Annotated in this window: 163 protein-coding genes and 1 pseudogene (1 of these 164 cut by a window edge); 77 read left to right on the top strand and 87 right to left on the bottom strand. The window is 64.5% G+C overall.

The annotated features are described in order from the left end of the window. Positions 1–97: 97 nt before the first annotated feature. Both CXR02_RS09260 and CXR02_RS09255 read right to left on the bottom strand, forming a co-directional pair. On the bottom strand, positions 98–337 hold the full coding sequence (locus CXR02_RS09260; RefSeq protein WP_104061708.1) for a hypothetical protein: 240 nt from the start codon (positions 335–337) through the stop codon (positions 98–100). A gap of 278 nt (positions 338–615) precedes the next feature. Next, on the bottom strand, positions 616–2103 hold the full coding sequence (locus CXR02_RS09255) for an HNH endonuclease signature motif containing protein (protein WP_104061707.1): 1488 nt from the start codon (positions 2101–2103) through the stop codon (positions 616–618). A gap of 293 nt (positions 2104–2396) precedes the next feature. Here CXR02_RS09255 and CXR02_RS09250 point away from each other — a divergent pair, with 293 nt between their 5' ends. Continuing rightward, on the top strand, positions 2397–2897 hold the full coding sequence (locus CXR02_RS09250) for a hypothetical protein (RefSeq protein WP_104061706.1): 501 nt from the start codon (positions 2397–2399) through the stop codon (positions 2895–2897). A gap of 170 nt (positions 2898–3067) precedes the next feature. Here CXR02_RS09250 and CXR02_RS09245 read toward each other — a convergent pair whose 3' ends face one another. Further along, positions 3068–3379, bottom strand: coding sequence for a thioredoxin family protein (locus tag CXR02_RS09245; RefSeq protein ID WP_104061705.1), 312 nt, complete (start codon positions 3377–3379; stop codon positions 3068–3070). Positions 3380–3550: 171 nt separating this feature from the next. Here CXR02_RS09245 and CXR02_RS09240 point away from each other — a divergent pair, with 171 nt between their 5' ends. Continuing rightward, a complete protein-coding gene (locus CXR02_RS09240; RefSeq protein ID WP_104061704.1) occupies positions 3551–4657 on the top strand; it encodes a type I restriction endonuclease in 1107 nt (368 codons plus the stop codon). Positions 4658–4793: 136 nt separating this feature from the next. On the opposite strand, the gene CXR02_RS09235 is transcribed toward CXR02_RS09240, so the two are convergent. Continuing rightward, on the bottom strand, positions 4794–6137 hold the full coding sequence (locus tag CXR02_RS09235; RefSeq protein ID WP_104061703.1) for a phosphoribosyltransferase family protein: 1344 nt from the start codon (positions 6135–6137) through the stop codon (positions 4794–4796). Positions 6138–6397: 260 nt separating this feature from the next. On the opposite strand from CXR02_RS09235, the gene CXR02_RS09230 reads away from it, so the two are divergent. Further along, entirely contained in the window at positions 6398–7408 is a 1011-nt protein-coding gene (locus tag CXR02_RS09230) for a CapA family protein (RefSeq protein WP_104061702.1), read from the top strand. A gap of 98 nt (positions 7409–7506) precedes the next feature. Here CXR02_RS09230 and CXR02_RS09225 read toward each other — a convergent pair whose 3' ends face one another. Continuing rightward, on the bottom strand, positions 7507–8856 hold the full coding sequence (locus CXR02_RS09225) for an MFS transporter (protein WP_104061701.1): 1350 nt from the start codon (positions 8854–8856) through the stop codon (positions 7507–7509). Positions 8857–9070: 214 nt separating this feature from the next. Between CXR02_RS09225 and CXR02_RS09220 the strand changes: the two genes are divergently transcribed. The 10 genes from CXR02_RS09220 (at position 9071) to CXR02_RS09175 (ending at position 18893) form a co-directional block, all read left to right on the top strand. Then, positions 9071–9802 carry a GntR family transcriptional regulator gene (locus tag CXR02_RS09220; protein WP_104061700.1) on the top strand — a complete coding sequence of 244 codons (732 nt, stop codon included), beginning with the start codon at positions 9071–9073 and terminating at the stop codon, positions 9800–9802. A 136-nt stretch (positions 9803–9938) separates the two neighbouring features. Beyond that, positions 9939–11285, top strand: coding sequence for an enolase C-terminal domain-like protein (locus CXR02_RS09215; RefSeq protein ID WP_104061699.1), 1347 nt, complete (start codon positions 9939–9941; stop codon positions 11283–11285). Next, the gene (locus CXR02_RS09210) at positions 11282–12781 is read left to right on the top strand and encodes an aldehyde dehydrogenase (NADP(+)) (protein WP_104061698.1); all 1500 of its coding nucleotides are present in this window, start codon (positions 11282–11284) and stop codon (positions 12779–12781) included. The genes CXR02_RS09215 and CXR02_RS09210 overlap by 4 nt, the downstream gene beginning before the upstream one ends. After that, a complete protein-coding gene (locus CXR02_RS09205) occupies positions 12778–13983 on the top strand; it encodes a fumarylacetoacetate hydrolase family protein (protein WP_104061697.1) in 1206 nt (401 codons plus the stop codon). Before CXR02_RS09210 ends, CXR02_RS09205 begins: the two co-directional genes overlap by 4 nt. Next, the gene (locus CXR02_RS09200; protein WP_104061696.1) at positions 13980–14822 is read left to right on the top strand and encodes a fumarylacetoacetate hydrolase family protein; all 843 of its coding nucleotides are present in this window, start codon (positions 13980–13982) and stop codon (positions 14820–14822) included. Before CXR02_RS09205 ends, CXR02_RS09200 begins: the two co-directional genes overlap by 4 nt. A 14-nt stretch (positions 14823–14836) precedes the next feature. Then, positions 14837–15586: an SDR family NAD(P)-dependent oxidoreductase gene (locus CXR02_RS09195; RefSeq protein WP_104061728.1), complete on the top strand. Its 750-nt coding sequence runs from the start codon at positions 14837–14839 to the stop codon at positions 15584–15586. 291 nt (positions 15587–15877) lie between these two features. Further along, positions 15878–16717: a transporter substrate-binding domain-containing protein gene (locus CXR02_RS09190; protein ID WP_181037176.1), complete on the top strand. Its 840-nt coding sequence runs from the start codon at positions 15878–15880 to the stop codon at positions 16715–16717. Between the two features lie 85 nt (positions 16718–16802). Continuing rightward, positions 16803–17474 (top strand): amino acid ABC transporter permease, encoded by a 672-nt coding sequence (locus CXR02_RS09185; protein ID WP_056340879.1) that lies wholly within the window; start codon positions 16803–16805, stop codon positions 17472–17474. Next, positions 17467–18156 (top strand): amino acid ABC transporter permease, encoded by a 690-nt coding sequence (locus tag CXR02_RS09180; RefSeq protein ID WP_258060883.1) that lies wholly within the window; start codon positions 17467–17469, stop codon positions 18154–18156. The genes CXR02_RS09185 and CXR02_RS09180 overlap by 8 nt, the downstream gene beginning before the upstream one ends. An 8-nt stretch (positions 18157–18164) precedes the next feature. After that, positions 18165–18893, top strand: coding sequence for an amino acid ABC transporter ATP-binding protein (locus tag CXR02_RS09175; RefSeq protein ID WP_276203716.1), 729 nt, complete (start codon positions 18165–18167; stop codon positions 18891–18893). A gap of 154 nt (positions 18894–19047) precedes the next feature. On the opposite strand, the gene CXR02_RS09170 is transcribed toward CXR02_RS09175, so the two are convergent. The 7 genes from CXR02_RS09170 to CXR02_RS09140 form a co-directional block, all read right to left on the bottom strand. Next, entirely contained in the window at positions 19048–19314 is a 267-nt protein-coding gene (locus tag CXR02_RS09170; protein WP_104061694.1) for a hypothetical protein, read from the bottom strand. Positions 19315–19322: 8 nt separating this feature from the next. After that, positions 19323–20798 (bottom strand): MFS transporter, encoded by a 1476-nt coding sequence (locus tag CXR02_RS09165; RefSeq protein ID WP_104061693.1) that lies wholly within the window; start codon positions 20796–20798, stop codon positions 19323–19325. 88 nt (positions 20799–20886) lie between these two features. Beyond that, positions 20887–21519 carry a bifunctional 4-hydroxy-2-oxoglutarate aldolase/2-dehydro-3-deoxy-phosphogluconate aldolase gene (locus CXR02_RS09160; RefSeq protein WP_104061692.1) on the bottom strand — a complete coding sequence of 211 codons (633 nt, stop codon included), beginning with the start codon at positions 21517–21519 and terminating at the stop codon, positions 20887–20889. A gap of 52 nt (positions 21520–21571) precedes the next feature. Continuing rightward, positions 21572–22534, bottom strand: a complete 963-nt coding sequence (locus CXR02_RS09155) for a sugar kinase (protein ID WP_104061691.1) — start codon at positions 22532–22534, stop codon at positions 21572–21574. Then, the gene (locus tag CXR02_RS09150; RefSeq protein ID WP_258060882.1) at positions 22531–23343 is read right to left on the bottom strand and encodes a carbohydrate ABC transporter permease; all 813 of its coding nucleotides are present in this window, start codon (positions 23341–23343) and stop codon (positions 22531–22533) included. Before CXR02_RS09150 ends, CXR02_RS09155 begins: the two co-directional genes overlap by 4 nt. A gap of 98 nt (positions 23344–23441) precedes the next feature. Then, positions 23442–24449, bottom strand: coding sequence for a carbohydrate ABC transporter permease (locus CXR02_RS09145; protein WP_104061689.1), 1008 nt, complete (start codon positions 24447–24449; stop codon positions 23442–23444). A gap of 78 nt (positions 24450–24527) precedes the next feature. Next, positions 24528–25820 (bottom strand): ABC transporter substrate-binding protein, encoded by a 1293-nt coding sequence (locus tag CXR02_RS09140; RefSeq protein WP_104061688.1) that lies wholly within the window; start codon positions 25818–25820, stop codon positions 24528–24530. Positions 25821–26090: 270 nt separating this feature from the next. Here CXR02_RS09140 and CXR02_RS09135 point away from each other — a divergent pair, with 270 nt between their 5' ends. From CXR02_RS09135 to CXR02_RS09090, 10 genes are all read left to right on the top strand, one after another. Beyond that, a complete protein-coding gene (locus CXR02_RS09135; RefSeq protein WP_104061687.1) occupies positions 26091–27110 on the top strand; it encodes a LacI family DNA-binding transcriptional regulator in 1020 nt (339 codons plus the stop codon). A gap of 10 nt (positions 27111–27120) precedes the next feature. Then, positions 27121–28131 carry a Gfo/Idh/MocA family protein gene (locus tag CXR02_RS09130; protein ID WP_104061686.1) on the top strand — a complete coding sequence of 337 codons (1011 nt, stop codon included), beginning with the start codon at positions 27121–27123 and terminating at the stop codon, positions 28129–28131. Positions 28132–28149: 18 nt separating this feature from the next. Continuing rightward, positions 28150–29784, top strand: coding sequence for an acyl CoA:acetate/3-ketoacid CoA transferase (locus CXR02_RS09125; protein WP_104061685.1), 1635 nt, complete (start codon positions 28150–28152; stop codon positions 29782–29784). 35 nt (positions 29785–29819) lie between these two features. Then, positions 29820–32087 (top strand): GMC family oxidoreductase, encoded by a 2268-nt coding sequence (locus CXR02_RS09120; protein ID WP_104061684.1) that lies wholly within the window; start codon positions 29820–29822, stop codon positions 32085–32087. Next, on the top strand, positions 32084–32908 hold the full coding sequence (locus CXR02_RS09115; protein WP_104061683.1) for an enoyl-CoA hydratase/isomerase family protein: 825 nt from the start codon (positions 32084–32086) through the stop codon (positions 32906–32908). The genes CXR02_RS09120 and CXR02_RS09115 overlap by 4 nt, the downstream gene beginning before the upstream one ends. A 43-nt stretch (positions 32909–32951) precedes the next feature. After that, entirely contained in the window at positions 32952–34469 is a 1518-nt protein-coding gene (locus CXR02_RS09110; protein WP_104061682.1) for an aldehyde dehydrogenase family protein, read from the top strand. Between the two features lie 26 nt (positions 34470–34495). Further along, entirely contained in the window at positions 34496–35713 is a 1218-nt protein-coding gene (locus tag CXR02_RS09105) for a glycoside hydrolase family 88 protein (protein WP_104061681.1), read from the top strand. A 5-nt stretch (positions 35714–35718) separates the two neighbouring features. Further along, complete coding sequence (locus CXR02_RS09100) at positions 35719–37320, top strand: GMC oxidoreductase (RefSeq protein WP_104061726.1); 1602 nt, start codon at positions 35719–35721, stop codon at positions 37318–37320. A 61-nt stretch (positions 37321–37381) separates the two neighbouring features. Continuing rightward, entirely contained in the window at positions 37382–38404 is a 1023-nt protein-coding gene (locus CXR02_RS09095; protein WP_104061680.1) for a LacI family DNA-binding transcriptional regulator, read from the top strand. 125 nt (positions 38405–38529) lie between these two features. Next, on the top strand, positions 38530–39765 hold the full coding sequence (locus CXR02_RS09090) for an NYN domain-containing protein (protein ID WP_104061679.1): 1236 nt from the start codon (positions 38530–38532) through the stop codon (positions 39763–39765). A gap of 53 nt (positions 39766–39818) precedes the next feature. On the opposite strand, the gene CXR02_RS09085 is transcribed toward CXR02_RS09090, so the two are convergent. The 7 genes from CXR02_RS09085 to CXR02_RS09055 form a co-directional block, all read right to left on the bottom strand. Beyond that, positions 39819–40883, bottom strand: coding sequence for an amidohydrolase family protein (locus CXR02_RS09085; protein ID WP_219816406.1), 1065 nt, complete (start codon positions 40881–40883; stop codon positions 39819–39821). A gap of 12 nt (positions 40884–40895) precedes the next feature. Then, the gene (locus CXR02_RS09080) at positions 40896–41822 is read right to left on the bottom strand and encodes a carbohydrate kinase family protein (RefSeq protein WP_181037175.1); all 927 of its coding nucleotides are present in this window, start codon (positions 41820–41822) and stop codon (positions 40896–40898) included. Continuing rightward, on the bottom strand, positions 41819–43345 hold the full coding sequence (locus tag CXR02_RS09075; RefSeq protein ID WP_219816405.1) for a lyase family protein: 1527 nt from the start codon (positions 43343–43345) through the stop codon (positions 41819–41821). Before CXR02_RS09075 ends, CXR02_RS09080 begins: the two co-directional genes overlap by 4 nt. A gap of 21 nt (positions 43346–43366) precedes the next feature. After that, a complete protein-coding gene (locus CXR02_RS09070; RefSeq protein ID WP_258060881.1) occupies positions 43367–45118 on the bottom strand; it encodes an iron ABC transporter permease in 1752 nt (583 codons plus the stop codon). Beyond that, complete coding sequence (locus CXR02_RS09065) at positions 45115–46233, bottom strand: ABC transporter ATP-binding protein (RefSeq protein ID WP_104061676.1); 1119 nt, start codon at positions 46231–46233, stop codon at positions 45115–45117. The genes CXR02_RS09070 and CXR02_RS09065 overlap by 4 nt, the downstream gene beginning before the upstream one ends. Before the next feature lie 85 nt (positions 46234–46318). After that, entirely contained in the window at positions 46319–47395 is a 1077-nt protein-coding gene (locus tag CXR02_RS09060) for an extracellular solute-binding protein (protein ID WP_104061675.1), read from the bottom strand. Between the two features lie 58 nt (positions 47396–47453). Beyond that, a complete protein-coding gene (locus CXR02_RS09055; RefSeq protein ID WP_104061674.1) occupies positions 47454–48608 on the bottom strand; it encodes an ROK family transcriptional regulator in 1155 nt (384 codons plus the stop codon). A 155-nt stretch (positions 48609–48763) separates the two neighbouring features. Here CXR02_RS09055 and CXR02_RS09050 point away from each other — a divergent pair, with 155 nt between their 5' ends. Further along, entirely contained in the window at positions 48764–50212 is a 1449-nt protein-coding gene (locus CXR02_RS09050) for an MFS transporter (protein WP_104061673.1), read from the top strand. Positions 50213–50264: 52 nt separating this feature from the next. Here the strand turns inward: CXR02_RS09050 and CXR02_RS23180 are convergent, their stop codons facing one another. The 6 genes from CXR02_RS23180 to CXR02_RS09025 all read right to left on the bottom strand — a co-directional run bounded on the left by CXR02_RS23180 (position 50265) and on the right by CXR02_RS09025 (position 55858). Then, on the bottom strand, positions 50265–50582 hold the full coding sequence (locus tag CXR02_RS23180) for a GPP34 family phosphoprotein (protein WP_308470673.1): 318 nt from the start codon (positions 50580–50582) through the stop codon (positions 50265–50267). Next, positions 50477–50911, bottom strand: coding sequence for a GPP34 family phosphoprotein (locus tag CXR02_RS09045; protein WP_308470672.1), 435 nt, complete (start codon positions 50909–50911; stop codon positions 50477–50479). Before CXR02_RS09045 ends, CXR02_RS23180 begins: the two co-directional genes overlap by 106 nt. 159 nt (positions 50912–51070) lie before the next feature. Continuing rightward, positions 51071–51739 carry a GntR family transcriptional regulator gene (locus CXR02_RS09040; RefSeq protein ID WP_104061672.1) on the bottom strand — a complete coding sequence of 223 codons (669 nt, stop codon included), beginning with the start codon at positions 51737–51739 and terminating at the stop codon, positions 51071–51073. A gap of 35 nt (positions 51740–51774) precedes the next feature. Beyond that, positions 51775–52761 (bottom strand): ornithine cyclodeaminase family protein, encoded by a 987-nt coding sequence (locus tag CXR02_RS09035; RefSeq protein ID WP_104061671.1) that lies wholly within the window; start codon positions 52759–52761, stop codon positions 51775–51777. Between the two features lie 84 nt (positions 52762–52845). Continuing rightward, entirely contained in the window at positions 52846–54183 is a 1338-nt protein-coding gene (locus CXR02_RS09030; RefSeq protein ID WP_104061670.1) for an amidohydrolase family protein, read from the bottom strand. A 187-nt stretch (positions 54184–54370) separates the two neighbouring features. Continuing rightward, positions 54371–55858 (bottom strand): amidohydrolase family protein, encoded by a 1488-nt coding sequence (locus tag CXR02_RS09025; RefSeq protein WP_104061669.1) that lies wholly within the window; start codon positions 55856–55858, stop codon positions 54371–54373. Between the two features lie 146 nt (positions 55859–56004). Between CXR02_RS09025 and CXR02_RS09020 the strand changes: the two genes are divergently transcribed. Then, entirely contained in the window at positions 56005–57462 is a 1458-nt protein-coding gene (locus CXR02_RS09020; RefSeq protein WP_258060880.1) for a DUF3100 domain-containing protein, read from the top strand. A gap of 86 nt (positions 57463–57548) precedes the next feature. Next, complete coding sequence (locus CXR02_RS09015; RefSeq protein ID WP_104061668.1) at positions 57549–58793, top strand: amidohydrolase family protein; 1245 nt, start codon at positions 57549–57551, stop codon at positions 58791–58793. Here CXR02_RS09015 and CXR02_RS09010 read toward each other — a convergent pair. The 5 genes from CXR02_RS09010 to CXR02_RS08990 all read right to left on the bottom strand — a co-directional run bounded on the left by CXR02_RS09010 (position 58774) and on the right by CXR02_RS08990 (position 63994). Continuing rightward, positions 58774–59535: a GntR family transcriptional regulator gene (locus CXR02_RS09010; RefSeq protein WP_104061667.1), complete on the bottom strand. Its 762-nt coding sequence runs from the start codon at positions 59533–59535 to the stop codon at positions 58774–58776. The genes CXR02_RS09015 and CXR02_RS09010 overlap by 20 nt on opposite strands. Positions 59536–59715: 180 nt before the next feature. Beyond that, positions 59716–60501 (bottom strand): ATP-binding cassette domain-containing protein, encoded by a 786-nt coding sequence (locus CXR02_RS09005; protein ID WP_104061666.1) that lies wholly within the window; start codon positions 60499–60501, stop codon positions 59716–59718. Then, positions 60498–61586 carry an ABC transporter permease gene (locus tag CXR02_RS09000; protein WP_181037174.1) on the bottom strand — a complete coding sequence of 363 codons (1089 nt, stop codon included), beginning with the start codon at positions 61584–61586 and terminating at the stop codon, positions 60498–60500. The genes CXR02_RS09005 and CXR02_RS09000 overlap by 4 nt, the downstream gene beginning before the upstream one ends. A 117-nt stretch (positions 61587–61703) precedes the next feature. After that, positions 61704–62726, bottom strand: a complete 1023-nt coding sequence (locus CXR02_RS08995; RefSeq protein WP_104061664.1) for a substrate-binding domain-containing protein — start codon at positions 62724–62726, stop codon at positions 61704–61706. A gap of 245 nt (positions 62727–62971) precedes the next feature. Next, positions 62972–63994 carry a LacI family DNA-binding transcriptional regulator gene (locus CXR02_RS08990; RefSeq protein WP_219816404.1) on the bottom strand — a complete coding sequence of 341 codons (1023 nt, stop codon included), beginning with the start codon at positions 63992–63994 and terminating at the stop codon, positions 62972–62974. 174 nt (positions 63995–64168) lie between these two features. On the opposite strand from CXR02_RS08990, the gene CXR02_RS08985 reads away from it, so the two are divergent. The 4 genes from CXR02_RS08985 to CXR02_RS08970 all read left to right on the top strand — a co-directional run bounded on the left by CXR02_RS08985 (position 64169) and on the right by CXR02_RS08970 (position 68601). Next, complete coding sequence (locus CXR02_RS08985) at positions 64169–65503, top strand: cytochrome P450 (RefSeq protein ID WP_104061662.1); 1335 nt, start codon at positions 64169–64171, stop codon at positions 65501–65503. Continuing rightward, positions 65496–66470, top strand: a complete 975-nt coding sequence (locus tag CXR02_RS08980; RefSeq protein WP_104061661.1) for a hypothetical protein — start codon at positions 65496–65498, stop codon at positions 66468–66470. Before CXR02_RS08985 ends, CXR02_RS08980 begins: the two co-directional genes overlap by 8 nt. A gap of 57 nt (positions 66471–66527) precedes the next feature. Further along, positions 66528–67520: a PDR/VanB family oxidoreductase gene (locus CXR02_RS08975; RefSeq protein ID WP_104061660.1), complete on the top strand. Its 993-nt coding sequence runs from the start codon at positions 66528–66530 to the stop codon at positions 67518–67520. Positions 67521–67689: 169 nt separating this feature from the next. Beyond that, positions 67690–68601: an alpha/beta fold hydrolase gene (locus tag CXR02_RS08970; RefSeq protein ID WP_104061659.1), complete on the top strand. Its 912-nt coding sequence runs from the start codon at positions 67690–67692 to the stop codon at positions 68599–68601. Between the two features lie 10 nt (positions 68602–68611). On the opposite strand, the gene CXR02_RS08965 is transcribed toward CXR02_RS08970, so the two are convergent. The 3 genes from CXR02_RS08965 to CXR02_RS08955 all read right to left on the bottom strand — a co-directional run bounded on the left by CXR02_RS08965 (position 68612) and on the right by CXR02_RS08955 (position 70568). Next, positions 68612–69409: a GPP34 family phosphoprotein gene (locus CXR02_RS08965; protein ID WP_104061658.1), complete on the bottom strand. Its 798-nt coding sequence runs from the start codon at positions 69407–69409 to the stop codon at positions 68612–68614. Positions 69410–69503: 94 nt separating this feature from the next. Next, positions 69504–69698, bottom strand: coding sequence for a hypothetical protein (locus tag CXR02_RS08960; protein WP_104061657.1), 195 nt, complete (start codon positions 69696–69698; stop codon positions 69504–69506). A gap of 108 nt (positions 69699–69806) precedes the next feature. Further along, positions 69807–70568, bottom strand: coding sequence for a FadR/GntR family transcriptional regulator (locus CXR02_RS08955; protein ID WP_104061656.1), 762 nt, complete (start codon positions 70566–70568; stop codon positions 69807–69809). A 197-nt stretch (positions 70569–70765) separates the two neighbouring features. Between CXR02_RS08955 and eat the strand changes: the two genes are divergently transcribed. From eat to CXR02_RS08930, 5 genes are read left to right on the top strand one after another with little or no spacing between them, the layout of a single operon-like run. Continuing rightward, positions 70766–72214 (top strand): ethanolamine permease, encoded by a 1449-nt coding sequence (eat, locus tag CXR02_RS08950; RefSeq protein WP_104061655.1) that lies wholly within the window; start codon positions 70766–70768, stop codon positions 72212–72214. Positions 72215–72274: 60 nt separating this feature from the next. Then, complete coding sequence (locus tag CXR02_RS08945) at positions 72275–73657, top strand: glutamine synthetase family protein (protein ID WP_104061654.1); 1383 nt, start codon at positions 72275–72277, stop codon at positions 73655–73657. After that, entirely contained in the window at positions 73638–74399 is a 762-nt protein-coding gene (locus CXR02_RS08940) for a gamma-glutamyl-gamma-aminobutyrate hydrolase family protein (RefSeq protein ID WP_258060879.1), read from the top strand. Before CXR02_RS08945 ends, CXR02_RS08940 begins: the two co-directional genes overlap by 20 nt. Beyond that, positions 74380–75747, top strand: coding sequence for an aldehyde dehydrogenase (locus tag CXR02_RS08935; RefSeq protein ID WP_104061653.1), 1368 nt, complete (start codon positions 74380–74382; stop codon positions 75745–75747). Before CXR02_RS08940 ends, CXR02_RS08935 begins: the two co-directional genes overlap by 20 nt. A gap of 37 nt (positions 75748–75784) precedes the next feature. Next, a complete protein-coding gene (locus CXR02_RS08930; protein ID WP_308470674.1) occupies positions 75785–76552 on the top strand; it encodes a 3-oxoacyl-ACP reductase in 768 nt (255 codons plus the stop codon). A 127-nt stretch (positions 76553–76679) separates the two neighbouring features. On the opposite strand, the gene CXR02_RS22355 is transcribed toward CXR02_RS08930, so the two are convergent. Beyond that, a complete protein-coding gene (locus CXR02_RS22355; protein WP_181037180.1) occupies positions 76680–76850 on the bottom strand; it encodes a hypothetical protein in 171 nt (56 codons plus the stop codon). 552 nt (positions 76851–77402) lie between these two features. On the opposite strand from CXR02_RS22355, the gene CXR02_RS08925 reads away from it, so the two are divergent. Continuing rightward, the gene (locus CXR02_RS08925) at positions 77403–78623 is read left to right on the top strand and encodes a DNRLRE domain-containing protein (protein WP_104061651.1); all 1221 of its coding nucleotides are present in this window, start codon (positions 77403–77405) and stop codon (positions 78621–78623) included. A gap of 210 nt (positions 78624–78833) precedes the next feature. Here the strand turns inward: CXR02_RS08925 and CXR02_RS08920 are convergent, their stop codons facing one another. The 5 genes from CXR02_RS08920 to CXR02_RS08900 form a co-directional block, all read right to left on the bottom strand. Continuing rightward, positions 78834–79097 (bottom strand): hypothetical protein, encoded by a 264-nt coding sequence (locus CXR02_RS08920; protein WP_219816403.1) that lies wholly within the window; start codon positions 79095–79097, stop codon positions 78834–78836. Then, the gene (locus CXR02_RS08915) at positions 79094–79897 is read right to left on the bottom strand and encodes a putative hydro-lyase (RefSeq protein ID WP_219816402.1); all 804 of its coding nucleotides are present in this window, start codon (positions 79895–79897) and stop codon (positions 79094–79096) included. The genes CXR02_RS08920 and CXR02_RS08915 overlap by 4 nt, the downstream gene beginning before the upstream one ends. Continuing rightward, on the bottom strand, positions 79894–81240 hold the full coding sequence (locus CXR02_RS08910; RefSeq protein ID WP_219816407.1) for an MFS transporter: 1347 nt from the start codon (positions 81238–81240) through the stop codon (positions 79894–79896). Before CXR02_RS08910 ends, CXR02_RS08915 begins: the two co-directional genes overlap by 4 nt. Before the next feature lie 385 nt (positions 81241–81625). After that, positions 81626–82669, bottom strand: a complete 1044-nt coding sequence (locus CXR02_RS08905) for a hypothetical protein (RefSeq protein ID WP_104061648.1) — start codon at positions 82667–82669, stop codon at positions 81626–81628. A 33-nt stretch (positions 82670–82702) separates the two neighbouring features. Beyond that, entirely contained in the window at positions 82703–83560 is an 858-nt protein-coding gene (locus tag CXR02_RS08900) for a phosphatidylinositol-specific phospholipase C/glycerophosphodiester phosphodiesterase family protein (protein WP_104061647.1), read from the bottom strand. Between the two features lie 259 nt (positions 83561–83819). On the opposite strand from CXR02_RS08900, the gene CXR02_RS08895 reads away from it, so the two are divergent. From CXR02_RS08895 to CXR02_RS08885, 3 genes are all read left to right on the top strand, one after another. Beyond that, the gene (locus CXR02_RS08895; RefSeq protein ID WP_104061720.1) at positions 83820–84143 is read left to right on the top strand and encodes a hypothetical protein; all 324 of its coding nucleotides are present in this window, start codon (positions 83820–83822) and stop codon (positions 84141–84143) included. 90 nt (positions 84144–84233) lie between these two features. After that, positions 84234–85598, top strand: coding sequence for a glutamine synthetase family protein (locus CXR02_RS08890; protein ID WP_104061646.1), 1365 nt, complete (start codon positions 84234–84236; stop codon positions 85596–85598). Further along, positions 85598–86740, top strand: a complete 1143-nt coding sequence (locus CXR02_RS08885; protein WP_104061645.1) for an amidohydrolase family protein — start codon at positions 85598–85600, stop codon at positions 86738–86740. Before CXR02_RS08890 ends, CXR02_RS08885 begins: the two co-directional genes overlap by 1 nt. Before the next feature lie 91 nt (positions 86741–86831). Here CXR02_RS08885 and CXR02_RS08880 read toward each other — a convergent pair whose 3' ends face one another. The 5 genes from CXR02_RS08880 to CXR02_RS08860 form a co-directional block, all read right to left on the bottom strand. Beyond that, positions 86832–88370: an alpha-N-arabinofuranosidase gene (locus CXR02_RS08880; RefSeq protein ID WP_104061644.1), complete on the bottom strand. Its 1539-nt coding sequence runs from the start codon at positions 88368–88370 to the stop codon at positions 86832–86834. A 60-nt stretch (positions 88371–88430) separates the two neighbouring features. Next, complete coding sequence (locus CXR02_RS08875; RefSeq protein ID WP_104061643.1) at positions 88431–89327, bottom strand: carbohydrate ABC transporter permease; 897 nt, start codon at positions 89325–89327, stop codon at positions 88431–88433. Between the two features lie 2 nt (positions 89328–89329). Then, positions 89330–90286, bottom strand: a complete 957-nt coding sequence (locus CXR02_RS08870; protein WP_104061642.1) for a carbohydrate ABC transporter permease — start codon at positions 90284–90286, stop codon at positions 89330–89332. 27 nt (positions 90287–90313) lie between these two features. Beyond that, positions 90314–91645, bottom strand: coding sequence for an extracellular solute-binding protein (locus tag CXR02_RS08865; RefSeq protein ID WP_104061641.1), 1332 nt, complete (start codon positions 91643–91645; stop codon positions 90314–90316). A gap of 204 nt (positions 91646–91849) precedes the next feature. Further along, complete coding sequence (locus CXR02_RS08860; protein ID WP_104061640.1) at positions 91850–92851, bottom strand: LacI family DNA-binding transcriptional regulator; 1002 nt, start codon at positions 92849–92851, stop codon at positions 91850–91852. Positions 92852–93029: 178 nt separating this feature from the next. On the opposite strand from CXR02_RS08860, the gene CXR02_RS08855 reads away from it, so the two are divergent. Further along, the gene (locus CXR02_RS08855; RefSeq protein ID WP_104061639.1) at positions 93030–94289 is read left to right on the top strand and encodes a D-arabinono-1,4-lactone oxidase; all 1260 of its coding nucleotides are present in this window, start codon (positions 93030–93032) and stop codon (positions 94287–94289) included. 58 nt (positions 94290–94347) lie between these two features. On the opposite strand, the gene CXR02_RS08850 is transcribed toward CXR02_RS08855, so the two are convergent. Beyond that, complete coding sequence (locus tag CXR02_RS08850; protein WP_104061638.1) at positions 94348–96051, bottom strand: BTAD domain-containing putative transcriptional regulator; 1704 nt, start codon at positions 96049–96051, stop codon at positions 94348–94350. A 130-nt stretch (positions 96052–96181) separates the two neighbouring features. Between CXR02_RS08850 and CXR02_RS08845 the strand changes: the two genes are divergently transcribed. Next, on the top strand, positions 96182–96838 hold the full coding sequence (locus CXR02_RS08845) for a peroxiredoxin (protein ID WP_104061637.1): 657 nt from the start codon (positions 96182–96184) through the stop codon (positions 96836–96838). Positions 96839–96984: 146 nt separating this feature from the next. Here CXR02_RS08845 and CXR02_RS08840 read toward each other — a convergent pair whose 3' ends face one another. Both CXR02_RS08840 and CXR02_RS08835 read right to left on the bottom strand, forming a co-directional pair. Further along, the gene (locus CXR02_RS08840; protein ID WP_104061636.1) at positions 96985–97284 is read right to left on the bottom strand and encodes an antibiotic biosynthesis monooxygenase family protein; all 300 of its coding nucleotides are present in this window, start codon (positions 97282–97284) and stop codon (positions 96985–96987) included. Between the two features lie 134 nt (positions 97285–97418). Then, positions 97419–98912: a PucR family transcriptional regulator gene (locus tag CXR02_RS08835; RefSeq protein ID WP_104061635.1), complete on the bottom strand. Its 1494-nt coding sequence runs from the start codon at positions 98910–98912 to the stop codon at positions 97419–97421. Positions 98913–99136: 224 nt separating this feature from the next. Between CXR02_RS08835 and speB the strand changes: the two genes are divergently transcribed. The 4 genes from speB to CXR02_RS08815 are packed head-to-tail and all read left to right on the top strand — an operon-like array spanning position 99137 to position 104425. Continuing rightward, on the top strand, positions 99137–100141 hold the full coding sequence (gene speB / locus CXR02_RS08830; protein WP_104061634.1) for an agmatinase: 1005 nt from the start codon (positions 99137–99139) through the stop codon (positions 100139–100141). Continuing rightward, positions 100138–101589 (top strand): cytosine permease, encoded by a 1452-nt coding sequence (locus CXR02_RS08825; protein ID WP_104061633.1) that lies wholly within the window; start codon positions 100138–100140, stop codon positions 101587–101589. The genes speB and CXR02_RS08825 overlap by 4 nt, the downstream gene beginning before the upstream one ends. Before the next feature lie 12 nt (positions 101590–101601). Then, positions 101602–103101 (top strand): aminobutyraldehyde dehydrogenase, encoded by a 1500-nt coding sequence (locus CXR02_RS08820; protein ID WP_181037173.1) that lies wholly within the window; start codon positions 101602–101604, stop codon positions 103099–103101. Positions 103102–103129: 28 nt separating this feature from the next. After that, the gene (locus CXR02_RS08815) at positions 103130–104425 is read left to right on the top strand and encodes a D-arabinono-1,4-lactone oxidase (RefSeq protein WP_104061632.1); all 1296 of its coding nucleotides are present in this window, start codon (positions 103130–103132) and stop codon (positions 104423–104425) included. Positions 104426–104496: 71 nt separating this feature from the next. On the opposite strand, the gene CXR02_RS22590 is transcribed toward CXR02_RS08815, so the two are convergent. From CXR02_RS22590 to CXR02_RS08800, 3 genes are read right to left on the bottom strand one after another with little or no spacing between them, the layout of a single operon-like run. After that, entirely contained in the window at positions 104497–104700 is a 204-nt protein-coding gene (locus CXR02_RS22590; RefSeq protein ID WP_219816401.1) for a hypothetical protein, read from the bottom strand. Positions 104701–104759: 59 nt separating this feature from the next. Further along, positions 104760–106763, bottom strand: coding sequence for a VWA domain-containing protein (locus CXR02_RS08805; RefSeq protein WP_104061631.1), 2004 nt, complete (start codon positions 106761–106763; stop codon positions 104760–104762). A gap of 30 nt (positions 106764–106793) precedes the next feature. Beyond that, a complete protein-coding gene (locus tag CXR02_RS08800; RefSeq protein ID WP_104061630.1) occupies positions 106794–108182 on the bottom strand; it encodes a sigma 54-interacting transcriptional regulator in 1389 nt (462 codons plus the stop codon). A gap of 143 nt (positions 108183–108325) precedes the next feature. Here CXR02_RS08800 and CXR02_RS08795 point away from each other — a divergent pair, with 143 nt between their 5' ends. Next, positions 108326–108997: a histidine phosphatase family protein gene (locus CXR02_RS08795; RefSeq protein ID WP_258060878.1), complete on the top strand. Its 672-nt coding sequence runs from the start codon at positions 108326–108328 to the stop codon at positions 108995–108997. 42 nt (positions 108998–109039) lie between these two features. After that, positions 109040–109741: an SCO1664 family protein gene (locus CXR02_RS08790; protein WP_104061717.1), complete on the top strand. Its 702-nt coding sequence runs from the start codon at positions 109040–109042 to the stop codon at positions 109739–109741. Between the two features lie 54 nt (positions 109742–109795). Here the strand turns inward: CXR02_RS08790 and CXR02_RS08785 are convergent, their stop codons facing one another. Together CXR02_RS08785 and CXR02_RS08780 are read right to left on the bottom strand one after the other, a co-directional pair. After that, the gene (locus CXR02_RS08785; RefSeq protein WP_104061629.1) at positions 109796–110101 is read right to left on the bottom strand and encodes a hypothetical protein; all 306 of its coding nucleotides are present in this window, start codon (positions 110099–110101) and stop codon (positions 109796–109798) included. Between the two features lie 127 nt (positions 110102–110228). After that, a complete protein-coding gene (locus CXR02_RS08780; RefSeq protein WP_104061628.1) occupies positions 110229–111167 on the bottom strand; it encodes a LysR family transcriptional regulator in 939 nt (312 codons plus the stop codon). Between the two features lie 240 nt (positions 111168–111407). On the opposite strand from CXR02_RS08780, the gene CXR02_RS08775 reads away from it, so the two are divergent. From CXR02_RS08775 to CXR02_RS08760, 4 genes are all read left to right on the top strand, one after another. After that, positions 111408–112523 (top strand): PrpF domain-containing protein, encoded by a 1116-nt coding sequence (locus CXR02_RS08775; protein WP_104061627.1) that lies wholly within the window; start codon positions 111408–111410, stop codon positions 112521–112523. Between the two features lie 12 nt (positions 112524–112535). Continuing rightward, positions 112536–113978: an SLC13 family permease gene (locus tag CXR02_RS08770; RefSeq protein WP_104061626.1), complete on the top strand. Its 1443-nt coding sequence runs from the start codon at positions 112536–112538 to the stop codon at positions 113976–113978. A gap of 193 nt (positions 113979–114171) precedes the next feature. Beyond that, positions 114172–114645: a GNAT family N-acetyltransferase gene (locus CXR02_RS08765; protein WP_104061625.1), complete on the top strand. Its 474-nt coding sequence runs from the start codon at positions 114172–114174 to the stop codon at positions 114643–114645. A 15-nt stretch (positions 114646–114660) separates the two neighbouring features. After that, positions 114661–114873 (top strand): hypothetical protein, encoded by a 213-nt coding sequence (locus tag CXR02_RS08760; RefSeq protein ID WP_104061624.1) that lies wholly within the window; start codon positions 114661–114663, stop codon positions 114871–114873. Positions 114874–114981: 108 nt separating this feature from the next. Here CXR02_RS08760 and CXR02_RS08755 read toward each other — a convergent pair whose 3' ends face one another. Continuing rightward, positions 114982–115407 carry a hypothetical protein gene (locus CXR02_RS08755; protein ID WP_104061623.1) on the bottom strand — a complete coding sequence of 142 codons (426 nt, stop codon included), beginning with the start codon at positions 115405–115407 and terminating at the stop codon, positions 114982–114984. A gap of 195 nt (positions 115408–115602) precedes the next feature. On the opposite strand from CXR02_RS08755, the gene CXR02_RS08750 reads away from it, so the two are divergent. Beyond that, the gene (locus CXR02_RS08750; RefSeq protein WP_104061622.1) at positions 115603–116526 is read left to right on the top strand and encodes a LysR family transcriptional regulator; all 924 of its coding nucleotides are present in this window, start codon (positions 115603–115605) and stop codon (positions 116524–116526) included. A gap of 14 nt (positions 116527–116540) precedes the next feature. Here CXR02_RS08750 and CXR02_RS08745 read toward each other — a convergent pair whose 3' ends face one another. Beyond that, positions 116541–117215, bottom strand: coding sequence for a hypothetical protein (locus CXR02_RS08745; protein WP_146072499.1), 675 nt, complete (start codon positions 117213–117215; stop codon positions 116541–116543). A 281-nt stretch (positions 117216–117496) separates the two neighbouring features. On the opposite strand from CXR02_RS08745, the gene CXR02_RS08740 reads away from it, so the two are divergent. From CXR02_RS08740 to CXR02_RS08720, 4 genes are all read left to right on the top strand, one after another. Next, the gene (locus tag CXR02_RS08740; RefSeq protein ID WP_104061716.1) at positions 117497–119083 is read left to right on the top strand and encodes a phospholipase D-like domain-containing protein; all 1587 of its coding nucleotides are present in this window, start codon (positions 117497–117499) and stop codon (positions 119081–119083) included. A 116-nt stretch (positions 119084–119199) separates the two neighbouring features. Continuing rightward, on the top strand, positions 119200–119754 hold the full coding sequence (locus CXR02_RS08735) for a hypothetical protein (RefSeq protein WP_104061620.1): 555 nt from the start codon (positions 119200–119202) through the stop codon (positions 119752–119754). Next, positions 119751–122600 carry an ATP-binding cassette domain-containing protein gene (locus tag CXR02_RS08730; RefSeq protein WP_104061619.1) on the top strand — a complete coding sequence of 950 codons (2850 nt, stop codon included), beginning with the start codon at positions 119751–119753 and terminating at the stop codon, positions 122598–122600. Before CXR02_RS08735 ends, CXR02_RS08730 begins: the two co-directional genes overlap by 4 nt. Before the next feature lie 219 nt (positions 122601–122819). Beyond that, complete coding sequence (locus tag CXR02_RS08720) at positions 122820–123644, top strand: alpha/beta fold hydrolase (RefSeq protein ID WP_104061617.1); 825 nt, start codon at positions 122820–122822, stop codon at positions 123642–123644. Between the two features lie 47 nt (positions 123645–123691). Here the strand turns inward: CXR02_RS08720 and CXR02_RS08715 are convergent, their stop codons facing one another. From CXR02_RS08715 to CXR02_RS08695, 6 genes and pseudogenes are all read right to left on the bottom strand, one after another. Continuing rightward, a complete protein-coding gene (locus CXR02_RS08715; protein ID WP_104061616.1) occupies positions 123692–124597 on the bottom strand; it encodes an NAD(P)-dependent oxidoreductase in 906 nt (301 codons plus the stop codon). Between the two features lie 124 nt (positions 124598–124721). Next, positions 124722–125999 carry a TRAP transporter large permease gene (locus CXR02_RS08710; protein ID WP_104061615.1) on the bottom strand — a complete coding sequence of 426 codons (1278 nt, stop codon included), beginning with the start codon at positions 125997–125999 and terminating at the stop codon, positions 124722–124724. Further along, positions 125996–126577 carry a TRAP transporter small permease gene (locus tag CXR02_RS08705; RefSeq protein ID WP_056341052.1) on the bottom strand — a complete coding sequence of 194 codons (582 nt, stop codon included), beginning with the start codon at positions 126575–126577 and terminating at the stop codon, positions 125996–125998. The genes CXR02_RS08710 and CXR02_RS08705 overlap by 4 nt, the downstream gene beginning before the upstream one ends. A gap of 31 nt (positions 126578–126608) precedes the next feature. Further along, complete coding sequence (locus tag CXR02_RS08700; protein WP_056341054.1) at positions 126609–127637, bottom strand: DctP family TRAP transporter solute-binding subunit; 1029 nt, start codon at positions 127635–127637, stop codon at positions 126609–126611. Positions 127638–127709: 72 nt separating this feature from the next. Beyond that, positions 127710–127826 (bottom strand): annotated as a pseudogene (locus CXR02_RS23260) (hypothetical protein); the annotation flags it as partial. 88 nt (positions 127827–127914) lie between these two features. Continuing rightward, the gene (locus CXR02_RS08695) at positions 127915–128943 is read right to left on the bottom strand and encodes a LacI family DNA-binding transcriptional regulator (RefSeq protein WP_104061614.1); all 1029 of its coding nucleotides are present in this window, start codon (positions 128941–128943) and stop codon (positions 127915–127917) included. Between the two features lie 255 nt (positions 128944–129198). On the opposite strand from CXR02_RS08695, the gene CXR02_RS08690 reads away from it, so the two are divergent. The 3 genes from CXR02_RS08690 (at position 129199) to CXR02_RS08680 (ending at position 131607) form a co-directional block, all read left to right on the top strand. Continuing rightward, positions 129199–130554, top strand: a complete 1356-nt coding sequence (locus CXR02_RS08690) for an NAD(P)H-dependent oxidoreductase (RefSeq protein WP_104061613.1) — start codon at positions 129199–129201, stop codon at positions 130552–130554. Between the two features lie 205 nt (positions 130555–130759). Next, positions 130760–131071: a putative quinol monooxygenase gene (locus CXR02_RS08685; RefSeq protein WP_104061612.1), complete on the top strand. Its 312-nt coding sequence runs from the start codon at positions 130760–130762 to the stop codon at positions 131069–131071. Positions 131072–131091: 20 nt separating this feature from the next. Next, the gene (locus tag CXR02_RS08680) at positions 131092–131607 is read left to right on the top strand and encodes a gluconokinase (RefSeq protein WP_258060877.1); all 516 of its coding nucleotides are present in this window, start codon (positions 131092–131094) and stop codon (positions 131605–131607) included. Between the two features lie 192 nt (positions 131608–131799). On the opposite strand, the gene metH is transcribed toward CXR02_RS08680, so the two are convergent. Then, on the bottom strand, positions 131800–135450 hold the full coding sequence (gene metH / locus CXR02_RS08675) for a methionine synthase (protein ID WP_104061610.1): 3651 nt from the start codon (positions 135448–135450) through the stop codon (positions 131800–131802). Positions 135451–135832: 382 nt separating this feature from the next. Between metH and CXR02_RS08670 the strand changes: the two genes are divergently transcribed. Further along, positions 135833–136066 (top strand): ATP-binding protein, encoded by a 234-nt coding sequence (locus CXR02_RS08670; protein ID WP_181037172.1) that lies wholly within the window; start codon positions 135833–135835, stop codon positions 136064–136066. Between the two features lie 545 nt (positions 136067–136611). On the opposite strand, the gene CXR02_RS08665 is transcribed toward CXR02_RS08670, so the two are convergent. From CXR02_RS08665 to CXR02_RS08650, 4 genes are all read right to left on the bottom strand, one after another. Continuing rightward, a complete protein-coding gene (locus CXR02_RS08665) occupies positions 136612–138423 on the bottom strand; it encodes an anthranilate synthase family protein (RefSeq protein WP_104061608.1) in 1812 nt (603 codons plus the stop codon). Continuing rightward, positions 138413–139078 (bottom strand): isochorismatase family protein, encoded by a 666-nt coding sequence (locus CXR02_RS08660; RefSeq protein ID WP_104061607.1) that lies wholly within the window; start codon positions 139076–139078, stop codon positions 138413–138415. The genes CXR02_RS08665 and CXR02_RS08660 overlap by 11 nt, the downstream gene beginning before the upstream one ends. Positions 139079–139080: 2 nt before the next feature. Then, positions 139081–140262, bottom strand: a complete 1182-nt coding sequence (locus CXR02_RS08655) for a 3-deoxy-7-phosphoheptulonate synthase (protein ID WP_104061606.1) — start codon at positions 140260–140262, stop codon at positions 139081–139083. A gap of 67 nt (positions 140263–140329) precedes the next feature. Continuing rightward, complete coding sequence (locus CXR02_RS08650) at positions 140330–141736, bottom strand: MFS transporter (RefSeq protein WP_219816400.1); 1407 nt, start codon at positions 141734–141736, stop codon at positions 140330–140332. Between the two features lie 302 nt (positions 141737–142038). Between CXR02_RS08650 and CXR02_RS08645 the strand changes: the two genes are divergently transcribed. From CXR02_RS08645 to CXR02_RS08635, 3 genes are read left to right on the top strand one after another with little or no spacing between them, the layout of a single operon-like run. Further along, the gene (locus CXR02_RS08645; protein WP_104061605.1) at positions 142039–142968 is read left to right on the top strand and encodes a helix-turn-helix transcriptional regulator; all 930 of its coding nucleotides are present in this window, start codon (positions 142039–142041) and stop codon (positions 142966–142968) included. A 21-nt stretch (positions 142969–142989) separates the two neighbouring features. Next, on the top strand, positions 142990–146397 hold the full coding sequence (locus CXR02_RS08640; protein WP_219816399.1) for a thioester reductase domain-containing protein: 3408 nt from the start codon (positions 142990–142992) through the stop codon (positions 146395–146397). After that, positions 146330–147106 carry a 4'-phosphopantetheinyl transferase superfamily protein gene (locus tag CXR02_RS08635; RefSeq protein WP_146072496.1) on the top strand — a complete coding sequence of 259 codons (777 nt, stop codon included), beginning with the start codon at positions 146330–146332 and terminating at the stop codon, positions 147104–147106. Before CXR02_RS08640 ends, CXR02_RS08635 begins: the two co-directional genes overlap by 68 nt. Here CXR02_RS08635 and CXR02_RS08630 read toward each other — a convergent pair. The 8 genes from CXR02_RS08630 to CXR02_RS08595 all read right to left on the bottom strand — a co-directional run bounded on the left by CXR02_RS08630 (position 147103) and on the right by CXR02_RS08595 (position 155504). Beyond that, complete coding sequence (locus CXR02_RS08630) at positions 147103–149157, bottom strand: ABC transporter ATP-binding protein (protein ID WP_308470671.1); 2055 nt, start codon at positions 149155–149157, stop codon at positions 147103–147105. The two genes, CXR02_RS08635 and CXR02_RS08630, sit on opposite strands and share 4 nt — an antisense overlap. Continuing rightward, positions 149154–150902: an ABC transporter ATP-binding protein gene (locus CXR02_RS08625; protein ID WP_104061602.1), complete on the bottom strand. Its 1749-nt coding sequence runs from the start codon at positions 150900–150902 to the stop codon at positions 149154–149156. The genes CXR02_RS08630 and CXR02_RS08625 overlap by 4 nt, the downstream gene beginning before the upstream one ends. 189 nt (positions 150903–151091) lie before the next feature. Beyond that, complete coding sequence (locus tag CXR02_RS08620) at positions 151092–151988, bottom strand: dihydrodipicolinate synthase family protein (protein WP_104061601.1); 897 nt, start codon at positions 151986–151988, stop codon at positions 151092–151094. A gap of 4 nt (positions 151989–151992) precedes the next feature. Next, complete coding sequence (locus tag CXR02_RS08615) at positions 151993–152892, bottom strand: DMT family transporter (protein ID WP_104061713.1); 900 nt, start codon at positions 152890–152892, stop codon at positions 151993–151995. 7 nt (positions 152893–152899) lie between these two features. Further along, a complete protein-coding gene (locus tag CXR02_RS08610) occupies positions 152900–153640 on the bottom strand; it encodes a B3/4 domain-containing protein (RefSeq protein WP_104061600.1) in 741 nt (246 codons plus the stop codon). Next, positions 153633–154238: an XRE family transcriptional regulator gene (locus tag CXR02_RS08605; RefSeq protein WP_181037170.1), complete on the bottom strand. Its 606-nt coding sequence runs from the start codon at positions 154236–154238 to the stop codon at positions 153633–153635. Before CXR02_RS08605 ends, CXR02_RS08610 begins: the two co-directional genes overlap by 8 nt. Before the next feature lie 88 nt (positions 154239–154326). Then, entirely contained in the window at positions 154327–154686 is a 360-nt protein-coding gene (locus CXR02_RS08600) for a MarR family winged helix-turn-helix transcriptional regulator (RefSeq protein ID WP_258060884.1), read from the bottom strand. A 194-nt stretch (positions 154687–154880) separates the two neighbouring features. Beyond that, a complete protein-coding gene (locus CXR02_RS08595) occupies positions 154881–155504 on the bottom strand; it encodes a TetR/AcrR family transcriptional regulator (RefSeq protein ID WP_104061598.1) in 624 nt (207 codons plus the stop codon). 132 nt (positions 155505–155636) lie between these two features. Here CXR02_RS08595 and CXR02_RS08590 point away from each other — a divergent pair, with 132 nt between their 5' ends. Next, entirely contained in the window at positions 155637–156350 is a 714-nt protein-coding gene (locus tag CXR02_RS08590; RefSeq protein ID WP_104061597.1) for an SDR family oxidoreductase, read from the top strand. A gap of 104 nt (positions 156351–156454) precedes the next feature. Here CXR02_RS08590 and CXR02_RS22585 read toward each other — a convergent pair whose 3' ends face one another. The 4 genes from CXR02_RS22585 to CXR02_RS08575 form a co-directional block, all read right to left on the bottom strand. Continuing rightward, positions 156455–156757, bottom strand: coding sequence for a hypothetical protein (locus CXR02_RS22585; RefSeq protein WP_219816398.1), 303 nt, complete (start codon positions 156755–156757; stop codon positions 156455–156457). 342 nt (positions 156758–157099) lie between these two features. After that, positions 157100–157243, bottom strand: coding sequence for a hypothetical protein (locus tag CXR02_RS22580; protein WP_219816397.1), 144 nt, complete (start codon positions 157241–157243; stop codon positions 157100–157102). A 33-nt stretch (positions 157244–157276) separates the two neighbouring features. Beyond that, positions 157277–158143, bottom strand: coding sequence for an alpha/beta fold hydrolase (locus CXR02_RS08580; protein ID WP_104061596.1), 867 nt, complete (start codon positions 158141–158143; stop codon positions 157277–157279). A gap of 65 nt (positions 158144–158208) precedes the next feature. Beyond that, positions 158209–159204, bottom strand: coding sequence for an NADP-dependent oxidoreductase (locus tag CXR02_RS08575; RefSeq protein ID WP_104061595.1), 996 nt, complete (start codon positions 159202–159204; stop codon positions 158209–158211). Positions 159205–159972: 768 nt separating this feature from the next. On the opposite strand from CXR02_RS08575, the gene CXR02_RS08570 reads away from it, so the two are divergent. The 6 genes from CXR02_RS08570 to CXR02_RS08545 all read left to right on the top strand — a co-directional run bounded on the left by CXR02_RS08570 (position 159973) and on the right by CXR02_RS08545 (position 167535). Next, on the top strand, positions 159973–161526 hold the full coding sequence (locus CXR02_RS08570) for a glycoside hydrolase family 32 protein (protein WP_104061594.1): 1554 nt from the start codon (positions 159973–159975) through the stop codon (positions 161524–161526). A 239-nt stretch (positions 161527–161765) separates the two neighbouring features. Then, positions 161766–163202: a GH32 C-terminal domain-containing protein gene (locus CXR02_RS08565; RefSeq protein WP_104061593.1), complete on the top strand. Its 1437-nt coding sequence runs from the start codon at positions 161766–161768 to the stop codon at positions 163200–163202. Positions 163203–163249: 47 nt separating this feature from the next. Beyond that, positions 163250–164584, top strand: coding sequence for an ABC transporter substrate-binding protein (locus tag CXR02_RS08560; RefSeq protein ID WP_104061592.1), 1335 nt, complete (start codon positions 163250–163252; stop codon positions 164582–164584). A gap of 49 nt (positions 164585–164633) precedes the next feature. Continuing rightward, positions 164634–165515, top strand: coding sequence for a carbohydrate ABC transporter permease (locus tag CXR02_RS08555; protein WP_056341101.1), 882 nt, complete (start codon positions 164634–164636; stop codon positions 165513–165515). Further along, positions 165512–166417, top strand: coding sequence for a carbohydrate ABC transporter permease (locus CXR02_RS08550; RefSeq protein ID WP_104061591.1), 906 nt, complete (start codon positions 165512–165514; stop codon positions 166415–166417). The genes CXR02_RS08555 and CXR02_RS08550 overlap by 4 nt, the downstream gene beginning before the upstream one ends. 38 nt (positions 166418–166455) lie before the next feature. After that, positions 166456–167535, top strand: a complete 1080-nt coding sequence (locus CXR02_RS08545; RefSeq protein ID WP_104061590.1) for a LacI family DNA-binding transcriptional regulator — start codon at positions 166456–166458, stop codon at positions 167533–167535. A 160-nt stretch (positions 167536–167695) separates the two neighbouring features. Here CXR02_RS08545 and CXR02_RS08540 read toward each other — a convergent pair whose 3' ends face one another. From CXR02_RS08540 to CXR02_RS08530, 3 genes are all read right to left on the bottom strand, one after another. Then, on the bottom strand, positions 167696–168283 hold the full coding sequence (locus tag CXR02_RS08540; RefSeq protein ID WP_181037177.1) for an adenylate kinase: 588 nt from the start codon (positions 168281–168283) through the stop codon (positions 167696–167698). 170 nt (positions 168284–168453) lie between these two features. Continuing rightward, on the bottom strand, positions 168454–169977 hold the full coding sequence (locus tag CXR02_RS08535; RefSeq protein WP_104061588.1) for an aldehyde dehydrogenase family protein: 1524 nt from the start codon (positions 169975–169977) through the stop codon (positions 168454–168456). A 94-nt stretch (positions 169978–170071) separates the two neighbouring features. After that, a complete protein-coding gene (locus tag CXR02_RS08530; protein ID WP_104061587.1) occupies positions 170072–170527 on the bottom strand; it encodes a nucleoside deaminase in 456 nt (151 codons plus the stop codon). A 162-nt stretch (positions 170528–170689) separates the two neighbouring features. Between CXR02_RS08530 and CXR02_RS08525 the strand changes: the two genes are divergently transcribed. Next, a complete protein-coding gene (locus CXR02_RS08525) occupies positions 170690–171262 on the top strand; it encodes an SRPBCC family protein (protein WP_104061586.1) in 573 nt (190 codons plus the stop codon). Between the two features lie 21 nt (positions 171263–171283). Continuing rightward, entirely contained in the window at positions 171284–171421 is a 138-nt protein-coding gene (locus CXR02_RS22350) for a hypothetical protein (protein ID WP_181037169.1), read from the top strand. A gap of 3 nt (positions 171422–171424) precedes the next feature. On the opposite strand, the gene CXR02_RS08520 is transcribed toward CXR02_RS22350, so the two are convergent. Further along, positions 171425–171808, bottom strand: coding sequence for a MarR family winged helix-turn-helix transcriptional regulator (locus tag CXR02_RS08520; RefSeq protein ID WP_104061585.1), 384 nt, complete (start codon positions 171806–171808; stop codon positions 171425–171427). Positions 171809–171892: 84 nt separating this feature from the next. Here CXR02_RS08520 and CXR02_RS08515 point away from each other — a divergent pair, with 84 nt between their 5' ends. From CXR02_RS08515 to CXR02_RS08500, 4 genes are all read left to right on the top strand, one after another. Then, positions 171893–173437 (top strand): MFS transporter, encoded by a 1545-nt coding sequence (locus CXR02_RS08515; RefSeq protein ID WP_104061584.1) that lies wholly within the window; start codon positions 171893–171895, stop codon positions 173435–173437. Between the two features lie 87 nt (positions 173438–173524). Next, the gene (locus CXR02_RS08510; protein WP_104061583.1) at positions 173525–173893 is read left to right on the top strand and encodes a hypothetical protein; all 369 of its coding nucleotides are present in this window, start codon (positions 173525–173527) and stop codon (positions 173891–173893) included. Between the two features lie 269 nt (positions 173894–174162). After that, positions 174163–175806 carry an alkaline phosphatase gene (locus tag CXR02_RS08505; RefSeq protein ID WP_104061582.1) on the top strand — a complete coding sequence of 548 codons (1644 nt, stop codon included), beginning with the start codon at positions 174163–174165 and terminating at the stop codon, positions 175804–175806. Beyond that, positions 175803–177113, top strand: coding sequence for an alkaline phosphatase family protein (locus CXR02_RS08500; protein ID WP_104061581.1), 1311 nt, complete (start codon positions 175803–175805; stop codon positions 177111–177113). Before CXR02_RS08505 ends, CXR02_RS08500 begins: the two co-directional genes overlap by 4 nt. 216 nt (positions 177114–177329) lie before the next feature. Here the strand turns inward: CXR02_RS08500 and CXR02_RS08495 are convergent, their stop codons facing one another. From CXR02_RS08495 to CXR02_RS08480, 4 genes are all read right to left on the bottom strand, one after another. Further along, on the bottom strand, positions 177330–179084 hold the full coding sequence (locus CXR02_RS08495; RefSeq protein ID WP_104061580.1) for a thiamine pyrophosphate-dependent enzyme: 1755 nt from the start codon (positions 179082–179084) through the stop codon (positions 177330–177332). A gap of 54 nt (positions 179085–179138) precedes the next feature. Further along, the gene (locus tag CXR02_RS08490) at positions 179139–180659 is read right to left on the bottom strand and encodes an amino acid permease (protein WP_104061579.1); all 1521 of its coding nucleotides are present in this window, start codon (positions 180657–180659) and stop codon (positions 179139–179141) included. A gap of 78 nt (positions 180660–180737) precedes the next feature. Next, on the bottom strand, positions 180738–181670 hold the full coding sequence (locus tag CXR02_RS08485) for a glutaminase (protein WP_104061578.1): 933 nt from the start codon (positions 181668–181670) through the stop codon (positions 180738–180740). After that, positions 181667–183265, bottom strand: a complete 1599-nt coding sequence (locus CXR02_RS08480; protein ID WP_104061577.1) for a CdaR family transcriptional regulator — start codon at positions 183263–183265, stop codon at positions 181667–181669. Before CXR02_RS08480 ends, CXR02_RS08485 begins: the two co-directional genes overlap by 4 nt. Before the next feature lie 323 nt (positions 183266–183588). Between CXR02_RS08480 and CXR02_RS08475 the strand changes: the two genes are divergently transcribed. Continuing rightward, complete coding sequence (locus tag CXR02_RS08475; protein WP_104061576.1) at positions 183589–184587, top strand: aldo/keto reductase; 999 nt, start codon at positions 183589–183591, stop codon at positions 184585–184587. 189 nt (positions 184588–184776) lie between these two features. Here CXR02_RS08475 and CXR02_RS08470 read toward each other — a convergent pair whose 3' ends face one another. Both CXR02_RS08470 and CXR02_RS08465 read right to left on the bottom strand, forming a co-directional pair. Beyond that, complete coding sequence (locus tag CXR02_RS08470) at positions 184777–185529, bottom strand: hypothetical protein (protein ID WP_104061575.1); 753 nt, start codon at positions 185527–185529, stop codon at positions 184777–184779. Between the two features lie 148 nt (positions 185530–185677). Then, a protein-coding gene (locus tag CXR02_RS08465; protein WP_104061574.1) for a LysR family transcriptional regulator crosses the window boundary here: on the bottom strand, positions 185678–185686 show its 3' portion. It continues 843 nt past the right edge of the window; only the last 9 of its 852 coding nucleotides appear in the window; the start codon falls outside the window, past its right edge — the gene reads right to left on this strand; the stop codon is at positions 185678–185680.

Genomic DNA, 185686 nt, shown 5'->3' with positions numbered 1-185686 from the left:
CCGAAACCAAAGAATCAACCCGCACCAGAATCAAGCAGGGACCGGGCGGCCAACGTCACTCTGATGAAAAATTCGGGTTAGGCAGCATGCCCCCGGATCATTTCTCCGCCGGGGATCCTTCGCCCTCGCTGTCCAGTGGACCCACCTCTTCGGACTCAGACACCGCATCGTGGTGCGGATCGTCTTTGTGGCGGGCTTGCTCGAGGTGCTGCTCTAACTTTTCCTCCGACTCCCGGCGGCGTTGACCCACGGTCCGCATTTGCTGCGTTGTCGGAGCGGCGTGGGCGTGCTGGTGCGGGCCATTATCCTGCGGGCCGTCAGCGATCTTCTCACTCATACTGAAATCGTCTCACCGTGCGTCAGTGTCGGGAAGGCGCCACTTCATGTGGAAACGAACGACGGCGGGAGGTTCCGCCGTCGTCCGCTTGCCTCTGGTGCGCGGCGGGGTTGCCGGGCGCCAAGCTTGCCGGGTGCGCGGGGGTTCCAGACTCCAGGATTGCCGGGCGCCCCGGTTGCGATCACAGGCGGCGGAAACCCGGAAGCAGGCTGGGGCGTGCATTGTGCACGGTTCACGGGCACAATCACAGGCACAGGGAGACTGCTCTTGGGCGCGCATCAACCGGTGGAGTGGAGAAACCGTTCCACGCCGTTCTCTCCAAGAGACAGTCCGATGTGAACAAAATCCGGATCGCCGCAACCTTCGCGCGGCGTGGGGAGCCAGTGCCCGTTCCTGCGCGCTTCCGGTTTTGGTTCTTTTGGCCAGTGTGGAGGTTCCCAATCCTGGTGTTCGCTCTTGTAGTGCCGGCCCGTGGGCGATATCCAGCCGGGTGGTTCGTTCTTGCTCGCCGCTGTGGGTCTCCAGGTGCTGGTGTGTCTCAGGCGGTGATGTTTGGGGCATGGCTGTCCCAAATTCGATACACCGGTAGTTCCGCCCTTATGCCAGGCGAGGATGTGGTCCGCTTCGTTGTCCAGGGAGTGGTTGGAACAGCCCGGGAACGGGCACTTACCGTCGCGCAGCCGCAGCCAGTTCCGCATGGCCTCCGTGAGACGGTAGTTGGCTCGACCGATCTCCAGGGGCGCCCCGTCCCGCGGGTCAACCAGGACGCGGTAGAACGAATCGGCCCCGTTCGACACGAGATCTCTTGCCATCGACGCGGGGATCGGACCGTAGCCGTCAAGCATCGCAGGCTCCTCGGTAGCGCCGAGCAGTGAAAACACAGGGACCGTCACCAAAACGTGGGCCCGAGGCGGCGGAACCTGCCCGGGATCGTGTTCTGCCGGATTCCCGCTGCTGAGAAGGGCGGCGGCGAGGACGTCGGCCCGGAGTTGGGTGAGGGTCAGGGGCTCGTCTGGGCCCTGCAGACCGCGGGCGACGGCAGTGGTCCGGTTCCAGATTGCTGCGGCCTGGTCGGCGGGAAGGTATGCAGAGAGCCAGGCCATCCCGTCCTGGTCCGGGGCGTACTCCACCCGGCGGTCCAGGACACCCTTTGCGTGGCGCTTCTCGATACTCTCGGTGTGGTGGCGCTCGCGCCAGATGCGTGCCCTGTGACGGAACCGGGACGCCGGCATCTCCCCTGCGGGACAACCGCCGGCCGGGTTCGGCGCATCCGGGTCCAAAAAGTGGGCTTCCAGGGCCGCGGCACCGTCCGGGTCGAGGGTTGCGACTTCGTCCACCATGGCCCGCGCGTGCTGCCACGAAATGGTGCCAGATTGCAGAGCGGACAGGGTCAGCGGCAGGGCAGCCGTCAGCATATGAGACTGGTCCAGCAGGGCCCCCGAAGCACGGTCACCGATGTTCAGTACGCAGGCGACCTCCGCGGTCACCGCCATCTCCCGTGCCCGAACAGGTGCATCGGGCAAAGCGAAGGCTTGGGCGGCGTCCGAATATTTCACTGCAGCCCGGGCCTTCAGTCCCGCCACCCGCGCCTCCACTCCCGCGGCGCCGGAGAGGATGTCCAGGCACGTATCACCCATGCCATGCAAAGGATCAGCCTCCGATGACGCTTCAGAACCAGACTCGTCATCCCCGTCCAGTGCGGAATTCAGCACATCAATGGCGGCAAAGATGTCCTCATATGCGTTCGCCACCGCTGCGTTTCCCATAACTCCATCATCTAGTGGGGGTCTGACATTTAACGGAGAAGGATGTCGGGTAGGTGGCCAAACAGGATCGTGTCCTTGGCGAGACCGATGCAACCACCCCGGATCATTTCTCGGCTGGGGTGGCCATCCTCCCCGCGGTCCGCGGGACCCGCCTCCTTGGACGGAGACACCGTGTCGTATCGGGATGGCGCCACGGACGACAGAGGGAGGCCCCGCCGTCGTCCGCTTTCGCCCGTACCGCTGATCTACGGCGCCGACCAGCCGCCTTCGCGGGCACGTGAAAGTATTCAGGTATGACTACCGATAATGATGCTGCCAACACTCCGGCGCCAATGGACCCACCCGGCCCAGACGCCTCGACCGATATCAGCCGTGGCTGGGACCACATCGGGGCCATCATTGTGGATGCCACACTGCAGCGCCGGCAGAACTACAACGAAACCGTCAAGCCTCGCGTCGAAGCCCTGGTCGCGGAATGGCCGGATGCCGCCACAACGAGTGGATTCCGGCGGAACCTCGATACGGGGAAGCTCTCGGAAGTCATCGACTGGCCGTCGCCTGGCCGCCTGGCCCAGGTAGCGGACATCACGCAAGTGTTCGAGCGTCAGGGCATCGAAACGGTAGCGGAGCTCCGCGGCACGCTCAAGGACCACGCCAAGGGTGCCGCTCTTCGGGAAGCCCTTGCGCAGGTGCGGCATGTCAGTCCCAAAACGCTGGATTACATTGGCACGCTGAGCGGGATCTCAACGGACGCGGACGGCAACCAGGCTGCCCGCATCGAGGACTTGCCCTAGGAGATCGCCTTTGATCGGCCGGTCAGCCAATGCGTTCTGGGTTGTCTGGCCGAAGTCTGAGGGCAACCCATAAACCGCAGCGCCGGCAAATGTAGGCGTGTTCGATTCCGAGTGCATGAAGCTTCTTGCGACTCATGGTCCTGCCGCAGCAGGAGCATCTGCACGTGGCTTCAGAGTCCATTGTTTTTGAGCGCTTCGGTTATTTGGTTGATGGTTGGAATGCCTGCCAGCCCGCTTGGAGTCACGTATATCCGGCAGGCCAGGTCATCTGCAGGGGCGCCGGTCGGGAAAATGTCAGACCCATTGAGGGTGATCGTGGGGGAACCCGCGAATCCCGTCCCCGCAGTATCGGCCGCGGACTCCAGGAGTCGCATCGTCACTGGAATGTCGCTGTGTCCCAAGGCGGCCAGGGCTGATTCCAGGCGCTCCTGCGCCGTAGCAAGGTTGGGACAGTCGTCGATGTACAGCAGTTCGATCCTCATAGAATCATTTTCCACCCCCAGCATCAGCCCGCGGAACTCGCCCGCCGCGGCTCTTGCCAATGGCTACATGAGCGAAATTTACGACAACCTCAAATACATTTTGTTGTTTCATCAACTTCGCTCGTCGCTGCGCAACGGTAAGCATCACCATCAATTTTTCAAGGGGGAAAAGTGGAGTTTGCAGAAAAGCTCTCGGCTTTGGCAGCAAAGGTGCGCCAGCAGCGAGAGGTAATCCAGACCGAAGAGGCAACAAAGAATGCGTTTGTGATGCCCTTCATTTCAACAATCCTTGGCTACGACGTCTTCAATCCACTGGAGGTCGTGCCGGAATTCATTGCGGATGTCGGCCTGAAAAAGGGCGAGAAGATCGACTACGCGATCGTCAAGGACGGCGAAGTCCAGATCCTCATCGAATGCAAGAAGTCCACGGAGCCGGTGAAAATCGAGCACGCCTCGCAGCTTTTCCGCTATTTCGCCGTCACGAACGCGCGCATAGCGATCCTCACCAATGGCGAGGTGTACCAGTTCTTCACGGACCTTGATGCTCCGAACCGGATGGACGCGAAGCCGTTCCTGGTCCTGGACCTGACGGACATCGATGAGTCCTTGATCCCTGAGCTGCAGAAGCTGTCCATGGACGTCTTCGACCTCGATTCGATCATCAACGCCGCCGGTGAACTGAAGTACATCGGCGAGTTGAAGCGGACCCTGGCAGCGCAGTTCAAGGAACCGGAGGATGAATGGATCAAGTTCCTCACCGGCCGCGTCTATCCCGGCGCATATACACAGAAAGTGCGTGAGCAGTTCACGGCACTGGTGACCAAAGCGTCCAAGCAATTCCTTAACGACCAGGTCAACGAGCGTCTGAAGAAAGCCCTCGGCGCCCCTGGCTTCCTACAGACTGAGGACGCGGCCGCAAGTGTCACCAGCGCGCCGGTGGCCGAAGCCGACCTGGCCGAGGCCGACGCCCTGGAGACCACCCTCGAGGAGATCGAGGGCTACCAGATCGTCCGCGCCATCGTCTGCAGCGAGGTCAAGCCGGCCCGCGTAGTCCAGCGCGATGCCAAGTCCTACTTCGCCGTGCTGTTGGACGACAACAACCGCAAACCGATCGCGCGCCTGCACTTCAACCGGACGCAGAAGTACATCGGGATCTTCGACGACAACAGGGAAGAAACCCGTGTCCCGATTTCCTCCCTCGAGGAGATCTACGAGCACACCGAGGCCCTGCGCGCCAGCGTCAAGAGCTACCTGAGCGCGTCGCCCTCAAGTAACTAAGGGGAATCGCGCAGCGTCGGACGACGGCGGGGCCTCCTTGAGTTCTAGCTAGCGGTCGATGTGAAAGGTCTCGCGCAACCTTCTTGCCTGCAATATTGTGCCCAGACATGTGTCCTCCTCTTGCTTGAGCGAGCGATCAGGCGGGGGCACTGCCGTCGGCTGCCCGCCCACCGTCACCTGGCAGCAGGTACTGCACAAACCAATCCCTGGCCAGAATCGCCGCCGCCTCCAGCGTCCCAGGTTCTTCGAACAGGTGGGAGGCTCCCTGGACGAGCTCCAGCCTGTTGGGGCAGCGCATCAGGGCTTTCGCCCGGCGGTTGAGTTCGAGGACCCTGTGATCCGCACTGCCGACAATCAGGAGCGTCGGGGCGCGGACAAGGGCCAGCCTCTCGCCGGCCAGGTCCGGACGGCCTCCCCTTGAGACGACTGCACCGATCCGTGCACCCTGTTCGGCCGCAGCCCACAAGGCTGCCCCGGCTCCGGTACTCGCGCCGAAGAATCCCACGCTGCATGACGCCGTGTCCGGCCTGCTGCCAAGCCAGTTCGTTGCCGAGGTCAGCCGGAGCGCAAGCAGTTCGATGTTGAACACGTTCGCGCGGTCGAGCTCTTCCCCGGGGCCGAGCAGGTCTAGCAGCAAGGTGCCCAGCCCTGCTCGCTGGAGCGTCGAGGCTACGAATCGGTTTCGCAGACTGTGGCGGCCGCTGCCGCTGCCGTGGGCGAACACCACCACTCCGGCAACCGGCACGGGAAGGTGCATGTGTCCTTGGAGCCGCACCCCATCCGATTGGATCTGCACGTCTACATCGAGGCCAGGGTTTCCTGCCGCCGAAGGCGCACGTTCCAGACGCTCAGCAGCAGCGTCGAGCAGCCACACCACTTCGTCGTCGCTCGTCGGCGAGAAGCTGCGGTAGTAGTAGCCGACAGCTGTGAGTTGCCGGGGCGTGGCAAGGCACACCACCTCGTCCGGCTCCGTCAGGGTGGCGAGGGTGTCGGCAGGGGCAACAGGAACGGCCAGGATCACTCTCGCAGCCCCCATCTTTCGCGCGATGCTGCATGCCACCCGGGCAGTTAACCCGGTAGCGATCCCATCATCGACGACGACGGCGATGCGGCCGTGCAGATCCATGCGGGTCCGGCCTGTCCGGAATCGTGCCACCCGGGCATCGAGCAGAGCCCGTTCCTGTCTTTCGACGGCCCGCAGTTCTTCCTGCTTGACCTTCATGAGTGAGACGACATGTTTGTCGAGCGCGTAGGTGCCGTCTTCGCCGATCGCTCCCATCGCGAGTTCAGGCTGAACCGGTACTCCAAGCTTGCGCACGATGATCACATCCAGCGGCGCGTCAAGGGCCGACGCAACCTCGAACGCTACCGGAACACCGCCTCGAGGCAGTCCCAGGACAACTGCTTCCTGGGCACGCAGATACGCAAGACGCAGCCCCAGCTGCCGCCCTGCATCAGCCCTGTCCGCAAAAATGCCCATCGCCGCGACGTTCCCATCAGGACAGCGGCCGCAGGCCCCGTCCAAACCAGCGAAAAGCACGGAATGAACGACGACGGCCGCCTGCTCCAACTATCTCTCAAGAATCGGGACCAAGCGAGAGCTTTTGCGGTACAAAGAACGTCCGACGACGAGCGTCCTGCAATCGGCCGCAGCGCCATTGGGATTGAACACCGAACTGGCACCAGACCACGAAGCGGTCCATCCTGATAGAAAAGGCCCTGCCAACGTGGAGGTGGAGCATGCGGATCGCAATGTTGGGGGACGTCATGCTCGGACGGCTGGTGAACGAGCAGCTGAAAGTGGCCGATCCCGCCTATCCCTGGGGCGATACCCGCCCAGTCCTCCGGCAGGCGGACATCAGGTTCGCCAACCTCGAATGTGTCCTGGCGGACGGCGGAACACCTGTGGCGGGCAAGGCGTTCCGCTTCCGCTCGGACGTCAAGAACGTAGAGAGTCTGACGTCCGCGGCGATCGATGTGGTGTCGCTGGCCAACAACCATGTGCTGGATTACGGGGTTGACGCGCTTCGGGAGATGTTGCCGGCGCTCGATCGGCACGGGATCCTCAGGGCCGGGGCTGGGATGGACGCTGAAGCTGCCCGGCAGCCGGCAGTCCGGCTGGTGGGCCCAACTGCGGTCGGCTTCATTGCCTTTACCGACAACGAACCGGGCTGGGAGGCGACCACCCGGTCTCCCGGGGTCCATTACGTGCCCGTGGACGCCGGTGACCAGCGGGTGACGGATTTGCTGGAACTGGTCCGGCGGACGAAGGGCCGCGTCCAGCTGCTGATCGTTTCGGCACACTGGGGCCCCAACTGGGGGGCCGCTGTCCCGGCCGCGCATCAGAGCCTGGCGCGGGCGCTGATAAATGCCGGGGCCGACGTCGTGTTCGGGCATTCGGCCCACATTTTCCGCGGCGTCGAGATTTACAGGGACCGGCCCATTGTCTATAGCGCCGGCGACTTCGTGGATGACTACGCAGTGGACCCAGCAGAACGCAACGATCAGTCGTTCATCTTCCTGTTGGAAGCCCGCGAAAGCGCACCGCTCAAGCTACGCCTGCATCCGACGACAATCACCGATTTCCAGACCCGGCTGGCACGTCGGAGCGCGCGGAAAATTGCCGAGCGGATGCAGCGGCTGAGCGAGCAGCTCGGCACGTGGAGCGTCTGGATCGAGGGCGAGAACGTGCTGGAAATCCCGATCGACTCGATCCGAGAAGGCTCAACGGGCGCGAGGACACGGAGGTAGATGCACTCTAAGAAGCCGCAGCACCGTCGAGCGGACGACGGCGGGACCTCCCGCCGTCGTCCGCTCTGTGGTTGAGCTTGTCGAAACCTGGCGCTCGCCTACGCCGCGGCGGAGGCGGGAACCTTCAGCGGCTCCACCTTGCCCAGGACGAACAGGTAGTTCGCCGCACCGGCCAGCGACACCAATCCGATAACCGCGAGCGGCGCCACGTAGGATCCCGTCTGGTCCACCAGGACACCGATCAGGACCGGCGTGAAGATGCCGGCCAGGTTGGAGGCGAAGTTCTGGAGCCCGCCGATGGATCCTACGTGGCGGGAGCTCGGGGCAACGTCCGCAGGGAGCGACCAGATGCCGGTGGCGGCGACGGTGAGGCTGGAGTAGGCCACCGACAGGAGGGCAAGTGCCATCCATGCCTCCGGGACAACTGCGGCGAACATGATGACCGAGCCGCCGATCAGGCCGCCGGCGATGGCGGTCTTGCGGACCCGTGTCAGCGCGACGCCGCGCTGGACGGCCTTGTCCGCCACGTAGCCGGCCAGCCAGCCGAAGGCCACCGCGCAGATGCCGGGGATGGCACCGAACATGCCGAGTTTGAGCAGGTCGAAGCCGCGTTCCTTCACGAGGTAGCTCGGGAAGAACGTGATGAAGAAATAGATGGCGCTGTTCAGGCAGAAGAAGCCGAACATCATGCTGAGGATGGTGCGGTACTTGAAGAGTGAGCGCCAGGGAAGCTTCGCTGCGTCGGCGTCGTCGCTCGCTTCGCTCCGGGCACCGCCTTCCCGGATGTAGGCCCGTTCCTCGTCATTGGCCGTGGGGTGATCCCCGGGGCTGCGGTAGACCTTCCACCACACAACAGCCCAGATCAGGCCGGCCACACCGATGATGATGAAGACCGCGTGCCAGGACGTGAAGGCGACGATCAACGTGACGATCGGCAGCGCGATGACCGCACCCACCCGGGAGCCGGAATCCCAGATGCTGGTGGCAAAGGCCCGTTCGCGGACCGGGAACCAGGTGGCCACCACTTTGGCGGCGGTGCTGGGGGCCGGACTTTCGCCCACACCGAGCAGGAAGCGCGCGGCGAACAGCGACCAGAAATTCTGTGCAAAGGCGGTGACCATGGTGAAGACGGACCACCAAACCGCTGCCAGGGTGAAGGATTTTCGGGGCCCCACCTTGTCCACGTACCACCCGGCGGCCAGTTGGCAGAAGTCGTACGCCCAGAAGAAGGCGGCGAAAATGAGACCCTGCTGGGTGGCCGAGAGCTCAAAGTCCTTACCCATGAACGGCAGGGCCACACTGAGGCTGGAGCGGTCAAGGTAGTTAATGCTGAGCCCGACGAACGCGAGCCAGATGATCACCCAGCGCTTGCGGGTCATGGTGCGGGGAGCCCTGGACGAAAGATCGGGGGAAGAATTGGGGGCGAGCCTGCTGTCTTGGACAGTCATACCGTCTCCTTTGACGTAAACGTGGCTTTCGGGTGCCTGGACACCGGGGAAGACGCCGAGGATTCCGGCGCCAAATCATGTAGGAATCGAAATAATCATATAGTTAATGTGATCCAGAGCAACTTTTGGAAGAAGACGCCCCACCCCGGCCGCTCCCACCCGTGGAATATGATTCCCAAAGCGACTCCACCAACCAGCACAAAGAGGTAACCGCGTGCCCACACGTCAATCATCCGATGCATCCAAAGGCAAGGCCGCCGTAAGTGACGTCTATGCCTCCATGCGGGCCTCCATCCTCAAGGGCGAAATCGCACCCGGCGCACGGATCAATATTGATGCGGTCTCCCGCAGCCTGGGAGTCTCACAGACCCCGGTCCGCGAAGTGCTTCAACGGCTGGAAGGCGACAACTTGGTGGTGTATAGTCCCGGCCGAGGATACAGCACCACGCCGCTGCTGGACCTGCCCGCACTGCGATCGCTCTTTGAATTCCGGCTGCTGGTGGAACCGTGGGCCGCGCGGTCCGCGGCCGTGGACCGCCTCGCCAACCCGGCCGCGGCCCTGGAGAAGGAACTGTCGGCCATCCGCAACTCCATGAAGACCACCAGCGGCGACGCCCGGCAGGACCTCGTGGCCCATGACACCCGCTTCCATGACACCATCCTGCTGGCAGCCGGGAACCCGGTAGTCCAGCACGCCTTCGCCCAGACCCACTGCCACCTGCACACCTTCCGCCTCTACCCGGCAGACATCGACGGCGCCATCACCATCGCCGAGCACGCCACCGTACGGGAGGCCATCGCGTCCTGCCTGCCCGACCGCGCCGAGGAAGCCATGGCCGAGCACATCAGGAACTCCTTCGCCCGGTTCGCCAAGGCCTTCGAAGGCACGGCAGACCTCTCGCCGCTGGAGAACGGCGGACCACCAAGAAGGCATATCGTCACCTGAAATCGAAGCTCCGGCCTGCTGGCCGGGGCTTCTTTTTTCTCCGGCACTTGATCTGGATCGCCATTCCTATATGATTATGAGAATTCATATAGGAATCGTGTCCACGAAGTGAATTGACCAGAGAGAGAAGAAACCCATGACCTCCATCATTTCCATCCACACCCAAGACGTGCGGTTCCCCACGTCCCTGGAGCTCGACGGTTCCGACGCGGTCAACGTTGACCCGGACTACTCCGCTGCGTACGTCGTCATCCGCACCGACGCCGGCGACGAAGGCCACGGCTTTGTCTTCACCTGCGGCCGCGGCAACGAAATCCTCACGCACGCCATTGACGCCTACGCCGGCCTGCTCCTCGGCCGGGACATCGACGAACTGATCTACGACCTCGGTGGCGCGTCGAAGCGGCTCATCCACGATTCCCAGCTGCGCTGGCTCGGCCCGGAGAAAGGCGTCACCCAGATGGCGGCCGGCGCCCTCGTCAGCGCACTCTGGGACATCCGTGCCAGACGCGAGAACAAGCCCCTGTGGCTCCTTCTCAGCGAGATGCCCGCCGAGGAAATCGTCGACGTCGTCGATTTCACCCACATCCGCGACGCGCTCAGCCCCCAGCAGGCACTGGACATCCTGCGCGCCGGCGAAGACGGCAAGGCCGCCCGGATCGCCGCCCTGAAGGTGGACGGCTACCCCGCCTACACCACCTCGCCGGGCTGGCTGGGCTACAGCGACGAGAAGCTTGTCCGGCTGAGCAAGGAAGCCGCCGCGGACGGCTTCTCCATGATCAAGCTGAAGGTGGGCGGCGACATCAATGACGACCGCCGCCGGATGGCCCTGGCCCGCAAGGCCGTGGGCGACCTCCCCATCGCCATCGATGCCAACCAGCGCTGGGAAGTGTCCGAGGCCATCGAGTGGGTCAACCAGCTCTCCGAGTTCAACCCGTACTGGATCGAAGAACCCACCAGCACGGACGACATCCTGGGCCACGCGGAGATCCGGAAGGGCGTTGCCCCCGTCCGCGTCGCCACCGGCGAGGCCGTCGCCAGCCGCATCGTGTTCAAACAGCTGCTGCAGGCCGGTTCCATCGACGTCCTCCAGCTGGACTCCACCCGCGTGGGCGGCGTGAACGAGAACATCGCCAACCTCCTGCTCGCTGCCCGCTTCAACGTGCCGGTCTGCCCGCACGCCGGCGGCGTGGGGCTGTGCGAACTCGTCCAGCACTTCTCCTTCTTCGACTACGCAGCCATCACCGGCAGCCAGGACGGCCGGATGATCGAATACGTTGACCACCTGCACGAGCACTTTGCCGAGCCGGTCCGCATCGTCAACGGCCGCTACGCCGCCCCGGAACTCCCGGGCACCGGCGCCGAAATGCTCAGCGCCTCGCGGGCCCGCTGGGAGTTCCCCGCCGGGGCCGGATGGCTCGAAGTGGGCGACCGCGCCGCGGTGACAGGCGCCTCCGTGACCGGAGCCGGTGCGCACCGATGACAACCACTGTCGATGACCTCAAGGCCAGTGTTGACGCCGCCCACGCAGCCTTCGAAAAGGGCCGTGCCGCGGACCCCGGCACGCGAGCATCCTGGCTGGAGGCGATAGCAGCCGCACTGGAGAACGACGCCGATGCGCTGGTGGAGACCGCTGTTCAGGAAACCCATCTGGGTGAGCCGCGGCTCCGCGGCGAGCTCAAGCGCACGGTCTTCCAGCTCAGGCTCTTCGCCACGGAAGTCCGCGACGGCGAGCACTTCGACGCCACCATCGATCACGTGGACGCGGACTGGGGCATGGGTCCGCGGCCGGATCTGCGCCGGCTCAACGTGCCCATCGGCGTCGTGGGCGTCTTCGGGGCCTCCAACTTCCCCTTCGCCTTCAGCGTGATGGGCGGCGACAGCGCCTCGGCACTCGCCGCCGGGTGCGCCGTGGTGCACAAGGCACACGACGGGCACCGGAACCTCGCGCTCCGCACCGCCGAGACCGTCATCGCCGCACTCGATGCCGCCGGAGCACCTTCCGGGCTGTTCTCGCTCGTCACCGGCCGGCCTGCCGCGGAGGCCCTGGTGGACCATCCTGCCGTGAAGGCCATCGGGTTCACGGGGTCGACGGCGGGTGGCCGGGCTCTGTTCAACCGTGCTGCCGCACGGCCCGAACCGATTCCCTTCTTCGGTGAACTGGGCGGCATCAACGCGGTGTTCGTCACCGAGAACGCGTGGACAAGCCGACGCGACGGAATCCTCAGCGGATACGCCGCTTCATTCACCATGGGAATGGGACAGTTCTGCACCAAGCCGGGGCTGCTGTTTGTTCCGGCTGGAGAGGCCGACGGCGTCCGGCAGGTTCTGAGCGGCGCGCTGGCGGACTTTGCCGCAGCACGGCTGCTGAGCCCGCGGTTGCACGAGGGCTACCGGCAGTCCGTGCAGGATCTGCGGGGCACCACCGGCGTGGAGGTTCTTGTGGAAGGGGACTTCGACGAGGCACCGGCGCCAACCGTACTCCACACGACTTCCGCGGCTGTCCGCAGTGATCCGTCAATCCTGCGGCAGGAAATGTTCGGGCCCGCCAGCCTGGTGGTGGAGTACGGCGACGAATCGGAACTCCTGGAACTCACCGGGCTACTGGAGGGACAGTTGACCACCACGCTCCAGGCGGAGCCGGAGGATGACGTGTCAGAGCTGGCCGCACGGCTGCAGGACATCAGCGGCCGGGTCCTCTGGAACGGCTGGCCCACGGGGGTCACGGTCAGCTACGCCCAGCACCACGGCGGACCGTACCCCGCCACAACATCGGCCACCACCTCCGTAGGAACGGCCGCGATCCGGCGCTTCCTCCGGCCTGTGGCCTACCAGTCGTTCCCGGAAGGTCGCCTGCCCGAACCTCTGCAGGACGCCAATCCCTGGCGCATTCCGCAGCGAGTGGATGGGGTGTGGCAACGGCCCACCCGACGGGGACAGACTGCAGTCCAGACTGCAGGAAACGAGGTCCGGCCATGAGCGCCGCACCGGACCTCGGCGGGGCCTCGGTACTCCCGGACGACGCGGCAGGGGCACTCCTGATCGGCCGGGTCTGGGACGTTGAAACCGGCGGACCGCGCGTCGTCGCCGTCCAGGAGCATGACGTCTTCGACCTCCAGCATCTGGCCGAAACCGTCTCCGAGCTCCTGGAACGGCCGGATCTCGTGGCGGCCGTCCGCGCCGGCATGAGGCTGCCCCGATGGAAGACCAGCGAGGTCGTCCACGCGTCGCTGACGCGGGACGCGGCCCGCCCGCATTTCCTGGCTCCCGTGGACCTTCAGGTCATCAAGGCCTGCGGCGTGACGTTTGTGGACAGCATGATCGAACGGGTCATCGAGGAGCGCTGCGGCGGCGACGCCAGCCGCGCGGCCGGGATGCGGGAACTGGTGGGCCGTGCCCTCGGCGGCAGCATCAGCTCCATCAGGCCCGGCTCCCCCGCGGCTGCCGAAGCCAAGAAGGTGCTCATCGCCGAAGGCCTCTGGTCGCAGTACCTGGAAGTGGGGATCGGGCCGGATCCCGAGGTCTTCACGAAGGCACCGGTACTCTCCTCGGTGGGGCTGGGCGCGGGGGTCGGGATCCCTGCGTTCTCCTCCTGGAACAACCCGGAACCGGAACTGGTGCTTATTGCCACCTCGGCCGGCACAGTTGTGGGTGCAACCCTGGGCAACGACGTGAACCTGAGAGACGTGGAGGGCCGGAGTGCCCTGCTGCTGGGGAAGGCGAAGGACAACAACGCGTCCAGCGCCCTGGGTCCATTGATCCGGTTGTTCGACGACGTTTTCACCCTGGAGACGCTGCGCCAGGAGGAAATCCTGCTGCGCGTTGAAGGCCAGGACGGCTACTCGCTGGAAGGACGCAACTCCGTGTCCCGGATCAGCCGTCCGTTCGAGGAGCTCGTCGCCGCGACGGTTGGAAAGCACCACCAGTACCCGGACGGCTTCGCCCTGTTCACCGGCACGCTGTTCGCGCCGACCCAGGACAGGGACCAGCCGGGACAGGGGTTCACCCACCATATGGGCGACACCGTGACCATCCGCAGCCGCCACCTCGGCGCCCTCGTGAACGTCGTGGGGCCGGCAGAACAGTTGCCGGCATGGTCGTTTGGCCTGCGGCAGCTGTTCGGCTATCTTCAGGCCCAACGCGAAGTCCGCGCATCAAGCAGTAAGGAATATGCCTCATGAAGTTCGCCCAGATTGGCGCCGCGGGCGCCGAACAACCCGTCCTGGTCCACGGGGACCGGCACTACTCGCTCCAAAGCATCACACCCGCCATCAACGGTGACTTTCTGTCCAACGGGGGCCCCGCGGCTGCCGCCGCTGCACTGGCCGCAGGAACACTGCCGGACGTCACCTCCGACGTCGTACGCTACGGCGCCCCCGTGGTGCGCCCGTCCGCCGTCGTCTGCGTTGGCCTGAACTATGCCGCCCACGCAGCGGAATCGGGCGCCCAGCCGCCTGAGCATCCGGTCATCTTCCTCAAGACACCCAATACTGTGGGCGGGCCCGACGATGCCGTGGCCATCCCCCGGGGATCGACCAAGACCGACTGGGAGGTGGAGCTCGGGATCATCATCGGCAAACGCGCCTCCTACCTGGATTCCCCCGAAGCCTCCCGCTACCACATCGGCGGGTTTGTGGTGGTGGACGATCTCTCGGAGCGCGACTTCCAGCTGAACGTTTCCGGCGGCCAGTGGTCCAAGGGCAAGAGCTCACCGGGGTTCTGCCCCACAGGCCCCTATCTGGTCACCCCGGACGAGGTTGACGCCGGCAAGCTGCGGCTGCGCAGCTGGGTCAACGGCGAAATTCGCCAGGATTCCTCCACGGCGGACATGATTTTCGACGTCGAGACCATCGTCTGGAACCTGAGCCAATACATGGTGCTCGAGCCCGGCGATCTCATCTGCACCGGCACCCCCGAGGGCGTCGCGCTGTCCGGGCGGTTCCCGTACCTGAAGGCCGGCGACGTTGTGGAAATCGAAATTGACGGGCTGGGGCGGCAGCGCCATGAATTCATCGCATGAACGGAGACCCAGGCATGGAGTTTGAAGGCATCCGTGCCATCGTCACGGGCGGGGCTTCCGGCATCGGAGCGGCCACAACGGCGCATCTGACCCGGCACGGGGCGAAGGTGGCGGTGCTGGATCTGAATCCCGAGGCGGCGTCCGGAGCTGCCCTGTCAATCAGATGCGACGTGGCCGATGACGCTTCGGTGCGTGCCGCCGTCGACCGCGTTGCCCGCGAATTCGGCGGGATCGACGTCGTGGTCAACAACGCGGGCATTGGAGCCCAGGGCACTGTTGCGGACAACGACGACGCCGAATGGCAGCGCGTCCTGGACGTCAACGTGATCGGCGCGGTGCGGGTGAGCCGTGCCGCCCTGCCCCATCTCCGGCAGTCCCCCGCCGCCGCGATCGTCAACACGTCCTCCATCGCCGCCACGGCCGGGCTGCCCGCCCGCGCACTCTACGCGGCCACCAAGGGCGCCATCCGGGCGCTGACGCTCAGCATGGCGGCCGATCACGTCCGCGAAGGCATCCGGGTCAACTGCGTCAAGCCGGGCACGGCTGACACGCCCTGGATCAACCGGCTGCTGGGCCAGGCGGATGACCCTGTGGCGGAACGCGCGGCGCTGGAGGCCCGCCAGCCTCACGGCCGCCTGGTCACGCCGGAGGAGGTTGCAGCGGCGATTGCGTACTTGGCCAGTCCGCTGGCCGGTTCGACGACGGGCACTGAACTGGCGGTCGACGGCGGCATGCAGGCGGTACGCCTGCGTCCAGTCGAGTAGCGTCCCGTCGGGGTAACGTCCCGGGGGTAACGCCCCGTCGGAGTAGAAGCTGCGAGGCGCCGTCGTGTCCTGATTTATCGGGGCACGGCGGCGCCTTTGGCGTGTCTGGACTAACCGCGCCACCCCCTTCCGGCGAGCGCACGCAAGCGGTTTTCAGGAGGGTCTTGACCTGCGTCACATCCCCTATATGATAGTGCGTATTCCTATATGATCTTCGACGGCGAACGACCGGGATCCCCGGACTCCGTCACCCCGCATCCGATCCGCATCAACAATCTCCAGGAGAGCACCATGTTCAAAGCAACACCGAAGTTGCTTCTTGTTCCGGCTATCGCGTTGGCACTCACGCTGGGAGGCTGCTCCTCCGGCGGCGCCTCGGCCGGCGCTGCGAGCGCAACAGGAGCCGTGGCGGACAGCCACCTCACCCAGATCCTCAAGACGAAGACGATCAAGATCGCCGTCAGTGCCGACTCTCCGGGATACGGCGTGATGACGTCATCAGGTGAGCACGAGGGGTTCGACATTGACGTCGCGAACGCGCTCGGCGCCTCGCTAGGCGCCAAGGTTGAGTTCGTCACGGCCACGAACGAAAGCCGCATCCCGCTGCTGCAGACCGACAAGGCGGACGCTGTCATTGCCACCTTCACGGCATCGGATGCGCGTGCCCAGGTGGTGGACATGTCCGAGCCGTACGCAGCCAGCTCCACGGTCTTTATGGTGCCCGTGGGAAGCCCGATCGCCAGCTACGCGGATCTGGACGGGAAATCCGTGGCCACGTCGCGCGGAAGTGTGGGCGAGCAAATCCTCAAGGCCACCTTCCCGAACGCCAAGATCGCCGGCTTCAACACCACGGCCGATTCCATCCAGGCCCTCAAGAGCGGCAAGGTAGACGCGCTGATTGAAAACAACGCGATCATCGGCGGGCTCGTGAAGAGTGATCCGTCCGCATTCCAGGTGCTCAAGGGCGACCCGATCAAGCCGGCGCTGTTCTCCATCGGCGTCAAGCAGGGCGACCAGACGTGGGTTAACTACATCAACAACTTCATCCGGAACTACACCATCTCCGGACAGAACGAGGCCTCCCTGCAGAAGTGGTTCGGGCTGGAACTTCCGCCCTTCCTCGCCCACTAACAGTATTCGGACGCACTCTCCGGTGTGGGTGGACGGCAGGCAGTCATTCACCCACACCGCCGTTCACGGATAGGACCCTTTGCTCATGGCTTTATATTTCGGAGACCTTCTCCCGTTCAGCTCGCTATTGCTTGAGGGGCTCTGGACAGCTCTGTACATCACGCTCGTGGCCATGGTGGCGGGAAGCGCACTCGGCGTCTTTCTGTACCTGGGGAAGGTCGGGCCCGGAAAAGCAGTCAGCATCTTCTGCACGTGCTACATCGAGGCCATCCGCAACACGCCTCTGCTGGTGCAGCTGTACTTGATCTACTTTGCCCTTCCCGCGCTGGGCATCAACCTCGAACCCATCTGGGCCGCCGTTATTGGCCTGACCCTCAACAACGCCGCATACACGGCGGAAATTTACCGGGCCGGCTTCGAGTCGGTGCCCCACGGCCTCCGTGAGGCTGGCAAGGCGCTGGGCATGAAGAACGCCCAGATCGTGCGCTACATCGTCCTGCTGCCGGCCACCCGGAACGTTTTCCCTGCACTGACCAACCAGCTGATTCTGCTGTTCCTGGCTTCGTCGATTGGATCCATCATCTCGCTTCCTGAACTGACCAACGCGATCATGAGCGTCAGCAACACCACGTACCGGACCATCGAGGTGCTGGCAGTGGGCGGGCTGCTCTACCTTGGCGTATCCGCCCTGCTGTCCCTGGCCTCGAAACGGGCCGAAACGACGCTGTTCCGGTGGGCGGTGGGCGCACGTGTTTAGGGCCTTTGATTGGCAGGACCTCATTCCGCTGGCCAAGGGGGCCTGGCTGACCATTCAGCTCTGCGCCATGTCCGGCATTCTCGGCAGCATCTTCGGGCTGATCCTTGGCATTGCCCGAACGTCCCCCAGCAGGATCGCCCGGTGGATCAGCACCATCTACATCAGCTGCGTACGCGGCATCCCGATTCTGGTCATCATCTTCTTCATCTTCTTCGGGATCCCGCTGCTGTTCCCCGGACTGGAACTGGACAAGTTCACCTCGGCCGTCATTGCGCTGACCTGCTTCGCCGGCGCCTATGTGGCGGAAATTGTGCGTGGCAGCATCGAAGCGGTGCCCCGGGGACAAAGTGAGGCTGCAGATGCCCTCGGCCTCAACTACTGGGCGAAGCTCCGGTATGTGGTGATGCCGCAGGCCAGGAAGATCATGGTTCCGCCCGGCGTCGGCTTCATCATTGGCCTGGTGAAGGATTCCTCCCTGGTGACGGTGACCGGGCTGGTGGAACTGACGCACGCGGGCAACATCGTCACCAACCTCACCGGTGACCCCATCATGACGTTCCTGACGGTCGCCGCCATGTACTTCGTCATTTGCTACAGCATCTCCCTGCTGGGGCGCCTGTACGAGAAACGGACCGGCATCCACGTGGACCCCCTCAAACTACCCGAGCCCGCGAGCGTTTAGATCGGAATATGACTGTGATTTTTGTTGAGAATTTGAATAAGAAGTTCGGCCCGAACCATGTCCTCAAAGGCGTTGACTGCCACATCCGTGAGCGTGAGGTGGTGTGCGTCATCGGCCCCTCGGGTTCAGGCAAGAGCACGTTCCTGAGGTGCATGAACGGCCTGGAATCGATCACGTCCGGCAGCATCGTGATCAACAAGCACCGGTTGGACGATTCGAAAACGAACATCAACCTGGTCCGGCAGGAAGCGGGAATGGTCTTCCAGCATTTCAACCTGTTCCCGCACCTGAAGGTCATCGACAACGTTATGCTGGCCCCGCTCAAGGTGGCCAAGGTCAACAGGGACGAAGCCCGCGCCAAGGCCGAAATGCTGCTGGCAAAGGTGGGACTGGCCGAAAAGATGGAGGCCTTCCCCGGGAGCCTGTCCGGCGGTCAGATGCAGCGTGTAGCCATAGCCCGTGCGCTGGCCATGGATCCAAAAATCATGCTCTTTGACGAGCCCACCTCAGCCCTCGACCCGGAAATTGTCGGCGAAGTGCTGACCGTCATGAAGGACCTGGCCAATGAGGGCATGACCATGGTGGTGGTCACCCACGAAATGGGCTTCGCCCGGGAAGTCGCTGACCGCGTGCTTTTTATGGACCAGGGACTGATCGTCGAGGAAGGCTCCCCCGATGAGATCTTCTCCTCGCCGCGGAACGCCAGGACTCAGGGGTTCCTCAGCAAGGTTCTGTAACGGAGACAGGCAGTAGGCGGACGACGGCGGGACTTCCCGCCGTCGTCCGCTCGGTGGTTGGTGCCCGCGCGCCCAAGGTTGCTCGTGGCCCTCCCGCGTCGTCGCCCTGGTGTTCCTCGTCGGGCTGGGTTTCACGGAATGTCGCCCGGGAGGGTCAACGGGCCGGGCCGAAGTTATTCAGTGCGTAATCCAGGACAACTGTGAAATCGTCGGCCTCTTCGGCGTCGACATACTGCGTGTGGGGCAGTGGATCGCACCGGAACGTGTCCGGGCGCCCAAGGTAGGGCGACCATATGGTCGCTACCGGGCGGCCGTAGTTGTCCACGGCCGCCCACTCCCCTTCCCCGATCCGACGGGCCTGTCCGAGATGTGCGGTGGTGGGGCTGGTGAAGGTGCCGTGGTCAGGGTTGAAGCCGATCATGCCAGCACCTAGGCCTGGGTACCGCTGTACGCGGCGGTTCGGTGTGTTTCCACGGTTGCGGGATCGTCGATGGCGTCCCTCGGGTCATCCAAGTCGCGGCCGATCGTCTCCGGCGTGAAGAAGGTCGCCACTATAGTGATGGCGGTCAGCAGGGCGAGGTACCCGGCGATCGGCAGCCAGGCGCCGAGGCCTGCTTCCGCGACGACTGTTCCGCCGTTCGCTGCCACGACCAGGGAGATGATCCATGCACCGATCAGGGGTGCAACGCCGCCGGAGATGACGGCGGAGATTTCGCGGGCGACCGAGACGCCCAGATACCGCTGGCGTGAGCCGAACAGTTCGGACATGAATGCACTCTGTGAACCGAACATTCCCCAGGTGCCAATTCCGAGGCCGAGCGAAAGGACCACGATGGTCAGGACGGTGTCTCCCAGGCTGAGGACGTACCAGACGGGGAAGGCGGCGATGAGCTGGAAGATGGCGAAGCCGCGGTAGGTCTTGACGCGCCCGAAGCGGTCGGAGAGCTTGCCGGCGATCGGGACGACGACGGCGCCCAGGCTGGCGGCGAACACCAGGGACAGCGCGCCGATTGGGCCGGTCACTCCCACTGCCGCGCTGGTGACGTAGCCGATGGCCAACGCCTGGTAAATCGATGACGATCCGTTCTCGGCTAGCCGCAGTCCGATCCCACGGAGGAGCGTTTTACGTGAGGTCTTGATCAGCGTGGCCAGCGGCCTGTCCACGATCATCTGATGCGCTTCGAGCTTGGAGAACGTCGGAGATTCCTTGAGCTTGAGCCGGATGAAGATGGCAACAAACAGGATGACGACGCTTGCCAGGAAGGGGATACGCCACAGCCACGTGTCGGTGATCTTGACAGCCTGGTTGGCATTGAGCAGGACGAAGTACACGAGGGCTGCCGTAACCGTGCCGACCTGCACTCCCAGGAACGGCAGCGAGGCGTAGAAGCCGCGCTCCTTCCGGGGAGCATATTCGGTCATCAGGATCGACGCGCCGGCCATTTCTGCACCGGCACCGAGGCCCTGGAGAAGCCGCAGGGTGATGAGCAGGATGGGTGCGAGAATGCCCACTCCCCCGCCGTACCAGTCGCCTGCCGACCCGTTGTAGGTCGGCAGAAAGCCGATGAGCGTGCTTGCCCCGCCCATCAGTGTGACCGTGGCGAGCAGCACAAACTTGCGTCCGAGCCGGTCGCCGAGCCGTCCGAAGATGATCCCGCCCAGCGGGCGCACGGCGAACCCGAGGAAATAGGTACCGAAGCTGAGGATCAGCCCTGTGGAGGGGTTGGTCCCGGGGAAGAAGAGCGGGCCGAAAATCAGCGCAGAAGCCAGGCTGTAGAGGGCGAAGTCGTAGTACTCCAATGCGCTGCCCAAAGAACTGGCCCACGCTGCGCGGAGCAGATCTGCGCGGGTCACCGTGTTCGTGGTGGCGGCCGGCGCGGCCTTAACGCGATCGTTAATTGACATGTTGATTACCTATCTTGAGTGGCAAGGATCTTGCCGGTTATAGCGTTTGCGGTGTCCCTGCCGATAGCCAGGGCCTGTGCGGAGGTTGTTAATATCGGGCCGAGGTCCGTGATGCCACGAGCTCCCTGACTGCCGCGGCGCCGTCGTCGGTTGAAAAGTCTGAGCTGAGTCCGACGACGCTGACGCCGGCCTCGAGGTACGTGAGGGCCGTGGCTGCCCGCATTCCGCCGGTGGCGATGAACTGTACGTCCGGGAAAGGTCCCTTCATGGCTTTGACCCAGTCCGGCCCCAGGACGGACGCCGGGAACGCCTTGACCCAGGACAGCCCGAAGGCCCTGGCCCGGAGGATTTCGCTGGCGGTCGCCACACCGGGCAGATGCGGAAGGCCGCGGCGGATACTTTCGTGGACAATGCTCTCGTCCAGGCCCGGGGAGACTGTGAAGGATGCGTTGGCTGCTGCGGCGGCATCGAGCTGTTCCACGCTGACGATGGTTCCGGCGCCGACGGCGACGCCACGCTCAGTCGCTGCGCTGGCGACAGCGGCGAGTGAAGGTATCGCATCGGGGGTCTCGATTGTCACTTCGACGTGTTCAACGCCCGCGTCCCAGGCCCGGGTTGCTGACTTGACGGCCTCTGCCGGGGTGAGGCCGCGGAGGACGGCTATGACCGGGACCCGGAAGAAGTCGTCGTGGAACCAGTTCTGAGGGAGGGTGTGTGCCAAGGTGTTCTCTTTCGGGGTTGTGGTGCGGGCGGTCTTCGGTGGCGTCCGGGGGTCAGCTGACGCTGATGTGGTTGCCGTTGGAACCGAAGCTGCGTGGAACGGTGCCGTGGCCCGGCCGGAAGTCCGCGCGTGTTCCCAAGGTCCAGGCAGCGAAAGAGTGTCCGAGGGCCAGCCGGTCTTCCGGGCTGTCTTCGCGGAGCAGCCCGGCGAGGTAGCCGGCGGCAAATGCGTCTCCGGCTCCCACGGGTTCGACGACGTCGACGCGGTGGGCAGGGACGCGGAACACGTGCTCGTGGTTGTTGTCCTCGCGGACGAATTCCACTGCTTCCGTGGCCGAGTCCTTGATGACGAGGTGGCGTGGGCCGTGCAGGAGCGCGGCGACGTCGTCGGCAGTACTGCAGCCCCACAGAGTTTCAGCTTCGTCGAGGCCGACGAGGACCACGGTGGCCATGTTGGCCAGTTCCAGCAGGCGCGGCGCTGCGACCTCAACCTTCCACAGGGCCGGGCGGTAGTTGACGTCGAAGGAGACTTTGTAGCCCGCGTCTGGTGCGTTGGTGAGGAGGTGCCCGGTCAGGTCCGAACACGAGGCCGAGAGGGCGGCGTTGATACCGCTGGTGTGGATCCAGCCTGTCTGCTCCAGCGGCCAGTTCCGGGAGTCATCCGGTGCCATCCGGGAGGCCGCCGATCCCGCCCTGTAATAGAGGGCTTTGGCGCCGTGGCCGAGGTCAGGGTCCTTGAAATACACGCCCGTGGGGGCGGCGCTGTCCCGGGTGACCAGGCTGACGTCGACACCACGTGCCTGAAGGCCCTCGATGATGCGGTCTCCGAAGGGGTCCTGGCCGAGCCTGCTTGCCCATCCGGTCCTGTAGCCAAACTCGGCCAGATGGGCAGCGACGTTGGATTCGGCTCCTCCGATGCCGAGCAGGCATGCTTCGGCCCGGAGAAGGGGCTCGGGTTTCGCCGGCGTGATGACTGCCATGGTCTCTCCGACGCACAGGATGTCCAGTGCCGTCATTTGACGGCTCCGGCGGTGAGTCCGCTGACGAAGTAGCGGCCCAGGATGAGGTAGAGAAGGACCGTGGGGGCGGCGACGAGAACGGCGCCGGCCATCAGTTCGGAGTAGTCAACGGTGGTGGTGCCGATGAGGTTGTTCAGTGTGACGGTGGCCGGCCAGGCCGCCGGGGAGGCCAGGATAAACCCGAACAGGAAGTCATTCCAGATGTTGGTGCACTGGAAGATTCCGGCGACCACAAAGCCGGGGACGGACAGCGGGAGCATGACGCGGAAGTAGGTCTTCCAGATCCCGGCCCCGTCAATGGCGGCGGCCTCGATGATGGCGCTGGGAATGCCCTCGTAGTAGTTGCGGAAGATGAGAGTCGTGATCGGGATGCCGTAGATGACGTGAACCACAATGAGGCCGATTATGCTGCCTTGGAGGTGGAGCATGTTCAGGAACTGGAAGACGGGAATGATGACTGCCTGGAACGGGATGAACATCCCGACGAGGAGAACCGTGAACAGGGCGTTGGACCCCCGGAACGGGAACTTGGAGAGAACGTAGCCGTTGATCGAGCCCAGGAGGCAGGAGATCAGGGCCGCAGGGATCGTGATCTGGAGAGAGTTTGCCAGTGAGCCATGGAGCTTTGTCCAGGCACCCTTGAAGGCGTCCAGGCTGGGCGCGTCAGGGAAGGCGAGGAAGAAGCTGGGTGCTCCGGTGCTCCCGGACAGTGCCGTCGTGAGGATGACGTAAACGGGTACGAGCATGCCAAAGGTTGCGACGGCGCAGACAACGAGGACCACCCACTCCCCTGGGGTCTTGGGCATTCTCCAGGACCGGGGCTTTTTGCCCGCGGGGACCAACCGCCGGTGTGCGGACTCGATGGGACGTGACGGGGTCGGTTCAAGTGTTTCGACGGCCATTTCTATGCCTTTCGCTCTTTCCGATATCCGCGGATGAGATACGGGACGATTACCACGAGGGTCAGCAGGAGCAGGATGATCGCCATCGCGGAAGCCTTGTCGTAACGGCTGGTGAGGTAGTTGTAGATGTAGATACCGGGGACGTCCGTGACGAATCCGGGGCCGGAGCCTGACATCGCGACGACGAGGTCGAAGATCTTCAGGGCTACGTGCAGCAGGAGCACAAAACAGGTGATGGTGGAGGGCCATAGCTGCGGGAGGACAATGTGGCGCAGCCGCTGCCAGGTGCTGGCGCCGTCGACGCTTGCAGCCTCAAGGTGTTCTTCCGGGATGGACGCGAGACCGGCGAGGTACATCGCCATGGCGAAGCCCACCAGCTGCCAGGCTGCGGCGAAGATGATGGGCAACAGCGCGACGGGGATGCCGAATTGGACTTTCAGGAAATCCGTGCCCGTGGGATCGTTCAGGGCGCCGAGGATGGTGGTGTCGGTGGTCCAGCCGGGCGGGTTTTCGATCCCTATGCTCCGCAGAATTTCGTTGACGCCGGTGGAGGGTGCGAAGATCCAGCGCCAGGCCACACCCGTGACGATGAAGGACAGCGCGTACGGCAGCAGGAACACGGTCCGGAACAGGCTCTTGCCGACGGTCACGTGGTGGATGAAGAGCGCCGCGACGAGGCCGCCGAGTATGGACAAGATCAGGAAGATGATCGTGAAGATCACCACGTTCCGGATGTCAGCCTGGAATCGCTGTTCCTGGACGATTTCGCCGTACGTGCCGCCTAGGGGTTGGCGGAGGCTCAGGTCAGGGCTGGTGCCGATCTTCCAGTTGGAGAGGGAGATGTAGACGGTGATGCCGATGAAGACGTACACGAAGAGGAAGCTGACCAGCAGGCTGGGGGCAAAGATCCACGCGGCGCGGCGGGAGGTCTTGACGTTGTGGGGGACTGTTTTCCTGGCCCTGGGGCGGGGACCCGCCGGGGCGGGTGGCAGTGCTGTTGAGGTTGTCATGAGAACTGATCCTGTCCGGGGTGTGGCTGCATCGGACTGCAGCCACACCCTTGGCGACTTGGGTTGGCTAGCCGGCTGTTACAGCTGGGATTTCTGCGCCTGCGTCATGCTGGCGGTGAAGGCGGCGATGTTTCCGCTGCCGTTGAAGGTGGATACGGCGTCGGCGTAGGTCTGGGCGAATTCAGCGCCGGACGCCTGTGCGTGGGCAAGGGATGAAACCACCGCTGCTGACTTGAAGCTCGCCGCGGCCTCCTGCTGGTACGGGGACAGTCCGGAGATATCAGCGGTGCTTAGGGCAGGGATGGATCCCTTCTTCGCCGCGAAGTCCGTCTGGATTTTCGGATCCATCAGGGTCTTCAGCCAGGCTTTGGCGGCTTCGGCGTGCGGGATGTTTTTGGCGGGGATGGAGAAGCCGTCGCCGACGTAGTCGAAAATGTCTTCTTTCCCGGGGAAGGCCACCCAGCCAAAGTCCGTTCCGGGCTTTTTGCCGGCGTTGAGGAGTTCACCGTAGGCCCAGTCACCCATGAGGTTGACTGCGCAGTCACCCTCAGCCATGTTCTTTGAGGCTTCGTCCCATGTGATCGCGGAATGGTCCTTGTTGGCCAGGGAGAGGATGGTCTTGTAATCCTCCAGGGCCTGCTTCACCTCGGGGGCGTCGAAGGAGTACTCATTAGTGAAGAGCTTCTTCCAGTTGTCCGCTCCGGCCCGGGACATAATGATGGATTCCAGCAGCTGGGACGAAGCGAAGATGTCCTTGTCACCGAGGCACACAGCCGTTGTCCCGCTGTCCTGGACCTGCTGCAGTGACGCGATCAGCGCGTCCAGGTCACCGGTGGGATCGATGGTGACGTTGGCCTTGGTGAGCACTGAAGGGTTGGTCCACAGGACATTGCCGCGGTGCACACCGATGGGAACGGTGTAGTACTTACCGTCTACCTGCTGTGCTTCGGCCACGTCCTTGGGCAATTGGGAGGCCCAGTCGCCCTCGGTCCAAAGGTCCGTCAGGTCAGCCGCCTGACCGCCGACCACGTAGCTCTTGAGCTGCCCCGCCGGGTGCACCTGCCACGAATCCGGCGGGCTTCCGGCCTGGAGCCGGGCAGCCAGCGCCTGCCGGGCATTGGAGCCGCCGCCGCCGGATACGGCTGCATTGTCCACCGACAGTCCCGGTGAACCCTTCTTCACGCCGTCGATGAGCACATTCAGCGCGTCGGCTTCAGAGCCGGAGGTCCACCACGAAGTGATTTCCAGCTTGTCGGTTCCCCCACCGTCGGAACTTCCTGAGGGCTGGTTGGCCGAACAACCAGTTACTGCGATGAGGCTTGCGGCGGCCGTTACGGCCAGTGAGGTCTTGAGCTTGGTTGATGCACGCATGACTACTCTCCTTTGGGTTGTCAGACGCCGGAATGGCCCGGCTAGAGCCTGCGTTGTGGTTCAGGTTACATAGTTAAGTAGATCGATGCAATAGTCTTAACGTGAATCAGGGAATTCTTCCCGCACTCCCCGCGGACGCATCGTCCAGGGTGCTGCCATATGGCCAAGTTTTGCTATTTTTGCATCATGTAGATTTAGTAGATCGGTCTAGCAACCTTCAGCGAAACATGATAGAAATATGGAAACGTCTACGAAGGAGGTGGAACCCAAGTGAAAAAAATTACGCTGAATGATGTCAGCCGCGTCGCTGGAGTGTCTCGATCTACTGCGTCGTTGGTCCTGCGCGGCAGCTCACGCATTCCGGAGGCCACTTCCGACCGTGTCCGGCTGGCCATGGCTGAACTCGGTTACGTGTACAACCGGCACGCAGCGAATATGCGCCGCAGTGAATCCATGACCCTTGGTCTCCTCGTCACGGACATCCGTAACCCGTATTTTGCGGGGCTGACCATGGCCATCGAGGAAGCCGCCCACGAAGCGGGATACACCCTGTTCGTGGGTTACAGCAGGGACGATGTGGAACGGCAGTCCCTGCATCTGGAGACCATGGTCCAGCAGCAGGTGGACGGCATCTTCCTGCTTCCCGCGACGGGATCGGAGCTGAATCCTATCTGTGGAATCGTGGACCGTTCCTCCGTGCCGGTCCTGCAGCTGGCCCGCTATTTTTCGGAAGAGCTCGACTATGTGGGACCCGACAATATTGCTGCCGGGACGCAGCTCGCCCAGCATGTCGCTTCGCTGTGCGCGGCCTCTGCTGTTCTGATCGGCGGACCTGATCATTCCTCGGCCAGGACGGAGCGGATCAAGGGCCTGGAGGCCGGCTTCGCCGGGAGCGGTGTGACCTTTGATCCCCTGCTGTCCGCGGCAACGACCAACAACGCCGCGGGCGGGGCTGAAGGAATTGCCCGGGTGCTGGATCAGGGTGTGTGGCCGGACGCCATCATCGCCTACAGCGACGCCGTCGCCCTCGGCATCTACGCCGAACTGCGGCGCAGGAACCTCGAACCGGGCCGGGACGTCTCGGTCGCGAGCTTCGATGACATTGCGATGGCGGAACTGCTGCTGCCTCCGCTGACTTCGGTGTCAACTTACCCGGAACTCATCGGGCGGACAGCCGCGGAGCTGCTGCTGAACCGCATCCGCGACCCGTCCCTGGAACCCCAGCGTTCCCTCATCGACCCGGCGCTGAAAGTCCGCGCCTCCACCGCCCAGTGGCGACCCAGAACATAGGAGTGACCAAATGCCAGCACTGAAGTGGGGCCTCATCGGCGCCAGTGACATCGCTGCCACCCGAGTGATCGGCGCCATCCGCAGCACTGGAGGCGAGACTGTCGGGGTCTTCAGCGGATCAGCAGAACGCGCCCGGGAATTTGCCGCCAGCAACGGGCTGGCCGGCGCCACCACGGATCTTGACGAGATCCTTGCCTGGGACATCGACGCGGTCTACATCTCCTCGACCAACGACAAGCACTTCGATCAGGCCTGCCATGCCCTGCGGGCAGGCAAGCACGTCCTGTGCGAGAAGCCGCTGGCCCTCACCGCAGACCAGGCCCAGGCCATGGTGGACCTTGCTGAAGAGTTGGGTCTGGTCCTTGCTGCCAACCACCACCTTCCCGGCAGTCCCCTCCATGCCAAGGTCCGGGAACTCGTCGACGCCGGGGCCATCGGAACCGTGCTTTCAGCCAAAATTGCACACGCCGTACTCCTGCCGGAGCGCCTGCGCGGCTGGCGGATCGGTGGTGGAACACCCGGTTCCGGGGTGATCCTGGACATCACCTGCCACGACGCCTCCGTGCTGAACCCGCTGCTGGGTACGCCCGTGGCTGTCAGCGCAGTCGCGGTGAATCAGGCCGACTGGAACACCGGCGGCCAGGACGATGCAGCCATGACCGTCATCCGCTACGAACGGAGCGGCCGGCCTCCGGTTCTGGCACAGACCCACGATTCATTCACCGTCGGATTCGCCGGGACCTCGCTTGAAGTCCACGGCACGGCCGGAACCATCGAAGTGCTCGATGCCATGACCCAGGACACCGGGGGCCAGGTACTGCTGACCACCGGAGCTGGCCGGCAGAGCATCGACGTCGACTGCTCCCAGGATCTCTACGTCATCGCGGTGCAGGCGTTCACCGCCGCCGTGGACGGGACCGGCGTTCCCACCGCAACGGGCAGGGACGGCCTGATGGCCCTCAAAGTTGCCGTCGCGGCGCAGGAATCCGCACTCTCCGGACGCACCGTCCACCTCAACTAACAGCCAGAAAGAAACATCATGCAGAAGGTACAGATCCTCACAGCCCGCGAGGCAGCCGAGCTCATCAACGACGACGACGTCATCACCGTCAGCTCCTCCAGCGCCCTGGGGTGCCCGGACAGCGTCCTGGCCGGAATCGGCCAGCGGTTCGAGGAGACCTCGCGCCCGCAAAACCTGACCTCGGTTCACCCGATCGCCGCCGGCGACATGTACGGGGTCAAAGGCATCGACCACATCGCCCGGCCCGGGCTGCTGCGCAAAGTCATCGCCGGCTCATACCCCTCCGGTCCCTCCAGCGCCGAGCCGCCCCTGATCTGGCAGATGATCGAACGCGAGGAAGTGGAGGCCTATAACTTCCCGTCCGGCGTCATCTACCAGATGCACCGCACCGCGGCCGCGAAGCAGCCCGGCGTCTTTACCCAGGTCGGTCTGGACACCTTCATCGACCCCCGGCTCCAGGGCGGCCGTATGAACAACACCACCCCCGTCGCGCACGTCGAGACCGCCACACTGTCCGGGAAAGAATGGCTGTTCTTCCCCTCCGTCATCCCCAACGTCGCCATCATCCGCGCCACCACCGCCGATGAATACGGCAACCTGACCTTCGAGGACGAGGGATCCCCGCTCGGAGCCCTCGACCTGGCCTACGCCGCGCACAACAACGGCGGAGTCGTCATCGCCCAAGTCAAGCGCCTGGCCGAGGCCGGCAGCCTCCACCCCCAACACGTGAAAGTGCCCGGCATCCTCGTCGATGCCATCGTGATCGCCGCAGACCAGCTGCAGACCACCCTCACGCCAAACGACCCCGCCATCTCAGGGCAGCTCCGCCGTCCACTGAGCTCGCTCCCCCACGTCGATTTCTCACTGGAGAAAATCACCGCCCGCCGCGCCGCCCAGGAGCTCAAAGCAGGCGAAATCGTGAACCTCGGCTTCGGTGTCTCCGCCCTCGTCCCCCACGTCCTGGTCGAAGAAGACCAGGGACGGGAAGTCAGCTGGGTCATCGAACAGGGCGCCGTCGGCGGCATCCCGCTGCTGGACTTTGCGTTCGGCTGCGCCCAGAACCCCGACGCGATCATGCCCAGCATCGACCAGTTCACCCTCCTGCAGGGCGGCGGCTTCCACCGTTCGCTGCTTTCCTTTCTGGAAATCGACCGGCACGGCAACGTCAACGTCCATCACCTGCCCAAAAAGCGCCACGTCACCGCGGGCGTCGGCGGGTTTGCCGACATCACCTCCTCGGCCCCCGAGATCATCTTCATGGGCGCTTTCACCGCCGGCCGCCGTGACATCGCCGCCGGCGAAGACGGCCTGGACATCCGCTCCGACGGGCCCTTCACCAAGCTCGTCAACGATGTTTCGGCCGTCACCTTCTCGGGGCCCCGGGCGCTGGCCCGCGGCCAGAAAGTCAAGTACATCACCGAACGCGCCGTCCTGGAGCTGACCGCTGAAGGTCTGGTCGTCACCGAAATAGCGCCGGGCATCGACCTTCAAAAGGACGTACTGGACCGCTGTGAATTCCCGTTGATCGTTTCAGCGGATCTGCGCACCATGGACCTCGCCCTGTTCGCCGACGCCCCGATCGGCCTCCACCTTCCGACGCTGCCGCTGCACGAGCGGATCGAACAGCGCTCGTCCGCACTGGCCGCGCACTGACGCACGGCCGAAACGCCCGAAAGGAACTCCCTGCCATGAGAAGCTTCCGTATCCTGACGCCCTACGAAACCGAACTCGCCGATGCCCTGTTCGAGGCGATGTTCCCCTCCGACGGTGACAGTCCCGACGTCCGCAATGCGGGAGTCACCGAGTATCTGGACCTCACCCTGGAGGGCTACGGACGTAAGGACCTCCCCCGCTACCAGTGGCTGTTCGGCGCCCTGGACCGCTACGCGGACAACAAGCACGGCAGGAACTTCGCCGCCCTCACACTGGACGAACGCACCGACATGCTGATGCTGCTCGAACAGGGCGAACTGACCGACCAGCTCGCGGCGAAGGACCAACGGGACCTGTTCGGACAGGTCATTGCCCACCTGCAGGAGGGTCTCTTCGCGGACCCGGCCCACGGCGGCAACAAGGACGCCGTCGGCTGGAAGTTCCTCAAACACCCCGGTGTTTGGCTTGAAAACTCGGGTGAGGAAAACCTCAGCACCGAACACGTGACCAAGGGCGGGGTTATCAAGACCCTCGCCGACGCGATGCAGGAAATCCCCCGCGACACCGAGGGCCACCGGCTCAAGCAGCTCGGCTACGAGAACGCCGTCAACCCCCGGATGACCGATGAAGTGGACGTCCTGCTCGTCGGCGTCGGCGCTATGGGCGGACTCAGCGCCCAGGTCTTCGCCGAGGCAGGCCTGAGCGTCGTCGGCCTCGAAGCCGGGCCGTTCCGACCGCTGGATGAATTCCTTCCGGACGAACTCGAACACGCCTACTACACCCGTGGCGGGCTTGGCCCGAAATTCCAGCAGGAGACCCCGCGCTGGCGCGAATCCGCGGACGAGGATGAGAGCCGCGAGGCCACGTTCTCCCTGGGCCGCATGGTCAACGGCGTCGGCGGTTCCGCCGGACACTACGGTTCCTGGCTGCGGCGCTTCCACCCCTGGCAGTTCGCTCCCAAGAGCCATTACGACGGCCTCTACGGACCCAACGCACTGCCGGAGGACTGCACCCTGGCCGACTGGCCCGTGACCTACGATCAGCTCGAGCCGTTCTACACGAAGCTCGAACACCTGATCGGCATCGCCGGCGACGAATCAAACCCCTTCATCAAGCGCAGCAAGCCGCTCCCGCTGCCGGCAACGCGTCCGTTCATCCTGGGCAACAAGTTCACCGAGACCACCAAGGCCGCCGGACTGCACCCGCACCCTGTCCCCGTCGGTTTCACCACCGAGTCCTACGGCGGGCGGCCCGCCACCGGATACAGCACCTGGAACAACGGACTAGGTTCCTTCCGCGGCGACCGCTGGCACCCGGGCCTTGGCCCCGTGCCTGCCGCCATCGAAACCGGGAACTTTGAGTTGCGCACGCATTCACGCGTCACCCGGATCATCATGGATGACTCCGGCGCCGCCCGTGGCGTTGAGTGGGTGGACCCGCTCGGCCGGGTCCGGCGCCAATACGCCCGCTCGGTCATCCTGTCCGCCTACACCTACGAGAACCTGCGCCTGATGTACCTGTCCGCCGACGCGAAGCACGAGAACGGCGTCGGCAACAACGCCGGCCAGCTGGGCCTGCACTACATGACCAAGATGTTCGGCCATGTGGATGCCATGTTCCCGGGCACCGAATTCAACCGCCACACCGGTCCCGCCGCCCAAGGCGTCGTCCTGGACGACTACCTTTCCCCCGAGTTCCGATCACTGGACCACGGCTTCATCGGCGGCGCAACCCTCGGCGCCGAACAGCAGGCCCTGCCGCTGCAGATCGCCCGCGAAACCCTGCCCGAGGACGTCCGCCGCTGGGGTGCCGGCTACCGTGACCACCTCAAGCTCTGGTCCCAGCAGGGCGTGATCCGCATCCAGCCAGATGCGCTGCCCTATGCATCGCACCGGCTGGAAATCGACCCCCGGCACCGCGACTCCTCCGGGCTCGGCATGCCGCTGGTCCGCGTGACCTACCGGCTGCGCGAGAACGAGCGACGCCTCGCATCCTGGATGGCTGACCGCGCAACCGGACTGCTCAAGGACATGGGAGCTACCAAGACCTGGCAGGGACCCTACTTCACCGGTGTCGGCTCCAGTCACGACCTCGGCGGGGCACGCTTTGGCCATGACCCCGCGGGCACGGTGCTGGATGAATACCTCGCTGTCCACGACACCCCCAACCTGTACATGTACTCCGGCGCCGCTTTCCCCAGTTGCCCCGGCATCAACCCGACCCTGACCATCTGGGCGATCGTCATGCGCGCCGCCGAATACCTCGCCGGCGAGCTCGGCGGCCAGCGAAAGGACCAGCCATGAGCATCGAAGCCACCCCCGTCACACCACGGACAACCGAACAGGCCGCCGAACGGGTGACGGTTGACTACTCACCTGACGGGCACACAGCCACCATCCTCATCGACCGCGCATCGAAGCTGAACGCGCTGACGCTGTCCCTTCTCGATGACCTAGCCGCTGCCGCCCGGGAGGTCACCGCCTCTTCCGCCCGCCTGGTCATCGTGCGTACCGCCGGTGACAAAGTCTTCTGTGTCGGCGCAGACATCAACCACTTCGCTGACCTCGGCGCGGCAGGGATGTGGCGGGACTGGATCGCCACCGGGCACCGCGCTTTCGACGCCATCGCCGCGCTGCGCCAACCCAGCATCGCCGTCATCGACGGGCTCGCGTTCGGCGGCGGACTCGAACTCGCCCTGGCCTGCGACTTCCGCGTGATCGCCTCCGAGGCCCGTGTCGCCTTGCCCGAAACGGGGCTCGGAACGATTCCAGGATGGGGTGGCACCGAGCGTGCCACCGAGCTCGTCGGCAGGGCCCGCGCCAAAGAGCTCATCCTGACCCGACGTCAGCTCACCGGCGACGAGGCAGTGACCTGGGGGCTGGCCACCGCCGCCGCGCCCAAGGATCATCTGGACGCGACCGTCGCCCGCCTCAGCGCAGACATTCTCGCCGGAGCACCCCTGGCTGTACAACTGAGTAAACAGCTGATCGACGCCGCGGCCGACGGGGCACCCTCCCGGATTCTCGAAGCCCTGGCCAGCGGCCTTGCCGCCGCGACCGACGACCTCACCGAGGGCGTAGCCGCCTTCCGCGAAAAGCGCCCAGCGCACTTTACGGACAACTGACACCGCCAGCCGGACCACACAACATTTTCTAAGGACACCTGTAATGGAAACCAAGAGCTACACGCTCGACGACGTTGAGCCCACCTACCGGCCGATGATCATCGACGGCGAAGACGCCCAGGCTTTGAGCGGGGCAACGTTCACCCGGCTGAGCCCCGCCCACGAAGTCGAAGTCGGTTCATTCCCGCAAGGCGGACAGGAAGACGTCGACCGTGCCGTCACCGCCGCCCGAAAAGCCCTGGACCGGGGCTGGCGACAGTCCAGCGGGTCCGAGCGGTCCAAACTCCTGCTGAAAGTCTCCGACCTCGTCCGCCGCGACGCCGAACCCCTGGCCCTGGCCGAAACCCTTGAGACCGGCAAACCCATCACCCAGTCCCGCAACGAAGTCGCCGGCACAGCCGAACTCTGGGAATACGCCGCCAGCCTCGCCCGGAACACCCAGGGCGAGGCCCACAACGCCCTGGGCCGGGACACGCTGGCCATGGTGGTCCACGAACCCATCGGCGTCGTCGGCATGATCACGCCCTGGAACTTCCCATTGCTGATCATCAGCCAGAAGCTTCCGTTCGCGCTGGCGGCAGGTAACACCGCCGTGGTCAAACCCAGCGAAAGCACCTCAGCCACCACGGTGATGCTGGGACAGCTGATCCGCGAAGCAGGGTTCCCGGACGGTGTGGTGAACATTGTCACCGGCGACCGCGTTGTCGGCTCTGCCATCGCGGAGCACCCCGGCATTGACATGATCAGCTTCACCGGCTCCACCGGCGTGGGCAAGGGCATCGCCTCCGCCGCGGGCCGGGACCTGAAGAAGGTCGAACTGGAACTGGGCGGTAAGAACCCGCAGATCATTACGCCCAACGCCGACTTCACCGCCGCGGTGGACGCAGGTGTCTTCGGCGGCTACTTCAACGTCGGCCAGTGCTGCAACTCCGGCAGCCGCCTCATCGTGCACCGCTCCATGGCCGACGAGTTCGCCGCCGCCGTCGTCGAACGGGCCAAGCACATGCGCGTGGGCGATCCGCTCAAGTCCGACACCCTCGTCGGATCCCTCGTCAACGACGCCCAGCTCGCCGTCGTCGAACGCTACGTGGCCGAAGGTCGCGACGCCGGCGCCCACCTCCTCACCGGTGGTGACCGGCTCGATACCGGCCTCAACGGCCGCTTCTTCCAGCCAACCGTCTTCACCGACGTCACCGCGCAGATGTCCATTGCGACAGATGAAATATTCGGTCCCGTCCTGTCCGTGCTGTCCTACGACACCCTGGAGGAGGCCATCGGGATAGCCAACTCCACCTCGTTTGGCCTGTCCGCCGGGATCTGGAGCAACGACATCAACGAAGCCCTGACCGCCGCCCGCGACCTGCGCGCCGGGACCGTCTGGGTCAACCGCTGGATGGACGGGTACCCCGAAGTACCGTTCGGCGGCTACGGACACAGCGGCATCGGCCGCGAACTCGGCCGCCAGGCCCTCGCGGAGTTCAGCGAACTGAAGACCATCCAGCTCCAGGTCGGCCTCCGCGAAAACCGCTGGGTCGACGCCCCCGACGCCCCCCGCCGCTAAGACACCTCCCTGAAGGAAAACCAGACATGACAACCACAACCACCACGGCCCCGGCACACGCCCAGGCCGTCGTCCTGCCCACCATGCTGCCGCTCACCCTCCCTGCCGGGTACGAGGTGCCGGCAGGATTCCGTGAGTCCGCCGACAAGGCGTGGAAAACCGCCTCCGCGAAACTCGATGGGCTGATCACCAAGCACCCAGACCGCTTCCCGCTCTACACCGAGGAAGGTAGATGGGTGGTCGACGGCGAAGCCTGGACCAACTGGTGCGAAGGCTTCCTCGGCGGTCAGCTGTGGATGCTCTCACACCGGGCCGACGAGGCCGACCGTGCCCGCTTCCGCAGCGCGGCCGAGCACTACTCCGAGCTCATCGAAGAACGAAAGAGCGACAACACCGTCCACGACCTGGGATTCCTCTTCTGGTCCACCTACCGGCGCTGGTTCGAAGCGACCGGCGACACCACCAAGCGCGACGTCGTCATCGAAGCCGGACGCACCACGGCAAGCCGCTACCGCGAATCCGGGCAGTACATGCCCAGCTTCCGCCAGCCCGACAGCCTATTCATCGACATCATGATGAACATCCACATGGCCCTGTACGCAGCACAGCAGACCGGTGACCAGGACATGGCCCGCAAAGCCGTGGATCACTGCCTGACCACCCGCAGGTTCCTGATGCGCGGCGACGGTTCCGCCTCGCACGAGGGCATGTTCGACCTGGAAACCGGCGCCTTCCTGAAGCAGACCACCCAGCAGGGCTTCTCCGACGACGGATCCTGGGCCCGCGGCCAGGCCTGGGCACTGTACGGCTTCGGCACCGTCTACCGCTTCACCGGCGAACTGCGCTTCCTCGAAACAGCCATCGCAGCAGCCGACTTCTACATCGAGCAGACCGGCGACCGCCTCGTTCCGCCCAACGACTGGGCAGAACCCAACCCCGTCAGGCCATACGAAACCTCCGCCGCAGCCGCGGCCGCCGGCGGATTCTGGCAGCTTGCCGGCCTTGTCCCGGACCGGACTAAGGCCCGCATGTACGCCGACTATGCCGTCAACATCCTGCGCCGCCTGACCGAAGACGATTTCCTCGCCAGCCCGGGCGAAGAGTGGGAAGGTGTGCTCAAGCACGGCAGCTACCACGAAGGCAAGGACCTGGGCGTGGACGAATCGGTCATGTGGGGCGACTACTGGTTCCTCGATACCGTCGACCAGATCCAGCAGTTCGACGAAGCCCAGCGGAGCCGTTGACCACCATGCCTAGGGCAACCATTGACGAGACACCTCTTCCGGACGCGCAGATGCCCTCTGCGCGTCCGGATGAGGTCATCCGGACCGACATCGCGATCATCGGATCCGGCATGGGCGGCGGAACCATGGCCTACGCACTCAAGGACTCCGGCGCCAAGGTCCTGATCATCGAACGCGGCCACCGGCTGCCCGCGGAACCGCAGAACTCCGACCTCGACGAGGTCTACCTCAAAGGCCGCTACAAGAACGCCGACACCTGGTACAACGGCAACACAGGCGCACCCTTCAAACCCGGCGTCTACTACTGGGTAGGCGGAAACACCAAGGTCTACGGCGCCTGCCTGCCCCGCTTCCGCGCCAGCGACTTCGAAGAGACCCAGCACCAGGACGGGACATCGCCGGCGTGGCCCTTCAGCTACTCGGACCTGGAGCCGTACTACACCCGGGCCGAAAAGCTCTACCGGGTCAGGGGCCGGATCGGCGAAGACCCGACCGAACCCCCGCACTCCGAGGCCTACCCGCACCCGCCCCTGAATCACGAGCCAGCCATCCAGCGCCTCGCCGACTCCTTGCGCGGGCAAGGACTGCACCCCTTCCGGATGCCCAACGGCCTGGACGCCGACACCCCCGAGAAGCGGGCGTTGTGCGCCACCAGCGACGGTGCCCCGAACGAGGCCGGGTTGAAGTCCGACGCCGAGAAAGTCGCTATCAACCCGGCGCTCGCGGCCGGGGTTGAACTCACGACAGGCACCAAGGTTACCCGCCTGATTCTCGGGCCCGACGGCCGCACCATCGTCGCAGCCCTGGCCGAGAGGGATGACCGGATCATCCGGGTCGAAGCTGACAAGTTCATCCTCGCCGCGGGGGCAGTCAACTCGGCGGCGCTGCTCTTGAGCTCCGCCACTCCTGAGCATCCCCGGGGGCTGGCCAACTCCTCCGGACTCGTGGGCCGGAACTACATGGTGCACAACAGCACCTTCTTCCTCGGCATCAACCCGTTCAAGGTCAACCCGACCCTCTGGCAGAAAACCCTCGGCCTCAACGACTGGTACGAAGCCGGACCCACCAACCGGTACCCGCTGGGGAACCTGCAGATGCTCGGCAAGCTGCGCGCCAGCATGCTCAAGATGGCCAGACCCTGGGCGCCGACCTGGGTCCTGAAAGCCATGTCCGACCGCAGTGTGGACATCTACCTCAGCACTGAGGACCTGCCCCGGCGAAGCAACGGCATCAGTGTTGTCAACGGCAGAATCCATGTCTGGTGGGAGCCGAACAACCTGGAGCCCCATGGCGAACTGGTCCGCCGGATCAGTCGGGCCGTCCGGAAGGCCGGATATCCGGTCATCTTCACTGAGCGCATGGGCATCGAAACCAACTCCCACCAATGCGGAACAGCCGTAGCAGGACACGATCCCGCCACGAGCGTTCTCACCCCGGACTGCCGTACGCATGACCTGGACAACCTCTGGGTCGTGGACAGCTCCTTCTTCCCTTCCTCGGCGGCACTCAACCCGGCCCTGACCATTGCAGCGAACGCCCTCCGCGTTGCGGACACCATCCTCGGCGCGGGCAACGCCTCCGTCCAAGGTTCGTTGGAAAAGGATTGATAAAGTCGAGAAGCGGGGAGCGCCGCTTCTCCGCCTATCGAACCACCGGCAGGATTCCAGCATGGCCCCGCGCATCACCCTCGAAGACGTGAGCAAGGCCGCCGGCGTCTCACGTTCGACCGCTTCCCTCGTCGTTCGAGGCAGCTCCCGCATCCCGGAGTCCACAGCGGTCAAGGTACGCGAAGCCATGAACGAGCTGGGCTACGTGTACAACCGGCAGGCCGCCAACCTGCGCCAGAGCCGCTCCATGACCATCGGGCTCATCGTCACGGAAATCATCAACCCCTACTTCGCCGAGCTGGCAATGGCTGTCGACCAGATAACCCACGATGCCGGTTACACCATCTTCATCGGTTACAGCCGCGACCATGCTGACCGGCAGCTGGAAATCATCTCCTCCATGATCGAACGCCAGGTCGACGGGATCCTCCTGCTCCCGGCGCCCGACACTGACCCGGAGGCACTCTCCAAGCACCTCAATGCCGCCAACGTCCCGGTGGTGCTGCTCGCCCGCCGATTCGCCGGCTTCGACTACGTGGGCAGCGAGAACGTCAAGGGGGCAACTATCCTCGGAGACCACCTCTCGGCCTTGGGCTGCAGAAGCGTGGCGTTCCTCGGTGGCCTGACCGCATCCTCCCTCACCGAACGGGAGCAAGGCCTTAGGGCGTCACTTGAACCCAACGGCTGCGAAGTGTGGAGCACGGACGAATTCCGCAGCCCCATCACCCCCGAAGGGGGCGCAGCCGCCGTCGGTCGGCTCTTCGACCAAGGCAAACTCCCGGACGCGATCATCGCCTACAACGACGCCGTCGCCCAGGGCGTTTACGACGAAATGCGCCGCCGTGGCCTGGAACCCGGCCGCGACCTGGCAGTCGCATCATTCGATGACACCCGCATCGCTGCAAGCCAAGTACCTCCCATGACGTCCGTCGCCGGATTCCCCCAGCAGATCGGAGCAAAGGGCACCGAGATGCTCATGACCCGCCTCGCTGACGGAAACGCTGACATACCCACACAGCTGACCCTCATCCAACCCCAACTCAAAATCCGGTCCTCAACAGCGACCTGGCGTCCCCGACGCTGACCACACCGCGCCGATCGCCGGGGAACCGGGCAGATGGCAAACGTAACGGTGTCCGGTCTGCCACAAAAGGCCGACCACGACCTCTTCGTATCGCCAGTCCGCACTGTTCCTGACACACTGGGCCAATGAACGAGGCCGTCTCACCCTCCCGCAGGCCAGGCATCAGAGCTGCGATGTTTGTTGATTTCGACAACGTCTTCACCGGCCTGCAGGCACTGGATCCTGTCGCGGCGAAGCGCTTTGCCGAAGACCCGAAGCACTGGGCAGACGCCTTGTCAGCAGGCGGTTCCGGCGAGGACGCCCGCAGGTTCCTGATCCGCAACTGCTACCTGAATCCGGTGGTGTACTCGAAGTACCGGACCTACTGGACCCGCGCCGGCTTCCGCGTGATCGACTGCCCGTCGCTGACGCAGCGCGGCAAGAGCAGCACGGACATCAATCTGGTGCTTGACGCCATGGACGCGCTGTCCGGCAACGTTGGCATCGAAGAGTTCTTCATCGCCTCGGCCGACGCCGACTTCACGTCCCTGATCCAGCGGTTCCGGGCCGCCGACCGGATGACCACAGTCATCGCGGCCGGCGCCGTGGCCTTCGCGTACCGGGAGATGGCGGACCATGTGGTGGAATCCCACGACTTCGTCGCCATCCTCAACGGCTCAACGGTGGAGCCAGTCCACGCGGTGACGTCCGGGAAGGAACAGCACGTTCCAGCCGCAGCGAAGGCGAAGGCCAAGTCCGCCTCGCCCGCCATCCGTGAGGTCCTCGAGTTTGTCCGCGCCGCGCCCGGACCGGTAAACGGCGCGATGGTGGCCCACCGGGCGCTCACGGCAGAGCCATCCCTGAAGACGGACTGGAGCGGCTGGGGAAAGTTTGGGACGTGGGTGTCCCAGATCGGCCAGGGCGTCGAATATTCCCCCGCACAAGGTGGCTGGGTCTGGGACGCGAAGCGCTTCTCGAGCGAGGACCTGCCTGCGCCCGCGGACCTGCAGCCGGGCATCGAGGAACAGGTCACCAGGGTCACGGACGTGCCGGCCCTTTCCGCAGCCCAGTTCCGCCAGATGTTCCAGTCCATGGCAGCCAGGCTTCGTGAGCATCCACTCAACCGCACGGAACTGTCCCGGCAGGTGAGGGACGACTGCGTCAACGCGGACCAGCCGGTCTCCCGCAACGCCGTGAGCTTTGTCCTTCAGGGCCTGGCCTACGTCAATTTCCCGCTCACCGACGAGGCGACGGCCGAAGGCCTCGCGGCAGCCTGGACCGCAAACGTGGAGGAACTCTGCCGCGTGGCCCTCCTGGAGTTCGACGCCGCCGAGAAACTCGCCGTCCGCCGCTGGGCCAGCGGCGGACTCCTGGACAACTGAACAACGGGAGAAGCGGACGACGGCGACCTCCCGCCGTCGTCCGTTTCCGTTTGTCAGGCGTCGGCGTGGGTCCCTGCGCCAGAGGGCCCGGCTGAGGCGGGCCGCCAGCCGTCCAGCTTGAGGAGCCGCGCGGCATTTCCGCCGAAGACCTGCTGAATCCCGGCGGCGGGCATTCCCATTTCCCAGCAGATCCTGAGCTGGTCCACGAGGTACCGCCGCGCGAAACCGCGCGGGAACCATGACGAGTCCGAGCCGAAGATGATGCGTTCGGATCCCATGGTTTCGTAGAAACGGCGGAAAAGGTCCTCCAGGGTCAGCCGCTGCGCCATGTATCTGACCCATTGGTTGGAACCGGACGTATCCACCACCACGTTGGGGCAGGCCCACATCAGGAAGAGCACCTCCTGGACGTGCTGGATGCCGAAGTGCGGGATCACGAAGGTGACTTCCGGGTACCTCTTGGCGGCGCGTTCGAGACTGGCGGGGTTGCTGTAGGCATTCTGCGCGATGCCGCCCGCTGATCCGCAGTGGCCGAAGTGGATCAGGACGGGGACGTTGCGGCGGGACGCGACGTCCCACACGGGGTCTGCCGCCGGATCGTCCATCCGCGACGACGCCAGGGGCGCGAACAGTTTCAGGCCTCGGAGTCCCCGGGCCACTGCGTTTTCGAACTCCCGGGCAGCTCCCGGCGCGAACGGGTCAGCCATCGCGGCCAGGCCCAGGAACTTTCCGGCGCCGCGGGCAACCAGGTCCACCATCGCGTCGTTCCCGCCGGCGGTCACGAAGGAGGCGTGCTCGATCCCGTTGTCGGCCAGCTCCCTGGTCCAGCGGTCAGCTTCCGCTTCCCAGCCGGCGTCCGCCGACAGTGGTTCGGGGTCGGCGAAGTCCCAGCTCCGGCGCCATTGGGCAGAGGTCCGGGCGACGGCGGCGGACCGGGCGGCCTGGCCGGCGTCGTAGTCCTCGCAGCCGCTTCTGTCGTCGGCGCCGCCGTCCGGCCCGAACTGGCCGCCGGCCAGGGACCGGGTCAAGGGATCGTGGGGCATCCGGAAATGCAGGTGGAAGTCGATGATGGAAAGCCCTTGGACGGTGGGGCGGCCATTAATGATGTCCGTTTGCACTGGGATTCCCCTCTAGCTCAGTGTCGCGGTTGGAAGTACGACGGCGGCCCGGCGTTCCGGTGCGGTGGCCACCATTTCGGTGGCGTAGCGAACTCCGGACGCCAGGGCGTCCGGCCAGCCTGCGCCGCGTGCCGCCGACACGAGGAATGCCGCATTGAACCCGTCCCCCGCCCCCGTTGAATCGACCACGTCAACGCGTGCCGCCGGCTGGGCGGACCATCCCCCGTCAGGGGAGGCCAGGCCAGCGCCGCGGGCGCCCATCTTGACCGCAACGAGCGTATTCGTGGTCACGGACAACCGGCGGGCGGCCCGTTCGGTGTTCCCGTCATCCATGAGGCCGTGCAGTTCGTCGTCGTTGGGCAGGAAGATGTCCACCAGGGCAAGGGTGCTGAGCACTTCCTGCCGCGTGGCCGGGGTCCATCCCTCCGGTGGCCAGCCGGTGTCCAATACCGTCCGGGCGCCCGACAGTCCGGCCCGTCCGAACAGTTCCGCCGACGCGGGGCCGCGCATCCCGGGCAACAGGAAGTAGCCGGCCAGGGCGACGTACCTGCTGGAAAGCATGTCTTCAGTGATGTCGTCAGGAGTCATTGACGCCATGGCGCCCAGGGAGGAAATGAAGGCACGGTCGCGCCCCGGCGCCTCCACGGCAATGGTGATGCCGCTGGGTTCACCCGGGGTCCGAAGTAGCCGCGCCTGGAGCGACGGCAGCCGGAGTTCCGCTTCCAGGACCATCACCGACGTGTCGTCGCCAACGCGGCTGACCAGCGTGGTGGGGAAGTCCAGGCCGGCGCACCGCACAGCGAAGTTTCCCGCCGAGCCGCCCAGCCGGAGGGAGACCGAGGACACCACGCGCTCGGTTCCCGGCTCGGGCAGGTCCCGGGTGTCGGCCACCACAACATCGATGTTCGTGTTCCCGATGATGGTGATTCCATCAGTCACCAATGGCCTCTTCCGGCGTCCGCGGCGGCTGCCATAAGCCGTTCCCTGGCCGAGTCAATCTGGCTCCGTCTGCGTTGGACATCACGGCCGAAAGCGTCTGCGCGCTGCCGTGACTCGGCGGCGTTGCGCCGTACGGCCTCGCTGCCGGGACTTCCGTCCTGCGTCCGGGCAAGGATCAGTTCCGGCTGCTGTCCGGCACTCAACGTCGTGGCCACCAGCTCCTCTGCGGCGTCAAGTCCGGCGTCTATGCCGGCGTCCGCGAAGGCCTTCGCGACTCCGTCCGCCGTCCAGTCCGCTGGCGCGTCGGCGCGCACCAGGCTGCCGACGACGTCGTGGGCCGTCCGCCACGGGATGCCACGCGCGGCGAGCGCCTCCGCAACGGCGGTGGTGGTGGCCCCGGAGGCGACGATTTCCGCCCGGTCCGGCAACTGGAGCACCCGAAGGTCCAGCAGCAGCCCGTCCATCATCCGCATAAAGCGGACCACGCGTTCCCCTGCACGCCACAGATGCTTTTGGACGTCCGTGGTGGCGTTGTTGGAGTCCTCGTACCAGGCGGAGCCGATGTTCGCGTACGTGGCTGCCATATCGGCTGCGGTGACACCGGCCATGGACACCATGTGCTCCAGCACCACGGGGTTCTTCTTCTGCGGCATGATCGACGAGCCTTGCGTGTAGGCCGTTGGCGTTTCCACCCATTTGAAGGTCATCCACTCAAGCAGCACCCGGGCGAAGCGGGCGCCGGTGGCGGTGATGCGGGCCTGGACCGCGGCCAGCCGCATGAAGTGTTCCGCTCCCGCCACGGCCTCGTAGCTGGAGGTGAAGCTGGAATCGAAGCCGGTCAGCTCGCCCACCATCAGCGGGTCGATCGGCAGGTCGGTGCCGGTGAAGGCCGCCGATCCCAGCGGCGAAACGTTCAGTTCGTCGTAGATGCTCAGCATGTCCTTTGCCTGGCTGAGCATCGCTTCGGAGAGACCGGCGAGGACGTGGCCGATCGTCGTCGGCTGGGCGGGGCGGCGGTGGGTGAACCCGATGATCAGGCTGTCCGCGTTCGCGGCGGCCTGCACGGCCGCGTCGTTGGCTGCCTGGACCACCAGGGAGGCCTGGTCCAGCAGTTGGCGCCGCAGGACCATCCGGAACACGCCGGCGTCGAGATCGTTCCGGCTCCTGGCCAGCTGGACGTCGAGTTCGGAGGTTGGGATCCCGCACTCGGCGGCGAGTTGCTGCTCCAGGAAGTAATACGGATCCTCGACGCTGCCATCGAAAACGTACGCCTGTTCGCCCGATTCGGTCCTGGCCCACAGGGTCAGCAACCCCTTTAGCAGGAGTTCCCCCCGGCCACGCGGCAGGATGCCCTGCCGGGTCAGCATCAGGACGTGGGCCAGGCTTGCTTCGACCATGCCCGGGTAGATGTGCGGTGCTGCTTCGTCGAACGCGTCCCGCAGGTGGTTGTCCCAGTAGATGCTGAGGTTTTCCTGGTCCTTGAGGTCGGGGCGCGGCATGGACGGATCGGTGGGGGTGTGCATTCGTATCTCCGGTTCCATGGATCAGGTGGGTGTGGGGGCCATAACGGGACTCAGGGGCGCACCGACGGGCTGCCCGCCCCGTGCCTTCCTGTCGCGGCGGGGTGTCTCCAGCCGTTGGGCGATGACCAGCACAACGAGGATCAGCGCCATCTGAAGCGTGCCGTAGGCCGCGGCCGTGCCGAACTCGTTGGAGTAGATGCGGTTGTAGATCTCCACGGACAGGGGCGCAAAGCGGGCCGGGTAGACCACCACGGACGCCACGTACTCACCGAAGCCCTGGATAAACGCCATCAGCGCACCGGCCAGGATGCCGCGGGACATCAGGGGCACCGTCACGGTGCGTAGGGCACGCCAGGGACCCGCGCCAAGGTTCCGTGCTGCTTCCTCGACACTGGGGTCGATCTGGGCCAGCGACGCGTTGGCGGAGCGGAACACCAAGGGCAGGAAACGGACGAAATAGGCCACCGGGAGGATCCACAGGGATCCGATCAGCACCTGGCCGAGATTGAACGGGCCCGGGGTGGCGAAGGCCGTGACGATGTTGACGCCGATGACGGTGCCGGGGAGTGCCCACGGGAGCATGACCATCACATCGAGCAAGCCCCTGCCCGGCCCTTTCCACCGGGTGACCACCCAGGCGGCGAGGACCCCGACCAGGATGCAGCCGATCATGGCCACGAAGGACATCTGGGCACTGACCAGGATGGGGCGCAGGGTGACGGGGTCCGTGAAGATCCGGGTGAAGTTGTCCAGGGTGTAGTCCGGTGGCAGGATCTGCGTGGTCCACGACCCGTCGACGGTGAAGGACAGCAGGGCGATCGTGGCCGGCGGCGCCATCAGGAACAGGACCAGCAGCAACGATCCGAGCCCGGCAAGGGTGCGGGGCAGCACACCGTGCAGGACCTTCACGGCCTGGGGCGTTCCCTTGGAGGACCCGCGGTGGAGGCGCCGGTTTTCGTACCAGCGCATGGCCAGCAGGAAGAAGATTGACACGACGGAGAGGACCACAGCCTGGGCCGCGGCGACATCGTACGCGCCGCTGGTCCGTGAGGCGACGATCTGCATGGTCAGGGTCTGAACGTTGTAGAACTGGGGCGCGGTGAAGGATGCCATCGAGACCATAAAGGTCAGCAGCGTTCCGGAAACCAGCGCCGGGGTGAGCATGGGCAGGAGAACCGTGCGCCACATGCGGAAGCGGCTCGCGCCCAGGTTCAGCGCCGCCTCCTCCATGGAGGCGTCGGATCCGGCCAGCGCCGAGGAGACGGCGAGGTAGAAATAGGGGTACATGGTCATGGTGTGGACCAGGAGCACGCCCCAGACGCCGTTGGCGGAGACCGCCGCGGCGTCGGCGCCGAAGTAGCGCTCCAGGAAGCGCGGAACAATGCCGCTTTCGGCGTACAGGAAGTAGAAGGACACGGCGCCGATCAGCGGAGGCAGCGCCATGGGCAGCAGCGCGAAGAGCCTCAGCACCCTGCGGCCCGGAAAATCAAAGCGCGACAGCAGGACGGCGAGCGCCGTGCCGAGTACACCGGTGGTGAGGACCGATCCCACCGAGATGCCCACCGAGAGTCCCAGCGCCGTGGCGGATGAGCCGTTGATGAATCCCTTGTAGGCGCTCCCTCCGCTCTCGGCGCTGGTGGTGGCGGTGGCCAGCATCGGCACCACGATGTACACCAGGAGCACCAGAACCACCGGGGCGGCGAGGAAGTAGACGAACCGGTCCGACGACGTCAGGGAGGACCGGTTCCGCAGCCTCGGAACGGTGACCGTCACGGCTCCACCAGCCACACGCGGTCCTGGTGCGGTGCCATTGACACGAGGTCCCCGGGTTCGGCGCGGTCCACGGTGTCCGGCGCCGAGACCACGATCTGCTCGCCGTGCCAGTCGATCTCGTAGATATTGACGGCGCCGGTGAACTCCGCGGTAAGGACCCTCCCGCCGAGTTGGCCCGCTGTCTCCTTCCCCGGGCTGACGGTGGGGTTCCCCGAGCTGACGGCGAGGCCGATGGACTCCGGCCGGAGCGATACCGCGGCGTGGTCCCCGGCGGAGACCCGGGCCGATATCGATCCCTCCACCCGGGGTGTCCTGAGGACGGTGCCGTCGGCCAGGCTGATGCTGACGGAGCCGCCGTCGGCGCCGCCGTCCACACCCAGCACGGTACAGGGCAGCACGTTGGAGCGGCCGATGAATCTGGCGACGAATGCCGTGGCGGGGCGGTTGTAGACCTCGCGGGGTGACCCGACCTGGTGGAGCTCGCCTTCATTAAGCACCGCCACGCGGTCGCTCATCGCCATTGCCTCGGCCTGGTCATGGGTGACGTAGAGGCACGTGGTGCCTGCCGCCTTCTGCGTGGACCTGATTTCGGTACGCGTTTCCTCGCGCAGCTTCGCGTCCAGGTTGGAGAGCGGCTCGTCCAGCAGCAGGGCCGCCGGGCGGATCACCAGGGCCCGGGCCAAAGCCACGCGCTGCTGCTGGCCGCCGGAAAGCATGTCGATCCGGCGGTCGCCGAACTCCTGGAGTCCCACCTGTGCGAGCGCCTCGTCGATCCGCCTGTCCTTGTCCTGCTTGGGCACATTGCGCGCATTCAGGCCGTAGGCAACGTTTCCCCGGACGCTCATGTGCGGGAACAAGGCGTAGTTCTGGAAGACCATGCCGGTGTCCCGCTTGTTGGGTGCCGTGTTGGTGACGTCCTTGTCGCCGAAGTGGATGCTTCCGCTGGAAGGCTGGATGAATCCTGCCACCATCCGCAGCGTTGTTGACTTGCCACAGCCGGAAGGACCCAGCAGGGTGAAGAACTCGCCGTCCTCGATGGTGACCGTGAGGTTCGATACCGCCGGTTTGGCCCCCGGGTACTGCTTGCTGATGGCGTTGAGGAAGACGCGTGTCATGGCTGCTCCACAGGGGTGGTAGTTGTGTGCTGGCGGGGCGTCGTGTCCGGCGGGGCAGCCGGTGGCCGCCCCGCCGGACGCGGTGCTATTTGGTGCCTTGGCCCTTGATGTTGGCGGCCCAGTAAGCGCTCCATTCTGGCTCGCTCTTGTTGACGCGTTCCCAGTTGACCTTCATTTCCTTCAGGTCCAGGCCGGCCAGCCAGGCCGGTTCCTGGGGCAGTGAGATCGTCGGGATCTGGAAGTACGTCTCGGACAGCTTGGTCTGTTCATCCTTGCTCATAAGGAAGGACAGGAAGGCGTCCGCTCCGGCCGGAGACGGGCCGTCCTTGATCTTTGCCACACCGTCAATGAGCATCGGCGCACCGGATGCAGGCACGACTGGTGTGAAGGGGGCCTTCTGGTTCTTGATCTGCAGCATGACATCCTGCAGGTTCCAGGCAGTCACTGCAGCTTCCTGGCGTGTGATCCTCAGGTAGAGGTCGGTCGGGTTGGCCGCGTAGACCTTCGTGTTGGCATCCAGTTTCTTGAGCCACTCGTAGCCGGCGTCGGGGCTGCCGGCCGCGTCGAACTGGCGGTCAATCATCGCCGCGTAAATGCTGCGCATGGTGCCGGATGCCAGGACGTCGCGGATGGCGATCTTGTCCTTCATCGCGGGGCTGATGAGGTCGTCCCAGTCCTTGGGAGCCTGGTCGGCGGTGAGCATGTCCTTGTTGTAGAAGATGACCTCGGCCAGCTTCATCTCACCTACCCAGAGACCGTCAGCGTCGCGCTGTCCGGCCGGGACGGCGTCGATAACGTCCTTCGGCGCAGGAGACAGGACCTGCGCGGCAGCGGCCTGCTGCATCTGCTGCTGGGTGCCGCCCCACCAGATGTCGCCCTGCGGGTTGGACTTTTCGGCCTTGACGCGTTCCAGGGCCTCCTGGGCGCCAAGTGTCAGCAGTTGGACTTTGCCCGCGTACTTCGGGTTGGCCTTTTCGAAATCAGCTATCACCTCGGTAGCGAGGGCTTTGTCCCGTGCCGTGTAAATGGTCAGAGTCCCGGTGTCCCCGGCACCGGCCGACGTGCCGGAGGGCTTGGGAGAGTCGAGTCCGCAGGCAGACATTCCAAGCATGAGTGCGAGACCACCTGCTAGCAGCGCGGATCGCAATGGTCGTAACGTCATTGGTTTCTCCTAGTACTTTGGTGTGGCTGATGGTCGGACAGAAAACCTGGTGGTTCGTTCATCCGGCCACCTCGGTGAAGAGGGTCGCGGGGCTCTTCACCACCTTCGCGATGGCGCCATGGAGGATGGCCGCCTGTCCCAGCTCGGCGAAGACCACTTCGGTCAGGGACGGCACTGACCTCTGGACCGTGCCGCGGAGCTTCTCCCTCGCATCGCGGGTCAGGAGGACGGCGTCCCCGGAAAAGATCACCCGTGCGGGGTTGACGACGCAGACGCAGATGATGGCGGCGAAGGCCCAGGCCTGAATAACGTCATCCAGCAGCCGGACAGCCGCCGGCGTATCGGCGCTGCAGAGGGATTCAACCACCGTCTCCTCAGCGAGCGCCAGGCCGAGAAGCGCGCCGGACTCGCGGATGCCGGCGGCGGTCCAGCGACGTTCGTAGTCTCCGCGTTCCCCGCGCGGGCTGGCCGCCAAACCCTGCGGAAGGAAGCCGATTTCGCCTGCGGAACGGCTTGATCCTGCCAGGACCTCTCCGCCGGCGATGATCGTCGCCCCGATGCCTTCGGCAACATGGATCAGGACCAGGTCCTCCACGCCGTTGCCCGCGCCGTCCACCCGCTCCCCCAAGGCAATGAGGTTGACGTCGTTTTCCACCGTGGTGCGGAGCCCTGTTGTGGCTTCGAGTTCGTCCACGAGGCGGAGGTGGGCTACGGGGCCGAAGGCGGGCGCCAGGGCCACGGAACCGTCTGAGGCGACGACGCCGGGCAGTGCCACCACGACGTGAACGGGCGGAATCACCGCCCGGCGGTGGAGTGACATCACAGTGCTTGCCGTGCTGCCCACCGGGTCCGCGGGATCGAAATCCTGTTCAGCGGCATCCAGGCGGTTGCCATCCAGGTCCACCAGGGCGCACCAGATCCGGGTGCCGCGGAGACCGACGACGGCGATGGTCACCGAGGAGCGGTTGAGCTCGATCAGCGTCCGCCGCCGGCCGCCGGTCGATTCCTGTTGCCCCACAACCCGCAGGTAGCCGGCGTCGCTGAGGTCCTGCACGATGCCCGTGACCGTGGAGGGGCTGTATCCGGTCCGGTGCGCAAGGTCTGTCCGGGCCAGGGGGCCTGCCTCCAGCAGGGTGCTGAAGATGGCGCTGACCCGGATTCTGCGCAGCGCATCCCTCCCCGTCGGGGCGCTGCGCTGTGATCCAGGTAACATACTTACTTTATACGGCGAATAAAGTAAGAGCGCAAGGGATGGGCGGCGGACGACGGCGGGACGTCCCGCCGTCGTTCGTTTGCGTAGGTGCCCGCGCCGAAAGTACACCGCAGTGACCGTGTCCACGACCGTCGGTTGTCACTAAACTGGGACGCATGACCGAGCACGAACCGGCCCCAGCCGGCGTCGCAGCGGCTGCAGGCCCGGCCGATGCCGATGCCATCGATACGTCCCTACGCACTCCGGCGCAGCGGTCCCGCACGTTCGCCGGGATCCTGGTGAACACCGCCCTCGCCAACATCACCACCAGCTACCTGTGGTTCGCCCTGACGTTCTGGGTGTACCTGGAGACGCGGAACGTGATCGCCACCGGGGTGATCGGCGGCGCGTACATGCTGTTGATCGCCCTTTCCAGCATCAGCTTCGGCACATTCGTGGACCGCTACCGGAAGCTGGCCCTGATGCGCTTCGCCGCCGGTTTCACGCTGGTGATGTTCGTGCTGTCAGGGGTGATGTTCCTACTGACACCGGCCGCCAGCATACTGGACCTGACACTGCCGTGGTTCTGGGTCTTCGCCATGATCATCCTGATCGGTGCGGTGGTGGAAAACATGCGGAACATTGCCCTCTCCACCACGGTCACCATCCTTATCGAGCCTGACCGGCGGGCCAACGCCAACGGGCTGGTGGGCATGGTGCAGGGACTGATGCTCATCGTCACCTCGGTGCTGTCCGGGTTGTCGGTGGGGCTGCTGGGCATGGGCTGGACGGTGGTCGTCGCCCTGGTGCTCACGGCACTGGCCTTCGCGCACCTGCTGACGCTGCGTATGCCCGAGGAGGTGCGCCCGGCAGCCACGGACGCGCACGGCGGATTCGACCTGCGAGGCTCCCTCGCCGCCGTTCTGGCCATTTCCGGGCTGTTCGCACTGATCCTGTTCTCCACGTTCAACAACTTCATCGGCGGCGTCTACATGGCGCTGATGGATCCGTACGGCCTGGAGATGTTCTCCGTGGAGCTGTGGGGCACGTTCTTCGCTGTCGCGTCCACCGGGTTCCTGGTGGGCGGCGCGCTGATCGGCAAGTTCGGGCTCGGGGCCAACCCTTTGCGGACCATGCTCATCGCGGTGGTCGTCATGGGCGTCCTCGGTGCCGTCTTCACGCTGCGGGAGTGGGCCTGGCTGTACATCGCCGGCATCTGGCTGTACCTAGTCCTGATACCTTTCGTGGAGGCCGCCGAGCAGACAGTCATCCAGCAGGTGGTGCCCCTGCCCCGGCAAGGCCGGGTGTTCGGCTTCGCCATGGCGTTCGAGTCCGCCGCAGCGCCCATCACCGCGTTCCTCATCGCGCCGATCGCCCAGGTCTGGATCATCCCGTACGCTCGGTCCACAGAGGGGGCTGCCCAGCTGGCTCCGCTGTTGGGCGAGGGCGTCTCCCGCGGCATCGCCTTGGTGTTCCTGGTGGCCGGCATCATCATGATCGCCGCCGCCTTGCTGGCCTTCCTGACCCCGGTCTACCGCCGGGTCTCGGCGTCGTATGCACAGGCGGCGCAAGAGGCTCGGGAGACGGCGGCGGACAAGACTGAAGCGCCCCCTGCGGCTGAGTAGGGGGCGCACAGAAACCGGACGACGGCGGGACCTCCCGCCGTCGTCCGCTTTCCTACGTTGCGGCTTCCGCCTCCGCCAGCCTGATCATGCGGAGCTCGCCGGCCACCGCGCGGGACGGCCAATAGTCATTCGCCAGTTCCCTCGCATGGCCCTGATCCGCTGCGGGGAAGATTTTCCCGAGCAGCTCCGCCGAGTAGAGAAGCGCGGTCAGTGCAGTGGTTCGCGGATCGGAAGCTCCACCCCTGAGCGCGGCCTCGACCCCTTTCAGCAGCGCTGCCTCAGGAGCGTGGTTCTTCTCCGGGTACCGCGTGGTCCTGAACAGGCCAAGGTGCCGTTCGCCCACGTGGTCCACGATGCCCAGCGCCGCCATCCCCCGTAGACACGGTGCAGCTCGGCGCGGCTCTCCAGCATCGAGACCCACCGCTTGGGACTGTGCGGGCGCGACATATCCCGGATGAGTTCCAGCTGGTGCTGGAAGTCCGTTTGCGGGGTGGCGCCGGTAGCCCTGACATGCTGCCCCTTCAGCTCGATGGCGCCGAGCAGGTCCAGCTCGGCCAGTATCGCCCCGGCCAAAGCAGCCTTGAGCACGACCTGCGGAACGGCGGACTCCCCGTCCATGTCGTTGGTGGCCAGCAGGAGCAGGGCCTGGGGAATATTCAGCTCTTCCGCCTTGGGTACTTCGGGTACTTCAGCGTTCATAGGATCAGGGTGGACCCGACCGGGTGCCCACCACAACGGTGATTTACAAGCCGGAGACGCAAACCACTGGTCGCAAGCCAAACTGCCGGAGTTCGCGGCGAAGGTGAGCGGACGACGGCGGGGACCTCCCGCCGTCGTCCGCTTAGGTTTACGGGACGGTCAGCTTTCGGGGAGGCGCCCGGCCAGTCCTTGGAGCGACGGTTCCCGGCCCAGCTCCACATGTGCGAAGGCCAGCGCCGCCGCCAGGTCCGCCTTGCCGTCATAAATGGCCTTGCACAGGCTCAGGTGCTCCGCGCACTGAACCTGCGGGTCACGGTGCCCGGTCAAAGTGAAGAGCCACTGCATCCTGCCCAGCAGGGGCTTCATGGCGGACTCCAACAGCGAGTTGCCCCCCATCGCTACGATCTCTGCATGCAGGGCTGTGTTGCTGAGGGGTATCTGTGCGTGGTCGTGGCGCAGGGTTGCTTCTTCTGCCTGGTCCATCATCTGCCGCAGCCGCGACGACGGCTGGCCTCCGGCGGCGGCCTGGGCGGCGAGGCGTGCGGCGAGGACTTCCAGGCTGAGCCGCACGTCAAAGAGTTCGTTGACGTCGCGCAGGGTGATCTGCTTGACGGTTGCACCCCGCCGGGGGGAGGCGTCAATGAAGCCTTCGGCCTCGAGCTGCTGGAGGGCTTCCCGGACGGGTACCCGGGAAACAGCCAGAGTCTGGGAGAGCTCACGTTCCCTGAGCCGGGATCCTGGCGGGAAGTCACCGGAGATGATCAATTCCCGGATCCGTGCCCGGGCAGTGTCAGCCGAGGACGCGGGGGCTTCCGCTTGGACTGTCATTCATGCCTCCCGTTATTGCATACTTCCGCGCTTACTCAGTTATTCAGCTCCACGCGGGTGCCAACCCCCTGATGGAGCGCAGCGTCGTACAGGAGCCGCCCGATGGCAAGATCCTGCAGACCGATACCAACCGAGTTGAACAAGGTTACGTCCTCATCACCAAGGCGACCTGCTTTTGTCCCCGCCGCCACGTCACCAAGCTCGGCCACCACGTCCTCAAAACCCATCACACCTTCGGCCACCGGGATGATCAGCCCGCCGGATTTGGCTCTGGCCGTGGCCAGGCTGTCCACGAAGACCCGCGCCCTCACCATGCCCGCCGAGTCAATCTCCCGGTGGTCCGCCCGCGGACGGGATCCGACGGCGTTCACGTGGAGTCCGCGCGTGAACCACTCGCCCTTAACCAAAGGCTCAACGGCCGGGGTGAGGGTGCACAGCACGTCGGCGGCCTCCACAACTTCCCGGACGCTGGACGCCCGAGTGACGTTGAGGCCGTAATGGGAAATCTCGCCGCAGAAGGCGGCGACGGTGTCCGCGGAACGGGACCACACCACCACTTTTTCAATCGGGAGGACGGCCAGCATGGCTTCCACGTGTGCCACGGCCAGGGCGCCTGCACCGACCAGTCCCAGGGTGGTGCTGCCGGGCCTCGCGAGGAGCTTCGTTGCCACGGCACTGGCGGCGGCAGTGCGGACCCGGGTGGGGACTTTGCCGTCCAGGATGGCCAGGGTTTCGCCGGTTAGCTGGGAGACAAGCATGATCGTGGACCGCTGCGTGGGCAGGCTGGACTCCCGGTTTTCCGGCATGTCCGCCAGCAATTTGACGGATGCCAGCTCCTCGGCGCCGGACAGCGCTGCCATCGGCAAGAACCTCGCGTCCGAGGACGGCAGGAGGAGGGAATCCGGCGCGGGCTGAACGGCGGTGCCCCGGCTGAGGCCGGCAAAGACGCGTTCGACGGCGGCGATGGTCCCGGGCATGTCGGCCAGGGCCTGGAGCTCGGAGGCTTTAAGAATCAAGGTCATGGGGTGGCTTTCTGGATTGGGCGGGCGCGCTGCCCGGGCAGGAGGACAGTGGGAAGGGACAGCGTCGCGCTTATCCCAGACCGATCAGAGGTCATTCCGTACCAGGACCCCCTGCGCCACCACGGCGCTGATTTGTTCCAGCGCCGAGGCGCTGTCCAAGGGATCCGAGTCCACGATGACGGCGTCTGCAAACGAACCGCGCATCAGGCGTCCCGCACTCTCACCCCAGCCGAGCAGGGCGGCGGCGTTGACCGTCGCGGCCCTGAGCGCGTCCAGTGGTGAAAGCCCGGCCTCCGCCAGCAGACGCGCTTCAGTGCCTATCGGGGTCACATCGGATCCGAAGGAGTCCGTCCCTGCGACCACCGTCACGCCGGCTTCATGGGCGGCTTTCACCGCCGCTTTGATGATGGGCGTGTACTCCTTGCCGCGGGCGGCAAGGATGGGGTTGGAAGAGCCTGCCATGCTCGTGATGGCGTCCAAGGTGGGAGTGAAGTACGTGCCACGGCTGGCCATCCGGGAGATGGTCTCCTCGCTGACGAAGACGCCGTGCTCGATGCTGCGCACACCGGCCCGGACGGCACCATCTATCCCCTCGGCGCTGTAGGCGTGGCAAAGCACGCCTGCTTTGCCTGCGGCCTTGACCACCGCGGAGAGCTGTTCGTGGTTGTAGACCAGTTCGCGGGGGTCTTGTTCCGGCAGGCCCGCCCGGGGGTTGGCCCGGGTCTTGATCACCTGGGCACCGCGTTTCAGGTTGACGCGCGTGAGGTAGGCAAGGTCCCTTGGTTCTGTGACTCCCCCGGACAGGGACGCGAGCGGCGCAAGGTCCGGGTCTGCGAGGAGCGAGTCCCCCAGATCGGGTGAGATGAACAGGCCGGCCGGGCTCATCCGAGGCGAGGCCCCGGCGGCCCAGGCAGGCAGGGCAGCGAGGGCGACGTCCTGATAGAAGCTGCTTGAACCGCTTCTGACGCTGGTCGCCCCGCCCTGCAGGATGGCCCGCGCATCCGAAAGCGCGTTCGCATGAACATGCACGTCGATGAGGCCGGGAAGGACCCACCGGCCGGAGGCATCCACGATCCGGGCGCGGCCTGCAAGGGCGGCTACCGCACGCCGTGTTTCCTCCCGGGTGCCCACCGCCGTGACCTTGCCATCTTCCAGTACAAGGACCCCGTCCTGCACTGCGTTGCCCGTCTTGGGGTCCACTATGGCGCCGCCCTCGATGATCATGGGCGGGGGCGAAGCGGGGCGGTCAGGGTAGCCGGGGTTTGATGCGTTGCCCGCTGCCCTCGCTTCCGGGGCACTTCCAAGCTGGGCAGCCAGGCTTGCCACCGAGATTCCCGCCAGGGCGGCCGCCCCGGCCAGGATGCCGCGGCGTGGAACGGCAGTTGGAGGCAGGGCAGCAGGGGTGTGATCGTGCAGGCACATTGTTCTCTCCAATGGGAAGGGCCCTGCCGAGGAGCGCGGGTCCGGTGTCAATAGGTCAAAGTCGTGGTTCTACCGAGGGCGGATGAGCTTCCCCACAATGTGCTGGTGGCTCTCGCGTGCCCTCATCATACCGCCTTTGGTATACCAAACCAAGATTGATTAGATGAAGAATCGAAGGTTGCGGCCGTCACGGGGCAGCGACCGACGGAGCGATTTCCGCGCGTGGATAGGTGGGCGGAAACAGCTGGTCAGGCTCCCGGAGCTGGACGTCCCGGACCGAGTAGGCCGCCCGCATCCCGTCGAAAAGCCGCTGCCCCTCAACCCGCAACGAGTCCAGGTCGATGCCGGGCAGGGCGCCGCCGACCACAACGGCGCGCCCTGCCACGAACGTATCGGTCACCTGGCGCGCCGTCCCGTTGAGCACGAGCGTGCGCAGCGGGTCTTCGACGACACCGTCGCCGAAGTTGGCCAGGGAGACCACCGTGATGTCGGCCTGCATGCCGGGGGCAAGCCTCCCCAGGTCAGCCCGTCCGAGGGCCCGGGCGCCGCCAAGCGTCGCGGCGTCGAAGTAGTCGGCCAGGGTCCCGGCGTCAGGCCTCCCCTCGACCAGCCGGGTCAGGTGCATGCCGGCGTCCATGCCGCGCACAAGATCCGGCGGGAAGGAGTCGGTACCCAGGCAAATGTTGATGCCCGCCTGGCGGAAACGGTCGAACGATACAAGCTGTTTCTGGTAGCGGAACGATGTCAGAGGGCAGTGGACAATGCTGACGCCGTGGCGGGCCAGCGTGTCAAGCGGGCCGCCCGGCGCTGACGCGGCAGGGTCCTTGCCGTTGATCACCACACCATGCGGAATGAGAAGCCGTGTGCCGAACAGACCGGTGGATTCGAGCAATTCCAGGACGCCGCGTCCAGCGGAATGCTGCAGGAGCTCGTCCTCGAGCGGGGACTGAAGGCAGTGGAGCCGGACCAGCGCGTCCCGCTGCCTGGCGATCCGCGCCGTCTCCCGCATGAGGTCTTCGGACAGCGTCTCAATGCGGCACGGCAGCAAGGCCCCGGTGACGAGCGGGTCTGCGAGACCCGCGGCGTAGTCCATAAAGCGCTCTGCGTCGCGCAGGCCTGCAAGCCCCCGGGCCTCGTCGAAGTGGACCTCGCGGTCGCCTGCAGCAGTGATGACATGGACCCCGGAACGGTAGGCCGGCCCAAGGTAGCCGCGCAGGCCGATCCGCCGGCTTGTCTCTGCCATGTCCACGAGCTCATCGAGGCCCTCAGCCCAGGAACTGTGGATTTCCGAGGCGATCGGCATGTAAGTCGTAATGCCGTGCAGGGCGAGCTGCGCCAGGGCGAACTCGCGGACCGTGGCGCGCTCCGATGGCGTGAACACGTCCCGGCGACGGTTGGCGAAGTAGTCATCCGACCACAGGTGGCCGGCGGCGACATCGGGGGAGGGCCACGAGTCCAGGATGAGGTGATCGATGTCGGCCAGGGCGTCCAGGTCTATCAGGCCAGGCATGACCAAGCTCTGGCCGTAGTCGTGCTCCTCGTCGACCGCGCCCTCGTAGTTGCGCCCCACGAAAACGATGGAATCCCCCTCGAAGACCACCTCGCCGTCCTCGATGAACGTGTGCCGCGTTCCGTCGAAACCCAGAACGTACCGGGCCGAGATTTTCTTGTACAACGTACCTCCTTGGCGAACTGCCGAAAAAATGTGACTTGCCTCTCAACGGGTACGAGTATACAGTCACTTGGTATACCAAGCGTCGGATTCCGCGATGCGGGATGTTTTTGTTCTGATCCCTCACCCCCTTTGGAAAGGCCTGCTCCATGCCCAATGAAGCGAAGACCACAGGCGGCCTGGTGTCCGCCCTAGTGGACGCGCCGCCGTCCCGTTCTTTCCGTGCCCGCCCCGCCATGTGGTTCGCGATGATCGCACTCTCCACGGCCATCTGTGCCGTGGCCATCACCATCGGAACGCACAAGTTCCATCTCGGCCCGGCCGCCATCGTCCTGATGCCAATCCTGTGGACCGTGCTCATCGGCGGATTCCTGGGTGTCCAGAGATGGAAACCCATCGGAGGGCGTGCCCGTGCGGTGTCCACGCACCTGATGGACGTGTCCATTGTTTTCTTCCTGGCAGGCCTTGGCACTCAGATAGGCCCGTCGCTGACGAAGTTCACCAACATCGGCCCCGCGATCCTACTGCAGGAGGTGGGCCACGTGGTGGGCACGGTGATCCTGGCCCTTCCGGTCGCGGTGGCCCTTGGCCTGGGCCGGACTGCGATCGGCGCCACCTGGTCGATCGACCGTGAGTCCTACCTTGCCTTCGCCATCCAGCGCTTCGGCGTCCGCTCCCCCGAGTACCGCGGCGTGTTCGCCGTGTGGGTGCTGGGCAGCGTCTTTGGCGCCGTGTTCATCTCCCTCCTGGCCGGTCTGCTCGGCGGAATGGACTTCTTTGATCCCCGGGCCCTCGCGTTGGGCCTGGGTCTGGGGTCCGCCTCCATGATGCTCGGGGGCGTGGGCGCCCTGTCCATCCTGTATCCGGAGATGGCAGGGGAGATCATGGCCCTCGCCGCACTGTCCAACCTCGTCACCAACATCGTCGGGTTCTACGCAGGGGTCTTTATCGCGCTGCCGATGTGCCAGAAGCTTTACAGGATGTGGTCCCGCATTTTCGGGCGGGACGACCTTGGCCGCCGTGTCCGGCGCGGCGCCCTCATTGGCGCTGCGGCTGGAACCCAAGCGGGCAGCTCAGGCCCGGCACGCCCGGGGGGCGCAGTGATCGAGTCCGGTGAGGCCCCGGGCATCGACACCGTGGACGTCAACGGCATCGAAGAGGACCCCAGTGTTATCCGGACGCCCAAGACGTGGCTCATCGCGTTCGCCGCGACCGGTGTGGCCGGCTTCCTGCTTAACGCCCTCGGCACCGGTTCCGTGCTGCCGGTGGATGCCGCCGGCGTCCTCATCCTCCTGGCCCTCACCGCCGTCGCGCTTGTGCTCGCGAAGCTCGTCCCGGTGGTACCGTCCAGCATCTGGGTCCTGGCCCTGGCCACCCTTGCCTCCGCGACATTCCTACCCATCGGCCCCTTCGTCGCCTCCACCACGCAGCACATCAACGTCCTCTTCGCGGGCCTGCCCATGATCGCCCTGATCGGCATGTCGCTCGGCCGTGACGTCAAGGCTCTGCGCTCACTGAGCTGGAAGATCGTCATCGTTGCCCTGATGACGTTCACGGCGAGCTTCGTCGCCGCAGCAGTCATCGCGCAGGTTGCCTTCCACTTCTAGTACATGGTGCGGCCGGGGAGGCCCCGGTCCCGCGGGATCGGTGCCTCCCCGGCCGTCATTCACAGCCCAGCCGAAAGGAATGAACATTGCTGATTACCAACGTCCGCCCCTGGGGCGGGGACGCCGTAGACCTCAAGGTTCGCGAGGGGCGGATTGCCGCCGTTCACCCCGCGGGGACCGCCGTCGTAGTCGCAGACGCCGCCGACGGGGCAGTCGACGGACGGGGCCGGATCGCCGTGCCCGCGTTCACCGACGTGCACGTCCATCTCGACTCGACCCGGATCGGGCTGCCGTTCCGGGAGCACACAGCCTCGCCCGGTGTGTGGAACATGATGTGCAACGACCGGGAAAACTGGCGCGACACCCCCATCCCCTTCGGGGATGTAGTGGCGGGAACGCTGGAACGAATGATTGCGCGGGGCACCACCCGCGTTCGTTCCTACGCCCAGATCGACGTGGACTGCAAGCTTGAGCGCTTCGAGGCAGTCATGGCCGCGAAGGAGCACTTCGCCTACGCCGCCGATGTAGAAGTCATGGCTTTCCCCCAGGCAGGCCTCCTGCTTGAGGACGGCAATGTCCCGCTCCTCGAGGAGGCCCTCCGCGCGGGCGCCACAACCATCGGCGGCATTGATCCCTGCCAGCTGGACCGAGACCCGGTTCGCCACCTGGACATCGTCTTCGGTCTGGCGGAGAAGTACGGCGTCGACGTCGACATTCATCTGCACGAGCCTGGCCACCTGGGGGTCTTCAGCGCGGAACTTGTCTTCGAACGCACCCGCGCGCTGGGCATGGAGGGACGCGTCTCGCTGTCCCACGCGTACGATCTGGCTAATGTCCATCCTGACGTGACCGCCCGGCTCGTGGAGCAGATGGCCGAGCTCGACGTTGCCTGGGCGACGGTCGCCCCGGCAAGCGGCGGCACGCAATTCGACCTCGCCCGAATGACGGAGGCGGGGATCCGGGTCGGTTTGGGCGAGGACGGGCAGAGGGACTATTGGAGCCCGTACGGCAACTGCGACATGCTCGACCGCACGTGGCAGTTGGCGTTCACACACCGGCTGCGCAAGGACCGGCTGATCGAGCACTGTGCGGCGATCGCCACCATTGGAGGCGCGTCCATCATGGACCGCACCGTCCAGCGCCTCACGAGTCCCGACCACCGGCCGGGCCTGGCTCCCGGAGATCGGGCCGACATCGTCCTGGTTGACGGCGAGACCATCACGAGCACCGTCATGGACCGCGGCACCGACCGCACCGTCTTCCACGAGGGCAGGCTCGTCGCCGACAGCATGGTGGTTCTTCCGAACCCAGCTACTTGTCGACCAGCGTGATGTCGAATGAGTACAGGTCCGGGCGGTAGGAATGGCGGCCGATGTCAATAGCCTTCCCGAGGCTGTCATAGACCCGGCGGTTGACGGTAAGGACGGGAGCTCCGGGAGGCATTTCGAGGAGCCGCTCCTCGTCTGGCTCGGCTGTCCGGGCGCCGATGTTCTGCTTGGCCACCCGCATGGTTGCGCCGCGGGCTCGCATCAGCCGGTACAGGCTGCCTTGCTCCAACTGTCCGTGCGACAAGGCGGCGAACCTTTCCGGCAGGTAGTTCTCGAGGATGGCGAACGGGACGCCGTCGGCGAGACGTATCCTGCGCAGGTGCAGGACCTTGGCGCCAGGTCCCGTGCCGAGGGCTTCGGCAACATGCGGAGGGGCTGCTACGAGCTCGTGCGTCAGGACGTTTGAACTCGGGCGCTTGCCAATCCTGGACAGGTCTTCAAAGAGGCTGGACAGTGCCACATCCCGGGTGAGCTGGCCGTGGACAACCTGGGTGCCGATTCCCCGGCTTTTCACCAGGAGTCCTTTGTCGACGAGCTCTTGGATCGCGTGGCGGATCGTTGGCCGGGAGAGGCCCAGCCGTCGCCCCAGAACCATCTCGTTCTCCAGGCGTGCACCGGCGGGCAGGTGGCCGGTGAGAATTGCTTGTTCAATGCAGGACGAGACCTGGAAGTAGAGGGGAACGGGACCTGCGCGGTCGACATCCACGAAAAGGTCCTCGGGCAAGGCGATGTGATCCTGCAGCATTATGGTCCTCCGGAATGACGTTGCGAACGGGTAGGGGCAGGAAGCCGCCCGACGTCCGTTGGCGGGGAGAAACCGTGACGTCTGCTCGATTCGACGGCCCTGCCGCCCCAGGGGCAGGGCCGTCGCCGGGGAACTTCTTCCGAGGAGGGTGCCGGGTCCCGTGATCACCGGCTTGTCGGGTCAGGCCGCGGTGGCGTTCTCACGGTATCGGCGGATGCCGAGTTCACCTTCGACGACGGCGGCTGTCAGTTCTTCGACGCTCGTGTCCTCGCGGCGAACGTCGAGGATTTTGCGCCCGTGGTTCATGACGATGTGCCGATCGCAGACTTCGAAGGCGTGGTGGAGGTTGTGGGTGACCAGCACGGAGCTGATTCCGTCGGCCTTCAGCGCCCGCAGGTAGTCCAGCAATGCCTCCGTGGCGCGCACCGCGAGCGCGGAGGTGGGCTCGTCAAGGATCAGCAGGCTGCGCTTGAAGTGGACGGCCCGGGCGATGGCTACCGCTTGCGCCTGACCTCCGGACAGCGACGAGACAAGCTGCTTGGAGCTCTTGATGCCTTCAATGGTCACCACGGAGTCCAGGATTTCGGAGGTGATGGCATCCATCTCCTTGATCTTCATCAGACCAAGGCGGTTCGTGATCTCACGGCCCATAAAGATGTTGCGGCTAATCGACATCTGCGGGACCAGTGCCGAGTCCTGGAAGATCGTTTCGATGCCCAGGCTCTCGGTCAGGGCCCTGTTCACGTGCGGGTGCTTGGTGCCGTCCCAGGAGAAGTCGCCTGCGGTGGCCGCGACCACGCCTGACATGATCTTGACCAGGGTCGATTTACCGGCACCGTTGTCGCCAAGGAGGCCCACAACCTCGCCTTTTCCGATGTCGAAGGACACGTCGTCCAGGACGGTGTTGACGCCGTACTTCTTGGTGATGCCCTCAATCCGGAGCAGGTAGTCCTCGTTGATGGTCATGATGCTTTGCCTTCCATGAGCTTGTTGAAGATGGCGGCGACCACGATGATCAGGCCGACGAAGAGCTGGATGTAGAAGCCAGGCGCCTTGCCCAGGATCAGGCCGTTTTCGATGATGCGGATCAGGGCGGCGCCGACGATCATGCCGATGATGGTGCCCCGTCCTCCGAGGAGGGAGGTTCCGCCCACCACGGCAGCGGCTATCGCCATCAGGGTGTAGTCCTCCGTGGAACCGGGCTGCATGGAGGAGGTCCGGACCGAGATCAGGATGCTGGCCAGGCCCACCATCGCCCCGAACAGAGCGTAGGAGAGGAGCTTGACCTTGAGCGGGTTGATGGAGATCGCCCTGGCGGCCGACGCGTTGCCGCCGACGGCGAAGATGTGGTTGCCGAGCTTGTGGCGGTGCAGGAAGAACCACGCCACGACTCCCACCACGATCATCCAGACCAGCTGCGAGCGGAAGAAACCGAAATCGCCGGCGAAGAGGGTGACGAGTGCTTCGTCTTTTCCCTTGCGCAGCAGCGCCGGCGCGGTGCCGTTGATGAAGATGCTGGCGCCGGTCCAGAAGAACGCCATGCCCAGAGTGGCGATGAAGGACGGGATGCCGGTGATGACCACGATCAGTCCGTTGATCAGGGCAATACCGGTGGCTGCGGCGATTGCGGCCAGGACCCCCCAGCCCCAGCCGAACGAGTTGGAGACGTGAATGAACGTGATGGAAGAGAACCCGATACTCGCGCCCAGGGAGAGGTCGAATTCTCCGGCGATCATCAGTATTCCGACTCCGATGGCAAGAATGGCCAATACCGGAATGCTCTGGGAGATAACGCCCGAGAGGTTGTTGGCCGAAAGGAATGGGAAGGCGGGGCTGGCGATGCTGGCGATGACAAAGCCGATGATGACGACCGCCAGGATCGCGCCGATTTCGAGGGCTCCGCGGCCACGTGTGTAGCGGATGTAGTCCTTGAATTTCTCGGCTGTTGTGACGGGTTGGTTATCGGCAAGGCGGCGGACTTTGGTGATGGCCCCTGTTTCCAACGGCGCCGTGAGGACGTGTTGGCCGGTGCCTGTCTCTTGTGGTGACATGACCTGATCTTTCGATGGCAGCGGCGTCGATGCCGCGGAATGGAAAAGGTGGGCGCTGAGGCCCGGAGAGGGGATGGAGCGGGGGCGTGGCCGCCGCTCCATCCCCTTATGGCGCAGTTACCAGCGGACGCCCTGGAGGTCCGGCGCTTCGAGGTTTTCCACGTTTGTCTTGTCGATGAGGGAGACGCCGCCGGAGTTGATGTTTGCCGGTGCCAGGCCGAAATCGATGGCAAGGGCGCTCTGCATCAGCGACTGGAATCCCTGGACGAAGCCCTGCTGGTCAGCCGTTGCAATGATGTCCCCGGCCTTGATGCCGTCGATAACCTGGGGGGAGGTGTCAAAGCCGACGATGGGAACCTTCACGCCGGCTGCCTCCATGGCGGCCAGGATGTTGCGGTGCGGGGTGCCTCCCAGAGGCGCCACTGCCTTGACGTCCTTGTTGGCGATGAGCCATGAGGTGAGGGAGTTCAGAGCTTCCTCATCGGAAGCGGAGGTCCGGAGGTACTCGCCCTTCGCACCCACCTTGTCGAGCGCTTTCTGCACGCCCCCGCCCCGCTGGATGGCGTAGTTCTGCTCGGGCTCTTCCGCCGGGAAGAGGACCTTGTCGCCGGCGCCCAGCTTGGCCTCCGCGGCGAGGCGCTCGCCAACGAGCGTGCCGACCTCGAAGAAGTCCTGGCCGACGAAACCGCTGACGCAGTCGGCGGCACTCTCGGGTGCCGGCACGTTGTAGGCGACGACCTTGATGCCTGCCTTGGAGGCGTCACACGCCACCTTGACCCACTTCTCGCCTTCGTTGAACGGCATCACGATGACGGCGGGCTTGGACGCCGTGGCTGTTGCCACGAGGTCCACCATCTTGTCCGGATCGGCGTCGGCGGTCTGGTGCGTCAGCTGCAGGCCGCCGAGGGTGGAGGCGTCCTCCGCTCCCTTGAGGATCTGGGCCCAGAATGCGTCGCCGGCCGGGTTGTAGTACGTCAGGAAGTAAACGCTGCGGTTTTCGGCGCGGCTGCCGAACTTGTCGGCCAGGCCGGTGGTTGATGATGCAGTGGACGTTGCGGTGCAGCCTGCCAGCGCCAGCGTAGCCACGCCCGCCATGGCAATTACGCCGAGTCCCCGCTTGAACGTAGAAATAGGTTTCACTTCGTCGTGTCCCTCTCATAGGTGCCGAAGCCTGCCTCCATCCAGAACTGATGCTCTTTGAGAGTGCCGATCTTCGACTTATTGTCAGGACATTCTTACGCACAATAACTGGCACGTGCAAGACTTTTTTAATAAAATCTGTCTCGTGCCAGTTTTGTGACGCAAGGCACAAAGTGTGGATTGCGGATGCGGGCATACACCTCCCGCGTGAGACGCCGCGCCTGAACGGCGGCGTCAGCGCCGGCTCACCTGGGGTGCAGCTGCGCCTCTGACCGGGGCAGGCCCGTACTTCCCCTGATGACCAGGGTGGGAACGATCATGCGTTCCTGGGGCGCCGACTCCTGGTCTGACATCATCTGAACGGCGGCCTCTACGGCCGCCGTGCTCATTTCCTCGGGATCCTGGCGGACGCTGGTCAGGTCAACAAACGACAGCCTGGCGATGCGGCTGTCGTCGTAGCCCGTGACCGAGACATCCTCGGGCACCCGCAAGCCGGCACGCAGAAGCCTATTGATGAGGCCCATGGCAGCATGGTCATTGGAGCAGACCACCGCGGTGGGCATGACCGGCTCCGCGAGAAGCGACTCGGCGGCACTGGCACCGGATTCCTCGGTGAAGTCCCCGCCAATCTCCCGGACCCGCGAGGGCAGTCCATGCCTGTCCATTGCTGTCACATATCCCTGGTGGCGGGCAGCGAATTCGGGAAGTGACCGCGTCAGCACGTAGGCAATATCCCGGTGCCCTAGTTCCACCAAATGGTCCACGGCCGCCGCGATCCCCCATTGCCCGTCTGACCGGACAGCACTGCAGACACCCTGCGGCAGCGGTCTGCCGATGCTGACCACCGGCAGTCTCTTTGCCAGTTTCCGCAGCTCGTTCACAGGCGTTTCCGGCGAAATCAGAATGACGGACTCAGTGCGGAACCCGAGCAGTTCCGTGATGGCATCCCGCTCGTCCCGCGTCGCCGTCAAGGCACCGAGAATCAGGTTGTAGCCACGCTCGTGGGCCGCCGCATAGAGGGCTTCGACAATGTCGTCCGCGGATGAGTGGGCGGGATTGAAGAGCACGCCGATGTAGTTACTGCTCCGCCGGCGAAGTGACCGCGCCGCGATGTCCGGGCTGTATCCAAGCTCGGAAGCCGCCTCAAAGATGCGTTCCTTCGTCGAGGAACTGACGCCGGCCTCATTGCGGAAGGCGAGCCCCACAAGCTGCCGTGAAACGCCGACGCGAGTGGCGACGTCCATCATGGTCGGCCGTTTAGAGATCACCTGGACATCCTATACGCGGGGGGTTGATGGCCCTCCGCCGGGTTTGTCAGGACATCCCTTGACGAAAAACTAGCACGTGCTAGTCTTGGGGAAATCCCGCTCAGATCCCCCTTCCTCACACGGCTGAGGTCTCGTTCCCTCATCCACGCAAACCCACGAAAGCAGGGCCTACCAATGTCGCTAGCCACTGATCCGAACACCACCGACATCCAGCAATGCCCGTTCAACGGCACCACACTCGCCGGCGAAGAAGCACATACGCAGGACCCTGCTACGGCGCCCAGGATTGGCCCGAATCCCGGCCTGGAGACAGATCCCGGAGTCTTCTACGATCCGCTCTCCTACGCCGCGTATGACCATCCCTACGAGCTGTACAAAATCCTGCGGGACAAGGCTCCGGTCTACTACAACGAGCGCCGCGACCTGTACGTCGTCTCGCGTTACACGGATGTCCAGGCAGGCCTGCGAAACCACGAGCAGCTTTCCAGCGCCCTGGGCAATGACATGGACGGGACCCATGCGTCCTATGGGGCGGGCAACCTGATCATGGTCGACGCTCCCCGGCACACCTCTCTGCGATCGGCCGTCCGTCGCGTCTTTGTTGGTCGCGAGATACTGGCCAAGGAAGACGGCATCAGGGAACTGGCCCGCCACCTGATCACGGAACTCCGTGAGAACGGGGGCGGTGATTTTGCCACTGAGGTGGCGCTTCCGTTGGCGATCGGTGCGGCGACGAAAATGATCGGCATGGCCGCCGAGGACAGCGGAATGCTGCAGGAACATCTGCTGCGCTCCATGGAGCGGACGGTGGGCGAGTTCGGAGTGCCGGACGACGCGGCCGTCTCCAATCAGGAAGCCGAAGAGCACCTCGCGGACGTGTTTGGGAAGCGGAGCGAAGAGGTCGAGGCCGGCGGCACCGCCACAGGGTCGGATGCCATAACCCAGATCATCCTCGGCATGCACGCCGGGAAGGTGGAGCCGGATGAACAGGTGGGCCTCGCCCACCTGATCCTGTCGGCAGCCATCGACGCCCCCGCCGCCCTCCTCACCAACCTCGTGGCAACCCTCGACAAGTTCCCGGCGTTCCAGCGCTGCCTCGCGGAGGACCCGGCCGCCATTCCCGCCTTTGTGGAGGAGACACTCCGCTTCGACACCCCTGGCCAGAACCTCTGCCGGCAGACCACCGCCGAGATCACCATCGCCGGCGTGACCATACCGGCGGACTCCCGGGTGATGTTCCTGCTGGGCTCCGCCAACCGGGACGAAAGGGTCTTCCAGAGCCCGGACTTCTTTGATATCAGCCGCGAGTTAACGCCGGAGAACCGCATCATGACCTTCGGGGACGGCATCCACGCCTGCCTGGGCGCACCCCTGGCCCGGCTTGCCGGACGCGTCCTCGTGGAGACTCTCCTCGAAGGCCCTGAGATCCGCGTCGTCGGGTTGCCGGAGCGCTGGGCCAAGCAAATGGTCCGCGGCTTCGCAAAGCTTCCGGTGAAGTTCCTTGACTGAGGTCACCGGCTGGGAGGACCTGTCCGGCCTCCTGCCAGAGTCACGCGGCTGGATGCATTCCGGTGTCGGCGTCCTCAGCGACGGCAGAGTCCTCTGCGCCCACCCGGAAGGCCACGACCTCTTGGTTATCGACCCTTCAGGTGGCGCCGAAACCATATCAACTTCCCTGACCGAGATGCACAGCATCGTCACCTGCGAACGTGACGGCGAGGAAGTCATCGCGGTGGCCGACCCCGGGCACCGTTTCGTCGAGGACCCCGCCGACGCATCGGCCTACGCCGATCACTTCTCGCCCGGGCGCGCGGTGATCCTGAACCGGGACGGAAGCGTCCTCCTGGAACTGGAATGCCCGCCACTGCTGGACTATGCACTTGAGTCGTGGCGCCCTACGTCGATCGCCGTCGACGACTCCCGATACACCGGCAGCGGTGACATCTGGGTTGCCGACGGGTACGGCGCCAGCCTGGTGCACCGTTTCGACGCCTCGGGCCGCTACCTCGGAACGCAGGACGGCGCAGAAACGGGCACCGCCTTCGCCTGCCCGCACGGGATAATGCTGCGGACCGACCACGGGCGCCTCGAAATCTACGTGGCGGACCGCACCAATCGCAGAATCGTAGTCATGGACCCGAACGGAATGCAGCCGCGGATCCTGGGCGAAGGAGTCCTGGACAGCCCGTCCTCGCTCGTTCTCGTCGGGGACCGGATCTACGTCACCGAACTCTTCGGCGGAGTCGCGAGGTTCGACGGCCATGCATTCACCCGCGTCCTGGAACAGACCCGGCCCCGGTCGAACGAGGACGATGCCTGGCCCAACCGCCGCACTCCCGGGGGCCTGGACGGACCGGTTGTGGACCCGGGCTTCTTCAACAGCCCCCACGGAATCGCCACCGACGGCCACTGGCTCTACGTCACCGAGTGGTTCATCGGCGGGCGGCTCAGCCGCCTGTCACTCACGCAGTACTAGAACACACTTCCCCCTCACCGCATCGCACGCGACGACTTTCAGATTGAGAGCAGGACCATGAGCACAACAGAGACCATCTCCGGGCCGATTTCGGACCTCACCCTCGAAGAGGCCCATTTCGTTGCCCGCGTCGCAGCGAAGACACACGCAGCCGACGACGTCGTACTTCTCACGCTCCGGCACCAGGACGGCGAAGAGCTTCCGCCGTGGCGACCCGGCGCCCACATCGACCTGGTCCTTTCCAACGGCCTGACGCGGCAGTACTCCCTCTGCGGTGATCCGGCAGATCGGAGCAGCTACGTCGTTGGTGTCCTCAATGCGCCCAACAGCCGCGGCGGCTCGCGGTTCGTTCACGAATCGCTGGCAGCCGGCGATTCGGTGACTGTCCGCGGTCCGCGGAACCACTTCCGGCTGGTCGAGGCCCCCAGCTACCTGTTCGTCGCCGGCGGTATCGGAATCACCCCCATTGCCGCGATGATCCGTGAAGTACAGGAGCAGGGGAAGCCCTGGACCCTCGTCTATGGCGGCCGGACACTTTCCTCCATGGCCTTCAGGGATGAGCTAACCGCCCACGGCACCCGAACCACCCTGTGGCCCCAGGACCAGAAGGGCATCATCGATCTGCCCACCGCTCTGGGCTCCCCGGACAGCCACACAGCCGTCTACACCTGCGGTCCGGAACCGCTCCTGGCCGCCGTCGAGGCAATCTGTGCCGAGAAATGGCCCTCCGGGTCCCTGCACCTGGAACGGTTCACCGCAAAGAAGGTGGACACCGCGCACGATGTGGCGTTCGAAATCGAACTGGCAAGGAGCGGCGTACGGCTGACCGTCCCGGCGGATAAATCCGTCCTGCGTGTTCTCGAAGAAGCCGGCACACGCATCCTTTCCTCCTGCGGCGAAGGGACCTGCGGCACCTGCGAAACCACGGTCATCGAGGGAACTATCGACCACCGCGACTCCGTCCTCACCCACGAAGAAAAAGCCGAGAACAGCTGCATGATGGTCTGCGTCTCCCGCGCCACGTGCCCCGTTCTGGTGCTGGACCTCTAGCCTTCCTGCCGCCCAGTTACGCGGACGACGGCGGGACCTCCCGCCGTCGTCCGTTTCCGTTTGGTGCCTAACCAGGCAGCTGTGTTCTGCACATCCGGTCCGGTAACGCCGCGGCTCCGAATCCTTGGTAGAGATCACCGGCAGTAGCGATCAACAGAGGAAGGCGGGCATGAGCGTTCGGCAGGAACCCGCGACGCGGGACGCCACGCTGCGGCGGCACGTAGTTCCAACCGGGCTGGGCCCGTGCACGGTGCGTGTCCAGCAGGGCAGGGGAGTCGGGTCCCCGGCGTCCGGCACACCGGAGGTGTATCTTCACGGCGCCGCGGGCTCCTGGACCACTTTCCGGCCGCTGCTGTCCGAAGCATCGCCCCACGATCGTGTCCTGATTGATCTGCCGGGGTGGGGCGAATCCACCAAGGGAGCCAGGCTGGAACACTTCGGCATCGAGGCCATGGCACGCGCCGTCACCGAGGTGCTGAACTCGCTCAGCTACCCACGATGGAACCTCGTGGGCCACTCCATGGGAGGCTTCCTGGCGTTGCATATTGCGGCCGCGTGGCCGGAGCGGACCGCCAGCGTGGCCGCCATTTCTCCCACGACATTCGGCGTGTCTGAGGCTGCCCGCGAGCCGCTTCGCAGCCTGTCTAGGTTACCGGCGTTTGTCGGCATGAGGCTGCTCATGCGCTCACTGGCGTCCCTGGGTCCAGCAGGGCTGGCCCTGGTCCGTGCAGTCGGCGCCACACCCGTGATGGGACCGTTGACGTCACCGCTGTTCGCCGATCCTGCAGGAATATCCGCAGGGGTGATCGGCGGGCTCGGTCATGACGCCCGTCCGGCCAGCTTCTCCGCGGCCGCCCGGGCAGTGGCGCACTACGACTTTGACCAGTGGCGCGGCATCCGCTGCCCCGTGCTGGCGACCCGCGGGGACACTGATGTGTTCACGTCTCCTTCCGACCTGGACCGGCTGGCCGCCACAATTCCGAACGTCCGGACTGTGACGATCCCGCGCTGCGGCCACTTCGCCAACGTCGAGCAGCCGGAACACGTGCAGCAACTGCTCAAGGACCTGTGGTCAGTGTGAAGGAGTCGACTTACAAGTTTGCGGCTTCTTGCTCGGCCAGCCTGATCATACGAAGTTCGTCCTCCACCGCGCGGGACGGCCAATAGTCCTTCGACAGCTCAGTTGCCCGGGTCAGATCTGCCGCCGGGAAGAGCTTGCCGAGCATTCCGGCCGCCTGAAGCAGGGCGATCAGCACTATGGTCCTGGCATCGGGCGCCTTCGAATCAGGCTTGGCATCAGGCGCCCCGGCGCCAGCGTTCGTGGCCTCGGACGCCGCCGCATCAGACGCGGCATCGCCGTTCCCCGCACCGGTCGTCCCCGCATCAGAGCCGGCATCGGTCGCCGTGGTATCCGGCGGCTCAAGTTCGGACGGCGGGCCACTGAGGGCGGCCTGGATCTTTTCCAGGAGCGCCGCCTCCGGAGCGTGGTCCTTCTCCGGGTACCGCACCGCCCGGAACCGGCCCAGATGCTTTTCACCGACATGTTCCACGATGCCCAGTGACGCCATGCCCTCGTAGACACGCTGCACCACGGCGCGGCCCTCCAGCATGCCCACCCACCCTTTAGGACTGTGGGGCCGGGATTTGCCACGGATGACTTCCAGCTCGCGCTGGAAGTCTGTTTGCGGGGCGTCGCCGGTAGCCCTGACGCGCTTCCCCTGCAGCTCGATCGCACCGATGAGGTCTAGCTCGGCCAATATTGCCCCTGCCAAGGTGGTCCTGAGTGCGAACACCGGCACTTCAGGCTTGCCGTTCATGTCGTTCGTTGCCAGAAGGAGGAAGGCTTGGGGAAGGTTCAGCTCCGCCGCCTTCGGTGTTTCAGTGTCCATACGAACATGGTGGCCCTGTTGGGCGCCCACCACAATGAAAATTTGAGCGGACGACGGCGGGACGTCCCGCCGTCGTCCGCTGTCGTCCGCTGCCTTACGATGCCCGCGTGAATGTCCCCAGCCCGGTTCTGTCGTAGAAGTCCAGGGTGACACTTGGCGAGGAACCGCTGCCTGCTCCTGCAAACAGTGCACCGGCCAGGCCGTTGGCGTTTTCTCCTATGGATTCGAAGCCGTCGGCTTCGGCCAGCATCGGCCCGTCCAGCAGCGAATCCCCGGCGGCGATCACCATGGAGGCCCCAGTTCGCCGGGAGATTTCTTCGACGCGCTGTGTGCTCAGCGGCGGTGAGCAACTCCCCCGGCGCTGCGGTGTAGCCGTCAGCGGGGAAGCCGTGTCAACTCAGCGCCGTGGTGCAGTCGATTGCGGGAAATTCTCAGGCTGGGAATGTCCGAGGAATCCATGTAGCAGCGACGCTGTTCCCTGCAGATGATCTTGCGCCGCCTTGAAGGCTGCCTCATCGTCGCCCCGGAGTATGGCGTCCACGATTTCCTGGTGCTGCCGGTTGGAATGTTCCAGGTTGGGTTGGATAAGGGGTATCCGGTCCAGCAGGTCACTTACCTTTGAGCGGACATCCGCCACCGCGAGTGCAAGGCTTGGCGATCCTGCCACTTCTGCGATCGCCACATGGAATCTTGCGTCCTTCGGCCGGTACAGATTCGCAGGTGCGCTGGCCACCTCGGCCAAAGTCCTTAACAGGTGACCGCGCTGGGCAGGTGATAACGTCGCCCTGGCCGCCAAGGATGCGGCCGCCGGCTCGAGTACGCCGCGAAAGGTTAGGACGTCGTCTACCTCGGCCGGATCGAGTTCCGGGTACGACCCCGAACCCGCAGGGGGCCGGCTGCACACGTACGTTCCTCCATAGCGGCCGCGCTGAACGTCAACGTATCCGGCCTTCTGCAGCTCGGCCAGGGCATCCCGCAGGGTGGCGCGCGATACGCCCAGCATCTCGGCAAGTTCCCGCTCAGCTGGCAGCTTGGACCCTACACCGAACAGACCGAGTTTGATGTTCTGGAGCAAGCGTTCGATGGTCTCCTCGAAGGCGTTGCCGTGCCGGACCGGGCGGAGAATCGGGGCGGGGCTTCGGAGCAGTTCCTCTTCCATACGCTAATCCTAATCGGTCCAATAACAGGCCTATGGCAGGGGGCCTCATTGAAGCGGGAAAAGCCGCCGCACCGGCCGGAAGCACGGTTGAACCGAGGAAAAGTTCGTCGAGATCAAGGAAACCCTTGACCGCGCTCGTGATCTGGCACACACTGTAACGAGCTTATGGTCTTATTTCATACCAATACCCTTGGACGATGGGAACTACAGTGGCATCCTCTGATTCAGCCCAGCTTACCGACGACAAGCGATATCTCCAGCACCGGCAACTGAAACGCGGGGCCGCGGGATGGATCCTGCTTGCCGGACTCGGAGTTGCCTATGTCATCTCCGGCGACTTCGCAGGGTGGAACCTCGGCCTCGCCCAAGGCGGCTGGGGCGGTCTCCTCATCGCATTTGTTCTCATGGGCGTCATGTACACCTGCATGGCTTTCGGACTCGCCGAGCTATCCTCGGCGCTTCCTGCCACAGGCGCCGGATATGGCTTCGCCCGTCGCGCACTGGGCCCCTTGGGCGGATTCGCCACCGGAATGGCCGTGCTCATTGAATACGCCGTTGCGCCGGCTGCGATTGCCATCTTCATTGGCGGCTATGTTGAAGCGCTGGGACTCTTTGGCCTGACCAACTCCTGGCCGGTGTATCTGGTGACCTACGCTGTTTTTGTGGGCATCCATCTCCGCGGAGTGGGAGAGGCTCTCAAGATGATCTTCGGCATCACCGCAGTCGCCGTCGTCGCCCTGGCCGCCGTCGTCGTGGGCCTGATCCCACATTTCAACGCCCAGAACCTCTTTGACATAGTCCCTGACGGTTCGCCCACCTCGAGCGCTTTTCTCCCGATGGGAATCAGCGGCGCCGTCGGTGCACTCGTGTATGGCATCTGGTTCTTCCTTGCAGTCGAAGGGGTTCCCCTGGCCGCTGAGGAGACGGCCAATCCGAAGAAGGACATGCCGCGGGGCATCATGGTCGCTGTTGTGATCCTGGTCGTCTTCGGGGCCCTGATGCTTGTCCTCGTTCCGGGCGCCGCAGGGTCAGCCGCAATGAGCGAATCCGATAACCCCCTCCCGGAGGCCCTGCGCCTGGCGTACGGTGGCAATACTTTCCTGGCAGACTTCGTCAACTATGCCGGCCTCGCCGGGCTTGTAGCCAGCTTCTTCTCCATCATCTATGCCTATTCCCGCCAGCTCTTCGCGCTGTCCCGGGCAGGGTATCTTCCCAAATGGCTGTCCCTGACAGGCAAACGGAGGACCCCTTATTGGGCACTGATCGTCCCTGGCTCAATCGGCTTCTTGCTGGCAGCAATAACCGGTGACGGCGCACTCCTGATCAACATCGCCGTCTTTGGTGCAACAGTCTCCTATGTCCTCCTGAACCTCTCGCACATTGTGCTGAGGAGGAAGGAACCGGACCTGCCCCGCGGTTACCGGACACCCGGCGGCGTCGCCACCACTTCAATCGCGCTGGTCCTTGCTGCGGTCGCGGTCGTCGCAACATTTGTGGTCGACGTATTCGCCGCCTCCATAACAGCTGCAATCTTCGGCGCGGCGCTCCTCTACTACTGGTTCTACAGCCGGCACCGCATCGTTGCAGGCGCTCCCGAAGAGGAATTCGCGCAGTTGGCTGCAGCCGAGGCCGAACTCAAAAGCTGACGCGTCCCGTCACGGTCCAGACATCTCCCTCATAAATACGATCAAAGTTACGGAAATCAAATGACGAATCAAACAACCGGTACGTCCGCGCAAGGCCAACTCGGCGTCGATGAGCTGAGGGACCTGGTCGCTTCCGGTGACATCGACACCGTTGTCGTCGCCATCACCGATTCCATGGGACGCCTGCAAGGTAAACGCTGCGGGGCAAGGTCTTTCCTCGAAGACGTGCTGGGGCACGGGGCCGAAGGCTGCAACTACCTGCTCAGCGTGGATGTGGAGATGAACACCATTGACGGGTACTCCATGTCCTCGTGGGCGAACGGCTATGGAGACATGGTGATGCGGCCCGACGTCTCCACCCTGCGCCGGGTGCCGTGGCTGGAAGGCACTGCCATGATCCAGTGCGACATCTTCTGGCTGGACGGGCGCCCCGTCTCCCAGTCCCCACGCCAGATCCTGCGCGCGCAGATCGAACGCCTGGAGGACTTGGGATACCGCGCCCATATCGGCACCGAGCTCGAATTCATCATGTTTGACGACACCTACGAAGAAGCATGGGACAAGAAATACGAGGGACTCACCCCCTCAACCCGCTACAACGTGGACTACTCCCTCCTGGCCACGGCAAGACTGGAACCGGTCATCCGAAGCATTCGAACGGGCATGGAAAAGGCCGGCCTGGTCGTTGAATCTTCCAAGGGCGAGTGCAACCTGGGCCAGCAGGAAATCACGTTCCGATACGCAGAAGCGCTTGCTGCGTGCGACAACCACGTCTTCTACAAAAACGGGGCCAAGGAAATCGCCGCCCAACAGGGCAAGAGCATTACGTTCATGGCGAAGTACAACGAACGTGAAGGCAGTTCCTGCCATATCCACTTCAGCTTGACCGACCTGGACGGCAATCCGGTCCTGGCCGGGGATGGCGAGCATGGCTTCAGCCCTGTCATGGGGCACTTCATCGCAGGCCAACTCGCCGGACTGAAGGAGCTGGCCTACTTCGTCGCCCCGAACATCAATTCCTACAAACGCTTCGTAGAAGGCAGCTTCGCTCCCACAGCCATCGCCTGGGGGCTGGACAACCGCAGTTGTGCACTGCGCATCGTCGGCCGCGGTCCCAGCCTTCGGGTGGAAAACCGCGTTGGAGGCGGGGACGTCAACCCTTATCTCGCAGCCGCCGCGCTTATCGCCGCCGCCATCCACGGTATCGAGAATGAGCTCCCCCTCGAACCGATCATGACCGGTAACGCCTACCAGTCCGACGCAGATCGCATACCCACCAACCTGCGGGACTCCCGTGCCCTGCTGACCAACAGCGAGATTGCACGCAAATCCTTCGGCGATGAAGTTGTGGACCACTACGTCTTCGCAGCAGATGTCGAGCTGAAAGCTTTTGACAGCGCAGTAACGGACTGGGAGCGCAAGCGTGTCTTTGAACGGCTCTGATAGCTACCGCCCACGGATCGGGCTGACAACCTACTTTCAGCAGGCTTCCTGGGGCGTTTGGACAGCGGATGCGGCAGTTCTGCCGGGAACCTACGTCCAGGCGGTCGTCGCTGCCGGCGGCACTCCTGTCCTGTTGCCGCCCGTCGGCACTGACCCATCGATCGTGGAGGTCCTCGACGGACTGATCATCTCCGGAGGCAGCGACGTGGGCCCGGAACAGTACGGGGCGCAGCCCCACCGGCTCACCCGCGCCCAACCGGCCAGGGACGTGCACGATATCGCCCTGACCAAGGCAGCCTTGGACGCCGAAGTCCCCCTTTTCGCCATCTGCCGGGGAGCCCAGATCCTCAATGTCGCCATGGGCGGGTCGCTGATCCAGCACATCCCCGATGTGAACCCGGAGGCGGACTACCAACCGGCTCCGGGGGTATACGGCAACGTGGAGTTCACGACGGCGCCGGGCAGCATCAGCCGGCTTCTGCTGGGAGCATCGGCCAGCGCACCTTGTTACCACCACCAGGCCATGGACCGCATCGCTGACGGCCTTTCCGTCACGGCGGCGGCGGCCGACGGCACGGTGGAAGCCCTCGAAACGGCAACGGGCGGATGGGCACTAGGGGTCCAATTCCACCCGGAACAGAATCCCAACGATCTGCGGCTTTTCAATGGGTTCATTGAGGCTGCAACCAACTACCGCAAAAATCGAACGGAGAGCCCCGGCAATGTCCACCAGCACGTTTGACGTACTGAATCCGGCAACGGAAGAGGTAATCGAGACCATAACCCTTGCAACACTTGAGGACACTGACCGGGCAATCGAAAAAGCCGTCCAGGCATTCGAGACCTGGCGCCATGTTGCCCCGGCAGACCGGGCTCTCCTGCTGCGCAGGTTTGCTGCGGCAGTAGACGCCGACCTGGAAAATCTCGCCCAGCTGGAGGTACGCAACGCCGGGCACACCATCGGTAACGCCCGATGGGAAGCAGGGAATGTCCGCGATGTCCTGACGTACTACTCCGCAGCCCCCGAGCGGCACCTGGGCCAGCAGATTCCAGTAGCTGGAGGGGTCAACATCACCTTCAACGAACCCCTTGGGGTCGTTGGGGTAATCGTCCCGTGGAACTTCCCCATGCCCATTGCCGCGTGGGGCTTCGCCCCCGCCCTTGCCGCTGGCAACACTGTCGTTCTGAAACCGGCGGAACTGACTCCGATGACTGCCATCCGGCTCGGACAGCTGGCAGGGGAGGCAGGCCTGCCCGAAGGTGTCCTGCAGATCATCCCGGGCAAGGGCTCAGTCGTCGGCGAACGATTCGTGACCCATCCTGCTGTGCGGAAGGTTGTCTTCACCGGTTCGACCGGCGTCGGTAAGCGGATCATGGCCGGCTGCGCTGAGCAGGTCAAGCCCGTGACCCTGGAGCTGGGCGGCAAGAGCGCCAACATCATCTTCGCGGATTCGGACCTCGAAGCCGCTGCTGCAGCAGCACCCGGAGGCGCCTTTGACAACGCCGGGCAGGACTGCTGCTCCCGCTCCAGAATCCTGGTCCAGGACAGCGTCTATGAAAAGTTCCTCGAGCTCCTGGAACCCGTAGTGAAAGCCCTTCGAGTCGGCGACCCCAGCGACGAGGCTTCGTTCATGGGGCCGCTGATTTCCGCAGCCCAACACCGCACAGTCTCCGGCTTCCTCCCGGACGGCTCATCTGTGGCTTTCCAGGGATCCGCGCCGGACGGCAAGGGGTTTTGGTTCCCCCCCACCGTTCTTACGCCCTCCCGCGAGGACAGGGTAATGCATGAGGAGATCTTCGGCCCCGTCGTGGCAGTCGTTCCCTTCAAGGACGAAGCCGACGCACTCCGACTGGCGAATGACTCGATCTACGGTCTGTCCGGATCCATCTGGACACGGGACATCGGTCAGGCGCTGAGGATGGCGCGAGGACTCGAGTCGGGAAACCTCTCAGTCAACTCCCACTCCTCGGTGCGCTACTCCACACCCTTTGGCGGATTCAAGCAGTCAGGACTCGGACGGGAACTCGGCCCGGACGCCCTGAACGCGTTCACCGAAACAAAAAACGTCTTCATCTCCACCAACCCATAACGTCCTCACCACAAAGGAAGAAAAAATGATTGAAGTAATTTCCAACCGCCTCAAGGGACGCAGCGCTGTCATCACCGGCGGCGCCAGCGGGATCGGGCTCGCCACAGCTCGCCGCTTCGCCGCAGAAGGGGCTCATGTGGTCATCGCAGATCTGGACCCCACCGCTGGGCAGCGGGCTGCCGACGAGGTGGGCGGCCTCTATGTGAAGGTGGATGTCACCAGCGAAGAGGAAGTAAAGAACCTCTACGCCGTCACCAATGAAACGTACGGAAGCGTGGACATCAGCTTCAACAACGCCGGAATCTCGCCGGCAGACGATGCCTCGATCATCGATACGGGGATCGATGCGTGGCGCAGGGTCCAGGAAGTAAACCTGACCTCCGTTTTCTACTGCTGCAAATACGCCCTCCCGTACATGCAGGCACAGGGCAAGGGCTCCATTATCAACACGGCGTCGTTCGTTGCGGTCATGGGTGCTGCCACCTCGCAGATCTCCTACAGCGCATCCAAGGGCGGGGTGCTGGCCATGAGCCGGGAACTCGGCGTCGAATTCGCCCGGCAGGGAATCCGGATCAACGCACTCTGCCCGGGACCCGTCAACACGCCCCTGCTGAAGGAACTCTTCGCCAAGGATCCCGAGAAGGCAGCCCGCCGCCTCGTTCACGTTCCCTTGGGCAGGTTCGCGGAACCGGAAGAACTGGCAGCAGCAGTCGCCTTCCTCGCCAGCGACGATTCATCCTTCATCACCGCCTCAACCTTCCTGGTTGACGGCGGCATTTCAGGCGCTTACGTAACACCCGAGTAACGGCCAGGTCTTCCGCGTGGACCCTATCCCCAAGGCACGTGCGCGGCAGATCGGGGGCGTTGCAGATTACTTAGCGGACGACGGCGGGACCTCCCGCCGTCGTCCGCTCGCGTTGGGTGCCACTCCCCTACAGCGCCGACCAGCCGCCGTCGGACGCGAGGATGGCGCCATTAATATTTGTGCCGTCGACGCTGAGCAGAAAGGTGTTAGTGCGTGAGTTTTGGGTGGTGGATGGCATCGAGGACGGCTTGCTGTTGGTGGCGATGTCGGGGGCGAATCTCTGGGTGGCGCCGTTCACTAATTAGGTATAGGGGTCTTCGCACATTCCTTGGACATACGTATAGGGGATCCGTTGCGCCTTCTTTCGCTTCTGGTCTACGCTTTCGCATATCTGGCATTTACATTTAGCCGTCGTTGTTTCTGGGTCGACGCTTGCTTAACCCAATCGGATACTTTAAATCCCCAATAGAAACAGCGATGAATATGAAAGCTACGTCCGCTGACTTAGTAAAGCCCTCGCCCCCGCCACAAGCATCGCTACGAGTCTGCTCGGTAATTCCGGCCGTGCTTGGGCCGCCGGCAATTACGGCTATCAGAGCATCAGTCATTCAGGCGTTGCCAATCCGCCGAGGTCGGACAAGTCGCAGAGCAAGCTGTGGTGGAACGACGGGTTCTGGTGGGCCAACATGTGGAAGTCCGGCAGCGGGTGGCACATCTACCGGCTGGGCCGCAGCCCGGAGACATGGATGGACCGGCACGAACTTCCCGATTGTTCCTAATGGCGGCGATGTAACAATCGCATGGGACAACGGGTCCAACAAGATTTCTAGGCTTGATAGGGGGCGGGCTGATGTTCTGGCGTAAATGCGTAGCGGTTGCATCATCCATTCTGGTTGGGTTCGCAATCATTACTCCGACAACGGCAAGCGCCGCAACGACGATCTCGCCGACCATAGACACATACGTACAGGCGGACGAGGCGACTACCAACTTTGGGGCTAGCGTCCGTTTGTCCACAGAGGGCCGTGCGAACATCTGGCGGAACACACTCCTACGGTTCAATGTTCCAGTTCCCGCTGGCGAACATGTTGTTTCGGCTAAACTACGGGCATATTCGGAGGCATCCACAACTTCCACTGAGTTCGTGGATGTTTTCACTACGTCTGGCGGCTGGACCGAGACGGGAGTTACCTGGAATAACGCACCAGTACGCGGGACGTGGCTGGGGAAGGCTGGCGGGTTCGCTACCGGCTCGTGGGTTGAATGGGATGTTACTAAGGGCGTTAGCGCAAAGGGTGGCGAGCAGAACTTCAAGCTGGAAAGCAACGCGCAGAAGTGGATCGGATTCAAGTCGAAGGAGTCTTCTTCCGCCCTGCGTCCAAGGCTGGTGGTGACGACCGCGCCTGACACGGTAACACCTACCGAGGCGGCCATAGTCCATGGTTGGGGCACGCGTGTAACTGGCGACGAGTTCAATTACACAGGTGCGCCGGATGCCACGAAGTGGATTGTTTACAACAGCGCCGGGCACGCGGGCAAGGGTATGCGGAGTCCACAGCAGGTTACCGTGGACGGTTCCAAAATGGTCATGACTGGAACTCCGGACGGCACGACCGCTGGAATGGGCGCGAAGTTCGCAAACCAGAAGTACGGGCGGTGGGAAGTCCGCGCGGCCGGGTCCGGTGATAATGAGTACCATATGGTGTCCATCCTGTGGCCGGATAGTGAGAATTGGCCCTGTGACGGCGAAGTTGACTACGCGGAGACGACTGGTGACTGGAACCTCATCACGTTCTTCCACCACTATGGATGTTCGAACTCGCAGACGTCGGCGTCCAGGGCTTTGGACGTTACTCAGTTCCACAACTACGCGGTTGACTGGTCTCCGAATGGGATCGTCGGCTACGTCGATGGGGTGAAGTGGTTTGAGGACAACAACTCCGCGCACCAGCCTCCCGGTTCGATGCACCAGACGCTACAACTGGACTGGTTCCCAGACAGCACTGCTAATGGCGCTGGCGAGATGCGAGTGGATTGGGTTCGCGCGTATACGGCGGCTGGAACGGCCTAGACCTACACCCTGACCCGGCTGCCGGGCGAGACCCGGTTACGCAGCCCCCGTGGCGGCCATCGCGCTGCGGCTGATCGCCGAGCATCCCGAACTGGCCAGCCGGAGTTACAGGTCGGCCGCCGGGGTGCTGCGCCTGCCGTAGCACCCCGATTAAACTCAGGCGGACGACGGCGGGAGGCACCCGCCGTCGTCCGCTTGAGTTTGCGGCAATTACTGCCTGTGGTGTTCGGCAGTGGCCACGCGGGCCTCGCGCGAATCCGTCTTGTTTGCCGGGAGGCCTGTGTACGTCCACACGCAGGGCCGGCCGGAATCGCTCGGAATGAGCTGGCCCTCGTAGAGCTGAATGCTCGCTCCCGTGGGGCTCCGCCAGACGCCGGTCAGCTCGCAGTGTGTTCCGGTGGCCTGCTGGCGTGGCACCGACAGGTTGATGACGCGGCGGGCCCGTTTCTCGGCCACGGGAAGTCTCCGCTTCACGATGGCTCTCCCGCCGGTTCCCGGTAGGTGCTTTCGGGAACATCAGTGATGAACATGTGCCCGGGAGCGTGGCTGATGGCGAAGGATGGCCTGGATGCCATCACTGCGCTCTGCGGTGTCACGCCGCAGGCCCAGAAAACCGGCACCTCCCCTGGCCGGATCTCCACCGCATCCCCGAAGTCGGGGCGGTTGATGTCGGCAATGCCCAGATCCTCCGGTGACCCGACATGGACCGGGCCGCCGTGGACCTTCGGCACTTCCGACGTAACCCTGATGGCGGTTTCAACCAGCTCGGGCAGCATCGGACGCATGGAGACCACCATGGGGCCGTGGATCCGTCCGGCAGGAATGCACTGGACGTTTGTGCGGTACATGGGCACGTTGCGGCCGGTTTCGGTGTGCCGCAGCGGGATCCCTTCGCTGGCCAGCGCGGCCTCGAAGGTGAAGCTGCAGCCGATGAGGACGCCCACCATGTCGTCACGCCAAACAGACGCGACGTCGGTGAGCTCCTCAGCCAGTTCGCCCTCCACCCACACCCGGTAGGCGGGGATATCGGTGCGGATATCGGAGCCGGGCGCCAGAGCGCTTTCATACTGTCCCGCCGGAATGACGTCGATGACGGGGCAGGCTTTGGGGTTCAGCCGGCAGAATTCGATGAATTCAGCGGCGTAGTCGGCCGTCACCGCTATCAGGTTCGCCTGGGTGTAGCCGTCGCTCCAGCCGGAGGTGGGGGCGACCAGGCCGTTGCGGAACTTGAGGCGTGCGTCGGCGGGGGACAGGAGGGCGTGTGGCTGGCTCACTTGGACTCCACAAGTTCAGCCCGTGCCTGCCCGGCCTGCAGGTATTCCTCATCCTCGGCAACGTTGGAGTCGCGGCCCAGGGCCAGACCCACCAGGGTCAGCAGGCAGGCGACGCTGAGGTAGATGGCAACCGGGACCCAGCTGTCATAGGTGCTCAGCAGGAGGGTGAACATAAACGGGGCGATCGCGCCGCCGATGATTCCGGCGAACGTGTAGGCCAGTGAGCTGCCGGTGGAGCGGAGCCGCGGCGAGAACTGCTCGACGACGAACGCTGCCTGGGGTCCGTACATAAACGAGTGGCAGAGCAGGCCCAGCACGATGCCCACGATCAGCATGACCGGGGACCGTCCCTCGAGGACGATGAAGAACAGGTAGGCCCAGACGGCGGCGCCAACTGCGGCGATTCCGTAGACCAGGCGGCGGTTGATGCGGTCGGAGATGGCGCCGGCGAGCGGCATGGTGAAGATCTGGAGGGCTGACCCGATCAGGACGGCGACGAGCACCTGGCCGCGGTCGAAGCCGAGCTCCTGGATGCCGTAGGTGAGCGTGAAGACGGTGCACATGGCGTACAGAACGTCCGGGCCGATGCGGCTGAGCATGGCGGCGATGAGGGGCCGGCGCTGGGTGGCCAGCACCTCGCGGATGGGGGCCTTGGGCTTGTCGCCCCGGGCCTCCATGGCCTTGAAGATGGGGGTGTCTTCGAGCTTGAGCCGGATCCAGAGCCCGAAGGCCACCAGCAGCGCGGAGATCAGGAAGGCGATGCGCCAGCCGAAGCTCAGGAAGTCTTCTTCGGACAGGGTCAGGGTGAGGACGGCGAGTGCGCCGTTGGCCATGAGGTTGCCGGCGGGCGGGCCGATCTGTGCGGCAGAGGCCCAGAATCCGCGCTTGTTCGGGTCGCCGAATTCGCTGGAAAGCAGCACCGCGCCGCCCCATTCGCCGCCGACGCCAACGCCCTGGGCGAAGCGCAGGAACACGAGGATGGCGGGGGCGATGACGCCGATGTTGTCATACGTGGGCAGCAGGCCGATGAGGAAGGTGGCCACACCGATCAGCATCAGCGTAATGACCAGGATCTTCTTGCGGCCGATCTCGTCCCCGAGCCGTCCGAAGATGATGCCGCCAACGGGACGGGAAATGTAGCCCACGGCGTAGGTGGAGAAGGCCAGCAGGGTGCCCGTGACGGGGTCCGCGGCCGGGAAGAAGATGAGCGGGAAAACGATCGCAGCCGCGGCGGAGTACACGGCGAAGTCGTAGAACTCCAGCGCGGTTCCGGTCAGGCTGGCCGCGAATGCCTTGTACATGTCCTTGCGCGCCACCGGGGGCTTTGCGTCAACGGGGGCCATTGCTTGGGGAGTGGCCATGTTAATCCTCCATGAAGAGAGTTGATGTCATCCGAGTGCGGGATGGATGGTGCTGGTGCCTGCTTCTGTCCTCGCCTGCGGCGTTGCAGGGTGGGACATTTGGGCGTTTAGGCGGCTTGCCGTCAGGGTGGCTGCGGAAGTCGGAAATTTGCGGCGATCGTTGGATTGTTGAACAATCCTCTTGTTGAACAAGCTACGCGACGCAGATCACACCGTCAAGGGGTTCATGGGATTCAGACGCCGCCGGCAGTTCCGGAGTTGAGGGCGCGGGGCATCGCAGGAGGGGTCGGGCGTTGGGCTACTTCGAGGGCAGGGTAAAGCGGACGACGGCGGGAGGCTCCCGCCGTCGTCCGCTTCCGTCTGGTGCCTACTGGCTGAAGGGGACCTTCTCCCAGCTCAGGACGTCGTCGCTGTCGCTGCTGTTGCCGGCGACGGTGAACCTGACGTAGTTGGTGGCGTTGGCCGATCCGTCCACGGTGATGCGCTGCAGGTCATCCGCGGCGGGCTGGCCGTAGACCTCCAGCCATGGTGAGCCTTCCGCCAGCGGCTGGTTCTCGGCAAAGACGTGGCTGTCGCCGTTGATGAGATAGACCGGGCGGTCAAAGCTGTTGGTCTCTTCAATGATGGCCGCAACGATCTCCCGGAACCCGGAGACCGTTTCCGGGTTGGCAGTGGCCGCGGCGAGCAGCGAGGGATCAAACATGTCGGCCTGTGTCATGAGCACCACGGCGCGGTCGTTGCGGCGCTCGGCGTCACTGAAAGTGTCGCGGATCTGGTCCAGGACCGCATCCGTCCGGTGCTCAACTTCGGCCAGCTGCTCGGGCGTGGGTGTGGTTTCGCCCAGGCCGCTCCATGGAAGCAGCGAGTTGTTGCTGCCCTGGACGTTCACCACGGAGAAGGCCACGCGGTTCTGGGTGAAGCGGACATTTTCCGGAAGCCCAAGGTTCTCCTGGGTCTTGACCGGCATGGTGGCGCCCAGGGTCTTGCCGGGCTCGTCGAAGAAGACCTCCCGCAGCTTGTCCAGCCGTTCCAGCGGGTTGTAGGCGCCGTTGTTGGTGCGGTGGCAGTCCACCCACTCGTTGTCGCCCGGGGTGAAGACCAGCGGGTGCTCGAAGGTGTCGAACTGGGAGCGGATGTTGGCGAAGTACTCGTCTGAGCACACCGAGGAGCCGTTCTTGATGTCGCCCACGTGGGTGACGAACTTCAGTGCGCCGTCGGCGTTGATGTCCTGGATGCGGGACGGGAATTTGGCGATTTCTGCGGCGCCGTAGGGGATGTCGCCGATGACGCCAAAGGTGAACGCCTCGCTGTAGGACGTGTTATCGGCTGCGATGGCGGGCTGGGACGCAAGGAGGCCGAGCGCCAGGACGGCCGCCGCCGCCGTCGTCGTTTTGAAGGTCTTGGAAGGCATAGAGGTGTTCCTGTCTCGGTTGAGTGGGGGCGGTTAGAGCGTGCGGGCGGCGAGGAACTGCTGCAGCGCGGAAAGGTCGTCGGTGTTGATGTGGTCCACGCCGGCGTCGAACAGTTCGTTCCAGACAGCTTCGCGTGCGGCGCCAGGCTGGTCAGGGGTGGCCCAGAAGCGGACCCGGTAGCCGTTGGCGTGGGCGTCAGTCACGTATGCCTGGAGCTTGGTGCGTTCGGCCTCGGGCATGGGGCCCACGCCCTGCCAGGTGAAGAGCTTGGTCCAGTTGTCGCTGATTAGCGGCATCAGCCCGGCAGGCATGCCGGAGGTGAGGTTGGCGGGGCGTCCGTCATAGAAGCCGAACCGCTTTTCCTGCGCCTGCATGGTGGCCAAGGGGCGGTTTCCGCTGATGACGGCGGTGACGGGCCCGGTTTTGGTGGTGCCGTTGCTGTAGCGGCTCATGATGTCCCGGTGCTCGGCCAGTTCCTGCTCGATGGCGGCGTAGGTGGCCTCGCCTTCACTCTTGATGTCGATCAGGAGCTGCAGGCTGCCGTCCCAGTGGGGGTAAACGCTGTGGCCCTGGTTCCGCACCAGCTCGTCCAGCGGATCGAGGTAGAGGCTCTCGAGCGTTACTCCGGGCTTGGCATCCTCAAGGTCGTGGGCCACCAGAAGTTCGCCGTCCACCAGCCACACGTCTGCCTCAACGCTGGTGAATCCATGCTCCAGCGCATCGAACAGGGGACGGTGGTGCTCATAGTCGTTGTGGGCATGGGCTGCGGCCAGCGGCTGTCCGAGGACCACGGACGACGGCGCGTTGGCGGGATTTGCGGCCGGCGGGGCGGCGACTCCGGTCAGGGAGGTGAGGGCTGCGAGGGCTGTGACGGCGCTTTTCAGGAACACGGGGTTCTCCTTGGTACAGCAGGGTCGGTTCATTTCCCAGGCGATGGGGGCGCTGGGCGGCGGTGTGTGAAAAGACTTCCTGCTGCCGGAGAACGGGCGTTGCGCCAACGGTTTCGGGGCGGTGAACAGGAGGCGTCGGGTTGGCAGCGCCTCTGCAGGGGGTTACCGCTTAGGCAAATGGCGTCTGTTTGGGAGACCGCACGGATCAGCAGGCATAAGCTAATTGAAAGAACGTCTCTTCCAACGCCGGGAGGTCATCGTGGACACTGAAACCGCCGATGTTATCGATCATGATGTCACCACCATCACCTGCGTATGCGGGAACACCGTCAGCAAGGACGGGTTGATTCAGGCGAACTCAGAAGGCATCCCGGTCTTCAGCGGAGAGAACAGGCCGGTCCCTGCGGAACTGGCGGAATGGCCGGCGGATGGGGAGCTCTACACCCTGTGTCCCTCATGCGGCCGCGTGTACCGTGACTCGGTCATCGAGGAGACGGGGACCGCACCCGTTGCTTTCCGGGTCGACGTCAGCGCCGGCCCAATGGCCGAGGCCATCCGGGTCCACTGGAACCTCAGCACGTAGCCCAGCCCGCGTCCTCAGAGGCCAGAACCTGGCGGAGCGGCAGACCTTCCGAACCTTTCATTGGACGGGGAGGGGCCGCATGATAGGCGCATGACTGAAATCGCATCAGCCGACGAATCCGCTGTTGCCAAGGCTCAGCGCGAGCTCGAAGCGGCCGGCGTCCGCACCGTGATCGGCACGGTGGTGAATGCTTCGGGCATCACCCTCGCCAAGAGCGTTCCGTTAGCCCGGCTCAAAGCCTTCCACCAATCCGGGATGGGCGCTGCCCCCGTCTGGCATGTCTTCACCATCGACGGCGGGATAGCGTTCACGGACAGCATCACCCCCGTTGGCGATATGCGCCTCAAGATCGATATCGGGGGACTCCGTGTCCTGCAGGCTGGCCGGGCATGGGCACCGGGCAGCCTTTTCGAACAAGACGGGGCCGCGTCTCCGGCGTGTGCCCGCGGCCTTCTGGCCGGTGTCCACGGCAGCCTCGACGAGGCCGGATATCAGGCACTCGTGGGCCACGAACTTGAATTCTTCCTCGTCGCCCCGGACGGTTCAGCACTGGAAACCACACCCTGGGTTCCGTACGGGGCAACCGGCCTCCTGGACCGATCGGAATTCCTCGATGATCTGCTGTCGGTGCTGAACCATGCCGGCATTCCGATGGAACAGATCCACGCCGAGTACGGCAGGAACCAGTTCGAGTTTTCGCTTCCCCCTGCTTCGCCGGTTCAGGCAGCGGACACCGTGGTCGTTGCCAAGATCATCGCTGGCATCGTCGCCCGGGCCCACGGCATGCAGGCCTCGTTCTCCCCGCTGCCCTTTCCCGGCACCGTCGGAAACGGAGCCCACCAGCACTTTTCGTTCCACAAGAACGGTCTGCCGCTGTTCTCCGGCGGCAGCGGACCGCACGGCATCTGCCCCGAGGGAGGCGCGGCCATTGGCGGAATCATCGCAGGACTGCCCGATATCCAGGGTTTCCTCACGGGATCAATCTTGTCCGGAAGCCGATTGGCACCCGGCACGTGGTCAGGCGCCTACTTATGCTGGGGCCTGGAAAACCGGGAGGCCTCGGTGCGTTTTCTGATCGAGGGCAACAGCAATCCGCATGGAGCCAACGTCGAGGTGAAAATCGTCGACCCGTCGGCAAACGTGTATCTGGCCTCCGCAGCCATCCTCGCGCTCGCCCTTGACGGCATCCGTACCGGGCGCAGGCTTCCGGCAGAGATCCCAGGTGACCCCGGACGCCTTTCGGAAGACGAGCGGCACCGGGCCAACGTCCGGCTGCTCCCAAACTCCCCCACCGCCATCATCGACACGCTGGACACGTCACGCCTTGCACGCGGGCTTCTCGGAGACGCGATCGTCGATGCCACCGTGGCCGTCCGGCGCTACGAACAGCGAATCGCCGCGGACCTCTCGCCGGACGAGCTTGCTGAACGCTTTCGACTTGCCTGGTCGATCTGATGGCGGGCGGTTCTTTCCCGGACTTCGTCGAACAAATCAGGCTGATTGATCACCACGTGCATGGCGCGTTCCACGCTGACGGTGATGAGACACGCTTTCAGAACTCGCTCAACGAGGGAAACACCGAACCACTGGCCAAGCCCGAGGACACCTATAACACCCAAATCGGGCTCGCCATCCGGCGCTGGTGCAGCGGCATTCTGGATTTGCCGCGGCACGCTTCACCAGCGGACTACTGGAGCCGGCGCTCCGAGCTTGGAGAACTCGAGGTGTGCCGTCGCATGACCCGCGCTGCCGGTGTGAGCGACTGGCTGATCGATACAGGATTAGATGCCGCTGACTACCTCGGCACGGCGGGCATGGCCGACGTCTCCGGTGGGCGGACCCACGAGATCGTTCGGCTGGAACGGGTCGCCGAGTCGCTGCTCCGGGAGATCGCCGATCCGGCGGATTACGTCGACGAGTTCGGTCAGCGGCTTCAAGACCTCACCCGCAGCGCCGTGGGCGTCAAAACAGTTCTCGCCTACCGTGCCGGATTCGACCAGGATCTCAGCCGACCTGCACCGGCTGCGGTGGTTGAAGCGGCCCGCCGCTGGCAGGAGAACGCGCGCGCCGGCAGCAACGCGAAGGTCACTGACGTGACACTTATTGCCCACGGGATCTATACGGCGGTGTCGATGAAGCTTCCGCTGCAATTCCATGTGGGATTCGGTGACCGCGACCTGGACCTCCACAGGACCAATCCCCTGTACCTCTTGGATTTTCTGCGGTCCCCCGAAGTCCGGGACACACCCATCATGCTGCTCCACTGCTATCCGTTCGAGCGCGAAGCCGGCTATTTGGCCCACGCCTTTGAAAACGTCTACATCGATGTGGGCCTGGCCGTGAACTTCACCGGGTCACGGAGCCGGGGTCTGGTGGCCCGCTCATTCGAACTGGCTCCCTTCACAAAAATCCTGTACTCCTCCGATGCGTTGGGCCCGGCCGAACTTCACTACCTCGGCGCGAGACTGTGGCGCAACGCAATCACCAAGGTAGTGGGCGGATGGATCGACGACGACGACTGTTCCGACGCGGACGCCCGCAAGATCGTGCAACTCGTCGCACACGACAACGCCCGCCGTGTGTACGCGCTCCCGTGAGCGCCGGATGCGTCCCCAGGCCCGGAACCTGGCAGAGCGGACGACGGCGGGAGGTCCCGCCGTCGTCCGCTCAGAATTGGTGCGGCAAGGGTCAGTTCTTGACGACCTCCAGCTCAATCACGGCCCAGGACAGCGCCGGCAGCGTGAGCCGGAGTTCGGAGCCGCTCGCCTTCGCGCCTTCCAGCGGCTTGAGCCCCACCTGGTTCGGACTGCTTTGGGTATTGGCCGTGAAACGGTCCCCGCCTTCCGGAATTTCCAAGACCTCGGCACGGACCACCCGGCGGGCGTCGAACCCGCGCAGGGCGACCTCGACGTCGGCTGCCTCCTCCAGGCCGCGGTTCGCGAAGAACAGTGCCACGCGCCCCGTTTCCTCGTTCCACGTTGCGCTGACGTCCACCAGGTCGGTGCCGCCGAAACGGGCGTTTTCGTACTTGTCCGAGTCAACCGAGAGCCGCAGGATCTGGCCCTTGGCCAGCTCCGCCATCCGGGCGAACGGGTGGAAGATGGTCTGCTTCCAGGCCGGACCGTTCTCCTCCGAAAGGATCGGTGCGATGACATTGACCAGCTGCGCCTGGTTGGCGATCTTGACGCGGTCGCCGTGGCGGAGCAGCGAGTTCAGCAGGGTTCCCACCACCACGGCGTCCGTCACGTTGTACTTGTCCTCGATGACCCGGGGGTGCTCGCGCCAGCCCGCCTTGGCGACGTTGTGCGGCTGGTCCTCAGAATCCAGGCCGCGCTGGTACCAGACGTTCCACTCGTCGAAGGACAGGTTGATGTGCTTTTTGTGCTTGCCCTTGGCACGCACGGCGTCGGCGGTGGCGATCACGGATTCGATGAAGTAGTCGGTGTCCACTGCGCTGGCGAGGAAGCTGCCGACGTCGCCCTCGTGCTCCTGGTAGTAGGCGTGGAGGGAGACGTAGTCCACCTCGTCGTAGGTGTGCGTCAGGACCGTCTGCTCCCAGTCGCCGAACGTCGGCATGGCGGAGCTGGAACTTCCGCAGGCCACCAGTTCGATGTCCGGGTCCACGAAGCGCATGGCCTTGGCGGCTTCCTGGGCCAGACGGCCGTATTCCTCAGCAGTTTTGTGGCCGATCTGCCACGGCCCGTCCATCTCGTTGCCCAGGCACCAGAGCTTGATGTCGAACGGATCCTTGTGGCCGTTCTTGGCGCGGAGGTCGGACCAGTAGGTGCCGCCGGGGTGGTTGGCGTATTCCACAATCTCGCGGGCTGCGTCCACTCCCCTGGTACCCAGGTTGATGGCTTCCATGATTTCCGTGCCGGCCTGGCGGGACCAGTCCACGAATTCGTGCAGGCCGAACGCGTTGGTTTCCACGGTGTGCCAGGCGCCGTCCAGCCGGCGGGGACGGTTCTCCCGCGGGCCGATGCCGTCTTCCCAGTTGTAGCCGGAGACGAAGTTGCCGCCGGGGTACCGGATGACGGTGGCGCCGAGCTCCTTGACGAGCTTGAGCACGTCCTGGCGGAAGCCGTTCTCGTCGGCCTCCGGGTGGCCCGGCTCGTAGATGCCGGTGTAGACGCAGCGGCCCATGTGCTCCACGAAGGAGCCGAACAGGCGGCGGGGGACTTCGCCGATGGTGAAGTCGCGGTCGAGGGTGATCCGTGCGCGGGACATGTGCGGTATCTCCTTGGTTGTGGTTCAGGTCTTTTGGTGGGTGGTCAGTAAGGTGCCGGATCAGGTTCCGGCGAGTCCCGTCGTCGCGACGCCCTTGATGATCTGGCGCTGGAAGAACAGGAAGACGAGGATGAGGGGCAGCGCCGCGAGGAGCGCGGAGGCCATGTTCTGCGCGTACTGGATGCCGTACGCGCTCTTGATGGTCTGCAGCCCCACCGGAAGGGTGAGGAGCGCGCCGTCGTTCGTTGCGATGAAGGGCCACAGGAAGTTGTTCCACGCGCCAATGAACACGAAGATCGCGACGGCGGCCAGGATGGGCCGGGACAACGGCAGGATGATCTGGGTGAAGATCCGCAGGCGGCTGGCACCGTCCATCACGGCGGCTTCCTCGAGTTCGCGGGGAATCTGGTCGAAGAACTTCTTGAGCACAAACACCATGGCCGGGTGGATGACCTGCGGCAGGATGATGGCCCACGACGTATCGATCAGGTGCAGCGCCAGCATCTGATAGAAGAGCGGGATGATGAGGACCGGCGGCGGGATGATGATCGAGGCAATGATCACCGTCATCAGCACCTTCTTGCCCTTGAAGTCGATCCGGGAGAGGGCGTAGGCCACCAGCGCCGAGATCACCAGTGTGATCGCCGTGATGGCCGCCGAGGTGTAAAACGAGTTCCAGGTCCAGAGCGGGATGTTGCCGTCCTGGAACACCTTGACGAACGCTTCAGCGGTAAAGCCCGACGGCGGCATCCAGCTGACCTTCGGAGCTGCGGCATCCGTCTCGGTCTTGAACGCGGTGGCCGTGGCCCAGGCGAACGGAACCAGCCACAGCACGGCGATGAACGCCGCAACTGCGAGCGCGGCGATCTTGCCTGCGGTCATCTTCTTGCGCGGGCGGCGGAGCCCTTCGCTCGTGCTGGTGCGTGCGGCGGGACGGGTGAGGGTAGGGGTTGCCATGGTTATGCACTCCTGCGGCGGGTGACGGCGAACTGCATGACCGAAACGAGCACGATCAGTCCGAAGAAAATGTAGGAGATGGCTGCGGAGTACCCCAGCCGGTAGCCGGTGAAGCCGGTTTCAAAGATGTACTGCACCACCGGGCGGGTTGATCCTCCGGGCCCGCCGGCGGTCATCTGGTACACCTGATCGAAGATCTTCAGGGACGCGAGGATCTGCAGGAGCACGATCATCACCGTGGTGGGGGTCAGCTGCGGCAGCGTGATCGAGAAGAACTGCCGCCAGGCTCCGGCGCCGTCCAGGGACGCTGCCTCGTAGTGCTGTGCGGGGATGTTCTGCATCGCGGCCAGGTACAGCAGGAAATTGAACCCCACGGTCCACCACAGCGTGGCGATGACGATCGCCCACATGGCCACGTTGGGATCGTTGAGCCAAGCGACTTTGGGGATGCCCATCTTGGAGAGGGAGTCATTGATCAGGCCAAGCTGCGGGTTGTACATCCAGGTGAAGAACAGCGAGACCACGGTGGAGGCCAGCAGGTACGGGGCAAAGTAGGAAAGCCGCCACAGCCACTGGGCCGGCAGCCCCACGTTCAGCAGGGCCGCCATCACCAGGGCCACCAGGACCAGGGGGACGGTGCTGATGACGGTGAAGTAGAGCGTGTTTCCCAGGGAGCGCCACATGTCGGCGTCGGCCAGGGCCTCGGCGTAGTTCGCGAAGCCGAGCAGGCTGTCATTGGCGCCGGTCAGGGACTTGCCCGTGAGGCTCATGTAGAAGCCGTAGAGAATGGGCCACACCAGGAAGACCAGGAAGAAGACCAGGAACGGGGTGGCGAATCCCCAGCCGCTCAGGTTGCTCCTGGTCCGGCTCTGTGAGGGGCGGCGCGTTGGTTGGGGTGGGGTCGCTGTGGCGATGTCCGGCTGGCCGGTGCTGCGCCGGGACGCTAGTGAAGAACTCATGAAGGACTCCTTTGTCGCTCGGTGCGGTTAGACCGGGTTGGGCCGGGAAAGAAGGGTGTTGGTGCGGCGCTCAAAGGCGTCCCAACCTGCGGCCGCCTTGTCGCGGCCCAGGAACACGTTCTGGACGTTCTCCGCAAAGTACGTCTGCCAGTCAGAGCCCGAGCCGCTGAACCAGGCTTCGGGATCGTAGGCGATGATCTCCGCTGCGTTGGCGTAGTGGATCTGCGGCGTGAGGTCGCGGTAGGCCTGCGACTGGACCACGGGCTGGTAGGCCGGAATGTGCCCGGCTTCGGCCCAGGAGATTGATCCTTTGAGGACATCGCTCACGAACTTGTAGACATCCCGCCGCTTCGCGTCATCCACATTCAGTTGCCGCGGCAGGACGAACGAGTGCGAGTCTGCGTAGGCTGCCGGCGTTCCGTACAGCGTGGGAATGGTGGCGGCGTCCACCGGAAGTCCGGCTTTCTTGAGCGTGGGCAGTTCCCACACTCCGCTGAACAGCATTCCCGAGTCGCCGCGGGCGAACTCTGCGATGCCCGTGCTGATGTCGCCGGCCTTGGCAGCGATGGTGTCGTCAAAGAGCGATGCCATGAATTCCAGGGACTCAATCGCGGCGTCGCGGTCCACTTTCATCGGCTGGCCCGGGATGAGTTCCATGTCCGCGCCGTGCTGCTTGTAGAGCGTGTAGAAGAGCCGCCACATCTGGGAGCCGCTGCCGAGGTAACCGAAGGACAACCCATGGGCCTGGGTGACCTTCTGCATTTCCCTGGCCATGGCCATGAACTCCTGCGGAGAAGTTACTTCCTGCAGTTGTCCGTTGCCGCCGAGGACGCCGGCTTTGCTGGCGATGTCCGTGTTGTAGAACATAACGAACGGGTGCGAATCCAGGGCGATGGAGAACACCTTGCCTTTTTGCTGGCTCTTCTCCCAGATGCGCGGCGCAAAGTTTTCCGCGGTGACGCCGTGCTCGGCCAGCAGGTCCAGGTCCCAGGGGTCGATGAGCCCGCCGGGGGCGTATCCGGGAACCCGGCTGGCGTGCATGATCGCCACTTCCGGTGGCCGCCCGCCGGCCGATGCCATGGCCAGTTTGGTGTAGTACGGCGGGCCCCAGGCCAGGACCGTGGGTTGGACCTTGAAGCCGGGGTTGGCCTGGTTGGCGCTGTTGATCATGGCCTGCATTTTGATGCCGTCACCGCCGGACAGCAGGTGCCAGAACCCGATGTCCCGCGGGCCAGAGGCTTGGGCATTTCCGCCGCAGCCCGTCAGTCCGCCCGCTACCAGGACACTGCCCAGGGCTGCCGTTCCTGTCATTAACTGCCGTCGGGACACATGCTTCCCGAAAAATTCAAACTGCTTCACCCGTCACTCCTTTGGATGGGTCCGCGGAAAGGTCACTTCTTGTTGCTCAAAACTCCGGTTCCGGTGCGTCCCCGTTCCCGGGCCGATGCCTTCAGGGGGTGACGCACGCCTCACATTACATCGATGTAATGGACAGGGCAAGAGAACATTGTTAGCGCCCACAACTGGTGGGTCGCTCTCGATTCAGGAGCGGCTGCTGTCGCTTCAGGAGCGGCTGCTGTCCCGCTCCACGATGGTGTAGTCCACGGAAACCACGCGCTGTTCGTGGCCCCTGTCCGCCATCCGCTCCGTCAGCAGGCGCAGGGCTTCGCTGGCAATGGCACGCTTGTCGAAGGAGACCGTGGTCAGCGACGGAACCGCGTAGCGGCCATCGGCGATGTCATCAAAGCCCGCCACCGCAATGTCCTCCGGGATGCGCAGGCCCCGCTTCCACAGCACACTCAGGGCGCCGATGGCCATGGAATCCGTGAAGCAGAACAGCGCCTCCGGCAGGGGATGGGAGTCCAGATAGGCAGTGAGCGCATCCGCAGCAGTCTGCGGCGTCCACTTTTCGCAGGGAATCAGCAGCGACTCGTCACGCTCGACGCCGAGGATCTCCAGCGCCTCTTCATAGCCCTGGGTTCGCTGGATCGCCGCCGCCGATCCCCGGCCTTGGGTGGTTCCCAGGACGGCGATCCGCCGGCGCCCGGACTGCGCCAGGGCGAGCGTCATGTCGCGGGCGGCAGCGAAGCTATTCACGAAGACGCGGTCGGCGAGCTTTTGTGTGACCTCGCCGAGCAGGACGACGGGCGGAAGGGCAACGCCCACCTGGACGGCACTCTCGTCCAGCACCACAGGGTTAAGGATCAGCCCGTCAATCAGGTTGGAGCGGGCGCGCACCATAAGTTCGTGCTCGCGCTGGGGATCGGAGCCGGTTTCCTCGATCTGCACGATCCAGCCCTGCTCGTGTGCCACTTCCACAATGCAGTGGGCAATTTCTGCCGAGTACGGCGTGCCAAGATCAGGCAGGGCCAGGGCAATCACACCGGACCTCCCATTGCGCAGTCCGCGGGCGGAGAGGTTGGGCACGTAGTCCAGCTCAAGGATGGCCTGTTCCACCCTGGTCCTGGTGGCTCCGCTGACCGGAATGATCCCGTTCATCACGTTCGAGACAGTCTTGGGTGAAACGCCGGCACGACGCGCGACATCCTTGACCGTTGCGCGCACTGCTCCCCTTTCAAAGCCTTCTGGGCCAAAGCCGGCGGCCAGTAAATGCCGCTGCGGATGACCTGCTGACGATGTTACCGCCCTCCCCGGCGGCAGGCGGCCGAAGTGTCTTGACAGGGAAATTGTTAGCGCTCACAGTTGGTGGAGCGAATCGTAACTTCACCTGAAAGCCGAGCACATGAAGAACTGGGCAGGAAATCTCAACTACTCATCAGCGGACGTCCTGCGCCCGGAGTCGGTGGCTGAGCTCGCCCAGGTGGTGGCGCGCTCCAGCCGGGCAGTCAAGGCCCTGGGATCGCGGCACTCCTTCAACCGCATCGGGGACACCGACGGCGTGCACGTGCTGCTGGATGCACTGCCGCAGCAGATCGAGGTGGACGCGGAACGGCAGAGCGTCCGCGTCAGCGGCGGAGTGAGCTACGGTGCCCTGTGCCGAACGCTGCAGCAGTCCGGCCTGGCCATCCACAACCTGGCGTCCCTCCCCCATATTTCCGTGGCCGGGGCAGTCCAGACGGGCACCCATGGATCCGGTGTGAACACCCCCTCCCTGGCCGGAGCAGTGGAGGCCATTGATCTGGTCCGGGCCTCCGGCGAGCAGGTATCGCTGTCCCGCGCGGACGGCGAGGAGTTCCTGGGCAGCGTGGTGGGCCTGGGCGCTCTGGGCATCGTCACCGGCCTCCAGCTTGCCGTCCGGCCGAGCTTCAGCATGCGCCAGCGCGTTTTGGAAAAACTGCCGTGGGACCGGGCGCTGGCGAATTTCACGCAGCTGGTGTCCGGCGCCTACAGCGTGAGTCTTTTCACCGATTACGTGGGCGATAGCATCAGCCAGGTCTGGCTCAAGGCGCTGGACTCGGAGCCTCCCCTCGGTGAACTGTTCGGCGCCACAGCAGCCGCCGGCCCGCGGCACCCGCTGCCGGGGATGTCGGCCGAGAACTGCACCGTCCAGATGGATGAGCCCGGGCCATGGCTGGACCGGCTGCCGCACTTCCGCCACGAGTTCACGCCCAGCAACGGTGAGGAACTGCAAAGCGAATTCATCCTGCCGCTGGAGCATGCACCTGCCGCGATCCAGGCAGTGCGGAGCCTGGCGGACAAACTTGCGCCCCTGCTGTTTGTCTCCGAAATCAGGACCTGCGCCGCGGACGAATTCTGGCTCAGCCCCTTCTACCGGCAGCAGAGCGTTGCGCTGCACTTCACCTGGAAGCCTCTGCAGGCGCAGGTGGAAGCCCTTCTTCCGCAGCTCGAGGACCTTCTGCGGCCGTTCGGGGCCAGGCCGCACTGGGGCAAGCTTTTCACGCCCGATGGTCACGACTGGGAATCCCTCTACTCCCGCTTAGCGGACTTCCGCTCGCTGGCATCGGCCCACGATCCGGAGGGAAAATTCCGCAACGGGCTGCTGGACAGCATCCTCGGCGTCCCGGCGGTGAGTTCACGCTAGTACCTGTCGCTAGTACCTGTGATCGCTAGGTGCCGCGCGGAGCGAAGCGTCTCAGGAACTAGCCGGCCAAAGGCTTTCCGGTCGCCATTGGCGATCTTTGTGTTGCTCGGGCTAGGCAGCGTTGCTCGTCTTGGCTCCTGCCGAGCTCGGCAAAACTAGCTGCCGCCTCCCGAAACAGTGCGATGGCTTGATCATCGTGACCCTCTGCGCGGCGCAGGACGGCTCGTGCTTCCCAAAGGGCGGCGTGCCATGGTCCGCCAGGCCACATGCCTGCGAGCTGCTCGGCGTTGGCGAGCCGGCGGCGGGCGGCGTCCAGCTTCCCTGCAAGTGCGTAATGCGTCGCTGCGGCCACTTGATAACCCATCGAGCACGGCGGACAGACGCTCCTCCCGGCCAGAGCGGCGTCGGCTCGCTCAATGATGCGGACCGCTTGCGCCGGAGAACTGGCTGCCTCAGCGAGCACCCCGTATAGGCGTACAACGAGGTGCGGCTCAAGCCAGGTCGAAGCGGCGGCAGCCAGTGCGCGGCTGGCTGCACGAGCGGCCTCCGCGGGCCGATCCTGCGCGAGGTCAACCTCAGCCAGTCGCTGCAGTGTCACGATCTCGCCGGCCGATGCCCCGGCCCGCCGGTGCAGCTTGAGCGCGGACTGGAGCAGACTGCGCGCGTCGCCGAGCTCACCGGAGAACAGCGCCGCCTCCCCCAGCAACAGGTCGGCGATGGCCTGGCCACGCACCGAGCCTGCTCGTTCGGCGATCGTGCGCAGACGCGCTACTCGCCGCGCAAGGTTCAGGTGCCCGTCCGGCCCGCTCAGGCAGAACTCGGCGAGGCACAACTGTGCGTCAAGAATGTAGCCGGAGCGCGCGGAGTCGTGTCGTGTGAACTCCACGAACTCGGCCTCGAACACCTCGGGCCAACGGTCCTGCATGTTCGCCGCGATCGCCAACACTGCGCTGGCCTCGCCGATCTCTCGGCCCAAGTCCGCTTCCATGGCCAGCTCGCGTGCACGCCGGGCGTATGACGTGGCTTCGACGAGGTCGCCGCTGTTGAGGGCGATGAGTGCTCGCGCCAACGTGACCCGCGTGCGATTCTCCGTGCGTCGGCTGTCCCCGGCGATGGCCTCCTCGTAGACCGCGACCGTCGCCGCCCCTGGGCCGACACCCAAGTCGGCACGCAACCGCCGACGGAGTCGCTCGAACTGGCGGATCGCGCCTTGGCGATCGCCCGCGGCGAGCGCACGAACCATGATCGCGCGGTGGGCTTCCTCGTCCGTTGGCTCGGCCTTGACCACGTCGTCCCACCGAGCCGCGGCCTTGAGCAAACGCAGGTACAGCGTGCGCAGCCGATCGCGGGGGTCCTCGGCCCACATGGCAAATCGATCATCAGGAAGCAGGTCGCCTCGATACAGGGCGAGCGCCTCGGCCACCCCTGCCGATGAGGCGAGCGCGGCGCGCCCGTCCGCTTCGAACCGCTCCGCGTCAATGGAGACCTCGGCGTCGGGCAGCAGCACCAGCAGGTCGCCGCGCGCCTGAACGGCGTCTGGCGAGCCGAGGGCGGCGCGCGCGAAATGCAATGCCTTGCGTAGGTTCGAAGCGGCAGCCTGCGCGCTGAGATCGGGCCAGAGCAGATCGGCGACGGCGTCCCTGTGCAGCCGGTGCCCTTCCGCGAGGGCCAGGATCTTAACGAGCCCTGCCGCCTTGGTCCGTTTCCACGCGTCGCCCGGAACCGGCCGGCCGTCAATCACGACGCCGAACGCGCCCAGCATAACGACGGCGCACCTCTCCACGCCCTCATGGTAGCCGGGGGAACGGTCGGGGAACAGGGTCGCCTTACCGTCAGAAGTGACGGCGAGCCAATTGGCTCCGTCATCACATCACAACGACCAGGAGGACATGATGGGACTGCAACTCGGTGAGATCGCACCCGATTTCTCCGCCAAAACGACCGCCGGCGATATCCGCTTCCATGACTGGCTCGAAGACTCGTGGGGAGTGCTGTTCTCGCACCCGAAGGACTTCCCCCCGGTCTGCACCACCGAGCTCGGCTACATGGCCAAGATCAAGCCCGAGTTTGACCGGCGTGGAGTCAAGATCATCGGCTTGTCCGTGGACTCGACAGCTGATCACGAGCGGTGGGCCGCCGATATCGAAGAGACGCAGGGGGTCCGCCCCAATTACCCCGTGATCGGCGACGATGACTACGCCGTGGCGAAGCTTTACGGCATGCTCCCGGCAGCCACGTCCGGGGACGCCAAGAGCCGCACGCCCGCGGACAACCAGACTGTCCGCAACGTGTTCGTCATTGGGCCGGACAAAAAGATCAAGCTGATCCTCGTCTACCCCATGACGACCGGACGCAACTTCGACGAAGTGCTTCGCGTTGTCGACTCGCTTCAGCTCACTGCGAAGCACCGGGTGGCGACGCCGGTCAACTGGAAGCAAGGCGAGGACGTCATCATCGCCGGCTCCGTCCCGGACAGCGAGGCCGTCGAGATCTTTGGCGATTGGAAGGAGCCCAAGCCGTACATTCGGATCGTCCCGCAGCCGGTGTGATCAGCCGGTGTGATCGCGCAGGAAAGCGGACACTGACATGGCCGAGTCCCCCCACTGCAGGCCGCCGCATTGGCCCGCGTGGGCGGTCCGGCTGACGCTGTGGGCGGCCGGACCGCGGTCGGCGATCAGGTAAAAAAGCCGATGGATTACACGGTCGCTACCCGGTCGAAATCAGCGCCGCTCATGTGCTCGCACAGCGCAGCGCAGGCATCAAAGTGGGTCATGAACTCCGGGTTCTGCTTCCATGCGTCCCGGGACGCCTCGTCGGTCCACTCCGCGAACGAAACATAATGACCGGGAACACGGCGGTCACGAATGAGGTTCGCCACGAGGATCGACGGGTAGTTCGCCCGGGACCACTGAAGGAACTCCGTCCATCGGTCTATGAATTCCTGGTCGCTGCCCTGCTTCACCTGCCAGGTTCCTGAGGCATAGTGGTCTGCCATTGCTCTCACCTCCTTTCCGATTTCTCGCTTAACGGTAGGTCGCGACCGTTCCCCACGCGTTCCTCGGTTCGCGTTGGCAGCACTCCTTTACGAGCAGGCGGACGGTGAGGGTGCTGCACGGCAGGCTGAGCGGCCTACTTATGCATGGCCTCATGGATTTGAAGCGCAAACCAAAGCTGAGCCAACGTGGATGTTTCGGTCATGTCCAGGCCCGTCAATTCGCCGATTTTTCGGATTCTGTAGATGACGGTTTGCCGGTGCGTGAACAGCGCCGCCGCTGTCTTCTGCCATGACCTTTGGGTGTCCAGGTAGGTCCTCAACGTCACGATGAGGTCGCCTTCCTGGCTCTGCTCGTACGCGAAGATCGGACCCAGCAGCCGCTCTACCAACGCTGTCCCTTCCTCGAAACTCGTGAGCCCCAGCCACGAGGCACCCTCGGCGTACCGGGCCAGCATCATGGCATTGCCCTTGGCCGAGCCGAGCGCCCACAGCGACTCCTGCAACGCACGCTGGATCCCGGGCGCAGACGTCGGCGAGCTGATCCCGATCCGGACCTCGGGACCCGCGCAGTGGATCAGGATATCGGCGGTCACGGCCGCGGACACCGCCACGTGAAGTGTGTTGAAGCGCCGCAGGCAAGCGGCCGGAAAGCCGTGGCGCCACAGCTCGACGTGGACGCCCGCCAGCAGCTCGCCGTCGTCGGTCGATATCGAAACCACCACGAAATCCTGTGCCGGAACATCAAAAGCCGTGAGCCGACTCTCCAGTTCCGCCGTTCCCAGGCGACCCTCGACCGCTTGCAACAGGAATTCGCTCGCCAGGCGGTGCCGGCTTTCCAGGGACAGGACATTTCGTGAAAGTTCCAGCCCCAGCACTGTTGCCGCATGCAGAAGCACGACGGCGTCCGGGTGCGGATCGCTGTTGGGCAGCACAACCAGGAGCGCATTGGCGTGCGTGGGGATATCCATCATCAACACGTGACTGTCCTGAAGCCGATGCCACTGGAACTTCTTCCCGGCGAGGGATATTCGCCCGGTCAGCGGGGCCAATTCCGCCTGCAGGAAATCCGGCAGCGGCCGGCCGTCCGGATGCCACGGATGAAGGCAGCGCCGATCCACGACAAACAGATCTGCATCGAGCTCCGCCGCGAGCCCCAGAAGAAGGCCCTGCAGGTGGTCCTCGGATGTTCCAGCAGTGCGGAGCAGGTCGTAAATCCGGGCGGTCTGGCGCAGGCGCCGCGATTCCTCCAACAGGGAGGATTCAGCCACCGTTCGCGCGATGGCGATGAAAGGCAGCGGATAGGGCACGTTGATCAGCGGCAGCGGCAGCCTCTCACAAGCCGCCAGGAACTCTGGCAACAGCTCCGGCGCGTGCATCTTCTCTCCGATGGCCAGCGCACTGGCGCCCGCATCCACCAAGGCCTCGGCGAGCGCAACCTGCCCGGCAGCTTCGGCCGGGATGGACAGGCCGTTGGTCATCATCAGCTCGCCGCCGGTGACCCATTCCCACAACCTCGGCAAATCAGACGTGTGGGCCCATGTGATCCGGTTGCCGCTGCCTCCGGATCCGGCCAGCAGCGTGAGTCCCAGCTGGGGTTCCGCCACGAGCTCGGCCACGGTAATCGCCATGGAATTGCGCTCCCTGCTCCCTGGTCTTCCGGACCACCAAGAGACTCTTAGACATATGTACAAGAGCCTCTGCCATTTGTAGTCAATCTACCGCTATACGCAGTGATGCGCGTCACCAAGAATTGGATTACGTACTTCCCGCTCAACGGCGAGCGACCCACACCTCCCACCGAAACGAGGCCGGCGTCACCGCCCGGCAGCACCGCCAATCGAAGGATCCCCGCATGACAACGCACAAGCCCATCGGCCCCGTCGACGCAACAAAAGTCCCCCGGTACGCCGGCCTCGGCACGTTCGCCAGGCTTCCCCAAATCGACCGCGTTCCGGACTACGACATTGCGATCGTCGGCGTCCCGTTCGACGGCGGGACCTCCTTCCGGCCCGGCGCCCGTTTCGGTCCTGCCGCAGTCCGAGAGGCCTCCCGACTGCTGCGTCCCGGATACCACCCCGAACTGGACGTTGAGCCTGTCTACGAAGCCCAGGTTGTGGACGCCGGCGACATCGCCTGCACGCCTTACGACATCACACGGGCTGTCCGCGAAATCGAGGAGCAGGCACTGCCTCTGATCAGTACGGACAAGAGGCTCATCTCGATCGGTGGCGACCACACCATCGCCCTCCCCATGCTGAGGGCTCTGAACAAGGTCCACGGACCCGTCGCGTTGCTGCACTTCGACGCGCACCTGGACACGTGGGACACCTATTTCGACCAGCCGGTCACCCACGGAACCATCTTCCGGCGGGCCTTCGAGGAAGGCCTCCTGGTGGAAGACAAGTCCATGCACGTCGGCATCCGCGGGCCGGTCTATGACCGCAAAGACTTCCTCCGCGACCACGAATTCGGTTTCCAGATCATCCGCTGCTCGGACCTGGACGTCATCGGCGTTCCGGCAGCCATCGCGCAGGTCAAGGAGCGGCTCGGCGACACGCCGGTGTACGTCTCCATCGACATCGACGTCCTGGATCCGGCCTACGCGCCGGGCACCGGCACCCCCGAAATGGGCGGGCTCCACTCCCGCGAACTCCTGGCCCTGCTCCGCGGACTGAACGGCATCAACATTGTGGGCGCCGACGTCGTCGAGGTCGCTCCGGCGTACGACCACGCAGACATCACCGCAGTCGCCGCAGCCACCCTCGTCTTCGACCTGCTCGCCCTGATGGTGAACCGCAGCAAGGCCGAAACGAATACCGTCCGTGAACTGCAAGCAGCCTCCTGGAACGCATCATGAGCACCCGTACCCCTCCCACTACCGAAGTTCCCCGGCTCGAGGACAAGACCATCCAACCCATCCCGGCCAACGAACGGCACGGAAAAGCCCGCGACCTGTTCACCATCTGGTTCGGTTCCAACATCATGATCATGACCATCGTGACCGGCGGACTCGCCACCACGGTGTTCGGCCTCGGCTTTGTGCCCGCCCTCGTGGGCATCATCATTGGAAACGTTGTTGGCGGCATCTTCATGGCGCTGCATTCTGCCCAGGGCCCGCAATTGGGTGTGGCGCAAATGATCCAGACCCGCGGCCAGTTCGGTTCGTTCGGGGCACTGCTGATCGTGGTGATCGTGGTGATCATGTACGTCGGATTCTTCGCGGCCAACCTCGTCTTTGGCGGCGAAGCGATGGCCGCAGTCAGCCCCGGCATCAGCGTTGACGCCGGCATCATCATCATCGGCGTCATCAGTGTCATCGCCACGATTTTCGGCTACCGGCTCATTCACGCTTATGCACGCATCCTGAGCGTTGCGGCTGGCCTGGCACTGCTGCTGGCCTTCGTCTGGATCCTGCTGGTGGGCAGCCTTCCGGCCAATTTCCTAGAGCAGGGCAACTTCAACTGGGTTGGCTTCATGGGAACCATCTCCGTATCCGCCCTCTGGCAGCTTGCTTACGCCCCGTATGTCTCGGACTACTCCCGCTACATGCCCAAAGGCACGGGCTCGGCCCCGGCGTTCTGGGCGTCCTATTCGGGCTGCGTCCTGGGGACCCTGTTCCCGATGATCCTGGGCGCACTGGTGGGAACCCTCGCCGTGACCATGAGCGCCGAAGCCGGCAACGTGGAAATTGTCGGCAGTCTGGGCGCCCTCCTGCAGCCCTGGACCCTGATCATCGTGGGCATCTTCTGCCTGGGCGTCGCGGCATCGAACGCCATGAACCTCTACTGCGGCGTCCTCTGCACCCTCACTATCGGCCAGACATTCCGGCCCAGCTGGTTGCCGCACGCCAAGACCCGCAGCATCGCGGCAGTGGCCCTCTTCGCCCTGGCGCTGCTGATCGCCCTGTTCGCCCGCGACAATTTCATCCTTTTCTACACGAACTTCCTCTCCTTCCTGATGTACGTGCTGGTTCCCTGGACGGCCATCAACCTGGTGGACTACTACCTTCTCCGGCACGGCGATTACAGGGTTGAAGACTTCTTCAAGCGCGACGGCGGGGTGTACGGGCGGTTCAACTGGGTCGCCATCGGCTCCTACGTGGCCGGCGCCCTGATCCAGGTCCCCTTCTCCGCCACGGCGATCTACACCGGTCCGCTGGCCGCCGCGATGGGCGGCGTGGACATCTCCTGGATCGTCGGCCTGGTGGTTGTTGCCCCGCTCTACTACTTCGCGGCACGCGTGTTCCGGAAGACCACTGAAGCCGCCCCCTTTCAATCCCCCGTACTTGCAACCGACCTCAGCTGAAAGCGAAACACCATGACACCCACAAGCACCCAGCAGTTCACGGTCCGACGCTCCACCTCTGGCAACAGCTCCCTTGAGCGCACGCCCGCCGGGCACTTCATCAACGGAGCGTTCGTCCAGGGTTCCTCCAACCAGCTCCTCGACGTCGTGGATCCCACCACTGAACAAGTCATCGCGTCCGTCCAGGCCGGCACTGCAGCTGACGTCGACGTCGCCGTTGCAGCCGCCGTCGCGGCCCAGAAGAGCTGGGGTGCCACCACCCCGAAGGAACGCGCCGATGTCCTGAACCTGATCGCCAACATCATCGAAGCAAACCGCGAAGCGTTCGAAATCATCGAGTCCGCCAACACCGGCAAGCCGCGAACTGTCGCTGAGGATGATGTCTCCAGCACCATCGACACGTTCCGTTTCATGGCCGGCGCCTCGCGCACCCTGACGTCCATGGCCGGCGGGGACTACGCCACCGGCCACACCTCGGTGATCCTCCGCGAGCCCGTGGGCGTGGTCGGCGTCATCACCCCTTGGAACTACCCGCTCCTGATGGCCGCATGGAAGATCGCCCCCATCCTGGCCGCCGGAAACAGCATTGTCCTCAAGCCGTCCGAGCAGACCCCGCTGTCCACGCTGAAGCTGGCAGAGCTCGTGGCCGGACACATCCCGGACGGGATCCTCAATGTCGTCACAGGACAGGGCCGAACCGTGGGACAACGGCTGTCCGAACACCCTGACATCGCCCTCGTCGCCTTGACGGGCAGCGTTGTCAGCGGACAGGCCGTGGCGGAAACCGCGGCCAAATCGGTCAAGCGCGTCCACCTGGAACTCGGCGGCAAGGCCCCCGTTGTGGTCTTCCCCGACGCCGATCTCCGCGCGGCCGCCGCCGGCGTCCGCAACGCGGGCTACTGGAACGCCGGCCAGGATTGTGGCGCCGCCTGCCGCGTGCTCGTCCACGAATCGGTAGTCGAGGAGTTCACCGAACACCTGGTCCGCGAAGTCGGCACGCTGGTGGTTGGCGCCCCGGAAGCAGGGGACGACGTGGAAATCGGTCCGATGATCTCGCGCCCGCACTTCGAGCGGGTCAAGGAATCGCTGGCCGAGGCCAAGGCTGCTGGCCTGAACATCGCCATCGGCGGTTCGGCTTTGGAGGGCCCCGGCTACTTCATCGAGCCTACGGTGATCAGCAACGTACCCGCCGGAGCCCACATAGCCACCCACGAAATCTTTGGTCCCGTAGTCACGGTCGAGACTTTCAGTTCCACTGAAGAAGCCATCACCCGCGCGAACGAAAGCCCTTACGGACTGTCCGCCTCAGTATGGACAAAGGACTCCAGCCTCTCGCTGAAGATTCCCAAGCAGCTCGATTTCGGCACGGTCTGGGTCAATGCCCACCTCGTGCTGGCCTGCGAGGTACCGTGGGGCGGGTTCAAGGGATCCGGCTATGGCCGCGACCTTTCGCTCTATGCCTTGGACGATTACTCCCGGACCAAGCACGTCATGATCAACCACGGCGCGTGAGCGTTCAGACAAGCAACGGAGCTTAGCAATGACCACCACCAACGTTCCCCGGACCGGGTCCCCGGTTCGGGCGGCAACCCCGTCCGTTCCCTTCGGGACGGACGTCACGTGGACCAACTGGGGCGGTAACCAGAGCGCTACGCCCGCCTTCACCGTCCGGCCGCGGACCGAACAAGAAGCGCTCGACGCCGTTCGGTTCGCCATCCGGGAAGGCCTGCCTGTGCGGGCGGTCGGCTCAGGCCACTCGTCCTCGCCGCTGGTTCAGACAGGCGGCGTCCTGATGGACATGTCCGGCCTCTCGGTGATCACCGGGACTGACAAGGTCCGGCGTCGCGCCAGGGCCCTTGCCGGCACCACCATCAATGCCTTCGGGGACGCTCTCTGGGAACGGGGACTGGCACTCAGCAACCAAGGCGACATCGACAAGCAGCAGATCGCCGGTGCGCTGGCGACCAGCACGCATGGCTCCGGAAAGGACCTGGGCAGTTTCTCGTCCAAGCTGCGCTGGGTGAAGCTGATCAACGGCTACGGCGAGATCGTGGAAATCGGCGAGGGGCAGCTCCGCGAGCTCCGGGCAGCCCAGGTCGCACTCGGCACGCTCGGGATCTTCCTGGAAGTCGAGTTGGCCGTCGAGGACAGCTACTACCTGCAGGAACAGATCACGTATCCCACGTGGGCCGAGACTGCAGCTACGTGGCAGTCCGACATCGATGCGAACAGGCACTACTCGTTCCTCTGGTGCCCGGACGACGATTCCTGCGAACTCCTGGACCTTCCGGGTTCGCCGGGCCAGAGCATGGCGGACCGCAGCTACACCAAGCGGTACAACGTTGCGCAGATCCAGGACGAGAGGGAAATCTCAGGTACTGAAGGCGCCCGGCTGGACCGTTCGTACCGCATTTATCCAGGCGGCTTCACCACGCAGTTCCACGAACTCGAGTACTTCGTTCGCAGCGAGGACGGCCTGGCCGCCGTGGAGGTCATCCAGGACCTGATCCGCACCAAGCACCCGGACCAGAAGTACCCCGTTGAGGTCCGCTGGGTGAAGGCCGATGAAGGCTACATGTCCCAGTTCCAGGGGCGCGACAGCACCGTTATTACTCTGACCACCGAGCCCGGGACAGACTACTGGCAGTTCTTCCGGGATGCTGATGCGGCACTGCAGGAATTCGCGCCACGTGCGCACTGGGGGAAAATCCACTTCATGACCAGGAGCCGCCTGGAACGCCTCTACCCGGAGCTGGACACTTTCATCCAAGTACGCCGCGAGTTCGATCCTCGTGGAATGTTCCTCAACGACCACACCCGCGCCCTCGTAGGCTAAATCAGCAATCCCGGAGTATGCCCTCGAGCCTTGCTCCGGGGCATACGTCGTGATTGCTCCCGCGCCTCCGTTCAGGCCTGGTCGGTGGGCATGATCCAGAGTTCTCCGATGGAGGCGTGCCGGGGCCGGGTGACCATGTAGGCGACGCCGTCGGCGATGTCCTCCGGGCACGGATGTCTTCTTTTCTGTCCACAAGTTCCACGGTACGCAGCGCGATTGGCCAGCGGCAGTGTCTGCCAGACACCCCCAGCCCGGCCGGAGACAGAAGCAGCCACGACGGAAGGAAACGCACGACGGCGGGACCTTCCGCCGTCGACCGTTTGAGTCAGGCGTTCTACTTGACCCAGTCCGAGTCGCCGTAGGGGCGTCCGCGGAAGTGGGCGCGGAGGTACTCCCCCACCACGGCGGCGCCCAGGTCCCCGGTCTCGGGCGCCACCACCCGGCCGCCAACCCGGCGCGCCATCCGCTGGACGAACCGCTCGAGCCCGGGGTCGCCGCCGAGCCGGAAGAACGTGACCTGTGTGCCGGCACGCCCCAGGCGGTCGAGCTCGGCCACGGTAAGCCGGATGGTCTCCGGGTGCGGCGGGTAGTCGAACCAGGTCTCACCGTCGCCCAGCAGGTGCGCGGTTGGTTCGCCGTCGGTCACCACAAGGAGGACGGGCTGCATGGACGGGTGCTTGCGGAAGAACCGGCCGGCCAGCAGTAGGCCGTGGTGCAGATTGGTTCCCTTGGTCTGGAAGGGCGGCAAGGCGGTGAGCTCGCCAATGTCCGTGGTCTGCGCGTAGCGGCCGAACGTGATCAGCTGCAGCCGGTCGCCGCGGAAACGCGTGGAAATGAGGTGGTGCAGGGCGAGCGCGGTGCGTTTCATGGGCACCCAGCGTCCCTGGGCGGCCATCGAGAAGGACACGTCCACCAGCAGGACCACGGCGGCCTGGGTGCGCGCCTCAGTTTCGGCAACCTCGATGTCGTCCGCGGCGAGGCGCAGTCCGCTGCCCGGGTCGCCGCCGTCGGCAATGGTCCGCCGGATAGCGTTGGTGATGGTTCGCGTGACGTCCCACGGCTCGGCGTCGCCGAACTCCCAGGGACGGCTGGAGCCGGTCTGTTCCCCGGCTGCCCCTGCCACGCGGGTGTCCCGGCGTCCCTGCCGGCTGGACAGTTGCCTGGCGGTATCCCGCAGCAGCGCCCTCCCGAGCCGCCGCATGGACTGCGGTGACAACCGCAGATCCCCGTCCGCCCCGCGGTGGAGGTACCCGCCGTCGTGCATTGCCTTCTCGATTTCCGCCAGGGTGCGTGCCGTCACGGCGGCATCCTGGCCGAGCTGGCGGGCCAGCGCGTCGAGGTCCAGATCGTCCAGGCGGGACCCGTTGTAGGACTGTGAGAGCTGTTCGGACAGCTCGTCCAGCTCGGCGAGGTCCTGCAACACGCCGGTTCCGTCGCCCAGGCCGAGCCCTTCCTCACCCTCGAACCGTTCGGAGCCGGTCCAGTCTTCGCCGGGGCGCAGTGCGCGCAGGGTGTCGTCGAGTTGGCCGAGCTGGGCCATGAGTTCCGGCGAGCCGAACGCCTGGGCGGAGAGGTTCATCAGCTCCTCCCGCTGCTCCTTGGACATGGACTGCAGCATCCGCTGGGCGGCTGCTGCGCGCTGGGCGAGGGCGTCGATCAGCTCCTCGACGGACCGTGGATTTTCGGGGAAGAAGTGGCCATGCTTGGCCATGAAGTTCTGGAAGTCCGCGTCGGTGTCCTCGCCGCGCCGGTGTTTGTCGAGGAGCCCGTTGAGGTCCTGCAGCATCTCGTTGACGGCCGCACGGTCCTCATCGGTGGCGTTCTCGAGCGCCTGCTTCATGCCGGCGAACCGCTGGTCAAGGACCTCGCGGCCCAGCAGGTCCTTGATCCGCTCGTAGGCTTCCCGGGCCGTGCTCGACTGCCAGTCGTAGGAGGCCAGTTCGTTGACTGCCGCCGCCGTGGACCGGGGCAGGTTCTGCAGCTGCATCTCCCGGAAGGCGCGGTCGGTGTTGTCCATCATGGCGTCACGGGCCAGCTGTTTGCGCTCCTCCAGCACCGCCGTGTCCAGCAGCTTTTGGACTTCGCTGAGGGTACCGTCCAGCTTGTGCCGGCCCAGAAGGTCCTTGCGCCGCCGCTGGACCCGGGCGGAGAGGTCGTCGAGGCCTTCCCGGCTGCGGCCGCCGCGGCGCAGGAACTCCTGCAGGGCGCGCCGCGGCGAGTAGCCGGCCATGACGTCCTCGGCGACGGCGTCAAGCGCCTCCGCCAGGTCCACCGGCGGGGCGAGCGGATCCGGCCCGCCCCTGTACCGGCTGTATCTGGACCGGTTGTGAACGCTCATGGGCCCTCCTGTCCTCCGCTGTGGAACTACTTAGCCGTAAACCGTTGCCTCGTCGTCGGATTCCTTGGCAATCCGCCGGGCGAGGTACAGGCCTTCCAAAGCGAGTTCGACGGCGGCGGCTCGCTGCCCGTCGTTCGTGGCACCCAGGCGCTCACTGATTTGGTCGTAGAGACCGGAGCCGTTGAGGGACGGGAGGTTCGCCAGGAACTCCCGCGCGGTGACCAGTTCCCCCGTGGTCACCGTGGTGTGGCCGTCGAGCGCGGCCACAAGTTGGCCCATGTCGATGCCGTGGAAGTGTGCCCGCACGGCTTCCGCGGTGGCCATGCGCAGGAGATGGTCGAGGATTTCCTGTTCACGCCCCTCCTCACCGGACTCGAACTCGATCTTCCCGCCAAGGACTTCCACCGCCGCGTCCAGGTCGATGATCCGGGCCACGGCCTCGTCCTCGCCCCGCACACTGGCACGGCGAAGGGCTGCCGCGGCAACAGTTTCGGCGCCCGCGATGGCGAACCGTGCGGACACCCCGGAGGTCTGGTTGATCGCCGGGGACTGCCGCAGCGCCCGGGTGTAGCGGGCCAGGATCTCGAGGATGACGGGCGGGACGCCGGCCACCAGGTGCCCCTCCTGCTTGATGACGGCCACCTCGTCGTCGAGCTCAAGGGGGTAGTGGGTGCGGATCTCGGCACCGAAGCGGTCCCGCAGCGGCGTGATGATCCGGCCGCGGTTCGTGTAATCCTCCGGGTTGGCGGACGCGACCACGAGGACGTCCAGCGGCAGCCGCAGCACGAAGCCGCGGATCTGGATGTCGCGTTCCTCCATCACGTTGAGCATCGAGACCTGGATGCGCTCGGCGAGGTCGGGCAGCTCGTTGATGGCGATGATTCCGCGGTTGGAGCGCGGGACCAGGCCGTAGTGGATGGTTTCCGGGTCGCCGAGGCGTCGGCCCTCAGCCACCCGCATCGGGTCAATGTCGCCGATCAGGTCGGCGACGGAAGTGTCCGGCGTCGCAAGCTTCTCGACGTACCGTTCCGAGCGGTGGCGCCACGCCACGCGCAGCCGGTCCCCCTCGGTGAGGGCGCGGGCACGGGAGTGTTCCGTGATGGGTTCGTACGGGTGTTCGTTGAGTTCCGAATCCTCGATTACGGGCGACCACTCGTCCAGCAGCCCGGCCAAGGTGCGCAGGAGCCGTGTCTTGCCCTGCCCGCGTTCGCCGAGCAGGACCACGTCGTGCCCGGCGAGCAGGGCCCGCTCTAGCTGGGGCAGGACGGTCCGGCTGAAGCCAAACATCCCGGGCCACGGATCGCGGCCGTCGGCGAGCGCGGCGAGCAGGTTGTCACGGATTTCGCGGCGCAGGTCCTTGTGCACGTGGCCGGAGGCACGCAGTTCACCAACAGTGAAGATATCGGGGCGATCACTCACTCCTCTACGGTAGACCTCCACAGGGCAGGGAATCGAGGGATTTTCCAGATTCCCTGCTCACGGGCGGCTAAGAGAGGCGCCCGGGGTCCCCGGGCCGAGCTTGCGAGGCACGGGGCAGGCGGCGAACGCTAGGCTTGATCCTGATGACTGCAGCCATGCCGCCGGAATCGCCGGCAACACCATCGGGTGCATTTGGCACCTTGCTCCTTTTGGTGCGCCATGGGGTGACCCCGACGACGGGCAGGGTGCTGCCAGGGCGGGCACCGGGGCTGCATCTGTCCGACGCCGGCCACGCACAGGCTGAAAAGGTCGCGGAGCGTCTCGCGGACCTTCCGGTCGACGCCGTTTATTCCTCGCCGCTGGAGCGCGCCGTTGAGACGGCGGAGCCGACGGCGGCCCGCGCAGGACGGGACGTGACGTACGACGACGGCCTGCTCGAATGCGATTTCGGCGACTGGACCGGGGCTGCTCTGGGGGACGTGGCCGCCCTGCCGGAGTGGCAGACGGTCCAGCACAGCCCCTCGACCTTCCGTTTCCCGAACGGCGAGAGCTTCACGGAAATGCAGGCGCGGATTGTCGGATCGCTGGAGGCGTTGCGCACGGCCCACGCCGGCGGCGTGGTGGTGTGTTTCTCCCACGCCGATCCCATTAAGGCCGCCGTGGCCCATGCTTTGGGCACTCCCCTGGATCTCTTCCAGCGGATCGTCATCAGCCCGGGTTCGGTGTCGGCCATCTCGTTTGTGGAGGGCCAGGCGCCGGCCGTGCTGATGGTGAATTCGACGTCGGAACCGCTGAGTGGGCTGAGAGGGCCGTGAGTGGGTGCTACCGGTGCGACAGACGGTGAAACGGGGCAGACGGTGTCCGGCCGTGAGCTGATCCTGCTCTGCGAGGGCAGCGTGGAACTGGTGGGGCGGATCCCGCGCAGCAGTAATGAGACGTTCCTCGTCCACGTCTCCCGCGGGGAAGAGTCAGCGTATGCCGTCTACAAGCCGGAGGCCGGGGAACGGCCGCTGTCCGATTTCGAGCCCGGCCTCTACCGACGCGAACGGGCAGCCTACCTGCTCAGCGAGTCGCTGGGGTGGGGTCTCGTGCCGCCGACGGTGATCCGCGAAGAGGCGCCACTGGGGGTCGGGTCGCTGCAGTGGTTCATCGAGGGCGACTTCCAGGAGCATTACTTCACGCTGTACGCCGATGCCCCGGAGACCCATCGTGAGCTGGCACGCATCGCCTTGTTCGACTACGTCACCAACAACACCGACCGTAAGAGCGGTCACGTGCTGCGCGGCGAAGACGGCCGGGTGTGGGGCATCGACCACGGGCTGTGCTTCTCAGCCAGCTTCAAGCTACGCACCGTGATCTGGGATTTCGCCGGCGAACCCATCCCGGTGGCACTGCTCGAGGACATCGCTCCGCTCGCAGAAGCGGCGCCTCCCGACGTGGCCGAACTCCTCGACGTCGACGAGGTCGCCGCTCTGAAGCACCGCGTCCAGTGCCTGCTGCGCGAAGGCGTGCTACCGGTTGACCGCACCGGCATGCGTTACCCGTGGCCGCTGGTTTGACCAACGTCTCGGGCCGCAACTAAGTGGTTCGGCGGGAACCGGGCAAGTCAGCGGTCAGCCCGCTCCCTCACCCTCGCGGGCCGTCTCCTCCAGGATCCTTGCAGTGGGCGCTGCCGTCATTAGCTGCCCAATCACCTCGGGCTTGTCCCATACCTCGCTGCGGAGCCGTTCCAGAAAGACAGTCGCAGCATCCTTGGTGTCGAAGTCAAGGAGCACGGCCACGCTGTTCGGGTCGTCCGTATCGCGGAACAGGCGGACAGACCTGGCTCCCGAGGCGGCGCGGCCTGCAGGATCGGAGTCGAATACTTTCTTGAAAGCCTCGTAGTCCCGGACTGGATAGCTGATCTGCAAGGTGAACATCGTTGTTCCTTTCCCTGGGCTGTGACAGCTCAAAGATAGGCCTTCCAAAGTCAACCCGGTAGTGCCGGAGCGAAGGCCTCGAATCGGCGATGCCGCGAGCACCCGCAGCCAACTGATTTCCCCGTGTTTAGAGGTAGTCGCCGGCCCGTTCGCGGGCAATTTCGAGCAGCGTGGAGTGGAAAGCCACCTCTGCCGGTGCGTAGACCTTGTCCTGGCGCTGGGCGAGCAGAACGCGGCGCAAGGGGGCAGCGTCCCCGAGGCTGAGCACGCGGACATCCGGGTGCTGAAGCGCGACGGCGGTTTTGGGCACCATGGCCACGCCCATCCCCACACTGACCATCGCCTGGGCTTCCTGGTAGTCGTTGGCGAGGAATCCGATGGTGGGTTCGAACCCGGCGCTGTGGGCTGAACGCTGCAGCACCTCCACCACCGGATGTGCTTCCGCACGAACAATCCATGACTCGTCGCGCAGGTCCTCCATGCTCACCTGTTCCCGGTCGGCGAGCGGGTGGTTGCCCGCCACCAGGATCACGGTGCTCTCACGGAAGACCTCCGTAACCCGGATGGAGTCGTCATGGAACCTGTTCCATGGGTAATCCCACAACAGGCACAGGCCGGTGACCCCCGATTGCAGGTCGGCCACCAGTTCATCGAAACGGGCGCTGCGCAGCGAGAGGCTGATGGCCGGGTAACGCTTCTTGAAGGCGCGGATGACGATCGGCAGGAAGGACCCTGCCAGCGTGGGAAAGGTACCCACGGTCAAGGCTCCCCTGTTGAGGCCGGCAATCTGGTCCAGGTCCGACTGGGCGGCCCGCATCTGGCGGAGGATCTGGCGCGCGTGGCCCGCCAGCACCTGCCCGGCCTCGGTAGGCACAACGCCACGGGAGCGGCGGTTGAGCAGGGGCTGCCCCACCTCCTGTTCCAGCTTGCGCAGCTGCTGGGAAACGGCGGAGGGCGAATACATCATCAGGTCCGCCGCGGCGGTGATTGAACCCTGCTCCACCACCTCCAGCAACAGCGTGAGGCGCCGAATATCGAAAAGGTGCTCCTTCTCGTCGTTAAGCATTGCTTTACCCCTCGGCAGATTTAGTTCATTTAGTGCACGCAGGCCTGCAGCGCACGGTTCCTGGCCTGCTTCTTGCAGCCGCAGGTGCGGACAGCCCGTCGCAGCAGGCGCACAGCCACAATGATTGAAGCAATCCTACATCCCCCATCAATTATTGAACATTGTCTTAATTTGTGATCCGGATCAATCTCTTACCAGGGCCCCTTGAAGTAATCGAGGCACAGGAGATGTGAAGGAACAATGAAGATCGAAGCAGAGTGGATGCGCGGAGGCACCAGCAAGTGCTGGGTGTTTGAAGCCGAGCATCTGGGCGGCGGCACCAGTCTGGACTCGCTGTTGCCCCGAGTGTTCGGCAGCCCCGACTCCCGGCAGATCGACGGCGTCGGCGGTGCAACCTCCACCACCAGCAAAGCGGTAATCCTGCACCGGCCTGACGATGACGATATCGACGTCGACTTCACGTTCGCTCAGGTGGGCATCGAAGAAGCCTCAGTGGATTGGGGCAGCAACTGCGGGAACTGCTCAGCTGTGGTTGGCCTGTACGCGATTGAAAAGGGATGGGTTGTTCCCAGCGGGGACGTTACCAGGATTGTCACCCGCAACACCAACACCGGGCAGATCATTGTCCAGCGGGTAGCAACCCCCGCCGGCGCCCTGCCCATCGTCCCGGACGCCCAGATGCCTGGCGTCCCGTTTCCCGGCTACCGAGTGGGCCTCGGCTTCCACGATCCTGCCGGGAAGACCACCGGAACGCTGCTGCCCACCGGCTCGGTGACGGACACCATCACCGCCGGCGGAACCCGCTGGACAGTGTCCATGGTGGACGCCGGCGCACCCGTAGTGATCGTTCGCGCCGAGGAGCTTGGCCTGGACGCCGACCGCTACGACAGTTGGCAGGCCGGCGTCGAACTGCAGCTGGATACCTTGGACCAGATCCGGCGGCAGGCGGCAGTGCGGATGGGACTGGCACCCACCACCGCCCAGGCGGCGCGGGCCATCCCCAAGCTGGCCATCGCCGCCGCCCCGTCGCCCGCAGAAGACGGCAGCGACATCAACGTCATGATGCTTTCGATGGGGCGGCCCCACCCGGCACTGGCCATCACCGGCAGCATCGCCCTGACCCTGGCAGCCCGCACCCCGGGCACCGTCCTGCATGCCATTACCGGCAGCGGGCTGGGGGCCACGCTGAAACTGCGAACCCCCGCCGGAGTCATCGAAACCTGGACCGAGGATCACGACGGCGCCCTGCTCGTCGGCGTCGACCGCACGGCCCGCACCATCGCAACCACCATCATCCACCTCCCCGAGGCCCTCGGAACTGCTGCCGAAGCGTCCCTCGCGGGAGCCACTCAATGAGGAGTACCCGCCATGACTAAAACTGAGCAACGCCCCACCGACGCTGCTGAGGAGACCCGGGACCAAAAGTCTCCGCGTCCCGTCCGCCGCCGCCGTATCCTGCTGATGGCGGTGGTAGGCATCACCTTCCTTGGTTTGCTTGCCCTCGTTCTGGCGGGAGGCGTCTTCAACCAGGCGCCCACCGCGGAATCGGAGACGAGCATGACCGCTGTACAGATCATCCCGCTCATCATCCTCGTGGTGATGTTCGTCGTCGCCACCAAGTGGCCGCTGAACATCGGTGTCATGGGGCTGGTAGCCTCCTTCGGCGTCGGCTATTTCATGCTTGGCATGTCTGACAAGGAGATCCTTGCGGACTTCCCGGCCAACATCGTCATCACCATCATCGGCGTCACCTACTTCTTCAGCATGGCGCAGCGGAACGGCACCATCGATATCATCGTCCAGACCTGTGTTCGCCTGGTCCGGGGCAAGACGCTCCTGCTGCCCTGGGTGTTCTTCCTGATGGCCGCAGCGCTCACGTCGCTGGGCACCTTCTCCCCCGCCGCCGTCGCCCTGCTGGCACCGGCTGCCATTGGCCTGGCCTACGAGTCCCGCATCCACCCGGTGGTGATGGGCGCTTTCCTTATCAACGGCGCCCACGCCGGCGGCTTCTCCCCGCTCTCCGTGGCCGGCGTGCTGGTGCACGACATCGCCGTGAAAAACGGTTTCCCCATTTCCCAAGGCGCTCTGTTCACCGCCAGCTTCGCGATCAACCTCATCCTCTCGGTCCTGACCGTGGTGCTGTTCACCCTGCTGGGCAAGCTGCGCGACGGCGACGGCCAGCACGCCGACCTGGAGACGGCCACCGCGGGCCGGCCCCACGGCCAGCAGATCCTGACGCTGGTACTGATTGCCACCATGCTGGTGTGCGCGCTCGGATTCCACATGCCGATCGGCTTCGTAGCCCTCTCCGCCGGCCTTCTCCTGGCGCTGGTCAACATCAAGGAACACCGTACTTTCATTGGCGGCGTTTCCTGGTCCACTGTCCTGCTGGTGGCCGGCATGATCACCTATGTTTCCCTCCTCCAGCACGTAGGCGTCATCGATACCCTCGCCGAGCAGGCACTGGCCTTGGGCGCACCGCTGCTGGTAGCGCTGGTCCTCTGCTACGTGATCGGCGTAGGCTCCGCGTTCGCATCGTCGACGGCGTTGCTCACCGCGTTCATTCCGCTGGCGGGTCCGTTGCTGGCCACCAGCTCGCTGAGCGCCTCCGGCACCGTGGCCGCACTGGCCATCGCCGCCACCGTTGTGGACGTCTCGCCCTTCTCCACCGACGGCGCCCTGGTAGTGGCCAACGCCCGCGAGGACGACCGGCAGCGCGTCTACAAGCAGCTGATGATGTACGCGGGCGGCGTGGTGCTGGCGGCTCCTGCGCTGGCCTGGGCCCTGTTGGTACCCACCGGCATCATGTGAGTTCTCCGGCCGCGGCGGGCAGAAACCCCGCCGCGGCCCAAAGGCTGCCGGCGCATGGTCGGCAGGCGTAAGGGAGCCGCTCCTGCACTCCATCGCAACAGGTAGCCCGAAAGCCGGGCGCAGGAGCGAGCATCCACACGCGTCAACGGCAGGACCCGGCAAGGGTCCTGCCGTTTGGCATATATTTAAGGCGATGATTTCCATTGACCGGGATGACCCCGCACGCCACGATGTCCATCAGCTCCTGAGCGAACACCTGGCGGACATGTTCGCCACGTCGCCGGCCGAAAGCGTCCACGCGCTGGACCACTCGGCGCTGTCCGCGCCGTCAATCACTTTCTGGACGGCCAGGGAGGCCGGCGGCCTGCTGGGGTGCGGCGCGCTCAAACTCCTGGATTCCCCGCCCGGGTCCCCCGGACACGGCGAGATCAAGTCCATGCGCACCACGGCAAACGCGCGGGGGCGGGGCGTGGCCACGCTCATGCTCCGGCACATCCTCGACGACGCCCGCGCCCGCAATCTTGAGCGCCTCTATCTTGAGACCGGAACCGAGGACTTCTTTGCTCCGGCGCGGCGCCTGTATGCCCGCAACGGTTTCACCGAGTGCCCGCCTTTCGCCGATTACGTCGTGGATCCAACCAGCGTTTTTATGGAACTCCGCCTCTAAGGAAGGGCCCCCGCCATGAGCACCCGTGACGCTCCCGCCCAGGTCGGCGATCTTCCGCCGATCGGACGCCCGGCCAACAGTGCCCTGCTCGCGGCCGGCATCGACTCGCTGGTCCAGGTCGCTGCACGCAGCCGTGAGGAGCTGCTCGCGATGCACGGCGTGGGCCCCAAAGCGGTCAGGATCTTGGAGGCTGCCCTCGAAGCCCAGGGGCTGCGGTTCGCCGACTAAGCGGGCGGGCTTGCCCGGGCGGGGCTTAGGTGACGGACGACGGCGGGAGGCGCCCGCCGTCGTCCGCTCTCATTGGGTGCATACTGGCTGAGGGGGACCTTCCCCAGCTCAGGACGTCCGCGCCGTCGGCACTGTTGCCCGCGCCTCACGCCGGCTGGCCTGGCACTCAGCCGCCCGTCCGGCGACGTCGCCGTGAACGGCAGACGTAATTGCCTCGACAACAGCGATCTGGCCGGTGGTGTCAGGGACGCCGGGAAACTGCACCTGCGGGGCCTCAGCTGCGGCAACCGGCGACTCGTGCGTGGCGCGCATACGAAGAATCGCGACGGCGGAAATAAGGCACCAGGCCACGTTTGTGACCACTGAGGGCCATGCTTGGTGGACCGCACCGTTGACGATGAAGGCACAGGCACCGATGAGGTTGGCCACCTGGAAGCGCTTGCCGGCCTTCAACCAACCCATGGAAACAGACAGGTATGCCGACAGGATCAGAACTGCCCCCGACCAACCTGCGATTTCCCACAGCAGTTCCATGATGTCCTTTCAGAGGTGATGCCCGGCTGCCACCCGCTGGGCGGAGTGTAGACGGCGGGCTATAGGTAGTGGTTCGGAAGAGGGTGTTGCCTGGATTCTTCCGCCGGGCACGTCCGGTTTAACAGCAATTATGAGTTTCGAAACACCTTTAGAGCAATTGCATTTCACTGAAGGTATGGTTTAGAACTACTTAACATGGATATCGATCCGCGCAGGCTGCGCGTTCTTCTTGCGGTTGCCCGTACGGGCGGGGTGCTCGCCGCGGCTGACGAGCTGGGAATTACGGCCTCGGCCGTCTCACAGCAGCTCAGCAAATTGGAGGACGAGACGGGCCACGCCATGGTGGTTCGCACGCCCAAAGGCTCAGTTTTGACACCCGCCGGACTGGCAGTGGCGGAAGCAGGCGAGGAGATTGAACGCGCACTCAGCGTCGCCCGCGCCCGCATCGAAGGCGGGGCCAAGATCGCAGGGGTAGTGCGCGTGGGCGGATTCACCAGCTTCATTCGGACGGTGGTGATCCCGCGCCTGCCAGAGTGGCGCTCCCAGTACCCGCAATTACAGATCCGGATCGTCGAAGACGACTTCCCTGCCCTGATGCGGCTGCTCCGCCAGCGCCAACTCGACGCCGTCGTGGTCGAGCTCGATTCGACGACGGCCGAACAGCGTTCACTTTCCGCAGGAATGACCGAGGAGCCCCTGCTGGACGAGCCATGGAAACTGGTGGTTCCCGCCGGCGCCCTGCTCAGTACCGAGAACATCGACCTTGCCCGGCTGCCACTTCCGTGGCTCGGCGTCGAGCCCACAGCCGCCAACTCTGCAGTGCTCGGCCGGCTCCGTCAGTCAACGGGCGCCCAGATGGAAACCGTGCACCAGTACCAGGAAACGCTGACCGCACTCGCGCTCGTCGCTGCGGGCGAGGGTATCGCGATCGTGCCCACTTTGGCGTTGAGTGGCGTCGCCCACGACGGGGTCGACGTCCTGGACGTCCCCGGGCTCGGAACGCGGCGGATCGTTCTGCGCCGGTTCGACCGACGACGGTCAACCAGTACGCCGGTGGACACCGTTGCACGCCTCCTGCGGGAGTCGGCTGCGGCGTTCGACACCCGCTCGGCATCTTGAGGATCCGCGAGGAGTCAGGCAGGACTCTCCCGGTTGGCGCCCCGGCGGATCTGCCTTATCAGCGCAACCCCGGTCGTCAGCTCCACAAGGTAGACCATCAGGGGCGGCAGGTCACCGGTAGACACCAGGACGGTGGCGAAGACTCCGGCCCCGCCCACATTGAGCCAACCCGGCCAGCTCGGGTCCCTTGGCAGGGCGCCGGAATCGGCGTGGGCACGCGCCCGTGCCAGCAACCCGCCACCCAGGGCAGCCATGCCGGCAAGGCTCAGCCTCATGTACCCCTGAAAGGGCCATACGGGCATATTTCCCAACGCGAAGGCCTCCGGATCCCTGTAGCGCGCCTTCAGGTGCCCCAGGAACAGACCAGCTCCCGCGACCCACGCAAGCGCGGCGCCTTGGGCAAGCCGCTGCCCCGCCAAGAGGTCCTGACTGCCCCGGTCGCTTCCCGTATCCCAGTGACGGGCGAGCATCACCACCCCAACGGGCAACGCAGCTGTGCCTGCGGCCAAGAGCACTTGCTGGGCACTCCACTGCCCAGGGTTCGCCAGCAGAATCGCCAGTTTGCGCTGCGGGTCTCCTTCGACGTACACCCGCGAGACTGGCATAAAAGCCCCGGCCAGGAACGTCGCCGATCCCGCCACCATGACGGCCGCCGCCGCTGTCGCATCTCCGCGAATTCGCCGAACCATGGCATTACGGTAGACCTCGACGTCGGCCGACACAAGGTTGCGAACTGGCTCATAAACAACCTCCGCGGAGGCCGATACGTTGCCTCATAAAAACCTCCGGCTGGGCAGGGTTGTCGGGTGCGTGGTTGCTGCGCCAGACCTCCGGAATTGCCAGGACGATGACCCCAACCCGATGACATTGGTCACCACAGTCGTAGGCTACTGAGTAGGCCGGACGCTTAGTGACCGGCCTCGGGTCCCGAAGGGAACATCGAGTGAACAGTGGTCCTGATTACTGGTTCTTGAGTAGCAGTGAGCGGGGAAATGACGCCACCGGCGTGCACGCGGGCGGTGCGGGATCGCCGTCGTGGTCGGAAGGCAACCTCGTGCGGCCCCTGATTCACGGGGCAACCTACTTCGCCCGACTGCATGAGGAGCTGTCGGCTCTGCAGGCGGGAGACCGTGTGTGGTTCACCGACTGGCGTGGCGATCGAGACGAGCAGCTTACGGCGGACGGGCCGACGATCGGCGAGTTGCTGGCGCGGTTAGCCAGGGCGGGAGTGGAAGTGCGCGGCCTGGTCTGGAGGTCCCACGGAGAGCGCGTGTCTGCCCCCATGAGTAACCGGTCCAACGAGCTCCTCAGCCGCCAGATCAACGACGCCGGCGGCGAGGTGCTGTTGGATCAGCGGGTGCGCCTCTTTGGCTGCCATCACCAGAAATTGTTCGTCATCCGCCGTCGTGAAGACCCTTCGCAGGACGTCGCGTTCGTGGGCGGGATCGACCTTTCCCACAGCCGCCGGGACGACGCTGATCACGCGGGAGACCCGCAGGCGGTAGCCATGGATTCCCGGTACGGGAAACAACCCCCGTGGCACGACGCCGCCCTCGAACTGCGCGGCCCGGTTGTGGCGGATGTGCTGGAGTTGTTCGCTGAACGGTGGAATGACCCCCATCCCCTGGACCGGCGCACACCTTACCGGATGCTGCTGCAACGACTGGCGGATATGCCCCGGCACCCAGAACCCCTGCCGGAGACGGCACCGGCACCGCCACCGGCCGGCCCGCACGCCGTGCAGCTGCTGCGCACCTATGGTGTGAAGCATCCGCCGTTCCCATTCGCCCCTGGCGGGGAGCGGAGCGTTGCCCGGGCTTACACGAAAGCTTTCGCCCTGGCCCGCTCGCTGATTTACATCGAGGACCAGTACCTGTGGTCGGCAGAGGTCGCAGCCGGAATCGCAGCTGCCCTCGAGCAGAACCCCGGGTTGAACGTGATCGCCGTGGTGCCACGCTACCCGGACTCCGACGGTCCGCTGGGAGGGCCACCCAAGCGGCTCGGACAACTGCGCGCCATCGAAAGAATGCGCCGCGTTGCACCGGACAGATTCGGCGTGTTCAATCTGGAGAACAGAGCCGGGACTCCGATTTATGTCCACGCAAAGATCTGCATCATCGACGACACCTGGTTCACTTGCGGGTCGGACAACTTCAACCGTCGATCCTGGACCACGGACAGCGAGCTTACCTGCGCGGTCATCGACACCACTGCTGGTCAGTGGGAAACACCCGGCGCAGACACTGGTCCCGGGGCTTCCCGTCTGTTGGCCCAGGGGCTCCGGCTCCAGCTCTGGGCCGAACACCTGGGCCTGGACCAGAATGACCCCCAGCTCCATGCCCCGGCGGATGGGCTCAAACTGTGGAATGCCGCCGCCGACGCTCTGGACCATTGGCACAAAACCGGCCGCCGCTCGCCCCGCCCCAAGGGACATGTGCGGCACCACACTACAGAACCGGTGCCGCCCCTTCAGCGTCTCTGGGCGGATGCTGCAAACCGCCTTTTAGTGGACCCGGACGGCCGCCCCCGCAAAATGCGCGGCACAACCCGGTTCTAGGCAAGCAAGTCCGCTGCCTGGATGGGGGCAGTGCCGCCTCGGCACTGCCCCCATCCAGAACGTCACACAACGCGAGGGCATCCGGATCCGGACAAGCAACGATTTACCCTTGACAGGTGACTTTGACTAAGATCCGCACCGCCGCCGCGAGCTCCCTCGCCGCCGCCGGTCTCCTGCTTACCCTCGCCGCCTGTTCCACACCGGCCGCCACCCAGCCAACCACCCCTGCGCCCGTTTCCCCGGCGACGTCCTCCAGCGCCGCCTCCGGGTCCTGCACCGGCGTAAAGGTCATCGTCGATTCGGGTTCTTTGAAGCAGGATGCCGCTGACACGTCCGTGTGCGTGTCCGTGGACGCTAAGACCGCCGCTTCCAAGGTGCTTGAAGAGGCCAAGGTGAAAACCGTGGGCACCACGCAGTACCCCACCGAATTGGTGTGCCGTGTGAACGGCGTCCCGGCCGCGGATCTTGAGATCACCCACAAGGGCGGCACGTACAAGGAAGAGTGCGCGGGAATGCCCGCCGCATTTGCCTACTGGTCCCTCTGGGTGAAGCCGACCACCGGTGACTGGGCCTACGCCCAGGAAGGCCTCGCTACCCTGCAGGTCAGCCCGGGCGAGAGCCTTGAACTGCTCTACACGGTCGACGGCGAACCGGCCGCCCCCGCAGCATGACCTTTCGACCCGCGCCGCTACGCGCAGCGGCGGCTCTCGCCGTCGTCTTCATCGCGGCGCGGGTCATCTACCGCATCCTTTTCAACGGGGCGGGCCTTGGGGAACCGGTTCTGCTCGACCTGCCGCCCGTGCGGCTGCCTGCCCCGTACGCGCATGTGGTCTTCCTTGGTCCGGTCACGGGACAAGGCCTGTGGGCCGCAGTCGTGTCCGCCCTGCCGATTGCCGGGATGTTCCTAGCGTTCGGCTTGCTGAACGCATGGGTGGATGTTGCCCGCGGCTTCGTGCACCTGGCCCGCCGCGGCCCCATGCAGGGCCTGGCCCGGACACTCGTGGTGGCCTGGGCGGCGCTCCCGGCACTCGCCGACGCCGTATCCTCCGTCCGCCTGGCGTTCCGGTTGCGGGGCGAACGCTTCGGGCCCCGCGCCCTGGTGCCCGTGCTCGAGCGCACCCTTGAGCACGCCAGCCGGGTTGCCGCGGCCCTGGAGCTGCGCGGCTTCGGGAGCCGGGCAACGCACCAACCAGGGAACGACGGCGGCCCGCTTCTGGTCCGGGACGCACAGTTCCGCATCGGTGACGCGGAGATACGCGTCGCCGGATTCACGCCGTCGAGCGGGTCCATCACTGTTATTACCGGGCCCACCGGCTCCGGCAAGTCCACCGTCCTGCGGGGCATCGCCGGCCTCCTCTCCCACGTTGACGGCGGCGAAATTTCCGGCACCGTGCGCGTCGCCGGGACGGACCGCGCCGCCACGGCGCCGCGCGATACCGCCCGGTTCATCGGCGTCGTCCTGCAGAATCCCCGCGCCGCCTTCGCCTCCACCCGGGTCCGGGACGAGATCTCCCTGACCCTTGAGCTGCGCGGCATGGCCTCCGCGACCGCCAAGGCCCGGGTAGTGGAGGTCGCGGAGCGCATCGGGGTGTCGGCGCTGCTGGACCGGAACATCAGCACCCTCTCGGCGGGTGAGGCAACACTCGTGGCCATCGCCGCCGCAGTGGTGGACCGCCCGGCCCTGCTCCTGGTCGACGAGCCCCTGGCCGACCTTGATACCGCGGCCCGCGCCCGAGTCATCGCCGTGCTTAACGGCCTCGCCCACGATGACGGTGTCTGCGTCATCGTGGCGGAGCACCGAGCGGCGCAGTTCGTCCCGGTTGCCGATGCGTGGTGGACCATCGACGACGGCGCCCTGGTACCGGGTGCGGCGCCCTCCCCTTCTGCGCCGCGCGAGGTCCGTCCAACTGCGGAGCCAGCTGAGTACGCGCCCGTCCTGACTGCTACAAACCTCGCCGTGCACAGAAAAGGCAAGCCGCTCGTGCGCGAGGCGTCCCTGACCCTGCACCGGGGTGAAGTGGTGGCCCTGGTGGGGCCGAACGGTGCCGGGAAGTCGTCCCTCCTGGTGGCGCTCGCCCTGGGTGAAGGAACGGTCGACGGCGGCACGGTCGACGGCGGCCGCGTCGCCCTCGTGCCGGACGCCTCGGACGACCTCTTCACCAGGGATACGGTCGCGGGCGAGCTCCGCGCGGCCGAGAAGCGGCAGGCGCGCGCCGGGCGCCACGCAGACCGTGGCGCTGACCAGCGTCCCCCAATCTCCGCGGCTTCACACCTGGCCAGTCTGCGGGGAGACGTCCGGATTCCCATTGGGCACGAGCACCCCCGCGACCTCTCAGCCGGTGAACGCCGGATCCTGGCCATCACGTTGCAGACCATGGACAACCCCCAGGTACTCCTGATCGACGAGCCCACCCGCGGACTCGATCCTGCGGCACGAGCAGCAGTCGCAGCGGCGCTGCGGGCGGCAGCGGACTCCGGCGCGTCGGTCCTCATCGCCACCCACGACCACGACTTTGCCCACGGCCTCGGTGCCCGGATCCTCCCGATGCGTGACGGCGTCGCGCCTGCCTCCGCACCAGAAGCCGCCCCGGAACCGCCCCTTCCGCTTCCCCGGCAGGAAAATGCCGGACCCCGGCCACGCGTCACCGAACAACCGGACCCGCACGCCCCGACACGGCAGCGCCGACTCCGGATGCCGCGTGGCGTGGAACTCGCCGTCCTCGCAGCTGCAAACCTCCTCGCCCTCGCAGCGTTCTGCTGGCCGCTGCTCGCCGCAGCCCTACCGCAGGATGCCGCTGCGGCCCTCCCCTACGCGGCGCTGGCCATCGCGCCGCTCGCCGCCGTCGCCGTCGTCGTGTCCCTCGACGGATCCGTGCGCTCCGCCCACACGGTGGCGCTGCTCGGCGTCCTGGCAGCGGTCGGCTCCGCAGTGCGGGTGGCGAGCACCGGCGTCGGAGGCGTTGAAGCAGTGTTCATCCTGCTGATCCTCGCCGGCAGGGCGTTCGGCGCGCGTTTCGGCATGCTGCTCGGCGCCGCCACGATTGCGCTCTCAAGCGCGCTGTGGGGCGGGATCGGGCCGTGGACACCGTTCCAGATCTTCGCCTGCGCGTGGGTGGGCGCCGGGGCTGGCCTGCTCCCACGACGCGTGCGGGGCAAGGCCGAACTGTGGATGCTGGCGGCCTACGGCGTCGTGGCGTCCTACCTGTTCGGACTGCTGACCAACCTGTGGTTCTGGCCGTTCGCGGTGGGCGCCGGCACCGGCATCTCCTATGTGCCCGGCGCGCCGCTGGGCACCAACCTGAGCAGCTTCCTGCTGTATTCGCTGGTGACGTCGACGGCGGGCTGGGACACCCTGCGCGCGGGCACCACGGTGATCGGAATCGCGGTGGTGGGGCGGGCCATCCTTGCGGCACTCCGGCGGGTGAAGCCGGTCTCCAGCCAGGTTCCTGGACCAGGCGGGCAGGGCGCGCAGGCACAGCCCGCGCAGGCCAAGGACCGGCTACAAATCGGGGCTTGAGGACAGTTCCATGGTGCGTTTGGGCTTGGAGCCGGTCCCACATTGCGGCTGTCTCGCGGCCGAAGCGGTCAGGGTCGACGTCGGGATCGCTAGGGCGTTCTCCTGGCGGCTGTGCAGCAGTCTGACTGCGTTGGCCAAGGACACGGAGGATCCTAGGATTCGCTATTTCCTGTGGATAGTCTGGGACAGGACGCCACCCTACGGAGGGTCAGTGAGAATGTGATCGAAGCAGCTGCTGCGGTAATCGGCCGGAACAACGTCACCATATTTGGCCGGGATGATGGGCCTGTGATGATGTTTGCCCACGGTTTTGGCTGCGATCAGGCTACGTGGCGGAAGCTGCTGCCCTATTTCGTTGATGATTACCGGCTGGTGCTTTTTGATCATGTAGGTGCAGGAAACTCCGACATCAGTGCCTATGACTGGGAGAAGTACGGGTCCCTGGATGGGTACGCGTCGGACCTGCTGGAGATTTGCGCCGCCCTTGAACTTGAGGACGTCATCCTGGTGGGCCACAGTGTCAGCACGATGATCGCCGTGATCGCCGCAGTGCAGGACCCCAACCGTTTCTCCCACCTGGTCCTGCTTGCTCCTTCACCCCGTCATACGGATGACTCGTACGACGGCTACGTGGGCGGGTTTTCGCGGGAAGACATCGAGGGCCTGCTGGCATCTCTGGACAGCAACTATTTCGCCTGGGCCGCGGCCTTGGCGCCCATGGTTATGGGCAACCCGCAAGAGCCGGAATTAGCGGAGGATCTGCGTGGCAGCTTCTGCCGGACAAATCCGACCATCGCACGGCACTTCGCCGGGGTAACCTTTTTCTCCGACACCCGCCCTGAACTGAAAAAGTTGCGCACCAGCTGCCTGATTCTGCAGTGCTCCGACGATCGGCTTGCCCCTCCGGAAGTGGGCGCCTACCTGCACAAGAATCTGGATCACAGCACCCTGGTGCAGCTCCAGGCCACCGGGCACTGCCCCCACGTCAGCGCTCCGGAGGAAACGGCCCGGGCGATTCTGCACTACCTCGACACCCGCTCGTGACAGGCCTTCTGTTATCAAGCGCCCTGCGGGTGCCTGATAACAGATGTTCACAGGGCTGCGCTGGTGCGCTGTGCAAGGGTCCGGAGGATTCCTGTGTGGTCAAGGGCGCCGTCGCCCCGCGCGACCATATCCTCGAAAAGATCCCGGATTACCGTGCTCAGGGGCAGCTCCAGGAGTGCTGTTCTAGCCGCCCCCAGCACGAAGTTGAGGTCCTTCAGCTGGTTTTGGGCGCTGCCGCCACCAGTGAAATCGCCGTCTATCCATCTGTGCCCTTTTTGGCGCAGCACCTCGGAGTCGGCCAGCCCACCCCGAAGCAGTTCAAGCATCACCGATGGATCCAGTCCCCCGCCGCGCGCGAGAAGCATGGCTTCGGAAACTGCCGTGACCGTGCCGGCGACCACGATCTGGTTGCAGGCCTTGGCCAGCGCGCCCGAACCTCCCGAGCCCATGTGCCGGATGGTGCTGCCCATGAACCCGAACGCCGGGGTGACCGAGCTAAACGTGTCTTCGTGCCCGCCCACCATGATGCTCAGGGTGCCGTTTTCGGCGCCCACGGTGCCGCCACTGACGGGGGCATCCAGGACTCGGACGCCGTGTTCGCGAAGCATCCGTTCGCCAAAGGCCGCCACTGCCCCCGGCGAGACGGTTCCGTGCACGACGAGTATCGGTCGGGCAATGCCCTTGGCTGTCCATCCGGCTATCAGGCCCTCTTCTCCCGGAAGCAACGCTTCGACGTGGCTTAGGTCTGGCAACACGGTGAGAACGATGTCGGCGGCCGCCTCAAAGGGTGAGGTCGCAACGCGGGCGCCCAGGCCCACCAAGGCTTCGGCCTTCGAAGTAGACCGGTTCCAGACTGTCAGTTCGCCGTAGCCCTTCAGCAGCCGGCGCGCCATGGGTTCCCCCATCGGCCCTAATCCCATCAGGGCAAGCGCTGGGTGGTCATGTTCAGGCATTGGGGATCCTTTAGCGATTAGGGCGTGCAGAACCGGCAATGTAGCTGCTGACGGTTTTCCGGATGGGGGAAGGCATGGTTGTCCTGTTTCTGTGACTGTAGGCGATAGCGAATTGGGGGCGGCGTTACTGCTTGGTCAGGAGATCAGACGGCCACAGGATGAGTTGCGGGAAGATGGCCAGCATGACGATGGCAATCACCATGACCACGTACAGCGGCACCGCGGCCTTCACGATCTTCTCCATCGGCAGCCCGCTGACATAGGATGCCGCGAACAGGCAGACGCCGACAGGCGGCGTGACCAGGCCAACGGCAAGGGCAGCAACGAGGAAAACGACGAAGTGGACGGGATCCACACCGGAAGACACGGCCGCGGGCATGAGCACCGGTGTGCAAAGCAGGATGGCTGCGACTTTGTCCATCACGGTTCCGATGACGATCAGGATCAGGCCGATCAGTAGCATGACGATGGTGGGGTTAGTGCTGACGCTCAGCAGCCAGCTGCTGACCTTTGCCGGCAGCCCGTCAATGGTGAAGATGTAAGAGGCGACGCCGGCGATCATGGCGATGAGCAGGATGGTGCCGGTGGTGAGGCCGGCGTCCACGATCATCTTGGGCATCTGGCGCCACTTCATGTCCCGGTAGACGTAGATGCCGACCAGCAGGCTGTAGAAGACGGCAACGGCGGCCGCCTCCGTGGGCGTGACGAGCCCGCTGAACATGCCCACCAGGATGATCACCGGGCCGCCCATGGCCGGGATTCCCCCGAGGACGATCCGAAGGCCCTTCTTGAAAGGCGTCCTTGAGACCTCGCCGTAACCATGGCGTGCCGACAGGAAGAAATTCACAAGCATCAGGACGATGATCAGGACAATGGACGGTCCAAATCCTCCCGCGAGTGCAGCGCCTACCGAGACGTTCGCGGTCGAGGCGGCGATGATCATGAGGATGCTCGGCGGTATCAGTGAGGACAGGGTAGCGGTGACCATGGTCATCGCTGCCGCGTAGGGCCGCGGGTACTTATGGTCAGTCATGGCCTTGATCTCGATCTTGCCGAGGCTGACAATGTCGGCAACGGAGGAACCGGAGATGCCGCCGAAGATTGCGCTCGATGCGATGTTCACTTGGCCAAGGCCGCCGCGGAAGCGGCCGAAGATGACTTCGGCGCCACGGAAGATCCGGTCCGAGATACCCCCTCCGGCCATGAGGTTGCCGGCCAGGACGAACAAGGGGACAGCAACCAGCAGGAAGCTGTTCATGGAGCTCATCATGGACTGCGGTAATAGTTCGAGGGGGATGTCGAAGATCAGCAGCGTGGCGATGACGCCAATGCCGAGTGAGACCGAGAGCGGAACGCCCAGCAGCAGCAGGAGGAGGAATATGCCCAGCAGGGTCAGGCTCATGCGATCATCTCTCCTTCGAGGATTCTCTTACGCATATACGGGGAGAAGTAGACGGTTGTGATATGGGCGACGATGGCCAGTGCCGCGCTGATCACCAGGGGCAGGGTTACCAGGAACATCTTCAGTCCCAGGGCAGGACTGGACTCTCCGGCGGCGTACTGCTGCAGCATCAGTTCCCACGTCTTGTAGAGCAGGACACTGAAGAACACGGTCCCGCAGATGGCGTAGAGATGCATGCTGACTTGCTTGAGCCAGGCTGGTCCCCACGCCACAGCGAAGTTCACACGCGGGTGCACGGCGGCCCGGAAGCCTGCTGCCATCCCCAGGAAGGTGGTGTCCATGAACAGGAAACGGGTCAGTTCCTCGGTCCATGGCAGCGAGGCTCCCATCTGCCGGCTGACCATCTGGGCAGCAAGGCTGAGCAGCATCGCGCAGATTCCGACGAAGAGGAGAGCATCCACGGCCTTCCAGATCAGACCATGAGGTTCCGAGACTTCGCCTACCGGAACCACCTTGATGCTATGTTCGGCCGCCTGGTGTTCGGCCCCCCGGGTTGGGGTGCTTCCATCATCATGCACTGAACTCGTCTCCTGCACTGGACCCGTCACCTCAACGTCCAAGGAATTCAAGGCTTGACTGGACGAATTCCTTGCCCACCTTGCCCTCAAGCTCGGGGTAGACCTTCTGCGCTGCCGCCTGGAACTTTTCCCTGGCTTCGGGCGTCAGCTCGTTGATCTTCACGCCTTCGCCCTTGAGCTTGTCGAGGGTTTTGGTGGCTTCGTCGTTGTCGTACTTTGTCTTGAAGTCAGCGGTCTCGTCCGCTGCTTCCTGCAGGACCTTCCGGGTGTCCTCATCGAAGGAGTCCCACTTCTTCTTGCTGAACCCAAGGACGAAGCCGTCGGAGATGTGGCCCGTCAGGGAGAGGTAGTCCTGGACTTCGAAGAACTTGTTGTTGACTGGAACTTCCAGAGGGTTTTCCTGGCCGTGGATAGTGCCGAGCTGCAGGGCGGTGTAAACCTCTTTGAAGTCCATCGGCGTCGGGTTGGCGCCCAGTGAGCCAAAGAACTTAACCCAGAGGTCGTTCTGCGGTACGCGGAGCTTCAGGTCCTTGAAGTCCTCGGGCTGGGTGATGGGACGCATCGAGTTGGTGGTGTGCCGTGGAGTACGGGTCAGCATGGACACGCCCTTGATGCCCAGCTTGTCCAGTGAGCCCAGCAGTTCCTTGCCCGGTTCGCCTTGGAGGTACTTGGTGACCTCATCCGTGTCCTTGAAGAGGTAGGGAAGGCTGATGGCATTCATTCTTGGTTCGAAGGACGCGTATACCGAGGTGGACATGATGGTCGAGTCCAGCGTGCCGTTTCCAAGCAGGTTGACGGCGGCGTTCTGGTCTCCGCCAAAAAGGGTGCCGTCGGGGAATGTCTCGACCTTGACCTTGCCGTCGCTCAGCTCGGCAACCTTGTCGGCGAAGTGCTTTCCAGTGACGCCCACGGAAGAGGTTGCGGGGTCGCCGAGGCCGAGGCGGATGGTGGTGCTGGGCGCGCCGGCGCCGGGCGCCCCGCCCCCGCCGCAACCGGTGAGGACAGTAGTAACGGTGAGTGCAACGGCCACAGCTACGGTGGCCAGGATGCGCTTGGGCATCTGATTCTCCTTTGAATACTTGCTGGTTCCTGGCCTACACGGACAGGGGTACTGATGCTTTGATGGCGGTGATTAAGCGTCCTGGGCTGTGCGGATATGGTCGAGAAGGGCTGCTCTTGCTGCTTTCTCGTCCCGCTTGCCCAGTGTTTTGTAGACGCGGCGGTGCTCGCGCAGGCTGCCTTCCCGCCGTGAATCATCCCGAAGTGGAACCGGTACACTTTTTTACCACAGGCGGGGCGCGGCTGTAAACCTTTGAGGAGCGGATGCCAGCTTTGAGTTACTTCGGGAACTGCAGCCGGGCAACGCTGGACCGTTCGACCAGTTCGGCGGCTACCCGTATGACGGTGCGTTTTCCCGGCGTCTTGCCCTGCGTGTTGGACAAAGCGAGCTGCACGGAGTGCCGGGCGAGCAGATCTATGGGTTGCCTGACAATTGTCAGGGCTGGGGTCATGAGTTCCGTCCAGGGCGAATCTTCGAAGACGATGATGGACAGCGCCCCGGGGATGTCGATTCCGGCGTGGGAGAGGCGCCGCAGAACTTCCGTCACCTGGGCGGTATTTGCCACCACCAAGGCGGTGGGCGGGTCCTCGATGCTGAGCAGCGCCGACGCGGCATCTCCTCCCGCCGGGCCGCGGAACGCTACGTGCCGGATGAGGAGCTCATCCTGCTCCAGGCCGGCCGTTTCCATGGCTTGCCGATAGCCGGCAATCCTGTCCCGTCCGGTAGTAGACGAAGCCGGGCCCGAGATGATCCCGATGCGGCGGTGGCCATGCGCCGCCAGCAGCGCCGTTGCGGACCGGGCGGATTCAAAGTTGTCGATGCTCACAACGTCAACGTCGGGGAGCGACGGTATGGAGCGGTCGACAAAAACCACATCCGTCCCGAGGTCCTGAAGCTGCTCCCAGATCGCCAGGTTGTTGCCGGTCGGCGTCGCGATAATCCCACTGACTCTTCGTTCGATCAGTGTCGCCAGACGCTCTGACTCCAGCTGGTCATCCTCCTGCGTGGTCATCAGCAGCACCTGGATTCCGCGCGAGTGCGCCTCCTGCACCACCCGGTCGGCGAGTCGGGCGAAAAAGGGGTTGGAGACATCAGCGAGCAGCAGCCCCAGCGTTGTAGGCGGGCCATATTTAAGCTCCCTGGCTGCCGTACGGGGGTGGTAACCGAGGTTCTTCATCACGTCGTTTACTCTGCCGCGGGTAGCTGCGGCGACTGAACCTGATCCCGGGTTCAGCACCCGGGAGACGACTGCAACGGACACCCCGGCCGCCTGGGCAACATCGCGGATGGTCGGTTGTTTCTGCACGCCTACTCCTTAGGTGGCACTTCCTGGACATCTGGAACCTTTTTCAGCCTAGGGCTTGACCTTGGGCCTGTCCCTGTGAAATAAAAGTGTACCGGTTCCACTTATTTTACCTTAGTTCGGTCCCGCTTGTTCTGCTGCCTCACTACCAACGGCGGCAAGCCGCAAGTTTAAAAGTAGAGCCCCAAAAGCTGCGGTCAACTCCAGACCAGCCCGCATCCCTTCCGGAACAGCGCCGTATCCCTTGAAAGGCAACTCATGAATCTGCATAAACTCCTGTCCCAGCGTGAGGCCGACGGAAAGCCCATCCGGGTTGGCCTGATCGGCGCCGGCCGATACGGGACGATGTACCTGGCCCAGGCAAACAACATTCCGGGCATCCACGTCGTCGCCATAGCGGACATTAACGTCAAGCGCGCTGAAGGTGCTTTTGAACTCGTTGGATGGCCCAAAGACCAGATCGCCCCCGACATAGCAACCGCCCTGAGGGACCGCTCAACCGCGATCGTGGCCAACGCCGATGAGCTTTTCGACGTCGACATCGACATCATCGTGGAAGCCACCGGCAACCCCATCGTTGGCGTCAAGCATGCACTGCGCGCCATCGAAACGAAAAAGCACATCATCATGGTCACGGTTGAAGCCGACGCCCTGGCAGGGCCCGCCCTGGCCAAGCGGGCAGAAGCAGCCGGCGTTGTCTACTCAATGGCATACGGCGACCAGCCGGCCCTGATCATGGAACTCGTCGACTGGGCACGCACCAGCGGATTCGACGTCGTCTGCGCCGGCAAGGGCGCCAAATTCCTCGAGCACTACCACGAGATGAACCCCGACAACGTCTGGGAAAACTGGGAATTCTCCAAGGAACTCACCGACTCCGGGCAGCTGAACCCCAACATGCACACCTCCTTCCGGGACGGCACCAAGGCCGCCATCGAGATGGCTGCCGTCGCCAACGGGGCAGGACTGATCCCCTCTGACACCGGGCTGACGTTCACCCCGGGAGACGTGGAGGAAATCGCCTCAATCTGCCGGCCCGCCGACGTCGGAGGAGCCCTCGCACACGAAGGGACCGTCGACGTCATGTCCAGTGTCAACCGCGACGGCACCTGGATCCCCCACAACACCCAGGAAGGCGTTTTCGTCGTCGTGAAGGCCACCAACGCCTACGTCTCCGGCTGCTTCAACGAATACCCCTGGCACCCGGACCCCACCGGCCAGTACGCTGCCCTGTACCGCCCCTACCACTACGTCGGCCTGGAACTGAACGTATCAATCGCCAACGCCGTCCTCCGCGGAATCCCCACGGGTTCACCCATCGGGTTCTTTGGCGACGTGGTCGCCACCGCCAAAAAAGACCTTAAAGCCGGTGAATTCCTCGACGGCGAAGGCGGATACACCGTCTGGGGCCAACTCGTTTCCGCGAAGCACTCCGTGACTACCGGTGCACTGCCAGTCGCGCTGGCCCACCACGTGGAACTGCGCAATGACGTGGCCAAGGGCGGGATCGTCCGCTGGGAAGACGTCATCATGGACGACTCGCTCGCCCAGGCCCTCGAACTGCGCCGCGAAACCGAAGCCCTTGCCGTTGCCCTTGAGACAGTGTCGAAGTAGCTGACAAGCGGGAATTCCATCTTGGGTTGAACCTGGCGTCCAGTGAAAGCCCGGCCCCTGGAAAACCTCGCCGCTCTCAGCTGAGTCAAGAACACCCTGCGGATGCTCGTCGCGGACCGACGGACTTTACCCGTCGGTCCGCGCCGTGTCCCCAAGGACCCTCCCACGCCCTCACGGGCACCCTTAGCGCAAGGAGAACCTCACCATGACCATCGTCGTCACCGCTGCTTTCAGCCCGAAGGAGGGCGCCTTCGACCAGGTCGTCGCCGCCCTCTCCCCCGCAATCAGCGAAGTCCACCAGGAACCCGGCTGCCTGCTCTACGCGATACACGAGGCCCCAAACAACCAGATCCTCATGATCGAGAAATGGGAATCAGCTGCGCTGCTCGACGCCCACGGCCACGGTGAACCGGTCAAACGCCTGAACGCCTCCCTCGAAGGCCTGCTGGAAAAACCCGTCGCAGTGACCCGGCTGGTGCCGATGCCCGCAGGAACAGCGCAACAGGGAGCACTGTAGTGCATGGCCCCCTTGTCGTCATGGGCGTGTCGGGCTCGGGCAAGACTGCGGTCGGCGCTGCCCTGGCAGCCCGGCTCGGAGCAACCTTCAAGGACGCAGACGACCTGCACCCCTTGGCGAACGTCGAAAAAATGACAGCTGGCGTACCGCTCACCGATGAAGACAGACGGCCCTGGCTTCGCCTAGTCGGCGCAGAACTCGCGGGCGAACACCCCCATGGGATCGTGGTTGCCTGTTCGGCCCTCAAACGCGACTACCGTGACGCTATCCGCGCAGCCGCTCCTTCCACCAGGTTCGTCCTCTTAAAGGTCGACCCTTCGGTATTGAAGGAGCGGTTGGTCCAGCGTCCAGGACACTTCATGCCTGTATCCCTTCTCACCTCACAGCTGAAGACACTCGAGGCCCTGGAAACAGCCGAAGCCGGAATGACCGTGACATCCGAAGGCGGCATTGAAGCGCTCACTGATCAGATTCTCGCAAACCTGCGCCAAGGACATCTCGCAGTACATGTCGGTACCGATCAGAACGAAAGATGAGACTCCAATCCGACGCCCCGGGCGCCATCTTGCGTCAACTCACGTACACGCCATCTGACGTCAGGAAGCCCCACAAACACTGTCAGGATAGGGTCCAAAACGTGTTTCCCAATTGCCTTCCGATGGACGGCTCAGATTCCAACCTGACACGTGGATGCATTACATCCGCCCAGGCCAAAGACCGGCTTCAACTCACACCTTGAAGTACTTGGCCTCCGGGTGGTGGAACACGAACGCGTCGGTGGACTGTTCGGGGTGCAGCATCAGCTCATCACTGAGGACCACGCCCATGCGCTCCGGCTTAAGCAGCTCCGTCACCTTGCGGCGGTCCTCCATGTCCGGGCATGCGGGGTAGCCGAGCGAGAACCGCGCACCGCGGTAGTCGAGCTTGAATAGTCCGGCTTTGTCCTTCGGCTCTTCGGCAGCGAAGCCCAGCTCGGAGCGGATGCGTGCATGCCAGAATTCCGCCAGCGCCTCAGTGAGCTGCATGACCAGGCCGTTGAGCTCGTAGTAGTCGCGGTACTGGTTGGCGGCGAACAGCTTGGACGTCACCTCCTCGATCTTCGAGCCGGCGGTGACCAGCTGCACCGGCAGCACGTCGATCTGTCCAGATTCTCGTGAGCGCACAAAGTCGGCGAGGCACAGGTGCCGGTCGCGGCGCTGGCGCGGGAAGTCGAACCGCAGCCGGTCGGTGCCGACCGGGCCGCCTGAACCGCCGTCGGGGGCGAGCAGCCCCGCGGTGCCAAGGACGCCGTCGGAATCCGTACCGTGGTGCAGCACCACCACCTGTTCCCCCTCGGAGACCACCGGGAAGTAGCCGTAGGCGACGGACGCGTCCAGCATTCCCTCGCCGAGGATGCGGTCCAGCCAGTAGCGCAGGCGCGGCCTGCCCTCGCGTTCCACCAGCTCCTCGTAGGAGGCGCCATCGTCGCCGCGGCCGGGCTTGAGTCCCCACTGCCCCATGAACGTGGCGCGTTCGTCCAGGAAGGTGGAGTAGTCGTGGAGCGAGACGCCGCGCACGATGCGCGTGCCCCAGAACGGCGGCGAAGGCACGTGGTTGTCGGCGGCGACGTCGGACCGGCCGGGCATTGCCTCCGGCTCGGTCACCGTGAACTTCGGGCCGCCCTTGTGGATCCGTTTCTTCAGCGGCGGAAGGCCGACGGCGGCGGGGTCGGCGCCGCGGGCCACCTGCACCAGCGGTTCCATGAGTGCCAGGCCCTCGAAGGCGTCCTTGGCGTACCGGACGGTGCCTTCAAACTGCTCCGCCAGATCCTGCTCCACGTAGGCGCGGGTCAGGGCGGCGCCGCCGAGGATGATGGGCCACTTCTTCGCGAGGCCGCGGGACTGCAGTTCGGCGAGGTTTTCCTTCATCACCACGGTGGACTTCACGAGCAGGCCGGACATGCCGATGACGTCGGCGTTGTGTTCCTCGGCCGCGGCCATGATCTCGGCGATGCCCTGCTTAATGCCGATGTTGAAAACTTTGTAGCCGTTGTTGGTGAGGATGATGTCCACCAGGTTCTTGCCGATGTCGTGCACATCGCCGCGCACGGTGGCGATCACCATGGTGCCCTTGCCCGAGGAGTCGGACTTCTCCATGTGCGGCTCGAGCAGGGCCACCGCATTCTTCATGACCTCGGCGGACTGCAGCACGAAGGGCAGCTGCATCTCGCCGGCGCCGAAGCGCTCGCCGACCACCTTCATGCCTTCGAGGAGCTGGTCGTTGATGATGGCCAGCGGTGACATGCCTTCACTGCGGGCCAGGTCGAGGTCCTCTTCGAGGCCCTTGCCTTCGCCGTCGATGATGCGGCGCTGCAGGCGTTCGCCCGTGGGCAGGGCAGCGAGTTCCGCGGCGCGCTGGTCCTTGAGCGCTGCGGTGTCGACGCCGGCGAACAGGTCCAGCATGATGTTCAGCGGGTCGTACGTAACGTTGCCGTCGGCGTCGTATTCGCGGCGGTCATAGACGAGGTCCAAGGCGACCTTGCGCTGTTCCTCCGGCAGTGAAGCGAGCGGCACGATCTTGGCGGCGTCGATGATGCCGCTGGTCAGTCCCGCCTGCACGGCCTCATGCAGGAACACCGAGTTCAGGGCCATGCGCGCTGCCGGGTTCAGGCCGAAGGACACGTTCGAGACGCCGAGAGTGGTCTGGATGCCGGGATACTTCGCGGTGATCTGGCGGATGGCCTCGATGGTTTCGATGCCGTCCCGGCGGGTTTCTTCCTGGCCGGTGGCGATGGGGAAGGTCAGTGCGTCGACGATGATGTCTTCGACGCGCATCCCCCATTCGCCCACCAGGGCGTCGACGAGGCGGGAGGCGATGGCCACTTTGCCCTCGGTGGTGCGTGCCTGGCCCTGTTCGTCGATGGTCAGGGCGATCACGGCGGTGCCGTGTTCCTTCACGAGCGGCATGATGCGCGCGAAGCGGCTTTCCGGGCCGTCGCCGTCCTCGTAGTTGACGGAGTTGACCACCGGGCGGCCGCCGATGTGTTCGAGCCCGGCCTGAAGGACGGCCGGTTCCGTGGAGTCCATGACCAGAGGGAGCGTGGAGGCCGACGCGAAACGCGAGACGATCTCTTTCATGTCGGCCACGCCGTCACGCCCCACGTAGTCGATGCACACGTCGAGCAGGTGTGCGCCGACGCGGACCTGCTCGCGGGCGATGTCGACGCAGTCGTCCCAGCGCTCTTCCAGCATCGCCTGGCGGAACGCCTTCGAACCGTTCGCGTTGGTGCGCTCACCAATGGCGAGGTACGCGGACTCCTGGTCGAAATTCACGTGATGGTAGAGGGAAGCGATGCCTGCTTCGCGCTCGGTGGGAACGCGGGCACCGTCGGCGCCCCTGCCGCCCGTGGTGACGGCGGCGCTGGTGCGGAAGGGCGCAAGACGCTCGACGACGGCGGCCATGTGCTCCGGCGTCGTACCGCAACAGCCGCCCACCAGGCCCAGGCCGAATTCGCGCACGAACTGCTCGTGCGCGGTGGCGAGTTCGCTGGGCGAGAGCGGGTAGTGCGCGCCGTTGGGGCCGAGGACCGGGAGGCCGGCGTTGGGCATGCAGGCGATGGCCACGGAGGACTGCTTGGCGAGGTGGCGCAGGTGCTCGCTCATCTCGTCCGGCCCCGTGGCGCAGTTCAGGCCGATGGCGTCGACGCCGAGCGGCTCGAGCGCGGTGAGCGCCGCGCCGATCTCGGATCCCATCAGCATGGTGCCGGTGGTCTCGACGGTCACCGTAACGAAGATGGGGAGCCGGATGCCGCGGGTGACGATGGCCTGTTTACAGCCGTTGACTGCGGCTTTGGTCTGCAGGAGGTCCTGGCTGGTTTCGATGAGGAAGGCGTCCGCGCCGCCGTCGATGAGGCCCTCGGCCTGCAGGGCGAAGGTCTGCTTGAGGTAGTCGTAGGTGGTGTGCCCGAGGCTGGGGAGCTTGGTGCCCGGCCCCATCGAGCCCAGGACCCACCGCATCCGGCCGTCTGTTTTTTCTGCCGCTTCGGCGCGTTCGCGGGCGATCTCGGCGCCCTTCCGGGCGAGCTCTTCAATGCGGTCGTCGATGCCGTAGTCGGAGAGGTTGGACCAGTTCGCGCCGAAGGTGTTGGTTTCCACGGCGTCGATGCCCGTGGCGAAGTACGCGTCATGGATGTCCGCGAGGACATCTGGCCGCGTGGCGTTGAGGATCTCGTTGCAGCCTTCCAGCCCCAGGAAGTCTTCCTCGAGGGACAGCTCCCGCCCCTGCAGCATGGTCCCCATGGCGCCGTCGGCAATGACGACACGGTGGTTCACTGCGTCCAGAAGCTCCTGCGAGCGGACTGGGCGGGGGACGGACTCAATATCAAGCGCAAAACGAGGCATCTAAACAGGTTACGCGCGGGGCTCGTACGTTGCGCTGTGTGTCCGTGTACTACGGCGGGGGGGTGGGCGAGCTGGGACCTTCGTGCGGGCTTACCGGCGCGTGACCGGCCGAAGAACTTTCGATGCCCGCCACCGGGCCTGGACGGCCACGAAATCCTTCCTGTGGTCCGTCAACGTCAACAATGGCACGCGACGCATAAGGGGTACGCGCGGCCATCCCCGGCCGTTTCCGCAGATTCACCCGAACCGAAGAAGCTTAGGTGAACGAGGAGACAGCCCACCGCTCGCTACGATTAGGATTGCGTCGAATGCAAAGTGGTCGATGCAACGGACCCTGCTGAATAGATGGAGACCAAGCGTTGTACGTGAACCGGGAAATATGATGACCAAGCTGATTAGTTTTGAGATAACCGGTCTCGCCGGCAACAGAGGCGTCCAAAAGGCCGAGTTCGATAAACACATAAATGTTTTCTGGGGACTCAACGGTTCCGGCAAGACTTCGCTGCTCCGGATACTGGATTCAGCCCTTTCAAATGATCCGTCTATCATAAGTGATGTCGCCTTTTCGGAAGCCACGGTGGTTTTTCTAAGCGAAAAACCACGGAGCAACAATTGAACGGAAGCTAACCAGCGACTCTCTCGAGTATGGCGATGAACAAGAAGAGCCTGTGAAAAGTAGCCATCTACTGACAGAGCTGCCACATTCGAGAAGCCGGAGTGGAGATCTCTCCATGTCCTTTGCTTCAAAGCAAAACAAGAACCTGTGGTTAAGCCGAATGATCGAAGGGGACCCAGAAACAAACATAGCAGGATCATTTCGGCGACAGTATCTCCCCATAACTCGTTCGCCGCCGCTTGGGCAACGCTTACAGCTCTGACCAGCCGCCGCCGGATGCCAGGACGGTGCCGGCAATGGAGTGCCTCGATGAGCTTCCCCTTTGCCGATGCCGACGACTGGCTCCGCACCATGGAAACCGCTGCCAGACGGTTCCATGGTGCAGGGTCACCCAGGTGAAGCTCAGCCCTCGGAAGTTCTGATAAGACTGACCACTTTCACTGGAACAGCAGGCCCGACGTTCGATTCACTTGGAGGGATGGTAGTGGTCGGGTGCGGTCTCGCCCCGCGAGCGAAAGACCTACAACCACCAGGCCGCTGATCTCTCATGCGACGGCGGCAAGATTTCTCATGAGCGCGACGACCGACTTCCGCAATACTTCGGCCCCATCAACGCTCAGTATTGATTCCGGATGGAATTGGAGGCCGATGATGCCCGGCGCTTTCACAGCGTGGACTTCCCCAGTCATTTCGTCTCGGGCTACTTCCACGTTGGGATCCGGCTCATCCCCGTCGTAGGCGCTAAACGAGTTGTAAAAGCCCACCCGTACGTCTTCTCCGAAGAACGATATGTTCCGTTGGCTGCCTTGGTTCGGCCGAGGGAGTCGTCTGACCTCAAAACCAAGCTCCCGGCAGATCAATTGATGAGAGAGACACACAGCCAGAGTGGGAATCTCCCGTGTCTCCACCACCCACCTGGCCAACCGTCGGGCTGAGCCGATCCGTGTATCAGACTGGTCATTCGGGTCACCAGGGCCCGGTCCGAGTACCAGCAGATCAGCGCCTGCAAGCTGTTCCGGCGCTGGACTCCCGGTGACCACGGACACGTTGAGCCCCACGGACCTCAGAAGGGCCGCGAGCATTCCTGAGAAGCGATCATCATGATCAACGACTATCGCATTGAACTTGTTTTGGCTGTAACCGTCGAAGGTGCTGCCGGTTTGCGCCCAAAAGCCGGCGACGTCGTTTACCCTTTCCTCCAACATCTCGTTTGCCATGGAATGAAGGGCCTCTTCATTCGGACGGGCGAACGCAGCCAGCACTCCGGAAGCCTTCGCCACAGTCTCGGCTGCTTCGAGGACCGGGTCTGAGTCTCTGACGATGGTCGATCCGACCGGGATCGAGACCTCGCCGGTAGTTTCGATGCAGGCAGTTCGGATGAGGATGGCGGAGTCGAAACTTTGGTCGTCGCCCCCCGATGCATGTGCCAGCACTCCGCCCAGATAGTTCCGGGGACTCAGGTCGTTCCGCTGGGCCATGCGGAACGCAGATTCAAGCGGGCTGCCGAGAACCGTGGGCGCCACGAGCGAACCGCGCAAAGCGGCTGTCCACGGAAGAGAGCTATACCCGTGGATGTAGTACTCGGTGTGCGCCAGGTTGGACATGAAGCGCATCTTCGGTTCTGAAATCCAAGGCCGCTCGTCGCACAGGTCAGACATGATCTTCAGCTCTTCGTCGACCACCATGTAGAGCTCATTCCGCTCTTTCGGGTCCTGGAGAAAGTTCCGCATAGAGTTCTCTTCGGGTCCGCCCTTCGGATACCGATAAGTTCCCGAGATCGGATTCATGGTGGTCAGTCCATCGGCGCTCCTTTGAAGGTGCACCTCCGGGCTGGCGCCGATAAGGCTGTGGTCCGGAAAGTGGACCAGGAATGTCCAGTACGACCCGGCTTCACCGCGGAGGAGGGAACGAAAGATCGACATCTCCGTCTCCACGTCCCGTGATGAGATCCGACCCCGAAACGTGCGATGCAACACGAAGTTGGAGCCGTGACCGGCCCGGATTTCCTTGTCCACTACGGTACGGACACGCTGCGCATAGTCGTCATCGCCGACGTCGAAATGTCCGTCATGGAGCTGGGTCGCCGTCACCTCTCCCGTCTTGAGGAACTCCTCGACGGTCCATTCCTCGTGGTCCCGCACACGAATGGCGGACACATGCTGGCGAGCTGAACGTTCCGGACCGGACATAGGTCGATTCCCCCACAGCGCCTGACGGAACGGCAACGCGAGAATCATCTCGTCGGATTCGGTCTGTGCTTGTTCGATGTCGTCGAACAGGGCGGACTCGCCGTCGTAGCGGTGTACGAGCCCGTCCTTCATGATCAGCGCAAACGAATCGTTCGGGTCAGCTCTCATCGTGACGTACCCATTCGCTCAGGACCGTTGCAGTCGGGAGCACCCGCGCAGATGTGCGGGCCAGGTAGTTGAGCGTGTTGAGATGCTGGGTACGGTCGAAGTCCGCGACGGCATCGGCGAGAACAAACGTCTCGATGTCCCTCGTGTACGAGTCAAGGGCCGTTGAGAGTACTCCGACGTGAGCATAGATGCCGCAGATCACGAGCTGGCTTCTGCCGATCTTGCGGAGATGTTCTTCCAGACGGGAGCGCGCGAAAGCCGAGTATCGCCATTTGTCTAGCACCATGTCATCGGGTCCGGGCGCGAGACGATCAACGACACGACGGTGTTCCAGCGAAACCGACATCCCCGGGCCCCAGAAATCTTTCAGGAGCCCTCGCTGTTCCGGAGTCATATTTCCCGGTTGCGCCGTGTAAATAATCGGTACGCCGAGTCCGCGGGCCGTCGTAATAGCCCGCTCAATGTTGTCGACCAGATCGGCGGCCGGTTGGCTTGCGACATCGAAGCGATCCAGAAAGTAGCGCTGCATGTCGTGAACGAGCAGCACGGACCTGCTCGAAGACGCCCGCCAGTCAACAACCGGTTCCGGATACTCATCCGGCCGCGGTGTGTCGTAGCTGATTGTCTGTGCCTGATCCCAGTGGATATTGGCCATAATTACGCTCCGATCTCCCAGTGCGACAGCACTTCGAGAGCCTGCCGGATTGTCAGGCGAGGATCGCAGAGTGTGGTGAACGGATCGTGGCCATCGCGAACGTCCTGATCATTGACCAGGCACTCTTTGACGTCGTCAATGGTCGTCTCCAAATGCACTCCTCCAACAATGATCCCGGTGGCGCGAGCGGCACGCTGGAACTCCTCGAGTTCTTTCTTGATGGTCTCCACATACCGCGTCTTCCGCCCGTCAGCCGCCGTCAGGGTGTTGCCGTGCATCGGATCGCAAAGCCATATCGCCGGCTGGCCCTGACGCTTCACTGCGTTCATCAACTCGGGAAGCCGGTCCACGGAGGCTCCCATGCGCGCGATCAGCATTAGTTTGCCGGTCTCGCGATTCGGATTGATGGCTTCAGCAAGTGCCACCAAATCGTCCGGCGTCGTGTTTGCCGATACCTTGCACCCGACGGGATTGATGATGCTGGCGGCCAGAGCTACATGGGCGTGGTCAATCTGGTTCGTTCGTGCGCCGATCCAGATCGTATGCGCGGAGGTCAGCATGGCCCGGCCGTCGGAAGTCGGCCGGATCTGCGGGAGCTCGTAGTCGAGGACAAGTGCTTCGTGGCTTGTCCAGATCCTCTCTCCGCCTCTGGAACGTAACTGCTCGCTGATGACTTCGGCCGCCGCACGGGCGCGTATGAGACGTTCAGGTTCATGTTCCCGTGCCCTGGCCGATGGGTAGGGATCATTGACCAGAGCCCCGCGATAGGTCGGGATCAGGGAGCCGCTGACCGTTTCGTGTGACTGTGAGCGAGGCTTGGCAAACTGTCCCGCGATGCGGCCTATACGCAGCACCGGCGAGCCCGTAGTGTGCTTCAGCATCTGGCCCATGATGTCCAGTGCAAGGGCCTTCTGCTCGACGACGTCGGAGGCAGTGTCCGTTATTGGCTCGGCGCAATCGCCTGCCTGGAGAATGACTGCTTTGCCGTCTGCGACCTGCTGCAACCCGCGTTTGAGTTCGTCGATCTCTGACTCCGAAACCAATGGTGCCGACAGTTCCAGAGATGTGATGGCATCGTTCAGGGCGTCGTCACCCCAATTCGGCTGTTGCTGTGCCGGGACCGAGCCAATGGCGGTCCGCCTTTCGTCGACGGGCGTTATCAGGGCGGTATTGATGCTTGACATTCGTGTCTCTTTCCAGTGGCAAATAGTTGAGTGAGCAGGGATTGCTACCGAAGCATGGCGCGCGGATTCACACTGAGGATGACTGCACCTGGTCATGCGTGTCGGAAGTCTTGGGAAGCCACCGGATGGTGAGGATCCCCAGCCCAATACAGATCACTGCAGCGACGGCCGCGACGGAATGGAAGCCGGCCAGGAATGCGGATTGCGCCTGCTCAAATGCAGCTGACCCTGTACCGTGCCGGTCCACTACCTCACCGATCCCGCTCTCCTCCCCGTCGTAGCTAGCTCGGAAGACGACCGTCGCGAGAGATCCCAGCAAGGCAATACCCAGCGCGTTACCAATCTCGTTGCTGGTCTCCGCGATGGCACCTGCTGAACCGGCTCGCGACTCCGGAACGGCTCCCACGGCTGTGTCGGCGACGAGGCTGAAGGAAATGCCGAAGCCCACGCCAGCCACCATGGTCGAGGCCACGTAGAAGACTGCGCCCGTAGCGTCATCGGTGAAGAGGAGCAGAAGCATACCCAGGCCCATGGAGAAGTGGCAGATGAGCAGGGCTTTCCGGGCGCCCACCCGTTCAACAAGGCGCGGTGTCAGCACGCAGGAGAGCGTGAGAATGCTCGCACCCGGGATCGCGAGGAGCGCAGCGGTAAATACTGACAAACCCAAGACTGACTGGAGATAGTTCATGCTGAGGTAGGCGGCGGCGGACCATACGAAGAGCGAGAGGAGCCCGGTCAGGATCGCGACTGCGAAGACGTGTTCTTTGAACAGGCCAATATCAAGCAAAGGCAACTGCAGTCGCTTTTGTCGACGAAGGAACGCTATAAAGAGGGCGGCTCCGGCGGCGATCATGACGGCGCTCTGTCCGTCGATGCCGTAACTGGCAGCGTGTTTCACTCCATAGATGGCGACGAGGAGGCCGACGGCGGACAGGGCGACGCTGAGCAGGTCGACCTTTCCCGGCCGGGATCCGTGGACTTCCTTGAGAAGGACCGGCGCCAGGCACAGGAAGAGAACGATGACCGGGATGTTGATGAGGAAGACCGAGCCCCACCAGAAATGATTCAGTAGGACTCCGCCGACGATAGGTCCAATCACGAATCCTGCGGCGAATGTCGCGGCGAAAATACCGATTGCTCTGGCCCGCTGGGCGGGGTTCTGGAACAACTCACTGATAACGGCAAGACATGAGGGCAGAAGCGTCGCCCCGCCCAGGCCCATCAGTGCCCGGGAAACAATAAGCAATTCCGGAGTGGGTGACAACGCCCCGCACAATGATCCGATACCGAAGACCGTGGCGCCGATGAGCAGGAGCCTTTTCCTGCCGAACCTGTCGCCCAGGTTGCCGAAGGTGATAAGCAACGAGCCGACGGCGAATCCGTAGATGTCCAGGATCCAAAGGGCCTGGTCCGTGGTGGGCCGGATCGCCTCGTTGATACTCGGCATGGCCAGGAAGAGAATCGATCCGTCCATAGCCACCACCAGTACGGGGCCAAGGGTCGCAATGAGGCCCCACCAGGACCTGGGCGGCGCCGCCGAAGTTTTATTTCTGTCGCTCTGCTGAATTACATTCATGCTCTTCATCGTGTAAGACCGGATAGAGCACAACAAGGCCACAGTCTTGGGTACTCGCGTCCGTGGGTACAACGCCGGTGGGTATCCATAAGAGATGTACCCGGGCGGGATGGCGTCCGCCCCCACATCTGCGCTGGGTGCACCTGTTAGGGATACCCTCGCTCCCACAGTCACGCCTCTCACACGGCTAGCCTGAAAGTATGAAAGGCACCCTAGGCAGTTTCCTGAAAACCCGGCGCAACAAGACCGACCCCGCATCGATCGGCCTTGACCCGGGCAATGCGACAAGAAGGGTGCCTGGTCTTCGTCGTGAAGAGCTGGCTCGTCTTGCCGGCGTGAGCGTCGGCTACTACACGAGGATCGAACAGGATCAAACCAGGACCGCATCGATGCAGGTACTGGACGCACTCGCTTCGGTCATGAGGCTCGAAGACGCTGAACGAATCCACCTGTATAACCTGGCAAACTCCAGTTCGTCATCATCTCGCCTGGTGCGGGAGCCTCCGGAGAAACCCCATCGCCGCGTGCTCGCCCTGTTTGAGTCTTTGCATGAGACACTCCCAGCCGTCGTCCTGGGACGTCGGGGCGACATCCTGGCCTGGAATCACTCCGGCCATGAATTACTCTTCGAGCATCTACCCTTCGAGACGCCAATGGATATCCATCGGCGCCCCTCAGTGCCCAGGTCATTCTTTCTTGATCCGCTCACACGGGACCTCTACAGCAACTGGGAAGAACTTGCCCGCACACATGTTGCGTACCTCCGGTTGACGTCCGGCCGTTACCCCTCGGATGCGAGACTTGCCGAGCTGATTGGGGAACTGGCCATGAAGAGCAGCAAGTTCGCGAGCCTCTGGGCCGAGGGCGATGTCGCCGATTGCACCGTCGGCAACATGATCCTGTCCCACCCCACGGTCGGGGCACTCGACGTCGATTATCAGGTCTGGCTGCAGCCGGAGTCGCCGGATCATCGCCTTGAGGTCTACACGCCCAACGACGATGCGTCACGGGACGGGCTCAGCGTCCTCCCGAACAAGTTCCGGGCGTCGGGGCCCTCGCCGGACAAGCACTCAACAACGTTGAAGGACCTTAGCAGTTCTGAATCACTACAGCTTTCAATGGAGCACTGATATATGCGTCTCAGGACCATAATGATGTCCGCATTTGACCATTTCGCAGAACGTCCGGCGCTGGCAGAGCGGCGCCACATTCCCACTACTAACGAACAGATCAGCAGTATGGACAATCGAGTCCTGGGAGCCTACGAAACCCTGACGTACAAAGCAGTCGGACAGCGTGTCGCATCGGTGGCCGCTCAGCTTCGGAGCGAAACCGGGACCCGCCCGTCAATCCTGCCGGGCGACCGCGTTGCCCTCCTGGGATTCGCCGGGATTGACTTCACGACCGTCGACTTCGCCAGCAATCTCACAGGCATCACCACCGTTCCGCTGCAGACCAGCGGTACCTACGAACAGCAGAGCGCGGTTATGAAGGAGACTATGCCCCGCGTTCTGGCAGTTACGGTCGCACTGCTGGACCGTGCGGCCCGGTTGGTCGCTGACCACGCGAGCGTGGAGCGAGTCATTGTCCTTGACTACCGTGGCGGCGAATCCGAACATCACAGCGCTGTCGAAGCAGCGGCCCGGGAGATATCCATATCCCTGGAGATCCTGGACCTGGACAACGGTCAGTACGTTGCCGACCCTGAGCATGAAGGCACCGGTGAGGATGCCCTCGCGATGCTCCTGTATACCTCCGGCAGCACCGGTACACCCAAAGGTGCCATGTATACCGAGCGGCTTCTGGCAGAGATGTGGGGCGGAGAAGGATGGTCAGAGTTTTTCGCGGAAGCTGTCGACATCGCCAACTTCCACTACATGCCAATGAGCCACGTTGCCGGTCACTCATCAGTCAGGAGCACGCTGGCCCGCGGTGGTGTGACCTACTTCGCGTCCACGACGAACCTGTCGAGTTTTTTCGATGACCTCAGCCTCGCCCAGCCGACGGAGCTGTCTCTGGTACCCCGGGTCTGCGAACTCCTGCACCAGGAGTACCAGCGCCGGCTCCAGGCCATTGCAACGCAACCAGCCGGCAAAAGCACCCCCGATACCGATAGCGATGCCGCCGCGATGAAAGTCCTCGCGGATATGCGCCAAGGCACCTTGGGCGGCAACATTCAATGGGCCAGCTGCACGTCCGCGCCTGTTTCGGCAGAACTCAAGAGCTTCATGGAGTCTTTACTCGGGATCGAACTGCACGAACTCTACGGTACGACCGAGATTGGCGGCGTTCTCGCCGACGGCAGGTTCCTGCGTCCCCCGGTGATCAGCTACCAGCTCCAGGATGTTCCGGAACTGGGGTATTTCTCATCCGATCGTCCTCATGCCAGGGGGGAACTGCTCATCAAGAGCACCTCAACGGTTCCGGGCTACTATAACCGCCCTGAACTTAATCGTGAGATATTCACCGACGATGGGTACTACCGAACGGGAGACATCGCTTCGGTGGACGATGACGGCCGGGTTCGTATCATCGACCGCAAGAATGCCATCATCAAGCTCTCACAGGGAGAGTTTGTCGCGCTGCCATCTCTGGAGGCTAAGTACACTGCCGGAAGCGACGTCATCCGCCAGGCATTCCTCTACGGTGAAAGTGATCAATCGTCGATCGTGGGAGTTGTTGTTCCCTCCGATGAGTTGAGAACAGAGCTCGCCGATGACTTAGCGGCGATCCAGACGCGGATCGTCCGCGAGTTCCGAAAAGTTGCAGGTGACGAGAACCTCAATTCCTACGAGATTCCCAGCGCCGTCCTCATCGACTTCGAGCCGTTCAGCGAAACCAATGGTTTGCTCTCCGACCACCGTAAACCGGTGCGCCCACGTTTGGTGGAAAAGTACGGACCAAGGCTTTCGGCGCTGTATCAGGAGCTCAGGTCCGGACGTGACCAACTCCTCGACTGGCTGGTCGCCCACGGCGCTGAGGGTGAGACGGTCTCGACCGTGCGCACTGCCATTGCCGTCGCTATCCAGGCGGATGTGGAGGACATCGCTGAGTCTGCGAAGTTTCGGGACCTCGGCGGGGACTCCCTCACCGCTGTCTACCTGTCCCGGTTGTTTGAGCAGATCTACAGTATCCGCGTCCCCGTCGACACCGTAGTCAGCGAGTCCTACACAATCCGGCAACTGGCCGAGTACATCGATACCAAACAGCTGTCAGGCCTGGACTCGGCATCCTTCGAGGAAATCCACGGTGCCGAACCCCATCTACTTCAGGCAGCCGATCTGACGCTCCCGCGATTCTTCGACGACGAGATTCCTTTGCCAGACCCGCTTCCGGCGGCAGGGGATGCCAAGTCAGTCCTCATCACCGGAGCCAGTGGCTACCTCGGACACTTCCTGTGCCTCCAATGGTTGCGCCAGTTCGCCGGCACCGATAACCGTGTGACCTGCCTGATCCGCGCCAGTGATGATGTTGCAGCACGGAGTCGTCTGCGAAAGGCATTCTCCACCTCGGAAACATTGCTCGCCGAGTTCGACGGACTCAGCGCCAACCTCGACGTGATCGCCGGAGACATCTCCGAAGATCAGTTGGGACTGGACGATCCCACCTGGAAACGGCTCACCCAGGACCTCACGGAAATCATCCACGCCGGCGCGATGGTCAACCACGCACTGTCCTACCGCGAACTCTTCGCCGCAAACGTCAGTGGAACCGCCGGGGTCATCCGCCTGGCCATCACAGGTCCGCTCAAACCAGTTACGTTCATGTCCAGCATCGCTACAGCACTCCTTACAGGAACGTCGTCGTTACCGCTGGATGAACTGTCAGACATCCGCCAGGCCCTCCCTGAGATTGAGATGGCCGGCGGGATAGTGGATGGCTACGCTGCAACGAAGTGGGCAGGAGAGGTGCTCCTCAGAGACGCCCACGCCCGCTATGACCTCCCTGTCACCGTCATCCGGTCGAGCATGATTCTGGCTCATTCAGAATTCCGGGGGCAAATAAACGTCCCTGATACCTTTACTCGCCTGCTGTACAGCCTGATCCGTACGGGCCTGGCGCCGTCTTCGTTCTACACCCACGATGGTGACCGTGCCCACTACGACGGGTTGCCCGCCGACGTCGTCGCTCAGGCAATTGCGTCGCTGACGCATAGGGATGAACGAAAGACATTCGCCACCTTCCACTTGGTGAACCCGTTCGACGACGGTATCTCGCTGGACCGGATGGTTCACTGGCTCATCGAGATGGGTGTGCCACTGATTCGAATCGAATCGTACGGTGAATGGCTGCACCGGTTCACTGCTGCGCTGAACGCTCTCGACAAGGACGACAAACGCCCTTCCGTACTGCCGCTGCTTGAGGGCTTCTCTCAACCGGAGGAACCGGCACACGGATCGCTCATCGGGTCTCCGGAGCTCACTGCAGCTCTGTCGGCCACAGGCTCGGACGCAACATTGTCCGTTCTGACGTCTGACTTCATCAGGAAGTGTGTCGAAGACCTTGAGTATGTCTTTGGTCAGCCGATACCTCACGGGTCGCTCGCAAGTGCCAGATGATCCCCGTGACGGCGATGATGGCATCGGGCATTCTTTCATCGTCGTTGCACGGAGTGATGACGTGCTTCAGGCTGTTGACGGCCCCCCGCTGTCTCCGGCCAGTGCCGCCCGCCGCAGCAGGCTGGTCAGGACACAGGATCGTGACGACTTCACCGCCGCCCGCAGGGTTGCCCTTCTGCTGATGGGTTTCCTCCACAACTCGCCGCCCTCGAATTACGAGATTCATCAGATGTGCGGCGTCTGTGGAGGCCCTCACGGGCGCCCATCCATCCCCAATCCAAGCAACTGGGACGTGTCTTGGGCCCACGATCAAGGAGTAGTCGCAGCCGCGGTCGGCCCCGGACGCATCGGCGTTGATGTCCTTCTCGCGACCCCGAGGGCAGGGGATGGTGACTTGCACCTGGACGGACCTCAAATAGCGGATCTTGAGGTGATTACACGGGCCGAGGCGCTGGTGAAAGTCGGCAGCGGAAACCTTGATGACTTGCTGGGTAAAGGCGCACAACTGGGGATGCAGGGGTCGTCCGACAATGTCTATCTAAGCGATAACAACCAGCGCGTGGTCGTTGAGTCGGCGAACTCTGACGGAGTCATCGTCTCTGTAGCCAGTACAAGGCGTGCGCGGTTTGTCATGTTGATCGACCTCTTGACGCTTCCGCTCGAAGGGATCCCCGCGTTTAGCCAAACCGCGCTACAGCGTGCCTGTTAAACCTCCGCCACAGGAGCCGCGAACTGCGCCTCATACAGCCGCGCGTAAGCCCCGCCCGCAGCCAGCAGTGAAGCGTGCGTCCCCTGCTCCACAATCTGGCCAGCCTCCATCACTAGGATGAGGTCGGCGTCGCGGATGGTGGAAAGCCGGTGCGCAATGACGAATGAAGTCCGGTCGGACCGCAGCGCACGCATCGCCTTCTGCACCAGCACCTCGGTCCGGGTGTCCACCGAGCTCGTCGCCTCGTCCAGGATCAAAACAGAAGGCCGGGCCAGGAAGGCCCTGGCAATCGTCAGCAGCTGCTTCTCTCCGGCAGACACGTTGGAGCCTTCGTCCTCCAGCACGGTGTCGTACCCTTCAGGCAGCGACCGCACGAACCGGTCCACGTACGTCGCCCGCGCCGCCTCCAGGATCTCGTCCTCGGTAGCCGAAGGCCGCCCATACGCGATGTTGTCTCGGATGGTCCCGCCGAACAGCCACGTATCCTGCAGCACCATGCCCAGCCGCGAGCGCAGCTCGCGGCGCGGCACCGAGGTGACGTCCACGCCGTCGAGCGTTATCCGCCCCGCATCCAGCTCGTAGAACCGCATCATGAGGTTCACCAGCGTGGTCTTCCCCGCGCCCGTCGGCCCCACAATCGCCACCGTCTGCCCGGGCTCAGCCACGAGAGAAAGCGAAGAAATCAGCGGCTTGTCCGGCGAATAGGAGAACGAGACGTCCTCGAACACCAGCCGGCCCCGCCCGAAAACCGGACCAGACGAAGCAGGAGGCTCAGCAGACTCCTCCGGCTCATCCAACAACGAGAACACCCGCTCGGCCGACGCCACCCCCGACTGCAGCAGATTGGCCATGGACCCGAGCTGCGCCAGCGGCATGGTGAACTGCCGCGAGTACTGGATGAACGCCTGCACGTCGCCCAGCTGCATGGCCCCGGACGCCACCTGCAGGCCGCCCACCACCGCGATCCCCACGTACACCAGGTTCCCGATGAACGTCATGGCAGGCATGATCAGCCCGGAAATGAACTGCGCGCCTAAGCTCGCGTCGTACAGCTCCACGTTCTTCTGCCGGAACCGCTCCTCCACCTCGCGCTGCCGGCCGAAGACCTTCACCAGCGCATGCCCGGTGTACGTCTCCTCGATCTGCCCGTTCAGCTCCCCCGTGTGCTTCCACTGCGCCACAAACAGCTTCTGCGAGCGCTTGGCGATCAGCGCCGTGACCCCCAGCGTCAGCGGCACTGTCACCAGCGCGATCAGCGCCAGCGTGGGCGAGAGGATGAACATCATCACCAGCACGCCCACCACGGTCAGCACGGACGTGACGGCCTGGCTGATGGACTGCTGCAGGCTCTGGGAAATGTTGTCCACATCGTTCGTCACCCGGCTCAGCAGCTCGCCGCGCTGGATCGAATCGAAATACCGCAGCGGCAGCCGGTGGATCTTCGCCTCGATCTCCTCGCGCAGCCCGAACACCGTCCGCTGCACCACCCCGTTCAGCACATACGCCTGCACCCACATAAACGCCGACGCCAGCACATACAGCACCAGCGCCCACATCAGCACGCTGCCCAGCGCCGCGAAGTCGATCCCCTGCCCCGGCGTCAGCGCCATGGGCGTGAGCATGTCCGCCTTCTGGTTCTCCCCCGCGGCGCGCAGCTGCGCGATCAGCTCCGCCTTGCTCACCCCGGGGGGCAGCTGCTTGGAGACCACCCCGGCGAAAATGAGGTTGGTGCCCTCCCCCAGCAGCCGCGGCCCGATCACCGAGAGCGTCACGCTGGCTACGCCCATCACCAGCACCAGCAGCAGCCAGGCCCGTTCCGGCCGCAGCGTCCCCAGCAGCCGCTTCGCCGACGGCCCGAAGTTCATCGCCTTCTCCGCCGGCACGTTCATCCCCGCGAACGGTCCGCCGCGCCCCGGTCCGCCCGCAGGACGGGGAATGCGTACGACGTCGGCAGTCCCGGTTTTCGAGGCCGCTGCAGTTCCGCCGGGGGCGGCAGAGTTGGGTACGGCACTGTGGGGAGCGCCCGACGTCGGCCGGTTCTGCGTGCTCATACCGTCTCCTCCGCTGCCAGCTGGGAGGAAACGATCTCCCGGTACGTTTCCGATGTCTCCAGCAGCTCGCGGTTCGTTCCGCGCCCCACGATCCTGCCGTCGTCGAGCACTAAGATCTGGTCCGCGTCCACGATGCTGGAGACGCGCTGGGCGATGATCACCAGGGTGGCGCCGGCGGTGCTGCGCTTGAGGGCCTGGCGCAGCCGGGCGTCGGTGCCGGTGTCCAGCGAGGAGAACGAATCGTCAAAGATGTACAGCTCGGGCCGTTTCACCAGGGCCCGGGCGATGGCCAGCCGCTGCCGCTGCCCACCGGAGACGTTGGTGCCGCCCTGGGAGATGGGCGCGTCCAGCCCGCCCTCCATTTCCTCCACGAATTCGCGCGCCTGGGCGATCTCCAGTGCAGTCCAGAGTTCGTCCGCGGTGGCGTCCGGTTTGCCGTACTGCAGGTTGCTGCGGACGGTGCCGGTGAACAGGTAGGGCCGCTGCGGGACCAGGCCGATGTGCCCCCAGAGCAGGTCCGGGTGCAGCTCGCGGACGTCCACGCCGTCCATCCGGACCGAGCCGGTGGTGGCATCGAACAGCCGCGGCATGAGGTTCACCAGGGTGGTCTTCCCGGCACCGGTGCTGCCGATGATCGCCGTCGTCTGCCCCGCTTTGGCGGTGAAGCTGATCCCGGAAAGGACGGGCTGGTCGGCACCCGGGTAGGCGAATCCGACGTCGCGCATTTCCAGCTCCCCGCGGCGCCGCCCGCCGGACGGAACCGCGCTGGTCACGGGATTCAACGGTGGCCGCACGCTGGATTCGGTGTTCAGCACCTCGCCGATCCGGTCCGCCGAGACCGCGGCGCGCGGGATCATCACCGCCATGAAGGTGGCCATCATGACGGACATGAGGATCTGCATCAGGTAGCTCAGGAACGCGATGAGGGTGCCCACCTGCATGGAGCCGTCCTCGATCCGGAACGAGCCGAACCAGATCACCGCCACGCTGGAGACGTTCAGCACCAGCATCACCACGGGGAACGCGAGGGCCATCAGCCGGCTGGCACGCAGGGCGGTGTCCGTGACGTCGTCGTTGGCCTGGGCGAAGCGGGCGGTCTCGATGTCCTCGCGGACGAACGCGCGCACCACCCGGATGCCGGTGAGCTGCTCGCGGAGCACCCGGTTCACGGTGTCGATCCGCTTCTGCATCTTCCGGAACAGTGGCACCATCCGGGTGATGATCAGCCCTACGCCGATCATGAGCACGGGCACGGCGACGGCGATCAGCCAGGACAGCTGCACGTCCTGGCGGACGGCCATGATCACGCCGCCGATGGCGAGCATCGGCGCGGCCACCATCATGGTGGCGGCCATCAGCACCAGCTGCTGGACCTGCTGGACGTCGTTCGTGGACCGCGTGATCAGGCTGGGCGCGCCGAATTTGGTGACTTCCTGCTCGGAGAACTCCCCCACCCGGGTGAAGATGGCACCGCGGAGGTCCCGGCCCACGCCCATGGCAGCCTTCGCCCCGAAGTACACGGCAATCACGGCGCACACGATCTGCAGCAGGGTGATCGCCAGCATCAGGCCGCCGAGGCTGAGGATGACTCCGGTATCGCCCTTGGCCACGCCCTCATCGATGATGTCCGCATTCAGCGTGGGCAGGTACAGCGACGCGATGGACTGCGCCAGCTGGAAAATCACGACGGCGATCAGCAGCTGCCGGTGCGGCCGCAGGTATTCAACAAGCAGTTTCCAGAGCAAAGCGGCTCCAAAGGTTCTGTCCCGCTGGTGTTCGAGCTGGAGGTGGTGCGAAGGTCAGTTTACGTCCGGTGGCTGGGATTCATCCGGGGAGCCGGTGGAGAAAATGGGCCGGTTCTCCGAGAGCGTATTCGCCGCTTGCCCGTGGGCGCCGCCCCGAAGTTCCGCCCGGCTGAACCTCCGGTGCGGGTTTTACCCGTGGAGGCCGAGCGCATCCATCACCGCGGCAACACGGCGGCGCTGGTCCTCGGTCAATCCCCGGATCGGCAGCGGCAGGCAGCCCTTGGGGGCAAGTCCCAGGTGTTCCGCGATGGCCGCGACCACGCGGATGCTTCCGCCGAACTCGGTAAAGAGCTCCCACAGTGGTGCGAGGCGCTCGGAAGCGGCCCGCGCGTCGTTGAACCTTTTTTCCTGCGCCGCCCGGGTGATTCCAACCGCCAGGGCGGGCAAAGTGCCCCCAATGACCGAGAACCAGGCATCGCACCCGGCGGCCAGTCCGTCGGCGGCCGTTGCGTCTCCGGCGACCCCGATGGTCACGTGCTCCGGGATCGCCGCGCGGATCTCCTGGACCCTGGCCCGCGCATGCTTCGGGTCAGTGGGTACTCCGGGGATTTTGATGGAAGCAATGCCGGGCAGCGCGGCGATCTGTGCATAGAGTTCGGTGGTGAAGGTGAAATGGGTAGTGCCGGGATTGTCATAGACCACCACCGGCAGCGACGAGTACGCAGTTATCGTCCGGAAGAGTTCGAACACCTCATCGTCGGTGAGGGGCTGGTACGTCATCGGTGCGAGCAGCAGGCCTGAAGCTCCGGCCCGTTCGGCGTTTTCCGCGTTCGTGAGGACCTGGGAGGTCCGCAGGGCGCCGATGCCGACAATGACGGGTGTCCCGCCGGCGTGCCGGACGGCCAGCTGCGCAACACGGCTTCGCTCATCACTGCTCAGGTAAGCGTAGGATCCCGTGGAGCCGAGCGCGGTGATCGAATCGACGTTGGCTTCGCTGAGCCGTTCGACCAAGCGGATAAACGCCGCCTCGTCCACCGCATCGTGGGCCAGCGGGGTGAGGGGAAAAGCGCTCAAGCCAGTGAACATCGGATCAGCCCACTAAGTCGAGGTCGGCAGGACTGGGGCTCCGCTGCGGTGACGTTGTTCGCCGTCGTCCGCCGAGCTGAGCCGCGGCACCGGCGAGGACCACGAGCAGGATGCCGAGGACCTGGATGGCCGAGGGCTGCTGGTGCAGGATGAGCAGTCCGAGGAGGACGCCGAGCGCGGGTTCGAGGGCCATAAGCGTTCCGAACGCGGTAGGCGTCATCCTGCGCAGGGCGAGCATTTCCAGCGCGAACGGCAGCACGGGCAGCAGGATGGCCAGCCCGGCCGCGGCGGCCAGGATCCCGAAGGTGAGGTGGCCGGCCGCCTGCGGGATCCCGACGACGGCTGCCGTGGCAGCAGCGATGGGCACAGTCATTGAGAGCGCCCCGATTCCGGTGAAACGGTCCCCGATCCGCTGGGTGAGCAGGATGTAGCCGCCCCAGGCGACGCCCGTCAGCGCCGCCCACGCCACGCCCGCTGGGTTGAAGTCGCCCTGCCAGGGTTCGGTCAGTAAGACGACGCCGAGCAGCGCCACAGCCGGCCAGATGAGCGCCTTCCGGTTGTGGCTGCGCACTGCGGCCACCGTCAGGGGTCCAAGGAACTCAATGGCCACGGCGGTGCCGAGCGGTATGCGTTCGATCGCGGCGAGGAACCCGATCGACATCATGCCAGTCGTGATGCCGAGTCCGAGTAATGGCAGCACGTCGCCTCGGCGGACGGAGCGCAACGGCGGGCGGGCGATCGCCAGGAGAATGATGGCTCCCATGCTGAGCCTGAGCCATGCCGTTCCGGCCGGGCCCACCGCCTCGATCAGATCCATCGACAGGGCAGAACCCAGCTGAATTGACAGGATCGCCGTCACGGCCAGCCCCCAGGGTGGTACCGGGACGTTCACAGCGCTTCGCATGCGCATCTCAGTTTCCTTCCTGGGATGTCGCGGCCGCTGCTATACGACGGCGGGCGGTCCTGACGTCCGGCCCCAACCGTGACAGCCGGCCGGCCAGGTCGTTGGCGGCTGCGGCGAGCGCTTCGTCGGTCATGGGCTGGAGGGCGTCGAGGATGAACAGTGCCGTGGTGGTGTCTTCGCCAAGCTGGGTCCTCCGGCCCTGGCGCCAGTTCCAGCGCCGGCAGGTCACGCCGCCGTCATCGCACCAGACCACCTCACCCGGCTCCGGGTGTTCAACAACTTCGGTGCCGCCGGCGGTGGTGTCGAACGGCTCCACTCCGGTAGCGCGCACCAGTCGGGGCACCCCGATGTAGCCGGCCAAATCCTCACCTCCCAGTGGGACCTGGTGCAGCACCGAGACGGCATTGTAGACATCGGTCAGCCGGTTCACCCTCGGCAGGCCCGACGCTGTGCGGCGAAGCAGCGCCTCAAGGCTGTTCCGGGTGCGCTGCGGCTTTGCACCGAACGACTTGTACGCCTCGCGCCATGCTGCCACGTGGGGAAGATCTTCCACCGGCCGCCCATCCAGGGCTTTTCTGGCCGAGGCCTCGGCCATCTGCAGCAGCGCTTCACTGTCCTCGTCGCTTGGGCCCGGGACCAGCCCGTCCACCGCCAACAGGACAGCGCGGTAGTCCGGCCGCAGCGAGAAAACCGGGGCATCCACCCAGGCGTTGTCCAAAAGGTCCTGAAGCATTGCCGGGTCACGCATCCGTAGCCTCACTCCGGTGTCCGGTCCCCACGCCCGGTTCGAAGACGGCCAGGGAGAACCTTGCCGGTTCCGTGCCGGCATTGGCGTAGGAGTGGGCGACGTCGCCGGGGAAGGAAACAGCGTCACCGGAACCGAGGACGTACGACTCGTCGGCGACCACAACAGTGACGGACCCTTGCTGGACCTGCAACAGCTCCTTGGTGCCTGCCGAGTGGGCCTCACTTTCATGCAGGTCACCAGGGGCCAGCGTCCAGTCCCACAGCTCGACGACGTCGGGAGATTCAGTCCCCGCCACCAGCACGCCGCGCCCACCGGACGCCGACGTCCACAGGGCGGCGCCTTCCCCGCTGCGCGTCACAGTCACCGGCTTGGGGCGGGGAGAATCGACCAGTGCCGGCAGTCCGATGCCGAGGGCATCGCTGATCCTCAGCAGGGTTCCAACACTGGGATTCGCCGCGCCCTGCTCGACGTTGACCAGCATGCGGCGACTTACGCCTGCAACGTCGGCTAGCTGATCGAGGGTCCAGCCCCGTGACTGCCGCTCTTGCCGCACCCGGCCACCAATCGCCGTCGCAAGCGCACTTGTACTCTTATCCATACAGTGCATCATACTGCACTCAAAGTGCACTTGAAAATTCCAATGGGAGGACCCTTGGGCCTGCGGAGCGCTTTCGGCCCAGAGGTGGTCAGCGCAGACAGCGGTCTTCCGGGTCGAGGGCAGTCATGATGCGGCGGCTGATTTCGCGGACTTGTTTGAGTTGGGCCTTGGTCAGCGGGTCAAAGACGAGGCTGCGGACGGTCTCGACGTGGCCGGGCGCGGTTGCAACGACCTTTTCCCAGCCATCGTCGGTGAGGGTGGCCAGTGTGTACGTGCCATCGGCAGGGTCGGGGGCCTTGCGGAGCCAGCCCCGCTTCTCCAACTTTGCCACCACCTGGGACAGCCTCGGGAGCATAGCTTCGGCCATCACGGCCAGCTCGCTCATCCTCAGCGTGCGTTCCGGGGACTCAGACAGAACAGACATAACAACGTACTCGAAATGGCTGATGCCGGCATCCCGCTGAAGCTGCGTGTCCAGCGCACCCGGCAGCGGACGACGGCGGGACGTCCCGCCGTCGTCCGCGCATCGCGGATTGACGGTAGCTGTTGATCTTCAGCCGCACTCAGGATCAGCCGAAGAGTCCTACCAATCGTCGATGCGAAGGTGCTACAGAAGAAGACCACACGGCCGGGAAGCCCCGTTCATCGAACTGGAGTACTTTTCTTCGGGCTCAGGAGGACCTCGGCCTGTCCCCTGATGTCCTGCAGAAGGTCGTCGACGGTGCTCCCGATGTTGACGGTTGCCGCCATGCTGACAAACATAATGGCGGAGATGATGTGCGCCTGCGCCGCGGCCTCGGGTTCGCTGACGCTTTCATCGCGCCGCAGGATGGCGACGATGGCTTCCTCAGTTTGACCCGTCAGGGCGAGTGCGTCCCGGTGGTGAGGTTCTTCCGGATCCCCGAAGATCATTTCCCGCAGGTAGGTCCGTCCGTTGTCAATCTGGGTGCGGTTGCACTCCACGACCGGCCGCACGATTGCCATCACAGCGTCAAGGACTTCGGGGATATCCGCGGCAGCCGCCCGGCCGCGCACCAGCGCGTCGACATAGCTGGAATTCTGAACGAGAAGGAGGAGCTCGCCCTTGGTCTTGGCGTATAGGAACAGCGTGCCGGTGCCGATGTCGGCCCTATCGGCGATCTGCTGCGTGGTGACGTCGTCGACGCCATGCGTTGAGAAGAGTTCCCTGGCGGCAGCGGTGATGCGGTCAAGCTTCTCCTGCTTGTTGCGTTCGCGCCGGCCGACGGACTTGGATGCGAGCGACATGGTGACCTTCCCGGGAATAAACTCTGACTACACTCAGTTATGAACGCAGTCACTAATGCTGCTGCTCAGATACTGCTCTCATCTTCGCATGGCCTCTGAACACGGCTTCATCGCAACGAAAGAAGACACACCATGCCCTCACTTAAAGGATCCATCGTCCTCGTAACCGGTGCGAACGGAGGCATTGGAACAGAGTTCGTTCACGACGCCCTCGCCCGCGGCGCAAGCAAGGTGTACGCCACAGCCCGGTCTCCCCGCGACTGGGAGGACGAGCGCATCGTCCCGCTCACCCTCGATGTCACGGACCCGGCCTCCATACAGGCAGCGGTCGAGGCCGCCGGGGACATCACGGTGTTGATCAACAACGCCGGAGCCTCCGTGGCCAGCAGTGGCATCCTCACCCACACCACTGAAGAAATCCGAACCAACGTCGAGACAAACTTCCTCGGCCCATTGTTCCTCACCCGGGCATTCGCTCCGACCCTGTCAGCGAGGGAAGAGTCTGCGATCATCAACATCCACTCCGCCCTGAGCTGGTACGCCGTCGCCGGCATCTACAGCGCCACTAAGGCCGCCCTCTGGTCGGCCACCAACTCACTGCGCCTGGAACTCGCCCCCGCAGGCGTCCACGTTGTGGGCGTACACGTCGGCTATGTCGACACCGCGATGGCAGCACACACCACCGAGCCCAAGACGGACCCGGCCGATCTCGTGCGTACCGTATTGGACGCTGTGGAAGCCGGTGAGTACGAGGTCCTCGCTGACGACACGTCCGTACAGCTCAAGGCCGGACTCAGCGCCCCCATCGAGGCCGTATACCCACAGCTGACCGCCAAGAACGCCTAAAACACCCGTGGCGCCGTGGTCATGACACGGTTTCATGACCACGGCGCTACCAATCCCCGATTGAACGAAGGTACGTATGTCCTCGACACTTTCGCGGATCCTGTCTACTCCTCGTAGTGCGGAAGGATGCGAGCGTCTTTGACGTAAGTCAGTGCCGCAGAGACGTCGTAGGCGTGGACCGCGGAGGCGAAGGACGCCAGGGGGTCGGACAGGCTCTTCACCTCTGGACTCTCGAAGAATGCCGCCCGGGCTGACTTGTCTGCGAAGCCGAGGATCAGTGAGGCGTGAAAGTGCTGGTCTTTCGGGTTGTCGTGCGCGACGTCTGGGGTGTCCCAGAGCTTCTCGTACCAGGGCATGAAGGTCTGCGTGCGGAGTTCCGTCAGCCCCGTCTCGGCGAGACCGGACACGAGCTTCGTCGAGATGAACTTTCGGAAGCCACCCGGACATCGTTTCGCCTGCGGAGGTAGACAAGCGCGCGGGCACCGACGCTTTCGTCCGGGCCCGCGACGTCGTACGAGCGGGAGGAATTCGGCGGGCCGGCGTAGAGCAGGGTGCAGCGGAACACGTTGATCTCGTCCTTGAACGCCAACCGGGTCTGCTTCCGTCCCCGTAACGGCGAGAGCACGGAGGCGAAGGTGACTTCGGCGACCCCATCGATCCGCCGGTCACCGGGAATGGCGGTCTCGACGCCGGGAGTGGCCGGCCACAGCCCGGGATTGGTCTCGGCGAGGTGGATCTGGCGGTACTCGTCAAACCCCCGGGGTCGGAGAGATGATCGTGGAGTGGGGACCTTTCCAGTAATCCATCCCCTGCTGCCGAGGCTGGTCGTTGCGGATCCACAGCATGATCGATGAGGCGAACGGCTTCTTCGTGTACGGAATCGTTGTGGACATTTGCTCGTCCTTACGGTGAGTTGTCGGTGCCGGTCAGCGGGCGAGGAACTCGACCGCAACGGGGGCGAACTTGTCGTGGAACTGATAGATACCTCCGTGGCCGGAGCCTGGGTAGATGACCATTTCGGAGCCGCTGATGCGGCGGTGCAGATCCCCGGAGAGGACCGAAGGCACCATCCGGTCGTTGTCCCCGTTGGCGATCAGGGTGGGCTGGGTGATCTTCGACAGGTCTGCCGGCGTCCCGCGACCCCACGTTTTGATGGCTTTCAGCTGGGTCTGAAAGGCCTTGACCTTAATGGGGGCGTCGCGGTCCGCGGTGCGCTCCTCGAGTCGCTTCACGAATGCTTTCCCTGCTTGCTTGCCCGCTGTGTCACGGTTGAAGAACAGGAATTCCTTCGGGTCGGACCGGGTAAGGGTGGCCCGAAGTATGTCGTAGTAGGTGGTCCCAACAACCTTGTCCATGTCCTTACCACCCTTGGGGCCGGTGCCGGTGAGGACCAGCTTGCGGACGAGATCCGGGTGCTTGAGGACCAGGGCCTGGGCGACCATACCGCCGAGGGAGAAGGAGAAAACGTCGATCTTCTCGAATCCGAGCGCCTTGATAAAGGTGTAGGCGTCATCGGCCATCGCCTCGATGCTGCCGGGCACCTGGCCGGTCGAGGCACCGACACCCCGGTTGTCGAAGGTGATGACGTGATGGTTCTTTGCGATGGGGTCAATGATGCGCGGGTCCCAGTTATCCAGGGTGGCCGCCAGGTGGACGAAGAAGACGACGGGAATCCCGCCCTTGGGGCCAAGCTCTCGGTAGGCGTAGGTGACGCCGCCTGCGCTGATTCGGCGTGACGGCGCTTTGGCATAGGACGTAACGACGGGTTCGTTTGAGGGTTTGGGGGTGTTCACGGCGGTTCTCCTGTGAAGTTGATTCGTGGTTGTCTGATGAAGATGGGGTGGATGCCCTGGATGGCTCAGGGGTTGCTGATGACGGCCTTGCCACGGATGCCGCCCTTTTCCAGGCCCTCGAGGGCCTGGACGGTCCGCCCGAAAGGGAAAACGCGGCCGACGACGGGGCGGAGCGCGCCGCCGTCGATCAGTGCGGTGATCTGGCGCAGCTGGTCGCCGCTGGCGCGCATAAAGAGGAACTGGTAGCTGACGCCGAGCTTCCTGGCCTGCCGGCGGATACCTGCGCTCAGGCCGCTGATCGCCAGGCGGAGTACCGGATTCAGGCCGGCTTCGCGTGCAAAGGCCGGGTCCGGAGGCCCGGCGATTCCAATGGCCTTGCCGCCGGGCCTGAGCACGCGCAGAGACTTCTCGAGGTTCACGCCGCCGAGGCTGTCCAGCACCAGGTCGTAGCCGCTCAGGAGCTGTTCGAAGTCCTGGCTGCGGTAGTCGATGACGATGTCGGCGCCGAGCTCGCGCACGAAGTCCATGTTTGAGGCACTCGCTGTGGTCGCGACGGTCGCCCCAAGGTGCTTGGCGAGTTGGATGGCGATCGACCCGACTCCCCCGGCGCCGGCGTGGATAAGGACCTTCTGGCCGGGCCCCACGTTGCCGCGCTCAACGAGCGCCTGCCACGCGGTCAATGCGACCAGCGGCAGCGAGCCCGCCTCCTCCATGGTGATCGATGCAGGTTTGAGCGCAAGATCGGCCTCGGCAATGGCGATTCGCTCGGCGAACGTGCCGATGCGGTCCTGGCCGGGGCGTGCATAAACCTCGTCGCCAGGCTTGAACGCGCGCACCTTTGAACCGGCACGGATGACGGTTCCCGCGACATCGTTTCCGGCGATCAAAGGAAGCCGGTAGGGGAGGATCTGCTTGAACTCGCCCGCCCGGATCTTCTCATCGAGCATGTTGAGGCCCGCGGCCTGCACCTGCACCAGCACATCCCACTCCCCCACCGTGGGCTCCGGAACATTCGATTCCTGCAGTGGGCCTTTGTACTTATTGACGACGAACGCCCTCATGGTTCCGACTCCCTCTTGGTGATGTTGCATCACTCAATTACTGACTAAACTCAATTATGAGTTCAGTCAGTAATGATGTCAAGGGAAACCTACGCCTACCCAACATCCGTCGTAGGCGTCAGCCGAGCCGGGTGATGCGGTAGAGAACCACCTGGTCGGGGTGGATCCGCGGGGATGCGACACCCACCCTTGACAGGACGCTGCCGGGCACGTTGGCTCCGGGAAAGATCACGTCATCCTGAATGGCAACCCGCAGAGACGTGCGCTCAATCGCCTGGCCGGCGGCAGGAGCCCGGAGGGTGTGGCTCCGGGGAAGACACGCCCGTCGCCCGGCAGCATTCGGGCAGACCTACCTTTATTTCCCTCGTGGCCGGTCGCCTACGATCGCTACCATTCTCCTGTACCGCCCGGACAACGGAGACCAGGCCAGATGAAGCTGTCCGGGACAAGCCACCGGGACCGTCTCATCCTTATATCCAGGAAAGCCGCTGCTGCGCGGCAGGACCCGACGTGGAGCAAGCAGTTTCCAGAGCATCCGGGTCCAAAGGTTCCGTGCCGCTGGCGTTCGAGCTGGAGGTGGTGCGAAGGTCAGCTTACGTCCGGAGGCCGGGATTCCGCCCGGCCCACAGAAGAGATTCAAGGAAAGATCCGCTAAAACGCTTGATCACGACGGCGCCAACATCTATCTTTAGCTTGATCAAGCGCTTAAGCAGGACCGGGCATCAAAGTTGATGCCTGCAGCTACCACCCTTTGCGAGGAAGCAAAACATGACCCATGATTTTTCTCGGCGCCACGTCCTGCAAGGCACAGGAGCAGGAGCACTCGCCCTGTTTATGAGCAGCGGCATGCCCATCACGGCCGCCCAGGCCAAGGGATCACTGCGTGCCGTCTACCACCTGACCCCGCCGTCCGGCTGGCTGTGCGACCCGCAGCGCCCGGTGTATGCCAACGGCGCCCACCACCTCTACTACCTTCACTCCGGGCAGAACAACGGCCCCGGCGGATGGGACCACGCCACAACCACCGACGGGGTGACCTTCACCCATCACGGAGTCGCGCTGCCGCTGCAGCCAGACTTTCCCGCGTGGTCGGGCTCGGCAGTCTTCGACACTTCAAACACTGGGGGCTTCGGCGCGGGAGCCATCGTGGCGCTCGCGACGCAGCCCACCGACAACATCCGCAAGTACCAGGAGCAGTACCTGTACTGGTCAACCGACGGCGGTTACACCTTTACGGCACTCCCCAATCCGGTGATCGTCAATTCCGACGGCCGGACCGCGACGACACCGGCAGAGATCGAGAACGCGGAATGGTTCCGCGACCCGAAGATCCACTGGGATGCGGCGCGCAGCGAGTGGGTATGCGTAATCGGCCGAGCCCGATACGCAGCGTTCTACACCTCGCCGAATTTGCGCGACTGGCAGCTGAAACGCAACTTCGACTACCCGAATCACGCGCTTGGCGGCATCGAGTGCCCCGACCTCTTCCAGATGACCGCCAATGACGGCACACGGCACTGGGTGCTCGGCGCAAGCATGGACGCCTACAGCATCGGCCTGCCGATGACCTTCGCCTACTGGACAGGCACGTGGGATGGCGAAGAATTTATCACCAACAACCTCGACCCGCAGTGGCTCGATTGGGGCTGGGACTGGTATGCCGCCGTGACCTGGCCGGCGGTCGATGCACCGGACGAGCGACGGTACGCGATCGCCTGGATGAACAACTGGAAGTACGCCGCGCGCGATGTTCCCACCGATGCCTCCGACGGGTACAACGGCCAGAACTCGATCGTGCGCGAGCTGCGCCTGGAGCGTCAGCCAGAAGGCTGGTACAGCCTGCTCAGCGCCCCGGTCGGGGAGCTCTCAAATTACGTCAGCTCGACAACCGTGCTGCCCGACCGCACCGTGAACGGGAGCGCCGTGCTGCCGTGGAGCGGCAGCGCCTACGAGCTCGAACTCGACATCTCGTGGGATGCTGCCGCGAACGTCGGAGTATCGGTGGGGCGCTCCGCCAACGGCACGCGCCACACGAACATCGGCAAGTACGCTGATGAGGTCTATGTCGACCGCGCCCCTTCGGACCAGGGCGGCTTCTCGCTCACGCCGTACACTCGTGCGGCAGCGCCGATCGACGCCGCCGCACGCTCAGTGCACCTGCGCATTTTCGTCGACAAACAGAGCGTCGAAGTCTTCGTCAATGCCGGGCAAACGGTGCTCTCCCAGCAGGTGCACTTCGCAGACGGCGACACCGGAATCTCGCTGTACGCCGACGGCGGCCCTGCGACCTTCTCCGGAATCACCATCCGCGAATTCAGCTAATACCTGAACCAGGCTGCCGGCCCCCAGGAGCTTCCTGTCGGCCGGCAGTGCTGTGTCCTCCGAAGCTTCCGGAACCGGGGGTCCGCGGGAAGTATGAGGCTACTTCCGCGCTCCGCATCTTCCGGATCAAGACCAGCGAAAGAATAAACCTAAACTTTGCTAAAACGCTTGATCAGGTTTCCGATAGGGGCTAGATTACAAGTGATCAAACGTTTTAGCAGAAATGGACATCAGCGCCGATGAAACGCTCAGTATTCTTCCAGCCCTCCGATGGATGGGTTGGCGATCTTATCCCCTTCGAGAAGGACGGGGAGTTCTGGCTCTTCTACCTTCACGAGGTCCGCTCAGACCCGAAGCCGGGAACCTCGTGGAACCTGGTCACCACCAAAGACCTCACGCAGTTTGCGGACCAGGGTGTTTCGCTCCACCACGGAAGCGACACCGACCTGGACTTCAACGCTTACACGGGCAGCGTCGTCGTCGATGAAAGCGGCAACCACCGCCTGTTCTACACGGGACAGAACCCACGGAACCTCGGACCGGACGGCGTTCCCCTGCAATTGGTCATGCAGGCCACCAGCACCGATGGCATGCAGACCTGGGTGAAGCACCCCGAGCTCACTTTCGGCGCCCCGGACGGCTATGAGTCCGGGGACTGGCGAGATCCGTTCGTCTTCCGGGATGAGGCGGCAGGCCAGTGGCGGATGCTGCTGGCGGCACGGCACTCCGCAGGACCTGAACGCCGCCGCGGCGTCATTGCGCAGTGTGTGTCCGATGACCTGGTGAACTGGCGGCACACCGAACCGTTCTGGGATCCGCGCCGCTACATCACGCATGAGTGCCCGGATGTCTTCGCGTGGGGTGACTGGTGGTACATGGTCTACTCGGAGTTCTCCGAATCCTTCACCACCCGGTACCGCATGGCCAAGAGCCCCGACGGCCCGTGGACGGTACCGGACCTGGACAGCATCGACGGGCGCGCCTACTACGCCTCAAAGACCGCGGAGCGGGACGGGCGCCGCTTCTTTTTCGGCTGGATCGCCAGCAAGGAAGGCAACCGCGACGACGGACCCTGGCAGTGGGCAGGCACGATGTCCGTCCTGGAAGCCAGCCAAAATGCAGACGGAACGCTCGGATTCGCCTTCGCCGATGAACTGGTGGACAGCTTCTGGGAGGACGTGCCGGTGTCTCTGGCGCACGAACTGCCCACCCGGCTCAACGCCCCGGACGGATACACCGCCGTCGTCTCGGAGGAAGAACTGCCCAGCCAGTTTTACGCCAAGGCAGTGCTGGACATTGCCCCCGGGACAACGGAATGCGGTCTGCTGCTGCGCTCAGGGCCAGACGGTGACCAGTCCTACGTGCTGCGCCTGGAACCGAAGCGCGGCAGGCTAGTCTTCGACCGATGGCCAAGGACCAGCACCGGAGACGCGCAATGGCATGTCTCCGGCGACATTCCGTTCCACATCGAGTTGGAACGCCCGTGCGACCTGTCCCCCGGCGAACACACCCTGGAAGTCATCGTCGACGGCGACATCTGCGTTGCCGTCCTGGACCGGCAGGTGGCCCTCAGCACCAGGATCTACGACTTGCCCGCGGGGCGGATCGGCGTTTTCGCCGGCGAAGGATCCGTCACCGTCACTGAACTTCAAATACGTCAGCGCACCGACAACTAAATACTCACCACTCTCATCCTCCGTTCCAATCAAAGGAGATTGCCCTCATGAAAAAACTCTTCCGTGCTGCCGCTGTCGCAGCCGTCACCGCCCTGGCTTTGACAGCATGCGGCGGCGGAGGGTCAAGTGACCCTTCCAACGTCAGCCCCACCGGGGAAATCAAAGCCCGTGAAATCTCGTGGCTGCTTTCGCGGCCGGCCGACGGGGCCGTCATCAACATCATGAAGAAGCTGGCGGAGGAGTACGCCAAAGACCACCCCGGCTTCGAACTGAAGCTCATCACCACTCCCGACCGGCCCTCCTACATCCAAAAGCTCGAGACGCTGGCCGCGGCCAACAAACTCCCCGAGCTCTTCGACACCGACGCCACGCCCTTCGCCCAACAGCTGGCCAAACAAGGCAAAATGGTGGACGCCGAAAAGCTGCTGAAGTCCCTGGACGTCTACGACGACTACCGGCCCAGCGCGCTGGATTACCAACGGTTCGACGACGGGTCCCTGAACATGATCCCGTTCCAGTTCGAGCTGGAGTTCGTCTGGTACAACAAGGCCCTGCTGCAGAAGGCCGGGGTCGCCGTCCCGAAGTCCCTCGATGACATCCCCGCCATGTGCACCGCCCTGCGCGATGCCGGCATCACCCCCATCGCCATCGACGGCCAGGACCAGTGGCCTCTCGAGCGGTACGTCGCCTACCAGCCGTTCCGTGAAGCCGGGCCGGACTTCATCCAGAAGCTCAAGAAGGGCGAAGCGAAGTTCTCTGACCCCGCAGGCCAGAAGACCGTCGAATGGCTGGCGGCGCTCGGCAAGGCCAAGTGCTTCCAGGATGGCTTCTCATCGCAGGGCTACTCCGACGCCCAGAACCAGTTCACCTCCGGCCAGGCAGCGATGTACAACATCGGCACCTGGGAGCTGCCCAGCCTGGCAACGGACAAGCTGAATCCTGAAGTGCGCGGGGACATCGATTTCTTCACCTTGCCAACCACTGCAGGATCCGTCACGGCGGCAAACGAGTTCGTGTCGCCGTCGGGCATTGGCATGGCCGTCAACTCCAAGACCTACGACCCGCTGGTCAGCGACTTCCTGAAGTTCGCGCTGAAGAAGTACCCGGCCGAATACGCGGCCACCGGTGCGCTCTCGCCGACCACCAATGTGGAGACCGCCCTGCCGGCCAACGCCACGCCCTTGTACAAGAAGGCCCTGGAGAAGGCCAACGACCTCGGGGGCAAGCAGGCCATGCCGTGGGACACTCAGCTTGACCCGACAACCAACGGCCGGCTGCAGCAGGAGCTAGTGCTCCTCGTCCAGGGCAACATCACGCCCGAACAGTTCACCAGCACGATGGACAGCACCATCGCGCAGAACGCCCCGAAGTTCTTCAAGTAATCACAGCGGTGGGGGCTGCGGCTGCGGCCCCCACCCGAAAGGCCTAGCCATGCTCCCCAACAGGTCACGACTTTCTGTCCTGGTGTTCCTGCTCCCGCCCTTGCTCCTTTACTGCGTCGCCGTGCTGTTCCCCATCGTGCAGTCGCTGTTCCTCAGCTTCTTCTCCTGGAACGGCATCAGCGACATGGAGTTCGTAGGGCTCGCCAACTACGTGCGGATGCTCACCGCAGACGACATCTTCTGGCGCTCCTTCTTCAACGCCCTCGGATATCTGGCCATCTGCCTGGTGCTGCAGCTCGGCGGCGCCCTGCTCGTGGCCAGCCTCCTCACCTCGATGCGACGCGGCCGCGAGCTCATCAAGACCCTCTACCTGCTGCCGGCGGTGATCTCCACCGTGGCCATCGCGTTCCTCTTCGTGCGCATCTACTCGATAGAACCGGTTGGCCTGCTCAACCAGCTCCTGCACTGGATCGGCCTCGGCGCCCTTGAACGGCCCTGGCTCTCGGACATCAACACCGTGCTCACCGCAGTATCGGCTCCGGAAGGGTGGCGGTTCACCGGCCTGTACATGCTCATCATCTACGCGGCGCTGCTGTCCGTCCCGCAGGAACTTGAGGAGGCGGCCCGCCTCGACGGCGCCTCGCGGTGGCAGCTGTTCACCAAGATCCGCTTCCCGCACATCATGCCCGTCTGGATCACCACCACCATCATGGCAACCACCTACGGCCTGCGCGGATTCGACATCCCCTACCTCATGACCAACGGCGGCCCGGGACAGTCCTCGGAGCTGCTGACCACCTACATGTACAAGACGGCCTTCTCGAGCACCGATTTCGGATACGCCAGCACAATCGCCGTATTCATCGTCGTCGAGTGCCTGGTGGCCGTAGGGCTCATCCTCTTCCTGCTCAAACGAAAGGCGGACGCATGACCGCGACGGCAGCTCCGACCACCAGGCCTGTGGCAGTCCCATCAGACAGCCTGCCGCCGCTCCGCCGACGCAAGCCGCCCAGCCTCCACAGCACCCTGTCAAGAGTGCTTATCGCCCTCATCGTCATCGTGCAGGTCTACCCTCTCGCCTGGCTTTTCATCACCAGCCTCCGCACCGAACACGACTTCGCGACCGGCGACCCCTTCGCACTGCCAAAGTCCCTGACGTGGGAGAACTACGCCCGCGCCTTCGAGACGGGCAACCTCTGGTTGAACATCCTGAACAGTTTCATCGTCACCATGGGAGCCAATGTCCTGATTGTGCTGCTGGGAATGATGGCCGCCTATGCGTTGCAGGTCCTCGGGTTCCGGTTCAGCAAGTTCGTCCGCAGCCTTTTCCTGGTCGGCATCATCGTGCCCGTCCAGATCGCCCTCGTGCCGCTCTTCATCGACTACTCAACCATCAACCTGCTCGACACCTACCCGTCGATGATCATTCCCCTGGCCGGCTTCGCCCTTCCGATGTCGATCTACCTTTTCTCGTCATTCTTTGAATACATCCCCCGGGAAACGTACGAGGCCGCGTCTCTTGACGGAGCAGGTCCATACCGTATCTTCGGACTAATCACGCTGCCCCTTTCGGTAAATACCGTCGTGACAGTCGTCCTGGTCAACAGCATCTTCATCTGGAACGATTTCATCTTCGCCAACACCTTCGTCCTTTCCGAAGAACTGAAGACCATTCCACTGGGCCTGCAGAACTACATCGGCGCCATGGGAAAGACGGACTGGACGGCCACGTTTGCCGCCGTCTGCATCACCATCACGCCCCTGCTGCTGGTCTTCCTTGTGCTGAACAAAGCCATGATCCAAGGCCTGGAGAGCGGTGGGAGTAAGGGATGACAGCAGGAACAGCCGGATATACTCCTCAAGGAGGGCTCATGAATTCGCAGGAGAATAGTTCGGTCACACCGCTGGGTGCGGCTGCACCCCTCGGACGTCCCGGGCGCCCTCAACCCGTCACGCTCCGGCAGGTAGCCGAGGCCGCGGGCGTTTCGACTGCCACCGTCTCCCTGGTAGTGAACAAGAAAAAGACTGCCCGGATATCCGACGAAACCCGCCAGCGCGTGCGGGACGCCATCCGGGACCTGGGCTATCGGCCGAATGCCATGGCGCAAACGCTGGTCAGCGGGAGTTCGCGGTTCATCGGGCTCGTAGCCGATGCCATTGCCACCACCCCTTTTGCCGGCCAGATCATCCACGGCGCCCAGGATGAAGCCTGGAAGCACGGCTACGCCCTTCTCATCGCCAACACCGAAGGCAACCGCGAGCTCGAGACGGACGCGATTGCCATGATGCTTGAATACAAGGTGCGCGGAATCCTCTACTCCACCTGGTTCCACCGGCCCACGGACATCCCGGCCTCCCTTAAGGAGTCGGACTTCGTCCTCGTCAACTGCTTCTCCACGGAACCAGGCTCCCGGGCCGTGGTCCCGGATGAAGTACAGGGCGGCCGTTCAGCCACGGAGATCCTGCTGAAACACGGGCACCGCCGGATCGCCTTCATCAACGCCACCATCCCGGCCCCGGCTAAGGACGGACGACTCCAGGGCTACAGGGAAGCACTGGAAGCGGAAGGCATCCCGTTCGACGCGGGCCTGGTCTTGGAAGCCTACCCAGACCAGGAAGGCGGGTACGGAGCGACCGAGGAACTCCTCAAGCGCGAAGCCACTGCCGTGTACTGCTACAACGACCGCATGGCGATGGGGCTATACGACGGGCTGCGCGAGCACGGGCTCTCCATCCCCGAGGACATAGCAGTGGTGGGATTCGATAACCAGGAAGTCATCGCCGCCCACGTCCGGCCCCCACTTTCCACCGTGGCTCTCCCCCACTACGAACTGGGCGCAGCCGGAGTGCGGATGCTCCTGGGCCTTGATGAGGCACCGGCCGCTGACCCCACAAAAATCCACTGTCCCACCGTGGAACGAAACTCCGTGCGGGCTCTGGCCCCCGCATAGGCGCACCCAGGAATTGGCCGGTGCCGCCGTCCGCCATCGAGCGATGACTGCGACGAGCCGTGCGTTCGCCCGTACAGCCAGGTCGAGCCTGTCGGATTCCGGTGGTGGTTTCCGACAGGCTCGATCACCGCTACTCATCAGCGGTGCAGGCGGTTGAGTACTACCGTCCGATTACGGCGGAGACCCTAAGAAGATCTCCGAGCGTGCTCATCACCCTGTCCGTGACCTCGCCGACCCCGCCAATCCCGTCAACCCTGGCGAGGATGCCGCGGCCGGCATACTTGGCCACCACGGCCTCGGTCTGCTCGTGGTACAGGTCCAGCCGGTGCCGGATGACGGCTTCCGTGTCGTCGCTCCGGCCGGTTTCCTTGGCACGGCCCAGCAGGCGCGTGACCAGTTCCTCGTCGTCAGCGGTCAGCTGCAGGACGACGTCGAGCTTCTGGTCACCGTTGGCCAGGATTGAGTCAAGATAGTCCACCTGTGCCGTGGTCCGGGGGTAGCCGTCCAGGAGGAAGCCGGCGTCCACGTCATCCTCGCTGAGGCGCGACCTGACCATTTCGTTGGTGACGCTGTCCGGAACGAAATCCCCGTTGTCCATGTACTTTTTCGCCTCCACGCCCAGCGGGGTCTCGCCCTTGACGTTGGCGCGGAAGATGTCGCCGGTGGAGATCGCCACAACGCCGAGGCGTTCGGAGATCTGTTCCGCCTGCGTTCCCTTGCCCGAACCGGGCGGGCCAATAATCAGCATTCTGGTCATTCAGATGTCCCTTCGTGGTGCCGCTTTTTTGTCGGTGGTGCCCTCAAGCAGGGTACGACGGCGGGAGGTCCCGCCGTCGTCCCGGGGCCTTTTGTGCTGCTACCGGTAGTTATGGTGCAGCGGGCGGTCAGGTGCGGGCGGGCCTGACAAGGGTGCTGCTTCTAGAAGAAGCCGAGCTTGTTCTCTGAGTGGCTTACCAGGAGGTTCTTGGTCTGCTGGTAGTGGTCCAGCATCATGGAGTGGTTTTCACGTCCGATGCCCGAGGACTTGTAGCCGCCGAACGCTGCCCCGGCAGGGTAGGCGTGGTAGTTGTTCACCCACACCCGGCCGGCCTGGATCTCGCGGCCGGCACGGTAGGCCACGTTGCCGTTGCGCGACCAGACGCCGGCGCCAAGCCCGTACAGGGTGTCGTTGGCAATGCTGACTGCGTCCTTGTAGTCGCCGAAGCGTGCAACGGAGACTACCGGGCCGAAGATCTCCTCCTGGAAGATCCGCATCCAGTTGTGCCCCTCAAAAATGGTCGGCTGGACATAGAAACCGCCGGCCAGGTCCCCGTCAAGCTCCGACTGCGCACCGCCGGCCAGGATTTTGGCGCCCTCTTCGAGTCCGATGTCGATGTAGGAGAGGATCTTCTCCATCTGGCCCACCGATGCCTGGGCACCGATCTGGGTGTTGGTATCCAGCGGGTTGCCCTGGATGATCTGTTCTGTCCTGGCCACGGCATCAGCCATGAAGGAATCGTAGATACCGTCCTGGACGAGGGCACGGGAGGGGCTGCTGCAGACTTCGCCCTGGTTGAAGGCGTAAAGGGTGAAGCCCTCCAGCGCCTTGTCGTAGAACGCGTCGTTGGATTCGGCGACATCGTTGAAGAAGATGTTCGGGCTCTTGCCGCCGAGTTCCAGGGTGACCGGGATCAGGTTCTGGCTGGCGTACTGGCTGATCAGGCGCCCGGTGGAGGTCTCGCCGGTGAACGCGATCTTGCGGATCCGCGGGCTGGAGGCCAGCGGCTTACCCACTTCTGCCCCGAAGCCGTTGACGATATTCAGCAGGCCCGCAGGCAGCAGGTCCGCAATGAGTTCCGCCAGGACCAGGATGGAGGCCGGGGTGTTGGAAGCGGGCTTGAGCACCACCGCGTTGCCGGCCGCCAGGGCAGGAGCCATCTTCCAGACGGCCATCAGGATGGGGAAATTCCACGGGATAATCTGGCCCACGACGCCGAGGGGTTCGTGGAAGTGGTAGGCCGTGGTGTCGTCGTCGAGCTGGGACAGCCGGCCTTCCTGGGCGCGGATGGCGGAGGCAAAGTAGCGGAAGTGGTCCGCAGCGAGCGGAATGTCCGCATTCAACGTTTCGCGGATGGGCTTGCCGTTGTCCCACGATTCGGCGACAGCGAGCATCTCAAGGTTCGCGTCGATCCGGTCGGCGATCTTGTTCAGCACGGCGGCGCGCTCTGTGGCCGAAGCCTTGCCCCACGCCGGGGCGGCCTTGTGCGCGGCATCGAGTGCGAGCTCAACGTCCGCGGCGGCGCCGCGTGCCACCTCGGTGAATTGCTTTCCGTTCACCGGGGAAACGTTCTCGATGTATTGGCCGGTCGTTGGAGCCACCCATTCTCCGCCGATCCAGTTCTCATAGCGGTCCTTGAACTGGACCTTGGATCCTGATTGGCCGGGCTGTACATAAACAGTCATGGTCACTCCTCTGGAAAACAGACGTCTTCGTCCTGGCCCCCATGCTAGAACTTCAAAGGTTGCGACCAGGCTGCGAAGGTGTGCAGCGAGGTCTTTACTCGGCGATGTCCTCCGCCCATAGTTCAGGGTGCTCGTCCTGGAAGGTGCGCATCATCTCGACGCATCGGGCATCATTCAATACCACCACTTCGACGCCGCGTGAGCGGAGAAGTTCGAATTCGCCGGTGAACGTCTCGGCCTCGCCCACCACCACGCGCGGAATCTTGAACTGGATGATGGTCCCCGTACACATCGCACACGGCGCCAGGGTTGTGTAGAGGGTTGTGTCCCGGTAGCTCTTCTGGCGTCCGGCAGCCCGCAACGCAGACATCTCGCCGTGGGCGATGGGATCGCCATGCTGGACACGCTCGTTGTGGCCGCTGGCAATGACCACCCCGCCTCGGGCCAAGGCAGCACCGATCGGGATGCCGCCCTCTCGGAGGCTCTTTTGTGCGGCCTCGTAGGCAGCTTCGAAGACCGGGTCTGTGATGGTTCGTTCAGTTTCAGACATGGGTGCAGTCTAAATCGCGCGCGTCAAAGTATTGTTGCTGACCGCTGACATAGGCGGTCAGCGGGCAAACGTCCCGCTAAAGCATGCGGAACCGGATCGTTGACCACGTGGAGCGACGTGAGTACTCTGGGTCAACTATCCATCCTTGCCGTGGAGGCAGCCATGGTCGGCAATTCCAAAAGCAGCATCGACTACGAATTCCTGACCGTCTGGCGCGTCGCCGGGACCCCGCACGAGGTTATGGACATTCTGGGTGATGCCGGAACACTGGCCCGCTGGTGGCCCTCGGTGTATTTGACTGTTGTGCCACTCGATCCAGGCAACTCGGATGGCAGTGGAAAGGCGTTCTCCCTACATACCAAGGGTTGGCTGCCGTACACCCTGAAGTGGCGGCTCACCGTCACCGAGCCCATCACGGAGCATGGATTCGCAATCTCCGCGCACGGTGACCTCAACGGCACCGGACGCTGGACCTTCGAACAGGACGGGCCAGAAACGGTTGTCACCTATGACTGGCGGGTCAGTGCGGCAAAACCGCTACTGCGTCGGTTGAGCTGGCTGCTCAGGCCCGCCTTTTCCGCAAATCACCGTTGGGCAATGGCCCGCGGACAGGAAGCCCTCGCTCTGGAATTACGACGACGACGGTCTGGCGCGGATCTCTCCAATATCCCCCAGCCTGCGCCGCCCACGTTTGTAAGCCGGTACCGCCGGCCAGGGAGGACAACCCAGGCCTGACACGAAAGAGCCGGCCGGGCCATGTCAAGCGACCTTGACACCCTGATGCGCGCCTCTACCGTGTCAAGTGAACTTGACTTCGCGCCGCAGGAGGATGGGCGCTCAATCAAATCCGCAACCTCGGATGCGGAAGAGCCCAGCCAGGACGGCAAGGGCTGAGGGTTAGTCTTGGCCCAGGTTTTCCCTTAGCAGGGCGCGGTGTTCGACGGCGGCCTGCCGGTGGAGCGCGCGGCCGGCGTCGGTGAGTTCCAGGTACAGCGAGCGCCGGTCATCTTCGCAGGACTGGCGGGAAATCAGTCCGGCTTTGTCGAGCCGGTCCACCACCTTGGACATGGCGCTCTGGGTCATCGGCGTGCGCTCACCGAGTTGCTTCATGCGGCATGCCGCATCGGTGCTTTCGGCCACGAGGTCCAGGATTTCAAACTCCGTCAGGCCGATGCTGAACTTCGACTCCAGCGCACGGTCCAGCGCCCCGGCGGTATGGAAGTACGTGGTCTGGATGCTGCGCCATTGCTCAACCAACTGGCGGTCCTGCGGTTTTGCCATGCAGCAATTCTAGTTCATGACCAATTAAAAGTCCACGTCATAATATTCCTTGTCATTCAATGACGTGTCATATAAGTTGTTGCCATGACTTCAACTTCCACCCTTGAAAGAACAGCCGGAGACCGGCTTACAGCTGTGCGTTGGACCCGCGCACAATGGATGCTCCTCCTGGTCCTGTGCACCGTCCTGGCACTCGACGCACTGGACGTATCAATGGTCGGCGTGGCCCTGCCCTCGATCGGCAACGAACTTCATCTCGGAACCGAATCCCTCCAGTGGATCGTCTCCGCCTACGTGCTCGGCTACGGAAGCCTGCTCCTGCTGGGCGGACGAATGGCGGACCTGCTCGGCCGGCGGCGCATCTTCCTGATTGCGCTCAGCGTCTTCGCCGCGGCATCCCTGCTCGGCGGACTGGTGGATGACCCGGCCCTGCTGATCGCCACCCGCTTCGTCAAGGGCCTGGCCGCCGCATTTACGGCTCCCGCGGCCTTCTCGATCATCACCACCAGCTTCGCGGAGGGGCGCGAACGCAACCGCGCCTTGTCCATCTTCACGACGTTCGGCGCCAGCGGCTTCTCCCTCGGCCTGGTTGTGGGAGGCCTCATGACTTCCCTCAGCTGGCGCTGGACCTTCCTGGTCTCCGTTCCGGTGGCAGTCGCCGTCGTAATCCTTGGCCTGAAGTACATTCCCAGGGACGGCGCCGCAGGCCAGGCTGCCAACGGGGAGCAGGAGAGCGGGCATGACGTCTGGGGCGCCATCACGCTCGCGGCCGGCATGCTGGGGCTCGTGTACACGCTGGTAGCGGCCCCGGGGAACGGCTGGGGATCTGTGGCAACTATCGCCGGATTCGTGGCCTCCGCCGGGGTGCTGGCAGCGTTCGGTGTGATCGAAAACCGCGTCAGGCACCCCCTGATCCGGTTCAGCATCCTCAAGGAAGGCTGGGTTGCCCGGGCCAACCTCAGCGCCGTGGGGCTGTTCGGTTCCTACCTGAGCTTCCAGTTCATCCTGACGCTCTACCTGCAGTCTGTACTGGGATGGAGCCCCCTTGGCATGGCCCTGGCGCTGCTCCCGACCGGCCTGCTGGTTGCGTCAAGCGCACCGTTCGCGGACCGGCTCATCGAGAGATTCGGCGCCCCGCGGCTGATCCTGACCGGTCTGGCGGCGTTGACGCTCGGATACGTGCTGTTCCTTCGCGTAGGCACCTCGCCCAATTACGTGACCGACATTCTGCCGTCCGTCCTGCTCCTGGGCGTCGGTTTCGCCCTGGCCTTCCCGTCCATCAACGTCCAGGCCACCGCAGGCATCCGGGATGCGGAGCAAGGTTTGGCCGCAGGCCTGATCCAGACCAGCACCCAAGTCGGCGCCGCCCTGGTACTTGCCGTCACCACGGCAATGGTGAGCGGTCACGGCAATGCGCCCGAACCAGGTGCTGCCGTCAATGCGGCCGCGATGCTGGAACAGTACCGGCCGGGCTTGATCCTGAGCGCCGCGGTGGCCGTGGCTGCTCTCCTCATTGCCGCGACGCCCAGGCTATCGCCGGGCAAAAGGCGCGAGCCGGGAGTTCAAACCGACGGGCGTCCAGAGGATTCCACAACGAGCGTTGAGGAACTGGCCGAACTAAGCAAGTGACAGCAGCCGACGCCGGCCCAACCGCGACGAAGCCAGCGCTACGCTTCGATCTCGCCGCCGAACGCGCGCAGGTGCTGCCGGAACGCGATGGTCGCATCCGAGTTCCGGGCTGCAAGGTACTTCCCCCAGGCGGGCCTGGGTCCGGAACGTGGTGCGCAGGTTCATCTTCGCGGCCTGGGAACGTTCGGTGTCGCGGATCGTGGCTGCCACGTCCGCGACGTCGGCGGCGCGGCTGAGCGGAATGAACAGGGCACCGTCGTCGTCGCTCAGGACGAAGGCCTCGGCGGTGACGCCGTGCTCGCCGCACCTTGCGGACTCCAGCGCGGCGGGGTCGCGTGGATCGAGTCGCGTGGATCGAGCCGCTGCGGGCCCACCGGCAGTGCCCCCTGGCTGAAGACCGGCAGCCGGATGGTCCGCAGCTCGCTCTCTGCCAACCATTCAGACGGCAAGGTCTAACTGTTCCCCGCAGAGCTCATCATTCGCCCGTCCTGCGTCTGCGCCAGTGGATTGAAGTCCCTGGGCCAGTGACTGGGCCGGCACTGCGGGCCTCGTCAATCCACTGCGGATGCCAACCAGCGAGGGGATGTGGGCGGAGAACCTCTCGCTTCCCTAGTGCTGGATAAGCCAGGATATGGACTGCGCCACGGAAAACACTGGGTGAACGTCTGGCTAACCAGGCCAAAAAGCCGCCCCTTGACCCTTTGAGCGTGCGGATACTGGAAGGCATGACTAACTTTACTCGTCGTCAAGTTCTGCGCTCAGCAGGGGTCGCTGCCGTGGCTGGGGCCATGGTCTCCGGCACTGCAGCAAGTGGCTTTTCCGCCTCCCAGGGTGGCGTCTTCGGCCATGGGGTCGCCTCGGGAGACCCGATGGCGGACAGCGTGCTGCTGTGGACTCGCGTGACGCCAGCGCCCGCAGCGCTGCCAGGCACCGGGCTGGGCCCGGATGTGTCCGTCGGCTGGGAAATCGCTGCAGACGCCGGCTTCAAGAAGATCGTGGCCAGGGGTACTGCCGCCACCGGCGCGGCCCGGGACCATACGGTCAAGGTCATCGCCGGCCGGCTGGCCCCTGCCACCAACTACTGGTATCGCTTCAAGCTGGGACAGGCCGTATCGCCGGCGGGCCGTACGCGCACCGCCCCCGCGGCGGGTGCGGCCGTGGACCGGCTGAAGTTCGGCGTCGTGTCGTGCGCCAACTGGCAGGCGGGCTACTTTTCGTCCTACCGCCATCTGGCCGCGCGCGGCGACCTCGACGCCGTCCTTCACCTCGGCGACTACCTCTACGAATACGGGCCCGGCGAATACCAGGCACGCGACGTCGTCGTCCGCCCCCACGAACCCGCCCAAGAAATGACACAGCTCGCGCACTATCGGCGCCGTCACGCCCAGTACAAAACCGACCCTGACCTGCAAGCCCTGCACGCCGCCGCCCCGTTCATCGTGACCTGGGACGACCATGAATCCGCTAACGACGCGTGGAAGGGAGGCGCCGAAAACCACACCGAGGGCGCCGAAGGCGCGTGGATGGAGCGCGTCGCCGCCGCGCAGAAGGCTTACGCCGAATGGATGCCCGTGCGCTATGAGCCGGGCGGCCAACTGTACCGACGCCTGGACTTTGGCTCCCTCGCCAGCCTGTCCATGCTGGACCTGCGCTCCTACCGTGACCAGCAGGCCGCCAACGGTGCGGATCCCTCCGTCAGCAGCCCCGCCCGCACTATCACCGGCGCCGCACAGATGGACTGGCTGCTGGGCAACCTCAAGTCCACGGGCCCGCAATGGAAGCTTGTTGGCAATCCCGTCATGATTGCGCCGGTCCGCGTTCCCTCGACCCTGAACACCGCAGAGCTGGCCGGTGTGCAAAAGCTGATGGGCGGCACGAGCATCAGCGGCGTGCCTTATAACGTGGACCAATGGGACGGCTACGAGGCGGACCGCAACCGCGTGGTCCGCCACCTGCGGGATAACGCCGTCAAAGACACGGTGTTCCTCACCGGCGACATCCACTCCGGCTGGGCCTGCGACATCCCCGCGGATCCGGCCAGCTACCCGGCCACCGGTGATTCCGTGGCCGCGGAACTCGTCTGCACTTCCGTCACGAGCGACAACCTCGACGACATCCTGAACGTTCCGCCCCGGACCGCATCCGTCAGCGTCGAGAACGCCATCAAGGCGGCCAACCCGCACGTGAAGTACCTGGACTTCGACTCGCACGGCTACTCCGTCCTGGACGTGACAGCCGCCGGCGTCCGGATGGACTGGTACGTCCTCGCCGAACGCACCTCCGCCAGCTCAGGAGCCACACTGTCCACATCATTCAACGTCCAAGCCAACTCCGGCAAAGTCACCCCGACGCAGGGAGGACTCCAGTGAGCCGTTCACCGCAGCAGGGCACGCCCGCCAGCAGCAGACTTCCGACGCCGGGACGCCGGCAGTTCCTGCAAATCGCCGCTGCCGGCGGGGCCGCCGTCGTCCTTTCGGCAGCGCAGGGCACCGCCTGGGCTGCACCCGCCGCTGGACGAACGCGAAGCTACGTGCTGGTGGTGGACGGCTGCCGGCCGGATGAGATTACGCCCGCGCTGACTCCGAGGCTGGCTGCACTGCGCGATGCAGGCACCAATTTCCCCGCGGCACGTTCGCTTCCGGTGATGGAGACCATCCCCAACCACGTAATGATGATGACGGGTGTCCGCCCGGACCGCTCGGGCGTGCCGGCCAACTCCATCTTCGACCGGACCGACGGCGTTGTTCGCGACCTCGACCGGTCCACGGACCTGCACTTCCCGACCCTCCTGGAGCGGCTGCAGGAGCACGGCCTGACGACCGGCTCCGTGCTTAGCAAGAAGTACCTTTACGGCATCTTCGGTGCCCGCGCCAGCTATCGGTGGGAACCCCAGCCAGTGCTTCCCGTAACCGGCCATGCGCCCGACGCCGCCACCATGGACGCCCTGCTGGCGATGGTGAACGGGCCGGACCCGGACTTTGTGTTCACCAATCTGGGCGACATTGACCGCGTAGGCCACTCAGACCTTTCCGGAACCACGCTGCGGGCGGCGCGTGAGGCTGCCCTGGCGGAAACAGACCTGCAGGCGGGGCGCTTCATCGACCACCTCAAGAACGCCGGAAAATGGGACTCCAGCGTGGTGATGGTCCTCGCCGACCATTCCATGGACTGGTCCATCCCCAACAACCTCATCTCGATCAACCTCATCCTCCAGTCCCGTCCGGAGCTGCAGTCAAACATCACGATTGCCCAGAACGGCGGCGCGGACCTGCTCTACTGGACCGGCCCCGAACCGGACCGCATGGCCGGACTGGCCGCGGTCGAACAGCTGGTCAGAGCGCATGAGGGCGTGCTCTCGGTCAACAAGCCGGCGGACCTGCGGCTGGGCCACGAGGCCGGAGACCTGGTGGCCTACTGCCGGGCGGGGTGGCGCTTCTCCGACCCGTACATCGCGTCCAACCCGATCCCCGGCAACCACGGTCACCCCGCCACAGAGCCCATTCCCTTCTTCATATCAGGCGGCAGCCCGCTGGTAGCGAAAGGATCGGTGTCCTCTGAGGCTGCCCGGACCATCGACGTCGCGCCCACCGTTGGCAGCATCTACGGGCTCAAGGCCCCTGCGGGTGGCTACGACGGCGCGGGCCGGGTCTCTTCCCAGACGAAACCGCGCAACTGAGGACGCCCCGTCAGGCTCTGCTGCCTGGTTGGTGGTTCCCATGCGCGGTCTCGCCGTAGCCCATGGGAAATCTCCGGCTCCGCGTCCAGCAGATGCCGGGCTAGTTGAGACTGTGCACAGCCGGGGCGGGTGAGCAGATGCCTGACTTCGGGCAATGCGTAAGGGTCGTGCTGAGCAGTCCCGCCGTCGTCCGCTGTTCTGTCAGGATTACTGGGCTCAGTAGGCCTTAACGCGCTGTTCCACGATGAGATGGATGAGGGCAAAGACGCCGTCTTCATCGATGGCCGCAAGGGCGGCGTCCAGTGCGGCGGGAACGTCGCAGTCCTCGGTGACAGTGATCCCGAAACCGCCGAAAGCCTGGGCCATCAGGCCGAAGTTCGGGTTCTTCAGCTGGGTCCCGGACACGCGCGAGGGGTAGTGCCGCTCCTGGTGGGTGCGGATGGTGCCGTATTCCTGGTTGTCCATGACGATCACCAGCGGCGTGGCACCGTACTGGGCCGCGGTTGCCAGCTCCTGGCCGTTCATGAGGAACTCCCCGTCCCCTGCGATGGTGACCACGCGGCGCCCGGGTTCGGCAAGTGATGCCGCGATGGCCGAAGGCACCGAGTAGCCCATGGAGCCGTTACGGGCGCTGATCATGGAGGCGTAGCGGCGGGTGGGGAAGTAGCGGTGGGCCCAGTTGGTGTGCTCGCCCGCGCCGAACGTCACCAGGGAGTCCTCCGGCAGCCTGGGCACCAAGTTAGCCATCAAAGTGTCCATCCGTGCCTGCCCCGCTGCCGGCGCCGCCGCGGGTAGTGCGGCGAACCGTTCCTGCTCGCCCCGCATCCGGTCCGTCCACGCTTTCCACTCTTCCTTCACCGGCAGGTCGACCCCCACAAGGTCGCGGACAAAGGCCTCGGGCTTGGCCAGAATCTGCCGTGAAACGGGCCCCGACCGGCCACGGAGTGAGGGGTCGGCTGTGACCAGGAAGTTCCTTTTGTTCCAGTCCTGCCGGCAGACGAAGCCGTCCGTAACCACGTCGCCCGGCACTGTCCCCACAAACACCAGTAGGTCGGTTTCCTCCAGGAGGTCGTAGGTGGGGCGGGGCCGGCCGTAGCCAATGGGGCCCACATACGAGGGGGAATCGAAGGACACCGTTCCCTGCGTCCGCCATTCAGCTGCTGCCGGAATATGGTGCCGTTCCAGCCACCCCGTCAGCTGATCCGCCGCTGCCTGCGTCCAGTCGTTGCCGCCGGTGACAAAAAGCGGCTTGCTAGACTCTGCCAGCGCAGCCTCCAGGGCGGCGGCATCGGTGCTGCTCAAGCCGCCGGCCGCTACCGGAATGGCGGGGTGCAGCGCCGGGTCGATCTGCTGCCGGATGATGTCCTCCGGCAGGCCCACCACCACCGGGCCCGGCCGCCCGCTCATGGCAGCAAACATCGCCTCGGCCACGATCTCGGATGCCCGCTCCGCATGGTCCAGGACCATAACGCGCTTCGCGCCCGTATCGAACCAGGCCTTGATGTCGAACTCCTGGAACGCCTCCCGGTCCCGGTGCGCGAACGGGATCAGGCCGACGAACAGCAGCATGGGGGTGGAGTCCTGCCACGCGGTGTGCAGCCCCACATGCGCGTTGGCGGCGCCGGGCCCCCGGGTCACCATCGCTATGCCCGGGCGCTGGTGCATCTTGCCGTCGGCCTCGGCCATGTAGGCGGCGCCGCCTTCGTGCCGGCAGACGATTGTTTCAATATCCGAGTTGTGCAGGCCGTCCAGGACGTCCAGGAAGCTCTCGCCGGGAACCACATAGGTGCGCTCCACACCATGGGCCACCAGCGAATCAACAATCACGTGCCCGGCTGATTTCAGTGCCTGACCGGCGCCGGCGTGGGGCACCTCCGAATGGCTTGCCTGCCGGGAGCCTTGCTCGGAATTCCCGACGGCGGCGGGCAGGGTGTGGGATGCGGTCAGGGTTGCTTCGGTTTCCGTTGTCATGGGCTTTCTTTGGCTGTTTGGACTGGTTTGGCGTTGTAGCGGATGGTGCGGGCTTTATCTGAAGGTCTCCGCCGGCGGGTTGGCGATGACGGGGGCTGTGCCGGTGAAGCCGTCGCGGGTCTCGGCGATTTCACGGATGCGGGCCCGGCAGGCGTACCAGCCGAACACCATCAGCACGGAGGCGATGGCCGTGACCAGCATGGTGAGCGGGGATTCGATGAAGACCATGACCAGGACGCTGGCGAGGAAGAGCAGCGAAAGGTAGCCGGTGTACGGGGCACCGAACATCCGGAACGACGGGCGCTTAAGCCAGCCCTTGTCCGCCCAGCGCTTGAGCTGGATCTGGCAGAGCACGATGGTTGCCCAGGTCATGATGATGCCCACGGAGGCAACATTCAGCACGATCTCGAAGGCCTGCGCGGGCATCAGGTAGTTCAGCGGGACGCCGAGGAGGGATACTCCGGCGGTGATGGCGATGCCGCCGTAGGGGACGCCCGCCTTGTTCATCCGGCCCGCGAACTTGGGTGCGGAACCGTTCACGGACATCGAGCGCAGGATGCGTCCGGTGGAGTACAGGCCGGCGTTGAGCGAGGACAGTGCTGCGGTGAGGACCACCAGGTTCATGATGACGTCTACGCCCTGGATGCCGATGGATCCGAAGAACGTTACGAACGGGCTGACACCCTTCACGTAGGACGTGTACGGCAGCAGCAGGGCGAGCAGGATGACGGAGCCGACGTAGAACACGGCGATGCGGAAGACCACGGAGTTGATGGCCTTGGGCATGATCTTTTCGGGGTTTTCGGTTTCTCCGGCGGCGGTGCCCACGAGTTCGATGGAGGCGTAGGCGAACAGGACGCCCTGCATCAGGATGATCATGGGGAGCAGGCCGTTGGGGAAGACGCCGCCGTTGTCCGAGAGGAGGCTCAGGCCCACCGGCTGGCCGTCCACGGGGGTGCCGAAGATGACGAAGTAGGTGCCCACCACGAGGAAGACCACCAGCGCCGCGACCTTGATCAGGGCGAACCAGAATTCCATCTCGCCGAAGACCTTGACGGAGACGAGGTTCAGGGCGAGGACCACCACCAGGGCGATCAGGGCCCAGGCCCACTGCGGGACCTCGGCCATCCAGGGGATGTAGTTGCCGAAGAAGTTCATGTACAGGGCGGCGGCGGTGATGTCCACGATGGTGGTGGTGGCCCAGTTGATCCAGTAGAACCAGCCGGAGACAAACGCGGCTTTCTCGCCGAAGAATTCGCGGGCGTAGGAGACAAACGAGCCCGACGACGGGCGGTGCAGCACCAGTTCGCCCAGTGCGCGCAGGATGAGGAACGCGAAAAAGCCGCAGACGGCGTAGGCGATGACCAGCGACGGGCCGGCGGCGTTGAGGCGGCCGCCGGCGCCGAGGAACAGGCCGGTGCCGATTGCGCCGCCGATGGCGATCATCTGGATCTGCCGCGGTTTGAGGTTCTTGTGATAACCCTTGTCCTCCGCGTGCAAGGCACTCTCAGAGGCGTGCGCGTGGCCGCCGTCGGCTTGGTTTACTACAACCGCGTCATTGGGGTTGATGGGCATGGTTGATCCTTTCGATCAGGGAAGGTCTAGTTCGGTAAGGGGAGGGCGTACTGAAAGCCGGGCTCTGTGCCCGCCAGGTCAGAAGACGGACCAGCCGGTGCGGTCGGATAGGTCGGCGAGGGCGGCAGTGCCGGCCAGGGAGTTTCCTTTGGCATCCAGCCGCGGACTCCAGACGCAGATGGCACATTCGCCTGGCACGATGACGAGGATCCCGCCGCCCACACCGCTTTTTCCGGGGAGGCCCACGCGGTAGGCGAATTCGCCCGCGGCGTCGTACATGCCGCACGTCAGCATGATGGAGCCGATGCGTTTCGCATCACTGGGGGACACGACGGTTCCGCGCGATCCCAGGCCGTCCCGGGCGAGGAAGAGTCCGGCTTTGGCGAGTTCCACGCAGGTCATCATGATGGAGCATTGGCGGACGTAGTTTTCCACCACGGATTCCGCGGTCCGGTTCAGGTTGCCGAAGTCCTTCAGGAAGTGCGCCAGCGCCAGGTTGCGGCTGCTGCCCGCGAGTTCGCTGGCTGCGGCGGCCTCATCGATGAAGGGCCCGGTGCTGGCCGCCTGGGCGGTGAGGAACCGCAACACCTGGGTGGCGGCGTCGGACGTTTCTTCCATCAGGTGGTCCGTGACCACCAGGGCGCCGGAATTGATGAAAGGGTTCCGCGGGATGCCGTGCTCCAGTTCCAGCTGGACGAGGGAGTTAAACGACGTGCCGGAGGGCTCGCGCAGCACGCGGGACCACAGTGTTCCTGAGCTGTCGCCCCGGAGCGCCATGGCCAGGGTGAACACCTTGGAGATGCTCTGGATGGAGAACGGAACGTCAGCATCGCCGGAACTGAACACCTCGCCGGAAGCGGTGGCAACGGCGATCCCGAACCTGTTGAAGGGGACGGCTGCAAGAAGGGGGATGTTGGCTGGGACAGACCCGGATACCCCGTGTGGCCTGTGGCTGCGGACGATGTCGTCCAGCATCGGGCCCAATGGCGGTGCCTTGAGTGCTGTGGTCATTTCCTGCCCAGTTGTTCTTTATGTGTGCCGGCCCATTCCTGGATATGGAGGAGGGCCACCAGCGAGTCCCGGGGGTCGCCGAAGTTCAGGCCGGTCGCCCGGGATGCCTTGCTGATCCGGTAGTAGACGGTGTTCTTGTGCAGCCCCATCCTGCTGGCGCACTCCGCGACATCGAGCGAGGCTTCGAAGTACGCGTGCAGGGTTTCCGCGAGTTCGGCGTCCTGCCGCAGCAGCGCGGAAAGGCCGCGGTGCCGGAAGGTGGAGGACGTGAAGTTCTGGACTGCCTCGCGGAAGAGGACCTCTGCCTCGAAGTCGTCCACGGTGGCAACGGCCGTATCCGGGGACGTGCCCACGCAACTCAGCAGGGCCTCGGTGATGCGGGTGATGGAGTGGATGGACAGCAGGTCCGGGACCACCGGACCGACGGCCGCGAACGGGCTGATCCCGAGGTGCTTGCCCGCATCCCGGACGATGGATTCGGCCAGGCTCCGCAGCCCGGGCTCGGCGGCGGTTGACTGCAGGCCAGGGACAATCACGGCAGTGTCGCCCTTGAACTGGCCCACGACGGCGGACGCCTTGTAGGCGGCCGCGTGGATGGACGCCAGATTGGCCAGTTCGCCGTGCTTCAGTGCTGCGTCGTCGGCCTGGGCATCGGCAGCGGACATTCCTATCAGGATCAATGCGGCCGGTCGCTCAGCGGGGATGTTCTCACTGTGTGCACTGGCCGCGGCTTCCGCCGGGCCTGACAGGATCCGCGCAATGCGGTCTTCGCGCATGTGGACGGACTGCTGGTTGCGGAAACGGATCAGCTCGGCGGAGGCCCGTGCAGCAGATCCGGTGAGCACGTGTTCAACGTCCGCGCCGAAGCCCGCCCCGGTTTCCTGCAGCCAGATGTAGCCCATGATCCGGTCCCCGGCGAAGAGTGTGACGGCCACGCGTTCCCGCAATCCGTCCTGGGGCCGGGCCGGTACCCGCACGGGCAGGCGGGTCCTGTGCAGTTCACGGTAGGCGCCCAGGTCCTTCAGCAGCAGCTCGTACTTGCGCGGACCGCGCCGGGCGAGGATGGAGGCCTTGCGCAGCTCGTCGATGTCGTTCGAAACAGTGGAGTATGCCAGCACCTTGTTCGCGGCATCTTCGATGACCACGTGGCTGGAGGTGAGCCTGGCGGTGGTCTGGGCGACGGCAAACAGGTCCTCTTCCAGCAGCGTCAGCACTTCGCTCTGGTAGGTGCGCGGCTGGATGCGGTCCTTGGCGATGGACAGCAGCCGGTCCCAGTCAGCCCCCGGATCCACCAGGAGCAGGCCCGTGCCGGCATCGCGGAGCAGCTCTTCAGCTTCGGCGAGCTCTTCACGTTTTCCCTTGACAGCCACCACCGGCGGAGGGTTCTTCAGGAGCCGCCGCAGAGCGGGCAAAGCCGAGCGGCCGCGGACGCCGATCAGCAGGACAAAGGCTGCGCCGCCGTCGGAGGTTTCATCATCCGCGTCCACGATCAGGAACCGCTCGATCGCAGAGCCGGCCGGGGCAGGCCGGAGGATGAGGCTGGCGAAACCCAGAGGGAGATCCGACAGGATATCGTCCACCGTAACCGCTGCCATGGGCTTCCTTCTGCGTCGATCTGGCCGGACAGCTCTGTCCGGTCACCTCATGCTATCCACGCAGGTGCCCCCAAAATATGTAACGGAACCCAAATGCAGTGGCAGCCTTTCGGTTAGCGGACCAAGTTTCTACGGTTCATGGCCCTGTATGGCCTTCCAAACCCGAAGTGGCTGTCAGCGCGCACCGGCCCCGGCCATGTGGAAGGGTGGTACTGACAGGCCCTCCCGCCGGTCTCGAAGCGCCGTTAGCGTTGTTGGAACGGGCAACTCCACTTCTCAGAAAGTGCGACCCGCCTCTCCCTTCGACCCCAGGAGCATGACATATGGACAAGCGCACCCTCGGCACCAGCGGCCTGGAGGTCTCCGCCATCGGGCTGGGCTGCATGAGCATGAGCGGCGGCTACAGCGACCGGCCCGATCGGCAGGAAATGATCGCGCTGATCCGCGCGGCGGTGGACCGCGGCGTCACCTTCTTTGATACGGCAGAGATCTACGGCCCCTACGCCAACGAGGAACTCGTCGGCCAGGCCCTCGCCCCACACCGGGACGAGGTGGTGATTGCCACCAAGTTCGGCTGGGACATCGACCCTACGCAACGCAAGGCGAGCGGGAAGGTCACCAGCCGTCCCGACGTCATCAAGCACGTGGTGGACGGGTCGCTCCAGCGGCTCGGCGTTGACGCCATCGACCTGTATTACCAGCACCGGGTGGACCCCGATGTCCCTATCGAGGACGTGGCGGGCGCCGTCAAAGAACTGATCGACGCCGGCAAGGTCAAGCATTTCGGCATGTCCGAGGCCGCCGCCGGCACCATCCGCCGGGCCCACGCGGTCCAGCCCGTGACCGCCGTCCAGAGCGAATACTCGCTATGGTGGCGGCGCCCCGAAGAGGACGTCCTGGCCACCTGCGAGGAACTGGGCATCGGATTTGTGCCCTTCAGCCCGCTGGGCAAGGGCTTCCTCACCGGGACCATCGACACTTCGACCACCTTCGAGGCCGGCAACGACATCCGCGCCACCATCCCCCGTTTCACCCCCGAGGCCAGGGAGAACAACCGTGCCGTGGTGGACCTGCTGGCCGGGATCGCGGAGCGCAAGGGCGCCACTCCGGCCCAGATTGCGTTGGCCTGGCTGCTGGCGCAGAAACCGTGGATCGTCCCGATCCCCGGCACCCGGAAGCTGCACCGGCTGGACGAGAACCTCGGCGCCGCCAACGTAAGCCTGTCCGCGGGCGAACTCACTGAGATCGAAGACGCCGCCGCAAAAATCCAGGTTCAGGGTGGCCGTTACAACGAAGCCGGGGAACGGATGACCAACCTCTGACGCGGCAGCTCCAGCTGCAGGCCCCCTGGTTGGAAGCCCCCACGCGAGTTGGACTCGAGCGCGGGGGCTTCCGGGCTTCGGTGGGGGGACCGAAACCGAGATCAATCTACCGAATTCGCGCGGGCGCATAGGTCGAAAATGGCCGGCTCGCACAAATCTTGTTTGAACCTTGAGCCAGCCGCCTGCCCGCTAACCAGCGGGCCGCAACGAGGTGATCATCCGCTTGATGTCCCGGTACTCCGCGGTCTCCGCGTACTTCTTGGCCTGCTCCAGATACGGCAGGGACTCGGCCCCCGGCGTCACGTTGTTCCCGGGGTTGTAGAAAGCCCCGAACATGGCGGCGGTGGGCGGCCATGTGAAGAAGTGGAAGATGGCGCACGCCGAGTCGCCGTCCGGTGCTGGGACCGACGTGATGCCGTAGGCCGCGGCTGGAGTGTCGGCCGGACCCGGCGCCGCATCATTGCCGCGGGTCTCGAAAACGAACCAGGGGGCCTCGCCGCCCTGCGTCAGGGCCGGCAATTCTTCAGACTCCAGCACCTCGTACGGGAACCGCTCCAGGCACGTGGACCCGGTGGCCATGTTGGTCCGGAGCGTCGCCAGCGGCTTGCCGGCGTGGTTGGTCACCTCGGCGAAGGCACCGCCGCCCTCCGGCAGTTCGCCGGCCGGGTCCCGGACGCTCCACGCGGCCGGGTGTTCGAACGTCAGTTGGCCGTCCGCCGTGGTGTAGCTTGACCAAGCGGCCGACGCCGGCGCAGCGCCGGTGGCGCTCGGCGAGACTGTCGTCGTCGGCACGGCAGTGGTGGTTCCGGTGGCCGCGGAGGTGACGGTGGGGCCGGGACTTGCCGTCGCCGTCGGGCCTGGCTGCGGGGCGCACCCCGCCAGCAGCAGCGCCATCAGAATAGCTGTGGGAATTACCGCGCCTGACACGGCCGGACTGCGCATCACACCCTCCTTTGGGCTTGACTTTTGGTCCTTAAATTGTGGTGCTGCCGGGCGCATAAGGATCCCGCGGCGGCCCGATTGGCGCCGAACCGTTGCGGGGATAACAAACGGATCCCGCAAACGCCCGGGTCAGGAAGCAAACGCGAGGTCAGGAATA

Source organism: Arthrobacter sp. 4R501 (genome assembly GCF_002929755.1).
Classification (GTDB): Bacteria; Actinomycetota; Actinomycetes; order Actinomycetales; family Micrococcaceae; genus Arthrobacter.
This window is presented reverse-complemented; position numbering and strand designations above follow the sequence as displayed.

Coding starts and splice junctions, on each gene's coding strand:
- CXR02_RS09260 (WP_104061708.1), bottom strand. CDS start 337: ATGAGTGAGAAGATCGCTGACGGCCCGCAGGATAATGGCCCGCACCAG.
- CXR02_RS09255 (WP_104061707.1), bottom strand. CDS start 2,103: ATGGGAAACGCAGCGGTGGCGAACGCATATGAGGACATCTTTGCCGCC.
- CXR02_RS09250 (WP_104061706.1), top strand. CDS start 2,397: ATGACTACCGATAATGATGCTGCCAACACTCCGGCGCCAATGGACCCA.
- CXR02_RS09245 (WP_104061705.1), bottom strand. CDS start 3,379: ATGAGGATCGAACTGCTGTACATCGACGACTGTCCCAACCTTGCTACG.
- CXR02_RS09235 (WP_104061703.1), bottom strand. CDS start 6,137: ATGGGCATTTTTGCGGACAGGGCTGATGCAGGGCGGCAGCTGGGGCTG.
- CXR02_RS09230 (WP_104061702.1), top strand. CDS start 6,398: ATGCGGATCGCAATGTTGGGGGACGTCATGCTCGGACGGCTGGTGAAC.
- CXR02_RS09225 (WP_104061701.1), bottom strand. CDS start 8,856: ATGACTGTCCAAGACAGCAGGCTCGCCCCCAATTCTTCCCCCGATCTT.
- CXR02_RS09215 (WP_104061699.1), top strand. CDS start 9,939: ATGACCTCCATCATTTCCATCCACACCCAAGACGTGCGGTTCCCCACG.
- CXR02_RS09210 (WP_104061698.1), top strand. CDS start 11,282: ATGACAACCACTGTCGATGACCTCAAGGCCAGTGTTGACGCCGCCCAC.
- CXR02_RS09205 (WP_104061697.1), top strand. CDS start 12,778: ATGAGCGCCGCACCGGACCTCGGCGGGGCCTCGGTACTCCCGGACGAC.
- CXR02_RS09200 (WP_104061696.1), top strand. CDS start 13,980: ATGAAGTTCGCCCAGATTGGCGCCGCGGGCGCCGAACAACCCGTCCTG.
- CXR02_RS09195 (WP_104061728.1), top strand. CDS start 14,837: ATGGAGTTTGAAGGCATCCGTGCCATCGTCACGGGCGGGGCTTCCGGC.
- CXR02_RS09190 (WP_181037176.1), top strand. CDS start 15,878: ATGTTCAAAGCAACACCGAAGTTGCTTCTTGTTCCGGCTATCGCGTTG.
- CXR02_RS09185 (WP_056340879.1), top strand. CDS start 16,803: ATGGCTTTATATTTCGGAGACCTTCTCCCGTTCAGCTCGCTATTGCTT.
- CXR02_RS09175 (WP_276203716.1), top strand. CDS start 18,165: ATGACTGTGATTTTTGTTGAGAATTTGAATAAGAAGTTCGGCCCGAAC.
- CXR02_RS09170 (WP_104061694.1), bottom strand. CDS start 19,314: ATGATCGGCTTCAACCCTGACCACGGCACCTTCACCAGCCCCACCACC.
- CXR02_RS09165 (WP_104061693.1), bottom strand. CDS start 20,798: ATGTCAATTAACGATCGCGTTAAGGCCGCGCCGGCCGCCACCACGAAC.
- CXR02_RS09155 (WP_104061691.1), bottom strand. CDS start 22,534: ATGACGGCACTGGACATCCTGTGCGTCGGAGAGACCATGGCAGTCATC.
- CXR02_RS09150 (WP_258060882.1), bottom strand. CDS start 23,343: ATGCCCAAGACCCCAGGGGAGTGGGTGGTCCTCGTTGTCTGCGCCGTC.
- CXR02_RS09145 (WP_104061689.1), bottom strand. CDS start 24,449: ATGACAACCTCAACAGCACTGCCACCCGCCCCGGCGGGTCCCCGCCCC.
- CXR02_RS09140 (WP_104061688.1), bottom strand. CDS start 25,820: ATGCGTGCATCAACCAAGCTCAAGACCTCACTGGCCGTAACGGCCGCC.
- CXR02_RS09130 (WP_104061686.1), top strand. CDS start 27,121: ATGCCAGCACTGAAGTGGGGCCTCATCGGCGCCAGTGACATCGCTGCC.
- CXR02_RS09125 (WP_104061685.1), top strand. CDS start 28,150: ATGCAGAAGGTACAGATCCTCACAGCCCGCGAGGCAGCCGAGCTCATC.
- CXR02_RS09120 (WP_104061684.1), top strand. CDS start 29,820: ATGAGAAGCTTCCGTATCCTGACGCCCTACGAAACCGAACTCGCCGAT.
- CXR02_RS09115 (WP_104061683.1), top strand. CDS start 32,084: ATGAGCATCGAAGCCACCCCCGTCACACCACGGACAACCGAACAGGCC.
- CXR02_RS09110 (WP_104061682.1), top strand. CDS start 32,952: ATGGAAACCAAGAGCTACACGCTCGACGACGTTGAGCCCACCTACCGG.
- CXR02_RS09105 (WP_104061681.1), top strand. CDS start 34,496: ATGACAACCACAACCACCACGGCCCCGGCACACGCCCAGGCCGTCGTC.
- CXR02_RS09100 (WP_104061726.1), top strand. CDS start 35,719: ATGCCTAGGGCAACCATTGACGAGACACCTCTTCCGGACGCGCAGATG.
- CXR02_RS09095 (WP_104061680.1), top strand. CDS start 37,382: ATGGCCCCGCGCATCACCCTCGAAGACGTGAGCAAGGCCGCCGGCGTC.
- CXR02_RS09090 (WP_104061679.1), top strand. CDS start 38,530: ATGAACGAGGCCGTCTCACCCTCCCGCAGGCCAGGCATCAGAGCTGCG.
- CXR02_RS09075 (WP_219816405.1), bottom strand. CDS start 43,345: ATGCACACCCCCACCGATCCGTCCATGCCGCGCCCCGACCTCAAGGAC.
- CXR02_RS09065 (WP_104061676.1), bottom strand. CDS start 46,233: ATGACACGCGTCTTCCTCAACGCCATCAGCAAGCAGTACCCGGGGGCC.
- CXR02_RS09060 (WP_104061675.1), bottom strand. CDS start 47,395: ATGACGTTACGACCATTGCGATCCGCGCTGCTAGCAGGTGGTCTCGCA.
- CXR02_RS09055 (WP_104061674.1), bottom strand. CDS start 48,608: ATGTTACCTGGATCACAGCGCAGCGCCCCGACGGGGAGGGATGCGCTG.
- CXR02_RS09050 (WP_104061673.1), top strand. CDS start 48,764: ATGACCGAGCACGAACCGGCCCCAGCCGGCGTCGCAGCGGCTGCAGGC.
- CXR02_RS23180 (WP_308470673.1), bottom strand. CDS start 50,582: ATGGCGGCGCTGGGCATCGTGGACCACGTGGGCGAACGGCACCTTGGC.
- CXR02_RS09045 (WP_308470672.1), bottom strand. CDS start 50,911: ATGAACGCTGAAGTACCCGAAGTACCCAAGGCGGAAGAGCTGAATATT.
- CXR02_RS09040 (WP_104061672.1), bottom strand. CDS start 51,739: ATGACAGTCCAAGCGGAAGCCCCCGCGTCCTCGGCTGACACTGCCCGG.
- CXR02_RS09035 (WP_104061671.1), bottom strand. CDS start 52,761: ATGACCTTGATTCTTAAAGCCTCCGAGCTCCAGGCCCTGGCCGACATG.
- CXR02_RS09030 (WP_104061670.1), bottom strand. CDS start 54,183: ATGTGCCTGCACGATCACACCCCTGCTGCCCTGCCTCCAACTGCCGTT.
- CXR02_RS09020 (WP_258060880.1), top strand. CDS start 56,005: ATGCCCAATGAAGCGAAGACCACAGGCGGCCTGGTGTCCGCCCTAGTG.
- CXR02_RS09010 (WP_104061667.1), bottom strand. CDS start 59,535: ATGCTGCAGGATCACATCGCCTTGCCCGAGGACCTTTTCGTGGATGTC.
- CXR02_RS09005 (WP_104061666.1), bottom strand. CDS start 60,501: ATGACCATCAACGAGGACTACCTGCTCCGGATTGAGGGCATCACCAAG.
- CXR02_RS09000 (WP_181037174.1), bottom strand. CDS start 61,586: ATGTCACCACAAGAGACAGGCACCGGCCAACACGTCCTCACGGCGCCG.
- CXR02_RS08985 (WP_104061662.1), top strand. CDS start 64,169: ATGTCGCTAGCCACTGATCCGAACACCACCGACATCCAGCAATGCCCG.
- CXR02_RS08975 (WP_104061660.1), top strand. CDS start 66,528: ATGAGCACAACAGAGACCATCTCCGGGCCGATTTCGGACCTCACCCTC.
- CXR02_RS08970 (WP_104061659.1), top strand. CDS start 67,690: ATGAGCGTTCGGCAGGAACCCGCGACGCGGGACGCCACGCTGCGGCGG.
- CXR02_RS08965 (WP_104061658.1), bottom strand. CDS start 69,409: ATGGACACTGAAACACCGAAGGCGGCGGAGCTGAACCTTCCCCAAGCC.
- CXR02_RS08960 (WP_104061657.1), bottom strand. CDS start 69,698: ATGGTGATCGCCGCCGGGGATTCGCTGCTGGACGGGCCGATGCTGGCC.
- CXR02_RS08955 (WP_104061656.1), bottom strand. CDS start 70,568: ATGGAAGAGGAACTGCTCCGAAGCCCCGCCCCGATTCTCCGCCCGGTC.
- eat (WP_104061655.1), top strand. CDS start 70,766: ATGGGAACTACAGTGGCATCCTCTGATTCAGCCCAGCTTACCGACGAC.
- CXR02_RS08945 (WP_104061654.1), top strand. CDS start 72,275: ATGACGAATCAAACAACCGGTACGTCCGCGCAAGGCCAACTCGGCGTC.
- CXR02_RS08935 (WP_104061653.1), top strand. CDS start 74,380: ATGTCCACCAGCACGTTTGACGTACTGAATCCGGCAACGGAAGAGGTA.
- CXR02_RS08925 (WP_104061651.1), top strand. CDS start 77,403: ATGTTCTGGCGTAAATGCGTAGCGGTTGCATCATCCATTCTGGTTGGG.
- CXR02_RS08910 (WP_219816407.1), bottom strand. CDS start 81,240: ATGGCCCCCGTTGACGCAAAGCCCCCGGTGGCGCGCAAGGACATGTAC.
- CXR02_RS08905 (WP_104061648.1), bottom strand. CDS start 82,669: ATGCCTTCCAAGACCTTCAAAACGACGACGGCGGCGGCGGCCGTCCTG.
- CXR02_RS08890 (WP_104061646.1), top strand. CDS start 84,234: ATGACTGAAATCGCATCAGCCGACGAATCCGCTGTTGCCAAGGCTCAG.
- CXR02_RS08885 (WP_104061645.1), top strand. CDS start 85,598: ATGGCGGGCGGTTCTTTCCCGGACTTCGTCGAACAAATCAGGCTGATT.
- CXR02_RS08880 (WP_104061644.1), bottom strand. CDS start 88,370: ATGTCCCGCGCACGGATCACCCTCGACCGCGACTTCACCATCGGCGAA.
- CXR02_RS08875 (WP_104061643.1), bottom strand. CDS start 89,327: ATGGCAACCCCTACCCTCACCCGTCCCGCCGCACGCACCAGCACGAGC.
- CXR02_RS08870 (WP_104061642.1), bottom strand. CDS start 90,286: ATGAGTTCTTCACTAGCGTCCCGGCGCAGCACCGGCCAGCCGGACATC.
- CXR02_RS08855 (WP_104061639.1), top strand. CDS start 93,030: ATGAAGAACTGGGCAGGAAATCTCAACTACTCATCAGCGGACGTCCTG.
- CXR02_RS08850 (WP_104061638.1), bottom strand. CDS start 96,051: ATGCTGGGCGCGTTCGGCGTCGTGATTGACGGCCGGCCGGTTCCGGGC.
- CXR02_RS08845 (WP_104061637.1), top strand. CDS start 96,182: ATGGGACTGCAACTCGGTGAGATCGCACCCGATTTCTCCGCCAAAACG.
- CXR02_RS08840 (WP_104061636.1), bottom strand. CDS start 97,284: ATGGCAGACCACTATGCCTCAGGAACCTGGCAGGTGAAGCAGGGCAGC.
- CXR02_RS08835 (WP_104061635.1), bottom strand. CDS start 98,912: ATGGCGATTACCGTGGCCGAGCTCGTGGCGGAACCCCAGCTGGGACTC.
- speB (WP_104061634.1), top strand. CDS start 99,137: ATGACAACGCACAAGCCCATCGGCCCCGTCGACGCAACAAAAGTCCCC.
- CXR02_RS08825 (WP_104061633.1), top strand. CDS start 100,138: ATGAGCACCCGTACCCCTCCCACTACCGAAGTTCCCCGGCTCGAGGAC.
- CXR02_RS08820 (WP_181037173.1), top strand. CDS start 101,602: ATGACACCCACAAGCACCCAGCAGTTCACGGTCCGACGCTCCACCTCT.
- CXR02_RS08815 (WP_104061632.1), top strand. CDS start 103,130: ATGACCACCACCAACGTTCCCCGGACCGGGTCCCCGGTTCGGGCGGCA.
- CXR02_RS08805 (WP_104061631.1), bottom strand. CDS start 106,763: ATGAGCGTTCACAACCGGTCCAGATACAGCCGGTACAGGGGCGGGCCG.
- CXR02_RS08795 (WP_258060878.1), top strand. CDS start 108,326: ATGACTGCAGCCATGCCGCCGGAATCGCCGGCAACACCATCGGGTGCA.
- CXR02_RS08785 (WP_104061629.1), bottom strand. CDS start 110,101: ATGTTCACCTTGCAGATCAGCTATCCAGTCCGGGACTACGAGGCTTTC.
- CXR02_RS08780 (WP_104061628.1), bottom strand. CDS start 111,167: ATGCTTAACGACGAGAAGGAGCACCTTTTCGATATTCGGCGCCTCACG.
- CXR02_RS08775 (WP_104061627.1), top strand. CDS start 111,408: ATGAAGATCGAAGCAGAGTGGATGCGCGGAGGCACCAGCAAGTGCTGG.
- CXR02_RS08770 (WP_104061626.1), top strand. CDS start 112,536: ATGACTAAAACTGAGCAACGCCCCACCGACGCTGCTGAGGAGACCCGG.
- CXR02_RS08765 (WP_104061625.1), top strand. CDS start 114,172: ATGATTTCCATTGACCGGGATGACCCCGCACGCCACGATGTCCATCAG.
- CXR02_RS08760 (WP_104061624.1), top strand. CDS start 114,661: ATGAGCACCCGTGACGCTCCCGCCCAGGTCGGCGATCTTCCGCCGATC.
- CXR02_RS08755 (WP_104061623.1), bottom strand. CDS start 115,407: ATGGAACTGCTGTGGGAAATCGCAGGTTGGTCGGGGGCAGTTCTGATC.
- CXR02_RS08750 (WP_104061622.1), top strand. CDS start 115,603: ATGGATATCGATCCGCGCAGGCTGCGCGTTCTTCTTGCGGTTGCCCGT.
- CXR02_RS08745 (WP_146072499.1), bottom strand. CDS start 117,215: ATGGTTCGGCGAATTCGCGGAGATGCGACAGCGGCGGCGGCCGTCATG.
- CXR02_RS08730 (WP_104061619.1), top strand. CDS start 119,751: ATGACCTTTCGACCCGCGCCGCTACGCGCAGCGGCGGCTCTCGCCGTC.
- CXR02_RS08715 (WP_104061616.1), bottom strand. CDS start 124,597: ATGCCTGAACATGACCACCCAGCGCTTGCCCTGATGGGATTAGGGCCG.
- CXR02_RS08710 (WP_104061615.1), bottom strand. CDS start 125,999: ATGAGCCTGACCCTGCTGGGCATATTCCTCCTCCTGCTGCTGCTGGGC.
- CXR02_RS08700 (WP_056341054.1), bottom strand. CDS start 127,637: ATGCCCAAGCGCATCCTGGCCACCGTAGCTGTGGCCGTTGCACTCACC.
- CXR02_RS08690 (WP_104061613.1), top strand. CDS start 129,199: ATGAATCTGCATAAACTCCTGTCCCAGCGTGAGGCCGACGGAAAGCCC.
- CXR02_RS08685 (WP_104061612.1), top strand. CDS start 130,760: ATGACCATCGTCGTCACCGCTGCTTTCAGCCCGAAGGAGGGCGCCTTC.
- CXR02_RS08680 (WP_258060877.1), top strand. CDS start 131,092: ATGGGCGTGTCGGGCTCGGGCAAGACTGCGGTCGGCGCTGCCCTGGCA.
- metH (WP_104061610.1), bottom strand. CDS start 135,450: ATGCCTCGTTTTGCGCTTGATATTGAGTCCGTCCCCCGCCCAGTCCGC.
- CXR02_RS08670 (WP_181037172.1), top strand. CDS start 135,833: ATGACCAAGCTGATTAGTTTTGAGATAACCGGTCTCGCCGGCAACAGA.
- CXR02_RS08665 (WP_104061608.1), bottom strand. CDS start 138,423: ATGAGAGCTGACCCGAACGATTCGTTTGCGCTGATCATGAAGGACGGG.
- CXR02_RS08660 (WP_104061607.1), bottom strand. CDS start 139,078: ATGGCCAATATCCACTGGGATCAGGCACAGACAATCAGCTACGACACA.
- CXR02_RS08655 (WP_104061606.1), bottom strand. CDS start 140,262: ATGTCAAGCATCAATACCGCCCTGATAACGCCCGTCGACGAAAGGCGG.
- CXR02_RS08650 (WP_219816400.1), bottom strand. CDS start 141,736: ATGGACGGATCGATTCTCTTCCTGGCCATGCCGAGTATCAACGAGGCG.
- CXR02_RS08645 (WP_104061605.1), top strand. CDS start 142,039: ATGAAAGGCACCCTAGGCAGTTTCCTGAAAACCCGGCGCAACAAGACC.
- CXR02_RS08640 (WP_219816399.1), top strand. CDS start 142,990: ATGATGTCCGCATTTGACCATTTCGCAGAACGTCCGGCGCTGGCAGAG.
- CXR02_RS08630 (WP_308470671.1), bottom strand. CDS start 149,157: ATGAGCACGCAGAACCGGCCGACGTCGGGCGCTCCCCACAGTGCCGTA.
- CXR02_RS08620 (WP_104061601.1), bottom strand. CDS start 151,988: ATGTTCACTGGCTTGAGCGCTTTTCCCCTCACCCCGCTGGCCCACGAT.
- CXR02_RS08615 (WP_104061713.1), bottom strand. CDS start 152,892: ATGCGAAGCGCTGTGAACGTCCCGGTACCACCCTGGGGGCTGGCCGTG.
- CXR02_RS08610 (WP_104061600.1), bottom strand. CDS start 153,640: ATGCGTGACCCGGCAATGCTTCAGGACCTTTTGGACAACGCCTGGGTG.
- CXR02_RS08605 (WP_181037170.1), bottom strand. CDS start 154,238: ATGGATAAGAGTACAAGTGCGCTTGCGACGGCGATTGGTGGCCGGGTG.
- CXR02_RS08595 (WP_104061598.1), bottom strand. CDS start 155,504: ATGTCGCTCGCATCCAAGTCCGTCGGCCGGCGCGAACGCAACAAGCAG.
- CXR02_RS08590 (WP_104061597.1), top strand. CDS start 155,637: ATGCCCTCACTTAAAGGATCCATCGTCCTCGTAACCGGTGCGAACGGA.
- CXR02_RS22580 (WP_219816397.1), bottom strand. CDS start 157,243: ATGTCCACAACGATTCCGTACACGAAGAAGCCGTTCGCCTCATCGATC.
- CXR02_RS08575 (WP_104061595.1), bottom strand. CDS start 159,204: ATGAGGGCGTTCGTCGTCAATAAGTACAAAGGCCCACTGCAGGAATCG.
- CXR02_RS08570 (WP_104061594.1), top strand. CDS start 159,973: ATGACCCATGATTTTTCTCGGCGCCACGTCCTGCAAGGCACAGGAGCA.
- CXR02_RS08565 (WP_104061593.1), top strand. CDS start 161,766: ATGAAACGCTCAGTATTCTTCCAGCCCTCCGATGGATGGGTTGGCGAT.
- CXR02_RS08560 (WP_104061592.1), top strand. CDS start 163,250: ATGAAAAAACTCTTCCGTGCTGCCGCTGTCGCAGCCGTCACCGCCCTG.
- CXR02_RS08555 (WP_056341101.1), top strand. CDS start 164,634: ATGCTCCCCAACAGGTCACGACTTTCTGTCCTGGTGTTCCTGCTCCCG.
- CXR02_RS08550 (WP_104061591.1), top strand. CDS start 165,512: ATGACCGCGACGGCAGCTCCGACCACCAGGCCTGTGGCAGTCCCATCA.
- CXR02_RS08545 (WP_104061590.1), top strand. CDS start 166,456: ATGAATTCGCAGGAGAATAGTTCGGTCACACCGCTGGGTGCGGCTGCA.
- CXR02_RS08540 (WP_181037177.1), bottom strand. CDS start 168,283: ATGCTGATTATTGGCCCGCCCGGTTCGGGCAAGGGAACGCAGGCGGAA.
- CXR02_RS08535 (WP_104061588.1), bottom strand. CDS start 169,977: ATGACTGTTTATGTACAGCCCGGCCAATCAGGATCCAAGGTCCAGTTC.
- CXR02_RS08530 (WP_104061587.1), bottom strand. CDS start 170,527: ATGTCTGAAACTGAACGAACCATCACAGACCCGGTCTTCGAAGCTGCC.
- CXR02_RS08525 (WP_104061586.1), top strand. CDS start 170,690: ATGGTCGGCAATTCCAAAAGCAGCATCGACTACGAATTCCTGACCGTC.
- CXR02_RS22350 (WP_181037169.1), top strand. CDS start 171,284: ATGTCAAGCGACCTTGACACCCTGATGCGCGCCTCTACCGTGTCAAGT.
- CXR02_RS08520 (WP_104061585.1), bottom strand. CDS start 171,808: ATGGCAAAACCGCAGGACCGCCAGTTGGTTGAGCAATGGCGCAGCATC.
- CXR02_RS08515 (WP_104061584.1), top strand. CDS start 171,893: ATGACTTCAACTTCCACCCTTGAAAGAACAGCCGGAGACCGGCTTACA.
- CXR02_RS08510 (WP_104061583.1), top strand. CDS start 173,525: ATGGTCGCATCCGAGTTCCGGGCTGCAAGGTACTTCCCCCAGGCGGGC.
- CXR02_RS08505 (WP_104061582.1), top strand. CDS start 174,163: ATGACTAACTTTACTCGTCGTCAAGTTCTGCGCTCAGCAGGGGTCGCT.
- CXR02_RS08495 (WP_104061580.1), bottom strand. CDS start 179,084: ATGACAACGGAAACCGAAGCAACCCTGACCGCATCCCACACCCTGCCC.
- CXR02_RS08490 (WP_104061579.1), bottom strand. CDS start 180,659: ATGCCCATCAACCCCAATGACGCGGTTGTAGTAAACCAAGCCGACGGC.
- CXR02_RS08485 (WP_104061578.1), bottom strand. CDS start 181,670: ATGACCACAGCACTCAAGGCACCGCCATTGGGCCCGATGCTGGACGAC.
- CXR02_RS08480 (WP_104061577.1), bottom strand. CDS start 183,265: ATGGCAGCGGTTACGGTGGACGATATCCTGTCGGATCTCCCTCTGGGT.
- CXR02_RS08475 (WP_104061576.1), top strand. CDS start 183,589: ATGGACAAGCGCACCCTCGGCACCAGCGGCCTGGAGGTCTCCGCCATC.
- CXR02_RS08470 (WP_104061575.1), bottom strand. CDS start 185,529: ATGCGCAGTCCGGCCGTGTCAGGCGCGGTAATTCCCACAGCTATTCTG.